The sequence below is a fragment of the Aeromonas sp. 603079 genome (assembly GCF_049172135.1).
GTDB lineage: Bacteria > Pseudomonadota > Gammaproteobacteria > Enterobacterales > Aeromonadaceae > Aeromonas > Aeromonas veronii.
Map to the genome: position 1 here is coordinate 57,672 of NZ_JAAKPX010000002.1, position 207,585 is coordinate 265,256.

Annotated in this window: 182 protein-coding genes, 2 tRNA genes, 1 other RNA gene, 1 pseudogene and 2 riboswitches (1 of these 188 cut by a window edge); of the genes and pseudogenes, 57 read left to right on the plus strand and 129 right to left on the minus strand. The window is 56.1% G+C overall.

The window, feature by feature from the left end:
• Together G5287_RS01445 and G5287_RS01450 are read left to right on the plus strand one after the other, a co-directional pair.
• Positions 1–991, plus strand: the 3' portion of a protein-coding gene (locus G5287_RS01445) for a beta-N-acetylglucosaminidase domain-containing protein (protein ID WP_421230668.1). It extends 113 nt beyond the left edge of the window; 991 of the gene's 1,104 nt are visible here — the last part of the coding sequence; the start codon falls outside the window, past its left edge; the stop codon is at positions 989–991.
• A gap of 153 nt (positions 992–1,144) precedes the next feature.
• Entirely contained in the window at positions 1,145–2,353 is a 1,209-nt protein-coding gene (locus tag G5287_RS01450) for a cation:proton antiporter (RefSeq protein ID WP_421230669.1), read from the plus strand.
• 73 nt (positions 2,354–2,426) lie between these two features.
• Here the strand turns inward: G5287_RS01450 and G5287_RS01455 are convergent, their stop codons facing one another.
• Complete coding sequence (locus G5287_RS01455) at positions 2,427–3,059, minus strand: LysE family translocator (protein ID WP_043818574.1); 633 nt, start codon at positions 3,057–3,059, stop codon at positions 2,427–2,429.
• 232 nt (positions 3,060–3,291) lie between these two features.
• On the opposite strand from G5287_RS01455, the gene G5287_RS01460 reads away from it, so the two are divergent.
• From G5287_RS01460 to G5287_RS01470, 3 genes are all read left to right on the plus strand, one after another.
• Positions 3,292–4,914 carry a methyl-accepting chemotaxis protein gene (locus G5287_RS01460; protein ID WP_421230670.1) on the plus strand — a complete coding sequence of 541 codons (1,623 nt, stop codon included), beginning with the start codon at positions 3,292–3,294 and terminating at the stop codon, positions 4,912–4,914.
• A 175-nt stretch (positions 4,915–5,089) separates the two neighbouring features.
• On the plus strand, positions 5,090–5,620 hold the full coding sequence (locus G5287_RS01465) for a DUF1523 family protein (RefSeq protein WP_005350438.1): 531 nt from the start codon (positions 5,090–5,092) through the stop codon (positions 5,618–5,620).
• Complete coding sequence (locus G5287_RS01470; protein WP_005344341.1) at positions 5,617–5,913, plus strand: winged helix-turn-helix domain-containing protein; 297 nt, start codon at positions 5,617–5,619, stop codon at positions 5,911–5,913. The genes G5287_RS01465 and G5287_RS01470 overlap by 4 nt, the downstream gene beginning before the upstream one ends.
• A 185-nt stretch (positions 5,914–6,098) precedes the next feature.
• On the opposite strand, the gene G5287_RS01475 is transcribed toward G5287_RS01470, so the two are convergent.
• Positions 6,099–6,566 (minus strand): hypothetical protein, encoded by a 468-nt coding sequence (locus tag G5287_RS01475; RefSeq protein ID WP_179903520.1) that lies wholly within the window; start codon positions 6,564–6,566, stop codon positions 6,099–6,101.
• 33 nt (positions 6,567–6,599) lie between these two features.
• Positions 6,600–7,535, minus strand: coding sequence for a pyrimidine-specific ribonucleoside hydrolase RihA (gene rihA, locus G5287_RS01480; protein WP_421230671.1), 936 nt, complete (start codon positions 7,533–7,535; stop codon positions 6,600–6,602).
• Between the two features lie 222 nt (positions 7,536–7,757).
• Between rihA and G5287_RS01485 the strand changes: the two genes are divergently transcribed.
• Positions 7,758–8,486 carry an RluA family pseudouridine synthase gene (locus G5287_RS01485; RefSeq protein WP_421230672.1) on the plus strand — a complete coding sequence of 243 codons (729 nt, stop codon included), beginning with the start codon at positions 7,758–7,760 and terminating at the stop codon, positions 8,484–8,486.
• A gap of 140 nt (positions 8,487–8,626) precedes the next feature.
• On the opposite strand, the gene udp is transcribed toward G5287_RS01485, so the two are convergent.
• Positions 8,627–9,382 (minus strand): uridine phosphorylase, encoded by a 756-nt coding sequence (gene udp / locus G5287_RS01490; RefSeq protein WP_005337975.1) that lies wholly within the window; start codon positions 9,380–9,382, stop codon positions 8,627–8,629.
• A 381-nt stretch (positions 9,383–9,763) separates the two neighbouring features.
• Here udp and yiaY point away from each other — a divergent pair, with 381 nt between their 5' ends.
• From yiaY to G5287_RS01505, 3 genes are all read left to right on the plus strand, one after another.
• Positions 9,764–10,915 carry an L-threonine dehydrogenase gene (gene yiaY / locus G5287_RS01495; RefSeq protein WP_216954231.1) on the plus strand — a complete coding sequence of 384 codons (1,152 nt, stop codon included), beginning with the start codon at positions 9,764–9,766 and terminating at the stop codon, positions 10,913–10,915.
• A gap of 137 nt (positions 10,916–11,052) precedes the next feature.
• On the plus strand, positions 11,053–11,391 hold the full coding sequence (gene bamE, locus G5287_RS01500; RefSeq protein WP_216954232.1) for an outer membrane protein assembly factor BamE: 339 nt from the start codon (positions 11,053–11,055) through the stop codon (positions 11,389–11,391).
• 171 nt (positions 11,392–11,562) lie between these two features.
• On the plus strand, positions 11,563–12,192 hold the full coding sequence (locus tag G5287_RS01505) for an NAD(P)H-binding protein (RefSeq protein ID WP_421230673.1): 630 nt from the start codon (positions 11,563–11,565) through the stop codon (positions 12,190–12,192).
• 159 nt (positions 12,193–12,351) lie between these two features.
• Here G5287_RS01505 and G5287_RS01510 read toward each other — a convergent pair whose 3' ends face one another.
• Positions 12,352–14,046: a pyridoxal phosphate-dependent decarboxylase family protein gene (locus tag G5287_RS01510; protein ID WP_421230674.1), complete on the minus strand. Its 1,695-nt coding sequence runs from the start codon at positions 14,044–14,046 to the stop codon at positions 12,352–12,354.
• Between the two features lie 223 nt (positions 14,047–14,269).
• Positions 14,270–15,286: a lipoate--protein ligase A gene (locus tag G5287_RS01515; protein WP_158113190.1), complete on the minus strand. Its 1,017-nt coding sequence runs from the start codon at positions 15,284–15,286 to the stop codon at positions 14,270–14,272.
• 430 nt (positions 15,287–15,716) lie between these two features.
• Between G5287_RS01515 and G5287_RS01520 the strand changes: the two genes are divergently transcribed.
• A complete protein-coding gene (locus G5287_RS01520; protein ID WP_421230675.1) occupies positions 15,717–18,179 on the plus strand; it encodes a diguanylate cyclase domain-containing protein in 2,463 nt (820 codons plus the stop codon).
• A 51-nt stretch (positions 18,180–18,230) separates the two neighbouring features.
• Here the strand turns inward: G5287_RS01520 and G5287_RS01525 are convergent, their stop codons facing one another.
• From G5287_RS01525 to G5287_RS01565, 9 genes are read right to left on the minus strand one after another with little or no spacing between them, the layout of a single operon-like run.
• Entirely contained in the window at positions 18,231–19,430 is a 1,200-nt protein-coding gene (locus G5287_RS01525; RefSeq protein WP_421230676.1) for an ABC transporter permease, read from the minus strand.
• Entirely contained in the window at positions 19,430–20,644 is a 1,215-nt protein-coding gene (locus G5287_RS01530) for an ABC transporter permease (protein WP_069527918.1), read from the minus strand. The genes G5287_RS01525 and G5287_RS01530 overlap by 1 nt, the downstream gene beginning before the upstream one ends.
• Complete coding sequence (locus G5287_RS01535) at positions 20,645–21,334, minus strand: ABC transporter ATP-binding protein (protein WP_244775072.1); 690 nt, start codon at positions 21,332–21,334, stop codon at positions 20,645–20,647.
• Positions 21,327–22,466: an efflux RND transporter periplasmic adaptor subunit gene (locus G5287_RS01540; RefSeq protein WP_421230677.1), complete on the minus strand. Its 1,140-nt coding sequence runs from the start codon at positions 22,464–22,466 to the stop codon at positions 21,327–21,329. The genes G5287_RS01535 and G5287_RS01540 overlap by 8 nt, the downstream gene beginning before the upstream one ends.
• 27 nt (positions 22,467–22,493) lie before the next feature.
• Complete coding sequence (locus G5287_RS01545) at positions 22,494–25,658, minus strand: efflux RND transporter permease subunit (RefSeq protein WP_421230678.1); 3,165 nt, start codon at positions 25,656–25,658, stop codon at positions 22,494–22,496.
• Positions 25,651–26,685 (minus strand): efflux RND transporter periplasmic adaptor subunit, encoded by a 1,035-nt coding sequence (locus tag G5287_RS01550; RefSeq protein ID WP_421230740.1) that lies wholly within the window; start codon positions 26,683–26,685, stop codon positions 25,651–25,653. Before G5287_RS01550 ends, G5287_RS01545 begins: the two co-directional genes overlap by 8 nt.
• A gap of 41 nt (positions 26,686–26,726) precedes the next feature.
• On the minus strand, positions 26,727–27,197 hold the full coding sequence (locus tag G5287_RS01555) for a YeeE/YedE family protein (protein WP_227340907.1): 471 nt from the start codon (positions 27,195–27,197) through the stop codon (positions 26,727–26,729).
• A gap of 13 nt (positions 27,198–27,210) precedes the next feature.
• Positions 27,211–27,624: a YeeE/YedE family protein gene (locus G5287_RS01560; protein WP_227340908.1), complete on the minus strand. Its 414-nt coding sequence runs from the start codon at positions 27,622–27,624 to the stop codon at positions 27,211–27,213.
• Entirely contained in the window at positions 27,624–27,938 is a 315-nt protein-coding gene (locus G5287_RS01565; RefSeq protein ID WP_005338008.1) for an ArsR/SmtB family transcription factor, read from the minus strand. Before G5287_RS01565 ends, G5287_RS01560 begins: the two co-directional genes overlap by 1 nt.
• Before the next feature lie 88 nt (positions 27,939–28,026).
• Between G5287_RS01565 and G5287_RS01570 the strand changes: the two genes are divergently transcribed.
• The 3 genes from G5287_RS01570 (at position 28,027) to G5287_RS01580 (ending at position 29,996) form a co-directional block, all read left to right on the plus strand.
• On the plus strand, positions 28,027–28,212 hold the full coding sequence (locus G5287_RS01570; RefSeq protein ID WP_201990468.1) for a YgaP family membrane protein: 186 nt from the start codon (positions 28,027–28,029) through the stop codon (positions 28,210–28,212).
• A 422-nt stretch (positions 28,213–28,634) separates the two neighbouring features.
• Positions 28,635–29,039, plus strand: coding sequence for a hypothetical protein (locus G5287_RS01575; RefSeq protein ID WP_227340909.1), 405 nt, complete (start codon positions 28,635–28,637; stop codon positions 29,037–29,039).
• 228 nt (positions 29,040–29,267) lie between these two features.
• The gene (locus G5287_RS01580; protein WP_201990472.1) at positions 29,268–29,996 is read left to right on the plus strand and encodes an MgtC/SapB family protein; all 729 of its coding nucleotides are present in this window, start codon (positions 29,268–29,270) and stop codon (positions 29,994–29,996) included.
• Between the two features lie 90 nt (positions 29,997–30,086).
• Here G5287_RS01580 and G5287_RS01585 read toward each other — a convergent pair whose 3' ends face one another.
• The 5 genes from G5287_RS01585 to G5287_RS01605 form a co-directional block, all read right to left on the minus strand.
• A complete protein-coding gene (locus G5287_RS01585; protein WP_005359254.1) occupies positions 30,087–31,097 on the minus strand; it encodes a substrate-binding domain-containing protein in 1,011 nt (336 codons plus the stop codon).
• A gap of 27 nt (positions 31,098–31,124) precedes the next feature.
• Positions 31,125–32,540 carry a glycoside hydrolase family 32 protein gene (locus G5287_RS01590; RefSeq protein WP_100646368.1) on the minus strand — a complete coding sequence of 472 codons (1,416 nt, stop codon included), beginning with the start codon at positions 32,538–32,540 and terminating at the stop codon, positions 31,125–31,127.
• A complete protein-coding gene (locus tag G5287_RS01595) occupies positions 32,540–33,904 on the minus strand; it encodes a sucrose-specific PTS transporter subunit IIBC (protein ID WP_216954251.1) in 1,365 nt (454 codons plus the stop codon). The genes G5287_RS01590 and G5287_RS01595 overlap by 1 nt, the downstream gene beginning before the upstream one ends.
• An 83-nt stretch (positions 33,905–33,987) precedes the next feature.
• Positions 33,988–34,944, minus strand: a complete 957-nt coding sequence (locus tag G5287_RS01600; RefSeq protein WP_270904459.1) for an aminoimidazole riboside kinase — start codon at positions 34,942–34,944, stop codon at positions 33,988–33,990.
• Positions 34,945–35,059: 115 nt separating this feature from the next.
• Positions 35,060–36,565 (minus strand): carbohydrate porin, encoded by a 1,506-nt coding sequence (locus G5287_RS01605; RefSeq protein WP_270904458.1) that lies wholly within the window; start codon positions 36,563–36,565, stop codon positions 35,060–35,062.
• Positions 36,566–37,757: 1,192 nt separating this feature from the next.
• Between G5287_RS01605 and mgtE the strand changes: the two genes are divergently transcribed.
• Entirely contained in the window at positions 37,758–39,137 is a 1,380-nt protein-coding gene (mgtE, locus tag G5287_RS01610) for a magnesium transporter (RefSeq protein ID WP_216954257.1), read from the plus strand.
• 113 nt (positions 39,138–39,250) lie between these two features.
• Here mgtE and dnaJ read toward each other — a convergent pair whose 3' ends face one another.
• The 3 genes from dnaJ to grpE form a co-directional block, all read right to left on the minus strand.
• Positions 39,251–40,393, minus strand: coding sequence for a molecular chaperone DnaJ (dnaJ, locus tag G5287_RS01615; RefSeq protein WP_421230679.1), 1,143 nt, complete (start codon positions 40,391–40,393; stop codon positions 39,251–39,253).
• 101 nt (positions 40,394–40,494) lie between these two features.
• Positions 40,495–42,423 (minus strand): molecular chaperone DnaK, encoded by a 1,929-nt coding sequence (gene dnaK / locus G5287_RS01620; protein WP_042053028.1) that lies wholly within the window; start codon positions 42,421–42,423, stop codon positions 40,495–40,497.
• Positions 42,424–42,720: 297 nt separating this feature from the next.
• Positions 42,721–43,296, minus strand: coding sequence for a nucleotide exchange factor GrpE (gene grpE, locus G5287_RS01625; protein ID WP_005338036.1), 576 nt, complete (start codon positions 43,294–43,296; stop codon positions 42,721–42,723).
• Positions 43,297–43,587: 291 nt separating this feature from the next.
• On the opposite strand from grpE, the gene nadK reads away from it, so the two are divergent.
• The 6 genes from nadK to G5287_RS01655 all read left to right on the plus strand — a co-directional run bounded on the left by nadK (position 43,588) and on the right by G5287_RS01655 (position 52,352).
• Entirely contained in the window at positions 43,588–44,472 is an 885-nt protein-coding gene (nadK, locus tag G5287_RS01630; protein ID WP_005338038.1) for an NAD(+) kinase, read from the plus strand.
• Positions 44,473–44,703: 231 nt separating this feature from the next.
• Complete coding sequence (gene recN / locus G5287_RS01635) at positions 44,704–46,368, plus strand: DNA repair protein RecN (protein ID WP_421230680.1); 1,665 nt, start codon at positions 44,704–44,706, stop codon at positions 46,366–46,368.
• A gap of 342 nt (positions 46,369–46,710) precedes the next feature.
• Complete coding sequence (locus G5287_RS01640) at positions 46,711–47,601, plus strand: manganese-dependent inorganic pyrophosphatase (protein WP_227340914.1); 891 nt, start codon at positions 46,711–46,713, stop codon at positions 47,599–47,601.
• Between the two features lie 250 nt (positions 47,602–47,851).
• The gene (macA, locus tag G5287_RS01645; RefSeq protein ID WP_227340915.1) at positions 47,852–49,015 is read left to right on the plus strand and encodes a macrolide transporter subunit MacA; all 1,164 of its coding nucleotides are present in this window, start codon (positions 47,852–47,854) and stop codon (positions 49,013–49,015) included.
• A complete protein-coding gene (locus tag G5287_RS01650; RefSeq protein ID WP_227340916.1) occupies positions 49,012–50,985 on the plus strand; it encodes a MacB family efflux pump subunit in 1,974 nt (657 codons plus the stop codon). Before macA ends, G5287_RS01650 begins: the two co-directional genes overlap by 4 nt.
• Positions 50,986–50,987: 2 nt before the next feature.
• A complete protein-coding gene (locus G5287_RS01655) occupies positions 50,988–52,352 on the plus strand; it encodes an efflux transporter outer membrane subunit (RefSeq protein ID WP_227340917.1) in 1,365 nt (454 codons plus the stop codon).
• A 583-nt stretch (positions 52,353–52,935) separates the two neighbouring features.
• Here G5287_RS01655 and G5287_RS01660 read toward each other — a convergent pair.
• The 27 genes from G5287_RS01660 to G5287_RS01790 all read right to left on the minus strand — a co-directional run bounded on the left by G5287_RS01660 (position 52,936) and on the right by G5287_RS01790 (position 86,447).
• Complete coding sequence (locus G5287_RS01660) at positions 52,936–53,346, minus strand: H-NS family nucleoid-associated regulatory protein (protein ID WP_216954269.1); 411 nt, start codon at positions 53,344–53,346, stop codon at positions 52,936–52,938.
• A 462-nt stretch (positions 53,347–53,808) separates the two neighbouring features.
• Positions 53,809–55,536, minus strand: coding sequence for a PglL family O-oligosaccharyltransferase (locus G5287_RS01665; protein ID WP_227340918.1), 1,728 nt, complete (start codon positions 55,534–55,536; stop codon positions 53,809–53,811).
• Between the two features lie 17 nt (positions 55,537–55,553).
• Positions 55,554–56,834 (minus strand): sugar transferase, encoded by a 1,281-nt coding sequence (locus G5287_RS01670; protein ID WP_421230681.1) that lies wholly within the window; start codon positions 56,832–56,834, stop codon positions 55,554–55,556.
• An 18-nt stretch (positions 56,835–56,852) separates the two neighbouring features.
• Positions 56,853–57,986 carry a glycosyltransferase family 4 protein gene (locus tag G5287_RS01675; protein ID WP_421230682.1) on the minus strand — a complete coding sequence of 378 codons (1,134 nt, stop codon included), beginning with the start codon at positions 57,984–57,986 and terminating at the stop codon, positions 56,853–56,855.
• Positions 57,983–59,077, minus strand: a complete 1,095-nt coding sequence (locus G5287_RS01680) for a glycosyltransferase (RefSeq protein WP_227340921.1) — start codon at positions 59,075–59,077, stop codon at positions 57,983–57,985. The genes G5287_RS01675 and G5287_RS01680 overlap by 4 nt, the downstream gene beginning before the upstream one ends.
• A 1-nt stretch (position 59,078) precedes the next feature.
• Positions 59,079–59,846 (minus strand): glycosyltransferase family A protein, encoded by a 768-nt coding sequence (locus G5287_RS01685; RefSeq protein WP_421230683.1) that lies wholly within the window; start codon positions 59,844–59,846, stop codon positions 59,079–59,081.
• Positions 59,847–59,854: 8 nt separating this feature from the next.
• A complete protein-coding gene (locus tag G5287_RS01690) occupies positions 59,855–61,111 on the minus strand; it encodes a lipopolysaccharide biosynthesis protein (protein ID WP_227340923.1) in 1,257 nt (418 codons plus the stop codon).
• Between the two features lie 30 nt (positions 61,112–61,141).
• Positions 61,142–63,127 (minus strand): nucleoside-diphosphate sugar epimerase/dehydratase, encoded by a 1,986-nt coding sequence (locus G5287_RS01695; RefSeq protein WP_227340924.1) that lies wholly within the window; start codon positions 63,125–63,127, stop codon positions 61,142–61,144.
• Entirely contained in the window at positions 63,124–64,149 is a 1,026-nt protein-coding gene (locus G5287_RS01700; protein ID WP_421230684.1) for an MraY family glycosyltransferase, read from the minus strand. The genes G5287_RS01695 and G5287_RS01700 overlap by 4 nt, the downstream gene beginning before the upstream one ends.
• Positions 64,149–65,099, minus strand: a complete 951-nt coding sequence (locus G5287_RS01705) for an SDR family oxidoreductase (RefSeq protein ID WP_323912972.1) — start codon at positions 65,097–65,099, stop codon at positions 64,149–64,151. The genes G5287_RS01700 and G5287_RS01705 overlap by 1 nt, the downstream gene beginning before the upstream one ends.
• A 19-nt stretch (positions 65,100–65,118) precedes the next feature.
• Complete coding sequence (locus G5287_RS01710) at positions 65,119–66,243, minus strand: glycosyltransferase family 4 protein (protein WP_421208013.1); 1,125 nt, start codon at positions 66,241–66,243, stop codon at positions 65,119–65,121.
• Entirely contained in the window at positions 66,221–66,709 is a 489-nt protein-coding gene (locus tag G5287_RS01715; RefSeq protein ID WP_227340928.1) for a GDP-mannose mannosyl hydrolase, read from the minus strand. The genes G5287_RS01710 and G5287_RS01715 overlap by 23 nt, the downstream gene beginning before the upstream one ends.
• Before the next feature lie 16 nt (positions 66,710–66,725).
• On the minus strand, positions 66,726–67,376 hold the full coding sequence (locus tag G5287_RS01720) for an acetyltransferase (protein ID WP_421230685.1): 651 nt from the start codon (positions 67,374–67,376) through the stop codon (positions 66,726–66,728).
• Positions 67,348–68,988, minus strand: a complete 1,641-nt coding sequence (locus G5287_RS01725) for a glycosyltransferase (protein WP_421230686.1) — start codon at positions 68,986–68,988, stop codon at positions 67,348–67,350. Before G5287_RS01725 ends, G5287_RS01720 begins: the two co-directional genes overlap by 29 nt.
• Positions 68,979–71,264 (minus strand): glycosyltransferase, encoded by a 2,286-nt coding sequence (locus G5287_RS01730; protein WP_216954292.1) that lies wholly within the window; start codon positions 71,262–71,264, stop codon positions 68,979–68,981. Before G5287_RS01730 ends, G5287_RS01725 begins: the two co-directional genes overlap by 10 nt.
• On the minus strand, positions 71,261–72,019 hold the full coding sequence (locus tag G5287_RS01735) for an ABC transporter ATP-binding protein (RefSeq protein ID WP_108539993.1): 759 nt from the start codon (positions 72,017–72,019) through the stop codon (positions 71,261–71,263). Before G5287_RS01735 ends, G5287_RS01730 begins: the two co-directional genes overlap by 4 nt.
• Positions 72,016–72,801 (minus strand): ABC transporter permease, encoded by a 786-nt coding sequence (locus tag G5287_RS01740; protein ID WP_108539995.1) that lies wholly within the window; start codon positions 72,799–72,801, stop codon positions 72,016–72,018. The genes G5287_RS01735 and G5287_RS01740 overlap by 4 nt, the downstream gene beginning before the upstream one ends.
• 63 nt (positions 72,802–72,864) lie before the next feature.
• Complete coding sequence (locus G5287_RS01745) at positions 72,865–73,953, minus strand: DegT/DnrJ/EryC1/StrS aminotransferase family protein (protein WP_321537277.1); 1,089 nt, start codon at positions 73,951–73,953, stop codon at positions 72,865–72,867.
• Between the two features lie 2 nt (positions 73,954–73,955).
• Positions 73,956–75,077: a GDP-mannose 4,6-dehydratase gene (gene gmd / locus G5287_RS01750; protein WP_227340932.1), complete on the minus strand. Its 1,122-nt coding sequence runs from the start codon at positions 75,075–75,077 to the stop codon at positions 73,956–73,958.
• A gap of 14 nt (positions 75,078–75,091) precedes the next feature.
• Complete coding sequence (locus G5287_RS01755) at positions 75,092–76,501, minus strand: phosphomannomutase CpsG (protein WP_302055988.1); 1,410 nt, start codon at positions 76,499–76,501, stop codon at positions 75,092–75,094.
• Positions 76,482–77,879, minus strand: coding sequence for a mannose-1-phosphate guanylyltransferase/mannose-6-phosphate isomerase (locus G5287_RS01760; RefSeq protein WP_227340933.1), 1,398 nt, complete (start codon positions 77,877–77,879; stop codon positions 76,482–76,484). Before G5287_RS01760 ends, G5287_RS01755 begins: the two co-directional genes overlap by 20 nt.
• Before the next feature lie 38 nt (positions 77,880–77,917).
• Entirely contained in the window at positions 77,918–78,463 is a 546-nt protein-coding gene (rfbC, locus tag G5287_RS01765) for a dTDP-4-dehydrorhamnose 3,5-epimerase (RefSeq protein WP_216954296.1), read from the minus strand.
• 62 nt (positions 78,464–78,525) lie between these two features.
• Positions 78,526–79,404, minus strand: a complete 879-nt coding sequence (rfbA, locus tag G5287_RS01770; RefSeq protein ID WP_216954298.1) for a glucose-1-phosphate thymidylyltransferase RfbA — start codon at positions 79,402–79,404, stop codon at positions 78,526–78,528.
• Between the two features lie 99 nt (positions 79,405–79,503).
• On the minus strand, positions 79,504–80,391 hold the full coding sequence (gene rfbD / locus G5287_RS01775) for a dTDP-4-dehydrorhamnose reductase (RefSeq protein ID WP_421230687.1): 888 nt from the start codon (positions 80,389–80,391) through the stop codon (positions 79,504–79,506).
• Complete coding sequence (rfbB, locus tag G5287_RS01780; RefSeq protein ID WP_227340935.1) at positions 80,391–81,497, minus strand: dTDP-glucose 4,6-dehydratase; 1,107 nt, start codon at positions 81,495–81,497, stop codon at positions 80,391–80,393. The genes rfbD and rfbB overlap by 1 nt, the downstream gene beginning before the upstream one ends.
• Before the next feature lie 589 nt (positions 81,498–82,086).
• On the minus strand, positions 82,087–85,236 hold the full coding sequence (locus G5287_RS01785) for an efflux RND transporter permease subunit (protein WP_421230688.1): 3,150 nt from the start codon (positions 85,234–85,236) through the stop codon (positions 82,087–82,089).
• 17 nt (positions 85,237–85,253) lie between these two features.
• The gene (locus G5287_RS01790; RefSeq protein WP_421230689.1) at positions 85,254–86,447 is read right to left on the minus strand and encodes an efflux RND transporter periplasmic adaptor subunit; all 1,194 of its coding nucleotides are present in this window, start codon (positions 86,445–86,447) and stop codon (positions 85,254–85,256) included.
• A gap of 140 nt (positions 86,448–86,587) precedes the next feature.
• Between G5287_RS01790 and G5287_RS01795 the strand changes: the two genes are divergently transcribed.
• The 6 genes from G5287_RS01795 (at position 86,588) to G5287_RS01820 (ending at position 90,407) form a co-directional block, all read left to right on the plus strand.
• Positions 86,588–87,226 (plus strand): TetR family transcriptional regulator, encoded by a 639-nt coding sequence (locus tag G5287_RS01795; protein ID WP_005359187.1) that lies wholly within the window; start codon positions 86,588–86,590, stop codon positions 87,224–87,226.
• 177 nt (positions 87,227–87,403) lie between these two features.
• The gene (locus G5287_RS01800; protein WP_421230690.1) at positions 87,404–87,883 is read left to right on the plus strand and encodes a hypothetical protein; all 480 of its coding nucleotides are present in this window, start codon (positions 87,404–87,406) and stop codon (positions 87,881–87,883) included.
• Positions 87,884–88,075: 192 nt separating this feature from the next.
• A complete protein-coding gene (locus G5287_RS01805) occupies positions 88,076–89,257 on the plus strand; it encodes a dicarboxylate/amino acid:cation symporter (RefSeq protein ID WP_043818681.1) in 1,182 nt (393 codons plus the stop codon).
• 223 nt (positions 89,258–89,480) lie between these two features.
• Positions 89,481–89,795: a DUF134 domain-containing protein gene (locus tag G5287_RS01810; protein ID WP_005338107.1), complete on the plus strand. Its 315-nt coding sequence runs from the start codon at positions 89,481–89,483 to the stop codon at positions 89,793–89,795.
• Between the two features lie 45 nt (positions 89,796–89,840).
• Entirely contained in the window at positions 89,841–90,179 is a 339-nt protein-coding gene (locus tag G5287_RS01815; RefSeq protein ID WP_421230691.1) for a hypothetical protein, read from the plus strand.
• 42 nt (positions 90,180–90,221) lie between these two features.
• On the plus strand, positions 90,222–90,407 hold the full coding sequence (locus G5287_RS01820) for a hypothetical protein (protein ID WP_204483896.1): 186 nt from the start codon (positions 90,222–90,224) through the stop codon (positions 90,405–90,407).
• Positions 90,408–90,570: 163 nt separating this feature from the next.
• Here G5287_RS01820 and G5287_RS01825 read toward each other — a convergent pair whose 3' ends face one another.
• A complete protein-coding gene (locus G5287_RS01825; RefSeq protein ID WP_216951702.1) occupies positions 90,571–91,695 on the minus strand; it encodes an HD domain-containing phosphohydrolase in 1,125 nt (374 codons plus the stop codon).
• Positions 91,696–91,988: 293 nt separating this feature from the next.
• On the opposite strand from G5287_RS01825, the gene rimO reads away from it, so the two are divergent.
• Together rimO and G5287_RS01835 are read left to right on the plus strand one after the other, a co-directional pair.
• Positions 91,989–93,317 carry a 30S ribosomal protein S12 methylthiotransferase RimO gene (gene rimO, locus G5287_RS01830; protein WP_421230692.1) on the plus strand — a complete coding sequence of 443 codons (1,329 nt, stop codon included), beginning with the start codon at positions 91,989–91,991 and terminating at the stop codon, positions 93,315–93,317.
• 163 nt (positions 93,318–93,480) lie between these two features.
• Positions 93,481–94,158 (plus strand): Crp/Fnr family transcriptional regulator, encoded by a 678-nt coding sequence (locus G5287_RS01835; RefSeq protein ID WP_216951704.1) that lies wholly within the window; start codon positions 93,481–93,483, stop codon positions 94,156–94,158.
• A gap of 97 nt (positions 94,159–94,255) precedes the next feature.
• On the opposite strand, the gene tsgA is transcribed toward G5287_RS01835, so the two are convergent.
• The 4 genes from tsgA to G5287_RS01855 form a co-directional block, all read right to left on the minus strand.
• Entirely contained in the window at positions 94,256–95,419 is a 1,164-nt protein-coding gene (gene tsgA, locus G5287_RS01840) for an MFS transporter TsgA (protein ID WP_421230693.1), read from the minus strand.
• Between the two features lie 53 nt (positions 95,420–95,472).
• Positions 95,473–96,174 (minus strand): purine-nucleoside phosphorylase, encoded by a 702-nt coding sequence (gene deoD / locus G5287_RS01845; RefSeq protein ID WP_005303072.1) that lies wholly within the window; start codon positions 96,172–96,174, stop codon positions 95,473–95,475.
• Positions 96,175–96,492: 318 nt separating this feature from the next.
• Positions 96,493–97,074 carry a DUF1349 domain-containing protein gene (locus tag G5287_RS01850; protein ID WP_421230694.1) on the minus strand — a complete coding sequence of 194 codons (582 nt, stop codon included), beginning with the start codon at positions 97,072–97,074 and terminating at the stop codon, positions 96,493–96,495.
• A gap of 365 nt (positions 97,075–97,439) precedes the next feature.
• A tRNA-Ser gene (locus tag G5287_RS01855) sits at positions 97,440–97,529 on the minus strand.
• Between the two features lie 439 nt (positions 97,530–97,968).
• Between G5287_RS01855 and G5287_RS01860 the strand changes: the two genes are divergently transcribed.
• Together G5287_RS01860 and G5287_RS01865 are read left to right on the plus strand one after the other, a co-directional pair.
• A complete protein-coding gene (locus G5287_RS01860; protein WP_252655671.1) occupies positions 97,969–98,877 on the plus strand; it encodes a L,D-transpeptidase family protein in 909 nt (302 codons plus the stop codon).
• A gap of 39 nt (positions 98,878–98,916) precedes the next feature.
• The gene (locus tag G5287_RS01865; RefSeq protein WP_252655530.1) at positions 98,917–99,906 is read left to right on the plus strand and encodes a DUF481 domain-containing protein; all 990 of its coding nucleotides are present in this window, start codon (positions 98,917–98,919) and stop codon (positions 99,904–99,906) included.
• A 67-nt stretch (positions 99,907–99,973) separates the two neighbouring features.
• On the opposite strand, the gene G5287_RS01870 is transcribed toward G5287_RS01865, so the two are convergent.
• The 4 genes from G5287_RS01870 to G5287_RS01885 form a co-directional block, all read right to left on the minus strand.
• Positions 99,974–101,389 (minus strand): SLC13 family permease, encoded by a 1,416-nt coding sequence (locus G5287_RS01870; RefSeq protein WP_252655528.1) that lies wholly within the window; start codon positions 101,387–101,389, stop codon positions 99,974–99,976.
• Positions 101,390–101,634: 245 nt separating this feature from the next.
• Positions 101,635–102,360, minus strand: a complete 726-nt coding sequence (locus tag G5287_RS01875) for a MaoC family dehydratase (RefSeq protein ID WP_421230695.1) — start codon at positions 102,358–102,360, stop codon at positions 101,635–101,637.
• Between the two features lie 243 nt (positions 102,361–102,603).
• On the minus strand, positions 102,604–103,575 hold the full coding sequence (gene rlmF, locus G5287_RS01880; protein ID WP_421230696.1) for a 23S rRNA (adenine(1618)-N(6))-methyltransferase RlmF: 972 nt from the start codon (positions 103,573–103,575) through the stop codon (positions 102,604–102,606).
• Positions 103,576–103,723: 148 nt separating this feature from the next.
• Positions 103,724–104,212, minus strand: coding sequence for a C40 family peptidase (locus G5287_RS01885; RefSeq protein WP_421172010.1), 489 nt, complete (start codon positions 104,210–104,212; stop codon positions 103,724–103,726).
• A 275-nt stretch (positions 104,213–104,487) separates the two neighbouring features.
• On the opposite strand from G5287_RS01885, the gene G5287_RS01890 reads away from it, so the two are divergent.
• Positions 104,488–105,210 carry a 4'-phosphopantetheinyl transferase family protein gene (locus G5287_RS01890; RefSeq protein WP_421172011.1) on the plus strand — a complete coding sequence of 241 codons (723 nt, stop codon included), beginning with the start codon at positions 104,488–104,490 and terminating at the stop codon, positions 105,208–105,210.
• On the plus strand, positions 105,207–106,055 hold the full coding sequence (locus G5287_RS01895) for a tetratricopeptide repeat protein (protein WP_421172012.1): 849 nt from the start codon (positions 105,207–105,209) through the stop codon (positions 106,053–106,055). Before G5287_RS01890 ends, G5287_RS01895 begins: the two co-directional genes overlap by 4 nt.
• Before the next feature lie 172 nt (positions 106,056–106,227).
• Here the strand turns inward: G5287_RS01895 and G5287_RS01900 are convergent, their stop codons facing one another.
• Together G5287_RS01900 and ribB are read right to left on the minus strand one after the other, a co-directional pair.
• Positions 106,228–106,470, minus strand: coding sequence for an Lpp/OprI family alanine-zipper lipoprotein (locus tag G5287_RS01900; protein ID WP_005334342.1), 243 nt, complete (start codon positions 106,468–106,470; stop codon positions 106,228–106,230).
• A gap of 225 nt (positions 106,471–106,695) precedes the next feature.
• Positions 106,696–107,349 (minus strand): 3,4-dihydroxy-2-butanone-4-phosphate synthase, encoded by a 654-nt coding sequence (ribB, locus tag G5287_RS01905; protein WP_421230697.1) that lies wholly within the window; start codon positions 107,347–107,349, stop codon positions 106,696–106,698.
• Positions 107,350–107,453: 104 nt separating this feature from the next.
• Positions 107,454–107,610, minus strand: a riboswitch (FMN riboswitch).
• A gap of 260 nt (positions 107,611–107,870) precedes the next feature.
• Here ribB and purU point away from each other — a divergent pair.
• Entirely contained in the window at positions 107,871–108,707 is an 837-nt protein-coding gene (gene purU / locus G5287_RS01910; protein WP_421230698.1) for a formyltetrahydrofolate deformylase, read from the plus strand.
• A gap of 79 nt (positions 108,708–108,786) precedes the next feature.
• On the opposite strand, the gene G5287_RS01915 is transcribed toward purU, so the two are convergent.
• Positions 108,787–110,049, minus strand: coding sequence for a DUF945 family protein (locus tag G5287_RS01915; RefSeq protein WP_421230699.1), 1,263 nt, complete (start codon positions 110,047–110,049; stop codon positions 108,787–108,789).
• A gap of 107 nt (positions 110,050–110,156) precedes the next feature.
• Positions 110,157–111,638, minus strand: coding sequence for a cardiolipin synthase (gene cls / locus G5287_RS01920; RefSeq protein ID WP_266134494.1), 1,482 nt, complete (start codon positions 111,636–111,638; stop codon positions 110,157–110,159).
• A gap of 95 nt (positions 111,639–111,733) precedes the next feature.
• Between cls and G5287_RS01925 the strand changes: the two genes are divergently transcribed.
• Positions 111,734–112,276 (plus strand): DUF1439 domain-containing protein, encoded by a 543-nt coding sequence (locus G5287_RS01925; protein WP_005344183.1) that lies wholly within the window; start codon positions 111,734–111,736, stop codon positions 112,274–112,276.
• A gap of 5 nt (positions 112,277–112,281) precedes the next feature.
• On the opposite strand, the gene G5287_RS01930 is transcribed toward G5287_RS01925, so the two are convergent.
• Positions 112,282–112,722 carry a GNAT family N-acetyltransferase gene (locus tag G5287_RS01930; protein ID WP_421230741.1) on the minus strand — a complete coding sequence of 147 codons (441 nt, stop codon included), beginning with the start codon at positions 112,720–112,722 and terminating at the stop codon, positions 112,282–112,284.
• A gap of 325 nt (positions 112,723–113,047) precedes the next feature.
• Between G5287_RS01930 and G5287_RS01935 the strand changes: the two genes are divergently transcribed.
• Positions 113,048–113,797 carry a lytic transglycosylase domain-containing protein gene (locus G5287_RS01935; protein WP_421172015.1) on the plus strand — a complete coding sequence of 250 codons (750 nt, stop codon included), beginning with the start codon at positions 113,048–113,050 and terminating at the stop codon, positions 113,795–113,797.
• A gap of 92 nt (positions 113,798–113,889) precedes the next feature.
• Here G5287_RS01935 and aqpZ read toward each other — a convergent pair whose 3' ends face one another.
• Positions 113,890–114,579, minus strand: coding sequence for an aquaporin Z (gene aqpZ, locus G5287_RS01940; protein WP_421230700.1), 690 nt, complete (start codon positions 114,577–114,579; stop codon positions 113,890–113,892).
• Between the two features lie 274 nt (positions 114,580–114,853).
• Positions 114,854–115,063, minus strand: coding sequence for a DUF1653 domain-containing protein (locus G5287_RS01945; protein ID WP_043851261.1), 210 nt, complete (start codon positions 115,061–115,063; stop codon positions 114,854–114,856).
• Between the two features lie 387 nt (positions 115,064–115,450).
• Between G5287_RS01945 and G5287_RS01950 the strand changes: the two genes are divergently transcribed.
• Complete coding sequence (locus G5287_RS01950; RefSeq protein WP_005334367.1) at positions 115,451–116,665, plus strand: pyridoxal phosphate-dependent aminotransferase; 1,215 nt, start codon at positions 115,451–115,453, stop codon at positions 116,663–116,665.
• Positions 116,666–116,728: 63 nt separating this feature from the next.
• On the opposite strand, the gene G5287_RS01955 is transcribed toward G5287_RS01950, so the two are convergent.
• The 6 genes from G5287_RS01955 to G5287_RS01980 all read right to left on the minus strand — a co-directional run bounded on the left by G5287_RS01955 (position 116,729) and on the right by G5287_RS01980 (position 122,868).
• Positions 116,729–118,204, minus strand: a complete 1,476-nt coding sequence (locus tag G5287_RS01955; RefSeq protein ID WP_421230701.1) for a YfcC family protein — start codon at positions 118,202–118,204, stop codon at positions 116,729–116,731.
• A gap of 162 nt (positions 118,205–118,366) precedes the next feature.
• A complete protein-coding gene (gene fabV, locus G5287_RS01960; RefSeq protein ID WP_005361765.1) occupies positions 118,367–119,560 on the minus strand; it encodes an enoyl-ACP reductase FabV in 1,194 nt (397 codons plus the stop codon).
• Positions 119,561–119,710: 150 nt separating this feature from the next.
• Positions 119,711–120,298: a histidine phosphatase family protein gene (locus G5287_RS01965; protein WP_421230702.1), complete on the minus strand. Its 588-nt coding sequence runs from the start codon at positions 120,296–120,298 to the stop codon at positions 119,711–119,713.
• 156 nt (positions 120,299–120,454) lie between these two features.
• On the minus strand, positions 120,455–121,108 hold the full coding sequence (locus G5287_RS01970) for a helix-turn-helix transcriptional regulator (protein WP_005334376.1): 654 nt from the start codon (positions 121,106–121,108) through the stop codon (positions 120,455–120,457).
• Between the two features lie 64 nt (positions 121,109–121,172).
• Entirely contained in the window at positions 121,173–122,462 is a 1,290-nt protein-coding gene (locus G5287_RS01975) for a serine dehydratase subunit alpha family protein (RefSeq protein ID WP_421230703.1), read from the minus strand.
• Positions 122,463–122,484: 22 nt separating this feature from the next.
• Positions 122,485–122,868: a Rid family detoxifying hydrolase gene (locus G5287_RS01980; RefSeq protein ID WP_005344164.1), complete on the minus strand. Its 384-nt coding sequence runs from the start codon at positions 122,866–122,868 to the stop codon at positions 122,485–122,487.
• Positions 122,869–123,119: 251 nt separating this feature from the next.
• Between G5287_RS01980 and G5287_RS01985 the strand changes: the two genes are divergently transcribed.
• From G5287_RS01985 to G5287_RS01995, 3 genes are all read left to right on the plus strand, one after another.
• Positions 123,120–124,415, plus strand: a complete 1,296-nt coding sequence (locus G5287_RS01985; RefSeq protein WP_021229327.1) for an amino acid permease — start codon at positions 123,120–123,122, stop codon at positions 124,413–124,415.
• 192 nt (positions 124,416–124,607) lie between these two features.
• Complete coding sequence (locus G5287_RS01990; protein ID WP_421230704.1) at positions 124,608–126,614, plus strand: methyl-accepting chemotaxis protein; 2,007 nt, start codon at positions 124,608–124,610, stop codon at positions 126,612–126,614.
• Between the two features lie 268 nt (positions 126,615–126,882).
• Positions 126,883–127,170 (plus strand): hypothetical protein, encoded by a 288-nt coding sequence (locus G5287_RS01995; RefSeq protein ID WP_421230705.1) that lies wholly within the window; start codon positions 126,883–126,885, stop codon positions 127,168–127,170.
• An 80-nt stretch (positions 127,171–127,250) separates the two neighbouring features.
• Here G5287_RS01995 and G5287_RS02000 read toward each other — a convergent pair whose 3' ends face one another.
• Positions 127,251–127,439, minus strand: a complete 189-nt coding sequence (locus G5287_RS02000; protein ID WP_005334402.1) for a hypothetical protein — start codon at positions 127,437–127,439, stop codon at positions 127,251–127,253.
• Between the two features lie 271 nt (positions 127,440–127,710).
• A complete protein-coding gene (speA, locus tag G5287_RS02005) occupies positions 127,711–129,612 on the minus strand; it encodes a biosynthetic arginine decarboxylase (protein WP_005344160.1) in 1,902 nt (633 codons plus the stop codon).
• Positions 129,613–130,626: 1,014 nt separating this feature from the next.
• Here speA and pepT point away from each other — a divergent pair.
• The gene (pepT, locus tag G5287_RS02010; protein ID WP_421230706.1) at positions 130,627–131,850 is read left to right on the plus strand and encodes a peptidase T; all 1,224 of its coding nucleotides are present in this window, start codon (positions 130,627–130,629) and stop codon (positions 131,848–131,850) included.
• Between the two features lie 202 nt (positions 131,851–132,052).
• Complete coding sequence (locus G5287_RS02015; RefSeq protein ID WP_421230707.1) at positions 132,053–133,762, plus strand: lysophospholipid acyltransferase family protein; 1,710 nt, start codon at positions 132,053–132,055, stop codon at positions 133,760–133,762.
• Positions 133,763–133,876: 114 nt separating this feature from the next.
• On the opposite strand, the gene G5287_RS02020 is transcribed toward G5287_RS02015, so the two are convergent.
• From G5287_RS02020 to G5287_RS02035, 4 genes are all read right to left on the minus strand, one after another.
• Positions 133,877–134,185, minus strand: a complete 309-nt coding sequence (locus G5287_RS02020) for a SelT/SelW/SelH family protein (RefSeq protein WP_330124785.1) — start codon at positions 134,183–134,185, stop codon at positions 133,877–133,879.
• A gap of 76 nt (positions 134,186–134,261) precedes the next feature.
• The gene (locus G5287_RS02025; RefSeq protein WP_005361782.1) at positions 134,262–135,386 is read right to left on the minus strand and encodes an adenosylhomocysteinase; all 1,125 of its coding nucleotides are present in this window, start codon (positions 135,384–135,386) and stop codon (positions 134,262–134,264) included.
• A 182-nt stretch (positions 135,387–135,568) separates the two neighbouring features.
• Positions 135,569–136,306, minus strand: coding sequence for a hypothetical protein (locus tag G5287_RS02030; RefSeq protein ID WP_421230708.1), 738 nt, complete (start codon positions 136,304–136,306; stop codon positions 135,569–135,571).
• Positions 136,306–136,866, minus strand: a complete 561-nt coding sequence (locus G5287_RS02035) for a YceI family protein (RefSeq protein WP_005334411.1) — start codon at positions 136,864–136,866, stop codon at positions 136,306–136,308. The genes G5287_RS02030 and G5287_RS02035 overlap by 1 nt, the downstream gene beginning before the upstream one ends.
• 109 nt (positions 136,867–136,975) lie before the next feature.
• Between G5287_RS02035 and G5287_RS02040 the strand changes: the two genes are divergently transcribed.
• The gene (locus G5287_RS02040; protein ID WP_421230709.1) at positions 136,976–137,878 is read left to right on the plus strand and encodes a LysR family transcriptional regulator; all 903 of its coding nucleotides are present in this window, start codon (positions 136,976–136,978) and stop codon (positions 137,876–137,878) included.
• A 55-nt stretch (positions 137,879–137,933) separates the two neighbouring features.
• Here G5287_RS02040 and G5287_RS02045 read toward each other — a convergent pair whose 3' ends face one another.
• Entirely contained in the window at positions 137,934–138,362 is a 429-nt protein-coding gene (locus tag G5287_RS02045; RefSeq protein ID WP_421230710.1) for a hypothetical protein, read from the minus strand.
• Between the two features lie 67 nt (positions 138,363–138,429).
• Between G5287_RS02045 and G5287_RS02050 the strand changes: the two genes are divergently transcribed.
• Positions 138,430–140,160 carry a formate--tetrahydrofolate ligase gene (locus tag G5287_RS02050; protein ID WP_421230711.1) on the plus strand — a complete coding sequence of 577 codons (1,731 nt, stop codon included), beginning with the start codon at positions 138,430–138,432 and terminating at the stop codon, positions 140,158–140,160.
• Between the two features lie 123 nt (positions 140,161–140,283).
• Here G5287_RS02050 and G5287_RS02055 read toward each other — a convergent pair whose 3' ends face one another.
• Positions 140,284–141,939 (minus strand): methyl-accepting chemotaxis protein, encoded by a 1,656-nt coding sequence (locus G5287_RS02055; RefSeq protein WP_064339754.1) that lies wholly within the window; start codon positions 141,937–141,939, stop codon positions 140,284–140,286.
• A gap of 411 nt (positions 141,940–142,350) precedes the next feature.
• Positions 142,351–143,007 (minus strand): GTP cyclohydrolase I FolE, encoded by a 657-nt coding sequence (folE, locus tag G5287_RS02060; protein WP_005344140.1) that lies wholly within the window; start codon positions 143,005–143,007, stop codon positions 142,351–142,353.
• Between the two features lie 309 nt (positions 143,008–143,316).
• Between folE and moeA the strand changes: the two genes are divergently transcribed.
• Entirely contained in the window at positions 143,317–144,543 is a 1,227-nt protein-coding gene (gene moeA, locus G5287_RS02065) for a molybdopterin molybdotransferase MoeA (protein WP_421172025.1), read from the plus strand.
• On the plus strand, positions 144,540–145,295 hold the full coding sequence (moeB, locus tag G5287_RS02070) for a molybdopterin-synthase adenylyltransferase MoeB (RefSeq protein WP_421230712.1): 756 nt from the start codon (positions 144,540–144,542) through the stop codon (positions 145,293–145,295). The genes moeA and moeB overlap by 4 nt, the downstream gene beginning before the upstream one ends.
• A 70-nt stretch (positions 145,296–145,365) precedes the next feature.
• Here the strand turns inward: moeB and G5287_RS02075 are convergent, their stop codons facing one another.
• The 16 genes from G5287_RS02075 to moaA all read right to left on the minus strand — a co-directional run bounded on the left by G5287_RS02075 (position 145,366) and on the right by moaA (position 158,358).
• Complete coding sequence (locus G5287_RS02075; RefSeq protein WP_421230713.1) at positions 145,366–146,142, minus strand: alpha/beta fold hydrolase; 777 nt, start codon at positions 146,140–146,142, stop codon at positions 145,366–145,368.
• Positions 146,143–146,218: 76 nt separating this feature from the next.
• The gene (gene modC, locus G5287_RS02080) at positions 146,219–147,319 is read right to left on the minus strand and encodes a molybdenum ABC transporter ATP-binding protein (RefSeq protein WP_421230714.1); all 1,101 of its coding nucleotides are present in this window, start codon (positions 147,317–147,319) and stop codon (positions 146,219–146,221) included.
• Positions 147,316–147,996 carry a molybdate ABC transporter permease subunit gene (modB, locus tag G5287_RS02085; RefSeq protein WP_309507037.1) on the minus strand — a complete coding sequence of 227 codons (681 nt, stop codon included), beginning with the start codon at positions 147,994–147,996 and terminating at the stop codon, positions 147,316–147,318. The genes modC and modB overlap by 4 nt, the downstream gene beginning before the upstream one ends.
• 111 nt (positions 147,997–148,107) lie before the next feature.
• On the minus strand, positions 148,108–148,836 hold the full coding sequence (gene modA / locus G5287_RS02090) for a molybdate ABC transporter substrate-binding protein (protein WP_421230715.1): 729 nt from the start codon (positions 148,834–148,836) through the stop codon (positions 148,108–148,110).
• Between the two features lie 87 nt (positions 148,837–148,923).
• Entirely contained in the window at positions 148,924–149,397 is a 474-nt protein-coding gene (gene moaE, locus G5287_RS02095; RefSeq protein ID WP_421230716.1) for a molybdopterin synthase catalytic subunit MoaE, read from the minus strand.
• A gap of 101 nt (positions 149,398–149,498) precedes the next feature.
• A complete protein-coding gene (moaD, locus tag G5287_RS02100) occupies positions 149,499–149,744 on the minus strand; it encodes a molybdopterin synthase sulfur carrier subunit (RefSeq protein ID WP_421230717.1) in 246 nt (81 codons plus the stop codon).
• On the minus strand, positions 149,741–150,265 hold the full coding sequence (gene moaC / locus G5287_RS02105; RefSeq protein ID WP_110302479.1) for a cyclic pyranopterin monophosphate synthase MoaC: 525 nt from the start codon (positions 150,263–150,265) through the stop codon (positions 149,741–149,743). Before moaC ends, moaD begins: the two co-directional genes overlap by 4 nt.
• A 9-nt stretch (positions 150,266–150,274) precedes the next feature.
• Positions 150,275–150,781, minus strand: coding sequence for a molybdenum cofactor biosynthesis protein B (gene moaB / locus G5287_RS02110; protein WP_005344126.1), 507 nt, complete (start codon positions 150,779–150,781; stop codon positions 150,275–150,277).
• Between the two features lie 242 nt (positions 150,782–151,023).
• Positions 151,024–151,614, minus strand: a complete 591-nt coding sequence (locus tag G5287_RS02115) for a cytochrome c3 family protein (RefSeq protein WP_005353459.1) — start codon at positions 151,612–151,614, stop codon at positions 151,024–151,026.
• 11 nt (positions 151,615–151,625) lie between these two features.
• Positions 151,626–152,081, minus strand: a complete 456-nt coding sequence (locus tag G5287_RS02120) for a nitrate reductase cytochrome c-type subunit (protein WP_005334452.1) — start codon at positions 152,079–152,081, stop codon at positions 151,626–151,628.
• Positions 152,081–152,956: a quinol dehydrogenase ferredoxin subunit NapH gene (napH, locus tag G5287_RS02125; RefSeq protein ID WP_421230718.1), complete on the minus strand. Its 876-nt coding sequence runs from the start codon at positions 152,954–152,956 to the stop codon at positions 152,081–152,083. Before napH ends, G5287_RS02120 begins: the two co-directional genes overlap by 1 nt.
• On the minus strand, positions 152,953–153,690 hold the full coding sequence (gene napG, locus G5287_RS02130; RefSeq protein WP_421230719.1) for a ferredoxin-type protein NapG: 738 nt from the start codon (positions 153,688–153,690) through the stop codon (positions 152,953–152,955). Before napG ends, napH begins: the two co-directional genes overlap by 4 nt.
• A gap of 16 nt (positions 153,691–153,706) precedes the next feature.
• Positions 153,707–156,196 carry a nitrate reductase catalytic subunit NapA gene (napA, locus tag G5287_RS02135; protein WP_159157283.1) on the minus strand — a complete coding sequence of 830 codons (2,490 nt, stop codon included), beginning with the start codon at positions 156,194–156,196 and terminating at the stop codon, positions 153,707–153,709.
• 101 nt (positions 156,197–156,297) lie between these two features.
• Positions 156,298–156,552 carry a chaperone NapD gene (locus G5287_RS02140; RefSeq protein ID WP_043821129.1) on the minus strand — a complete coding sequence of 85 codons (255 nt, stop codon included), beginning with the start codon at positions 156,550–156,552 and terminating at the stop codon, positions 156,298–156,300.
• A gap of 29 nt (positions 156,553–156,581) precedes the next feature.
• The gene (gene napF, locus G5287_RS02145; RefSeq protein ID WP_139430237.1) at positions 156,582–157,124 is read right to left on the minus strand and encodes a ferredoxin-type protein NapF; all 543 of its coding nucleotides are present in this window, start codon (positions 157,122–157,124) and stop codon (positions 156,582–156,584) included.
• A 238-nt stretch (positions 157,125–157,362) separates the two neighbouring features.
• The gene (moaA, locus tag G5287_RS02150; RefSeq protein ID WP_421230720.1) at positions 157,363–158,358 is read right to left on the minus strand and encodes a GTP 3',8-cyclase MoaA; all 996 of its coding nucleotides are present in this window, start codon (positions 158,356–158,358) and stop codon (positions 157,363–157,365) included.
• A riboswitch (molybdenum cofactor riboswitch) is annotated at positions 158,346–158,486 on the minus strand. Its footprint overlaps the gene before it by 13 nt.
• Positions 158,487–158,564: 78 nt before the next feature.
• Here moaA and narQ point away from each other — a divergent pair.
• The 3 genes from narQ to G5287_RS02165 all read left to right on the plus strand — a co-directional run bounded on the left by narQ (position 158,565) and on the right by G5287_RS02165 (position 161,594).
• Positions 158,565–160,277, plus strand: a complete 1,713-nt coding sequence (gene narQ / locus G5287_RS02155; protein WP_201937096.1) for a nitrate/nitrite two-component system sensor histidine kinase NarQ — start codon at positions 158,565–158,567, stop codon at positions 160,275–160,277.
• A complete protein-coding gene (gene narL, locus G5287_RS02160) occupies positions 160,277–160,915 on the plus strand; it encodes a two-component system response regulator NarL (protein ID WP_005334471.1) in 639 nt (212 codons plus the stop codon). Before narQ ends, narL begins: the two co-directional genes overlap by 1 nt.
• Before the next feature lie 103 nt (positions 160,916–161,018).
• The gene (locus tag G5287_RS02165) at positions 161,019–161,594 is read left to right on the plus strand and encodes an LON peptidase substrate-binding domain-containing protein (protein WP_201937094.1); all 576 of its coding nucleotides are present in this window, start codon (positions 161,019–161,021) and stop codon (positions 161,592–161,594) included.
• Positions 161,595–161,843: 249 nt separating this feature from the next.
• Here G5287_RS02165 and G5287_RS02170 read toward each other — a convergent pair whose 3' ends face one another.
• Both G5287_RS02170 and G5287_RS02175 read right to left on the minus strand, forming a co-directional pair.
• Complete coding sequence (locus G5287_RS02170) at positions 161,844–163,940, minus strand: ATP-binding protein (protein ID WP_421207948.1); 2,097 nt, start codon at positions 163,938–163,940, stop codon at positions 161,844–161,846.
• Between the two features lie 17 nt (positions 163,941–163,957).
• Positions 163,958–165,142, minus strand: a complete 1,185-nt coding sequence (locus G5287_RS02175; protein ID WP_421230721.1) for an FIST signal transduction protein — start codon at positions 165,140–165,142, stop codon at positions 163,958–163,960.
• Between the two features lie 113 nt (positions 165,143–165,255).
• Between G5287_RS02175 and G5287_RS02180 the strand changes: the two genes are divergently transcribed.
• Positions 165,256–166,170: a gluconeogenesis factor YvcK family protein gene (locus G5287_RS02180; RefSeq protein WP_201937091.1), complete on the plus strand. Its 915-nt coding sequence runs from the start codon at positions 165,256–165,258 to the stop codon at positions 166,168–166,170.
• A gap of 39 nt (positions 166,171–166,209) precedes the next feature.
• Here the strand turns inward: G5287_RS02180 and G5287_RS02185 are convergent, their stop codons facing one another.
• From G5287_RS02185 to lpcA, 3 genes are all read right to left on the minus strand, one after another.
• Positions 166,210–166,545 (minus strand): Hpt domain-containing protein, encoded by a 336-nt coding sequence (locus G5287_RS02185; RefSeq protein WP_005353511.1) that lies wholly within the window; start codon positions 166,543–166,545, stop codon positions 166,210–166,212.
• A gap of 291 nt (positions 166,546–166,836) precedes the next feature.
• Entirely contained in the window at positions 166,837–167,646 is an 810-nt protein-coding gene (locus G5287_RS02190; protein ID WP_421172031.1) for a class II glutamine amidotransferase, read from the minus strand.
• 164 nt (positions 167,647–167,810) lie between these two features.
• On the minus strand, positions 167,811–168,389 hold the full coding sequence (gene lpcA / locus G5287_RS02195) for a D-sedoheptulose 7-phosphate isomerase (RefSeq protein ID WP_005334485.1): 579 nt from the start codon (positions 168,387–168,389) through the stop codon (positions 167,811–167,813).
• 256 nt (positions 168,390–168,645) lie between these two features.
• Between lpcA and fadE the strand changes: the two genes are divergently transcribed.
• Both fadE and G5287_RS02205 read left to right on the plus strand, forming a co-directional pair.
• A complete protein-coding gene (gene fadE, locus G5287_RS02200; protein WP_421230722.1) occupies positions 168,646–171,102 on the plus strand; it encodes an acyl-CoA dehydrogenase FadE in 2,457 nt (818 codons plus the stop codon).
• 179 nt (positions 171,103–171,281) lie between these two features.
• A complete protein-coding gene (locus G5287_RS02205) occupies positions 171,282–172,556 on the plus strand; it encodes an amidohydrolase (RefSeq protein WP_421230723.1) in 1,275 nt (424 codons plus the stop codon).
• A gap of 81 nt (positions 172,557–172,637) precedes the next feature.
• Here G5287_RS02205 and G5287_RS02210 read toward each other — a convergent pair whose 3' ends face one another.
• Together G5287_RS02210 and G5287_RS02215 are read right to left on the minus strand one after the other, a co-directional pair.
• Positions 172,638–172,985: an RnfH family protein gene (locus G5287_RS02210; protein ID WP_005334494.1), complete on the minus strand. Its 348-nt coding sequence runs from the start codon at positions 172,983–172,985 to the stop codon at positions 172,638–172,640.
• The gene (locus G5287_RS02215) at positions 172,978–173,412 is read right to left on the minus strand and encodes an SRPBCC family protein (RefSeq protein ID WP_005334496.1); all 435 of its coding nucleotides are present in this window, start codon (positions 173,410–173,412) and stop codon (positions 172,978–172,980) included. The genes G5287_RS02210 and G5287_RS02215 overlap by 8 nt, the downstream gene beginning before the upstream one ends.
• A 169-nt stretch (positions 173,413–173,581) precedes the next feature.
• Between G5287_RS02215 and smpB the strand changes: the two genes are divergently transcribed.
• Complete coding sequence (gene smpB, locus G5287_RS02220; protein WP_005334498.1) at positions 173,582–174,070, plus strand: SsrA-binding protein SmpB; 489 nt, start codon at positions 173,582–173,584, stop codon at positions 174,068–174,070.
• Between the two features lie 166 nt (positions 174,071–174,236).
• Positions 174,237–174,596: a transfer-messenger RNA gene (ssrA, locus tag G5287_RS02225) on the plus strand.
• Between the two features lie 75 nt (positions 174,597–174,671).
• On the opposite strand, the gene G5287_RS02230 is transcribed toward ssrA, so the two are convergent.
• The 3 genes from G5287_RS02230 to G5287_RS02240 form a co-directional block, all read right to left on the minus strand.
• Entirely contained in the window at positions 174,672–175,178 is a 507-nt protein-coding gene (locus tag G5287_RS02230; protein ID WP_421230724.1) for an HNH endonuclease, read from the minus strand.
• Between the two features lie 111 nt (positions 175,179–175,289).
• The gene (locus G5287_RS02235) at positions 175,290–175,733 is read right to left on the minus strand and encodes a hypothetical protein (protein ID WP_421230725.1); all 444 of its coding nucleotides are present in this window, start codon (positions 175,731–175,733) and stop codon (positions 175,290–175,292) included.
• Positions 175,717–176,307 (minus strand): class I SAM-dependent methyltransferase, encoded by a 591-nt coding sequence (locus G5287_RS02240; protein WP_421230726.1) that lies wholly within the window; start codon positions 176,305–176,307, stop codon positions 175,717–175,719. Before G5287_RS02240 ends, G5287_RS02235 begins: the two co-directional genes overlap by 17 nt.
• A 361-nt stretch (positions 176,308–176,668) precedes the next feature.
• On the opposite strand from G5287_RS02240, the gene G5287_RS02245 reads away from it, so the two are divergent.
• Positions 176,669–177,103, plus strand: coding sequence for a hypothetical protein (locus G5287_RS02245; RefSeq protein ID WP_216951753.1), 435 nt, complete (start codon positions 176,669–176,671; stop codon positions 177,101–177,103).
• Between the two features lie 481 nt (positions 177,104–177,584).
• Complete coding sequence (fdhF, locus tag G5287_RS02250) at positions 177,585–181,751, plus strand: formate dehydrogenase subunit alpha (RefSeq protein ID WP_421230727.1); 4,167 nt, start codon at positions 177,585–177,587, stop codon at positions 181,749–181,751.
• A 145-nt stretch (positions 181,752–181,896) separates the two neighbouring features.
• On the opposite strand, the gene G5287_RS02255 is transcribed toward fdhF, so the two are convergent.
• The 19 genes from G5287_RS02255 to kbaZ form a co-directional block, all read right to left on the minus strand.
• Complete coding sequence (locus G5287_RS02255; protein WP_421230728.1) at positions 181,897–184,353, minus strand: polysaccharide lyase 8 family protein; 2,457 nt, start codon at positions 184,351–184,353, stop codon at positions 181,897–181,899.
• Between the two features lie 70 nt (positions 184,354–184,423).
• Positions 184,424–185,143: an oligogalacturonate-specific porin KdgM family protein gene (locus G5287_RS02260; RefSeq protein ID WP_101150273.1), complete on the minus strand. Its 720-nt coding sequence runs from the start codon at positions 185,141–185,143 to the stop codon at positions 184,424–184,426.
• Between the two features lie 40 nt (positions 185,144–185,183).
• Complete coding sequence (locus tag G5287_RS02265) at positions 185,184–186,737, minus strand: sulfatase-like hydrolase/transferase (RefSeq protein ID WP_216954427.1); 1,554 nt, start codon at positions 186,735–186,737, stop codon at positions 185,184–185,186.
• A gap of 279 nt (positions 186,738–187,016) precedes the next feature.
• A complete protein-coding gene (locus tag G5287_RS02270) occupies positions 187,017–187,613 on the minus strand; it encodes a DJ-1/PfpI family protein (RefSeq protein ID WP_216951756.1) in 597 nt (198 codons plus the stop codon).
• Complete coding sequence (locus G5287_RS02275) at positions 187,610–188,251, minus strand: bifunctional 4-hydroxy-2-oxoglutarate aldolase/2-dehydro-3-deoxy-phosphogluconate aldolase (protein ID WP_254204212.1); 642 nt, start codon at positions 188,249–188,251, stop codon at positions 187,610–187,612. Before G5287_RS02275 ends, G5287_RS02270 begins: the two co-directional genes overlap by 4 nt.
• Complete coding sequence (locus G5287_RS02280) at positions 188,248–189,201, minus strand: sugar kinase (RefSeq protein ID WP_216951757.1); 954 nt, start codon at positions 189,199–189,201, stop codon at positions 188,248–188,250. The genes G5287_RS02275 and G5287_RS02280 overlap by 4 nt, the downstream gene beginning before the upstream one ends.
• Positions 189,202–189,455: 254 nt before the next feature.
• Positions 189,456–190,928, minus strand: a complete 1,473-nt coding sequence (locus G5287_RS02285; RefSeq protein ID WP_421230729.1) for a DUF2264 domain-containing protein — start codon at positions 190,926–190,928, stop codon at positions 189,456–189,458.
• Positions 190,929–191,025: 97 nt separating this feature from the next.
• The gene (locus tag G5287_RS02290) at positions 191,026–192,261 is read right to left on the minus strand and encodes an anaerobic sulfatase maturase (RefSeq protein WP_421230730.1); all 1,236 of its coding nucleotides are present in this window, start codon (positions 192,259–192,261) and stop codon (positions 191,026–191,028) included.
• Positions 192,262–192,441: 180 nt separating this feature from the next.
• Positions 192,442–193,488 carry a glycoside hydrolase family 88/105 protein gene (locus G5287_RS02295; RefSeq protein ID WP_421230731.1) on the minus strand — a complete coding sequence of 349 codons (1,047 nt, stop codon included), beginning with the start codon at positions 193,486–193,488 and terminating at the stop codon, positions 192,442–192,444.
• Between the two features lie 15 nt (positions 193,489–193,503).
• The gene (gene kduD, locus G5287_RS02300) at positions 193,504–194,259 is read right to left on the minus strand and encodes a 2-dehydro-3-deoxy-D-gluconate 5-dehydrogenase KduD (RefSeq protein WP_213393752.1); all 756 of its coding nucleotides are present in this window, start codon (positions 194,257–194,259) and stop codon (positions 193,504–193,506) included.
• A 65-nt stretch (positions 194,260–194,324) separates the two neighbouring features.
• A complete protein-coding gene (gene kduI, locus G5287_RS02305; RefSeq protein WP_421230732.1) occupies positions 194,325–195,155 on the minus strand; it encodes a 5-dehydro-4-deoxy-D-glucuronate isomerase in 831 nt (276 codons plus the stop codon).
• A gap of 169 nt (positions 195,156–195,324) precedes the next feature.
• A complete protein-coding gene (gene agaF, locus G5287_RS02310) occupies positions 195,325–195,765 on the minus strand; it encodes a PTS galactosamine/N-acetylgalactosamine transporter subunit IIA (RefSeq protein ID WP_167566946.1) in 441 nt (146 codons plus the stop codon).
• Between the two features lie 61 nt (positions 195,766–195,826).
• Entirely contained in the window at positions 195,827–196,729 is a 903-nt protein-coding gene (locus tag G5287_RS02315) for a PTS system mannose/fructose/sorbose family transporter subunit IID (protein WP_216951762.1), read from the minus strand.
• Complete coding sequence (gene agaW / locus G5287_RS02320; protein ID WP_421230733.1) at positions 196,719–197,483, minus strand: PTS N-acetylgalactosamine transporter subunit IIC; 765 nt, start codon at positions 197,481–197,483, stop codon at positions 196,719–196,721. Before agaW ends, G5287_RS02315 begins: the two co-directional genes overlap by 11 nt.
• 49 nt (positions 197,484–197,532) lie before the next feature.
• Positions 197,533–198,033, minus strand: coding sequence for a PTS N-acetylgalactosamine transporter subunit IIB (gene agaV, locus G5287_RS02325; protein WP_216951764.1), 501 nt, complete (start codon positions 198,031–198,033; stop codon positions 197,533–197,535).
• A 391-nt stretch (positions 198,034–198,424) separates the two neighbouring features.
• Positions 198,425–199,279 carry a tagatose bisphosphate family class II aldolase gene (locus tag G5287_RS02330; protein ID WP_421230734.1) on the minus strand — a complete coding sequence of 285 codons (855 nt, stop codon included), beginning with the start codon at positions 199,277–199,279 and terminating at the stop codon, positions 198,425–198,427.
• Entirely contained in the window at positions 199,270–200,469 is a 1,200-nt protein-coding gene (gene nagA, locus G5287_RS02335; protein ID WP_421230735.1) for an N-acetylglucosamine-6-phosphate deacetylase, read from the minus strand. Before nagA ends, G5287_RS02330 begins: the two co-directional genes overlap by 10 nt.
• Before the next feature lie 136 nt (positions 200,470–200,605).
• Complete coding sequence (locus G5287_RS02340) at positions 200,606–201,799, minus strand: SIS domain-containing protein (RefSeq protein WP_421230736.1); 1,194 nt, start codon at positions 201,797–201,799, stop codon at positions 200,606–200,608.
• Positions 201,800–201,811: 12 nt separating this feature from the next.
• The gene (gene kbaZ / locus G5287_RS02345; protein WP_421230737.1) at positions 201,812–203,107 is read right to left on the minus strand and encodes a tagatose-bisphosphate aldolase subunit KbaZ; all 1,296 of its coding nucleotides are present in this window, start codon (positions 203,105–203,107) and stop codon (positions 201,812–201,814) included.
• 284 nt (positions 203,108–203,391) lie between these two features.
• Between kbaZ and G5287_RS02350 the strand changes: the two genes are divergently transcribed.
• The gene (locus tag G5287_RS02350; protein WP_421230738.1) at positions 203,392–204,198 is read left to right on the plus strand and encodes a DeoR family transcriptional regulator; all 807 of its coding nucleotides are present in this window, start codon (positions 203,392–203,394) and stop codon (positions 204,196–204,198) included.
• Positions 204,199–204,389: 191 nt separating this feature from the next.
• Here G5287_RS02350 and G5287_RS02355 read toward each other — a convergent pair.
• From G5287_RS02355 to G5287_RS02365, 3 genes and pseudogenes are all read right to left on the minus strand, one after another.
• A pseudogene (locus tag G5287_RS02355) lies at positions 204,390–205,541 on the minus strand (IS3 family transposase).
• 526 nt (positions 205,542–206,067) lie between these two features.
• Positions 206,068–206,143 (minus strand) — tRNA-Thr (locus tag G5287_RS02360).
• 89 nt (positions 206,144–206,232) lie between these two features.
• A complete protein-coding gene (locus tag G5287_RS02365; RefSeq protein WP_338455320.1) occupies positions 206,233–206,973 on the minus strand; it encodes a phosphatase in 741 nt (246 codons plus the stop codon).
• Between the two features lie 296 nt (positions 206,974–207,269).
• Between G5287_RS02365 and G5287_RS02370 the strand changes: the two genes are divergently transcribed.
• Positions 207,270–207,585, plus strand: a 316-nt coding sequence (locus G5287_RS02370) for a transposase (protein WP_421230739.1), incomplete at its 3' end; no start/stop codon positions are given.

Sequence of the window (207,585 nt, forward strand, 5' to 3'; positions counted from 1 at the left end):
GTGGCTGCCACGCCACGGCTACGGTTTCTATATCTATGCACCAAAAGAGGATGGCTATCTGCGCAAGCACTGGGCTCTCCCCTGGCCCGAGCAGCAGTTGGCCGATCTCGCCGAACTGGCGCGCCAGTGCCGCGCCAACGGACTCGCCTTCGGAGTGGGCTTGAGCCCCATGGGGGCGCATCACGACTATAAGCGGCAGCGCCCGGCACTGCTTGAAAAAGTGCGCCTCATCGACGAGATGCTCCAGCCCGATATTCTGGCGGTGCTGTTTGACGATATGAAGGGGGATACCCCGGACCTGGCCCGTCACCAGCTCACCATCGCCCACGATATCGCGGCCCACAGCAAGGCAAGCCGCCTTATCTTCTGCCCCAGCTACTACTCGACCGATCCGGTGCTGGAGAAGGTGTTTGGCGCCATGCCTCCCCGCTATCTTGAGGAGCTTGGCGAGCAGCTCGATCGCCGTTTCGAGATCTTCTGGACCGGCCCCAAGGTCTGCTCCAGCGAATATCCGGCCAGCCACCTCAAACAGGTGACCGAACTGCTCGGCCGCAAGCCCTTCCTGTGGGACAACTACCCGGTCAACGATGGCAGCAAGGCGAGCAGCTACCTGCACCTGCGCGCCTTCGAGAATCGCCCTGCCGAGCTGGCGGAGCTGGTCTCTGGCCACGCGGTCAACCCGATGAAGCAGGCAGCGCTCTCCGCCCTGCCCCTCGCCACCCTGCCGATGAGCTACAAGCTCGGCAAGCAGTATGATCCCGACAAGGCGCTGCACGCCTCCCTCAACGCCACCTGCGGCCCGCAGATCTCGGCGATGATCGAGGCCGACCTGCAGCTGTTTCAGGATCTGGGGCTGGCCCAGCTCACCCCAGAGCAGATTGCCGCCCTCAAGGCGCGCTACCTGCCGTTTCGCGACCAATCCTGCGTAGACGAAATCGTGCGCTGGCTGGATGGGGAGTATGTGTTCGACCCCGACTGCCTGACCGATTGATCTGCCTCGGCAGGCGTGATGGGCACAGCCACTCTGGACAAGGTGTGCGCACAGTTACGGCAACAAAGAGTTAATCACTGAGAATATCGGGCATAACCCGGGGCCAGGATGGCAGTTAAACAGCCCTGACAAGATGGTTTCAAGGGAGCTTGTATGGATACACATCTGCTTTACCAGAATCTGGCGGTGATCGCTGCCTTCTTGCTGATCTACAGCCTGATCGCGGGGCGCTTCGAGTCAAAACTGGTCAACGGCCCCCTGCTCTTTCTGCTGACCGGTTGGCTGCTGGGGCCGGGAGGGCTGGAGCTGCTCTCCCTCTCTATCGACAGCGCCGGCATCAAGCTGCTGGCAGAGCTGACTCTGGTGATCGTGCTGTTCAACGATGCCGCCAACACCAACTGGCAGGTATTGCTGGCCAACCGCCAACTCCCCATCCGGCTTTTGCTGATTGGCCTGCCCCTCACCCTGCTTTGTGGCACCCTGTTTGGCCACTGGATCTTCCCCGACCTGCCACTGCTGGAGATGGCCATTCTCTCCACCATTCTTGCCCCCACCGATGCAGCGCTCGGCAAGGCGGTGGTAAGCAACCCCGCAGTGCCGGCACCGGTGCGTGAAGGGCTCAATCAGGAGAGCGGCCTCAACGACGGCATCTGCGTACCTGTGCTGCTTCTGCTGCTGGCCCTTATCGCCCCCACCGAGGAGCACACCGGCACCGCAGCACTGGCCATCACCCTGATGCTGGAGGAGATCGGTATCGGTCTTCTGGTCGCCTTCGTGCTGACCGCCCTCACCGTCCGGCTGCTGAAAGTCTCCTATCTCAACGGCTGGCAACTGCCGCTCTGGCGCCAGCTCACCATGCCGGGGCTGGCCCTGCTCTGCTTTGCGCTGGCCCAGACTCTCGGTGGCAGCGGTTTTATTGCAGCCTTCGTCGGTGGTTTGCTGATGGGACGCCGCCTTGGCGAACACAAGCACGCCTATATGGACAGCTGCGAAGGCTACGGCGACCTGCTCTCCGTGGTGATCTGGATGGTGTTTGGTGCCACCCTGATGCCCATTCTGCCGGAGCTGCTGCACTGGCAATACTGGCTCTATGCCGCCGCCAGCCTCACCCTGCTGCGGATGGTGCCGGTCTGGCTGAGCCTCATCGGTACCGGCCTCAAGCCCGAGCTCAAGCTCTTTATCGGCTGGTTCGGGCCGCGGGGCCTTGCCAGCATCGTCTTTGCGGTGATGGTGCTGCAAAACGAGCCGGCCCTGATTGGCCAGCGCCCCATCATCGCCACCGTGCTCTGCACCATCATATTGAGCGTCATCCTGCACGGCCTCACTGCCAACCCCTGGGTCGAGCGTTTCAAGCCTCGCTGAGCTACCCTGCGCCCATTAAAAATGCCACCGACCGGTGGCATTTTTCTTTTGTGGCGAGAGTCATTGACAGCTCTTAACCGAGCGCTAGCCAGACCCCCACCCCCAGCATCAGAGTACCGGCAATGCGGTTCATCAGGGTGACATTGCCGCTCTTGGCGAGGAAGTGGCGCAGAGTGCGGCCACCGCTGGCGTAGAGCAGCAGGCAGGAGAACTCGATGACCAGGATCAGCGCCACCAGCGCGCTGATCTGCGGCACCATCGGCTTGTCGGCAGAGATAAAGGGGGGCAGCAAGGAGATCATGAAAGCCCACCCCTTGGGGTTGGCGATGGCGGTGACAAAGCCCTGCAGCGCCAGCCCCATGGCACTGGTCTGTTGACCGGCCGAGAGATCCGCCGGAATGGCCATCTTCCCCTTGGCCTGCCACATCTGGATGCCAAGCCACACCAGATAGGCGCCCCCCACATATTTGAAGGCGGCGAAGATCCCCGGGTAGTTGAGCATGATGGCAGCCACCCCGATCACCGACAGCACCGAGACCAGCCCGACCCCGATCAGCTCCCCCCACATCATGTGCAGGGTACGGCGCACCCCCAGGCTCATCCCCAGCGTCATCGACAGGGTCATGCACATGCCCGGGGTCACCGAGACGAAGAAAAAGGTCGGGATAAACAGAGCCAGAATGGCCGGATCGATCCAGCTGGACACAACACACCTCCATATGACGAGAGCGGGAAATCACGAAAACGGGACAGGATTGACACAACCCAGCCAGTTGTACCACATATTAAGGGGATAAAGCGCTCAATCATGCCTAAACGGCTCCTTTCTCACAAGAAAAAACCTTTTCTTCAGCACATTTCAGCAATAAAAGCCTGTGACAGCTCCTGACGTGCATGTGTAAGATGTCGGCTCCTCCAATTCCGGATTAGAGCCATTTATGTCATTGAATAATCTATCAATACGTGTCCAGGTCTTGATACCTTTGCTGCTGGCCAGCCTGCTGATGATGGTGATGATCGCCATCAGCAAACAGGGTTTGGATGAAGCCATCAATGACATAGATGAGACGACCCAGAGCGTGGTCCAGCACAAGGACGATATTGCCAAACTGATCCACGCCACCTACCGACTGCGTACCAGCGCCATCTATGGCCTCTACGATGCCAAGCTGTTTGCCGCTCTGCCCGCAAACCTCAACAGCGCCGAGCAGGAGATCAACGCCATCCTCGGCCGTCTGGTGCTCCCCGGTGCCGAGCAGGATAACCGTCAGGTCGCTGCCGCCCTGCAGGCCTACCTCAGCCATACCCGCAGCAACATGCTGCCGCTGCTGGCGCAAAAACATCAGGGTGGCGGCGATCCGGTCGCCTACGAGGCGGCTCGCCTCCATTTCCGCGAGCTGGGTGAACAGCTGATCAAGCAGATAGACAGCATGTCCGCCCACATCAACCAGCTGATCCAGCAAGAGCTGGCAGAAGAGCAGGCCCACTACGACGCCACCCTGCTGCGTACCCTGCTGCTCACCGCCGGTACCCTGCTAACGGCGCTGATCTGTGGCTGGGTCCTCTCCGGGCGCATCGTCAGCCCCATCGGTCAGTTGCAAGAGGTGATGCACGCCGTGGCGCAAGGGCGCTTCAACGTGCGCGCCAAAGCGGATGGCAACAACGAGCTGACCCGTCTGGCCAAAGATATCAACCTCACTCTGGGGCAACTTGGTAGCACCATCGAGAACCTGACCGGGATCAGCAACAGCGTCGCCTCCGCCGCCACCGAGCTGGCCGCCGTGATGACCCAGTCCGAGGCCAATGCAAAGCAGCAGCACAGCGAGATCGAACAGGTCGCCTCCGCCGTGACCGAACTCTCCAGCACAGCAGACAACGTCAACCACAACGCCGCCATCGCCGACGAGCTGGCGCGGGATGCCAATGGCCGGGTCGAACAGGGGCTCGCCCTCTTTACCGAAAGCATCGCCGCCAACAGCCGGATGGCAGGCAGTCTGGAAGATGCCGCCGCCATCGTGGCTCAGCTCAAATCCCAGTCCGAGCAGATCGGCAAGGTAATTGAAGTGATTCAGGGGATCTCCGAGCAGACCAACCTGCTGGCGCTCAATGCCGCCATCGAAGCGGCCCGTGCCGGTGAAACGGGTCGTGGTTTTGCGGTGGTGGCCGACGAGGTGAGAATGCTGGCTGCCCGTACCCAGGACTCCACCAAGGAGATCCAGGCCATCATCGAGCGGCTGCAGAGCCAGTCCCAATCCGCCAACAACGGCGTACAGGAGACTCTGGAGATCCTCAGCCATAACCAGCGCTTGTCCGCTCAGGTGCAGGATCTGCTAAGCGGCATTACCGGTGCCGTGCGCCAGATCAACGACGCCAACGCCCAGGTCGCAACCGCCGCCGAGGAGCAGTCCTGCGTCACTGCCGACATCAACCGCAACATCACCAATATTCACGAGATCGTGAGCCAGAGCTCCGCCGGCATCAGCCAGAGCGCCAGTGCCAGCAACGAACTCTCCCAGCTCGCCGAGCAGCAACGCAAGCAGCTGGCCCAATTCCAGCTGTAAGCGCACAAAGTGAACCAGACAAAAAGGCCCGCAAGGGCCTTTCTTGTTGATGGAGCAATGGCTTTGTCTCTGTTTTAAACGCCATTTTTTGGCTTGTGGCGCCATAAGGGGCTGGGCTGCCCTGTCAAATATCGGTATGGTAGAGGCACGTTACTCCCCCTCACGTGAGCACACCATGAGCCTGAGATTCAAGAAACCCGCTTTTATCGCACTGGGGCTCATCGCCCTCATTTCCGCCGCCTGGCTCGACTACTACCTGCCGGAGCACACCATCGCCACCATCACCGGGGTCGAGGTGAAGCGCACCGACAAGGATGGCCCCATCAGCCAAAAGAACCCGGCAGACGGCCCCACCACCGACGTCTATTACATCTACACCGAGCGCCCCGGCGAGAAGATCCGGGTGTTTCGCAATGAAGATACCGAGTGGGGCTGGCCCTTCTACTTCAAGTTCAACGCCGCCGACGTCCAGGCCAAGGCCAAGTCCATGGAGTTCGAGAAACGCCTGGCCATCATTACCTCCTACGGATGGCGCGTGAACATGTTCTCCATGTTCCCCAACGTCACCAAGATTGAGAGTACCGAGCCTGACGCCTCCACCTGGAGCTTCTTCCGCTGGTTCTGGTTCGGCCTCTGGGCGCTGGTGATGGGCAAAGCCGCCATCGCGACCTGGCGCTACTTCGATCGCCTTGAGGACGAGCTATGAGTGAGCCGAGCAAGACCCGCACCAGCTTCTACCGGCGGCTCTACGTGGCCTGGCTGATCAGCCAGGGCACAGATACGGTGCCTGCCATTATGGAGGCGACCGGCATGCCGCGCCGCACAGCGCAGGATACCCTGAGCGCGCTGGCCGAGCTCGACATCAGCTGCGCCTTCGAGCAGACCGAGGGGGCTCGCCACCTGCAGGGACACTACCGCATCAGCGACTGGGGCCCCATCAACCCAGCGTGGATCAAGGCTCAACTGCCGCTTATCAAAGAGACTTTGAGCTATCCCTGAAATGATGTCGAGTCAGGCCTGCGACTGGGGAACCTATTGCAATCCGGCATGGATCAAGGCCCAGCTGCCTCTTATCAAGGAGACGCTGAGCTATCCCTGATCAGGGCGCTAAGCAACAATAAAAAAGAGGGGCCAGCCGGCAAGGCTGGCCCCTCTATTTCAGGCCGATAGCATGACAGGTAGTCCTACTCAGGCATGGCCGAATCCTCAAGTTCCCCATCAGACTCGCCGCGGGTGCAATCGATGATGGAGCGCTTGGGGTTGTTGGGATCGCGCAAAAGCAGAGGGGCTGAGCCCTCGTCATGCTTCTGCTCGTCGCCAAACTCGCTGCCGTAGGCGTTGTGGGTCAAGCGGCGGGCGTTGGCGATGGGGGTATCGACAAAGAGGGCATGCACTTCGAAGCTTGAGGCTGGCACGATAAAGCCGACCACCGGCAAGCCGTGCAGCTCCTCGTGCACCTTGTACCAGGCAAAGCCGTCACTCACCTTGTAGGGGGTGTAGTTGGCCAGTTGTAGATTGGCGGCCCTGCCCGTCTCATCCACATAGAGATCGGTAAATTCACAGGTCGCCAGCCCCTGCCACATCCGCTCGAACGGCGTCGCACAGCCTGTCAGTTGCAACCCGGCCAGCAGCACCAAGCCTCTCTTCCACATTCCCCGCCCCTTCTTGCAAAAATGAACCGGCGCTCAGTCAAACGCCCGCAGCCGCGTCACCAGCAGATCGATAAAGCCCGGACGATCCAGCCCCAACAATACCAGCGCATTGGCTGGCTTGCCGGTCAGGCCATAACGATCCACCACCGTCATCCCCACGGTATGCTCCCCGCTGGTCTCGATATCGACCCGGCACTCGGCCCCGTGGAACAGCTCGGGAGCCAGCAACCAGGCAATGGTACAGGGGTCGTGGAGCGGCGCACCAGCAAATCCCCACTTGGGATCCCGATGGTAGATCATGAAAAAGTCGAGCAGACCGGCCACACACTGGGCCACCGGATTGGTGATGGCGCGTACCCGTTCGATATCCTCGTCCATCACCTGCGCCTCATGGGTCACATCGAGGCCGCACATGGTGATGGGGATACCCGACTTAAAGACCATATCGGCCGCTTCCGGGTCCACATAAATATTGAATTCCGCCGCCGGCGTCCAGTTGCCAGCCCCAGCGGCGCCCCCCATCAATACGATGCGGGCAATCTTGGGTTTGAGCTCGGGATGAGCCGCCAGCAGCAGGGCGATATTGGTCATCGGCCCAGTCGGCACCAGAGTCACGGGCTCCGGGCTCTCGCGCAGGCACTTAGCCATCAATTCAAGCCCAGTCATGGCCTGCGGCGCAAAGGCAGGATCAGGCAGTTTGGGGCCATCGAGCCCAGATTCGCCATGGACGTTGTCGGCGATAATCAGCTCGCGGGCCAGTGGTTTCGGCGCCCCGGCCGCCACCGGAATATCGTCCCGTCCCAGCAGGGTGAGAATGCGCAGGGCATTGTTGAGGGTCTTGTCCGGCGTCTGGTTGCCCGCGCTGGTGGTAACCGCCAGCACCTTCAGTTCAGGGCTGGCCAGCGCCAGAATCAGGGCGATGGCATCGTCGTGGCCGGGATCACAATCGAGAATAACGGGCAGTGCCATGGGATGAGTCCTTACAACATAACAGGGAGCCATACCTTAACAAGCAAGCCTCGGATTAACTCGGGAGGGGGTCACAAAACGGGGCCTTGTTGCTGACCTGGGCGGTTTGCACGGCACGCCACCTAGCTCAACACAGCTCACTATCAAAAGTTTGTATGGCGTCATGCCGTTCATTTTCCGAGGCAGCGCACCGCCCATTCGCCCGGCCGCGCCGGTTCGGGTATGATCGCACCCCATTTCCAGCCTGTGCCACCTATGTCCGTTATCGTCGACACCTTTATTGCCCCGCCCTGCAATGCCGCCATCGAGATCCTGTTCGAGGATGAACACCTGCTGTTCATCAACAAGCCGAGCGGCCTGCTGAGTCTGTCAGGCAAAAAACCGCAGAACCTCGACTCGGTGCACTATCGCTTGGTGCAGGATTACCCCGGCTGCACCCTGGTGCATCGCCTCGATTTTGGCACCTCAGGCATCATGGTGGTCGCCAGAAACAAGGCCATCAATGCCCTGCTCTGCCAGCAGTTCAGTCAACGGGCGGTGAGCAAGGCCTACAGCGCCCTGCTCTGCGGTCATCTGATTGACGACGAAGGAGTTATCGACGCCCCCATCGCCAAGGATCCGGCCCTCTTTCCGCTGATGAAGATTTGCGCCGCCAGCGGCAAACCCGCCCGCTCCCGCTATCGGGTGACTGAGCGGCTGACACAGCAGATGCAGGGGCAAACCGTTCCCCTGACCCGGGTGAGGTTGGTGCCAGAGACCGGCCGCACCCATCAGCTACGGATCCACAGCCAGCTGCTGGGCTACCCCATCCTCGGCTGCGATCTCTATGGTGGCCTGCTTCCCCCCGGCTGCGAACAGGCGCCGCGGCTGATGCTGCACGCCAGCGAGCTGGATTTTACTCATCCGGTGAGCGGCGAGCCGATGCAAGTACGCTGTGCTGCGCCTTTTTAAGTGCAACAAGTAGGAACAATAAGCGCGAGTGCGACGGGATCAGTGAAAGGGGTGACGGGAGAGGAAAAGCGGCAAACGGCGGATAAAGATAGGGGCCGCGCTTTCGCAACGGCCCCCACCCCCCACTCTTTGTGGTGCTATCAGATCAGCTTGCGGGCAGCGCCCAGTACGATCTTGATGGCATCAGATTCGGTTTTCGCCATGGTCTCGGCGTTCGGGATCTCTTGCTGGGTACGGTTGACGATAACGCCAGCCACCATACCGGCACGCAGGCCCTGGCTGGAGCACATGGTCAGCAGGGTTGCGGACTCCATCTCATAGTTCAACACGCCCATGGCTTGCCACTCTTTCATGGAACCCTGGAAACGGCTCACTACGCGGCCGGATACGGTGTCGTAACGCTCCTGACCCGGGTAGAAGGTGTCAGAGGAGGCAGTCACACCGATGTGCAGCTTGGAGCCCATCTCTTTGGCGGTGTTGACCAGCGCTGTGGTGCAGTCGAAGTCGGCAACAGCCGGGAACTCCATCGGTGCGAAGTGCAGGCTGGCACCGTCGAGGCGCACGGAGCCGGTGGTCACGATCACGTCACCCACGTTCAGGTGCGGCTGGATGGCGCCGGTGGTGCCGATACGCAGGAAGGTGCGGATGCCCAGCTGGGCCAGCTCTTCCACTGCAATGGAGGTGGACGGGCCACCGATACCGGTAGAGCAGATGATCACGGCCTTGCCGTCCATCTCGCCGCGCCAGGTAGTAAATTCACGATGGCTGGCCAGGTGCACCGGGTTATCCAACAGCTCTGCGATACGCTTCACGCGCTCGGGGTCACCGGGGACGATCGCCAGGGTGGCGCCTTGCAGATCCGCTTTCTTCAAACCCAAGTGAAATACATCAGACATATTGGACTCCTGGTTGCCCCCTGCCAGCATGGTCAGGGCACAAGTTAAGATGATTCTTTATGATACTTTCAAGCCTTTACCCCCTCTTCGGGGAGGCGCCAACTATGGTCGAAAGCGCTTTCCAATTCCTTGAAGCGCCTCACACTTCCACGCATTGACAGTGACAAACATTGCGCAAAACGTTTGCTAACTCAATGAAATAATTGACAAACGTTTTTCTGCAAATCGAGTCAGATGCGGGAAAGTCAAGCCTGGTTCAGCGCTTAATTAACGACTCGTGATCGACCCCGTAAAGTTGTAAACAAGATGCTTTTGTATCCCTTTCTAGATGGTAGCCTAGCTCTCAACTACCACTTAATGGCTAACTATAGGAAGTCCATCATGGCTACATTCAAATTCTATATTCCCGCAATCAACCTGATGGGTGCCGGCTGTCTGCAAGAGGCTGCCGCCGATATCAAGGGTTACGGCTATCGCAAGGCGCTGATCGTCACCGACAAAATCCTCAACCAGATCGGTGTGGTTGCCAAGCTCACCACCCTGCTGGCTGAACATGGCATTGAAAGCGCTGTTTTCGATGAGACCAAACCCAACCCCACCACCAGCAACGTCGAAGCGGGTCTGGCCATGATCAAGGCCAACGGCTGTGATTGCGTCATCTCGCTGGGTGGCGGCTCGCCTCACGACTGTGCCAAGGGCATCGCGCTGGTCGCCGCCAACGGTGGCAACATCAAGGATTACGAAGGGGTGGATCGCTCCGCCAAGCCGCAACTGCCGCTTGTCGCCATCAACACCACTGCCGGTACCGCCTCCGAGATGACCCGCTTCTGCATCATCACCGACGAAGCGCGCCACGTGAAAATGGCCATCATCGACAAGCACGTTACCCCGCTGATGTCAGTCAACGATCCCGAGCTAATGTTGGCCAAGCCGGCTGGTCTCACCGCCGCCACCGGCATGGATGCCCTGACCCACGCCATCGAAGCCTATGTCTCCACCATCGCCACCCCGGTGACCGATGCCAGCGCCGTGATGGCCATCGAGCTGATCGCCAAGCACCTGCGCACCGCCGTTCACCACGGCGATGACCTGCATGCCCGCGAGCAGATGGCCTACGCCCAGTTCCTGGCCGGCATGGCCTTCAACAACGCAAGCCTCGGCTATGTGCACGCCATGGCCCACCAGCTGGGCGGTTTCTATGACCTGCCCCATGGTGTCTGCAACGCCGTGCTGCTACCCCATGTTCAGGCGTTCAACGCCCAGGTGAGCGCGGCTCGTCTGAAGGATGTGGCCCGCTACATGGGGGTAGACGTGAGCGCCATGAGCGACGAACAGGGCGCCGCCGCTGCCATTGCCGCCATCAAGCAGCTGGCGCTGGATGTGAAGATCCCGGCCGGTCTGGAGCAACTCGGCGTCAAGGCCGATGACTTCGATACCCTGGCCAGCAACGCCCTGAAAGATGCCTGCGGCTTCACCAACCCGAAACAGGCGAGCCACGACGAGATCGTCGCCATCTTCCGCGCGGCGATGTAAAGGCCACCGGATTGCCAGAAAGGGTCGCAGTGCGGCCCTTTTTATTGGCTGATGGATCAATGGCTTTTTACTTCCGTGGAGGGAGTCGGTATGATTTGCCGAGCCAAAAAAGACTGTATGGATGATCTGAACTCGATATGCGGATGAAACACCTGATTGCCGCGGCTTTGACCGCCCTCACCCTCTCCGGTTGCAGCCTGGTCTATCGTATCGATATTCCCCAGGGCAACTATGTGGAACAAAAACAGGTCGACAAACTGCGCCAGGGGATGACCCGCGAGCAGGTCAGCTATGTGCTGGGGACCCCCATGCTGCGTGACAGCTTTGACCCCAACACCTGGTACTACCTCTATGAATTCCAGCCGGGCCACGGCGACAAGGAGCGCAAAGAGCTCACCGTCACCTTTGCCAATGACAGGCTTACCACAGTGACGGGTGACTTCCCGCTGCCAGCAGCTTTCAATACCCCGCTCTGATATCCCGCAAAACCGGCCTCGCGCCGGTTTTGTTTTATCCTGCCCCGCGTAATTCATCCTGCCCGACAACACTGAGTCATTTCTCCCCATTGCAGCTGCCCGCAAATTGCCTGATGCTGATGAGCAGCCACCATGGCATCAACACCATCGAATGACACAGGGAGAATCCCCATGAGCCGGATCCTGATTGCCGGAGCCAGCGGCCTGATCGGTCGCGAACTGGTGCAGCAACTGCCTGCCGAACATGAACTTACCCTGCTCTGTCGCAAGCCGGGCAAGGAGGCGCACCACTGGCTGCCGGTCAATTTTGATGATCTGGCCAGCGTCACCCTCTCCCGCCCGGTCGATATCGCCTTCTGTGCCCTTGGTACCACCCGCAAGGAGGCGGGCTCTGCCGAGGCGTTTCGCCGGGTCGATCTCGACTATGTGGTCGCCTTTGCCGAGCTGGCCCGCCGCCACGGTTGTCAACGGCTCATCGTGGTCTCGAGCATGGGGGCCAGCGCATCGTCCCCGGCTCTCTATCCGCGTACCAAGGGAGAGATGGAGCAGGCCCTGCTGGCCCAATCCTGGCCACGGCTCACCATCGTGCGGCCCGCCATGCTGCTGGGGGATCGCCAGCCACCGCGCCTCTCCGAGCAGATTTTTCAGACCATCTACCCGCTGTTTCGGCCGCTGCTGGTGGGCAAGCTCGCCCGCTGGCGCGCCATCGAGGCTCGTCAGGTGGCTCGCGCCATGATCGCCCTCTCGAAACTGCCCGCCGGGTGCGAGATTGTCGAGAACGAGCAACTGCTGGCCCTCTGAACCCGCCCTTCCCCACTGATTACGCACAGTGCTGCAAAAACAGAGCCGCAAAAACAAAGGGCAAGCCAGCCGGCTTGCCCTTTGTTTATCTGTTGGCGTGATACACCCCAACCACCTCTTGCCACCATTGACCGCGCTCGACTGTCAGGGCAACCGCCCTCAACCGCGAATATGGTCGATAAAGGCGTCGATCTGCTCGCGAGTGCAGGCAGGGTTCATAAATACCGCCTTCTCCCCGGCGATGTAGGAGTACTTGCCGCGGGCGTCATAGTCGGAGTGGGCCACCGCCTCCACCCAGTTGGTGTAGAGCCCCACCTTGCCGCGCCCCTTGAACAGGCTGCGGTGATAGTCGGTATTGCGCTGCAGCCGCGCCTTGTAGGCGGGATCGCTGGAGCGCGCCAGTTCGAAAGCGAACTCGGCCTCCGGATCGCTCACCCACTCGGGGTTGTAGATCTTGAAGCCGACACTCGGCCCCTGATTCTCCTGCGCCACCAGCTTGACGTTGCCAAGCTGGCTCAGGCGATAGCGGAAGTAGTTGGCATTTTGCAGGCAGTGGGCCAGCACGGTGCGATACCCCTCGACCCCCATATAGTTGAGCGCCGCATAGGCGCCAAACAGGCCACTCGCGCCACGGGAGCACTCGATGGTGGATTGCAGGTGGGTCTGCCCCTGAATGTCCCGCTCGAAGTAGGAGAAGTTCTCCGGGTCATTCTCCATCGCCTTGAGGTCATCCTGCTCCTTGATCATCACCAGACTGGAGGTGTAGGGTACATAGCCCCACTTCTGGAAGTCGACAGTGAAGGAGTCGGCATATTTGAGCTCGGCAAAGCGCGCTACGTTGCGCTCGATCCCGGCCAGGGTTGCGGCATTGATGCCAAGCGGGTTGGCGGCAAAGTCGTAACCCAGGAAGAAGATCATCGACCAGCCGATGGCGGCATCGACGTGAATGTGCGGTTTGACCGCCACCTCGAACTGCTCGCAGAGGCGATTGCGCAGCTCGAACACGGGTTTCACCTGATCCACCCCGAAGGTGTCGGTGGTGCCCATGGTGAGCATGATGGCGGGCACCACGTGTTTCAGGGCAAAACAGGCGGTCAGGGTGCGCTCGAGGTGGTCGAGATCGATGTCATTGTTCTCGCCGACCTGAATGCGGATGGTCTTGTTCTCGATATCGACCCCGAGCAGGGAGAGGTTGGTGATGTTGGAGTAATGCCCCCCCTGGGAGTTGATGATGCGGTAATCCTGATAGTGACCGAGCCCCTTGTGCTTGGCCTCCGGCAAAGTTTTGCGAATGCCGAGCAGGTAGCCGTAGAGGTTACAGAAGGTCCCCCCCTGGGTGAAGATGCCGGTGGCCCGCTCGGGGTCATAGCCTGCCAGCAGCGCAATCTGGCGCACTACCTTCTTCTCCAGCTCCTCGGCGACCCCGGCGTATTCGGAGTAGACCAGATTGGGGTTGGCCAGAATGCCCAGCTGGGCGCCATAGATAGCGGGATCCGCCGACATGGTGATGACGTTCTCGACGCTGGAGGGGTTCTCCCAATCCTTCGACAGGGCGGCGGCAAACAGCAGCTCGGCCATCGGCTCGCCCGGGGTGCGCATGGTGGCGGGCACCGGCATGGTCTCGCAGAGATCGGCCAGGCGGGCACGGCCATCAGGCCAGGCGTTCAGGCGGGCATCCGGCGCCAGGCCACGGGCCCGAAATTCGTTGAGGGTGGCAAATCCGGGTTCGCGAAAAACGGGCCAGAGATCGGGATTGCGCGAGAAAAAGTTGGCTTTGACTGTGGCGAAACGGGCGGAAAAATCGGGGTGGACGGCATTGACGCTTTCGTCTTGAAGATAAACTAAGTCACTCATTTTTATACCATTAGTACAGCAAATGTGCGGCCGTTATACCCCTGTACCAGCGGGGCCGACAGTGACAATATCTAATGGCCTACCCTACTTTTTGTCATGTATCAGCCATCACAAGGGCTGGCAAAAAGGCGCCTTTGAGGCGCCTCTTTATATTTCGTGATCTTGCTCCCATCCTGGCTGACAGCGCCCTCACTAACGGACCGCCATCAGTGCAGTGCCCCCCTTAACGCAGGGAGGTCAACAGCCACTCGGCAAACTCCGCCAGCTCGCTCTGCTGCTGCGGGAAGGCCGCCAGCCAGGGCTGCAGGCGCGCGGAAACCGCGTCCAGTCGATAGCCGCAACCCGCCAGTTCGGCCGCCAGCAGATCAAACGGGGCCGGCTCCAGAGTATCGCTAAAGAGCTGCGCCCGGGTGATGACCCCTTTCTCCACATCAAAGTGCAGCTCCACCCCGCCCCAGCTGAACCGCTCCTCCAGCAGATGGCTGAAAGCCGGTGCATGGCCGTAGTTCCACTCCCAACTGCGCTGGCGGGCGAAGGTCTCGGCAAAGCCCGGCAGATCCGGCATCTGCTCCGGGGAGATATGCTCGGGCTCAACTCGCGCGCCGTAATGGTGGAAGAAGGCCTCCTGCAGCGCCTCACTCACCTGTTGATGGTCGAGCCCCGGCAGCAGTTCGCACAGATTGGCCACCCGGCTGCGCACCGAGGTGATCCCCTTGGCCGCCAGCTTCTTGGGGTCGGGGTTGAGGTAGTTGGCAAGGCGGCCGAGATCGGCGTCCAGCAGCAGGGTGCCGTGGTGGAATCCGCGATCCAGAGTCTCCCGATAGGCCGACCCCGATACCTTGCGCTCCCCGTCCGGGGTGGCCACCAGCAGATCGTTGCGACCGGAGGCAAAGGCTTCTATCCCCAATCGCTTGAGCCCGTCCAGCACTATGGCGGTGGAGACGCTCTTGTCATACTCCGGCTTGCCCGCCATGAAGGTGAAGCAGCTGTTGCCAAGGTCGTGGAACACGGCGCCGCCACCGCTGCTGCGACGCGCCAGGGTCACCCCGTCCTCTTCCATGCGGCGGGTATTGCACTCCTTCCACGGGTTCTGGGCACGGCCAATCACCACGGTATTGGCATTGCGCCAGAGGAACAGCACCCGCTGGCCGGGGTCCATCTGGCGGAAGATGCACTCCTCAACGGCCAGATTGAACAGGGGATCGTGAGAGTCGGAGACAAGCAGACGCAAGCGGGACATAAAAAGACCTTATCCTGAACTGGGGGCAGCATGATAACACTGACGGGGTACCATCACTGAGCCATCGCACATTAACCGGTGCGCAGCAGCCGCGATACATTTGCGTCACACCTGACTGCCCCATAAAAGTATCTATTGATATAACGACACAGCTTGACGTGCAACCACGGAAAAAATGCAGTCAAGCCACAATGCCAACGATAAAAATGGGAAAAAGTGGCTAGAATGCGACCACTTCGATAGGCCATATGACTCTCTTATTGGTCACATAACTTGCAAAAAAACGGCATGTATCCATCCCGTGTGATGAACGACACAAAAATGACTTTCCAACCCCCCTATACCCCATTGCAAACGCCTTTTCTCCCCTTGCAGGTGACACAAAATTGCTTGAATCTAGCCTAGACACCGCTCCCGAGAGAAACGTTGTATGACGGAGAACGCAGCGCCCCGCCAGCCCCTCAGCTGGTTTATGCCAATGCTGGTCAGTATGGTCATCACGACCCTGACCTCTTCCCCCGTGCGAGCCGGCGAGCAGGTCATCGTCCAGTTGCCGTGGCAGCACCAGTTCCAGTTTGCCGGTTACTACGCAGCCATCGCCAAAGGGTTTTATCGGGAGGCCGGTCTGCATGTGACCTTGCGTGAAGCGGACTCCCGCACCGATGTGGTCAGCGAGGTGATCTCGGGAAAGGCCCAGTTTGGCATCAGCGGCAGTGATCTGCTGCTGGATCGGGCTGCCGGTCGTCCGGTGGTGGTGCTCGCCGCCCTGCTGCAGCACTCGCCGCTGGTTCTGCTCACGCTGGATCGGCCAGATATTCGCAACCCGGCCGATCTGGCCAACAAGCGACTGATGCTGGAGCCGGGCTCCAACGAGCTGCTGACCTACCTTTCCCACCAGACCCGCAGCCGCGACTGGGTCACCCTTCCCTACAAACAGGGGATTCAGGCACTGCTGGCGGGCAAGGTGGATGCCATCAGCGCTTACAGCACTACCGAGCCCTTCTATCTGCAACAAAAAGGGATCCCCTATCGGGTCTTCAGTCCGCGCACCATCGACTTCGACTTCTACGGCGACAACCTGTTTACCTCCGAGCGGGAGCTGATCACCCGACAGGATCGGGTCTACGCCTTCCAGCAGGCCAGCCTCAAGGGGTGGCGCTATGCGATGGACCACCCCGAAGAGATGATCAACCTCATCATGGAGCAGTACCCGACCGGGGCTGGCCGTGAACAGCTGGAGTTCGAGGCTCGTGAAACCAGAGAGCTGATGCAGCCGGATCTGATCGAACCTGGCTACATGCAGCAGGAGCGCTGGCTGCAGATCGCCAAAACCTATCTGGAGGCGGGCATGCTCACGGTATTGCCCAACCTCGACCGCTTTATCTACGACCCGGCGCAGGAGCGGCTGCGCCAGCAACGGCAGCTGCTCGACAAGAGCGTGGCGGTGGCCATGCTAATCACCTTTACCCTGATGACCCTGCTCGGCATCTTCTTGCACCTCTATCTGCGCCTGCGCCAGGAGGCGCGGGATCGCCAGCGGCTGACCCGTGAACTGGCCCAGAGCGAGCAACACTATCGCTTCGTGGCGGAGAACAGCGCCGATGTGATCTGGACCATGGATGCCGCCAGCTTGCGCTTTCGCTACGTCAGCCCGGCCATCACTCCTCTGAGCGGCTACGAGGCCCCCGAGCTGTTTGCCCTGCCCCTCAAACAGCTGCTGCCGGATGCCTCAAGGCAACTGCTGCGCGAGGAGATCTCTGCCACTCTGGAGGCCTGGCAGCGGGGAGAACATGACCAGACCCGCCGGGTCATTCGCACCCAGCTGCGCCACAAGGATGGCCATCTGGTGGCGACCGAGACCATCACCACCCTCCATGGCAACCACAATGCCCAGCCGGAGGCGATCCTCGGGGTCACCCGGGATATCACCGAGCGGGCAGCACGGGAGGAGATGATGCGCCGCCTCGCCTTCTACGACCCCCTCACCGGGCTGCCCAATCGCCGCTTGCTGCAGCAACGGCTCAAGGAGCTGATGGAGCAGGAGACGCCCCGTCCGCTGGCATTGATGTTTATCGATCTCGATCACTTCAAGCCGATCAACGACACCTTCGGCCATGAGACCGGGGATATTCTGCTCAATATGGTGGCCAAGCGGATGAGCCACTGCGTGCGCAAACAGGATCTGGTGGCACGGCTGGGGGGCGACGAGTTCGTTATCTTGCTGCCGGAGAGTGGCGACGAAGTGCTGGCGGTGGCCGACAAGCTGCACCAGCAGCTGCGCCATCCGTTCCAGCTGGAGGGGCAGGAGCTGCTTATCTCCAGCAGTATCGGGCTGGCGCTCTATCCCGAGCACGGGGAGGATGCCAAAACCCTGATGCACCACGCCGATCAGGCCATGTATCAGGCGAAGAATCGCGGCCGCGGCCGGGTATGCCTCTTTACCGAGGGCCTTGATCCCGCGCAGGGCGCCCTGCTGTGGCAACCCGGCCACGAGTGCGGTCACCCGCGTATCGATGCCGAGCATCGCCAGCTCTTCGTATTGACCAACCGACTGCTGGAGCGGATGAAAGATCAGCACGAGGATCCGGCCCCGTTTTTGGAGAGTCTGGAGAGCCTATTCGACATGGCCCGCCACCACTTCGCCTTTGAAGAGCAGATGCTGGCGGAGATCGACTATCGGGAGCTCGTCAGCCACCGTCAGGATCACCAGCGCCTGCTCAACAAAGCAGGCCAGCTGCTGCACGCCGCCAAAGCGGGGACTCTGGGCAACGACGAGTTACTCAACTTCATCATTCAGGAGCTGGTGGTCGGCCACATGAGTCAGGCGGATCGCCGCTACTTCCCCCTGTTCAGATCTGAGCGCAGCCTGTCTGTTGCGGAGGTGGTCGCCTAGTTCCCCCCTGTTCAGACCCGAGCGTAACGCGCCTCTTGCGAAAGGGGCGGCCTAGTCACCGCGCAGGGCTACCACGGGATCGAGACGCACTGCTCGTAGCGCAGGAGCAACCCCAGCCAATAGACCAACCAGAGCGCTGCAACCGAGCGCCAACAGCAGATAGAGAGGATGGAGGGTGAGCGGCAAGCCGGCCGCCAGCAGGGTGAGCAGCAGTTTGAGCCCCCCGAGCAAGGTCAGTCCCATGGCTCCGCCCAGCAGCGCCAGCACCACGGCTTCGAGCAGGAACAGCAATAGAATGCGCCGCCGTGGGCAGCCCAGCGCCATCAGCAGACCCACCTCGGGGATCCGCTCCTGCTGGGCGATGCTCATGATGCTGAAGATGCCGACCGCCCCGATCAGCAGCGAGATAATGCCGAGCCCGCCAACCGCCAGCTTGATGATGGAGAGGATTTTGTCGAGGCTGGTCAGCATGTCCTGCTGGGAGGTGAGGGTAAAATCCTCGGCGCCGTGGCGGGCGATCAGCACCCGCCGGATCTGGGCGGTGATGTCGGCCTCCGTCTGCCCGGCGCGATAGATGACGTCGATCTCCTGCAGCCCCTCCTTGTTGAACAGCGCCTGGGCGTGGGCGGCGGGCAGATAGATCATGTCATCCAGATCAAAGCCGAGAAATTGCCCCTTGGGCGCCAGCACGCCGGCCACCCGAAAACGGCGATCACCGGCCCGCAGCAGACTGCCCGGCACATCTCCGCCGGGAAACAATTCAGCCGCCACCTTGGCCCCCAGCACCGCATAGGCGCGGGGCATGGCACTGTCGTCCGCGGGCAGAAAACGTCCCTGCACCAGGGTGAGTCGCCAGCCGGAGAGCGCCGCCGAACCGGTGCCCAGAATGGCAGTGCTGCGGGTCAATCCGCGGCTGCGCACCTCCCCTTGCCCCTGCACCACAGGGAGCGCCGCCTCTACCCCTGCCAATCTGGCTAGGGCATCGGCATCCTCCAGCAGCAGGGGACGGCTGCTGGAGAGGATGCCGGGCGGGCCGCCGGCGGTCTCTGTCTTGCCCGGGGTCACGGCGATCAGCCGGGTGCCAAATTGGGAGAAGCTGTCGAGCAGATAGAGCCTGAGCCCCTCGCCGATGCCGGTGAGCAGGGTCACCGAGGCGATCCCGATGGCGATGCCGAGCGCCGACAGCAGACTGCGGCTGCGCCCCGCCAACAAGGCGCGCCAGAGCCAGAACAGCAGATCAGCGGCGCGCATCAGCCACCGCTCCACTGCCCGCTGCGCAGGCTGCTGACCGGATCTTGCCGTGCCGCCCGGGAGGCGGGCAGCCAGCTAAAAAACAGCCCGGTCAGCAGGGCCGCCGGTATGGTGCAGAAAGTAGCAAGCAAGGGGACCGCCGCAGGAAATCCGGGCCAAATCACTCCGGCGAGGCCAACCAAGGCATAGCCCAAGACAGTGCCAAACAGCGCGCCACTGCCGCTCAGCAGCAGCGCCTCCCACAAAAACAGCTGGCGGATCTGGCGACTGTCGGCCCCCAGCGCCTTGAGCAAGCCGATCTCGCCGGTGCGCTGGCGGGTGCTGATCAGCGCCAGATTCATCATCATGATGCCGGAGACCAGCAGGCTGATGGCGCCGATACCGGCAACTGCCAGGGTGAGGGTCGAGAGAATGGTGGAGAAGGTGGCCAGCATGGCGTCACGGCGCACCACGGTCACATCGAGCACCCCGTGGCGCGCCTGCATCAGCTGCTCCAGCCGCTTGACCAGCGGCGGCACCGCTTGCCCCGCCAGCGGCTGGATCAACAGCCGAAACAGCCCCTCGGTGTTGAACAGCCGCATGGCGCTACCCACCGGGATCAGCGCCGCCTCGGCCATATCCATCCCCAGATTGCTGCTCTGGCTGGTGAAGACCCCCACCACCCGAAAGCGGCGATTGTCAAAACGCAGCCACTGACCGACCGGATCGGCCTGACCGAACAGCTCACGGGCCACCTTGGCCCCGAGCAGGACGGCCGGTCGATCCTCTGCGGCATCCCCTGGCAGCCAGCGGCCGGAGAGCAGTTCCAGCCCGTGGGTATCGCGTAGCCCGTTGCTGCTGCCAAGCAGCATAGTCTGGCGCAGCCGCGCCCCCTGCTTGGCCTCGGCAAAGCCCATCACCAGCGGCACCAGCCGCACGTTTGGCTGATGCTGGCCAAGGTAGTGCATGTCATCGAGTGTGATCTGCCGCAGACTGTTGCCGGTGACCGGCGGCAGCCCGCCGGTGGTCTCCTTGCGACCCGGGAACATCACCAGCAGATCCTTGCCAAGGGAGCTGAACTGGTCGGCCACATAGCGTCTCGCCCCCTCCCCCAGCGCGGTGAGCAGCAGCACGGAGGTGACGCTCAGACTCACCGCCAGGATCAAAACCAGCGCCCGTGAACGCTGACGCAATAACGCCACGGCGGCAAAGCGGATCACATCGGGCCGCCGCATTCAGCCACCGCCGCTATCAATGTTGATGTGGCCATCGTTCATCAGGATCCGCCTGCCCGCCCGCTCACCGAGGCGCGGGTCGTGGGTCACCACCACCAGCGTGATCCCCTGCTCCCGGTTGAGCCCCTCCAGCAGGGTAATCACCTCCTCCCCGGAGCGGGAGTCGAGATTGCCGGTGGGCTCGTCGGCCAGGATCAGCCGCGGCGCCATTGCCATGGCCCGGGCGATGGCTACCCGCTGACGCTGACCGCCGGAGAGTTCGGCAGGGCGGTGTCCGGCCCGGTTCTCCAACCCCAGCTCCCCCAGCAACTGCTGGCTTCGGCGATGGCGCTCGGCGGGGGCGATCCCGCACAACATCAGCGGCAGCTCGACGTTTTCACGGGCGGTGAGGCGGGAGATGAGGTGAAACGACTGGAACACAAAGCCGATGCGATGGCCGCGCAGCTGGGCCAGCGCCGGTTCTGACAGGGTGGCGGTATCTTCCCCTCCCAGCCAGTAACGCCCCTCGTCTGGCCGATCCAGCAGCCCCAACACATTGAGCAGGGTCGATTTGCCGGAGCCCGAGGGCCCCATCACCGCCAGATACTCCCCCTCGGCAACCCGCAGAGAGACGCGATCGAGGGCAGCCACCTCGCTCCCCCCCAGAGTGAAACGACGGCTGACGGCATCAAGGCGAATGAGATCACTCATCCATCTGCTCCGTGGCGGCGCTAAAAGGACCCTCCCCGACAATCTGTCCGGGCTGGGCCGCCAGCCGATCACCGGCGGCGAGCCCCTCGGCGACTTCAATCCAGTTCCAGTTCTCCACACCCCAGCGGGGTACCACCCGCACCAGCTTATCCCCTTCCAGCCGCAGCACGCTGCCATCGTCGGCCCGGCTACTGGCCGCTACCCGCAGCACATCGGTGACGCGGGTCACCTCGACCTCAAGGTCGGCGCTGTAGCCAATAAGCAGGGGCACATCGGTGGGCAGGGCCGTGAGCGCCGCCTCCACCTCGACGGTGCGGGCCTGTTTCTCCAGCTCCTTCACATAGGGGGCGATGCGGGTGATAGTGGCGGCAAAATCGCGCCCAGGCATGGCGTCGAGCAGTACCCGGGCAGACTGGCCCACCTTGAGGCGGGCGGCATCCACCTCATCGATGGGGGCTGAAACATAGAGACAGCGATCGTCGATAAGATCGATCACCGGAGGCATGGCGACCCCGGGCGGTGAAGGGGTCATGTATTCGCCCAGCTTGCTGTTGACCTCCGCCACCACACCGGCAAACGGCGCATGCAGGCGGCGCTCGCTCAAGCGGGCCTCCACCTGGGCGACCTGCGCCTCGTCAACCCGCTCCTGCTGACGGGATGCCTGACAGACATAGCGGCGGGTATCGGCAAGGTTCTGGGCCTGCTCGGCGAGGGTGCGGGAGGTGAGGTTTTTGGCCAGCAAGGTGGCCAGCCGGTTGGCCTCCCGCTCGTAGTAAGCCGCCTCGCTGCAGCGCTCCTCGCGCTGGGTCTTGCCAAGGGCCTGCTGGGCACGGGCACGGGCAAGATCGGCGTGAATATCGTCACTCCAGAGGGTCAGCAGCAGATCTCCCCGGGCTACCCGCTCCCCGGCCTTGACGGCGATCTGCTCCACCACGCCGCCACCGGGCAGACTGAGCCCGGCCCGCTGACACGACTTGATGGTGCCAGCCCGAGTGTTGACCACAGTGACCAGCACATCCCCCCGCCCGACCTCAGCCAGCCTGATCGGCGTCGGCTGCGGTCGCCACCACCATGCCACAGCCGCCACCGCTACCACAGCGCCACTTCCCCACCACAACCAACCTCTCTTCATCGCGCATCCTTTCGCTAGTGACTCCCGTCATGAGCGTCGGGAGAGCAGGGCATAATAGAGCAAGGGTATCACCACCAGGGTGAGCAAAGTGGAGACCAGGATCCCGAAAATCAGGCTGATGGCCAGTCCGTTGAAGATGGGATCATCGAGGATAAACAGGGCCCCGATCATCGCTGCCAGCGCCGTCAGCATGATGGGTTTTGCCCGCACCTGCGCCGCTTCGATCACCGCCTGCTCGAACACCACTCCGGCGCTGCGCTGCTGCTCGATAAAGTCCACCAGCAGGATGCTGTTGCGTACGATGATCCCGGCCAGGGCGATCATCCCGATCATCGAGGTGGCGGTAAACTGGGCTCCCAGCAGGGCGTGGCCCGGCATCACCCCTATGATGGTGAGCGGAATGGGAGCCATGATGATGAGTGGCACCAGATAGGAGCGAAACTGCGCCACCACCAGCAGGTAGATGAGGATCATCCCCACCCCGTAGGCAATCCCCATGTCGCGGAAGGTCTCGTAGGTGATCTTCAACTCACCGTCCCACAACAGCGCCACCTCTCCCAGTTTATCCGGCTGCTGTACGTAATATTGGGGCAGGTCGATATCGGCACCGGCGGCAAACATGCCGTAGAGCGGGCTGTCGGTGTGGCCACCCATGTCGGCCACCACCATCACCATGGGCTGCATGTTCTTGTGCATGATATAGCTGGGGGCCACCTCATCACGGCGACTCACCAGCTCGGAGACCCGCACCAGCTGACCGCTCTGGCTGCGCACCTTGAGGGCCAGCACACCCGCCAGATCCCGTTTGTCACCGGGAGCCAACTCGATACGGATCGGCACCGGATACTTGGCGCCGTGACCCTGCAGCCAGCTGGCATCCTGATAACCCACCCCGCCATTGAGGGTGTTCACCAGATCCCCGAGATCGACCCCGAGCAGGGCCGCCTTGCTGCGATCCACCACCAGCCGCCACTTGGGCTGCGGGTCGGTCAGATAGATATCCACGTCCACCAGATCCCCTGTGGCCACAAAACGGGCCTGTACGGCGCGTGCCGCCGCTTCTCGGGCAGCCTGAGTCGGGCCATAAATTTCGGCAACGATGGGTGACCAGACCGGCGGGCCGGGCGGCACCTCAACGACTTTCAGGTTGCCCCCTGCCGCACTGGCGATGGCCTGCAGCGGCTCCCGAACCGACTGGGCAATCTGGTGGCTACTGCGATCCCGCTCATGCTTGTCCACCAGATTGACCTGAATATCCCCCACGTTGGCGCCGCTGCGGATAAAGTAGTGGCGCACCAGCCCGTTGAAATTGATGGGGGCCGCGGTACCGGCGTAGATCTGGTAATCCTTCACCTCCTCCACCTTGGCAAGCTCCCGCCCAACCGCCAGCAGGGTGCGCTCGGTCTGCTCCAGGGTCGCCCCCTCCGGCATATCGAGCACCAGCTGAAATTCAGATTTGTTGTCAAAGGGAAGCATCTTGAGCACCACCCACTGCACCACCGGCATGGCGGTAGCCGCCCCGACCAGCAGCAACACCGCCAGCCAGAGCTTGCGTCTGGCACGCTTGGCGCCATCACCTATCAGGAAAGGGGTCATCAGCCGGTGAAAGAGACCCGCCTTGGCCTCGCCGTGGGTACCGTGCACCTCACCCTTGAGTAAATGGCTCGCCAGCCAGGGAGAGAAGATAAAGGCCACCAGCAGGGAGATAAGCATCCCCATACTGGCATTGATGGGGATGGGGCTCATGTAAGGGCCCATCAGCCCGCTGACAAAGGCCATCGGCAGCAGGGCCGCGATGACGGTCAGGGTCGCCAGTATGGTCGGCCCCCCCACCTCGTCCACCGCCCCCGGTATCAGATCCTTGAGCTCCCCCTTGCCCAAACCGCGATGGCGGTGAATGTTCTCCACCACAACTATGGCGTCATCCACCAAGATGCCGATGGAGAAGATCAGCGCGAACAGCGACACCCGGTTGAGGGTAAAGCCCCACGCCCAGCTGGCAAACAGGGTCAGCGCCAGGGTGATGACGATGGCAACCCCCACCACCAGCGCCTCGCGCCAGCCCATGCTCACCAGCACCAGCAGCACCACCGCCGTGGTGGCAAAGATCAGCTTGCCGATGAGGGTGTTGGATTTGGTCTCGGCGGTGACGCCGTAGTCACGGGTCACCGTCACTTCGACGCCAGCCGGGATGAGTCGATTCTTGAGGCTCTCGACCCGTTCTTCCACCCGCTTGGCCACCTCGACCGCGTTCTGGCCGGGCTGCTTGCCGATAGCCAGGGTCACCGCCGGATAACTGCGATCCCCCTGCCCCATCCAGCTGCGCTGCACCGGGGTCTCCTGACCCAGCGAGACCCTGGCCACCTCCCCCAGATAGACCGGCTTGCCGTCGTGCAGCCCCACCACCAGCTCTCTAGCCTCCTGCTCGCTTTGCAGGAACTGCCCCACCTGCACCTTGATCTCCCGGTTATCTTGCTCGATAGCCTGTGTGGTGCCTACCTGATTGGCGGCCGCCAGTCGCTGGCTCAGTTCGCCCCAGCTGATGCCGTGGGCGCTGAGGGCCGCCGGATCCGGCATCACCCGCAACACGGCGCTCTGGCTGCCCAGCGTGTAGATATCGCGGGTACCGGAAATGCGCTTGAGTTCGGTCTCCAGCTCATGGGCGACCCGGGTCAGCTCGGGTGCCCCAAGTTGCTTGTTCCCCTCTTTGCTCCATAAGGTCAAACTGACGATGGGGACATCATCGATCCCCCGGGGTTTTACCAGCGGCTGACCGACTCCGATCCCCTGTGGCAGCCAATCGCGGTTGGAGTCGAGCTGGTTGTTGAGATCGACGATGGCCTGCTCACGGCTCACCCCTACCTTGAACACCACCACCAGCAGGGCGCCATCGGGTTGGGAAAAAGAGTAGAGGGTATCAATGCCCTTTATCTGGGAGACCACCTGCTCGGCAGGGGTGGTGACGAGAGAGGCCACTTCAGTCGGGCTGGCTCCCGGGAAGGGAATGTAGACATCGGCGAAGGTGACATCGATCTGCGGCTCCTCCTCCTTGGGGGTCACCAGCACTGCAAACAGACCGAGCAACAGCCCCACCAGCGCCAGCAGCGGCGTGATTGCCGAGCCCTGAAACAGCGCAGCCAGCCGACCGGCAGGCCCCAGCCTCTCCTTGTTGCCGTTCAGCTCGCTACTCATGGGCCACCTCCTGCTGCTGCGCCCAGGCATCGGGGGCCAACTTGTCACCGGCTTGCAGGCCGGCCAGGATCTCGCACTGTCCCTCGACGCAATGGCCGACCCGCACCGGCGTCAGGGCCCAGCCAGCGGGCTGCTGCAGATAGACGCCATTGAACTCCCCTTGCCGCAGCAGGGCACGATCCGGCACCTGCAACACCTGACGCTCACCCTGCTTGAGCTGCACCTTGAGCCACATGCCGGGCAATACCCCGGCGGTTTGCGGCGGCAAGTCGAGGCGCAACCTGAAGGCGTGGCTCTGGCTGTCGGCATAATTGAAGCGGGTCAGTTTGACCGGGGTAACAGACTTGCCATCGGGCAGCAGCACCTGCACATCCGCAGGCTCACGAGCCAGCGTCAGGGCGGATTGGGGCAACTCCACCTCCACCCGCAAGGTGTCGAGAGAGAAGCCGGAGAGCAGCGGGGTACCGGGAGCGACAGTCTCCCCCAACTCCACCAGCCGTTTGGTCACCACTCCGGCGTAGGGAGCCAGAATGCGGGTATAACCGTAGGCCTCGCGGGCCTGAGTGAGAGCCGCATCGGCCGCATTGACCTCGGCGCGGGCGGCGCGATCAGTCGCCTGGGCATTGTCGAGCTGGGCGCGGGTGATCACTCCCTTGGCGATAAGTGCCTGAAAACGAGCAAGCTGGCGCTCTGCCTCCACCTGCTGGGCCTTGGCTCTGGCCAGTCGCGCCTCGGCACCCGTGACGGCGGCAAACTGCTCCTTGCCGCTGATCTCCAGCAGCGGCTGTCCCGCCTGCACCTGATCGTTCACATCCACCAGCATGCGGGAGACCCGGCCGCTGGTCTGGGCCGCCACCGTCCCCTGGTTGATGGCACTGACGGTGCCATCCAGCGTCAGCCAGTCGGTCACCGGCAGTGGCGCCACTGTCAGCAAGGGCTCTGGCTCCCCTTCCGCGGCCAGGGCGGATGTCATGGCCTGCGATGTCATCACCAACAAGGTGATCCCCAGCAACCGGATCTTTTCCATCATTACTCTCCTTCCCTGGCATCATCAGTCACTTCACGGGATCAGGCGGTATGGGACTGGCGCACCTTATCCTTTCCCCGAGCTGGCGCCTTGGTCAGCACCCTGGCCAGCCCTCTGTCAAACAGCAAGATCCCGGCCACCATGGCCGCGATAAACAACATTATCATGGGCTGCCCGCTGGAAATGAGACTCAGAGCAGGCCCAGGACAGATGCCCACCAATCCCCAGCCGATACCAAACAGCGCAGCCCCGCCAATCAGGCGGCGATCCAGCACGGGAGCGGGAACCCGGGCCATTGGTTCCCCCAGCAGGCTCAGGGGACGGGGTTTCACCAGCAGAAAATAACCCGGCATAAAGACCAGCAGGGCGCCCCCCATCACGAAGGCAAGGCTGGGATCCCAAGTGCCTGCCAGATCGAGAAAACCGGTGACCCGGGCGGGATCCACCATGTCGGAGATGGCCATCCCCAGTCCAAACAGCAGGCCCGCAAACAAACTTGTCAGCAACTTCATGGCGATCAGCCCCTTACAGCAGATGATGAGTGACGAAGACGGTGATAAAGCCTGCCGCCATAAAGGTGAGGGTGGCGACGATGGAGCGCAGGGAGAGCCGCCCCATGCCACAGATGCCGTGGCCGCTGGTGCAGCCATTGCCAAGACGGGTACCGATGCCGACCAGCAGACCGGCCAGCAGCACAACGGGCCAGCCGGGCAGCGTGGTGAATGTGGGCATGCGGGCCCAGCCCAGGTTCAGCGCCAACCAGGCACCCGCCCCGAGCCCCAGCAGAAACAGCACCCGCCACGGCGCACGGTGTTGCAGCGCACCGGCCAGAATACCGCTGATCCCGGCCACCCGGCCGTTGAACAACATCAGGATCAGGGCCGACAGCCCCGCCAGCATGCCACCGCCCAAAGAGAGCAGCCATTGGCTTTCCATCATCAAGATTCCTTATTTTCTGAGTGACAAAAATGGGTTTGCAGCGCGCCCAACACATCGGCGGCCGCCTCGCTCACCAGCGAGTAGTAGATCTGCTGGGAGACCTTGCGCGAACGGATCAGGCCGTAGCGCTTCAATACCGACAGTTGCTGGGAGAAGGCCGACTGCCCGAGTTGGCTATGGGCCAGCAGCTCCCCGACCCCCTTCTCCCCCTCCACCAGCTGGCAGAGCACCATCAGGCGTTCGGGATGAGCCAACGCCTTGAGCAGGGAGGCGGCGGCTGTCGCATGTCTGTTCATCTCGTCGAATTGGCTCATAAGAGTAAATTAGCAATTGCTGATATTTGTTCTATTGTATAAAACAACACTAAATTAGCAACATCTAAAGTAGATAAGGAGAAAGACCATGACAGTAGATAACGGCGTCAGAATCGTCGCGGGTTGCATGTTGCTGCTCTCGCTGATCCTTACCACCTGGGTTCATCCGGGCTTTGTCTGGTTGAGTGCCTTTGTCGGGGTCAACCTGATCCAGAGCGCATTCACCGGTTTCTGCCCGGCCGCCATGCTCCTCAAGCGCCTGGGGCTGAAGTAACAGGTCGCGCAAGACAGGGGCGGTCCTGCTAGCGGGGCGTCATCGCGCGGCGATGGCTATCGTCGCTCCCTGATGCTTATGGAGGTAGCCAGTCGGCCCCATTATTGACAAACTTGTATCTAAATGTTGCTGGAAGGCCGATAAGGCTTTACCTCACCGCTCTGGATGAGTACCATTTTGCCGTTCTTAACACAGCGGAGACCATCAGTGGGCAACTCATCAAGTGACAGTTGTAGACCGACCCTCATCGTCGGTACCAAGGTCGCGAGCTAGCCGCAGGTCTTTCTCTGCCGCATGCTCGCAACCCTGCGAGAAGCGGAAATCCACTCCCCTCTTCTCCCTTTTTACACTTGACGTCAGGTGATCTGGCTTTGCCATGACACCTTGCCTGCATAGTTTCTGCTTCCCACAAGGAGGCTGCTATGCGTTTTATCTCAATCAAACCGGCTGCGGATCGCGCGGTCGCAACAGGTTCTGTTGCACCCCGGGCTCACCCCCTGCTGAGCAAGCTGGGGCGCGGCATGTTGCCACGCTGGCTGGGCGGCAAACCGCGCCAGCACCACTATAGGCTGCAGATCCGCTGCGAGGATCGCGCCGATATGGAGCAGGTGCTGGATATGGTGAGCCACACCCTGCAACCGGCCGGACTGCAACCGATGCAATCGATGAAACCGGGTCGCAGCGGCGGGCGAGAGCTGGTGCTCAATGTGCACTGCACTCCACCCCAGCGCCGCTATCTGGTGCAGTTTGTTCATCAGGTCGGAGTAGCGCATCCGGTGCGCTGGGAGCTGCGTCCGCGCATCGACACGACTCCCGAACTCAACTGACGCGCATCCTGCTGCACTAACGACCGTTCAAGGGGCCAGCCACGCTGGCCCCACTTGTTGCGTCCTCTCCGAGCGTCAGGGCATCTGATGATGCTCGCGCCCCGGAAGCTAAACCCGGGACGCTGCGTTTTTCTGCTGGCCATCCGCTCAATCCCCCTCTGATCCATCCGCCACCCGGCGTTTCATCATGGATTGTGCCAAGCCAGCTTTCATAAGAAGGAGTACGCCATGAAGATGTGGCAACAACTAGACATGCTCTCACTGCTCGACACTCTGGCCAGCCTGCTGCTCGCCTTTGTGCTCGGCAGTCTGGTCGGGCTGGAGCGCCAGTACCGCCAACGTACCGCGGGCCTGCGCACCAACGTGCTGGTCGCCGTGGGAGCCGCCCTGTTCGTCAGCCTGGCCCAGCGAATCTATGACCTGCACGGCGGCAACTACAACGTGGTCCATGTGGTGGCCTATATTGTCTCCGGCATCGGCTTTCTCGGCGCCGGCGTCATCATGCGCGAGTCGGGCAATATCCGTGGCATCAACACCGCCGCCACCCTGTGGGGTGTCGCTGCGGTCGGCGCCGCCTGTGGCGCCGGGCTCGCCATGGAGGCCATTCTGGGCGCCCTGTTCGTGCTGGCCGCCAACACCCTGCTGAGACCGCTGGTCAACCAGATCAACCGTCGCCCGGTAGACAATCTGGATACTGAAGTCACCTACAAGGTGACTGCCCTGACCCCCCGTGAGCATCAAAAGGAGGTGCTGCACTGGCTCGAGGAGATGCTGGAGCAGGCCAACTATCCCATGAGCGAGCTCGACATCGAGCCATTTGGCGAGAGGGATCTGGAGATCTCGGCGGTGCTGCTGGCCACCTCCATTGATGGCGACGAACTGGATGCCCTGATGGTGAAACTCGGCATTCATCCCCATATCAAGCAGATATTCTGGCGCGCCAGTACCACCGACTGAGCTGCCGGCCAGAGGAACGAGCCACCCGCCCACAGCAAAAAGCCCCGCCAGCAATGGCGGGGCTTTTTCATATGGATGAGCGAAGAGTGGCTAGCGGCGGCTGCGCCAGCGCACCCTGGGGGTGATCACCTGGGCGGTCTGTGCGGGAGGACTGCCCGCTATCAGTTGCTGCATCAGCTCGAAAGCGGCGAGGGCCAGCGCCGGACAATCCTGCGCCACCGAGTCGATTCGCATGGGAATGCAGTCGAGCAGGTCGTGATCGTCGAAGGTGCACAGCCGCATCCCTGTCTCCATCAACCCCGCCTCGTTGAGGTAGCGCAGTACCCCTTCCAGCAGGGTAAAGGAGGCGGTAAAGAGCCCCTTGGGGGGCGCTCCCAGCTCGGCCACCAGCTCAGCCATCAGCTGATAACCGGAGCTCGGCTGGTAGTCGCGATGGCGCACCCGGGCGGCATCGGCTTCAAAACCGGCGCGATGGAGCCCCAGCTCATAGCCCGCCAGCCGGTGACGGCTGGGGGAGAGATCCAGCAAACCGCCGAAGTAGTAGATCTCCTCTCCGCACTCGCTGGCCATGTCCCGCACCAGCTCGGCTGTCGCCTTGCAGGCATCGGAGATCACCATGGGCAGGCGCGACTCGCCAATATGGCGGTCGAGCTGTACTACCGGCAGGCGGTCGTGGATGCGGGCATAGATGTCATCGCTGTGGCCGCTGGAGGCGACAATAAGCCCATCCACCTGACGGCTGATGAGGTTGTCCACCACCCGCTGCTCGAGGGCGGGATCATCCTCGGAGCAGGCGATCAGCAGCTGGATGCCCGCCTCCCGGCAGTAGGCCTCGAGGGCACGGGCAATGCGGGCAAAACCGAAGTTGGTGAGATCGGGGATCACCAACCCCCAGGTGTAGCTGCGGGTCTCGCGCAGGGAGCGGGCGTGAAAGCTCGGCAGGTAGTGACACTCCTCCGCCACCGCCTGAATGCGCTTGCGGGTATCGTCGGCAATCCGGTACTCCGCACTCTTCCCGTTGAGCACCAGACTGGCGGTCGCCTTGGACACCCCCGCCAGTTCGGCGATCTGGGCAATCGTGATCCGTTTCTTCTTCTCCACCTGGCCTCCCGGCTGACTAGAACCGGGCTATTGTACTAGGCACGCCGACAGCGACCAGTGATTGAGGCAAATTTTGCAGCCATCATCGCCGTTACCTGATGAAAGTTGCGGCTTTTCCCCGGGGAAGTAGCGCGCCGACAGGCTGTGCCGCCCCTCATCGATGAAACACTCGAGACTGGAGCGATCGCACAGGACGGTGATCCGCCCGCCAGCCCATGGGCTGCTGCGGGTCTCCCACGCTCCGCTCTGCCAGTTCTGGCGCCGTAAGGTGATGCGCCCCGGCTGCCACACCAGCTCGGCCACGGCACCGAACCAGAGGCTCCCCTCATCGCAGAGCTCCATATCGAGCCAGGCCGAGTCGATGGCCAGCCCCGGAAACTCGCCAAGCGTCCCCTCGAAACGGGTCAGTTCTCCCTTGAGCGCCGCAAGCTCCGCCACTGGCCGCTGGCAGAGCCACTCATCCTGCCAGAACAGCTCCCGCGGGCAGCTCATCTGGTGGATCCAGCCGTGAGCGATCGTAGGCTGGCTCATCTCGTTCTCCTCCGGCAGCCCCAGCCAGCCGAACAGGAGGCGGCGCCCCTGACTGTCTCGGGTGGTTTGCGGCGCATAGAACTCGAAGCCCCGATCCAGCTCGTGGAAAGCCCCGTGGGCGAAGCGCTCGCCATCAAAATCGCCCGCCAGCCAGCCGCACTGGTAGAGGTTGCGATAATCCTCGCCCGCCGGGGCAATCCCCTGCGGGCAGCTGATCAGCACATGGCGTTCCCCCAGCGGGAAGAGATCCGGGCACTCCCACATATAGCCAAACTCACCCAGCTCCCCTCGCCCGCTACCGGCGATGGGGCCCACCCGCTGCCAGCTTTGCAGGGTCTCGCCGCGATAGAGCAGCACTTCCCCCTTGTCATCCAGGGTGCGGGCTCCCAGCACCATCAGCCACTGTTTGCCGTCGTGCCACACCTTGGGGTCGCGCACGTGGCCGCTGTAGCCTGCGGGTAGATCCAGCACCGGCCCCAGCTTGGCAAAACCACCCTCACCGTCGGCGCGGGCCAGACACTGATAGGCGGTGCGGCTGCCATCCGGGTATTTGACATTGCCGGTGTAGATAAGGGTCAGACGCCCCTGCTCGTCGCTCACCGCAGAGCCCGAATAGCAGCCGTGGCTCTCATAGGCTTCGGTGGGCAACAGCGCCACCGGCTCGTGCTGCCAATGCAGCAGATCGGTGGAGGTGACATGGCCCCAGCCCTTGTTGCGGTGCTCGCAGCCCAGCGGATTCCACTGGTAGAAGAGGTGGTAGCGCCCGTCGTGCTCGATAAAGCCGTTGGGATCGTTGAGCAGCCCCACCGGGGCTGCCAGATGCCAGCGGGGCCGATGGGGATCGGCCGCCGCCTTGAGCTGTCCGGCCAGCAGCGACCGGACAATCTGGTTGAGAAGATCGCTTTCCTTCATCACTCCACCTTGTATTTGAGCAGGTAGGAAGCGGCGAAGGCGGCACCAAAGGCGATCACCAGCCCGATGATGTAGTGAATAAGGCTCATGGGCTGGACGATGGCCATGCCGGGAATACCGGTCAGCCCTACCGCCGTCATCCCCACCTTGGCCGCCACCACGTAGGCGCCGCCGCAGGCCCCGCCAAACAGACCGGCAAGGAAAGGTTTGATATAGCGCAGGTTCACCCCGAAGATGGCAGCCTCGGTGATGCCCAGCAGGCAGGACATGGCAGCCGGCACGGTAATGGCCTTGATCTTCACATCACGAGTCTTGAAGTAGACCGCGAGGCAAGCCCCACCCTGTGCCACGTTGGCCATGGCCCAGATGGGCAGCAGGAAGTTGACGCCAATTTGCGGATTGGCCAGCAATCCCGCCTCGATGGCATGGAAGCTGTGGTGGATGCCGGTGATGACGATAAGCGAGTAAGTGCCGCCAAACACCAGCCCCGCCAGCCAGCCCGCCTGCTCATAGAGGGCACTCAGACCGAACGAGATGCCATCCCCCAATACCCGACCCGCCGGGCCGATAAAGAGCAGCGCCACGAAACCGGTGATGATGACGGTCAGGAACGGCGTGAGGATCAGATCCAGCGCATCCGGGATGCGCTTGCGCAGCTGTTTCTCCAGATGGGACATAAACCAGACCGCCAAGAGCACCGGGAAGACGGTGCCCTGATAGCCGATCATGGCCACATCCAGCCCGAAGAAATCCATGGTCTTGAAGCCACCGGCCACGCCCCAGGCGTTGGTCAGCGCCGGGTGGGTGAGGATGCCGCCAAGGGTCGCCCCGAGGTACAGATTGCCGCCAAACTCCCGCGCCGCCGTAAAGCCGATGAGGATCGGCAGTATGATAAAGGCTGCCGAGCTGAACATGTCGAGCATCACAAACAGGGCGCTGTCGGCATTGACCCAACCGTAGGTGCGCACCATGCCCAGCAGCCCCATCAGCAAGCCCGAGGCGACGATGGCCGGAATGATCGGCACGAAGATGTTGGAAAGGGTTCGCGCCAACCGCTGGGCCACGTTGAGCTTGGCCGCCGCCATGTCGGTCAGCTCAGCCTTGCTGGCGGTGCCGGTACCGGTCAGCGCCACAAACTCCGCATAGACCTTGTTGACCAGACCGGTGCCGAAGATCACCTGAATTTGGCCCGCGTTGCTAAAGCACCCCTTGACCCCCTCCAGCTTGTCGATGGCGGCCTTGTTTACCTTGCTGTCATCGGCCAGCACCAACCGCAGCCGGGTGGCGCAGTGGGCAGCACTGACGATATTCTCCTTGCCCCCGAGCAGGGGCACCAGATCCTTGGCTATCGCACTGATATTCATATTCTTCCTCTTATGACCCGCCACGCTGGCGGGCCCTAGTCACATGAGAGTAGGGGCTGTCGAGCCGGGCTTCTAACCTCAGCTCAACAGCCGCTTGCGCCTGATCGCAAAAAGGCATCCAGTTCGGTGCGGGTCGGCAGCGCCGTCATCGCCCCCTTGGCGGTGGTGGCGAGCGCCCCGCAGCCGTGGGCCTGAGCCAGGATGGCGGGTAGCTCGGCCATGGTTGGCAGCGACGAGCGCCCGGCCAGCGCCGCCAGCAGCCCGGCGACGAAGGCATCCCCCGCCCCCGTGGTGTCGATGGGGGTCACTCTCTGCCCCACCCACTCCAGCAACTCGCCATCAAGGCGAGCCACCACCCCGGCCGCACCCTGGGTCACCAGCACCAGCGCCGGGCCAGAGAGCGTCGCAAGCCCGGCAGCCAGATCATCCTCGCCGCTCAGCAGTTGCAGCTCCTCGATGGAGAGCTTGACCACATCCGCCTGTGCAATTGCCTGACGCACCAGCGGCAGCATCTCGGCAGGGTTGCCCCATACCTCGGGGCGCAGGTTGGGGTCGAAGCAGACCCGCCCGCCTGCCGCCTTGATGTCCGCCATGGCCTGCAGGCAGCTGGTGCGTACCGGCTCGTTGGCGAGCGCGATGGAGCAGGTGAGCAGCCACTGACCGGCCTTGAAGCGGGGCAACTCATTTGGGGTGAGAAACTGGTCGGCGCTGGGGCGCACCATAAAGGTGAAGCTGCGCTCCCCCTCGTCATCCAGTTCTACCAGCACGGTAGAGGTGCGATGGTCAGGATCGAGCCGCAGCGCACCGATATCCACCCCCTCCCCGCTCAGGGTGTCGGCCATAAAGCGGCCGAACGGATCGGCACCAACCCGGCCGATAAAGGCCGCATCGCCCCCCAGCCGTGCCACACCAACCGCCACATTGGCGGGCGCGCCACCCGGACACTTGAGGTAGTGCAACGCCCCTTCCGGGATCAAGTCCACCACCGCATCCCCCATTACCCACACACGATTCGTCACCTTGCTACTCCACTGCTGCATCGGATCCACGGTCAAACCCGAACTCTGTTCTGTTGGCTGACATTATCAGCTAAACCGTTTTAGCCAACCAACAGATCTCGGCACCGGCTGCCATTTTTGTGATCGGGATAACGAACTAGAACCAGGTTTCCATCTGTACGCCAAAGTTCCACTCGCCACCGGCGGTGAAGTTGCTCTGACCCATGGCATCGTCGCTGGCGTAGTTGTCGAGCTCGGAGGACCAGTCCATCCAGGTGGCGAAGACCCTAAGCTCAGGCCGCTCGAAGAAACCGGCGGTCTGCGCCTTGAAGGTGGGGGCGAAGGTGAGCTTGGTGAAGTTGCCGTTCACCGCCTGGCGTCCCTTGTAGCCCTTGGGATCGAGATCCATGTACTGCCAGGCCACCTCGTAGACCAGCTCGACGTTCTGGCTCAGCACCTGCGCCACCCGGGTATTGAAGGTGAGCCAACGGTACTCGTCCCCTTTCACGTAGCGATCCTGACTCTGCTCGGCCAGCAGGGCCGGGGCAAAACGCCAGCGCGGATTAAGATCGGTAGCGCCAAACACGGCGACCCGCACCGCATCGGCGTCCGGCAACAGCTCGCTGTCAGAGCCCAGCCCCTTGACCTCGGCCCCCAGCCCATGACCGTACAGCACCGCCGCCTTGGCAAAACCGGGGTTGAGGCCAAAGAAGCTCTCGCCGTGGTAGGCCAGCAGGGTGTGGGCCCCCTTGTCCGCCGCCTCGCTGCCCGCCCCCTTGTCATTGATGCGGGCGTCATTGTCCTTGGCCGAGAGGCCGTTCACCATCCACTGCCAGTTGCCGACGCGGTTGTTCATGGTGAGGATGTAGCTCTCGATATCGGAAAGACCGCTGGCGCTGATGTCGCCGTAATCGCGGCCATAGAGAGAGAAGTTGGCCTTCCAGCTGTCGGCCAGTTGCACGTCGTAAACGCCGCCGCCGGTACCGGCCAGGAACACCACGTCGGAATCGAGCCAGTGGATGTCGAAGTTGTCGCGATCAAAGCGCTTCCCCGCCCACAGCACCGCATTCTTGAAGGGGCCGTCGAAGCTCGCCAGATTGCCGATCTCGGCAAACACCTGACGGGTATTGAGGCTCGAATCGCTGGCGGTCCAGTCGTTGCTGGTCTCCACCCCGTCTGCCAGCATCAGCTTGTAGCGGGCCCAGCTGCCATCCTCGAAGGTCTGGGTTTTCAGCAGGTTGGCCTCCATATAGGTGTCATCCTCATTGCCAAGGCGACCGACGGCCCCGCCCACCGAACCGGCTGGCGTGATGTAGGGGCCGCCGCGCCCGCCGTTGCCATTGCCGTTGACCAACAGGCCCGAGCGGGCGTAGCCGTGAAACTCGAAGCCCTGGGCACCTGCGGTCTTCTCATCCACCTGCTGGCTGCGGTTGTCGGCCACCTGAGCCTGCTCGCTCGCCGCGCTCGCCTTCACTTCCGCCTGACTGGCACGGCTCTCTGCCGCCTCGGCTCTCGCTTCGGCTGCCTGTACCCGCGCCTCCAGCGCCGCCAATCTGGCCTCGACACTCTCACCTGCAATACTCGCCTGCGCCGCCCACAGCGGGCTGCTCATCCCCAATCCCAGCGCTACCGCCAGCGCCAACTTGCTCTTGAACATCATCATCTTCCTCACCTGTCATCTGTGGCCCGGACGGGCGCTGTTGTTATCGACAGCCAGAGCATAGCTAAACCAATTTAGCTAACTCAATATGACAACTAAACCGTTTCAGCAACAGTGTGAGCGGGATAACATTTGTACAGCAGGAATTGGCGGGAGTTGTGAGGAGGATCCCTCATCAGGATCCACTCAATAAGGCGGATCCCGATTCTGCGAGCAGCGACCCTGACAATGTGAATAGGAAGGGGGGCACCTCACCACCAACCGGATCAGGGTGCTGGCGATGGGTCTGCTAGGTATCGGCATACCCTATGCGTCATTCTGTTGGTGGAGATTGTTACACGCATTACACCATCAGGTTCGGCTACAAAGCAGCGTAAATAATACCGATCACGCATGCGATATGGCTGAATACGCGACATTCCTGTCGTTCAATTACCAAAATATCAATAAAGATGTTTCTAAATGTTTCTGGCGGTGGATTAATTATTTACCAATAAGAACCATTCCAGTAGCATCGCAGCATTGATTAATAACGGAGACCATCAGTGGGCAATTCATCAGATGACAGTAGGTTGTTGAGCTCGTCAGCCAATACCTGAGTCGCGAGATCCCCGCAGATTGTTCTGCCGCTATCTCGCACTATGCGGAGAGCGGTTTATTTGCACCTGAGTGCAATTCCTTCCCTGTATTCACTCGATGTCTGTTACTGACGCCATCCAATGCTACAGACTGGATGCGTAAATAATGCCTGCATGGGTCTTCTCCTGATATCAGGGTCACCATGTCATTACCACTGTTACCTCATCACGCCATGTTTTTCCGCCTCTGGCGTGCGTCAACGATGGCGAGCCTCTATCGCTGCAGGTCAGTAGCCACAAGGCTTTTGACAAGGTGGCATGGGAGATGGCAACAGCCGCTAGCCGGGCGACGACCGTCCCGCGATCCGCTCCACCTTCATTTACTTGTGCCGAGTGCAACACCTGTTCATTCCCCATGCGTGGCTATTGACGGGTAAGCATATGACGATTCTTTACATCAATCAGGAGGTGTGTCATGGACCCTGACCCTGGAGCCGGTATCGGCGACTAGTCCGGATTAATTTTCGGGCGTTATTTCCTTATCTATTTTTGCTGATGTGATGTCAGTCGGAATTCTATTTTCTATTTTCCAGGCTGATGTATTAAAGGATATATAAATGCAATACCAAGATATTCACCAACAACTGTATGTACTGCTGCAAAACAAGGATCGTATGGGGATCCAGAGCCTCAGCCTGAATATTCATGAGGTCGATCTGGCACAAGCGATAAACCGCCTGACAGATAAACATATTCATACCTTTCTCAATCTGGTTCCTGCATTGCGTGCCGCACGCATCTTCCGCCATCTGCCCAGCGATATTCAGGCCAGCCTGGTACGTTCCATGGCCAAGCCCCAATTGGAGGAGTTGTGTACCCGCCTATCCCCCGATGACAGAGCCGATCTCTACAATCGTCTGCCCGCAGCCTTGCGCCAGACCCTGCTCGATGCGATGACAGATGAAGAACGTGAGGATACGCAACGGTTGGCCTCTTACCCGGAAAACCTCGTCGGCTCCATCATGAGCTCGGATTGTGCCAGCCTGACGGCTGACATCACTGTGGGAGAGGGGCTGCAACGGCTGCGCAGCACTGCTGCCGACAGGGAGAGCATCTATACCCTGTATGTCGTGGATGAAATGCGCCGCCTCATCGGGGTTGTCTCCCTGCGCGAACTGTTTCTCGCCGACAGCAAAACCCCCATCTCGGCCATTATGCAGCGCGAGCTGGTGAGTATTCAGGCCGATGCCCCCAAAGGCGAAGCCGCGGAGATGATCGCCCGTTACAACCTGCTGGCCCTCCCCGTATTGAATCAGGATCAGCAGTTGCTCGGCATGGTGACCGTGGATGATGCAATGGATGTTGCCGAAGAGGAAGATGCCAACCGGATTGCCCGCTTCGGTGGTACGGCTGCGCTGGGAGGTCCCGAACTTGATCTTCGCGCATCCAGCACCTTTAACATGTTCAGCGCCCGATTCTTCTGGCTGGCGGTCTTGACCGTATTCGGCATACTGACCAGCAATCTGGTCGCCGCTCAGGAAGAACTCATCAGCGAAGTACTGATCCTCGCAGCCTTTATTGCCCCTATTATCGACATGGGGGGCAACTCGGGCAGCCAGTCGGCCACCTTGGTGATCCGGGCAATGGGCATGGGTCAGATCAAGCTGAGCATGCGTGACTTCTTTTTCGTGCTGCGGCGCGATCTGCCCGTCGCAATGGCTCTGGGGCTGGGTGTCGCCCTGCTGGAAGGGGTGATGGCATTCTGGAGCAAGAGCATCGGCTGGGACATCGTCATGATTGTCAGCCTCTCTGCCATGACGGTGACTGTGGTTGGCAGCCTGCTTGGTCTGGTCCTGCCGTTTGCCGCACGGAAGATGGGGACTGATCCGGCAACCCTCAGCTCCCCCATGCTCACCTCGATCATGGATCTGTTGGGCGTGCTGATCTATTTTGGTTTCGCCTATGCCTTCCTCGGTGGGTCACTGGCTGCTGCCTGACAGCGCACAGCAGATGGGGGCAGCCAAACCACCGCCATCTCCGATAGTTCAAGATAAAAGAGAGGGAGGCATCACGCCTCCCTCTCTCTTTATATCGACACGGGTCTATGCCATCACTTGGTCAGATCGTCGAAGAAGCGTTTCACCCCTTCGAAGAAGCCTTCCGATTTCGGCTTGTGAGTCTTGGCAGCGGCACCGCTGAAGGATTCGTCCAGCTGGCGCAGCAGCTCTTTCTGCTGCTCAGTGAGGTTGACCGGAGTCTCGATCACCACCTTGCACATCAGATCCCCTACCTGACCGGAGCGTACTGACTTCACGCCCTTGCCACGCATGCGGAACATCTTGCCGGTCTGGGTCTCCGGAGTGACCTTGAGCTTGACGCGGCCATCCAGGGTCGGCACTTCAATCTCGCCACCCAGGGCAGCTGCGGTGAAGCTGATGGGCACTTCGCAGTAGAGGTTGTTGCCGTCACGCACGAAAATTTCGTGCTCTTTGACGTGCACCTGTACGTAGAGATCCCCTGCCGGAGCCCCTGCCTCCCCCGCTTCCCCTTCACCGGAGAGACGGATGCGATCGCCGGTATCGACGCCCGCCGGAATTTTCACCGACAGGGTCTTGGTGCGCTGGTAGCGACCTTCACCGTGGCACTTGCGGCACGGATCTTTGATGATCTTGCCGCGACCGTGACAGTGCGGACACGCCTGCTGCACCGCAAAGAAGCCCTGACGCATCTGCACCTGGCCGGAGCCGTGGCAGGTCGGGCAGGTCTGGGCACTGCTGCCGGTGTGGGCACCGGAGCCGTTACAGACTTCACAGTGAACCAGGGTCGGCACCTTGATCTCCTTGGAGACCCCGCGCACCGCCTCTTCAAGCGTCAGCTCCATGGTATAACGCAGGTCGGAGCCACGGGCCGGGCCACGACGGGCACCACCACGGCCACCGCCGAAGATGTCACCGAATACGTCACCAAACATGTCGGCGAAGTCGGCACCGCCGCCAAAGCCACCGTGGCCACCGCCACCCTGGCTCGGGTCGACACCGGCATGACCGTACTGATCGTAGCGGGCGCGCAGGTTGGCATCAGTCAGCACCTCGTAGGCCTCTTTGACCTCTTTGAACTTCTCTTCGGCACTGGCATCGCCCTGATTGCGGTCAGGGTGATACTTCATGGCCAGACGCTTGTACGCCTTCTTGATCTCGCGCTCGTCGGCACCTTTTGACACCCCGAGCACTTCGTAGAAATCGCGCTTCGACATACTCATCCTGTGGTTACGCAGACGGGCGTTGGTCACCCAACGCCCGTAAATTCATTGACTAAGCCGATGAGCGAAGCCTGCTTCGCCCATCTGGGTCGGGCTTACTTCTTGTCGTCTTTCACTTCTTCGAACTCGGCGTCGACTACGTCGTCGTCAGCCTTGGCAGAAGAGGAGGACTGACCGGCATCAGCACCGGCTGCACCCTGGGCCTGAGCCTGCTGCTGGGCAATTTCCATCAGCTTCTGGGACGCTTCCAGCAGAGCCTGCTGTTTGGCTTCGATAGCAGCCTTGTCGTCACCCTTGATGGCAACTTCCAGCTCGCTCAGCGCGGCTTCGATCTTGGTCTTGTCGTCGGCAGGCAGGGCCTCACCGGCTTCGGTGATCTGCTTGCGTACGGAGTGAACCAGACCATCAGCCTGGTTGCGAGCCTGTACCAGCTCTTCAAACTTCTTGTCCTCGGCCGCATTGGCTTCGGCTTCGCGTACCATGCGCTCGATCTCGTCATCAGACAGACCAGAGGAGGCCTGGATGGTGATCTTCTGCTCTTTGTTGGTCTCTTTGTCTTTCGCGGAGACGTGCAGGATACCGTTGGCATCGATGTCGAAGGTCACTTCGATCTGCGGCAGACCGCGCGGTGCCGGACGGATGCCTTCTAGGTTGAACTGGCCCAGAGACTTGTTGTCGCTGGCGCGCTTGCGCTCACCCTGCAGCACGTGAATGGTCACGGCAGACTGGTTGTCTTCGGCTGTGGAGAACACCTGGGACTTCTTGGTCGGGATGGTGGTGTTCTTCTCGATCAGCGCAGTCATCACGCTGCCCATGGTTTCGATACCCAGGGAGAGCGGAGTAACGTCCAGCAGCAGTACGTCGGTCTTGTCACCGGACAGTACGGCACCCTGGATGGCAGCACCCATGGCCACGGCTTCGTCCGGGTTGACGTCTTTACGCGGCTCTTTGCCAAAGAACTCGGCAACGGTCTTCTGAACCAGCGGCATACGGGTCTGACCACCAACCAGGATCACGTCGTCGATCTCGCCAACTGCCAGACCGGAGTCTTTCAGGGCGACACGAACCGGCTCCAGAGAGTCTTTCACCATGTCTTCTACCAGGGATTCCAGCTTGGCGCGGGTCACCTTGATGTTCATGTGCTTCGGACCGGTGGCATCTGCAGTGATGTACGGCAGGTTGACGTCGGTCTGCTGGGCAGAAGAGAGCTCGATCTTGGCTTTCTCGGCGGCATCTTTCAGACGCTGCAGAGCCAGCTGGTCGTTGCGCAGGTCGATGCCCTGCTCACGCTTGAACTCGTCTACCAGGTAGTTGATGACGCGGTTGTCGAAGTCTTCACCACCCAGGTGGGTGTTACCGTTGGTCGCCAGTACTTCGAAGGTGGTTTCGCCTTCCACTTCGTCGATCTCGATGATGGAGATATCGAAAGTACCGCCACCCAGGTCATATACGGCAACCTTGCGCTCGCCCTTGACCTTGTTCACGCCGTAGGCGAAAGCTGCTGCAGTCGGTTCGTTGATGATGCGTTTTACATCCAGACCGGCGATGCGACCGGCATCCTTGGTAGCCTGACGCTGGGCGTCATTGAAGTAGGCCGGAACAGTGATAACGGCTTCGGTTACCGGCTCGCCCAGATAGTCTTCAGCGGTCTTCTTCATCTTCTTCAGCACTTCGGCAGAGATCTGCGGCGGTGCCATTTTCTTGCCCTTCACTTCAACCCAGGCGTCGCCGTTGTCAGCTTTGGCGATGGCGTACGGCATGATTTTCAGGTCACGCTGCACTTCTTCATCTTCAAAACGACGACCGATCAGACGCTTGATGGCGAACAGGGTGTTTTTCGGGTTGGTGATGGCCTGACGCTTGGCCGGCTGACCAACCAGGATCTCGCCATCATCGGCATAGGCAATGATGGACGGAGTAGTACGATCGCCTTCTGCGTTCTCGATCACGCGAGCAGTGTCGCCATCCAGAATAGCGACGCAGGAGTTGGTAGTACCCAGGTCAATACCGATGATTTTACCCATTTGACGAATCTCCAAATACTTTGAATAAACTGGCGAGGAACTCGCCTTAATGCGTTAACGGCTAGGTGGGGGCTGCCAATCTGGCTTTCAAGCTCCCGGCATCAAATTTTTTGTGCCGCCGCGGCCTTGCTACCTATATGGGGTCGCCGGACGCAGCTTCAAGCCCCAACCCTAAAAAACCACACCCTTTGTCATGGTTGCGCGGTCACGTTGAGCCGTAAACCGGGCAAGATGAACAGGTGCTGCACTGCGAAACAAAAAGCCCGCCACAGGGCGGGCTCGGGCACCCACAGCCAATCAGTCGACCGCTTTGGCGATCATCACCATGGCCGGACGGATCACCCGACCGTTGAGGTCATAGCCCTTCTGCATCACTGCAATGACGGTGTTCGGCGCCACATCGGCACTCGGTACCATGCTCATCGCCTGATGGGCGTTGGGGTCAAACGGCTGGTTGATCGGGTCGAGCGCTACCAGACCAAACTTGGCCACGCCGCTCTGCATGGATTTCAGGGTCAGCTCGACACCTTCGATCATCGGCTTGAGGGCTTCGTTCTCCTTGTCGGCCAGTTCGATGGCTCGCTCAAGGTTGTCCAGCACCGGCAGCAGTTCATTGGCGAACTTCTCCAGAGCGAACTTGTGCGCCTTCTCCACATCCAGCTCGGTACGACGACGCAGGTTCTCCATCTCGGCGGCGGTACGCAGGGCGCGTTCACGCTCTTCCGCCGCTTTTTGGATGGCGGTTTCCAGCTGCGCTTCCAGTTCGGCAATGCGGGCCTGCTCGGCTGTCACTTCACTGTCTACATCGGTCGGCTCGACTGGCTGGGCTTCCACTTGCTCCATCGCTTCAACCTTTTGCTCTTCGTGGTTCATGACATCTCCAATTCCGGGGTTACTTATGAGGGCCCTGACGTCTGGTTGAGCGACCGGACGACAACAGACCGACTATGTTGGCGCTATTATGGGGATGCATCCCCGGCTTTCAAGGGGTAAAGGGCAATCTGGGTTGCTGAATAGCCGCAACCGTCGGTTTATCCGGGTTACCGCTCATCGTTTAACCAGTAGCCTCAAGGGGATAGCCAGCCCCGTCACACGGGAGAGCGTCACAAGCGGAGCAAAGCACTGTATACTGGCCCGCAATACCCATCCCAGATCTGACTGACTATGGATTCTCCGTTCAAAACCATCGCCCTGATTGGCAAACCCCACCATGAGGGGGCCAACCAGACGCTGACCGGCCTGCATCAATACCTGACCGCCCGCGGCTTTCGGGTACTGGTGGAGAGCCGGGTCGCCCAGACCCTGAGCATCCTCGATGAAAACGTGATGGATCTGGTACAACTGGGCCAGCAGGCCGATCTCGCCATCGTGGTCGGCGGTGACGGCAACATGCTGGGGGCGGCGCGAGTGCTGTCACGCTTCGATGTAGCAGTGATCGGGGTCAACCGGGGTAACCTCGGCTTTCTGACCGATCTCTCGCCGCAGGATTACCTGCTGCCATTGGAGCAGGTGCTCTCCGGCCACTACAAGAGCGAACACCGCTTCCTGCTTGAGGCCTCGGTCTATCGCCACGGCGAGCGCAAGTCGAGTAATCTTGCGGTCAACGAGGCGGTGCTGCACCCGGGCAAGATCGCCCATATGATCGAGTTCGAGGTCTATATCGATGGCAGCTTTATGTATAGCCAGCGTTCGGACGGCATCATCGTCGCCACACCGACCGGCTCGACCGCCTACTCCCTGTCAGCAGGTGGCGCCATCCTCACCCCCAAGCTCAACGCCATCACGCTGGTGCCAATGTTCCCGCATACCCTCAGCAGTCGCCCCATCGTGCTCGATGCCGACAGCGAAGTGCGGCTGCTGGTCTCGCCGGACAATCAGGACGATGCCATGCAGGTGAGCTGTGACGGCCAGGTGACGCTGGCGGTCCACCCGGGGGACGAGATCCTGATCAAGAAGAGCCACCACCAGCTTCATCTGGTGCATCCCCTCGACTACAGCTATTTCCATGTGCTGCGCAACAAGCTCGGCTGGGGCAGCAAGCTGTTCTAATCAGCTTTGACCGACAACGGCATTACCAGAGAAGGGCGCCTGAATTGGCGCCCTTCTCTTTTCTTTCATTGCAACTTCCCCTGCACCCTCATATCAGTACCGCATTTTCATAGCCATGGCGCACTGGCGCGGCTTTCCTGTGTTAAAAATGGCGGCGCCCTCTTTACTGTATATAAGACCAGTATATACTGGATGCATACACAGTAATGTTGACCTATACAGGATGAGACCATGCTGACCCAGCTGACCGTCAACAACTTCGCCATCGTCAAGTTTCTCGAACTCGATCTGCAACCGGGCATGACCTGCATCACAGGTGAGACCGGTGCCGGTAAATCCATCGCCATCGATGCTCTCGGTCTCTGCCTCGGAGAGCGGGCCGAAGCCGGCATGGTGCGACCCGATAGCGACAAAAGCGAGGTCAGCGCCCGCTTCCTGCTGGACAACAACCCGGCCGCCCGCGCCTGGCTCGCCACCAACGAACTGGAAAACGAAGGGGAGTGTATCGTGCGGCGAGTCATCTCCGCCGAGGGTCGCTCACGCAGCTATATCAACGGCGTGCCCGTCCCCCTCACCCAGCTCAAGAATCTGGGTCAGCTGCTGGTCAACGTACACGGTCAGCATGCCCACCAGATGCTGCTCAAACCCGACTACCAGCTCGCCCTGCTCGACGGCTACGCCGGCCACCATCTGCTGCTCGATGAGGTGCTCCAGCACTATCAGCAGTGGCGTCAACTACAAAACGAGCTGAACCGGCTCAAGGCCGAGCAGCAGCAGCGGGAAGCCCGCCGCCAGCTGATCGAGTATCAGGTGCAAGAGCTGGACGAATTTGCCCTGCAGCCGGGGGAGTTTGAAGAAATAGAAGAGGAGCACCAGCGTCTGGCCAACGGCACAGAGCTGATGCAAGAGTGCGGGGCTTGCCTCGACCTGCTCTATGACAACGAAGAGACCACTATCGCTGGGCTGCTGCAATCAGCCGTCGATCGGGCCGAGGGGCTGGTCAGCATGGACAGCCGCCTCACCCCGGTACTGGAGATGCTGAACGAAGCACTGATCGGGGTGCAGGAGAGCCACAGCGAGCTGCGCAGCTATCTCGATCGGCTGGAGCTGGATCCCGAGCGGTTCAACGAGCTGGAAGGTCGCCTCTCCAAGGCGATCAATCTGGCCCGCAAGCACCACGTCAAACCGGCAGATCTGGCTCAGTACCATCAGGAGCTGGCCTCTGATCTTGCTCGCCTCAACTCCGATGAAGAGCGGTTAGAGGGGATGGAAGATGAGCTGGCCGAGGCCCGTCAGGCTTTTGTCCAGGCCGCCGAAGCCCTGAGTCAGAGCCGTCAGCGTTACGCCCAGGAGCTGGGCGCCAAGGTAACCAGCAGCATGCACGAACTGGCGATGCCCGATGGCCGCTTTGCCATCGAGGTGCGCCCCGATGCCCAGAGCAGCCTCTCTCCGCTGGGTATAGATCGGGTGGAATTTATGGTCACCACCAACCCTGGCCAACCGATCCAGCCGCTTGGCAAGGTGGCCTCAGGCGGTGAACTGTCGCGCATCAGTCTCGCCATCGTGGTGATCAGCGCCCGCAAGGTCTCAACCCCGACTCTGATTTTCGACGAAGTGGATGTGGGGATCAGCGGCCCGACTGCCGCCGTGGTGGGTCGCCTGCTGCGCCAGCTCGGGGAGTCCACTCAGGTGATGGTGGTCACTCACTTGCCTCAGGTGGCAGGCAACGGCCACCAGCATATGGTGGTGAGCAAGCATACCGATGGCAAAACCACCGAAACTCGGATGGATTCGCTCGACCAGAATGCCCGCCTCAATGAGCTGGCACGTCTGCTCGGTGGCGACCAGATCACCGACAACACCCTGGCCAATGCTCGCGAGCTGCTGCGCCGTTGAATCAGGCCAAAACGCCGATTTGCAGCGATGGCGACTGACAGGGCTGACCGAACATGCTGACTGCGCAGGCACAGGAGAGAGCTATGGCCTGCGCAGTCAGTAATAGCCAATAGCCAATAGCCAATAGCCAATAGCCAATAGCCAATAGCCAATAGCCAATAGCCAATAGCCAATAGCCAACTGTGAGCACCGAACTCACGTCAGGATTACCGACCCAGATCAATAAAATGGCGAGTTAGGCGAAGCTGGCAGCAACATGAGCGTGGATCCGGTTGCCTTCATGTAGCGGATTTCGCATAGTGTTGCCCCCCTTTATGGGTATCCAATTGTGAGGCTTTGTCTATGATCCACGTTTTTGGTCACAAGAATCCTGATAGCGACAGTATCTGCAGTGCGCTGGTTATCACCGACTGGCTCAATGGCCAGGGCCGTCAGGCCACCCCATGGCGTCTGGGTGACCTGCGCACCGAAACCCGTTTTATTCTGGAGCAGGCTGGCGTCAGCGAACCCGAGTTGCTGACCAAAGATATGACCGGTGAAAATGTCTGGCTGGTGGATTTCAGTGATCTGGAACAGGGCCCTGCCACACTGGCACAAGCCAATGTACTGGGCCTGGTGGATCACCACCGTCTCGGCACTCTGGTCACCCAATCTCCGCTGGATGCGTGGATCCGGGCCGTCGGCTGCACCTGCACCATCGCCTTCGATCTGCTGAGCCAGCAAGGTACCGTGACCCGCAGCCAGGCTCGCCTGATGCTGGGTGCCATCATGAGCGACACCCTCTGTCTCACCTCGCCCACCACCACCGAGCAGGACAAGATCGCCTGCGAGCGTCTTGCACCGCTGGCCGAGGTGTCGCTGGCCGAGTTTGGTCAACAGCTGCTGATGGCGAAAACCGATCTGAGCGGCCTCACTCCTGCGCAGTTGCTGCAGCAGGATGAGAAAGCGTTCCAGGCGGAAGGTTGCAACTTCATCATGAGCCAGATCGAAGTGGGCAGCGAGCAGCAGCTGGCCGAGCACCTGCCAGCCCTACAGCAGGAGATGGCCCAGCGCGTGGCGAGTGAAGGGCTCGACTTCTTCGTGTTGATGGTGACTGACCTGACTGCGGCTGCCAGCCGTATCTACTTTACCGAGCACGCCAAAGTACCGGCAGAGTCCAGCTACCACCCGGGCTTTGTCAGCCGCAAGAAGCAGGGTCTGCCCTGGGTAATGGATCTGCTGGCCAAGGCCTGATCCTCACTCGCCATTACCTATTCCAAAGCCCTGCCTCTGCGCAGGGCTTTATCATCGCCACCGCCAGCCGCACTCCCCACCCTCTTGCTGACCATCTTGCTCACCACTGCGGTCTCTCGCTTACTCCTTTCACGGCTTATTGACAGTTAACGCCATAACTTTGCTTACATATTTGCGGCTGTTATTTATCAGGGCTTTGCTGCAGGATAATCGCCGCGCACAACCTTTTCCGTTTCCATTCAGGTGATCGATGAACATAACCCCCAAGCAGAGAACCCTGGCCATCACCATGCTGATCGCCATGGTGCTCCTCGGCTGGCTGCTCTGGCCCAGTCAACCACCCAAGGCGATGCTGACCGCTCAAGTGACCCGCGAGGATATCGCCCAGACCGTACTGGCCAGTGGCGTGCTGCAGGCCGTGGAGCAGGTGGATGTGGGGGCCCAGGTCTCCGGTCAGGTTACCAAGCTGGCCGTCGAGGCCGGAGATCAGGTCAAGCAGGGAGACCTGCTGGCCGAGATCGATCCCCTGATTGCCCAGAACAACCTCAAGACGGCCGAGGCGGAACTTGCCAGCAACCGCGCCCAGCTCAAGATCAAGCAGGCACAACTCAAACAGAACGAGCTCGCCTGGCGGCGCCAGCAGCAGATGTTCAAGCAGGAGGCGAGCTCAAGGGCCGATCTGGAGAGTGCCGAGGCACTGCTGGCGGTCACCCGCGCCGAACTACAAAATAGCCAGGCCAATATCGACAACGCCCTGATCAAGGTTGATCGGGCCAAGACCGAGCTGGGCTACACCAAGATCCTGGCGCCGATGGATGGCACCGTTATCAGCATTGTGACCCGTCAGGGCCAAACCCTGGCAGCCAGCCAGACGGTGCCGACCGTGCTCAAGCTGGCCAACCTCGAGACTATGACGGTCAAGGCGCAGATCTCCGAAGCTGATGTCACCAAGGTCAAAGCTGGCATGCCAGTCTACTTCACCCTCATTGGCGATCCGGATACCCGCTATCAAGGTACGCTTCGCGCCGTGGAGTTAGCGCCCACCAACATCAACGATCAGGCCACCACCGGCACCACCACCAGCAATGCGGCTGTCTACTACTACGCCCTGTTCGATGTACCCAATCCCGACCATACCCTGCGGGTCGCAATGACCACCCAGGTGACCATTGTGCTCGGCGAGCGCAAGCAGGTGCTCACTGTGCCGCAAACCGCCCTCGGCAAGTCGCTGGGTGACAACGAGTATGAAGTCACCGTGATCAAGGACGATGAGACAACCGAAACCCGTCATATCAAGACCGGTATGAAGGACGAGATCCGCATTGAGGTGATCAGCGGGCTGAGTGAGAAGGAGGAGGTGCAGCTCAATCACAGTGCCCCCGCCGACAATGATGAGATGGCGGTGATGCTATGAGTGAGCCCCTGAACCAGCTGCCGTTGATCCAGCTGAAAGGGGTCGAGCGACGCTACCAGAGCGGCGACAGCGAAGTCACCGTGCTCCACCCTCTTGACCTCACCATCACGGCAGGAGAGATGATCGCCATTGTCGGCGCGTCCGGCTCTGGCAAGTCGACCCTGATGAACCTGCTGGGTTGTCTCGATAGCCCGAGCGGCGGCCAGTATCTGTTTCGCGGTCAAGACACCGCCACCATGGATGCGTTGGCGCTGGCCCGGCTGCGCTGCCACCACTTCGGTTTTATCTTTCAGCGCTACCACCTGCTGCCCCATCTCGATGCCGCCGCCAACGTGGAGATCCCGGCCGTCTATGCCGGCACCAGCCGCCCGGATCGCCAGGCACGTGCGCGTCAGCTGCTGGGCAGACTGGGACTGGCCGATCGCAGTCACCATACCCCGGGCCAGCTCTCCGGCGGTCAGCAGCAGCGGGTCAGTATCGCCCGGGCGCTGGCCAATGGCGGCGAAGTGATCCTCGCCGATGAACCGACCGGCGCACTGGATAGCCAGAGCGGCAAGGAGGTGATGGCGATCCTCAAGGAGCTGCATGCTCAGGGCCACACCATCATTCTGGTCACCCACGATATGAACGTGGCCAGCCATGCCGACCGGATCATCACTCTCAAGGATGGTCGGATTGAACAAGATAGCGGCCCCTGCCAAACGGCCGTGTTGGCTCCAGCCACCGCTGTAGCCTCTCAAAAAGTAGCGCCCACTACAGGCGCCATGGGTCACGACTGGGATCGTTATCGGGAAGCGGGACGGATGGCGATGCATGCCATGCTCGCCCACCGGATGCGCACCTTCCTCACCATGCTCGGCATCATCATCGGCATCGCCGCCGTGGTGAGCGTGGTTGCTCTTGGTCAGGGCGCGCGCGCCAAGGTGATCGACCAGATCAATGCGATGGGCACCAACACCATCGAAATCTTCCCGGGTAAAGGATGGGGCGATGAGAAGATGGCCAGCATCCAGACCCTCAACAAGGGGGATCTCGATGCCCTGTTGGGGCAACCCTATCTTGCGGGCGCCAGCCCCGAGATAGGCAGCTCAGGCCAGTTGCGCTATCGCAACAAGACCAACAGCGGCAACGTGACCGGGGTCGGTAACGACTATTTCAAGGTGAAGGGGATGACGCTGGTCAGTGGTCGCTTACTGGAGTGGCAAGATATCCAGCAGCGTGCCGCCGTCGCCGTAGTGGACAAGAAGAGCATCACCAGCCTGCTTGGCAAGGAGGATCCGGTCGGCAAGGTGGTACTGGTCGGCACCTTGCCGGTGCGGATTGTCGGTGTGGTCTCGCAGGAGACCGGCTTTGGCCCCACCAGCCAGTCGGTCAATATCTGGCTACCCTACAGCGCGGTGATGAGTCGCCTCATCTCGCAGCACCACTTCAGCCAGATCACCATCCGGGTCAAAGACGGGGTACAACCAGCACTGGCCGAGCAGGCGGTGATCGAGCTGATCACCAAGCGCCACGGGGTGAAGGATTTCTTCACCTTCAGCAGCGACAGCATCATCAAATCGGTGGAAAAAACCACCGCCACCATGACCCTGATGGTCTCGGCCATCGCGGTGATCTCGCTGATCGTCGGCGGGGTGGGCGTGATGAACATCATGCTGGTGTCGGTGGTCGAGCGCACCCGCGAGATCGGCATTCGCATGGCCGTGGGCGCCCGCCAGTCGGATATCCTGCAGCAATTCCTGATTGAAGCTGTGATGGTGAGCCTGCTGGGGGGGATATTTGGCGTCGGCATCTCGCTCGGTATTGGCGCGCTCTTTTCACTGCTGGTGGACTCCATCAAGATGCAGTTCTCGCTCTTCTCCATCCTGATGGCCTTTGGCTGCTCGTCACTCATCGGGATCCTGTTTGGTTACTTGCCGGCACGCAATGCGGCGCGGCTCGACCCTGTTGTCGCACTGGCGAGGGAATAACAATGTACAAACTCTCCTGGCTGGCTCTCTGCATGGCCCTCAGCGGCTGTAGTCAGCACAGCAGCTATCAAAGACCCGAGCTGGCGATCGCCCCTGCATGGCAACAGGCCGAGGGCGCCCAACTGGCTGCGCAGGCTGGCCTCTGGTGGCGGGAATTTCATGATCCCCAACTCGACAAATTGGTCGAGGCGGTTCTAGCCGCCAACCCGGACATGCATGTGGCGGCCCTCAAGCTCAAAAGCGCCAGACTGGGCGCCGAGCAGGCCGATACCAACCTCACCCCCTCGGTCAATGGCACTATCGCAGCCAGTGGCAACAAGGATCTGAAAAGCGGCAAAGGCACCAACAGTCTGGGCCCCTCGCTGAGCCTCAGTTACGAAGTGGATTTGTGGGGCAAGCTTGCCTCGGTGCGAGATCAGGCAAGCTGGGAGGCGGCGGCAAGCGAGCAGGATCTCGCCAGCACCCGACTCCTGCTGATTGGCAATACTCTGGAGCAGTATTGGCAGCTCGGCTATCTCGGCTCTGCCATCACACTCGGAGAACAGCAGCTGGCCAACCTGACGCGAACCGAGCTGCTGACCCAAACCAAATACCAGGCAGGCGCCATCACCCGACTCGATCTGGCGCAGGCACGCCAGCAACTGGCAGGCAAGCAGGCTGAGCTGGCCTCCCTCAAGGCGCAGCAGGAACAGGCTCGCAATGCCCTGCTTCTGTTGCTGGGCCGCAGCAGCGGGCCGCTGGAGTATGCACCCGCTTCCCTTGCAAAGCAGGCCATTCCTGAACTTGCGGTGGGTATTCCGGCCGATGTGCTGGCCCGCCGCCCCGATGTCAAAGCGGCCGAATTGCGGCTGAGCAAGACGCTGGCTAAAGGGGATGAGATCCGCACCAGCTTCTACCCCAGCCTGACCCTGACCGGCAGCGCCAGCACCGCATCCGATAGATTGGCGCAAGTGCTGCAAAATCCGGTTGGTACGCTGGGAGCCAGCCTTGCCCTCCCCTTCCTTGAATACAACCGCACCCAGCTCGCCATTGAAAGCTCGGAGCTGGATTACCAGATCGCCGAAACCGAGTTTCGCAAGCAGCTCTACACTGCACTGGTGGAAGTGGAAGACAATCTGGCCGCCCGCCACTATGGCCAGCAGCGACTCGATTATCTGCAGGAACAGCTGAGTTATGCCCGGGAGGCCGAACGACTGGCCAAGGCTCGCTTCCAGGCGGGTGCGACCGGTGTACAGGCTTGGCTTGATGAGCAGAACCGACTGTGGGATGCCCAGCAGAGCCTGCTGGCACAGCAAAAAGAGCAGCTCACCACCACAGCCAAAATCTATCGCGCCCTGGGTGGCAGCGATAGCGTGACGCCCCGATAGCGCTTCACCTGGCTATCCCCCACTCTGCCTACAGAGTGGGGAATATCATCGCCATAGACCATACAGAATTTCCTCTCCCACACGGCAGCCGAACTCCATTGCCCATCATCAGGGGCAGGTATGGCAGCGCAGCCAATTACATGCATCGGCGACCCTGAATATACCGGCCATACCTTGCGGCTCTCTCTATACCTAACGCTCCCTGACCGGAGATAACGATTACCGGATATTCCATCAGCAGAGAGCTCTACTCTTGCCGAGCGACGCACCGTGAATCGTGAATCGTGAATCGTGAATCGTGAATCGTGAATCGTGAATCGTGAATCGTGAGAAACATATCCGAAGCTCGTATCAGCACAACGCATACAAATAGCGATATCGCGTTGGTGAGCCACAGGACAAAATTAATCGTAAACAACGAATGATATTGAGTAAAGGAACTGCGGGTAAGGCGAGAGAGAAAGGATACAAACGAGGAATGCAGATAACAATGAGGTGGAAATACTGGTTGGATAACCACGAGTAAAACGGCAAAAATAATGCCGCCCGAGGGCGGCATTATTCAATCTCTGAACCTGACGAATTAGATCAGGAAATCGTTCAGGTCTTTACCCAATGCTACTTGAGCAGCAATGGCTTTCGGCATACGGCCTTGACCGGTCCAGGTTTTTTCCTGGCCATCTTCTTCGTACTTGTATTTAGCCGGACGCGGAGCTCGCTTGCTCTTGGCAGCGCCAGTTGCAGCAGCCGGAGCAGCGGCAGTCGCCAGTAGCTCACGAGGATCAATACCAGCCTGCTGCAGCATTTCGGTGAATTCATTCAGCTTGCGCTGACGCTCTTCCTGTTCAGCACGCTCCTGTTCAACAGAATCGGCGCGCTCTTGGTAAACCAGGTCAAACTTCTCTTTAGCTTCCAGCAGTTGCTCAAACGGCAGCTCACGAACAGCCGCACGCAGACTGCGAATGTTCAGCAGAACTTTCAGAAACTCGTTCATTATTTCCTCACAAAAAGTCGGTCACAGGGATTACCGTGTCAGAATAGCATGGACAATTGATAACAACATACCGTTTTCTGTATTTACACTCCTTTTTTTTTATTTTTCACTCACCATACTCTCTTGACGCGAAGCGTGATAACAAATCAATGCTCAGTTGTGATTGCTATACAATCTGACAGATGATGATCTCAGATATTACAGGGCTCATTAATATCCCACTACATGCAGTCAGAAGATTCTCTTTATAGTGACACCCGATATGCCCTCCCCCCCGCCCAGTTACCCATCAAGCAAGGTGAAATAAAAAAGCCACAAAGCAATTCCTCAGCAACGACGACTTAAAAAGCCATGATTTTTATCCATAAAAATCAAGAGCTTACAACACCAATCCATATATCTAAAGACAAATAAACAATCTGTTTTTTAACATAACCGATCTTACCCGGTTGTTAAATTACGCTAATTTGCGCGAGCATTACTTTGTGCAGATTGATCAACACCACTGATCACCGGTATAGCTACAGAGCCACTCAGCAGAGGTTCCGCAGGATAGAGTCTGAGCGCTTCCAGACGCATCGCATCGGCTGCCTCTTTGCGACCCAGAGCGTTAAGTGCTGTCACCATATTGGCGTATATATTAGCTCGTGGTGTATGAAGTACGAAGTCCTGCCCCCACTCCAGATAAGCTTCCAGTTCAGCCTTGTTGTTTGTCTGCAAACCGACCATCAGACGAACCGAGTTCACATCAAATTCAACTCGTGTCAGCCATGCCATAGGATTGATAATCTCCAGCAAGAGCGTCGGCTCCTTATAACCTCCCCGCTCGTATTTGGTGACGACCCAGGCAGTATGAAGGGCTGTCATCATAAATGGGACAACCAATAGAGGGATAGCTATTGCCATAAATCGGAGCAACAACCAGGGGCGATACTCAATGTCCAACCACGATGGGCTACCGCAACTCACGAAACGGGTTTCTTCAATCTCGGTGTCAACGACATAGATCAGCGTCAGCAACAACCACCACAACACGATTGCATGGTAAAGGGGATATTCCGTCTGAGTATGGAGCAATATCGGTGTCACCAGGGCAAGCAGTGCCATGGCATTTACCCAACGCACCTTCGTCAGGCACCACAATAATGCGCCCCCCATGATCACCATACCAACCATGGGAGCCACCCCTCCCTCAACAGCCCAATAAAGGAATTCGTTGTGGGGATGGTCAAGATTGTACTCAATCTGCACCATAGATGGATTCAGCGCCTTATCAGCCATGTAGTGATGGAGAAAAACAGATTCAAAACTGCCGTATCCCCAACCACTCCATGGTGCTTCGGCAATCAGCTTGGCTGCATAAGGCCAATAAATAGATCGCATACCACCAGATTGATAAATCTCCAACCCGCGCTTTGCTCCTGCCATCCAGTACTGTGATAGCAGGCCAAGGGCCACCGCAAAAATAACCAGCGCCAACATACGCCATAGCAATCGATGGCGATGGAGTTGCGGTATCAATAAAAACAGAGCTAGCAGACCGCCAAGTTGACCCACTCGGGATTGCAAAACAACCAGCAACAGTGTTGCTGATAGAATGACGCCATAGCGCAGAGCCATCAGCAAACGACCACCCTCTCGGCGTAATTCCAGCCAGATAGCAAGGGCAAGACCAGTTGCCATAAAGGTTGCCATCACGTTTGGCTGTTGAAAGATCCCGTAAGGACGATTGGTTTTAGTGTCGTAGCCAATCCAGTTACCGGGTGTCAACAGATAGAACTGTATCAGACCGAGCAAAGCCTCCATCGCGATCGCTATCAGGACGATATATAGCAAGCGATCTCGCTGCAACCGATTGAAGCGCCATTGATAGAGCCCGAATAAAAACAGCAGACCAGCAAAAAGCCCCAATAATCTGGGAATGGCATAATCCCTGAGTGCAAAACCTGGATAGAACATCGGCAGCAGTAGCAAGAGTGCCCCTATCCATAAGCCCGCTTGTAATGGAGAAAAGAGCAGACGCTGGCGTAACGTCACTTGCCACAATCCTAATCCAATAGCCAGCGAGGCAAACACCCATCCCCATGCGTTAAAGGGCAGATATAGCCCTGCTCCTCCCGGGTTGTGCATAAAAAAATGCACTCCAAGTAACCAGTATAATGAAGATAAAATCCAATACAAGCTGCTCATATATTATTTCCGTATACTCAACGAGCCCCAAACCCTGTCAGCATTGTTTTAATAGTTTTGATTACTATTAATAGATCAAGCCAAAGCGAAAAGTTTCTAATATAATAAAAATCATATTCTAATTTTATACGAGTACTATCTGTATCAGCTGAGTAGCCATGCATCACCTGAGCCCATCCACTTATACCAGGACGAACCATATGACGATACATATAGAATGGTAATTCAGACTCAAACCTCTCCACAAAAAAACGCTGTTCAGGCCGTGGACCAATCAAGCTCATATCCCCTTTAAGAACATTAAAGAATTGCGGGAGCTCATCAATTCTATATTTACGAATAAAATGACCAACACGAGTAATCCGTTTGTCAACCTCCTGAGCAAAATATGCATTGTCTGATGATGAACTGTCATGCATACTACGAAATTTATATATTACAAAATCTTTATTACCCAGCCCAACTCTCTTTTGCTTAAAGAAAACAGGGCCAGGGCTTTCCAGCTTTATTAATATTGCTGTTATAAGTAACAGCGGCATAAAAAAGGGGAGTGCAATTATAACAACCAAAAGATCAGCTAGTCTTTTTAAAAAGAAATAAAACAACGAGGGAATAGCGGAACCCAAGTCATTTTCATATAATTGCTCAACGCTCACTCGGCCTGTTAATGATGCATATATAGTTTTGCTGTGATAGATTGGTATCCCTAACAAAACGAAATCAGTTAATAACCTTTGCCATTCACTCGTCAAATCAGATGAGTGAAAGTCAGCAACTACGGCATTACCACAAAACAGAGAAAAATCGGGTTTGTGAAGAATATTCCATTCAACAGCAGTCAAGGCACACAGTTTCTGATAATTACCAACCGGGATGATAGAATACTTAACCTTGCCAGATCGTGCCCCTAAGTAATAAATAAGCCAGCAAGATACTAAAACCAATATATACGAGCTTATAATTACTGGCCTACTATACTCAAGACGAAACAGCAGCAACACACCGAATAATATTCCATACACAGCGGTTACTGTTGGAATCATATAAGATAAAGCATTAACTCCAGGATAGCAAAGCACTCGACTCAGGAAAAAACCAGCAGTAATACATGTTATAAAGATTCCTAAAAGTGAATTTATTTTTACATCATCAAGGAAATTCCAAAAGTCCTCGCCCCAAAACAAAAATGCAGGTAATAATGTTGATACCAAGGATGTAAAAAAGAACATTATTGTATAATTAAACCGTACAAGGTCATACCAACGACCACCATATGGATAATAGCTATTATTTATCATGAAAAACTCATTCAGTTATCAACCACAGGGCTGAGCGCCATCGATATGCTGAGCCAATATGTCAAAATATATGCCAATGATTTTTTTCTCATCGAATCTGGCACTAACTAATTGCCTCCCAGCATTACCCATCAAGGTTCTTTGAGCTGTAGTCATTCGTATGAATGTCATCATCGCATCAGCCAATGATGAAACATTTCTAGCTTGACAGAGTAACCCGGTTTTCTCATGTAGCAGTACATCTCTACATCCAGGAACATCGGTAACAATAATTGGCTTTGCCATTGCAGCAGCTTCGATCATAGTTCTTGGCAATCCTTCGCGATAAGAAGGTAACACAATACAATCACTTTCCATTATGATAGGCCTAACATCATGTGTAGTACCGAGATATTCCAGCACACCGTCATTGATCCATTCATGCAACTGTGCATATCCGATCGCTCGTGGGTTATCAGCCTGAACATCGCCTAGCAATTTAAACTTTATGTTTGGATGACGAATATGAATCTGCTTTGCGGCTGCTACATATTCTCCAATCCCCTTATCCCATAACAACCGCGCAATGAGCAAAAAACTAACCGAGTCATCTTCAGCAAATTTTTCTGAAGGATAAAAAAAACTCAAATCAACGCCCTCGCCAGGCAGTAACAGAGTCTTTCTTTTATCTACCAACTGTCTTGATACAAATTCAAGGCGATCATCTTCATTTAAGAAAATGACTAGCTTAGGATATTTAAAAGCGAATTTATAAAGCAACCTTACTACTTTGGGCACCCAACCATCATTCATAAAGGCATATCCTAACCCAGTGGTTATAGCCAAGGCAGGTGTGCGACAAAGATGTGCAGCAAAAGAACCATATATATTTGGTTTTACCGTATAATGGATAATTAAATCCGCATTAATTTTTCTATATATTCTTACGAAATCAAATATTAATTTTAGTTCAACAATTGGATTGACTCCTTTAGGGGATAGTGCCAACGGTATAAATGAACACCCCAAATCACAGAGCGAAAAAACTGTATTATCAGGTGGAGAAACAATGGTTATGCGATATCCATGTTGTATAAGTGCAGATAATAATCCGCGGCGAAAATTCCACATTGACCACGCTGTATTGCTCACCATACAAAGATGTTTGCTCATGTGTAGTCCTGGTACAAATTTAACCAACGCAGACAGATAGTCTCTATTGAATAATGGCTAATAACCCGAATCCGAGCCTCCCTAGTCATCACCTCTCTCTCAAGCGGCGAAAGCATCATAGCCTGCTCAATCGCGGTAAATAGCTGCTGACTATTTTTAGAGGGGACAAGCAATCCAGCAGAGCCAACCACTTCCCTCACTCCACCACAATCGGTGGCAACCACTACCCGCTCAGTAGCCATAGCCTCAGCCACAACTAAACCAAACCCCTCCCAAGCTGATGACAACACAAATATATCTGCTGCACTCATCCAATCTTCAACATCATAGCGCAGCCCCAAGAAATGAACTCGCTCGCTAATCCCTTGTGCGCTAGCGATTGTGGTTAAGTATTCTTTTTCCTCACCCTCACCTATGATGACCAACTTAACATTATTGGATCTCGAAGATAACATCGCAAATGCAACAAGCAAATTTGTATAGTCCTTGGCAGCGGTCAGTCTGCCTACTGAAATTAACAATATGTTATTGTCATCAATCCCAAGCTGAGAGCGTAATTTATTTCTGACTGTGGCGTTAAAATAAAAACGCTCCGTATCAATACCATTATACATGACTTTCATTCGCCCGGCAGATACCGCACCTTGTTTAATAAAAGCCTCAACAGCTTCTTGGCTTACGTTTGTGTTAAGATCACATAACCTTTCGGTAAGCCGGTATGCCAATATCCGCCACCCTCTTCCCTCATTAACACTATGTGCAGAGCAGATAAGCTTCGGAAATGATACAAATAATCGTAATAACCGAGCAAAAATATTTGCATGCACCATATGGCTATGCACCACATCCGGTTTATATTGATTAAGTAACCTGATCGCCTGCCAGTATGCTTTGAAAACACTAAATGGAGTTTTCCTCATCTGCAGTGAAACGATGTTTGCTGCAGTCGAATGTGGGCGATTGCTAATTTCACCGGTCATCGAGATAATTAATATATGGTGGCCCAACCTAATAAATTGATCTGCCAAATCGCACACTTGTCGTTCAGCGCCCCCCATACCAAGGCCTGTGATTACCATCGCAATTTTCATGCTATCTCTTCAACCAACAGTAAAGAATGCACTGGAGACTTCTGACACATGCTTTGACCTTGCCGAACAATCGAGTATCTCGGATCACCTGGTCTCGATAAAACAAACCAAAACCACATGGATTACTTCTTAGATTTTTTTTAAAATTTGAGGTGTAGCCATCAGGAAGATATTCACACAAGTATATTACTTGGTCTACATAAAAAACTATCTTACCTATATCGGCAATTTTATTCCATATATATAACTCTGGTACAAACTTTTCGCCCGGGAACTGAGGAAAAGGAAACTCACGCATAACATTAGTGCGAAAAACATAAGCCAAGTCACCTTGTAATATATGCCCTGCCATGATGGGCTGCATTACCATTGACTTGCTCCATGCGGTGTCGGAGATACCAATTATATGACCAGATAATGTTGCTCTTCTAAAACACATCCCAACAAATTCCGAGCTAATATGATTCATAACATCATATAGCTTGGCAACAGCATCACCAGTTAATAAGTCATCACTATCCACAATGATAATCCAATCACCGGTCGCATGAACCACACCTTCATTTATAGCGCGATGCTTCCCTCCATTTTCTTTATAAAAATAATTGATTGGAAAGTCAGATTTAACTCTATAATCAAAAATAAGCTCGGCGGTACCATCAGTGCTACCGTCATCGATTACGAGCCATTCAAAGTCCCGCCTTGTCTGCTGACACAAACTGTCATACAACCTTGGTAAAACATATGCTCTGTTATAAGTTGACGTCATTATTGTTATCATTGCACGACCTTACACACGCAACCTTTATATTGATGAATGAAGTATATCGACATCGTCGCAGCCATCATCAAAAAAGCATTAGTTATGTAAACGATGTAAATGTCACCGGAACGAAATACTTTTAGCAACAGCCAATAGTTGAATATGCTTATAATTAATAGAAAGAACCACTTGCACATTATCAAAAAATATTTTTTGTCACGGTATAATCGTTGCATTAAAACGCTATCCACAGCGAAAAAAGAAAGCGCAGGCAACATCATAATGGCTAAATCTGCTGCTAACTCATAATCTTTTCCAAAGATAAAATAGACAATTTCATGTAGCCATAACCAACCCATTAATTGCAAGATACATGCAACTAATAACAGCCCTAAACAAACCGTATGTATTTTTTTTACTCTGCGCCCATATAACATCATTGGGGCTATAGACTGCACAACTATACCAAGTACAAGTACGCCCTGCTCTAGCATTTGACTAGCCACACCATACATGGCTAGTTGTTCATACCCTAAGTAATGCTCGATGAAAAAGCGATCAATCCTCATATAAATCAGCATCAGCATTAATGGAACCCAGAGCGCCCCACCTCGACTTAACATTACCACTGCCACTTTTTTATGCCAGTCCCAGATGCCACCTCTAAAATAAATAACACAACTCAGTGACATAGCTAAAAACATTGCTTCTATTGCCCTGCTTGAATAGATGATGAAATAAGATGAAAGTAAAAAAGCGAGGCTTACCAAAAGCACCCTTAATAATAAAATTGCAAGACGAATCGCTACAACAACACCTATATTTGTGGTGGCTTGATAGTAGTTGGCTATTACTGAAAATGGTTCATTAAAAATGAGCGCCAGCGCCAATAGCATTAGCATTAATCTTACATCTTGATCTGCGACAATAAAATTTGCGTAGATTAATGTGACAAGCAAAGCAACCAAAGCGAAAAGTAGACGAAAAACAAATACTGAAGATAGTATCTTCCAACGCAAATGAGGATGCCGAACTAATGCCGGAACAACAACTTCCGAGCCGGCAATCAATGTAACTGATGACAATAAAATGACGGCATTAAGCGAATATAGCCATTTCCCATATAATGACACACCGAGTAGATGACTAATTACCCCCTCGCAAAAAAAAACCAACCCAATGGTCACCATTTTTTCAAATAATAGAATACTAACATTAGTAATAATTGCGGCATATTCTCGATAAAATGCCACAACCAGGCCTAATCGCATCCAAGTTGCCTCATTATAGAAACAGGTAACTCAATTTCTAGCCAGCAAAAAATTAACATTGTGTACTGGTAGCTTCACGATGTTCTCCGTTATTGTATGCTGCTGCTTCGCTAGCCACACCAGATCACAGATACCATCCGTCGGTTCGAATGCAGCAGGAGCATGCATCAGGATCTCGCGCACTTGCTGTTGATCAAAACGGTGACAAGCATCATCCAGCGAGGCCAGCAAGGGGCGCAGTCGGGACCAGGGCAGCCAGCTCTCTTGTGCCACCATGATCCTGGGGTGTTCGGTTCCTCTGGCATCATCACCAATCAGTAACTCTTCGTAGAGCTTTTCGCCCGGCCGCAACCCCGTCACCTCTATGGCGATATCACCATCGGGACGCTGCTCATCACGCAGTGTCAGGCCGCTGAGGCGTATCATGCGCTTCGCCAGTTCCATGATCCGTACCGGTTGCCCCATATCGAGCACAAAGACGTCGCCCCCCTCCCCCATGGCGCCGGCCTGGATCACCAACTGGGCAGCCTCAGGTATCGTCATGAAGTAACGGATGATATCGGGGTGAGTCAGGGTGATAGGCCCCCCCTTATCTATCTGCTGTCTGAATAACGGCACCACTGAGCCGGAAGATCCAAGAACATTGCCAAAGCGCACCATACAAAAACGGGTGCTGTGCTTCTCGCGGGTCAAGGCTTGCAAGATCAATTCGGCCAGACGCTTGCTGGCACCCATGGTATTGGTTGGCCGCACGGCTTTATCGGTAGAGATCAGCACGAATGTTTCCACCCCTGCCTCAATGGCCGCCTGTGCCGCATAAAGAGTGCCGAATACGTTGTTACGTACTCCTTCAATGATATTGAACTCGACCAGCGGGACATGTTTGTAAGCCGCGGTATGGTAGACGGTCTGGATCCTGAAGCTCTGCATCACCGTTTTTAGACGATGCTGGCGCTGTACTGAACCCAGTAACGGCACCAGATCCGTTTCGATTTCTTCACGCTGACACTGCTCCCGCAGGTTCTTGTGCAGGACATAGAGGGCGTATTCGGATAGTTCGAACAGTACCAGAGTGGATGGACGGCACCGCAAGATTTGGCGACAGAGCTCAGAACCAATAGAGCCACCGGCACCTGTCACCATGACCGCTTTGCCCTTGATATTGGCTTCCATCAAGGTGGTCACAGGCTCTACCGGATCTCTGCCCAACAGATCGTCGATGGAGACCTCATTGAGCTGATCTATGCGGGCAGAGCCATTAACCAGATCAGCCATTCCCGGGATAGAGAGCACTTCGCAAGAGAGGGGCTCAAGTGCATTAATCACCTCCTGACGACGAGCCCTGGTGCTGCTCGGCATAGCCAGCAAGATCTTCTGCACCCCATGGTGGTCAATCAGAGTTGGCAGCTGAGCACTGTGATAAACGGTACAACCCTGGATCACGCATCCCTGTTTGGCGGGATCGTCATCAATAAAGGCGACGGGATAAAACTCATTACCTTGCAACAAGGCCATTTGCAGTTGTCGACCCGAAGAGCCCGCGCCATAGATCAACACCTGGGTACGAGCCAAACGGGTGGTATTAAGGAGCGCCCGGAAAAACAGCCGCACACCGCCAACCAGTAACACCAAAAAGGAGAGATAGATAACCGAGACCGTTCTCGGCAGAAAGATATCAAAGTAAAACGCAGAGAGAACAAAGAAACAGGTTGAAAGAAATGCCCCTAGCGAGATTGTCCATAGTACCCGAAAGCTGACATATCGCAGCACTGCGCGATAAAGCCCCAGCCTTACAAACAAACTGATGCTGACAATGATAATTGCGCCAAGCAGTGCCCAGTGATGCGGGCTATCGATTGGCCAGTTGTGTTCAAGCCGGATCCAGTACGCCCCCCAATAGGTCATGGTGATCAAGAGCATATCAACGGCGACAGAGATGACACGCTTGCTGGCTCGTGACAGGGAGCCCAGGCAAGTCAGTAGCCAGCTCCCACCGGGTAAAAGCTCATTTCTCATTCTGGTACTCCTGCATTCAGGTGATACGCAAGAAAAGCTAACGGCAAGTAGGCAATGACCAGACCGCTCACACCATCGAGCTGGCCCAATACAATCATGACAGCGATCGGCGCAAGCCAGAGGCTATTTATAAGAAGCACAGCCAAGGTCACGTTTCGATGGCTCTGCCAACGCCTCGCCAGATATTGATAGCCATGAGTACGATGCGCCTCGCTCAGACGACATTTCAGACGATAGCGATTCAGTAACGTCCAAGTCGCATCAACCACAAAGACTCCGAGCATGACGAGCCATGCCCACAGGAATTGAGGCGCAGAAGCGGCATCCAGCAGCATCAGGGAAGCCAGCATCAAGCCAAGAAATCCGCTGCCACCATCCCCCATAAAGATCATGGCGGGTGGAAAATTCCAGCACAAAAAGCCAGCCGCCGAAATCCCCAGTAGCAGGATCAAACTGGCAGACGACCACTCCCCCCCAACCAGATAGTGAAATAACGTCATGAACAGACAGACGACAACGGCTTCACCTGCCGCCAAGCCATCGATGCCATCCATAAAGTTGTAGAGATTGATAAACCAGATCACCCCCAGCCAGACCAGCAGGTAACCAAACCAGGCCAGGTCGAGCTGCCAACCAAAGAAGGTCAGCGCTGGCAAACCATTAACCGCAGAAACCACCAAAGCGGCCGCCATGCTCTGCACAATCAGGCGGGTTCGAGGCTTGAGAGAGATGTGGTCATCGATAAAACCAACCAATGCAATGCCCAGCGCCGCAGCCCATATCAATGCAAAGCTGCTCTGGGATATGCCGGCGGGCAGTGGGATTAGGGTAACAAACAACGGGGCTGCCAGCAGAAAGGTCGCCACGATAGCCATGCCACCGCCTCTCGGGGTAGGCACCTGATGCGAACTGCGATGATTGGGTTGGTCAAGCAAGCGGGTCTGGGCGTAGCGCCTGAGCAGGCCGGTCATGGTAATTGAAAGAAAAAGACAAAATATCGACAACAAAACAAATGCCAGCATCAAGACGACTCACTATGGATTGACGCCATCAGAGATAAGGTCTGAGAGAGCGAATAGGGTGCCGACCATTGTAATCGGCTCTGAGCCTTGCGGGTATTCATTTCCAGAGAGCCATAAATCCGTTGTAGCTTGGCATCAATCCCCAAACAGCGTCCAAGCCCTCTTATTACTCCTGGTGGGAGATAAAAGAGCCGACAGCTAACTCCTTCTGCTTCTGCAATCGCCGCCAACAACTGAGACGTCGACACTGCGACAGGATCTGCGACTAAAAAGACCTGGTTCACTGCGGCAGGGTGCTCCATCGCATGGGCAATGAAGTCACACAAATTAGGTAACGCCAACAGGCTACGCGCATTGGTCAAACGGGCAAAGGGTAGCGGGACCCCTTTGCGCACCCACGTCATCATGCTGGCAAAGTTAGCCTTCACCCCTTCCCCGTAAATAAGAGGAGGACGGATGATGGTTACAGCCATACCACACTCTTTCGCGAGTGCCATCAGCCCCTGTTCCGCCTCATACTTCGAGCGTCCATAGGGATCTTCTGGCGGACTTTGCACATTCTCATCAAATGGCTTGCCTGGCTCGGTCTGCTCGCCATTCACTTTGATCGAGCTGATAAAGATGAAGCGCTTCACCCCAGCCTCAGCCGCTTGTCGAGCAAGCGTTAGGGTGCCCTCTGTATTCACCGCTCGAAATGCTGCCAGGGGATCTGTCGCGGTATCCGACATCACGTGCACCCTGGCAGCACAGTGAACAACCACATCCACCTGTTGCAATTGGGCTGTCCAGTTGGCATCCGCAGTCAGAGAGGGAGCATGAAGATGGTAAGAAGCCAGCGGGTGACTTCGCACCGCTCCTTTAACATTCGCCCCCAGAGCCAGCAAGTGTTCACAGACCGCCTTGCCTACAAATCCGTTGGCACCTGTGACAAGAATTCTAGGTATGGACATACAGTTTGAGATAGGCATTTCAAGATGAATAATAATTTGAGATAACCTTTTCATATAACGTCATATATTTATCAATCATGACGTCGGCAGTAAAGTTATGTTCAAATCTAGCCTTTGCATTTTTCCCCATACGCTCAGCTTCATCTTGATCATCCCATAACTTTTTCATTGCAGATGAGAGAGCCTCACTATTTGCTGGCTCAACTGCCAAGCCGGTTTCACCATGCAGATTTATATATGTAGTGCCTGTACCAATTTCGCAAGTAATCATTGGCTTACCATACATTGATGCCTCTAACAAAGTCATACCAAACGCTTCAGAACGCAGATGAGATGGAAATACCACAGCGTAACATAACTCCAGTAAAATATTCTTTTCAGCGTCACTTACTGGACCAACAAACAACGTATTTTTTAATCCTAACTTATCCGCCTGAGACTTCAACTCCTTTTCACATGGGCCTTCACCAATTATTATCAAAGGATAATCAAGTCCACGCATAGCATCAAGGACAAATGACAACCCCTTATAATATCGTAAAAATCCGATAAAAAGAAAAAAACGCCCTTTTATTTTATCATTCCATTTATTCGATAACGATAGTTCTGCATAACTTGGAGATACCTTTTCCAGACCGAATGGTATCACCTCAACATCCTTTTTTAGGCTAGAGAGAACAGGGCTGGTCTTGACATAATTGGGTGAAGAAGCGACCACAGCATCAACTTTATTTAGAAAAGACATCATCAATGGCTTATAAAGTTGTAGCAGGTATTTTTGTTTGACAATGTCAGAATGGTAACTGACCACCGTCGGCTTTTTAGGATTAACCCAAAAATGAACAAGATCCATATAGGGCCACGGAAAATGATAATGAATAATATCAGCTTTCTCAGCCAGTCGCCTGAATTCGACAATCGCAGACCATGAAAAACCAGTCGAAGCTATATAAAAATCTTCTTTTGCAGCATGCACACTATGATTAGCGATGTTAAAATTTCGACCAGCATTCTCAGCACTTAAACATAATACATCAACCTCATGCCCTCTTTTTACTGCACCTTCCGCAAGCTGATATATGACTTGTTGCACACCACCGTAAGCATCTGGATAATATGTTTTAAAAAAATGAAGAATTTTCATTATCTTCCAAGCCCTTATCTAAAAAATAGTTCTTTGTGTATTGATGAACATCTGGTGATGCAAGAAGGTCTACTATATCAAACCATTTATACTTTGAATGCTGAGCAACAGAGAATGAATTTATATCATGGTCTAGTTCTATTGAATACGCTAAAACAACATAGTGAGTTGGAGTCATAACGTCATAAAAAGAATCTTTATAAAAATGCTCGTAGACTCCAATAAATTTAGCTTTCGAACTCTGTAACGTCACACCAAGCTCATTCTCAGCAACTCTTTTAAAGGCATCTAATATAGCTTCTCCCTTTTTTATCCTGCCCCCCAAAACAAACCAATGATCGGCTGCAGGTCTATTTCTTCTGAGACCGAGAAGATATCGCCCTGAACTATCTGAAATCACCAGATCAATCGAGATTAAGGGGGTGCTTTTTATTGTTTTTAAAAAATCATCATCCGTAAGATGCATATCTCGCCCCAAGATGTTATTTATATTTCTTTGCTGGCACACCCACATAAATTCCGGGCTGATCTATAGTGTTTACAACACACGCACCGGCACCAACAGTAATCTCGTCGCGAACAGTAATATTGTTGATTATAGTCGCGCCAGCACCTATAAAACATAACTTCCCAATATTAACTGAACCTGCCACTGTACTGTTGACCGATACATGCGTAAATTCATCAACACAGACGTCATGTTCAATTATTGCACCTGAATTGATAATGCATCCCTCACCAATTTTAACTGAAGGACCAATGTGCCCATGATGACCGACGAATGTTCCTTTACCTATGATAGAGTTAATACCAATCGTGGCTGTGGCAGAAATCAAGGTGGCAACTTGCCACCCCATTTTCCCCAATATCTCTAACTGTAACTTTCTTTTATGATTATCACCTACTGCAGAAAAAAAAATCCACTCATCGGGAGAGATTACATCCCATGAAGGAAAGACTGGATAACCCAAAATACTCTCGCCAGGTTTTGCATTATCATCAATAAAGCATAACGTTGAAAATCCTAACGATAATGCTATATCAGCCACACTTCTTGCATGTCCACCACATCCTAAAATGGCCAACTTCTTTGAATCTGCCACATTATTTCTCCAAGCAACTAATACGCTCAAGTATATCGATATGCTCATTTACAACATCAGACCATGTACGCATTGATAACTGATCGTATATCTGCAACTGTTTTCGTAGTAAGATGTCCTTATAGTGGAGTGCCCATTCTATTCTCTTAGCCATATCTCTCCAATCATATGGATCAAAAAATGTCATTTCCTGTAACTCAGGGTCAGTAAGAATTTCTTCAGTTACAGGAATACGAGCCATAACAACTGGTGTATTAACAGATAACGCCTCAGTAAATGTAAATGGACACCCACCTTCACTTAGACTTGGATTAACTGCCAAACTTGCCAATTTATAACAAGCTGCGAGCTCTTGCATTGTTAGTCCATGCAAAAATAAAATTTCGTGTTGCAGATTGTGACTAATAACAAATTCTTTTACTTCAGGCATAACACTAACACTGCCGGTAACGATCAGTTTGTGCTGAACGAATTTTTTTCGTAAAAGATACTCATACGCTTTGAATAAACTTATTATGTTTTTATTTGGCCTGATCTGGCTAGCATAAAAAACAAACTCTACATCTTTATTTTTAAATATTGAAACATAATTCTGCTCATTCGATTTGCGAATAGCGGACATGAGTAACGACTTGGCATAATGGGTAGTTGCCTCTTCATTATCTGGTAGACCAGTAATATTAATGAAGCTATCAACTTTATTAGCGGCGTGATGTACTACAGACACCTTGTCCATTAATACTTGATAGCCATCAATAAGTGTATTCCATTTTACCACTTCACTATAAGTTACAAAGTGATCCCCTGTTCTGATAGCCTCTTCTAACAATTTAAACGTCGATAGAGTTCTATCACCACCAATTTGAGAAAAGGCCACGGGAAACTCTCGTAAAACAACATCAGGTACACACATTAATCGAGGGGCATCGATCTTGTTAAACTCAGGCCAATAGGCTGTTGGACAATACCATGCAGATATATCATGCATACTATCGATTAATGCGCTTATACGCTTCCCTTCCACCAACTCCATGTTACGGTAGAGACGCAATACAAATCCATCATCTTTAGGCGAGTAAATCATTTTCATGAAACGGCCTATGTACTTGGAAAACCTGCCCAGCACAATTAATTTCAATCTACGAATAAAAAAGAACGCCAATAAAAAAGGAAACGAAAAAATAAAAAATAATGGGAAAATGATTAAAGCCAGCAGAAATAACAAACACCCTTCAATGCCTAAAAGGATCAGATCCAATTTTGTGTATGCATTTAACAAACGCTTTTCCACATAATGGAAAATATTTTCCTTCAGGCTAGCAACCAACTCCAGTAAAAACGATTTGAGTGTTTTTCTTTTTTGTCTTTTCGTTTTACGGTTAATGTACCAATGGTAAAGATCCAGTAAAAGTGGTCTTTTATCTGGCGAGCGAATCGAAAAACTGTCATGTGGTACATTCTCACTATCAAAAAGGTCATATAGATCTTTCGTAGACCAACTAGGACAAACCAAGGTAAACTTTACATCATCACGTGCTGCAGCACCTTTAAGAAAGGCAGCCAAGTAACGACCAAGTCCCTCCTTTCGTAAATCAACAGATGGGGCATAGCAAAGATAAATTCCAAATTTTCTCACAGACATTCGCGTATTACCCCCCAATAATGCTTAGCCAGATTTTGCACTCGTTGTTCTTTCAGTATATCTTTACTAGGCAAATTTTTTCGAAGATGCAAAGCTTGCTCTTCTATATATTTTAGCTGCCAAGCCATTTGCTCCGGCGAGTTTGCATCAGACCATGTTAAATTAAGTGAAAACTGTCTATCTATTTCACGCATTGCCGGATAATCAGAGGAGAGTGCAGGTATATTCAGATAGGCAGCCTCAATAACCGAAAAAGTACCATTATCAATGCGCGCAGGATGCCATATAAATGCTGCTTTTTTTAGTGCTTTTTTATATTCTAAATCGGATAACTCACCACATAATTTTATCTTACGTTTCAACGACTTACTATTATCAACAGTTCTCACAAACTCGCTCAAATATGAAAGTTTACTTTCCATTATACTCTGAGTATTAACTCCAGTAATAAAGCATGTAAGAGAACCGGCTAGCTGATTATAATAAATTTCTAATGCTTTGACAGCATTGAGATGATTCTTATGTGGACTGAGATTAGTTGTCCAAATGAAATAATCGCCAACATCTTTTTGCTGCTCATCTGAAAACGAAAAGTCAGGTGCCAACATAGGTAACCTAGCAATTCTGTCAGACTCAATACCAGCATATTGTTGCGCATCTCGGCAAGTAAACTCAGTAGTAACCAAGACTCGCTCAGCTTGTGTTGCTGCTTTCAAGTAGGGATGATCAGCACCTCCTTGCAAAATTGAAACATATCGCTGCAAATAATCGTATACCATCAATACTATCGGTCTTACTGGAAGCAGCGTTTTGTCCAGCCTGTCGGAAACGAAAACCCAAATATCACAATCATAGAAATTACTGATGCTGTCATTGGGCACCATATATGATTCATCTACGGCACACCAGCCATCATGACCAGCATACTGCATAGCACGTGTAGCATCATCTTTAGAAAGATGTTGCCAATAGAAGCTTCTCCTTTGAATTTTTGGATTTAAATCCCGCAATTCATTAGCATGCTCTAATTCATCAATTGTTGGATGCGCAAAAACGACCTCACATTCTTCATTAGCCTGTTGACTACCAAGTAATATGGCATCAGCTAAAAGCTTAGCGCCTCGCAGACTCCCCCCTCGATACTCAATCGGAACAATTACACCAATTCGCTTTTTTCTAGTGATATATGTAGGGCGAGCTTTCTGCTGAAGGCGATGCTCTTTTAATCCATCAACGACAAGGCTAAAGTTTCTTTTCCATATTGAAGCACAATACTCTGGCATCATTTGCTCAAGAAGCACATGCTGTGTTTTTCTAATATCATTGATTAACTGTTCATCGCCATTTAAAATTTTTCTAATCTTAGCCTTAGCCTCTGCAATTGTTTCACATCTGCCAGGTAAATCCCCGCCACCCATCAAATCCAGCATTCCCCCAGCCATATATATTAATGGCATACCAGCTTGTATAGCTTCAAAGGGATGATAATGTATATGATTTAGTTCAGTGGAATGATAAAACATAACGCTGCATTGTTGCATGTTATCAGAGTGCTCTTCTTTAGATACAAAGCCGAGTACTTTCTTATCATTAACAGCTATTGGCTGCGCACCACCAATGATATAATCAAACTCTTTAAAATCACGAACAAAGGATTCATAAATACTTTTAAAGTATGGAGATGTTCCTATTCTAGGACAGACAAATAGTATCGTCTTTCTTTTTCCAGTCCAATTATCAGGTTGATATTTACCTTTTAAACCAACAGGCAAATAGCATGAGCGCTTTGCTAAATATGGCATTTCTACATCGGAAATATGCTCATAGCCACAACCAAACCAGAATCTTTTCCCCATCGATTTAATCGTTGATACTACATTATCTCCACACTCACTTCTTAGTAAAGAAGAATAATTGTATCCTTTAGATAATCCAAATACACGAAGAATGACGGCACCATTAAAATTTTTAATGGTTGACTTAATTTGCTTTGGGAAGAAGCCAATTATCGCATAATCAAAATATTTATTGACAATATCCCAAGCGTTTTTACTGGGCGACTCATACCAATTTTGTTCATTTAAAATATCAAGTTCATGCCTAGGGATAGTCAATTTATCGTCAAAATCGAATGTAATACTTGCCGATAAATTTCCCTCATCATATGGAAACTTTTTTGGAAGATATATTTCTTCAATACCAAACTCTATTAGCTGAGGTATTTCAAAGTTTCTTAATGTTGAATGGTTAAGCAGCCACAACACTCGATTTTTCATGCTAAATCCAGATTATTGACTCGTTTATAGGCAATGATCGCATCATCAATGGGGCCATCAAAAATGTATTCACCATGATGAAATACAATCCCTCTTGAACAAATATTTTTCAATGCGCTGAAATCATGTGATGCTAAAACTAGTATTTCAGCATTCTCAATCAAACTCATTATTCTGCTTTTAGCCTTTGCCATAAACTGAGCATCACCAGCACCAATCACTTCATCTAGGAGCAAAATATCGCCACCAACTGCTGTGGATATAGCAAATGCTAGTCTTACCTGCATGCCTGCAGAGTAAGTTTTAATTGGATAATCAATAAACTCACCCAAACCAGCAAACTCAACGATCTCATTTTCTTTCTCTTTCATAAAAGTCGGAGAGAGGCCAAGCAGAAGACCACGATAGAGAATATTCTCTCGGCCTGTTGCATCAGGTTCAAAACCTAGACTCAAATCAAAAAGAGAACGAACTTGCCCTTCAACAATTAATTTACCACTAGATATAGGATAGAGACCTGCCACCGTTTTAAGAAATGTACTTTTTCCTGCACCATTATGCCCTAAGAGCCCGACCCTCTCTCCATTATTTATTTCTAGCGTAATATTTTTTAATGCATGAATATCAGAGACAGAACGCTCTGCTTTTCCTTTTTTAAAAGCAGCAGAGAAAAGAGACTTTAGTGACCGCTCTTTGTAAGCTACTGATGCATAATGAAGGTTAACATTCTCAAGTTTAATTTTATTCTTTTTCATAGGTAGAAGATCACTTTTTTCTCTGCATTTCGGCCAATCAGCCACGCAAGCAAAAATAGGAAAGCAGCAGTTATCAGACTAAATGTATAGTTCTCCAGACTCGGCCACTCACCTTTTAGTAGTGGTGCTCTTATAATTTGCAATACATGATACACAGGATTGTAATCGACTAGCCAATCCAATCCGCCAGAACGGAACATACGTTCTTCGAAATATACCGGAGAGATAAACCATATCGCTTGCATGACTAATCCCATCGCATGTGGTACATCTCTAAATCTAACCCCGATATAGGCTAGTAATGTTGATAATGGCCATGCAATAAGTGCCAATATTGGGAAAACAGTTAAGGTGGCTAGCCAGGTTATATTTATATTTTGTGGCAATACAACTATTGACCAAGCAAATAGAGCCAAACTGGCAAGTGCAAGTACTATAATGCTGCTCAAGACAGTTCGTAATGTATATATTGCTAATGGATGCTTGCATTGTTTAATGTAGGCATCTGCTTGCACAAACGCAAGTGAACCACCAATGGTATTGGCTACTACAAAATCCCAGACTATAATTCCTGACAAAATATAGGGTGCATACGTCACTATGTCCGTATTAAACATTTTACTAAAAACTATAGATATTAATAATGTCATACCTAAAGGTTGAATAAATGACCATAATACACCGAAAAAAGACCGCCGCCAACGAGAGCGTAGATCCGATAAAGCGAGATGCTGCCAAAAATATCTAGCATCCCAAATACCCCTAACATAATAAAGACTCATAAAACTCCCACCAACTTAAAATAACCCTTCACCAACGAAAGATGAAGGGTTATTTATTTAATATTACTTATTTAAATAAAAATCAGAAATTAAGTTGCAGATATAATCAACATCTTTTTCCAATAATTCAGGGTAGCTTGGTAGATTCATTCCTCTTGAGCTGATATTTTCAGCAACAGGAAATTTATGTTCCGTAAATACATGTGGCATCGTATTAGCTAAAGGAAACAATGGCCTTGTCTCAACATCATGACTCTTTAGAACAGTTCTGAGCAAGTCTCTATCTTGTGCATTCTCGACTAGGATCGAGCACATCCAAAATGAATGCCTGGTATTCTCAATCTCTTTGTGGAATGTTATCGGCAAATGGTTTAATCGACGCTGATACCAACTGGCAATCTCTCTTTTTTTTGCAATTATCTCGTCTGCTTGCTCTAATTGTGCCAGGCCAATCGCAGCACATATATTTGTCATGCGATAATTAAATGCCAACGCATCATGCCAATACTCTTTAACCTTCGAAACACCTTGGCTCTTCAAGTGGCATGCCAAGTCATGGACATTTTTATCCTTTGAAACAACCATGCCACCTTCGCCGGTAGTTATTGTCTTATTTCCAAAGAAACTGAATGTTGCCACATCACCAAATGTACCAACATGCTTATTCTTATAAAGAGTACCGAACGCCTCCGCACAGTCTTCTATCAAAAACAAGTCATGTTTCTTACAAACATCGACTAACGCATCCATATCACATGGTAAACCATAAAGATGCACAGCCATGACAGCCTTGGTCTTTGTTGTGATTTTTGCTATTACATCATTGACATCGATGTTCCATGTATCTGGTAGCGAGTCAACATAGACTGCTTTTGCACCGGTCTGAATGATTGTATTCACTGAGGCAATATATGTGAATGAAGGAACAATAACCTCATCACCAGGACCAATACCTAAAGCAGCCAACGCCAAATGAAGTGCTACAGTACCATTACTCACTGTTGTACAATTTTCTGCACCAATATACTTTGAAAATGCAGATTCAAATCTGTTAATAAACTCACCTTTTGAAGAGATCCATGTTGAATCAAGGCATTCATTAACATATTTTTTTTCATTACCAGATAATCTTGGTTGATATACTGGAATCATAGTCACTCCACACTGACATTAACATCAAAGCCATGAGATTTCAGCAAGGCATGCTGGCGAGCTTGCTGCAAATCATATGCAACCATCTCACTTACCATTTCTGCGAGTGTCGTTTCCGGCTCCCAACCCAGCTTATTTTTTGCATTAGATGGGTCACCAAGAAGAGTCTCTACCTCGGCCGGTCTGAAATAACGTGGATCAACACATACGATAATATCATCGACCTTCAATGCCGGCGCCTTATCTCCATAAATCGCCGAAACGACAGCTTTTTCCTCGACGCCGCTTCCAACAAAGTTCAATTCAATACCTAACTCAGCAGCGGCCATTTTTATAAATTCACGGACACTATATTGCACTCCAGTTGCAATGACAAAGTCCTCTGGCTGCTCTTGTTGCAACATCATCCATTGCATCTTGACATAGTCTCTTGCATGTCCCCAATCACGCAATGAGTCCATGTTTCCCATATACAGGCACTTTTCGAGGCCTTGAGCAATATTTGACAAACCTCGAGTAATTTTTCTAGTGACAAATGTTTCTCCACGACGGGGTGACTCATGATTAAACAAAATACCATTACAAGCATACATACCATATGCCTCACGATAATTCACCGTAATCCAGTACGCATACATTTTTGCAACAGCATAAGGGCTGCGCGGATAAAAAGGTGTTGTCTCTCGCTGCGGAATTTCTTGCACGAGGCCGTATAGTTCGGATGTCGATGCCTGATAAAAACGAGTTTTTTTTGTCAGTCCCAAGAAACGAATAGCTTCCAATAAGCGTAAAGTACCTATCGCATCAACATCCGCAGTATATTCTGGGGAATCAAAACTAACAGCGACATGAGATTGAGCACCAAGATTATAAACTTCATCTGGTTGAACTTCGGCTATAATTCTCGTTAGATTTGATGAATCCGTTAAGTCACCATAATGTAGTTTAAAATCAACGTTCTCTTCATGAGGGTCTTTATAAATGTGGTCTACACGTTGTGTATTAAACTGAGATGCACGGCGCTTAATACCATGGACTTCATACCCCTTCTCTAATAGAAACTCAGCCAGATATGAACCATCCTGACCAGTCACCCCAGTAATTAACGCTACTTTCTTGGACATTTTCAGTACTCTCCTTATAAGTTGTTGATCATTTTATGTAATGAATTCAAACCAGACGTTAACTTGCTTATATCGTTTTTGCTTTCAACATTAAGCCTTAGTAATGGTTCTGTGTTTGAAATGCGAACATTAAATCGCCAATCATTCATTTCAATACTAAGACCATCTACATATTCTACCTTGACAGCAAGTGGCGCATAGACCTCTTCCAGCTTCTTTATTATCTCAAGAGCATTATCAACTCTATAATTTATCTCACCACTGCATGGATAGGCTTTAACACGTTCAGCAACTAAACTAGACAATGTGGATTTTTTTAGTGATAGCAAGTTAATTACTAGTAACCAAGGAATCATACCGCTATCACAGTAGCCAAAGTCACGGAAATAGTGATGGGCACTCATTTCACCACCATATATTGCATTCTCACTGCGCATCCGTTCTTTAATAAATGCGTGACCAGTTTTGCTTTGTACTGGTGTACCACCAGACTTTTCAACGATATCAATAGTATTCCATGTCAAGCGCGGATCATGAATGATTTTCTCATGAGGATTATCTACTAAAAATGCCTCTGCTAATAATCCAACAATATAGTATCCTTCGATGAAATCACCATTTTCATCAAACAGAAAACAGCGATCAAAATCACCATCCCAAGCAATACCCATATCAGCATGATAGAACTTTACCGCTTCCGATGTAGCACTTCTATTTTCAGGAAGCAATGGGTTAGGAATACCATTGGGAAAGTTACCATCTTCCTCATGATGAATTTTTATAAACTCAACAGGAACATTGAGGGTATTGAAACGTCGCTCGATAACATCAAGCACATGCCCTGCCGCCCCGTTACCGGCATTCACAACTAGCTTGAGTGGACGTAATTGATGCGGCTTTATATACGTCAGCAAATGATCGACATAAGCATCTAGTATCGATTTTTTAATCAATGTTCCTTGCCGGGAGGATGCAATGAAGTCACCCTTTTCAGCCAATGCTCGAATATCATTCAAACCACTATCACCACTAATTGGACAAGCATCACGACCAACCAGTTTCATGCCATTGTAATCCATAGGATTATGACTGGCCGTCACTTCTATAGCACCATCAATGTCTAACGTAAATGCTGCAAAATAGGTTTCTTCAGTCCCCGTAGTCCCTAAGTCGATGACATCACAACCGGCATCAAGAATCCCTCTTGCAAGTGCTTGCTTTAGGCTTTCGCTCGTGAGCCTAACATCGCCTCCAACAGCAATTGTCGTTGCATTTAGATACTGTGCAGTTGCACGGCCAATACGGTATGCAATCTCAGTGTTCAGCTCATCACCCAGTTTGCCGCGAATATCGTAAGCTTTAAAACAGGTAAGATTCATGATGCCCCCTAAATTAAATTCCTTTTCAATAATCAATGATGTCATCTTCACCTAAATATTCACCCGTTTGCACCTCTAGCATAACTAAATCGATGAGACCTGGATTTTTTAATTGGTGACGATGCCCAGCAGGAATATATGTAGATTGGTTAGCAGTTAGCAAGGCAATTTGATCTTCATAGAAAACCTCTGCAACACCAGATAATACCACCCAGTGTTCATTTCTATGATGATGCATTTGCATCGTTAAGCTAGCCCCAGGTTTAACTTCAAGTCTTTTTATTTTAAAACGCTCTCCCACCTCAAGTAACGTATAACGTCCCCATGGACAATAGACTGTACGATGTATTTTATATGCATCATTATTTATCGTCTTAAGGTGATTATAAATTAATTTTACATCCTGACTACTTTCTTTGTGAGCGACCAATAGAGCATCAGCAGTATCAACAATTACTAGGTTTTCTACACCTACAGCACCAATAACCCGATCCTCGCTCGAAATATAACAATTTGAGGTAGCATGTAAAATTGCATGCCCCTGAACGGTGTTTCCATCGTCATCAGCTTGATGTAGTTCACTTATTGCAGCCCAAGACCCAATATCACTCCAGCCTATGTCACATGGAACTACTGAAACATTTCCTGATTTTTCCATCACGGCATAATCTATCGAGATGTCTGGAACATGGATAAATGTGTCAGGGTCCAGATCAATATGCTTGACCTTTTTACTTTGAACCGAATCGGACTTGTCAAGGCAAGCTTTTGTTGCTATCAATACTTCCGGACAATGCAAGTCCATCTCTGCAATCATTGTACTTGCTTTAAAGCAAAACATACCTGAATTCCAGAAGAAGCGACCGCTTTCAAAGTACTCAATTGCCTTATCCAATGTTGGCTTTTCAACAAAGCGCAAAACCTCTGTACCAAGAGCTTCAATGTAACCATAACCTGTTTCAGGTATTGTGGGTTTAATACCAAATGTGACTAACCGTCCTGCTTTTGCTAATTCAATAGCGCAGGAAACAGCATCATCGAATGCAACTTGCTCTGTGATCAAGTGATCAGCAGCTAAGACCAACAAGACCGCATCATCGCCATATGTATCGCGAGCATAAATTGCTGCAGATGCTACTGCTGCTGCAGTGTTACGGCCATAAGGTTCAAGAATAAATGAAGTCTGAATTTCATTACTATTAACTTCTTTAAATGAATCTAGTGTTTTGAAATAAAGGTCTCGATTAGTAATAGTTAATACTTCACTGACATCTGATAATTTTGCTCCACGTAAAAATGCTTTTTGTAAAAAACTTTGATTATCCGATAGTTTAATGAATGGCTTGGGATGTTGTTCACGTGAAACAGGCCATAATCTTGAACCGCTTCCACCACACATAATAGCAGGAATTAAGACAGTCATAGATACACCATAATGTATTTAATGTGTTGATATGATTTTCAGAAATGTTTAGCTGCCATAAATGGCTTTGCATTTTTATCTTTAAGAGATAATATAGGGAGCATATCACTCTCCCACTCTATTCCTAGTTGCTGGTCATTCCAACATATTGTATGTTCAAAATCAGGTCTATAATAATTGGTTGCTTTATATAAAACTTCTGCTGTTTCTGTTCTAGTTATAAAACCATGGGCGAACCCTTTCGGAATCCACAATTGCCGCTTATTCTCAGCTGATAGATGAACACCGACCCATTTGCCAAAGGTCGGCGAATTTTCACGAATATCCACTGCTACATCAAATACTTCTCCCACAACACATCGCACCAGCTTTCCCTGGGCGTGTGGTGATGATTGATAATGCAGTCCACGCAACACGTTTTTCGAGGATTTAGAATGATTATCTTGAACAAAAGTAACAGGGTATCCTACTGCTTCTTCGAACAGTTTATGGTTGAAACTCTCAAAGAAAAAGCCACGCTCATCACCAAATATTTTTGGCTCAAAAATAAGTACATCAGGTATCGTGGTCTCGATTACATTCATCTTCATATCCATATTTTATTTAGTTTATTTTGCAGGAACGGGTGCATACCCTTAACTCCAACTCATACTTTCGAAACCATCTTTAACAGGTATTGTCCATAAGCATTTTTCGCAAGTGGTGTCGCCAACGTTTTTACTTGCTCTGCATCAATGAATTTCTTGCGATAGGCGATCTCTTCAGGACAAGCGACTTTCAACCCCTGACGGGTCTCGATGGTCTGAATAAAGTTGCTCGCTTCAATCATGCTCTCGTGGGTACCGGTATCAAGCCAAGCATAACCACGGCCCATCATGGCCACCGACAGATTACCTTGTTCCAGGTAGATACGGTTTACATCGGTTATCTCCAGCTCGCCACGGGGCGACGGCGTCAGACTCTTGGCGATCTTGACCACGCTGTTGTCGTAGAAATAGAGGCCGGTTACCGCATAGTTGCTCTTGGGCTCCAGTGGCTTCTCCTCCAGAGAGATCGCGGTGCCCTCTTTATCAAATTCAACCACCCCATAACGCTCGGGATCATGCACATGGTAGGCAAAGACGGTAGCACCGCTCTCTTTGGCCACTGCCGCCTCCAACTGTTTCTGCAAGTCGTGGCCGTAGAAGATGTTGTCCCCCAACACCAGTGCACAGGGGTCTGAACCGATAAACTCTGCACCCAGAATAAAGGCTTGTGCCAACCCGTCCGGGCTTGGTTGAACCTTGTATTGCAAACTCAGGCCCCACTGACTGCCATCACCTAGCAATTGCTCAAAACGGGGGGTATCTTGCGGCGTGCTGATGATCAAAATATCGCGAATTCCCGCCAGCATCAGGGTGCTGAGAGGATAGTAGATCATCGGCTTGTCATAGATAGGCAACAGCTGCTTGCTCACTGCCATGGTTACCGGATAGAGACGGGTGCCTGAGCCGCCGGCCAGAATAATGCCTTTACGTTTGGTCATGATGCTTGTTTCTTATATAGAGGAAGCATGGCTTTAGGCCACCTTTCCGTTTTATCCCTGCCAGCCAGGGAGGCCGTCACTACATCCCTAGCCAGTAATTTACTTGCCAAGGATCTCGGTCAACATCCGCTCCACACCGACTGTCCACTCCGGCAGCACCAGATCGAAGGTGCGCTGGAATTTGCCGGTATCCAGGCGGGAGTTATGGGGGCGTTTGGCCGGGGTAGGGAAGGCGCTGGTCGGCACCGCATTGAGTTGTGTCACCGCCAGTTCAACGCCAGCCTCTCTGGCTTTGGCAAACACCAGCTGGGCGTAGTCAAACCAGGTGGTGGTACCGGAGGCAATCAGATGGTACAGCCCGGCGACCTCGGGTTTGCGCTGCGCCACGCGGAGAGCATGGGCGGTGCAATCGGCCAGCAACTCGGCGCCGGTCGGAGCGCCAAACTGGTCATTGATCACTGACATCTCGCTACGCTCTTTGCCAAAGCACAGCATGGTCTTGGCAAAATTGGCTCCGCGGGCGGCGTAAACCCAGCTGGTGCGGAAGATCAGGTGACGGGAACAAAGTGCGGCCCCTTGCTCACCCGCAAGCTTGGTTTCGCCATAGACGTTGAGCGGGGCGGTTGCATCGGTTTCCACCCAGGGGCGCTCACCGCTGCCATCAAATACATAGTCGGTGGAGTAATGCACCAACCAGGCACCCAATGCTTCCGCTTCTTTGGCTATCGCTGCCACGCTGGTCGCGTTGAGCAGCTCGGCAAATTCACGCTCGCTCTCCGCCTTGTCGACTGCGGTGTGGGCCGCAGCGTTGACAATCACATCCGGCTTGACCAGACGTACAGTGTCGGCCACCCCTGCCGGGTTGCTGAAATCGCCGCAATAGTCGGTGGAGTCAAAATCAACGGCAGTGATGCGCCCCAGCGGCGCCAGTGCGCGTTGCAGCTCCCAGCCTACCTGGCCGTTTTTGCCAAACAGCAGAATATGCATCAGGCACGCACCCCATCATTCTGTGCAATCGAGGAATAGTGTTGCTCAATCCAGGACTGGTAGGCACCGCTCTTGACGTTGCTGACCCACTGCTGGTTATCCAGATACCACTGCACAGTTTTGCGAATACCGGATTCAAAGGTCTCTTGCGGTTGCCAATCCAGCTCTGCGCTCATCTTGGTCGCATCGATGGCATAGCGGCGATCGTGGCCAGGGCGATCCGCCACATAGGTGATTTGCTCACGATAAGAGCCCACCTTCGGCACCATCTCGTCCAGCAGATCGCAGATGGTGTGTACCACCTCCAGATTCTGCTTCTCGTTATGACCGCCGATGTTGTAGGTCTCACCGACCACGCCTGTGGTCGCTACCTTGTAGAGCGCACGCGCGTGATCTTCCACGTAGAGCCAGTCACGGACCTGGTCGCCCTTGCCATAGACCGGTAACGGCTTGCCATCCAGCGCGTTAAGAATGACCAACGGGATTAGCTTCTCGGGGAAGTGGTACGGGCCGTAGTTGTTGGAGCAGTTGGTGACGATGGTGGGCAGGCCGTAGGTGCGGCGCCAGGCACGCACCAGATGGTCACTGGAAGCCTTGGAGGCAGAATAGGGGCTGCTGGGGGCGTAGGGGGTGGTTTCGGTAAAGAGCGGCAATGGCTCACCGGCAGCCACTTCATCCGGATGGGGCAGATCCCCATATACCTCGTCAGTGGAGATATGGTGGAAACGGAAGGCCGCCTTGCGCTGATCATGAAGACCATTCCAGTAAGCGCGAGCCGCTTCCAGCAACATATAGGTGCCGACGATATTGGTCTCGATAAAGTCAGCCGGGCCGGTAATGGAGCGATCGACATGGCTTTCAGCCGCCAGATGCATCACGGCATCCGGCTGGTGCAGGGCAAACACCCGATCCAGCTCGGCACGGTTGCAGATATCCACCTGCTCAAACGCATAACGATCGCTGGTCGATACATTGGCCAAGGATTCCAGATTACCGGCATAGGTGAGTTTATCGAGATTGATAACGGAATCTTGGGTATCACGGATAATATGGCGCACCACGGCAGAGCCGATAAAGCCGGCACCACCGGTCACGAGGATTTTCATAAATATGTATCTCTTGCGAGGCGTTGATATGACATCAGAGAGAGGCTGGCTATCCACTGATGCGTTATTGAAACACCCAATAGACTGCAATTTAACCAGCGCCAACAGCAGCAAAACAATAAATGAACATTATTTGTGCAAATTGCTGAATAATCTCAAGGCTACCGCCCTTGGGTTACAGCCCCCAGTTTGCTGCTTTTAACCAAATTAGGTCTGCTGTTGGTCATCATGTCCTCCAGCATTTTGCTGTCTTGATGGTGTGTAGCACAGCTTTATGGCCCAAGACCAAGAAAGAGCGGACACTACCTATCCAACCCTATAAGACGCAGATTCTATCTTGTTTCCAGCCGAGCTGCACAGCAGAAACTGACTTGCCCCTCACCTCTGAAAAGGAGTCGATAGAAAACCACCTCACGGCGACATAATTTCTCGAAAAGAAGCAGTATTAACTTAATAATTACGCTTAAGTTACCGTTTTTACGGAAAAAAAATAGAGCGACTTTCCAAGTCGCTCTATTTATTACTCAGTCATACCTGATGTATTTGTCTTATTGTGATCTGCCACCCAGAACTTCAGGGGTTACTTTGCTCAGTCACCTTTTGACTCAACTGCTGCAACCATGCGCGCCTCTTTACTCTTGTGGCTAGTGAAGTAACGCATCACCAGCACGAAGAAGAGCGGGACGAAGAAGATGGCCAGCACGGTGGCGCTGATCATCCCCCCCATCACGCCGGTACCGATGGCGTTACGGCTGCTGGCGCCCGCGCCGGAGCTGATCACCAGCGGCAGCACCCCGAGGATAAAGGCAAGCGAGGTCATCAGGATCGGACGCAGACGCAGACGTGCAGCCTCCACCACCGCCTCACCCAAGCCCATCCCCTTGTCGTAGAGCTCTTTGGCAAATTCCACGATCAAAATCGCGTTTTTCGCCGACAAGCCTATGGTGGTGAGCAGACCGACCTGGAAGTAGACGTCGTTCTCCAGCCCGCGCAGGGTGGCAGCCACAATGGCCCCCAGTACCCCGAGCGGCACCACCAGCATCACCGAGAACGGAATGCTCCAGCTCTCGTAGAGGGCCGCCAGACAGAGGAACACCACCAACAAGGAGATGGCGTAGAGCGCAGGCGCCTGTGAACCGGCCTGCCGCTCCTGGAAGGAGAGCCCGGTCCACTCGATGCCCACCCCTTCCGGCAGCTGTTTCACCATCTGTTCGATGGCGGCCATCGCATCACCGGTACTCTTGCCGGGCGCCGCCTCACCGACGATCTCCATCGCCGGCACGCCGTTGTAACGCTCCAGACGCGGCGAGCCGAAGCTCCACTCGGTACTGGCAAAAGCGGAGAAGGGCACCATCTGACCGGCACTGTTGCGCACATACCAGAGTTTCAGATCTTCCGGGTTCATCCGGAAGGGGGCATCCGCCTGCATATAGACCTTCTTGATCCGGCCACGGTCAACGAAGTCATTGACGTAGGACGAGCCCCAAGCGGTGGCCAGGGTGTTGTTGATATCCGCGATGGAGAGCCCCTGCGCCAGCGCCTTCTCGTAATCGATCTTGATATCGAGCTGCGGCGTATCTTCCATCCCGTTCGGACGCACTCGCACCAGGGTGGGATCCTGCGCCGCCATGCCGAGCAGCTGGTTACGCGCCGCCATCAGCTTGTCGTGACCGATACCGCCGCGATCCTGCAGGAAGAAGTCAAAACCGGTCGCCGTACCCAGCTCCGGGATCGGAGGTAGGTTAAAGGCGAACACCTGCGCCTCCTTGATGCTGAACAGATAGCCCATGGCACGACCGATAATGGCATTGGCGCTGCGATCCGGGCTCTTGCGCTCGCTCCAGTCCTTGAGCTTGATAAAGGCCATACCCGCGTTCTGGCCACTACCGGCGAAACTGAAGCCGGATACGGTCAATACGGAGTCAACGTTATCCTTCTCGTTTTTCAGGAAGTAGTCGCGCATGTCCGCCAGCACAACCTCGGTGCGCTGCTTGGTCGCGCCCACCGGCAGTTGCACCATGGACATGATGACCCCCTGATCCTCTTCCGGCAGGAAGGAGGTAGGCATCCGCAGAAAGAGCACTGCTAGTACCGCCAGCATGGCGCCGTAGATCAGGCTGTAGCGCACGCCCTGCTTGATCACCTTGCGCACACCGCTCTGATAGCGGTTGGTACCGGCATCAAAGGCGCGGTTGAACCAGCCAAAGAAGCCGCGCTTGGCACCAAACTCGCCATGTTTCATCGGCTTGAGCAGGGTGGCACAGAGGGCCGGTGTCAGGATCAACGCCACCAGCACCGACAGCACCATGGCCGAGACGATGGTCAATGAGAACTGGCGATAGATGGCACCGGTCGAGCCGCCGAAGAAGGCCATCGGCACGAACACGGCGGAGAGCACCAGGGCGATCCCCACCAGCGCGCCGGTGATCTGGGTCATCGACTTGCGGGTCGCTTCCAGCGGGGAGAGATCCTCCTCGCTCATCAGCCGCTCCACGTTCTCTACCACCACGATGGCGTCATCCACCAGCAGGCCGATGGCCAGCACCATACCGAACATGGTGAGGGTGTTGATGGAGAAACCGAACGCCGCCATCACCCCGAAGGTACCGAGCAGCACCACAGGCACCGCGATGGTCGGGATCAGGGTGGCGCGGAAGTTCTGCAGGAACAGATACATGACGCAGAACACCAGGAAGATCGCCTCGATCAGGGTCTGCACCACCTCCTCGATGGAGATCTTCACAAACGGCGTAGTGTCGTAGGGGTAGACGATCTCCATGTTGGCCGGGAAGTAATCCGACAACTCATTGAGCTTGGCACGCACCTTCTCGGCGGTATCCAGCGCATTGGCGCCGGTCGCCAGCTTGATGGCAACCGCGGCGGTAGACTGGCCGTTGTAGAGCGCATCGGCATCATAGCTTTCGCCTGCCAGCTCGACCCGGGCCACATCTTTCAGCCGTACCTTGGAGCCATCCTGATTCACCCGCAGCAGGATGTCGTTGAACTGCTCCACGGTAGAGAGACGGGTCTGCCCCATGATGGTGGCGGTGAACTGCTGATCTTCCACCGACGGGGTACCACCCAGCTTGCCGAACGCTACCTGGGCGTTCTGCGCCTTGATGGCCGCCTGCACATCCCCCGGGGTCATCTGCACCCGGTTGAGTTTGTTGGGATCGAGCCACACCCGCATCGAGTACTGGCTGCCGAACAAGGTGATATCCCCTACCCCGTCCAGACGACTCAGGGGCTCCTTGATGTTGGAGACCACATAGTCCGCCAGATCGTCATTGTTCATCGAGCCATCGCTGGAGATGAAGGCCGCGACCATCAGGAAGCTGCTGGAGGTCTTCTGTACCCGGATCCCCTGCTGCTGAACTTCTTGCGGCAGCAGCGACATCGCTTGCTGCAGCTTGTTCTGCACCTGCACCTGGGCAATATCGGGATCGGTCCCCGGCTGGAAGGTGAGGGTCACCGACACCCGCCCCGCGGAGTCAGACTGAGAGGACATGTAGAGCAGGTGATCCAGCCCGGTCATATTCTGTTCGATGATCTGGGTCACCGAGTCTTCCACCGTTTTGGCGGATGCGCCCGGATAGCTGGCAGAAATACCGACAGCGGGCGGCGCAATGCTCGGATACTGGGCGACCGGCAGTTTGATGATGGCCAGGCTGCCCGCCAGCATGATCACCAGTGCGATCACCCAGGCAAAAATGGGTCTGTCTATAAAAAATCGAGCCATGAAGCGACTACTCCATCCTACTTGTTGGCCGGGGTGTTGGACGCAGCTTGAGCAGACGCTGCATCAGCACCCTGCTCGGCGGGATTGACCACGGCGCCCGGTCGTACTTTCTGCAAGCCAGCCACGATCACCCGCTCGCCGGAGGTCAGCCCTGACTCCACCACCCAGTTGCTGCCAACGACACGGCTCAGCTGCACGTTGCGCAGCTCCACCTTGTTGTCAGCCGTCACCACCATCACGGTGGCGCCGCCATTGGGGGTGCGAGTCACCGCAGTTTGCGGCACCAGCAGCCCTTGTGCCCGCTCACCCTCCTGCAGGGTGGCGCGCATAAACATGCCGGGCAGCAGCAGCTGATGAGGGTTGGGCACAATCACCCGCAGGGTCACCATGCCGGAGGTCTCATCCACTGTCACATCGGAGAACTGCAGCGAGCCCTCTTCGCCATAAGTGGAGCCATCTTCCAGCTGGAAGGTCACCCTGGCCCCTTTCTGCTCGTCCTGGGTCAACTTGCCCTCGGCGACCAGTCGCTTGAGGCGCAGCAGATCGGCGGTGGACTGACGCACATCCACATACATGGGATCGAGCTGCTGAATGGCAGTCAGGCTGTCAGCCTGCTGGGCAGTCACCAGCGCCCCCTCTGTCACCGCGGATTTACCGATGCGGCCACTGATGGGGGCGGTGATGCGGGTGTAACCGAGATTGATCTCGGCAGTGCGCAGGGCCGCCTTGCTCGCCATGATCTCCGCTTTGGCCTGCTTCCAGCTGGCATCGGCGTCGTCATAGTCCTGACGGCTGATGGATTTGACTTTGAGCAGCTCCTGATAGCGCTGCGCCTTGAGGCGGGCACTCTGCTCGTTAGCCTCGGCCTTGGCCAGATTGGCCTTGGCGCTGGCAACCGCCGCCTGATAGACAGCCGGGTCGATCTGATAGAGCAGATCGCCCGCCTTCACATCGCTTCCCTCGGTAAAGAGGCGCTTGAGGATGATGCCGCTCACCTGCGGACGCACTTCAGCCACCCGCAACGGGGCGCTGCGGCCAGTCAACTCGGTGGTCAACATCAGCGGACCGCTCTGCAGGGTCACCACGTTGACCGCCGCGGGGGGCATGCCGCCCTGTCCCTGGGGTGCGCCCCCCTTGTCACCACAACCTGCCAGCAAGCCTGTAGCCAAGAAGGCAAGACCAACAGAACGAGCAAGAATATGTTTATGCATGAAACACCTGAGCCTTTGCCAGTCAATGAACAATCAGGGCCGCATGGGCCCTGTTGGTAAATAGTCGAAAGATGAGGCAATATACATACATTCATAAATGTATGTAAGTGACTTTTTGCTTGCATGAGGCACAAATTTCGATGGCCAGACGAACCAAAGAAGAGGCGCAGCAAACCCGCTGCCACATCATGAGCACGGCGCTGGATCTGTTCTGCTCTCAGGGCCTGGCCAAGACCAGCCTGACCGACATCGCCAGGGCGGCAGACCTGACCCGCGGGGCCATCTATTGGCATTTCAAGAACAAGGATGAACTCTTCATTTCGCTCTGGCAGGAGCTCTGCAGCCCCCTTGCCCACCAGCTCGATGCCTGCCTCAATCCAGATGAGCCGGATCCGCTGGGGCAACTGCGCCTCTTCTTCGAAGGGGTGCTCCACAGCTTCATTCACAATCCGGCCCAGCGGCAGATGTTCACCATCCTGTTCAATCTCGAATCGCTGGAGGGGGAAGCCATCTCACTGCGCGAACATATCCGCAGCCAGTCCGCCAACTTCTTTCGGGACCTGGAGACCACCCTGGCCAACGCGGTACGGCGGGGCCAGCTGCCCGCCAACCTCAACCTGCAGCGCGCCGCCACCCTGCTCCACTGCACTCTGGATGGCTACATAATCAACTGGCTCCACTTTCCGGGGCGGATCGACCTGCAGGGCGAATCCGCCTTTATGATAGAGAGCATGTTCACCATGCTGGCCCAGCCCCACGGGCCTGCCTGCGGCCGCTAACCGGCTCCGGCAACTTCCTCACATCCAAATCGGGGCCTGACCGCGTGCTTTGGCAGTCAGGCCCCGATTTGTTACCCTGTGCGCCCCCTGCTTGAGGTAACCCCTGTGCCACACTCTGACTCCATCCCCGCTTCCCGGCCATTTAACGACCGGCACGCTCACGTTCGAGCTGCCTTTGTGGCACGTCTCAAACCCGGTGCTCACCTGCTCAATGGTCAATGCGGTACGGGGGAGGATCTGTGCTGGCTGCGTGCGGAAGGGTATGTGGTCACCGCCTGTGAAGCGGTGCTGGCCGACGCCAAAGTTGCCTCACAGCAATCCGGACAAGCAGTGCGGGTCTGCCCGCTGGCGAAGATGCACTCGGTGCTCCCTTACGATGGCATCTGGCTGAGCCGCCCGCTTGATAGCCACGTGGCCACCCTTGCCCCACAGTTACAACTGTTGGCGACCCTGCTCAAAGCGGGCGCTCCACTCTGCTTCCCCCTGCCGCCAAGCGGCAAGATAAGTCACGATGAGCTACAGCAACTGGTCACCACATCCGGGATAGCGCTGCAACTGGCGCCGATGGAAACCGTATCAGCCAGTACGTCAGATTCCTCAAATCAACACGCCAGCCAGTACGTCATGTTGCTGCGTGGCGATCATCAGGCCACCTAACGGGCTAATTCATCACGGATTTTCCCGTTCAACACCAAGCCGACAACTAGTCGGCGATCTTGGCTATCGACAATATTTAACTCGGCGTTAACGCAGAAAAGGCAGACATAACACGGCTTACGTGTTAAAAAGTGTGATTAATATCAAATTTTAATAACAAAACAGACAATACAACCAACTCCGGATTTCCTTATGAAACTTGTCCTGAAACTCATTGCTGGCATCCTTGCCGGTCTCTTGCTCGGTCTCTACGCCCCTGAGTGGGTGGCGCGCGTGCTGTTTACGGCCAAGACAGTGATAGGTCAGCTGATCACCTTCACCATTCCGCTCATCATTCTGTTCTTTATCATGAGCGGCATCGCAAGCCTGCCGAAAAACTCCGGCAAGCTGCTGGGCAAAACCGTGGCCCTCTCCTACTGCTCCACCATTCTGGCAGGGCTATTCGCCTTTACCGTGGCTAGCCACCTGATCCCGCAGTTCACCACCGCCGCCGAGCCCACCACGGCCACGGCCATCAAGCTCGCCTCCTACGTCAATCTGGAGATCCCGCCGCTGTTTGGCGTGATGTCGGCACTGGCTGCCGCCTTCGTGTTCGGCATTGGCATCAGCGCCACCCAGGCCACCGATCTGCGCCGGGTAGCCGATCAGGGTCGTGACATCATCGACCGCCTGCTGGCCAAGGTGATCATTCCGCTGCTGCCGTTCTATATCGCGGGCGTCTTTGTCGAGATGACGGTAGAAGGCACAGTATTCGCCACTCTGAAAACCTTCGGCGTGGTGCTGGTGATGGCGATCCTGATGCACTGGATCTGGCTCTCCGTGCTGTTCGTCGGTACCGGTCTGGCCCTTGGCCGCTCACCGGCACAGCTGATCAAGAATATGCTGCCCGCCTACTTCACCGCGCTGGGGACCATGTCGAGCGCCGCCACCATTCCGGTCGCGCTGCAGTCGAGCAAGAACAACGGGGTCAGCGACGGCATCGCCAACTTTACCGTACCGCTGTGTGCCACCATTCACCTCTGTGGCTCCACCATTACCCTGGTCACCTGTGCCACCGCGGTGATGTTCCTCTCCGAGCATCTGGCCATTCCGGGCATCGACACCATGCTCCCCTTCATCATGATGCTGGGGGTGATCATGATCGCAGCCCCGGGCGCCCCGGGTGGTGGCGTGATGTCGGCGCTGGGCCTGCTCACCTCCATGCTCGGTTTCGGTGAAGCCTCCATCGCCCTGATGATCGCCCTCTATCTGGCGCAGGACAGCTTCGGCACCGCCTGCAACGTCACCGGTGACGGCGTGATTGCCCTGTGGGCGGATCGCTTCGCCAACGGTAGCGAGAGCGCAGCCCCCGTGGCCGAGGCCGAACAGGCGTAAGCTCGCCGGGATAGCTCGACCATCCTCTGCAAAACCGCAGGCCCGAACCATGTTCGGGCCTGATTCGTTTCAGCCACCTTCCCTGCTTTTGTTAGTATTCCTCCTCCCCCTCTTTACCCCCCTCTGCCGTAAACAGCACTGGCGCTACCCTCTGCATCAGACAAAATTATTGGCATATGCCACATATGAGCGTATAAATGGCTTATGCCAATTAGGAGCCACCATGCCAAGACCCAAGATTGCCCGCCAGATCTGTGGCCGCCCCGCCAACAGCTGCTTCAAACCCAACGGCCGCCCCATGCATCAGCTGGAACAGGTCACGCTGGCCCCTGACGAGTTCGAGGCACTGCGCCTCGTCGACCTTCAAGGAATGCAGCAGCAGGAGGCCGCCCTGGTGATGGGGGTTTCCCGCCAGACCCTGGCCAATATCCTGAAAAAAGGGCGCTACAAGGTGGTGGAGTGTCTGAGTCTGGGCAAAGCATTGATGATGCAACCCGCCGAGCCCGACCACCCAACCAGTGGAGAAGAGCCGACATGAATGCTGTCACAACCATGACCACCCCCCCCCTGCAACAGTGCCCTGATGCTGAGTCGCCTGCTGGCGGCCAATATCCGGGTGCTGCAGTGCCGCTCTGCCCGCTTGCCGCTGCCCGCGCTGCTAGCCCCTGCAAATCTACAACCTCTCACCGAGGCAAGTCAGGGCCGTCCATCTCGCCGTCATCAGAGCAAGGCCGCGATCCGTGTCATCCAGCCCCTCGTCGCAGGCCACAGCCATGCCCATTGTCACGGTGGGTGCAACAGTGGTTCCGATCACTGCTGCGCCAGTGGTGGCAATCAGGCAGAGAGCTCACGACAAGGCCATACTTGTTGCCACGGCAGTGAGGGCGCCAACCAGCAGGGCGGTTGCTGCTATCATCACTGATGCCATCGCCGTGCATGTCATCACCATCAGGGAGAAGAGATCATGTCCATCTGGTTGTTGAGCCTGCTCGCCTCATTCGTGCTGATCCTGGCTATGGGCTCCATCATCTGGTGGCGCCAATACCAGCTTGCCCAGAAACGGGAAGATAAAGAGGTGCGCCCCTGTGGCTGCTCCAGCGCTTGCACGGATCACCTCGATCAAATCAGCGAACCGACTCCCAAAAAGTAACCTGAGCGCAAACGCCATAGCCGCAGATACAAGGTCGGCAAAATAAGGGCGCGTGAAATCGAGAAGAGCATAAAAGAGAGGGGGCACCTGCTGGTGCCCCCTCTCTATTTATTCCTCGTCATGCTTGAACCGCCTCTTTCCCCCTTACGCTCATCACACGCGCTCAACCCGGCTCTGCGCCACTGGCCGCCACACCTGATGAACTGGCGGGATCCTGGTACTGCTGATAGATGGCATAAAACTCGGCCTTGTTGTGCAGGGCCGCAGCGACACAGGTGGGATCAAACTGGCTGCCGGCATGCTCCTCCAGATAGGCAAACGCCGTCTCGAACGGCCAGGCCTGCTTGTAGGGGCGCTCGCTGGTCAGGGCATCAAACACATCAGCCACCGTCACGATACGCGCCGCCAGCGGGATCGCCTCCCCCGCCAGGCCCAGCGGATAACCGGTGCCATCAAAACGCTCATGATGGCCTGCGATGATGTTGGTCAGCATATCGGTGTGGTGAATGCCATCGAGGCCAAACTCATTGATCATCAGGCTGATCATCTCTCGCCCCTTGCTGGTGTGAACCTTCATGATCTCGAACTCTTCCGGGGTCAGCTTGCCCGGCTTGAGTAAAATGGCATCCGGCACCGCGATCTTGCCGATGTCGTGCAGCTCGGAGAAGAGGTAGACAAACTCCACCTCCTCGTCGCTCAGCCCGCAAGTCGGGGCCAGCGTCTTGGCGATCAGTCGGGAGTAGGCCGACATCCGATGCAGATGGTTGGCGGTCTCCTCATCCCGATAGCGACTGAACTCACGTGCCGTGGTCAGCGCGCCGCCGAGGGTCTGAATAGAGAAGAACTCCACCGCAATGATGGCGGACAACATCTGGGCATAGGCCGACAGCTCGCTTTGGATCGACTCATCGAAATATCCCGGCTCCATGGCATCGCAAAACAGAAAACCAAACAGCTTGCTGTTGAACAACAGCGGCTCGGTATAGCTGGAGGCATAGCCCGCCTCCAGCAGCTTGCGGCTGTGTTCCGACGCGGAACCACGCAGGGCATCGAGATTGCCAAGCACCCGGGGGTGCTTGTGCTCCGCCAGATAGCGCAAGGATGGAACATCGCTCAGCTTCACCTCATACTGCACCAGCGGCGAGGGCCCCTCGGTGCTGTGGGCGAAGGTCTTGAGCTGATCGGTATGGGGATCGTAAATCGCAATGGCCACCCGACTCAGCTTGTCAAAACGCTCGCGCAGCGTAGCGTGCAGATTCTGCATTCTTTCGCCAAATGAACTTTCCATTGCCTTCTCCACCGGATCACCATGATGGGAGTATAGGGGTACCCGTGACAGGGTTCCCAGCCACAGACCGCGAAATTGACTAATAAGTCAGCAACGCATATTACCAGTCACAAACCTGTGCAGCAGGGACTGCGCGCCAGTCAGGGCTCCACCATCAGCCGCTATTCGCACGGCCCAATCCTGCCCACTCGGAGATATTGTTAGGTTCTGCCATGCTGGCTGTATAGTTTTTGGTTAACCATTCCGGTAAAATCCGCGCCCTTAAAGAAGAGCCACCTAAGAGTGATTGAGCGATGTCCAACATAAAACAGGCCCCCAAAGTAGGATTCGTCTCCTTGGGTTGCCCCAAAAACCTGGTCGATTCAGAACGCATCCTGACCCAGCTGCGTACCGAAGGGTACGATGTGGTGCCCAGCTATGACGATGCCGAGCTGGTCGTCGTCAACACCTGCGGCTTTATCGACAGCGCGGTGCAAGAGTCGCTGGAAGCGATCGGCGAAGCGCTGGCCGAGAACGGCAAGGTGATCGTCACCGGCTGCCTTGGCGCCAAAGAGAACCAGATCCGCGAGATCCACCCCAAGGTGCTCGAGATCACCGGCCCCCACGCCTATGAAGAGGTGCTGGGTCACGTCCACAAATATGTGGAGAAGCCGCAGCACAACCCCTTCACCAGTCTGGTACCGGCCCACGGCGTCAAGCTGACCCCGCGCCACTACGCCTATCTGAAGATTTCCGAGGGGTGCAACCACCGCTGCACCTTCTGCATCATCCCCTCCATGCGCGGGGATCTGGTGAGCCGCTCCATCGGCGACGTGCTGGCAGAAGCCAAGCGCCTGAAAGAGGCGGGCGTGAAGGAGCTGCTGGTGATCTCCCAGGACACCTCCGCCTACGGCGTCGATGTGAAACACCGCACCGGTTTCTACGACGGTATGCCGGTCAAGACCAGCATGGTCGCCCTGTGCGAAGAGCTGGCCAAGCTCGATATCTGGGTACGTCTGCACTACGTCTACCCCTACCCACACGTAGATGACGTCATCCCGCTGATGCGCGATGGCAAGGTACTGCCCTACCTCGATATTCCGTTGCAGCACGCCAGCCCGCGCATCCTGAAACTGATGAAACGCCCGGGTACTGTCGAGCGCACTCTGGAGCGGATCCAGAAGTGGCGCGAAATCTGCCCGCAGATCACCCTGCGCTCCACCTTTATCGTTGGCTTCCCGGGCGAGACCGAGGAAGATTTCCAGATGCTGCTGGACTTTATCGACAAGGCGGAGCTGGATCGGGTCGGCTGCTTCAAATACAGCCCGGTCGAAGGAGCGCTGGCCAACGAGCTGCCGGATCCGGTGCCGGAAGACGTGCAGGAAGAGCGCTTCCAGCGCTTTATGGAGCTGCAACAGCAGGTTTCCATCCGCAAGCTCGCCCGCAAGGTCGGCAAGGAGATGCTGGTGCTGATCGACGAAGTGGACGAAGAGGGTGCCACTGGCCGCTCCGCCGCCGATGCCCCCGAGATCGACGGTCTGGTCTACCTGAACGGCGAAACCGGCCTCAAGCCGGGCGACATGGTCAAGGTGCGGATCGACGAATCCGACGAATATGACCTGTGGGCCAGCCTGATTAGCTAACCCTTGCTGACCACCGCTCAATGAAAAAGCGCCTTCGGGCGCTTTTTTATGCTTCCAGATTGCACTTCTACACCAGTAAGCCCCACTTTGCGGTACAAAACTGGCATATCCGTATGCAAGGGTGTGTAATAGTCGTTTCTGTTTGGCGACGACTCGAAATCCCATGCAACTCAAACCCCTTCTCAAGGGACGCTTTCAGCCCCACTGGCAGGCCAGTCATGATCTTATCGTGCAGGTAGTGCAATCCTGCATCACGGAGCAGCATCTGATCCCCGAGGGGGAGCCCCTGATGCGTCAGGGGGAGCTATTGCGGGATCTGGTGCTGGTACCGGGCGGCCGCATCGCCATGGGCCACACCGCCATGAATGGCCGCCGCTTTCAGCTCGGCACCCTGGAGTGCGACAACCAGCTGTTTGGCGAGATGGAGTTCTTCACCGGCTACCGCTGCCAGCTCGACATCATCGCCGAGGAGCCGCTGGAAGTGGCCCGCATCGACGGCGAGCAGCTGGAGCAGGCGCTGGTCGCCCACCCCAAGGTGGCGCTCTTCTTTGCCACCGCCATTGCCATCGACTATCAGGACACGGTGGATATCTTCACCTGCCGCATGCTCTACCCCATCAGCTACAACATCGCCCTCGACCTCTATCACAGCCACTGCCACCACAACCCGGTGAGCGGCTTTCGCAAGGGGTATCAGGAGGCGGAACGCTTCGGCACGACCGACCGGGTCTACCGGCGGGCGGTGAAAGAGCTGATGGAGAAGGGACTGGTGGAGCGCGGCGAAGAGGGATTGCAGATCCGCGATCTGGCGGGGCTCAAGGCCTTTCTGGAGCAGCCATAAGTCGCAGGCCTCAGTTGCCGACTGAGCAGCAACAAGCGGAACAGCAACAAAAAAGAGGGGCGGTTTATACCGCCCCTCTTGCTGTTTACTCCCCCGCTCAGGCGAGACAGGGCTGAGGCCGGGCCATGCGCAGCGAGGCTACCAGCATGGCGAGGATCACGGCGTAGATAAGCGGGATGGCGTACATCACCGCCTGCAAGCCGATCACCTGCTCGAACATGGCGCTGATGGCCGGGCTGAACATGGCCCCCGCGCTGCCGCTGATGAGGATGTAGGAGACGTTCTTGCTCGACGCCTGGCGCACAAACGACACCCCGTAGGCGATAAAGGCGTTGTAGAGCGCCGCGCAGACAAAGCCGTAACCATAGGTGAGGTATGGCAACTGGCTCAGGTTATCGGTGGTGACGATAAGCGCCGTCATCCCCATCGCTAGGGTGATGATCACCAGCAGGAAGGTTCGGATCGCAATGCGGGTCACGATGGCGGTGGAGACCAGTGCGCCGAGCAGGGCAGCCGTCCAGTATTGGGTGATGATGTTGCCCGCCTCCTCGAAGGGGATGCCGAACTTATTCTTCACGAACATGGGCGCCCAGGTGAGGAAGGTGTAGAGCGCCAGCATGCCTAGAAAGAGCCCCAACCCGCCGCTGATGATGCCGAGGTTCCACTCCGAGTGCTCGTTGCCTGCGCTCTCGCCACCCGCCTCGCAGCTGCGGAAGTTGGTCAGCACCGCCACCAGCATGGTCGCCAGCGCCACCACGCCCACCGCCAGATAGCTCCAGCTCCACGCCATGGCGTGAGTCAGGGTGTAGGTGGTGATAAGCGGGAAGACCACCCCGGCCACGTTGAAGGTGGCATCCTGCACCACCAGCATGGTGCTCTGCATCCGCGCCTGCCAGACGCTCACCACCAGCGTCCCTGCAATGCAGAGTCCCACCCCGCCACACAGGCCGATCACCGTCATGGCAGCCATCACCACATAGAGCGAGCCGGTCAGATGGAGCGAAGCCGCCGCCAGCGCGATCAGGCCGTAGCAGATCAGTGTCATCCGCTTGAGCCCCACCTTCTCGATAAGGAAGAAGGCAGCAATGGTGCCCGCCAGCGCCCCGCCGTTGAGCAGGGAGAAGATGGAGGCCACCTGATTGACGTCGGCGCCGAACTTGGCGGCGATGGGGTCGATCAGCATGCCGAACTGGGTCGCAAAACCGGCCATCACAAAATTGGCCAGGAAGCTGATGGCAGTGAGGGAGAGCTTATTGTTCATATTGGATCTCTCTTGGGGTCAGGGTGCGTGCAGGGGTGGGCGGACTGCGGCGCTTACAGCGCGGTGTGCAGCGCCAGCTCGATCATCTGGTTGAAGGAGAGTTGCCGCTCTTCTGCGGTAGTCTCTTCACCGGTCAGGCAGTGGTCGGAGACAGTCAGGATGGCGAGCGCCTCGATCCCCTGCTGATGGGCCAGCCCGTAGAGACCGGCCACCTCCATGTCGATGCCGAGCACGCCGAACTTCTCCAGAGCCGGAATGAGGTTTTCGTCCGGATCGTAATAGAGATCGCCGGTGAAGATATTGCCCACCTTGACCGGAATGGCCTTCTCCTGCGCCTTGGTAAACGCCTTGTGCAGCAGGGCGAAGTCGGCCGAGGTGGCCATCTGGTAACCGGCGCTGCGCTTGGCGTTGGTCGGGGAGTCGGTGCCCGCCGCCTGCGCCAGAATGACGTCACGCATCTGCACGTGGCGCTGGGTCGCCCCCAGACTGCCGATGCGGATGATGCGCTTGACGCCGAAGTCATTCACCAGCTCGTGGGCGTAGAGCACCATGGAGGGGATCCCCATGCCGTGGCCCATCACCGAGATGCGCTGGCCGTTGTAGTAGCCGGTGTAGCCCAGCATGTTGCGCACATTGGTCACCTCGCGCGCGTCGGTCAGAAAGGTCTCGGCGATATAGCGGGCCCGCAGCGGGTCTCCCGGCATGATGACGGTCTCGGCGAAATCGCCCGGGTTGGCATTGATATGAGCGGTCATTGTTGTTGTGCTCCAGTTTGACTCGTGTGGATGAGGGCATCCTAGCCCCCGCCCCCTCGCCCCTTGCAGGACAAAAGTCCTGTTGCCCCGATCGAGATCCCAGTTCCGGCAACTTGTTGTCGCTACATCGCATACCGCATGCTTTTCGACGTTGCTTGCTAAGGCTTGCCCATCACAGCCACCCGCCATTCCCGACCTACCAGCATAAAAAAGCGGGAGGGTAACGGCCCTCCCGCTCGATAGACCCTGCAACTGACGCTGCGGGCCGATGGCATTGTTCACTCTGCCGGTTGACACGCAATGCCAGCCATGGGCTGGCTAGCTCAAATCATGCAGTGCCTTGCCAAGGGGCGGCGTGAGGCGCAGATCCGAAAAACGCACCGCCAACCCCTGCCGCTCGGGGGTGCAGCACATCACCCCGATAAAGCAGCGCTCGCCTGGCGGGAACGGAGCGAGCCGCAGCAGTGGCCACACCTCACCATCGGTGGAGTATTGCAGACGCAGACAATCGGCCAGCCGGGTCAGGCGCAGCCAGAAACGGCGCGGATTGCCGCTGAAAATACCGGTGGCCCAGTCAGATCGCTGATTGGTGAGCACGCTGCCGATCATCGGTTGGGCATCGTTGTACTCTATCCCCGCTTTGAGCCAGTGCGCCTCGTCTTGCAGCAACATCAGCCCCGCCTGATCGTAGAGGGTCGTGAACTCCCCTTCGACACAGACCTGAAAGGTAAATTCCCCCTCGACCTCACAGCCATAGAGATGCCCACTGTGGCGCTCGAAACCATACCAGGTGCTGCGCCAAAAATCGGTCTGCTTGTCCGTTACCACCAGCAAGCCGTCGCTTGTTTTGTGCCATTCGGCCGGTTCATTGAGCCAGAACCATTCAAGCCCTTCCCTCATCCTCTTTTGCTCCTGTTCTCGCCATGTTTCCCGTTGTCACCGGCCCATAACACTCGGGCGCGCTCATACTATCGCTGGCCATTCGGCCACGAGCCCCAGCTGCGAGCGGCCAACCAAAGGGACTCCATTGTGTCGCCATCATGACTGGCGAGCAAGCCGTTGGGGCCAACCTTGCAACCGATAGGCGATCGGGCAAGTAAAAGGGGGCCCCTATTGCACGACGATAAGACATCTCGATATGGGCTCGAGTCGACTAACAGGTGGTCGATAGAGGGGACGCTTCAAGCCCGCCAACATCAGATGGCATATCAGGCATCACACGAAACGAAAAAGCCCAAGCAATTTAATTGCTTGGGCTTGGTATGTGGCGGAGAGACAGGGATTCGAACCCTGGGTGGCATTGCTGCCACAATTGATTTCGAGTCAATCCCGTTCGGCCACTCCGGCATCTCTCCGTGGGGAGAGAGTTTTACCCAAGCTGGGCCGAGGATGCAATAAAAATTTCTTAGATATCAAATGGCTGAATCAGATATCTGGGAGCAGGCTCACAATGCGGCGCATGCTGTTCGCGTTGCCAGGCCACCCTGCATCCACCCGACATTAACCCTCTCGCACACCCGGCCATTATCCATATCGTAATATTGCCCCATTGCCATCAGGCGTCTCTTTTTCCTGCTTGGCGCTCAAATTTATGGGTGATGCCGATTTTGGCCGGTTTCCTATGTATCCCCACATCATTGCGGGTGCGCAGCAAGCTGGTAATCATGGGCTGATTGAGGAACAATCGCGCCATCCTGGCGGCTGTATTGATGATGTTCCGCCCCGATTGAACTGATGGATCTTCTTATGCGATTGCCGAAACTCAAGCCCCTACCCTTAACACCCGCCCTTTCCATGCTGCTGGCAGCGATCCTGCTCTGCGCGGCGCCGGCAGAGGCCAAACGCTACCCGCTGCCACCTGCCGGGAGTCGACTCATCGGTGAGCTGGAGGATTACATCATCCAGCAGAATGAACATCTGGAGCTGGTTGGCAAAAATACGCAAATTGGATTTTTGGCGCTGCTTGAAGCAAATCCGGGTGTAGATCCCTATTTACCCAAGCCGGGTACCCGCTTGACGCTGCCCACCCAGATGCTGCTGCCTGATGTGCCTCGCGAGGGGATCGTCATCAATCTGCCCGAACTGCGCCTCTACTACTTCCCCAAAGGGAAGAATGAGGTCATCGTGCTGCCCATCGGGATTGGCGATATCGGCCGCGAAACACCCGAGATGACCACCACCGTCATCGAGAAGAATCCCAACCCGACCTGGGTACCCGGCCCCATGGTGCGCAAATCCTGGCTGGAGCAAAAAGGGATCACACTGCCCGCCGTGGTGCCCCCCGGCCCGGAGAATCCCCTTGGCAAGTTCGCCATGCGCCTTGGCTATGGCAAGCGCGACTACCTGATCCACGGCACCAACAAGGATTTTGGCGTTGGCCTGCGGGTAAGTGCAGGCTGCATCCGGCTGCGACCTGACGATATAGAGGCCCTGTTCAAGATTGTGCCGATCGGCACGCCGGTACGGGTCATCAATCAACCGGTCAAGGTAGCCATCGAACCGGATGGTCGGCGCTGGCTGGAGGTACACTCCCCGCTCTCCCGCACCGAAGATGAGCTTGAAAATGGCGCCCCGCTGGTGCTACCTCCGGCCATAGAGAGCTTTATCAGTGCACCTGACGTGATGCAGGATGAGGTGACGGCGGCACTGGAGAGCAAAAACGGCCTGCCCCGCCCCATCAGCAGCCAACTTGTCAGTGGCTAAGTCACCAGCGCCCGAGTCGCACCGGAGTCACCTTACCTCATGAAATTCCTGCCCCTCCTACTCCTGTTGGCCTGTCACACCTTGTGGGCCAAGGACATTCTCTGGATGAACAATGGCGATCGTCTGACCGGCAACATCGAGGAGGTGACCGAACAGTCGGTGCGCATCGCCCTGCCCTACAGCGGCGCAGTCACCGTCCAGCGGGAGGCCATCAAACGCTGGCGCATCGATAAAGAGGACAAACCCAAGGCAACGGCAAAGGGTGGGCTCAAGCTGTTCGAGGATGACCAGGATGAACGCAACGCCTGGCTCTGGACCGGCAGCGGCGATCTCAATGTCAAACTCAAACAGAATGACAAGCAGACCAACAACGTCAACCTCAAGTGGAAAAGCGAGCTGGCCAATCTGGACTGGCGTTACAGCTTCTCCGGTGAATATACCTATGAGACCGCTGACAACGTCACCGACAGCCATGATTATCAGCTCAACCCTACGCTGGACTACTTCTTCAACCAGCAGTGGTTCTTGCGCACCTCACTCGATGCCGAATATGACATGCTGGATAAAGATCGCTATCTCTACATGGACTATGGCTCGGGGCCTGGCTACCGCTTCTGGAACGACAAACGCCGCCGACTGGAGTTGATGGCCCAAGGGGGATTAAGCCGACTCTACTTCCGTGAAGATAGCGAGGTTCCCAAGATTTTTCTGGGTGAACGGGTCATTGACTACCCCTTCGCCGGTTTTAACTGGGATTATCGCCAACCTTTCTCCCTCTGGCAGGAGAAAATGGAGCTGTTCAGCCAGGGGCGCTATCTGAAATATCTGGCACAAGCCTCCCCCTATTTCACTCGTAATCAGGATCTGAAAGGCAGCATAGGATTGCGCTACTACTTCAACGACCATCTGCGCCTCTCCTGGTCGAGTGAGCTGGATTGGGAAGATGCTGACATCCTTGTCGACACAGGCAGCCCGGAACCCCGGGAGAGCGAATTCAGACACCTGCTCAGCCTTGGCGCCAGTTTCTAGTCCCCCCCACCCCAACACGCAAAGAGGAGCCAAATCGGCTCCTCTTTGCTTCAGGCAGAAAGGCTCGCTAGATCAGCCCCCAAGCGGCAATCTGGTAGATCCATACCATCGCCAGCAGGGTGCCGACCAGCCCCATGATGACGCCGATGCGCACCATCTGGTGACTCTCCACCAGACCGGTGGCGTGGGCCAGCGCATTGGGCGGGGTACTGATAGGCAGCGACATCCCAAGCGAAACCGAAATGGTAACCGCCAGGATCAAGGTGTGGCTGCCGCCCCACTCTGCCAGCTCCGGCATGCTGACCGCCAGTGCCGCCACCAGTGGCAGCAACAGGTTGGCGGTTGCGGTATTGGACATAAAGTTGGCCATCACCACTGCCAGCAGACAGGCGCCGATCAGCACCGCCAGCGTGGAGTATTCGTGGAACGGAATATGGGTGATGAGCCGCTCGGCCAACCCGGAGTCCTCCAGCGCCAGCCCCAGCGCGATACCGCCCGAGACCAGCCAGAGCACGTCGAGGGAGATCTTGTGCAGATCGTCCTTGGTGATGATGCCGGTGGTCAGGAACACCGCCACCGGGATCATGGCGACCACGTAGGAGCTCATGCCATGCAGATCCCCCAGTAGCCAGAGCACTATGGTGGTGATAAAGGTGAGGTAGACCACCCAGGCGCGAGGGGTCTGCATAAAGCGCCCCTCAATCTTGAGATCCATCCGCTTGAGGGTGCTCGGGAAGAAGCGCCCCAGCAGAAACCAGCCAAGCAGCAACAGCAATACCACAAAGGGCACCGCAAATCCCATCCACTGGCCGAACGAGATGGCATGCTCGCCGGTCAGGTATTTGAGGGCCACCGCGTTGGGCGGAGTGCCGATGGGAGTGCCGATCCCCCCGAGGTTGGCCGCCAGCGGAATGGCCAGCACAAAGCCGATTTTGGCCGGGTCCTTGTCGGGAAATGCCGCCAGCACAGGGGTAAGGATGGCCAGCATCATGGCGGTGGTGGCGGTATTGCTCATAAACATGGAGAAGGTGGCGGTGATCAACATCAGCCCCAGCATGACGATCCGGGGATCCTGACCGAACGGGCGCAGCAACACCCGCGCCAGATTGACGTCCAGACGGTACTTGGTCGCCGCAATGGCGAGGAAAAAACCGCCGAGAAACAGCATGATAACCGGCGAGGCAAAGGTCGCCATCACCTCGGTGGACTTGAGCAGCTCACCAAAGCCTGGTTCAGCCTTGTCGGCAGTCATGAACCAGAGCCCCTTGTCGGAGAGCAGCAGCAGCTCCAGCACGATGATCAGCACCGAGGTGGCGAAGATAGGGATGGGCTCCAGGATCCAGCAGAGGGCGGCCAGCACGAAAATGGCCACGACCCGCTGCTCGATGACGGTGATCCCCTCCAGCGGGATCCAGTGGGTCGGGATCAGCAGGATGGTGAGGCTCAGCAGCAGTGGCAGAATAATCTTGTTATTGATGGGCACTATTGTCTCCAGGATCGGGAGTAAGAAGCCAATAGTGGCATAATATGCTATCGCCTCACGCGGCTATCTCGCCAAAATGAGAGCTGGCTAACTGCACGGCGCACCGTTTTGTGAGTCATATCAAGCTGGGGTCGGCGCGCTATGGCTGACGCCTCAACCCTTGCAACAAACAGGCAAAAAAACGGGCCCGCTGTTCGTTGCACACGACAGCGGGCCCGTTTCACCATTCATGCCGATGAGGGTGCTCAGAAGTAGATGCGGGTCACCGACTCGATGACGCAACCTGGGCGGCGGATCCCTTCGATCTCCACCTTGATCTCTTTGAGCAGCTCCAGCCCCCCCTTGATAGGGGTGACCCGGGCAAGCTTGGTGCGGGCGCGGATGTTGCTATCCACCTTGATGGGGTACGGGAAACGTACCTGATCCAGCCCGAAATTCACCACCATGCGGGCGGTCGGGAACTCGGGAGTGGCCTCATCGACCGAGCCGGTTAACTGCGGCAGCAGCGCCAGGGTCAGGAAGCCGTGGGCGATGGTGGTCTTGAAGGGGGACTCGGCGGCCGCGCGCTCAGGATTGGTGTGGATCCACTGGTGATCCCCGGTCACGGCAGCAAACTGATCGATCATCTGCTGGCTGACGTGGAGCCACTCGCCGACATGGGTCTCTTCACCGATGCGGGCCTGCAGGGCGGCATAGAGCTCGGCCGCCTCGGCTCCCAGCTCCACAGCGGGTTCCTGAGCCACGGCAGGCTGACCGTTGGCCACCCGTGCCACGGTTGCTGCATCCTGTTGCTGCTCGCTCTGGGTCTCGGTTTGCAAGTCCAGTACACGACCCAGCAAAGGGTGAAGATGTGCCTTTTGCTGAAACTCACGCCAGTAGTCGCGGATCGCCGGTGAGAGCCAATCCTTGAGCTCAAAGGGGTGCTGCGCCAAAATTTCGCGCTTGCGCTTCAGAAAATCGACAACTTTCATGTTCCGATCCCTATGTGATTCATTGCCTGTAAAGAGGTCTAACCAGTCCTATTTTATTAAAGTTTCAGCTGTAAGTGCAAAAAAATCTCGGCGTACACCTGTACCAAGGCGGAAGTAACTACTTACACCATGTAAACCAGCACGATCTGCCAATGAGGAAATCGATTGCCAAAGATGCCGCCAGCAGGGGAAATTCGCGGGGATCATCATGAAAAAGGCCCTCATCGGGCCTTGTGGTGGGGGTCAGCGCGCGCTCGACCAGCCGCTACGCAATCCCTCTTCATCCAGAAAGGACCAGGCGAGGATCCGGCTCACCTTGTTGCCCTGCGCCATGTCGATCACCCGTACCTGACGCGCCCCCACCCGGTTCAACGCCTTTTTCGCCCCCGGCAGATTCTCTTTTTTCGACACCAGCGAGCTGAACCAGAGGCACTGAGTGGCAAACTCCTTGCTCTGGGCGATCATGTTGGCCAGAAACGCCGCCTCGCCCCCTTCACACCAGAGCTCGGCCTTCTGGCCGCCGAAGTTGAGCACAGGGGCGCCTGTCACCTCCTTGCCCAGATTGCGCAGCTTGCGCTCCGTCCCCTTGCTCGCCTCTTCCAGCGACGCATGGAACGGCGGATTGCACAGCGTCAGGGCAAAGCGCTCCTTTGGCCCTATGATGCCGCGAAACACATGGTTGGGGTTTCCCTGCAGGCGACACTCAATCTGATTGCCGAGCCCGTTGCTCTTGGCCAGCAGGGTGGCCGCCTTGACCGAGACCGGATCGATATCCGATCCGACAAAACGCCAGCCATATTCGCGGCAGCCTAGCAGCGGATAGATGCAGTTTGCCCCCACCCCGATATCCAGCACTCTCACCCCCTTGCCGGTAGGGAGCTGGCCTGCGCTCTCGGCCAACAGATCGGCCGCCCAGTGCAGGTAGTCCACCCGTCCCGGGATAGGCGGGCAGAGGTAACCGGTAGGCAAGTCCCAGTGGGCAATCCCGTAGTGATGGGCCAGCAGGGCGCGATTGAGGGACTTCACTGCATCGGGATTGGCAAAATCGATGGTGCGGGTACCGTAGTCATTGATAAATATGTGGACGGCCAACTCGGGAGTTCGCAGGCAGAGCGCCTCAAAGTCGTAACCCGCCTCATGGCGATTACGGGAGTGAAGTCCGGATTTACGGTCGCCCGACTTGGGGCCACCAGCTGATGGGATGCGGGGTTTCATGCTGAGCCTGCCGAAGAAAACGGGCCCACACTATAGTGATTTGACTCGGGAAAGTCTAAACGAGGGCAATAAAAAACCGGGCTATCGAGCCCGGTTCAAGTGAGGTTGGAAAAACAGTCCGTACTGCGAGCCGTTTGTCCAGCCTGACTCAGATATCGATCCGGCGAGCTTGCCAGAACTTGCTGCGCCAGTATTGGCTGTCCAGCTTGGAGCGGGTCACACCGGCTCGAGTCGAGGCGTGAATGAATTCGCCATTCCCGACATAGATACCAACGTGGTTGAGACGACGATTGATTTTGAAGAAGACCAGATCACCTTCGACCAGATCCTGCTTGGAAACGCGCGTCCCTTCGTGAACTTGAGAGCGGGTATCGCGGGGAAGTTCAATACCGACCGCATTGCGAAACACTTCACGGGCGAAGGCGGAACAATCGATACCGCGTTCGGTTGTACCACCGTAGCGGTAAGGGGTACCGCGCCACTCTTTGTATACTGTCAGGATTTCATTCACATCGGGTGTCTGCGAAGCTTCCGGTTCAATAACGGGTTCCATCATGGAAACTTCGATCTTGCTCGCGACCTCGGGTTGGGGTGCCGAAGCACAACCCGCCATTCCGAGCGCGACCAGCAGTAGCATCAGGTAGCGCAATCCTTTATCCCCGCAAAATAGTAAATCTTGTTAAAATACGGCCCCAAAGGGCAATTTATAAGGCAACAGCACCCGACTATATCCAAGAATTCTATCGAGGCAAGTGAAAATCCCTATCAAGCTCACATTTTTGCAAGGAAATGCACGATTTTTCATAATTAATGTGATCATGCCCAAACAATATACAATCGCAAAAAGGACCTTTGGCCTCATAGATAACTGGCTTTTATCCCTGCTTCAGCACCTTTTTAAAGTGAAAAATCATGATCGAAACCGATCTTTTTTTGTTAAAACCGGCCAGGGTATGCCAGGCACTGCTTGCTCAATTGCCTGAATGGTTGTCAACCGATGAGCTGCATATCTGGCAAACCATGACCCATCCTGAACGGCGTCAGGAATATCTGGTGAGCCGCGCCCTGCTGCGCCAGCTGTTGTCCGAGAGGCTGCAACGCCCTGCCGCCAGCCTGCAATTTTGCAACGGCCCCCACGGCAAGCCCCAACTGCATGATGATGCTTGGCAGTTCAATCTGAGCCACAGTGGCAGCTGGCTGGTGTTGGCGCTCTGCCCGCAGGGGCAGCTTGGGGTGGATATCGAACTGGGCAAACGGCGGCATCACCCCCTCCCCCTGGCCCGCCGGTTTTATGCACAGAGTGAATATGAGTGGCTCTGCGCGCTGCCTGCTCCAGAGCAGGAGAGTGCCTTCTACCGGCTCTGGTCACGCAAGGAGGCGGTACTGAAAGCCCACGGTGGCGGCATAGCGGCGGGGCTGGAGAAGGTGCGGTTTCTCCCGGATGAAGAGTGGCGACTCGACAACCGGTTGGATGACACCCCTTATCAGGTACAGGATTGGCCCTTTGCCAGCGGCTGGCTCAGTCTCGCGGCGGCGGCAACCCCCGTGACCTTTTACCGGCTTGATGAGCGCTTGAATTACCAGTCACTCAACCCCATGTTACTCAACACCCTTTCTGAAGAGTCCAACTCATGATCGTCGACATTACTCCCCAGAATTTTCACGCTGAACTGATCGATGCCTCCATGAAGAAGCCGGTCGTAATCTATTTCCATGCTCCGCAGATGCCGGAGTGTCAGGGGATGACACCGCTGATCGAATCACTGGTTGGGCCCGCTAATGAGCAGGTCACCCTGACCAAGGTGGATATGAACGATCCCCAGTTGCAACCGCTCGCCAGCCAGCTCGGCCTGCGCGCCCTACCCGCATTGGTGCTGTTCCATCAGGGTCGCCCTGACGAACAGGGGATCATCGAAGGGCCGCAGGATGAAGCCACCCTGCGCCAGTATTTCGCCGCCTTCACCCCCAAAGAAGAGGAAGAGTTGCTGGCCAAGGGGCAACAGGCACTGGCTGACGAGCAGCCCAGCATCGCCTATGCCCATCTGACCAAGGCACACCAGCTGGCCCCTGAACGTCACGACATCAGCCTGTGGCTCATTCAGGCCGCGCTCGACCTCAACCTGCTGGATGAAGCGCAGGAGCGCCTCGGCACCATCCCGATGGTGGCACAGGAAAGTCACTTCCATACCCTGAGCTCACGGCTGGCGCTGGCCCTGCAAGCGGCAGACAGCCCGGAACTGCGCGCGCTGGAAGCCCGTCATGCAGAACAGCCTGATGATTTTGGTCTGGCACAAGAACTTGCTGTGCAATACAACCAGGCCGGCCGTCAGGAAGAGGCATTGGAACTGCTGCTGGCGATCCTCAAACGGGACTTGGCATTCGGCGAAGCCAGAAAGACCTATCTCGATATTCTCGCCACTATGGGTAACACACCACAGGCGCAGAGCTACCGTCGCAAACTCTATAGTCTGCTCTACTGATCGGAATCGAACTGGCTGGTAATGATGGGGGAGTGCCGGGAGACCGGCATGACCTCATGGGTCAAGTACGAAGAAGGTACTGTGGGAATAAGGTGCTGTGGGAATAGTGGAGATACTGTGAATTTCAGGCAAAAAAAAATGGCGCAAAACTGCGCCATTTTTTTCGCATGGATTACTTCTTGTAGGAAGTAGCCATGTTGTCGATGCGCTGGTTAGCACGCATAGCTTCTTGCTTGGCTTCGGCAACATCAGCAGCGATTTTGGACTGATCAGCACGAACTGCGCTAACATCTTGAGCCAGTTGGTCAACTTTGTTAGACAGATTCTGAACGGAAGTTTCCAGTTCGCTGGTGTTTGCACAACCGCCCAGCAGAGCGGACAGACCAACAACACCTACCAACAACAATTTTTTCATTTTTAAAGCTCCCTTGAACTCGCCAGACGTTTAGCAAGCGGCGTGATTATGGCACAAAAAAATCCTACTTTGCATAGTCCCCACCACAGATAAATGCATTAAAACCCTCATTTTTTTTTGAATGAACAGTTTTTGTCCAGATTCGTCTAAAAAATGAGTGCCGTGTGGTGGGGGCACGGACAAAGGTTAACCAAATTTTTGCCTTATTACAATTTCGTATGAGGCTCAGGCTGTACGTTCTGACAACAATTGACGATATTGCACCAGATCCTCGATGGTCAGCACCGGCATCTGGTGCTTGCGACCGAACGCAACCAGGTCTGGCAGACGCGCCATCGAGCCATCTTCTTTGGTCAATTCACACAACACTCCAAATGGTTTGAGGCCAGCCAGCTGCATCAGATCGACCGTGGCTTCGGTATGACCACGACGGGTAAGCACCCCACCGGTTCGCGCCCGCAGCGGGAAAACATGACCCGGGCGATGTAGATCGCCCGGTTGGGCGCCGTCAGCGATAGCTGCACGGATGGTGGTGATGCGATCAGCCGCCGAGACACCGGTCGTGACCCCCTGCGCTGCTTCGATGGTCACGGTAAAGGCGGTCTGGTAGTGGCTGGAGTTGGCCTCCACCATCATCGGCAGTTCGAGCTGGCGAACCCGCTCGTCGGGCAGGCAGAGGCAGACGATGCCGGAGCACTCGCGGATCATCAGCGCCATCTGTTCATTGGTCATGGATTCGGCGGCGAAAATGAGGTCGCCCTCGTTCTCCCGATCTTCATCGTCGGCCACCAGCACGCCGCCTCCGGCACGCAAGGCAGACAGGGCCGCTTCGACACGGGCAACGGGATCACCGAATTCACTGAGTAGAGACTGATTCATGGTAAAACTCCTAAACAAGACAAGGACCAGAATCAGGGCATGGAAAGGCAGACAGAGACGGGCATGCAGCGGCCAGCCCACAAGGGCCAACGCTGCAAGGTCTGTCTTATCCTCTTTCATCCGGACTATGACCGTCGGCTCCGGCATCTCACCGGATCTGCTGACCCCGATCTGGCAATCAGCCAAGTCGGGCGCTCGCGGGCTCCCCGAGTCAATCGGGATACCGCCGGTGGGGAATCGCACCCCGCCCTGAGAATAAGCGCAGACAGCCTAAAGAAAAACGGTTGCAGATACCAGTCAAAATCCCCCCGCAGGCTGAAAAGCGTTTCAACATTGCGCCCGGGATCGCGCTCTGCGGCCTGCTCGCCAGCGTGCGAGGCCGTGACTGGCGAATTTCTTTATGGCTCGGATCGGTTTATGGCATAGTTCCCGAAACAAAAACACAGGGCCCGAAAAGAGATCCTGAACAACGCTGCCGGCGCAGACAGCAGCGCCAACACCACAAACGGAAAATGACAGAGATGGAAAAGAAAATATTGCTCACGGATTGCCCGGATGCCAAAGGGCTCATCGCCAAGATCACCAACATCTGCTACAAGCACCAGCTCAACATCATCAAGAACGATGAGTTTGTGGATCACGAGAATGGCCGCTTCTTTATGCGTACCGAGCTGGAGGGGCGCTTCAACGACGAGACCCTGCTTGCCGACCTCGATGATGCCCTGCCCACCGGCGCCCAGCGTCGTCTGGTCAAGGCGGGCAAGAAGCGTATCGTCATCCTGGTGACCAAAGAGACCCACTGCCTCGGCGATATTCTGATGAAGAACTACGCGGGCGCGCTGGATATGGATATCGTCGCGGTGATCGGCAACTACGATACCCTGGCCGAGCTCACCGGCAAGTTCAATATTCCGTTCCACACCGTCAGCCATGGCGAGCTGAGCCGTACCGAGCATGAAGAGCAGGTGCGCGCCATTATCGACAGCTATGAGCCTGACTATGTGATCCTGGCCAAGTACATGCGGGTGCTGACCCCGAGCTTCGTCGAGGCCTATCCGCGCAAGATCCTCAACATCCACCACTCCTTCCTGCCCGCCTTCATCGGTGCCCGCCCCTACCGGCAGGCGTTTGATCGCGGCGTCAAGCTGATCGGCGCCACCGCCCACTTCGTGACCGACGATCTGGATGAAGGCCCCATCGTCGAGCAGGACGTGATCCACGTGGATCACACTTTCAGTGCCGATGCGATGGCAAAAGCGGGCCGTGACGTAGAGAAATCGGTGCTGAGCCGTGCGCTGGAGCTGGTACTGAACGAGCGGGTGTTCGTCTACGGCAACAAGACGGTGGTCTTCAAGTAATCCGCCCACATGACTCGTATGCAAACGCCAGAAACAACAACGGCTCCCGTGGGAGCCGTTGTTGTTTCTGCGCCGAGTGTCAGAGCGGCAGATCGTTTACCGTCACCGCGCCCTTCTCCAGCTTCAGCTCGGAGGTCAGCGCTTGCTGGTCGGCCTTCAGATAACCCATCAGGGTCAGCTGATCGAGCATGGGGGCCAGTTGCGGCACCGCCTTGCCCAACTTGTCGCTGAGGCTGGCATGCAGCACGCCGGAGAGGGCCTGCATCCCCGCGTCGCTGTTGAACAGCTGCTCCAGCGAGGTGGAGGCCAGCTTCACGTCCCCCTTCATGGTCACCGCCTCACCGTTGAGCTTGGCGCTGAGATCGGCCAGCTCCAGGGTCGCACCACGTTTGAGCATCTTGTCCAGCGCCTGCTGGATGGCGGCATCTTCAACTCCCTTGCCACCGGCTGCCTGCAGCCCCTGATACCCTTCCAGATCCAGACCGTTGAGGTTGAGCGCCAACTTGCTGTCCGTCACCGCCAGGGTGTCGGTCTCGTTCTCCAGATCCAGCTTGGCAATCTTCATCTGATAGCTGCTGGAGAGGGTCTGGGCATCATCACCAGTCAGCTGAGTCTCGGTAGTCATCCCCTGCAGGGCAACCTTGACGCTGTCAGGCAGTTGCACCGTGAGGGCCGAAAGGGTCATCTCGCTCTGGGGCGAGAGGAGCACACCGCTGATCTCGGCAATGTCGGCACTCCCTTTCAGATCGGCCAGCACCAAGTCCATCTTGCTCTGCTCTTCATGGACCGTCATCCCCTGCCAGGTCATGGTGAGGTGACCACTGCCCTCCAGATTGCCGTGAAATTCGCCGTTCAGGGGCAGGAAACTGAACTCGTCCAGCCCCTGTTTTACCTTGAATTCATTGGCCCAGAAGCGGCTGCTGTTCCCCTGGGTCCAGAGGCTGGTTGCCGACTCCAGACCAAGTTGCCACTGCTCCATACCCAGTGCGGTGAAAACCGGCGCCAAGGTGCCATTATGGGTATCGAGCAGGAAGTGGCTCTTGATGTAGAGCGGCAGTATCCTGCTCTTGACCACCAGTTGTAACTCGATGGGCTGACTGCCCTCCAGCTCGCTATCGATGGAGGCCAGCTCCTCGGGCGTCACCACGACCTTCAGGACCCCGTCACGGGTGAAGAGGCTGCTGCTACTCGGCTGCCACTGCATATCGATACCGGTCTCTTGCTCTACCTTGGCGATCTGCTCCGCCATGATGCTGTCGAAGCTGTTGCCCGTGTACCAGCACGCAGCCAGACCACCACCTACCAGTGCCGCACCCACGGCGAGGGCCACTATCTTTTTCATATATCCATGTGTCTCCAGGGAGTTGTCACTGCACTCTACGGGGCGGACTCGGGACTAGGCAAGTCCAATCAGAGGGCGAGCCAACATTCTTGTGGCTCGCCATCACCTCACAGCAAGGGGCTGAAGAGATAGAAGATGTTCTCCATCGCCTTCTTGTACCAGGGGCGGGCCTGCCATTGGGCCAGGGTCATCGGGGTGGCTTCCGCCATATAGCCCTGTACCAGCCGGGTCATCTGGGCCACGAACGAGGGGTTATCCACCAGCAGGGTCACCTCGAAGTTGAGCCAGAGGCTGCGCCGATCCAGATTGACCGTCCCCACCAGCGCGAAGTCATCATCCACCAGCACGCTCTTGGTATGGAGCAGACCGGCATCGTAGCGGTAGATCTCCACCCCGGCCGCCAGCAGCTCCTCCATAAAGGCGTTGCAGGCGTAATTGGCCATGATGGAGTCGTTGCGTGCCGGCAACACCAGCTGCACCTGCACCCCGCGCGCCGCCGCCGAACTGAGTGCGGCCGCCAGCGGATCGTCGGGCACAAAGTAAGGGGTCGTCAGCACCAGATGGCTGCGCGCCTGATAGATGGCCAGCAGCAGGCTCTGCTGGATGCAGTCGCCGCCGACGAAGGGGCCGGACGGGATCAGCTGGGCGCGGTAGTTGGTCTGGGGCCAGGCTTCCGGCTCATGCTGCAGACTGTCGAGCAGCCGCTCGCCGGTCTCCATCTCCCAGTCCCAGACAAAGATCGACCACATCAGCGGCACCATGGGCCCCTGCACCCGGATCATGATGTCGACCCACTGGCCGACCCCGGCATCCTGCTTGAAAAAACGGGGATCCACCATGTTCATGGAGCCGGTATAGCCGACCTTGTCATCGATCACCACCAACTTGCGGTGCATTCGCAAATCCTGCCGCTGGAACGGAATGCGCCAGGCGCCGACCGGCAGCACCTCCACCAGCTTGACCCCCGCCTTGCGCAGCTTTTTCGGCCACCCGGAGCGGAAGAAGTGCTTGCTGCCCACCGAATCGAGCAACAAACGACAATCCACGCCGCGCAGCGCGACTTCCATCAGTGCTTCACACACCTCGTCGGCATCACCGCCGGGGTGCCAGATATAGAACTCCAGATAGCATGAGAGCGTCGAGCGGCGAATATCCTGAGCAATCTCATGCAGGATCTGGTCGGGTTGGCTGAGCAGAGTCATCCGGTTACCGGAGAGCATGGGCATGGCCAACCGCCCCTGGATCAGATCGTGCAATGGTTGGGCCTTTTCCCCCACCTCGCAGCAATGCTGGGGGAAAAGGCGGGCCAACTGACGAATCCAGATAGCGTAAGGGCGATACATGGCCTGTGCCCGCTCGGCGCGGCGGCGCCCCAACTTGATTTCACCAAACAGCAAGTAAAAGCCGACGCCGGCAAACGGAATGGCGTAGATCAGCGCCAGCCAGGCCAGCGACACCCCGATGGGGCGGCGTTTCATCACTACCCGAAACGACACACCCGCGACGATAACGGTATGAAAAAGCAGTAGCAGCCAGCCCAGAAAGCGGGAGAACAGCAGGTGGAGATCATGTTCCAGACCGTTTAGCAACGGTAACTCCTTTTCATCAACAAACAGTGGTCGGCAGATCCTGCCAGTCAGGAATGGTATGCTGTAAGGCAAATCCATTCTATCAGGTTGCCCCCATGATTCTGCAATCCATGCTGCTCAGCCTGGCCATGCTAGGTCAAGGCTCATATGACATCAATGAGCAGCAGATCAATCAGTACCTGCAATCCCAGGTGCAAGTCGACAAACAGCTGGAGCTGCCCGGCATCATAAAGGCCCATGTGAAGCTGGAGCAGAGCGATGTCCAGATTGGCCGTCAACAGCCAGACACCGCCCGAGTCTATGGCAAGGGCAAGCTCAAGATCGCCCTGCCCGACAATACCGAATATGACGCCCGCCTGCAGATGACCTATGAGGCAAGACCCCGCTATGACAAGAGCCAGAGCGCGCTGTTTCTCGACAACATGAAACTGGTGGAGTACAAGCTGGAACCGGAGGCGGCAGAGAGAAAGTTCGGCATGATGCTCGGTATGCTGCTGCAGAGCATGGAGAAGCGTCTTGAGAGCAAACCGGTTTACCGACTGGATGACAAGGATCCGCAACAAGCCTGGCTGAAAGAAAACCTGCTGGGGCTGGAGCTGTCACCAGGCAAAATCCACCTGCTGACCAGACCCCGCTAGCCCGCTCAATTCAGGAGGGGCTGGCTGGTATCCCGTACCAGCAGCTCCACCTGATAACCCTGCTGCTGCTGTTGCTCATAAAGGAAGAAGAGTGAACCGCTCAATTGGTTGAGGGAGATATCGGCAAAACCGGCCTTGAGATAGAAGGGTTTCTCGAAAGGCAGTACCTGACAGACTACCGGTTTGTCCTCCAGACCGTGACAGGCGTGCTGCAACAGCCGTGAACCCAATCCCAGCGACTGGTAGTGAGGCAACAGACGAAAGCCGCACAGATGATAAAACTCCTCCTCGTCCCGCAACCGAACCGCCCCCACCAGCCAGTGAGCATCACGTACGACAAAGACCCGCTCTGCCAGATCCGGCACATAGTGGGAAAAAGTCGTCTCGTAATAATCCTTGATGAGAGAGAGATCGGCGTCACAGTACTCCTCGAAGATGAGTTCCATCGCCAGCATTCCTGACACAAAAAATTCCTTTATAATCAGTAGATAAGATAGATTGAAACTAACTAGCCAGACCAGCTTACACCAGCAAGATAGCATGCCTTTTATTAACAAAAAAGCGAGCATGCTGGAGCACTTCCCTAAGACGCTTATGACCATTAGCTACCGGAAAATTCCACCTTTTGGCGCCTCTCCTGGACATACTCCGGCATCCCCCCGTCCCTCGGTCAAATCCCCCCTCCACTTCACAACTCCCTGTTTGTACCCTTGTTCTGCACTCGCCATGGTGCTTTACTCAACATGATGATCCAGGGAAGGAGTGTGACGGTTGAAAGCATGGATGCTGGCAGGCCAGATGGTGTTGATCCCCTTGAGTGGATGGAGCCAGACGCCCCCTCCCGCGGAGGTGGTCTTCCTGACCGCAGCCCCCTCTCCCTTGCGCCCGGTCAATCATGCTGCGCCCGCCCCACAACCCGACACCGCTCAAACGGCGGCAACCGCCGCTGGCGGCAAGAAGCAGATCCAGGTCTATAAATCGGTGCAGCAAAACGGGGTAGTACGTTACTCCGATATGGCGCCCGAACAGGGCCATTACGAACTGCTGCTGTTCAACGACTGCTTCGCCTGCGACCCCAAATCCAGCGTCAACTGGCAGACCACAGGACTGTTTCTCTATGACTATGCCAGCACCATCAAGGCAGCAGCAAAGACCTATCAGGTTGAGCCTGCGCTGATCCGAGCGCTCATTCACGCCGAATCGGCTTTCAATCCACTGGCGGTCTCCCGCAAGGGGGCGATGGGGCTGACCCAGCTAATGCCTGCCACGGCGCGGGAGCTGGGGGTCGGCAATGCCCTGCTGGCGGAACAGAATATTTTCGGCGGGGTGAAATACCTAGCGGGACTGCTCAAGCAGTATGACGGCAACATTGCGCTGGCGACCGCGGCCTACAACGCCGGGGCGGGCGCCGTACAAAAACATGGCGGCATCCCACCCTATGCGGAAACGCGCGCTTATGTGGAGCGCGTCCAGTTGCTCCATCAGCGCTACAAAGAGATGCTGCAGGCCAAGGGACTCTGACGTTTGGCTTGGTTAGTTCTCTTATCTCACTCCTCCAGAAACAAAAAACACGCCCTCAGGCGTGTCGATACCACACTTTGTTTCGCAAATGATTACTTCTGCTCCGTCGCCACCAGGCGATAAGCCAGCGCACCCAGAATGGCACCGACAATCGGGGCAACCCAGAACAACCACAGCTGGCTGACCGCCCAGTCACCGACAAACAGCGCAACGCCGGTACTGCGGGCCGGGTTGACCGAGGTATTGGTCACCGGAATGCTCACCAGATGGATCAGGGTCAGGCACAGGCCGATGGCAACCGGAGCAAGCACAGCTGGCGCACGGCTGTCGGTAGCGCCCATGATGACGAACAGGAAGAAGCCGGTCATCACAGCTTCGCACACCAGTGCCGCCATCATGCTGTAGCCGCCCGGAGAGTGCTCACCGTAGCCGTTGGAGGCAAAGCCGGCGGAGAGATCAAAACCGGCCTGGCCACTGGCAATCACATAGAGTACAGCAGCACCGCCAATTGCCCCCAGCACCTGAGCCACGATGTAAGAGAGCACGCCGGAAGCAGGAAAACGACCGCCAGCCCACAGACCGATGGTGACGGCCGGGTTGAGATGGCAACCGGAGATATGGCCGATGGCATAGGCCATGGTCAGCACGGTCAGGCCGAATGCCAGCGATACGCCCAAGAGGCCGATCCCCACATGGGGGAAGGCTGCAGCCAGCACGGCACTGCCACAACCTCCCAATACCAGCCAGAAGGTTCCCAAAAACTCTGCTGCAACAGGTTTCACTGTATGTCTCCCGATAAGATGAGATAAAAAGGCCCGCAAAGGGGCCATGCGTTAACACGCGCAGCATTATGGGAGCAGCAATAGCCGATGCGAACCCGGTTACCAGTCGCCAGAAAACGTGACTCAAGTCACAATTGGTTGATTAATAGAGATATTTATCAGTAGCAAGCCACACAGAGGCTGTTGCCAACAAGGAGCCTCATGCGACAACTTATGACTCCAAAGGCCTGTTCTGTCTATTTGTTGATCAACAATTCAGGGCCACACCAGCGGATCACTTGATCGGCGAAAATCGGCTGACCACCTGACCCTGATGCTCAATCCACTCCATGAACATGGCGACTGGACGGGCATAGACGGCGCCATCCTGTTCCGACTGATAGATCACCAGCTGCTCGCCTGTCTCGGTATGGCTGGCCAGGGTCAGCACCTGATAGTAGCCCCCCTTGAAGTGACGATAGCGACCGGGTGTGGGTGCATGCATGGGATACCTCTGCAGATAGAACAGGACGGGAAAGGGGAAATATGCGCTGGCCAGTGCCAGTTGTATCAGCTTTTTCTCGTCGGAAATGACGATGAAGAGGCTTTTTTACACAAGCCAATCGTGCCAGAGAGCGTGAAGATTTCAACACAGTAGAGTAGCTTTGTTAATCACTCCCCCATCTTTCACTGGTGAACCTTGCCAAGCACAAACGATCGTGCTGAATTTAACCTTTTAATAACTCTGTTTTGGGGCTAAAAATCAGGAATATCTACTAAAAAGAAGATTGTTCTAGCATTCAATTCTGTGAAGAATAGGGGAAAAGATATTTGATACTAAAAACCGCCTTTTTCGCCAACGCGTCCCTGTGGGGAAGGAATCACTGTCACCATGTTCACAATCGACAAGTCGCACAAGCTCGACGATGTCTGCTATGACATCCGCGGCCCGGTGCATAAAGAAGCTCGCCGTCTCGAAGACGAAGGCCACCGCATTCTCAAGCTCAACATCGGTAACCCGGCCCCGTTCGGCTTTGATGCGCCGGAAGAGATCATCAAGGATGTGATCCTCAACATGCCGCTGAGCCAGGGCTACTGCGACTCCAAGGGGCTCTTCTCTGCCCGCAAGGCGGTGATGCAGTACTACCAGCAAAAAGGGATGCGCAAGGTCGATATCGATGACATCTATATCGGCAACGGCGCCAGCGAGCTGATCGTGATGGCGATGCAGGCGCTGCTCAACAACGGCGACGAGATGCTGGTGCCCTCCCCCGACTACCCGCTCTGGACTGCTGCCGTCACTCTCTCCGGTGGCCATGCGGTGCACTATCGCTGCGACGAAGGGGCTGACTGGTACCCGGATCTCGACGATATCCGCGCCCGCATCACCCCGCGCACCCGCGGCCTGGTGCTGATCAACCCCAACAACCCGACCGGTGCTGTCTACGGCAGCGAGTTCCTGCTGGAGGTGATCGAGATCGCCCGCCAGCACAACCTCATCATCTTCGCCGACGAGATCTACGACAAGATCCTCTACGACGATATCTCCCACACCAGCGTCTGCACCCTGTGCGACGATGTGATGGTGGTGACCTTCAACGGCCTCTCCAAGGCCTACCGTGCCTGCGGCTTCCGTCAGGGCTGGATGGTCATCACCGGTCCCAAGGGCCGTGCCCGCGGTTATATCGAAGGGCTGGAGATGCTGGCCTCCATGCGGCTGTGTGCCAACGTGCCGATGCAGCACGCCATCCAGACTGCACTCGGCGGCTATCAGAGCATCAACGAGCTGATCCTGCCGGGCGGCCGCCTGCGCAAGCAGCGGGACAAGGCGTGGGAGCTCTTGAACGAGATCCCCGGGGTCTCCTGCGTCAAACCCAAGGGGGCGCTCTACATGTTCCCGCGCCTTGATCCCAAGGTGTATGACATACGCGACGATCAGAAGATGGTGTTCGACCTGCTGCAACAGGAAAAGCTGCTGCTGGTACAGGGCACCGGCTTCAACTGGCCGGCGCCGGATCACTTCCGGCTGGTGTTCCTGCCCCGCGAAGAGGAGCTGGAGGATGCCATCGGCCGCCTCGCCCGCTTCCTCAAGGGCTACAAGCAGTAAGCAAGGCTCATGAAAAAGGCTCCCGCGGGAGCCTTTTTGTTATCTGTGGTTTAATTCGTGCCATCAGCCGTGCAGCAGGGCGCCGGCCACCAGCACCGCCATGGTGATGAGGGCTACGCCGATGATAAAGGGCAGCACCCAACGCACGAAGCGATCGTAGGGGATCTTGGCGAGCGCCAGACCGGCCACCAGATGAGCGGCGGTGGGGGCAAACAGGTTGATCCAGCCGGAGGCGGACTGATAGGCAGTGATCACCAGATCCCGGGAGATGCCGGAGAAGTCCGCCAGCGGCCCCATCAGCGGCATGGAGACGGTCGCCAGCCCCGAGGTGGAGGGGATGAAGAAGCTCAGGATGATGTGCACCAGATAGGCCATCAGGATGAAGACCGACGAGGAGAGTCCGCTCACCAGCCCTTCAGCCCAATGCAAAATAGTGTCGATGATGACGCCCTGCTCCATCACCACATAGATGCCGCGCGCCACCGCAACCACCAGTGCCACCCCGATGAGATCCCGAGCGCCGCTCAGGAAAGTCGCCACATAGTTGGACTCCGGCATCCGGTTGATCAGCGCAATCAGGATGGAGGCACTGAAGAACAGGGTCGAGAGCTCGTCAAACCACCAGCCAAAGGTGGGCAGCACGTCGATCCCCAAATCCGACCAGGGCACCACCGCATAGATCATCAGCAGGAAGGTGCCGAAGAAGACCAGCATGGTGAGTTTCTGCTTGCCGGTGAAGGCGAGGTTGCCGCTCTTCATCTGGGAGAACTCGTCGTCATAGACGATGTCGGCCAGCACGGAGCGGGATTTGTCCTGTTGCACCTGCTTGGCGTAGCGCATCACGAACCAGGAGGCGAAGATCACCAGCAGCAGCCACTGGATGACCCGCAGGCCAATCCCCTCACCGATGGGGATACCGGCAAAACCGGAGGCGATGCCGGTAGCAAACGGGTTGACGGTGGAGGCGAGCACCCCGACCCCGGAGCCAAGCAGGATAATCCCCGCCGCCACCATGCGATCAAAGCCCGCCGCCATCATCACCGGCACGATCAGCGCCCAGAAGGCCACCGTCTCCTCCGCCATGCCGAAAGTGGAGCCACCGAGGGCAAACAGGGCGATCAACACCGGGATCAGCAGCCGCTCACGGCCGGCAAAGCCGCGCACAATGGCCACCACCCCTGCATCCAGCGCACCGCTTTGCATGGTCACCGCGAGAAAACCACCGATGATGAGCACGAACAGCGCCACGTCGGCCGCCTTGTGAAAGCCCTGAATGGGGGCCTTGAGCACCTCGAACACCCCCTGCGGGTGGGCGGGTAACTCGGTGTAGCTGCCGGGCACCGGCAACAGCCGCTCGTCGCCGCTGTAATCGGCCACGGCCGCAGCCGCAACCGGCTGCTGGGTCTTGGCGGTGACATAGTCATATTTGCCCGCTGGCAGCACCCAGGTCAGGGCGGCCATCAGCGCGATGATGATAAAAAGCAGGGTATAAACTGTGGGGAGTTGGCGCTTCTTGGGCGCCTCGTTTGGAGTGGTCATAGCTTCCGTACCTCGGCAATGCCGTCTGTGATCCGATCAGCGCAAGACTAGCGGGTTTGATATGGGAAAAAGGTGATCGCTGATAATAAAATTCCGCAAATTAGCGGAATGTTTGCCAAAAAAACAGGGCCCCGCGGGGCCCCGTTTTCACTTGAGTCAGACTCAGAGCTCGACCACGTCGAATTTCACATCCGGATTTACATCCGCATCGTAATCGACCTCATCCAGACCGAAACCGAACAGGCGCAGGAACTCCTGCTTGTAGCCGGTGTAGTCAGTCAGCTCGGAAAGATTCTCGCTGGTGATAGATGGCCACAGGTCGCGGCAGGTCTGCTGCACATCTTCACGCAGTTCCCAGTCATCCATGCGGATGCGAGCCTGATCGTCCAGCGCCATGTCGGACGCGTAGAGACGGGTGCGCATCATGCGATCTACCTGCTCCATGCAACCCTCGTGAATGCCCTTCTCCTTCATGATTTTGAAGGCCATGGAGATATAGAGCGGCATCACCGGAATGGCGGAAGAGGCCTGAGTCACCACGGATTTGAGCACGGCCACGTGAGCGGTGCCGCCCTTGGCAGCCAGATCGCCACGGATGGCGGCGGCGGCGCGGTCCAGATCTTCCTTGGCGCGGCCCAGGGTGCCATGCCAGTAGATTGGCCAGGTCAGATCGGTACCGATGTAGGAGTAGGCCACGGACTTGGCGCCGTCAGCCAGCACGCCGGCATCACGCAGGGCAGCCATCCACAGCTCCCAATCCTGACCGCCCATCACTGTGATGGTGTTCTGGATCTCTTCCTCGTTCGCCGGCTCGACGGTAGCGGTGATGATCTGATCCTTGTTGGTATCAATGGCGGTGGTGGTGTAGACCTCGCCGATCGGTTTGAGGGCAGAGCGCACCACTTCGCCGGTTTCCGGCATCTTGCGCACCGGAGAGGCCAGGGAGTAGACAACCAGATCGATTTGACCCAGATCCTGCTTGATAAGCTCAATCACCTTGGCGCGGCACTCGTTGGAGAAGGCATCGCCGTTGACGCTCTTGGCGTAGAGGCCCGCCTCTTTGGCTGCCTTGTCGAAGGCGGCAGAGTTGTACCAGCCGGCGGTACCGGTCTTGGACTCGGTGCCCGCTTTTTCAAAGAAGACGCCGAGGGTGGCGGCGCCGCTACCGAAGGCAGCCGCAATCCGGGAGGCCAGGCCATAACCGGTGGAAGCGCCGATCACCAGCACCTTCTTGGGACCATTCTCGATGGTGCCCTTGGCCTTGGTATAAGCGATCTGGCGACGAACATTGGCTTCACAACCGACCGGATGAGTGGTGGTGCAGATAAAGCCGCGAACCTTGGGTTTGATGATCATATGGGGTCTCGGATCCGTTTAATGGATGAAATCGGGGCATAAGATACCTCATCTTGCCGCGATAAGGTGCTCTGATGTGTTGAACTGCGGCAAAAATGGGCATCCGAAGGTGGCAATCATGGTCCATGCCATGGTGCCACCTCACGGCAATTAGCAGGCAATGCGGGTGATGTGGCCATCCTGCAGCTTATAGAAGGCATCTTGCGGCAACTCCTGTGACCAGGTCGCCTCATAGTCGAGATCGGCATAGACACCACGCAGCATGGCACCGAGCAGGCCGTGGGAGATAACGATGGCCCGCTCGGCGATGGCGGGATCCTGCAACCACTGGTGTGCCCGGCGCTGAATGCTCTCGAAGCTCTCGGCCCCCGGTGCCTGCAGATACCAGTCCCCCTTGCCGGTATCGAGCTCGGGATGAGCGAGCCGCAACGCCGGGATCTGGCAGCTCTCCCACTCCCCCATCCCCAGCTCCATCAAGCGATCGTCCCAGACAATGCGATCCGCCGTCAGCCCCAACTGCTCGCACACCAGCAGTGCAGTCTGACGGGCGCGACCGAGCGGGCTGGCATAGACGGTCCAGCGGGCGGGATCCGCCAGTTCGGCGGCAAGGCGCCGCCCCATGGCGATGGCTTGCACCTCGCCCTTGTCGGTCAGATCGGAGTTGCAGCGCCCCTGCAGACGCTGCTCGGCATTGAAGCGGGTCTGGCCGTGGCGCAGCAGATAGATGAGTCGAGACATGATTTCTCCAGCACGTTCAGAGAGATAGAAAAATACAAGGGGGGATGATGATAGCAGATGAGCCCGAAGGATGGTCCAAATAGAGAGGCTAAAGCGGGCGTAAAAAACGGGTCAAGGCTGACCCGTTTGCTGCCAATTTGGCCAGAGTGTATCGGCTCAGCCCTTCTTGATCTCCCGCAGATAGCGGTAGATGGAGTGGACCGAGATCCCGAGCTGGCGCGCCGCAATCTGGGCACTGTCTTTTAACTCGAAGATCCCCATGTCGTGCAGCTGGTTGACGATAACCCGAGTCTTCTGGGACGGAGGCACCGCCTCGTTGCCACGCACCTCGGCACTGACGGTGTCGATAGTGCTGTTGAGCGCTTCGTCGATGTTGCGGGCGAACACCTCCGGGGTGGCATGGCTCTCATGGGGGTGCATGCACTCCGGCATCATGGTGCGCAACACGGATTGCAACGGGGCATCCATGTCGCTGTTGATGCAGAGCAACCCGATGGCCCTGTGCTCCCCGTTGCGGATCACGGTGGTGATGGAGCGCAGGGTCTTGCCGGTGGCGCACTTGGTCATGTAGGGGCTGGAGATATCCTGCCCGCTCTTGAGCTTCATCATCGCCAGGTTGGTGATGGGGGCGCCGACACTGCGGCCGGTGATATGGCCGTTGGCAATCTTGACGATCGAGGGATTGCGCGCATCCAGACTGTGGAGCAGCACTTCGGTGTGCTGGCCATACATGGCGGCGATGCCGTCCACTATGTTCTCCATCGACTTGAGGATCTCAAAATCGCTCGGACTCAACTCTTGCAGCTTCACAATGGGACCTTCTTGCAAGGGTTGCTGCCGGACAATGGACGCCGGGCAGCAACCGACAGGGACATCAGGCGGACATGATATCAATAATGGTGCTGTCTGTGGCAGACATACCCTCCTTCACCATCTGGCCGACGTTGCGGATGGTCTGATCCACGTCACCGGCGACGATCCCCTGCCCCGACACCGAGTGGCTGTTGAGGGCCATCAGGAAGCCGCGCACCGCCGCACCGGAGGAGGTACTCACCTTCATGGCGCAGGAGGCTTTCGCGCCGTCGCACACCATGCCGGCACTGTCACTCAGCACGTTCTGGATGGCAAAGCAGGATTGCTCGAAGCTGCCGCCCGCCAGATAGACCATGGCCATGGAGGCGGCCGCGCTGGTCACGGTATTGCCACAGAAGGCCGACAGCGGCGGATAGTGGGACTTGATATAGATGGCGCCCAGATGGCTCATGATGAGGGCGCGAGCCAGCTGCTCTTCGCTGGCCGCAAAGCGCTCGGCAATTACCATCACCGGAATGGTGGCGGCAATGCCCTGGTTGCCGCTGCCGAAGTTGCTCATGGCTGGCAGGGTCGCGCCCCCCATGCGGGCATCGGAGGCGGCCGCCGTCATCATCACGATGCGGTTCATCACATCCTCGCCGATAAGACCGGCATTGATGTTCTGCTGCATGGTGCGGCCAATCTCCAGGCCATAGGGGTTGTTCATCCCCTCGGCGGAGAGCTTACCGTTAAGCTCCGAGGCTTTGAGGATGAACCTGATCTGCTCGAACTCCACCTGAGTGGCGAACTCGTAGATGGCGGCGATGCTGATATCGACGCCATCGCAAATGGAACCGGTTGCACCACCCTGGCTCTGATCGGCGGTGAAGGTCACCTCGCCATCGCGGCGCTGCTCGACGATGCGGGTATGACCACCGCAGAGGGTCACTTCGGCGCTGTGCTCTTCACCATGTTCATCCGTGCCATAAACGGTCACGCGGCAGAAGATAAACTCGGGGGCGGCGGTGCGGCTCACCTGCACCTTGCCAGCATCGATCAGCTGCTGGGCACGCTCCACCTGTTCTGGCTGGATCGCGGCCAGCACCTCCAGCCCGGCATCGGCGTTGCCACCGATGGCTCCGGCCGCAGCCGCAATGGCCAGACCGATCTTGCCGGTGCCCGGCACATAGACACCCATCGAGTTTTTATAGAGATTGTCCGACACTGCAACCTCGAGGCGACCTGGCTCACAGCCCAGTTGCCGGGTGGCGACCGCTGCGGCATAGGCGGCGGCGATTGGCTCGGTACAACCCAGCGCTGGTTTGACAACCTGTTGAATAATCTGCAGATACTGCTGCCACGCTTGTTTCATCACTTGAACCTTTTTATCAGCATTAACGAGCGATATGGGCGATCGCTTCCACTTCAACCTTGACGCCCATCGGCAGATCCTTCACTGCGAAGCAGCTGCGCGCCGGACAATCTTTCTGGAAATAGGCTTTATAGACCTCGTTGAACGCGGCAAAATCGCTGATCTCGGCGAGGTAGCAGGTAGTTTTGAGCACGGTATCCAGCGAGCCGCCAGCGGCTTCCAGCACGGATTTCAGGTTTTCCAGTGACTGGCGGGTCTGGGCGGCAATCCCCCCTTCCACCACACCACCCTGTTGCTTGCAGACCGGCAACTGACCGGAGGTAAAGATGAGGTCGCCATAGGCAGTGCCGTGGCTGTAGGGACCGATAGCGTCAGGTGCCGCTGCTGCTGTGATGATGCGTTTCATATAGCCACTCCTGTTTGTGCAATTTTTTTTGCAATCACGAATCTCATTCCGTTCAACATTATTTGCTTTTTATTTTATCCATTCAACAAAAAGATACAAAAATGGCGTTTAAAGGCACCTTTCGGCCTCAATATAAACCGTGATCACCATCCTGATTTGAACAAAAGTACTCTTATGGGCATTGTTTATGACAGTTTCATTCAACTATATTTGCGCCGCTTTCCCACATCCCTACAAAAAAGAAGGTTTTAATGGACGCGCATAGCACTACACTCGCCAGCCCCGTGATGGGCACGCTGGAATGGAAAGAAGCGGTTCGCTTCGACAGCACCGACTGGGGCTGGATCATCATGAGCATCGGCATGGCCATCGGCGCAGGGATCGTCTTCCTGCCGGTACAGGTGGGTCTGATGGGCTTGTGGGTCTTTCTGCTCTCGGCGGTGATCGGCTACCCCGCCATGTACATGTTCCAGCGCCTCTTTATCAACACCCTGGCCACCTCGCCAGAGTGCAAGGATTACCCCAGCGTCATCACCGGCTACCTTGGCAAGAACTGGGGTGTGCTGCTCGGCGCACTCTACTTCGTGATGCTGGTGATCTGGGTCTTCGTCTACTCCACAGCCATCACCAATGACAGCGCCTCCTTCCTGCAGAGCTTCGGCGTCACCGACGGCCTGCTCTCCGAAAACCCGCTCTACGGTCTGGTGCTGATCTGTGGCCTGGTGGCACTGGCCTCGCGCGGCGAAAACCTGCTGTTCAAGATCTCCACCTTTATGGTGCTGACCAAGATCAGCGTGGTGGCCGTGCTCGGCCTGATGATGGTGGACAAGTGGGATGCGGCAAACATCACCGCCATGCCCGCCGCCGGTGACTGGATGAAGGATGCCATCATCATGCTCCCCTTTACCCTCACCTCCATCCTCTTTATCCAGAGCCTGAGCCCCATGGTGATCTCCTACCGCTCGCGGGAAAAGTCGCTGGAAGTGGCCCGCTTCAAGGCGATGCGCGCCATGAATATCGCCTTCGGCATCCTGTTTGTGGTGGTGTTCTTCTACGCGGTTTCCTTTACCCTGGCCATGGGCCACGATCAGGCGGTCAAAGCCTCCGAGGAGAATATCTCCGCACTGGCGATGGTGGCGCAGGGGATGCCCGGCCAGACCCTCAAGCTCCTGAGCCTCACCCTCAACATCTTCGCGGTGATGACCGCCTACTTCGGCGTTTACCTCGGTTTCCGTGAAGCCTGTCAGGGTCTGGCGATGAACCTGCTGCGCCGGGTTCTGCCGGAAAACCGCATCAACAAAGGATTGGTAGGCAAAGGGATCATGGTGTTCACCGTCATGCTCTCCTGGGGTGCCATCGTGCTCAACGCCCCGGTGCTGAGCTTCACCTCCATCTGCAGCCCCATCTTCGGCATGGTGGGTTGCCTCATACCGGCCTATCTGGTCTATCAGGTACCGGCGCTGCACAAGTACAAGGGCACCTCCCTCTACATCATCATCGTCACCGGCCTACTGCTCTGTGTCTCGCCCTTCCTGGCGTTCAACTGATCGGTTTCCCCTTATCGACCGCGGGTCACCTTCGGGTGGCCCGTTTTCTATTGGCTCGGCTGACGGCACCCCGCCCGGAAGTAAAAAGCCAAGGGGATCACAACTTGCAACCGGCCATCACCCAAGGGAGGCCGCTCGGAGTACTATTCAGGCAACACGAATCACGCCCGCACTCAGGTATCGAGGCTTAACATGAAATGGATTTTCAACCCCGCCATCCGGCTGGGCAATCAGCTCTCCTTCAAATACAAATTCCTGCTCTGGTCCTGTCTGATGCTGCTGCCACTGGCGTACAGCATGACCAATCTGCTGGGGCGGCTGCAGGATGACAACGTCCAGGCCAACCGCGAGCTGGCGGGAGTGGTCAATCTCGCCCCCGTGCCCGCTATCGAGCAAGCCCTGCTCACCCATCGCAATCTGGTAACCCGTCATGCCTATGAAGTGGATCCGGTCGGTGATGATCAGGTCAAGGCAGCCGCACAAGCCGTTGATCAGAGCCTGCAAGCCTTTGCCGACACCCGCCAGAACAACCCCTCCTTTGAGGTGATCCAGCAGGGCTGGGCCGCCCTGCAGAGTGAAGCGGGCAAGCTGGAAGTGGAGCAGAGCAACCTGCGCCACGACAAGCTGTTGACCGAGGTGCGCCACCTCTACAAGCACATTACCGCTGCCAGCAGCCTTATTCAGGATCCGGCGCTCGGTACCTACTACATGGTGATCCTCGCCAGCGAGCGGTTGCCGCAGCTGCGCGACCTGCTGGCTCAGGTGCGGGATCGTGCCGCCACCATCGCCGATTTCGGCCTGTTTCAGGCCGAGGGCTACAGCGGCCTGCGTTTTCGTCTTGACCTGATCAGCGCCACTCTGCAAGAGCTGGAGGCCGATCTGACCCTGCTATACCAGATGGAACCGGCCTACCGCGCCGAGCTGGGTCAGCAGACCGATGCTCTGATACAGCTGGTGCGTCAGGGGGTCGAGACCATGGAAAACAAGATGATGAAGGATCAGCTGGTGCAGCTCTCCACCAAGGAGGTGCAAGCGCTGGGGGATAAAATGGACGAGGCCATCACCGCGCTGGCAGGCCAGGTACGCCAGCGGCTGGAGGCCGACTTACATCAGCGGCTGACCGCCAACCAGCGCCACTTCTGGTGGGTCACCGCGCCGCTGACCATCAGCTTGCTGCTCTACCTCTACCTGATGATCGGCGCCTATCTCTCCCTGCGCGACACCGTAGGGCGGGTGCGTGATATTGCCGCTCGGGTCAACGCCCAGGATCTCAGCCAGCATATCGAGATCGTCGGTCAGGACGAGCTGGCCGCCATCAGCCGGGATTACAACGTGACCCTGGAGACCCTGCGCACCCTGATGCTGCGAGTGCGTGAAAATGGCGTCACCGTGGTGGAGAGCGCCACCGAGATCGAAGCGCGTACCTGCCGCTCACAGGAGGTGATCGCCGATCAGCAAGGGGAGACCCATCAGGTCGCCACCGCCATCAAGGAGCTGGCCGCCACCTCACAAGACATGGCGGGCAACGCCCTGCAAGCCGCCCGCATGACCCAGGAGGCGCAGAACGTGGTCGGTCAGGGCGAGGATGTGGTGGAACGAACCATCAAGGCAATCGACCATATCAACCGCGAGGTGCTGCGTACCGCCGACACCATAGGCCAGCTGGAACAGCAGTGCAGCCAGATTGGCGGCGTCATCAGCGTGATCCGCAGCATCGCCGAACAGACCAACCTGCTGGCCCTCAACGCTGCCATCGAAGCGGCCCGGGCTGGTGAGCAGGGTCGCGGCTTTGCGGTGGTGGCCGACGAGGTGCGGTCTCTTGCCAACCGCACCCAGGGGGCTACCGTCGAGATCCAGCAGATGATTGAACAGCTGCAATCCGGCGCCCGCGCCTCGGTCACCGCCATGTCGGCGGCCAGCCATGAAGCGCAGGAGGGGGTCGGGCTGGCGCAGGAGGCAAAACAGGCTTTCGGCGCCATCACCGAGAAGGTGGATCGGATGGTCGATACCAACGCCATCATCGCCAGCGCCATCGAGCAGCAGGGCGCAGTGGTCAACGAGATCGAACGCAACGTGGTGCGCATCTCCGATGGCAGTGACGAGGCGCTGCAAGTGGCCAGCGCCGCCCGCGATGCCGCCCGCCAGATCCACCAGCTCACCGAACAGCTGCGCGCCATGGTACAGAGCTTCGTGCTGTAACAGAGCGCTGACAAGCCGGGCTCAACGTGAGCCCGGCATTATCCCGGTCTCGCCCCTGCCCACAATATCTCGGTTGTTCGGATCATCCAGAAAATCTCTGCGACCCACTTGCCGGGCAAACGCCAACAAAGTAGTCTCGAACGAAAACAAAATGCGGCATTCCCGACACGCACTGTCTGCGACGTCGAGGGAAACGAAGCCGCCTGCGAGCCACAGATTAAAACCAGCGTCACGTCATTTATCACCCGCTTCAAGCGAGGATTCACCCATGGCCAGATACCAGTTTTTTACCATTCCGGCGTCCAATCGGCAGCAATACACCTTTATCGACATGGCATCTCCGACCTTTCTGAGTGAAAAGGCGGCACTGCTGACCCAAGGATTCGAGGTGGAGGAGGACTTTATTGACGCGACCACTCCACGGGAGGCCGTCGAGAAGTACCAATCCAATTTTCTCTATGTGGCGGATGAGATAGGCAAGTCCGATAGCAGCTACGCCGCGGCCATCGCCATGCTGGAGCTAGGCAAGGGGCTATTTGGCAAAAAAACTCGCTGAGATAAGCTGCAGCGATGAAGAGTGGTGGCCATCGTGGCAACGTGCCCGATGGCCATATGGCAAGACATCAATTCGGTAAGTCAGAAGCGCCCCAGCTGCTGGAGCATCTCGATCAGCTCCTCTTCGCTGCTCGGCTCATAGGCCAGCTGAAGGCTCGGGGCAGCGCCCCCCATCAGCATGTAGACGTTGGTGCTGCAGTGGTCGTAGTGATACCACTTACCGTCGATACAGACGTCGGTATAGCATCTCGGGTCCCTTTTCAGTTCCATATGCACATCCTTTTGTTACATTCCATCAACATCAATCTTGACCGTAAAATAACCACCGAGGTTCAAGCTTGATGCAGATCAATGGAAGCGGCTGAAAGGGATAGATATCTGCCAGATCTGTGGCTTGCGGATGCCCCGAGCCATCATAGGTTATCCAAATGAAGATGGACCGAGCGCACCGTCATATCGCCGGATGGCCCCCGGTAACAAAAACGGCGCCCGCAGGCGCCGTTTTTGATTTTCCCTCAAAAGCGAGGGGCAAACAGAAGGCTTATTCGTCTTCCAGATAGGCGTAGCCTTGCAGGCCCAGCTCCAGCTCGTCGAGCAGGGCTTTGCGAGTGGCATCGTCCAGAGCCGGGTGGGCAGCGATCCGCTGGTAGTTTTCGCGGATCACGGACGGGTCGATGTTGACGTAACGCAGCAGCTGGTCGACGGTGTCGCCACGCACCACGTTGCGAATGTCCATCTTGCCCTCTTCGTCCAGCCACACTTCCGCGCAGTGGGTGTCACCGAACAGGTTGTGCAGATCGCCGAGGATCTCCTGATAGGCACCGACCAGGAAGAAGCCGACGTGGCACTCTTCGTTCTCGCCGTAGACCGGCATCGGCAGGGTGCTCTCGACCCCCAGACCGTCGACATAGTGCTCGACCTGACCGTCGGAGTCACAGGTGATATCCATCAGGATACCGCGACGGCTAAGCGGACGATCGAGACCGGCCAGCGGCATCACCGGGAATACCTGACCGATACCCCAGGCATCCGGCAGGGACTGGAACAGGGAGAAGTTGGCAAAGCACTTGTCCGCCAGCTTTTCACTCAGCTCGTCAGCCAGCGCACGGTGGTTGCGGTTGACCGGGTTGAGCATCTCTTTGAGTGCCAGACAGGTGTTTTGGTGCAGCATCTCGGCCCAGGCACGCTGTTCAAGGTTCAAGAGGCCCATGGTGTACTGGGTATTCACGTCACCCAGATCTGCCACCGAGTCATGGAAGATCTCCAGCAGGGAGGGATCTTCGCTGCGCAGATCCAGCCAGCCTTTCCACATGTTCTGCAGAATGGTGGGTGCATCTTCGTCCGGCGCGCTGATGTCGTTCATCTCCACCCCTTCGGCACCAATGATATTGGTGACCAGCACGGCGTGGTGGGCGGTCAGGGCACGGCCAGACTCGCTGATGATGGTCGGGTGCGGCAGATCGAACTCGCGGCAGACATCGCCGATGCCCCATACCACGTTATTGGCGTACTCGGAGAGGCTGTAGTTGGCGGAGCAGTGGCTCTGGGAACGGGTTCCCTCGTAATCCACGCCCAGGCCGCCACCGACGTCCACGACTTCGATGTTGGCACCGAGGCGACGCAGTTCAGCGTAGAAACGGCCGCACTCGCGGATGCCGCCCTGAATGTCGCGGATATTGGCGATCTGGGAACCCAGATGGAAGTGCAGCAGTTGCAGGCAATCCAGCTTGCCCAGCCCGCGCAGACGTTCGATCAGCGCCAGGATCTGGGAGGCTGACAGACCGAATTTGGACATGGAGCCGCCACTCGATTCCCACATGCCGGAGCCGGTGGAAGCGAGCTTGGCACGCACCCCGATGTTGGGCTTGATGTTGAGACGAGCTGACTCGTCCAGCACCATCTCCAGTTCGGAGGGCTTCTCCACCACGATGTAGACCTTGTGGCCCATCAGGTTGCCCAAGAGGGCGTGGCGGATATATTCGCGGTCTTTGTAACCGTTGCAGACGATCACCGAGCCTTGCTCATGGTGATGGGACAGCACGGCCAGCAGTTCCGGTTTGGAACCAGCTTCCAGGCCAAGCCGGGGCTTGTCGCTGTAGGACTGGCTGATGGTCTCGATGACACGACGCTGCTGGTTTACCTTGATCGGGTAAACGCAGAGGTAGTCCCCTTCATAGCCTGACTTCTCGATGGCCTGACCAAAGGCGTTGAACAGCGCATCGACCCGACTCTTGAGAATATCGGGGAAGCGCAGCAACACGGGGGTGGTCAGCCCGGACTGACGCAACTGTTCGATGGCGTCAGAAAGCACGATATGTGCGTCAGGGCGTGATTTGTCGGGGGCGACGGTCACATGACCGGCGTCATTGATATTGAAAAAACCCGCACCCCAGTAGGGAACGTTGTAGACCTTCAAGGAGTCCTTGCTGGACCAGTTAGTCATGGGCTATGCCTCGCAAATGAGCGACCCAAAGTCGCCTTCGTTACCCTCAATCACATCCAGACCATCTAGTGCAAAGTACGGCGGGCGCTGCCATCACGAGACGCAGCCACCCAAACCAACGCTTTGCACATCGCGGCAAGCCAGAGGCTGCCTGGTGGATCTTGGGGAAGTAACGAGTCTTGATGTGGGGCTGGTGGCTTTACATCAAGCTCAACGGTATGCGGTGCCACTATGCCGTAGCGCCGCGGTACTTTGATGACAGACGACATCAGCCACGCCGTCAGTTCATCATTCGGCAGCGATCCCGACAGAAGGAGAGGGTTCCAAGGAAGAGAAGCGAAGGCGCCAGCACGCATGCGTGTTGATAGACGACAACAACCACAGCCCACCTCACCGTCAGTGACCGCCCATGACAAGGGAAGATGATGAGCCGCTGGCCCACTCGGTCAAATGAAGGATGAGAGTCTGTTGTTCTCCCTGATACCGGAGCCTAACCGGTATTAAAGAAACCATTCCCCAGCAGTGTCTGTCGTTTCTGCGTGCCTCGCCCTATAGGCGTATGATCGGTCGGGTTTCTGGCGGCTCTGCCTGCTTCAGGGTTGCCCTTGGATCGGCGCGGAGTGTACACACTTACCGCGGGCAGTGACAATAAAAAATAGTGTTCAAAATCCCCTTTTAATAAGTCGATCAAATCTTGCTGGCGGGCAGGCGGGCTCTGGGATGGCGCAGGTTATGCGACAGCCCGGTTTCCCCTTGAAAAGTGTGTGAAAACGCCATGATTGGGCTGACGCCTTGCTGTGCGGTCGCTGAGGGGAATTTGGCCGCCACCGCCAGCGCCTAAATATCGCAATAAATGCCACATTTATGCGATCTCCCTCCCGGACGTTGCCCCGCGCGCCGCACATTCGCCGCTCTTCCCTTGCGTCAAAAAATGGGAAAAACCTGCGCTGACGCAATGAGTGCCCCGCACGGATTGGCCACAATGACCGCTCACAATCGGTTAGAGGCTGACTAATGGATACCCTGCTTGAGCGTTTTCTGCGTTACGTAACTTTTCATACCCGCTCCGATGAGACCAATCCAGCCTGCCCCAGCAGCGAAGGCCAGCTGATCTTTGCCCGTGCCCTGCAAGAAGAGATGAAGGCGCTGGGGCTGACCCGGGTCACTCTGGATGAGCACGGCTACCTCACCGGTTGCCTGCCAGGCAACCAGCCGGACGCCCCCGCCATCGGCCTGATTGCCCACATGGACACCGCCGACTACGAGGCGGAGCACGTAGTACCGCAAATCATCGAAAACTATCAGGGCGGCGACATCTGCCTTGGCAAGGGTGACGAGGTGCTCGCCATCCGTGACTACCGCTTCCTGAAAAACTATCTGGGTCAGGATCTCATCACCACCGACGGCACCACCCTGCTGGGCGCCGACGACAAGGCAGGCATTGCCGAAATCCTTACCGCCATCGACCACCTGCAGGCCCACCCCGAGATCCCACGTGGCGATATCTGGGTCGGCTTTACTCCGGATGAGGAGATCGGCCGCGGCGCCAACCTGTTCCCGCTGGAGAGATTCCCGGCCAAGTGGGCCTATACCGTGGATGGCGGCGAACTGGGCGAGCTGGAGTATGAAAACTTCAACGCTGCCAGCGCCACGGTGCGTTTTATCGGCAACAACGTCCACCCCGGCACCGCAAAGGGAAACATGATCAATAGCCAGACCCTGGCCGCCCGCTTCCACGCAGCCATGCCTGCCGAGCAGACCCCGGAGTGCACCGACGGGTATGAGGGATTCTTCCATCTGGCCCAGATGAGCGGTACCGTGGAAGAGAGCACCCTGCACTACATCATCCGTGACTTCGACGACGAGCATTTCGCCGCGCGCAAGGCCGAGATGCAGAGCCGGGTGGCCGCCCTGCAGGCCGAATATCCCAAGGCCCGCATCGAGCTGACCCTGACCGACAGCTATCGCAACATGCGCAGCCAGATTGAGCCGCACATGCATATCGTCAAGCTGGCCAAGGCCGCCATGGAGGCCGCCGACGTGGTGCCGAAGATCAAGCCCATTCGCGGCGGTACCGATGGCGCCCGCCTCTCCTTTATGGGTCTGCCCTGCCCCAACCTCTTCACCGGTGGCCACAACTTCCACGGCAAGCACGAGTTCATCCCGCTGCAATCCATGGAGAAATCGGTCGCCACCCTGGTGGAGCTGGTGCGCCTCACCGCAGCCTGGCGCGGTTAATCGATTACCATGACAACCAAGGGGGGAGCCGGTTAACCGGCTCCCCCCTTGCTATCTGGCCATCACCCATCAAGAAAGGGAAACCGGGGAGGGTCGCTCAGGAGCAACTGGCTGCCGCTGCCATCAAACTGTCATCCCGCTGACATGTCGCGGGAACAGTGTCACATCATGCTGGGAGCAACGGATCGCCGGAGCCCCCCAGATGTTCACTATCGATACCCTGCTGACCCAGCACTTCCCCCGCCTGCTTGGCTACCCCCTGCTCACCCCGCTGTTAAAGCGGCTGTTGGGCTGGCTGCTCAACGAACGTGCCTTTGCCGACTTTGCCACCCGCTACCCGCACCTGCGCGGCCTCGACTTTGTCGAGCAGGCGCTGACCCAGCTCGATTTCGACTATCGGGTCAGCGAGGCGCAGCTGGAGCATATTCCCGCCAGCGGCCGGGTCATTCTTGTCGCCAACCACCCCATCGGCTCGCTGGACGGACTGGCGCTGCTGCAACTGCTCGGTCGCATCCGCCCCGATGTGAAGATCGTCGCCAACCAGCTGCTGGCCCAGCTCGCGCCGCTGCGCCCTTTGCTATTGCCGGTAGACAATATGGAGGGCAAGACCGATCGACAGGCCATCCTCGCCATGAACGAACACCTCGCCCATGAAGGGGCGCTGGTGATCTTCCCCGCTGGTGAAGTCTCGCGGCTTGGCCTCAAGGGGGTGAAAGACGGCCCCTGGCAGGCAGGCTTTATCAAGCTGGCCCAGCGCACCCGCACCCCGCTGGTGCCCATCCATCTGGGGGGACGCAATAGCCTCTGGTTCTATCTCGCCTCCTGGCTCAACAAGCCCGCCTCCGCCCTGTTGCTGGTACGCCAGCTGTTTCGCCAGCAGGGGCAGACCCTGCCGGTGACCATAGGAGCGCGCATTCCACTCGGCAGTTTTCATGAGCTGCCCGCCAAGACGGCGGCGCGGCTGGTGCGCAACCACCTCTACCGGATTGGCCGTGGCAAGGCGGGACGGCTGCAGACCGAGGCCCCCATCGCCCTGCCGGAGGATCGCCGCCAGCTCAAACAGGCCATCGAAAGCTGCGAACAGCTCGGCACCACCCCGGATGGTCAGGGGATCTACCTCTACCGCCGCCATGAACTGAGTCACTCGGTGATCCTGCGCGAGCTGGGGCGACTGCGGGAGATCGCCTTTCGCGCTGTGGGGGAAGGGTCTGGCAAGCGGCGGGATCTCGATGGCTTTGACAACGACTATCACCACCTGATCCTCTGGGATCCGGCCCGACTCGACATTATCGGCGCCTACCGCTTTGCCCCGGTGGCCGAGCTGCTGGCCAGCAAGGGGAAGGATGGTCTCTACAGCCATACCCTGTTCGGATTTGAGGATAAGCTGCTGCCCCGGTTGGAGCAGGCCATTGAGCTTGGCCGCAGCTTTATCCAGCCCGCCTACTGGGGCAAGCGGGGGCTCGATTATCTCTGGTTCGGCATCGGTGCCTATCTGGCCCGCTATCCCCGCTACCGCTACCTATTTGGCCCGGTGTCGCTCTCCGGCAGCCTGCCGCCGGTGGCCAAGGATCTGCTGGTGAGCTTCTACCGCCAGCACTTTGCCCCCGAGCTGGCGCTGGCCCCCTCCCGCCGTCCCTACCCCGAGACGCAACCTCTGTTCGAGGGGTTGGATTACGGCGCCGACCTCAAAGCACTCAAGGCCCGCCTCGACAATTTGGGCTGTGCCATCCCTACCCTCTACAAGCAGTATTCCGAGCTGTGCGAGCCGGGCGGCGTCCAGTTTATGGATTTTGGCATCGACCCCGACTTCAACCACTGCATCGATGGGCTGGTGTGGGTCGATGTGAGCCGCATCAAGTCCCACAAGCGGGCCCGCTATATCTGCAGTCATCTGGCCGAGCCGCGCTTATAACCCTGCTGGAGCCAGGCAAACAGCCAAAGGCAAAAAAGGAGAGAGAGGCCATCGCCTCCCTCTCCTTTCGCTCTCATGCTCAGCACCTTTTCGAGGCGCTCGGCCCATCTGGCGTTACTCGGCCGCCTTGCGATCCGAGTGGCCGAGATCCCGCTCAGGGGCGATGACGTCACGCACCCGCTGCTTGATCTCCTTGGCCTCGGGGAAGCCGTCATCGACCACCCGATCCCACACCTGCAACCCGCCCACCAGAATGCGGAACTCCCCCTTGCTGGCCGGCACCAGCGCCACCTCCCCCAGATCGCTGTCGAAGGTGGAGAGCAGCTCCTGCGCCAGCCAGGCGGCGCGCAGCATCCAGCGACAGAGGGTGCAGTAGCGGATCTCGATGCGGGGTTTGCTGATCAGGGTTTCAGACTCGGTCATGAGTGACTCCATAAAAAAACGACAATGGCGGGAAGTGGGGTACCGCTGCCCAATGGCCGATCCCGGTTTGGTCAAATCAGTGCTGATCAACCCCATGAAAATCGGCCAGCCAATGGCGGGCAATGGTACGCATCGCCGATTCTGGCAGCTCGAACAGGCCGGGTGCAAGAGGGCCTGCCGCCAGCATCCGGATCCCTTCCATGATCTCCGCCAGCACCAGATAGACATATTCGCCAATCACGGCGCCATGGACGAAGTTGACCGCCTCGCCCCGGTTGAGCAGGTAGATCTGGGTACCATCCGGCCGGTTGAGGGCCAGCACATGGGGGCACACCTCTTCGCTCGGCCACGGCAACTGGGCCAGCGAGAAGGCAAACTCGTCGTCGGCCGAGGTGACCGAGGCCACCATGGTGCCGGGGCGCAGCGCCTGCAGATCCGCCAAATCCAGCGAGCCGTTGCCGGTAGAGCAGATCACCAGCTCGGCGCGGCTCAAGGCTTCAGCCTTGGTGATCAAGCGAAAACCGTGAGAGAGCGCTTCGACCTGTCGCAGCACATCTGTTTCCACCAGCCCGAGATGGAGGTTGCGACAACGCAGGTCACGGGCGATGCTGCGCCCCACCTTGCCATAGCCAAACAGCACGGCTTCGCAGACGTTGAAGGTACGGTTGAGGTTGCGGGCCAACGACTCCGCGGAGTAGACCACGCTCAAACCAATCTGGATATCCTCGGCCTGCTTGAGGGGACTGCGCGCCACCGACACCACAGGGGTCGCCAGCACCTCCTGCTCATAGCGCTGGTGGCCGTTCTCGGTCATCTCCACCACCCCTAGGAAACGGGGGCCGAAGTATTCACTCAAGATCACCTGGGTTTTGGCGAAGTAACCGCCTATATCGAGGATCAGCAACCGCTCGTGGGGGGCCACCAGCGGCGCAATCTGCTGGATGATGCTGTCGGGTTCATTGGTCCAGCGTCGGTTGAGGGGCAGCACCGGATAGTGCTGGGATACCCACTCCAGGGTCGGACCGTGTACCGATTTCGGTTTGGGCAAAATGGCGCCAATCCGTCCAATCTGACCGAGAGCGTCGATAAAACGGGGGCGATCGGGAAGCAGGTGAGTGACCAGCAGAATGCAGAGACCATCGATACGTCCCTGTCCGGTGAAATGGCGAAAAAACAGATGCTCAGATCCTTGACTGCGCAACTGTGGCCTCCTTATGTGCCGCAAAGCAGGCAAACAGAACCCGGCGCGGCCGGGTTCTGTGTGTGTCCAAATAAAATGAAAATCCTTTTTATCTGAAACACATATGAGGCTCAATCATTATCTGCCAAGAGTATGAGCGAGTATGCAAAAATGACTGTAATTGCCTGTTTTTCATGCAAAAATCAGTACAAAGAAGCAGCAGGCCACACCCACCATAGGCTGAGCCCGGTTCCCGCCGCGGCGAGCAAGATCAACCCACCCCAACGCACTGGCCAGGGTTTGTCACGTAACGCCCACTCCAGCAGCGGCAGCAACCAGACCGGCAGCAACACCACCAGCGGCACCTCCACATATTGCCAGGCCAGCATCTGGACGAAGGCGAGGGCCAGCGCCAGACCGGCTGGGGCTACCTTGATGCCAACAAAGGTGGCAAGCAGGGCGCGAAAACCGGCGAAAGCGGCCAGCGCACCGGCCAGCTGGGCAATCAGCAGACTGCCATCGATGCCAATCACCAGCGCCAGCCAGATAAAACCGAGGGCAAACCCGAGCCCTTCTCGGCTGTCACCGCGCAGACCGCTCCAACCAAACCAGAGGATGGCGGGCAGTAGCGCCAGCCAGATCCTGGGTTCGCTCGCCAGTACCGAGGCCAATCCCTGCCACCACACCAGCGCACTGAACACGGCAAAGAGCAGCAGCGAGCCACGCAGATCGTTCACCTGAGCCGCAATGGCGGGCACCAGCAGGGTCAGCGGCAGCCACTGCCACGCCTTGGCCGGAATACCATAGAGACCGCCGAGCAATGAGCCCACCAGCCAGAGCGCCAGCGCGCCCCACAGATAACCCAGTCGCGGCCAGCGCCACGATAGCAAAGCGGCTCCCAGAGGAGCCGCCAGGGTTTGCAGCAGAAGTTCCGCGCCCATTACTTGCGCACGCCTTCAACAAACAGGTTGATGTTCATCTCGTCCGGAATGCCGGGCAGCATGTAGCTCACGCCAAAGTCACTGCGCTTGATGGTGGTGGAGGCGTTGAAGCCGCTGCGGTAGCCGCCCCAGGGATCCTTGCCCTCACCGATCTTGACCAGATCGAAGGCCACTTCCTTGGAGACGCCATGCAGAGTCAGGGTCCCTTTCAGCACGCCTTTATCCTTGGTGCCCTCGTAAGCGGAGCTGACGAAGGTCATCTTGGGATACTGCTTCACGTCGAGGAAGTCCGGACTGCGCAGGTGCTTGTCGCGGGCCTCGTGATTGGAGTCGACGCTGGCGGCATCCACTTCAAAGCTCGCCTTGGCGGCCGCCGGGTTGGCGTCATCCATGCTGAAGGTGCCGCTGAAGGTGTTGAAGCGACCCACCAGCTCGGAGAAGCCCAGGTGACCCACCTTGAACTGCACCGTGGTGTGCGCCGCATCCACATCGTAATCCGCCGCCATCAGAGGGGTAGCCATAAACAGGCAGGAGGCCAGCAGAGCCTTGGTCATTTTCATCCGTTCGTTCCTTCATCTTGGGGTTCACATCAGTGGTTAAAATGCTAACCTCGTTCTGAAGATGAATAATCAGTGATTTATTAAATTCATTATTTACTGAGGATGGAAAATGGACCAGATCGCCGCCATGCGTACCTTTATCAAGGTGGTGGAGTGCCAGAGCTTTACCAAGGCCGCCAACCAGCTCGGCATCTCGGTCGCCATGGCCTCCAAGCTAATGCAGCAGCTGGAGGAGTCCCTCGCCACCCGGCTGCTGTCGCGCACCACCCGTCAGGTCAATCCCACCGAAGCGGGCCAGTTCTACTACCAGCGCTCCCTCGCCCTGCTGGCGGAGTTGGAAGAGACCCACAGCCAGCTGACCCACCACAACCAGCAGCCGAACGGTACCCTCAAGCTCTCGGTGCCGATGGATTTTGGCTATCTGCACCTCTCCCCCGCCCTGCCGCTGTTTCGCCAGCGCTTTCCCGATCTCAAACTCGATATCGAGTACAGCGACCGGCGGGTCGCGCTAGTGGAAGAGGGGTTCGATCTGGCGCTGCGGATCGGCCACCTCAGCGACTCCTCGCTGGTGGCGCGCCAGCTTGCCACCATTCGGGTCGAGCTTTGCGCCAGCCCCGCCTATCTGGCACGCAAGGGCAGACCGGAAAAACCCGAGGATCTCAAACAGCACGACTGTCTGATCTACACCCTGACCCAGCCGGAGTGGCACTTCAAACGGGGAAGCGAGCAGCAGAGCATCCGGCCACAGGGGCCGCTGCGGGCCAACAACGGGGTGGCGCTGACCCGCGCCGCTTGTGATGATCAGGGCATCATATTGCAGCCCACCTTTATCGTGGGGGAGGCCCTGCGATCAGGACAGCTGGTCAGCCTGCTGCCGGAGTGGGAGAAGGGAGAGGTGGGACTTTATGCGGTCTATCCGCACCGCCGCTTCGTCTCGGCCAAGGTGCGCTGCTTTATCGAGTTCGTGCAGGAGCGCTATCTCGCCCCGCAGCAGTGGGATAAACCGGCATGATTGCCAGAGCAGAGGATACGGCCTGACTGTCCGGCCTGCTGGTCCGGCTTGAAACCTAACGCTGGTCGGTTGCGGTGGTGGATGCGGCAACAGGGGTGAGCTTGGCTAGCAGACGCTCCTGCTCGAGGCTTAACTGCCAGCGCGGCAAACGGGTGCGGACAACTGACAACTGCGGCTCACCGAGGGCATAGGGGAGCACCACTTCAATCTCGGGGCAGTCAAACATGGCGGCCAGCTGCAGGATCAAAATGAGGTTTGCCTCGTCGGTCTTGTGCTTGTTGACCCGTTTGCGGATCTCGTGGCGCAGCTGGGTTTCGGGGTCCTGGGTCATCGCCTGCCAGCCGAAACCGAACAACGGCACCAGCGCGCTGACAATCCCCAGCGCCGTCATCGGCTGCTTGGGAGGATGATAGAGTGCGTTGAGATCCAGCCGAACAGGATTCTGACTAACCTCACCCTCACCAAATAAAATCGTTTTCGTCATTGGATTACCCGTTATATTCCACTAGACTGCGCCGCATATTTTACCCCGATATGCCAACGAGGTGCTGATGCTAAGCGATATCGAGATCTCCCGCCAGTCCCCCCGTCTCTCAATCCACGCGCTGGCCGAACGCCTCGCCATCCCCCAGCACCTGCTCAGCCCTCATGGGCACTACAAAGGCAAGCTCAGCCTCGACCTGCTCACGTCTCAGCCCAAACAGCGCGGCAAGCTGGTACTGGTGAGCGCCATCACCCCTACCCCGCTCGGTGAAGGGAAGACGGTGACCACCCTTGGCCTCTCCATGGGGCTCAACCATGTCGGCCAGCCCAGCATCGCCACTATCCGCCAGCCGAGCCTCGGCCCGGTATTCGGGGTCAAGGGGGGCGCTGCCGGTGGCGGCCACGCTCAGGTTGTGCCGATGGAGGAGATGAACCTCCACCTTACCGGCGATTTTCACGCCCTGACGGCGGCCCACAATCTGGCGGCGGCAGCCCTCGATGCCCGCCTGTTCCATGAGCGCAAACTCGGCGACCAGTTCACCGCCAAAACCGGCCTGCCACGGCTCGATATCGATGCCGATAACATCCTCTGGCCGCGCACCCTCGACATGAATGACCGCGCCCTGCGCCACCTCACCATAGGTCAGGGCGGCGCAGCCGATGGTGTAGAGCGCAGCGATCGCTTCGTCATCACCGCCGCCTCCGAGCTGATGGCCATTCTGGCGCTGGCAAGCGATCTGAAAGACCTGCGCCAGCGCATCGGCCGCATCCAGCTGGCCCGCGATATTCACGGCAAGCCCATCACCGCCGAACAGTTGGAAGTAGCGGGCGCCATGACGGTGCTGCTCAAGGATGCGCTGCAGCCGACCCTGATGCAGACCACCGAGCAGACGCCGGTGCTGGTGCACGCCGGCCCCTTTGCCAACATCGCCCACGGCAACTCCTCGGTGATCGCCGATCGTATCGCCCTTGGCCTGACCGACTATGTGGTGACCGAGGCAGGTTTTGGCTCCGACATGGGGCTGGAGAAATTCTTCAACATCAAGAGCCGCCAATCCGGTATTACCCCCGCCTGCGTGGTTCTGGTGGCCACGGTGCGCGGCCTCAAGGCCAACAGCGGCCTGCTCGATATCCGCCCGGGCCAGCCGCTGCCAGCCAGCCTGCAAGGGGAAGATCTGCCGACCCTCAAGCAGGGCTGCGCCAACCTCGCCTGGCATATCCGGAACGCCCGCCGCTACGGGGTGCCGGTGGTGGTCGCCATCAACCGCTTCCCCACCGACAGCGAGGCCGAACTGGCGCTGCTGGCCCATGAAGCGCAGCAAGCCGGTGCCTGTGGCGCGGCCATCTCCAACGCCTTCACCCAGGGTGGTGCCGGTGCCAGCGAGCTGGCCCGCGCCGTGGTGTCCGCCTGCGAGCAACCAGGTAAGGTGAAACTGCTCTACCCCGACGAGGCGAGCCTCGATGCCAAACTGACGACCCTGGTGGAGTGCGGCTACGGCGGCCGCGGAGTGCAGCTCTCCGACAAAGCCCGTCAGCAGCTGGCCCAGCTCTCCGCCGAAGGGTGGGATCACTTGCCCATCTGCGTGGCCAAGACGCCGCTCTCCATCAGCCACGACCCAGCCCTCAAAGGGGTGCCGACCGATTTCGAGGTGCCCATCGACGAGGTGAAGCTCTGCGCCGGTGCCGGGTTCGTCTATGCGCTGGCGGGCCCCATCATGACCATGCCGGGGCTGGGCAGTCTGCCTGCCTATCGCCATATCGATATTGATGAAGATGGCGAGATCATTGGACTTAGCTAAAGGTCAGTGAGGGGCTGGCGTCGGCCGATTACGCTTCGCTAATCGACCCTACGCTCAACAAACCAGCCAGAAACAACAAGGCCCCGCCAATTGCGGGGCCTTCTGTTATCCATGCATCAACCCTTAGAGGGTGAAGCGCTGGGTCATATGGTGCAGGGTGTTGGCCAGCTTGCTCAGCTCGACGCAAGCCTGGGCGATCTGATGAGCGCCCTGGGCATTCTCGTCAGCGGCATTGTGAATGTTGACGATGCTGCGGTTGAGCTCTTCGGTCACCGCGTTCTGCTCTTCGGTGGCGGTGGCGATCAGGGTGTTCATGTCGGTGATGCGCACCACGGCACCGTTGATGGTCTCGATACTGGTACCGGCATCCCGCGCCAGACCGACACTCTCCTGCATCTGGTGACGACTCAGTTGCATGGCGTTGCCCGCCTCGGCGGCGCGGCTCTGCAACAGCTCGATCATCTTGCTGATCTCGGCGGTGGAGTCCTGGGTACGCTGGGCCAATGAACGCACTTCATCCGCAACGACCGCAAAACCACGACCCTGCTCACCGGCACGGGCCGCTTCGATGGCAGCGTTAAGGGCCAGCAGGTTGGTCTGACCGGCGATATCGCGGATCACATCCAGCACCACGCTGATGTTGGCGCTGTCGGCCTCCAGCTGCTGCACTACTGTGCCAGCCTGCTCAATCTTGACCGACACCTCTTCGATGCTGGCGATGGAGCTGCGTACCACTTCGCTGCCGGCAGCAGAGGTGCGGGAGGCATCCTTGGCGGCGCTCATGGCATCCGTGGTGTTGCGGGCCACTTCATTGACGGTGGACTGCATCTCGTTCATGGCTGTCGCCACCTGGGAGACTTCGTTCTGCTGGATGGCCATGCCGCTGGCAGACTGGCTGGAGATGGCGCTCACCTCCTCCACTGCGCTGCTGAGTTGGCTCACGGAGCCGGCGATCTCGCTCACCAGATCGGAGAGGGAGCCCTGCATCCGGTTGATGGCGGAGCCCAGCTGACCCAGTTCATCGCGGTTGAAGCGGCTGTCACGGATCCACTGCTGCAGTTCGCCCTGACCCAGATCGCCATTGGCAATACGCTGGGCCTGACGGGCCAGCATGATCAGCGGGTCGCGAATTTGGCGGGTCAGTACCACGGAGAGCACCACCACAAGGATCAGGCCGATCACCAGCGCGATGGTGACACTCAGATTGGCAGATTGATAAGAGTCGACAATGTCGCTGCGGGATTCAGACGCATAACCATGGTTAATCTGGATAAGGGAGGCCACTGACTTGCTCAGCGCGGTGTAAAGGGGAACCCCCTCCTCAAGGAAGATGCGTTGGGCTTCGGCAAGCTGATCGCTGTCTTGCAGCTGTTTGACTCGCTGGTGCAGGGCGACGTAACGATCCCAGTCAGATTTCACCGTATCGAAGGTACGGCGCTCCGCCACATCCTCAGGCCAGATCGTCTTGTCATGGGCAATCAGCTGCTGCGCGATCGAGTTAAGCTGTTGACTGGCAATATTCCGATATTCAGCCCTTTTCAGCGGCTCGGCGGCCACCACGAAATAACCCAGCTCATAACGACGCAGCTCACCGAGAGAATCCCCGATCGCGCTGGTGCGATTGACCGCTGGCAAGATGCTGTCGGTAAACCGGATGGCAACATCATTCATGTTGCCAAACTGGACAAGGGCAAAACCGCCGATAAAGGCGACCATCAAACCGAGCACGGCAAAGCCGGCGGTGAGTTTTTTACCTATGGTCATGGTACTGGTATTCATGGGATATCCTGGTGGTCGTTAAATTCGTAGCACTCGTCCGGTTCACGCCCTCCTGGCATGAACTATCTGGCCACCTGTTCAGTGGCGCACCATCCAACCTTGATGAATATCTCTGAATTCCATGAGGGGCAGCGAGAGCCGTGAGGGGGCGCTAGAGTAACCGGATCGTGGCGGTTCGGAAAGAGTCTGTCCGGTTACTTTTTGTAAGGTGAAAGCGAGGTTTTTTTCGTGTTCGATTAAATATATCGCTCAGATGAATAAATCGAAAAAATGCATAACGTTTGCATAGGGCAAGCCACGCGGGCCAAGCAGTGGCAGACCGCCACTCTCATCCTGAACCAATGAAAAACGCCAGCAATGGCAGCTGGCGTCTCGTTTATTCAGCAAGGCGGTTACAAAACAACCGCCATCTTATCCGCGCAGGCCGCCCAGAAATTCGGCCCGGGTATCGGGCTGGGTCTTGAACACCCCGCCGAGGGAGGTGGTGGTGGTGTAAGAAGTCGAATCCATCACTCCGCGCGCCTTGACGCAGTAGTGGGTCGCCTTGATGCTGATGGCCACATCCTTGGTGCCGAGCAGGGTCTGCAGCGCCAGCAGGATCTGCTGGGTCAGCCGCTCCTGCACCTGGGGACGGCGGGCGAAGAACTGCACGATGCGGTTGATCTTCGACAGGCCAATCACCTTGCCGCGAGGGATATAGGCCACATGTGCCATCCCGTCGATGGTGACGAAGTGGTGTTCGCAGGTGCTGGTGAGGCTGATGTCCCGCACCATGATCATCTCGTCCACCTGCATCTTGTTCTCGATCACCGTCACCTTGGGGAAGGTGGAATAATCGAGGCCGGAGAAGATCTCGTTGACGTACATCTTGGCGATGCGGTGCGGTGTCTCGGCCAGACTGTCATCGGCCAAATCCAGCCCCAGTGTCTCCATGATGGAGCGCATATGGCCTTCGATCTTCTCCCGCTTCTGCTGACTGTTCAGCTCGTTGGCAACCAGGGGGGTTTCCAGTCCCTGGGCTTCGAGGGCAGCCCTGACCAGCAAGGCTTCCGGACTTAAGGTTGTCATTGTCTTTTCTCCCACGCTCAGGGACTGTGAGGGCAGCTCAAGGAGCAACCCATTATGTAATGGCGGCGCACAAGGCCGACGATATCGCTGTAATGGTAGCCACACAGGATGTGACGGCCATCTGTTATGGCGGCATAGTAAACGGCCATTGCCGCCAAGATTCAAGTCAACTTGTGCGTCACCTCATACTTTATGGCCATCTACCCCCGTTTTTGCGCCGATTACCCCGAGATTCCCTCGAGATAACCTGCCCATCCCCGGGGAATTTTGTGATAATCCCGCCTTCAATCATAGAAAGAGGTCATGACGATGGGATTTGATACCAGCGGACTACTCCCCTTAAGCGATGCCCTGCAAGGGATGCTGGAACAACTTGCCTGCTGCTGCGACAGCGAGCAGTTGCCCCTGCCAGATGCCCTTGGCCGGGTACTAGCCTGTGATATCGCCTCCCCACTCGCCGTGCCCCCCTTCGACAACTCTGCCATGGACGGTTATGCCGTACGCCTTGCGGATCTCGCCAGCGGCACCCCGCTCATCATGGCGGGCAAAGCGTTTGCCGGTCAGCCCTATCAGGGTGAATGGCCCGCTGGCCACTGCGTGCGTATCATGACAGGTGCTCCGGTACCGGCTGGTACGGATGCAGTGGTGATGCAGGAAGAAACGCAGGCCGACGGCGATCGGATCACTTTTCTGGCACAACCCGAACCGGGCCAGAATATCCGCCGCGCCGGCAGCGATATCGGCAAGGACGCCTGCGTGCTGCCAGCCGGTACTCGCCTCACCCCGCGCGAAATGCCACTGCTGGCCTCCCTCGGCGTGGCTACCGTCACGGTGCGTCGCCCGCTGAAAGTGGCCATCTTCAGCACCGGTGATGAGCTCAAACCGGTTGGTACCCCGCTCGCCCACGGCGATATCTATGACTCCAACCGCTATGGCGTACGGGCCATGCTGGCGCGCATGGGCTGCGACTGCCTCGACCTTGGCATCATCCCGGACGATCCCGCCCAGCTGCGCGCCGCCTTTATCCGCGCCGACGAAGAGGCCGATGTACTCATCACCACCGGCGGCGTCTCGGTGGGGGAAGCGGACTTCACCAAACAACTGCTGGACGAGCTCGGCGAGATTGGCTTCTGGAAGCTGGCCATCAAGCCGGGCAAGCCGTTTGCTTTTGGCCGTCTGCCCCGCGCCTGGTTCTTCGGCCTGCCGGGCAACCCCGTCTCCGCCATGGTCACCTTCGATCAGCTGGTGCAACCGGCGCTGGCCAAGCTGGCGGGCCAGCACTTCGAGCGCCCGCTCCAGCTGCAAGCCATTGCGGCCGAGCCACTCAAAAAGAGCCCGGGCCGACTCGACTTCCAGCGCGGCATCCTGAGTCAGGGACCGAACGGCATCGAGGTGCGCAGCACCGGCTCGCAGGACTCCGCCGTGTTCAGCTCCCTGTCGCAAGCCAACTGCTACATAGTTCTTGAACGGGAACGGGGCCGCGTCGCCGTGGGCGAGACGGTCACCGTGGAGCCATTCGGGGGATTGCTGCTGTGAGCGAGATCCTGAGCGACGCCGAACTGCTGCGCTACAACCGCCAGATCATCCTCAAGTCCTTCGATTTCGAGGGGCAGGAGGCGCTCAAGCAGGCCAGGGTGCTGGTGATCGGCGCCGGTGGCCTTGGTTGCGCCGCCAGCCAGTATCTGGCGGTGGCCGGGGTTGGCCAACTCACCTTGGTCGATTTCGACAAGGTGGAGCTCTCCAACCTGCAGCGTCAGGTGCTGCACAACGATGAGCGCATCGGTCACTACAAAGTAGACTCTGCCGCCCAGTCGCTGCGCGCGCTCAATCCCTGGCTCAAGGTGGAGACCCACGCTGCCGTGGCCGACGAGGCGCTGCTCGATACCCAGCTGCCCCGACATCAGCTGGTGCTCGACTGCACCGACAACCTGGCCATTCGCAACCTGCTCAACCAAAAGGCACGCCAGCATGGCGTGCCACTTGTCAGCGGCGCCGCCATCCGGCTGGAGGGGCAGCTCTGCAGCTTCACCTGGCAGGAAGATGAGCCCTGCTACGCCTGCCTCAGCGCCCTGTTTGGCGAGCAGGCCCTCACCTGCGTCGAAGCCGGTGTACTCGCCCCCGTGGTGGGATTGGTGGGCAGCCTGCAAGCGCTTGAAGCTATCAAGCTCTTGGCAGGCATGGGCAAAAGCTACAGCGGCCGCCTGCTGATGATCGACGGCCTGAGCGGCACTTTCCGCGAGATGAAGCTGCCCAAGCGCCCCGACTGCCCGGTCTGCTCCCACCCTTGACGCAAACGGGATCAAAAAAGCCGAACCCTGTGGTTCGGCTTTTTGGTACCTGCACCTAACAACCCCTTCCTCAATGGGTCGTGAGGATCCTTTGCAACAGGTGATTAAAGCCCGAGGGATCTTCCGCAGGCCAGGCGTGGTGGCCGTTGGGGGTGTGGATGGTGGCGTTGGGCAAGGCGGCAAACTGCTCTACTCGTTTGGCCAGCGGCAGGTAGTCGTGACTGGAGGAAATGATGGCCACCGGCTGCCAGATGGAGCCGAGCCGGGCCCGTACCGACCAGCCGGGTAACGCCTCCAGCAGCGCCTTGTAGGTTTTCTTTTTATTGCGCACGAAACGCAGCCGGAAGGTGTGGCGCACCTGTGCCAGATCCGGGCCCGGGAAGAGCTCGCGTCCCAGCCACCAGGCGAGCGGGCGCATGCCAAACCAGCGCAGCCACTTGAGGCGCTGGGCGTAACGCTCCTGCTCTTTGGGGGTCTCCAGCAGAAACTCGCTAAAACCGTTGACCAGCACCAGCCCCTGCACCTTGTGGGGCAGTTGCAGCGCCAGCTCCAGCGCGACCATGGCCCCGAGCGACAATCCGACAACCCAAGCGGGCTCCGGCTGCTCGTCGAGCCAGTTCACCACATCGGCTGCCAGGGTCGCCACATCGAACGGCCCCTCCTGCATGCTCTGGCCGTGGCCGCGCAAGTCCAGAGCCACCACCCGGTAGTGCTCGGAAAAATGCTCTATCTGTGCCTGCCAGTCGAGGCTGGAGGAACCCAGCCCGTGCAGCAGCAACAACAAAGGGCCCTCCCCCGCACTGCGCAGGGCAAGACCGTTGGATTTCATCACCTGATTGCGGCGCATCTGTTCACTGCCTCTCGACTCATCCGCTGAACCATCCTGTTGTTCGTTTTTTATGCTTCAACCAGATATATCCCGCTCAGCCCTCGCTGACCAGACTCACCGCCTTGATATAAGCGTAGATCTGCTGCTCCGGCACCAGCGCCAGCCGCCTGGCGGAGCGGCTGGTGATCCGGGCCAGCAGTATCTGCTGACCCAGCTCCAACTGCAACAGGGTCTGGCCGGGGCGCACCTCGCGCACCGCCAGCAGACGGGTGACGAGACAGTTGGAGAGACTGGAGTGCTCGATGGGGGCGGTAGCGATCACCACATCGCGCCCCGCCACCTTGATCTGCAAGGGGCCGCTCTCGTCCGGAACATGGGTCATGGTGACCCGCAGCTGCTGCTCACCGAGTTGCAAGGTCGCCATCTGCTCGCCGTCATCATAGTGGGCCAAGGTGGCATTCAGCATCACCCCGGCATCGTCACGGCTTGCGAGCGAGAGATCGGTGCGGGCGAAAATCTCGCTCGGCCTACCTTGCGCCTCCACCCTGCCACCTTCCAGCAACACCAGCTGATCGCAGAGCAGGCTCACCTCCTCCATGGCGTGGCTGACGAAGATCATCGGGATACCGCTCTCCTGCTGCAAGCCCTTGAGCACATGGGCCTGATGGATGCGGCTGCGCCGATCGAGCGCAGAAAAAGGCTCATCGAGCAGCAGCAGATCAGGCTCGGCCAGCAGCGCCCGCCCCAGCGCTACCCGCTGGCGTTGACCGCCAGAGAGGGCATGGGCAGGCTGCCCCAGCAGATCGACAAAACCGAGCCGAGCCGCCAGCGCTTCGGGCTGCCAGCGCCCTCGCCCCTTGCGGGCCGCCAGTTGCAGATTGCCGAGCACCGTCAGATGGGGGAAGAGCCGCGAGTCCTGAAATACCAGTCCGATCCGGCGCGCTTCGGGCAGCAGTTGAGCATACTCCCGATCGCGCCACCGCAAGCGATCCCCGCTTTGGCGATCGAGCCCGGCGATGATGCGCAGCAGGGTGCTCTTGCCGCAGCCGGAGGGGCCGAACAGGCCGAGGATCCCCCCCAGTTCGAGGGTCAGTGCGCAGTCGAGGGTAAAAGGGCCAAACTCGCGTCGGGCATGGAGGTTCAGGGCATGGCGGTGCGGCACGTTCACAGGCGGCATAGTGGCGGGCTGGTTCATCCAAACACTCTCCGCTGTCTGCGCTGCAACACACCATAGACCAGCACCAGCATCACCAGCGAGAAGGCCATCAGGCCGCCCGCCAGATAATGGGCTTGTCGGTAATCCATCGCCTCCACATGATCAAACAGGGCGATGGAGAGCACCTGGGTTTCGCCGGGGATATTGCCGCCAATCATCAGCACCACGCCAAACTCCCCCAATGTATGGGCAAAGCCGAGGGCCGCCGCCATTACGAAGCTGGGCAGGGTCATCGGCAAGATGATGTGGAAGAAGCGCTCCAGCGGGCCGAGCCCCAAAGTAGCGGCGGCCTCCAATTCCTTGTTGCCCATGTTGACGAAGGCGGAGGTGAGCGGCTGCACTACGAACGGCAGCGAATAGAGGATGGAGGCAAACAGCAGGCCGAGAAAGCTGAAGGCAAGAGGGGTACCAAAGGTGTCGCGCCACCAGGCGCCGAAGCCATATTCAGGGGAGAAGGCGAGTAGCAGATAAAAACCCAGCACTGTGGGGGGCAGCACCAGCGGCAGCGCCACCAGCGCCTCCACCAGCGGCCGCAGCCGATTCTGACTGCGCGACAGCCACCAGGCCAGCGGCGGAGCCAGCAACAGCAAAATCGCTGTGGTACTGGCCGCAAGCTTTAGGGTGAGCCAGACCGCCAGCAGATCCCCTTCACTCATTGTCGACCTCCCGGTTGATAAATGCCTCCAACGGCATGGTCTCCATCCTCATTGCAAAGAGTGGCCGACCCGAAGGCCGACCACTCAGGGTATCGCATCAGGCCCATCCCCTTATTGGGGCAAGGCATAACCAGCTGCCTTGATCTGCGCCTGACCCGGCCCCTTGAGCCAGGCCACCAGTGCCTCGACCGCGGCACCTTTCTTCAATACCAGCCCCTGCTGCTCGATGGGGGGATAGAAGCTCGCAGGCACTGCCCAGGCTTCACCGGTCTTGCCCGCTTCCACCAGATTGGCCCAGGCGACAAAGCCCAGCTCGGCATTGCCGGTGTCGACAAATTTCCAGGTCTGGCCGATGTTGGCGCCGGTCAGCAACCGGTACTGCTTGGGATCGATCTTGAGATGGGTGAGGGTCGCCATGGCGGCAGCACCATAGGGAGCTGTACGGGCATTGGCGATGGCGAGGTTGCCTTTCCAGCTACGCAGGGTCGCCTCGTCAGGGGCCGGCCCCCCCTTCTTCCACAGCCCCAGCTGGCCGATGGCGTAGGTGAAGCGATCGCTCCCCTTGCCCTCTTTTTCCAGCTTCTCGGGGGTCGCCGCATCGGCGGAGAGGAAGAGATCGAACGGCGCGCCGTGACTGATCTGGGTGTAGAGCACTCCGGTGGCGGCAGACGAGATGGCCAGGGTGTGGCCGGTCTTGGCGGTAAACTCCTTGCCAATACGCTCGATGGTTCCCTTGAAGTTGGCAGCCACAGCCACCTTCACTTCATCAGCCTGCACGGCACCGGTATGCAAGGTGGCGGCGCAGACGCCGGCGATGACAACAGATAACAGCGGTTTCATTCCCTTTCTCCTGATGGGGCCCGCACATCCGCGCCCCTTGGCGGGGCCGTGGTTCCCGTTGAACCTGTGCCCCTCGTGATGAACAGGTCAGGCTTGCCAGCGGGCAGCGGCGGCGTTGTCGCTCTCCTTGGCCTCGACCCAGCGTTGCACACCCTCGGCGGTCAGCTCTTTTTTCCAGAACGGCGCCCGGGTTTTCAAGAAATCCATGATGAAGTGGCAGGCATCAAAGGCTGCGTCGCGGTGGGCACTGCTCACCGCCACCAGCACGATTTGATCGCCAAGCCACAGCTCGCCGATACGATGAATGAGGGTACACTCCTGCAGCGGCCAGCGGCGGCAGGCCTCCTGCACGATATCGGCCAGCGCCTTCTCGGTCATACCAGGGTAGTGCTCGAGGGCCAGCCCCTTCACCTCCTCCCCCTGATTGAAGTCGCGCACCTTGCCAACAAAAGTGACGATGGCGCCACTGTCGGCGCGGGTGGCGAGGCGGGCATATTCGTCCGCCAGCGAGAAATCCTCACGCTGCACCAGAATGCGGTCTGTAATCGCTACGTCGTTCATGGCTCAGCCTCCGGTCGTTACTGGAGAGAAAGTGAAGAAGGCCACTTCGTCACCACCGCACAGCTCAGTGGTGCGATCCACGGTCATTATCTCGCTCATCCTTAACCTCCGGTCACCGGCGGGAAGAAGGCCACCTCATCGCCATCGTTGATGGAGGTATCGAGGGGCACCAAGGTCTGGTTGACCGCGACCAAGAGCTTGCCTACTTCCAGCGCCAGCGCCCACTTGTCGCCGCGCTCACAGAGCGCTGCGCGCAGTTGTTCGGCGGTGGCATAGTCGCAGGGCAGGCTCAGCTCATCGCAGGCCACCAGCTCTCTTACTTGCGCAAAAAATAGTACCTTGATCATGCTTGCTCCCCGCTATTTGACCCCAGCTGAAAATGGCCGGACTTGCCGCCCTTTTTCTCTACCAGCCGCACCTGTTCGATCACCATGTCTTTTTGCACCGCCTTGCACATGTCGTAGATGGTCAGCGCCGCAACAGATGCCGCCGTCAGCGCCTCCATCTCCACCCCGGTCTTGCCGGAGAGCTTGCAGAGGGTGCGGATATGCACCCGATTCTGCTCGGCCAGCGGCACTATCTCCACCTCGACTTTGGTCAAGGCCAGCGGATGGCAGAGTGGGATAAGATCGGAGGTCTTCTTGGCGGCCATGATGCCGGCGATACGGGCGGTGGCGAACACGTCACCCTTGTGGTGCTGGCCGCTCAGGATCAGCGCCAGCGTCTCGGGGGCCATGGCAACAAACGCTTCGGCACGGGCTTCGCGCTCGGTCACCTGCTTGTCGGTCACATCCACCATATGGGCTTCGCCGCTCTGGTTCAGATGCGTCAGGTTGGGCTGGGTCTGCTTGGGATCGGTCTGGTTCATCGTTTGCTCTCAGAGGTGGGAGACAAAGTTGCACGGCTTGGTGCGGGCATCGAGCTGATCGCGGATCAGTTGCTCCCAACCCAGCTGGCAAGCGCCGGTGGAGCCGGGCAGACAGCAGATCAGAGTGCGATTGGCGAGTCCCGCCAGCGCACGGCTCTGCATGGCGGAGCCTTTAATCTCGGCAAAAGAGAGTTGACGGAACATCTCGCCAAAACCCTGTACGGTGCGTTCGAACAGCACACCGACCGCTTCCGGTACCCGGTTCTGTTCATTGAAGCCGGTACCGCCGTTAATCAGTACCACCTGCACCCCCTCATCGGCGATCCACTCGCTCACCCGCGCGCGGATGCGAAACAGGTTGTCGGGGCAGAGCGCCCGATCGGCCAGCTGATGGCCCGCGTCGGTAAGGGCCGAGACCAGATAGTCGCCCGAGCTGTCATCGGCGGCGGTGCGGCTGTCGGAGACCGTCAGCACGGCGATCTTGAGGGGAATAAATGCGTTGTGTTTCTGTCCCATCGGGCAGCTCCTTGTGGCTATGGGCCGTCAACGAGGCAGGAAGAGAAGGGGTATGAGAGGCCAGCTGTCAGGGCGCAAAAACTGATGCAGACAGAGGTGACCAACTTGCTCAAGCGTGTGACGGCGGGCTGATTCTATCAAAGGTTTCACGAGATATGGGATTTAAAAGACACACAAATCTGATGCTTGTCCCATATATGAACAAAACGCAGGCCGGGCAAACCCGGCCTGTCGTCGCAGGATCAGAATCCTTTCACCCCGGTCATGTCGGGCAGCTGGTGAGCAATCCCCTTGTGACAGTCGATGCAGGTACTTTCACCACTGGCCAGATTGGTAGAGTGCATCTTGGCGGCACGCTGCCCCTGCAGGGAGAAGTCCATATACTCGAAGTTGTGGCAGTTGCGGCACTCGCGCGAATCGGTCTCTTTCATCCGCTGCCACTCTCGCTCCGCCATCTCGCGCCGGTGCGACTCGAACTTCTCACGGGTATCCACCTTGCCGGTGATCATGCCCCACAGCTCCTTGGAGGCCTGCACCTTGCGGATGATCTTGTAGGTCCACTCGTGCGGTACGTGGCAATCCGGGCAGCTGGCCCGCACGCCGGAGCGGTTAGCGTAGTGGATGGTGTCGCGGTACTCCTCGAACACGTTGTCCTTCATCTCGTGACAGCTGGTGCAGAAGGCCTCGGTGTTGGATGCTTCCATGGCGGTGTTGAAACCACCCCAGAAAATCACGCCACCGAAGAAGCCCATCAGCAGGATGACCCAGAGAGCCGCCTTCGATGGTGACTTGAAGGTGGTCCACAGACGCTGGATAAAGCCGGGTAATTTCATCTATGGATTCCTCAGTTCAGCGCTTCAACCGGTTTAAAGGTATTTTCCACCAGCGGCTTGGCATCCGCTTGCGGTACATGGCACTGCAGGCAAAAGTAGCGACGCGGCGACACTTCACCCAGGGTCAGGCCGTCGCGGGTCTCGAAGTGAGTCGGACTGATCTTGGGGGCCTTCATGGCACTGGCATTCTTGAAGCTGTGGCAAGCCAGGCACTTGTTGACCTTGGTGTCCACCTCATAGTTGCGAATGTCGTGGGGGATCAGCGGCGGCTGATGCATGTACTGGCGATCGTAGGGCGCGCCATCCTTGCGGAAGTTTTTCAGGGGCGCGGCAGTGGCATCGGTCACCAGATCGGTGGCGCCACGCTCGGACTTGAGGCCACCGGTACTGTTGGTGATCTCGGGGGCCGCTGCCATCAAGGATCCCGCCATCAGGCAGGCCAGCATTGCTCCAATCAGCTTTTTCATTATTTGTTCTCCGACGTTTTTTCTGCCTTGACGGCAAAACCTACAGTGATTTCAAAAACTTGTTCCGCGCAGACATCGATGCAGCGGCCACAGTTGGTACACTCCTGAGCCGCAATCAAGGGCCCGTGACCGCGCTTGGCACCATGAACAGGCCCGCGCAGGATGTGACGCTCCGGGCAGACCGCATAACAATCCATGCAGTTGTTGCACCGCTCGCGCCCCTTGGCAGAAATCTTGATAAACCCGACCCGGTTGACCAGGGCATAGAAGGCCCCCACCGGACAGAGATGACCACACCAGCCCCGCTCAACCACTAAAAGATCGAACAGGAACAGCGCCGCAAGCAGGGCCCAGCCCGCCCCCATGCCAAACAGCAGGCCGCGCATGGCCAGCGACACCGGATTGACCAACTCCCACGCCATCACCCCGACCACCGCTGGCACCACCAGCACCATGGCCAGCAGCCAGTAGCGGGTCGCACGGCTGAACTGGCCATTGCCCTTGAGGCCAAGTCGCCCCCTGAGCCAAGCTGCGGCATCCGTGATGAGGTTGACCGGACAGACCCAGGAGCAGAACACCCTCCCCCCGACCAGCCAGTAACCGGCCAGCACAATGGCAGCCCCCAGCCAGAGAGTGGTGATGGGCCAGTGACCCGCCGCCAGCGACTGCAACAGCGTGAGGGGATCGGTCAGCGGCACCGTCTCCAGCAACAGGGAGCTGGAGAGGTTGCCCTTGAGGATCCAGATGCCCGCCAGCGGCCCCAGCAAAAACAGCCCGAGCACGCTGAACTGGCTCAGCCGACGCAGCAACAGGAAGCGGTGGGAACGCCACCACCCCAGCTTGATGCGAGCCTCTTCCCCCGGATAACGACTCATAACCCCTCCGGTTTGCGGGTGGGCAGGGTGAGCCTGTCGCCGATGAGCGACTTGTTCCCCGCCTTGGCCTTCTCTTCCCAGCCGAGCCGGTAGTGATGACCCAGCTCACCTTTGGCAAGCTGGCGTGGCACCACCTTGATGGCCGCTTCTTCCAGCACGCAGGCATGCTCGCACTTGCCACAGCCGGTACAGACATCGCTGTGTACCGTGGGCAGGAACATGGCGTGCTTGCCGGTGCGCTGGTTATGCTGCAGCTCAAGAGTGATCGCCTTGTCAATCAGCGGGCAGACCCGATAACAGACATCGCAACGCAAACCCAGATAGTTGAGGCAGGTCTCGTGATCGATGAGCACTGCCACCCCCATCCGGGCCTGATCGATGTCGGTCATCTGCTGATCCAGCGCCCCGCTCGGACAGGCCGCCACACAAGGGATGTCATCACACATCTCGCAGGGCACGGCACGCGCCTTGAAATAGGGGGTGCCGGTGGTCACAGGGTCAAACAGCCGGGCGAGCTTGAGGGTGTCGTAGGGGCACGCCTCAACGCAGAGCCCACAGCGCACGCAGGCGCTGAGGAACTCTGCTTCATCGAGAGAGGCGGGCGGACGCAGCGCCTGGGCAGGCACAGCTTGCGCCTGCTGGCGGGCCACGCCACCGAGCCCCGCGCCAAGCAGGCCCACACCGCAGGCCCCCTTGGCCATGTCGGCCAGAAACTGGCGACGACTACGACTCATCTCGTACTCCCCCGCCTTAAGCCTTCATCACCTTGACGGCGCACTTCTTGTAATCGGTCTCTTTCGAGAGCGGATCGGTGGCGTCCAGGGTCAGCTTGTTGACCAGCTGGCTGGCATCAAAGAAGGGCATGAAGACCAGTCCTTTCGGCGGACGGTTGCGACCACGGGTCTCGACACGGGTCTTCACCTCGCCACGGCGGGAAGAGACGATCACCTCTTCACCACGGCGCACGCCGCGAGCCTTGGCATCGTCCGGGTGCATGAAGAGCACCGCATCCGGGAAGGCGCGATAAAGCTCGGGCACCCGACGGGTCATGGTGCCGGTGTGCCAGTGCTCCAGCACGCGGCCGGTGGAGAGCCACAGATCGTACTCTTTATCGGGCGACTCGGCGGCGGGCTCGAACGGCAGGGCGAAGATGACCGCCTTGCCATCGGGCTTGCCATAAAAACGTACCCCCTCGCCCGCTTTCACATAGGGGTCGAACCCTTCGCGATAGCGCCACAGGGTCTCTTTGCCATCTACCACAGGCCAGCGCAGACCACGGGCTTCGTGGTACTGATCGAACGGTGCCAGATCGTGACCGTGGCCACGACCGAAGGTGGCGTACTCCTCGAACAAGCCCTTCTGGACGTAGAAACCGAAGTGCTCGGCTTCGTCGTTCAGCATCCCCTTGCTCTGCTCTTTCGGGAACTGGTTGACCTGACCGTTGGCATAGAGCACGTCAAACAGGGTTTTGCCCTTTACTTCCGGCATCTTGGCAATCAGCTCAGCCGGCCACACTTCCTCGACTTTGAAGCGCTTGGAGAACTCCATCAACTGCCACAAGTCGGACTTGGCCCCTTCCGGCGCTTTTACCTGCTGGTGCCAGAACTGGGTGCGGCGCTCGGCGTTGCCATAGGCCCCCTCTTTCTCCACCCACATGGCGGTGGGCAGGATGAGGTCCGCTGCCTGGGCAGTGACGGTCGGGTACGGGTCGGAGACCACGATAAAGTTGCGCGGATCGCGATAGCCAGGCAGGCGATCGGTATTCATGTTGGGGCCGGCCTGCATGTTGTTGTTACACATCACCCAGTAGGCGTTGAGCTTGCCGTCCTTGAGCATGCGATCCTGCAGCACAGCGTGGAAACCCACCTTGTCGGGAATGGTCCCTTCCGGCAGTTTCCAGATCTGCTCGGCAATGGCGCGGTGTTTGGGCTCGGTCACCACCATGTCGGCAGGCAGACGGTGGGCAAAGGTACCCACTTCACGCGCGGTGCCACAGGCAGAGGGCTGGCCGGTCAGTGAGAAAGGACCATTACCCGGCTCGGAGATCTTGCCGGTCAGCAGGTGGATGTTGTAGCAGAGGTTGTTGGCCCAGACGCCACGGGTATGCTGGTTGAAGCCCATGGTCCAGTAAGAGACCACCTTCTTGCCCGGATCGGCATAGAGCTTGGCCAGCTTTTCCAGCTTCTCTTTGGAGACGCCGGAGAGCTTGGAGACCGACTCCACATCGTAATCCGCCACGAACTTGGCAAACTCCTCGAAGGTCATCGGCGTGGCATCGCCGCTGTCCGGGTTCTTCGCTTTCTGCTGCAGCGGATCGGTCGGGCGCAGGCCGTAACCGATATCGGTGACCCCCTTCTTGAACACGGTGTGCTTGTTGACGAAGTCCCAGTTCACCTTGTCGTTCTGGATGATGTAGTTGGCAACATAGTTGAGGATCGCCAGATCGGTCTGCGGGGTGAACACCATGCCGTTGTCCGCCAGCTCGAAGCTGCGGTGCTCGAAGGTCGAGAGCACGTGCACCTGCACATCCGGGTTGGAGAGACGGCGATCGGACATCCGCGACCAGAGGATGGGGTGCATCTCGGCCATGTTAGAGCCCCACAGCACGAACGCATCGGCCTGCTCGATATCGTCATAGCAGCCCATCGGCTCATCCATACCGAAAGTACGCATAAAGCCGACGACCGCAGAGGCCATGCAGTGGCGGGCATTAGGGTCGATGTTGTTGGAGCGGAAACCGGCCTTCATCAGCTTGGCGGCAGCATAGCCTTCCCAGACGGTCCACTGGCCGGAGCCGAACATGCCGACGGCGGTCGGCCCCTTCTCTTTCAGGGTCGCCTTGAACTTCTCGGCCATGATGTCGAACGCCTGATCCCAGCTGATGGGGGCGAAGTCGCCATCCTTGTCGAACTGGCCGTTCTTCATCCGCAGCATCGGCTGGGTCAGGCGATCCTGGCCGTACATGATCTTGGAGAGGAAGTAGCCCTTGATGCAGTTGAGGCCACGGTTGACCGGCGCATCGGGGTCGCCCTGAGTCGCCACGACCCGACCATCCTGAGAGCCCACCAGCACGGAGCAGCCGGTACCGCAGAAGCGGCAGGGAGCCTTATCCCAATGGATGGCAGTCTTGTCGGTACTGGTGATGAGATTGGCTGCCAGCGTGGGGGCACTGACACCGGCCACGGCAGCGGCAGCTGCCACCGCGTTGGCCTTCATAAAGTCGCGTCGACTCAGCTTCATGGCATATCCTCACATTGCTTATCGCGTAATAGTTGTCGAATCTGTCGAACGGGAGCCAGCCATCAGCGGCAGAGGGCACGCCCGGCATCCCATCACTCTTTTCAGTGACCGCCCAGTTCATCGAACTGGTGGTAAATCAGGGCGGCAGAGAGCACACCCGGCATCGCCTGTATCGCATCAATGGCCGCCATGATCGGCCGCTGGCTCGGACCTTCCAGGGTCACGACCAGCTTGCCCTCGTCACTGACGGCGTGGATCTCGGCCCCTTCAAGGGCGCCAATCTGCTCGGCGAGCTGATGGCGCAAAGGGGGCTGGGTCAGCACCACCAGACTCGATACATGGAACTCCTTATCCATTGTGGCTTCTGTGTCACACGGCTTCTGACTCATTCTGACTCCTGCTTGAGGGTGGGCTGGCTCGCACCACCGGATGGGGCGGCTCGCCCGTCGACCTTGATGCTGCCAACCGGACAATCCTGCACGCAGGCGCCGCAGCCATTACAGCGATCCGGCTCGACCGTCGGGGTGGGCACACGCCCCAGCACCGGAATAAAGCGAATGGCATTGGGCTCGCAGCTGTCCTGACAGCGCTGGCAAAACACCTGACCATTGGCCAGACAGTTGGCCTCGATATGGGCCTTGTAGTGCCAGGGGGACTCGCTGGTCGGGCGAAACAGCGGCACCTTGCAGACCGTGACGCACTCGGTGCAGAAGGTGCATTCGCCACGCTGGAAATCGACCACCGGAAAACCGCCCTCGCCATTCACCAGGATCTGCTCCGGACAGGCGGCCAGACAGTCCCCGCAGCGGGTACAGTCGGCGACAAATGCCGACCAGTTGACTGACCAGGGCAACTGCACCGGCGGTTCGGCGGTTCTCAGCCGCCCCCGGAACAGGCCGCGGCGGGCAAGATCGATCTCATCCGGCATGTTGACTCCTGTTCTGGTGAAAAAGGGGACAGTGCGAGTCCATGATTGGCATTCTTGATACCAATTATAAGAGTGGGTGTATATTGCGGCCCTGACAAGGTAAGGGATATACCACCAGGGAGATAAACAGGGGGGATTCTTGCGCCAGATCAAAGCCTTGCAGCGCAATAAAAAAGGAGGTATCGGTTAAAATACCTCCATGTGAGGATTGCTATTTAATCGTTGGCGATTTTTGCGGTTATCCGCCGATCGAGGCGAGATGAGGGGTGATACCGGCATTGCCCTCATGGAGACGATGGGTGGCACTCTTGCCCGCCAGTGCCGCGCGAATGCGCTGTTGCAGCTCATCAGATTGCCCATCTGCGCCGAGCAGATCCCGCAGGTCGATGCCGTTGTCGCCAAACAGGCACAGATGCAGCTTCCCCAGCGAGGAGACCCGCAGCCGGTTGCAACCGGCACAGAAATCCTTGCTGTAGGGCATGATGAGCCCCACTCCACCCTGCGATTCCGGATGCATGAATACCTGCGCCGGACCGTCATCCGTGCCCCGCAACTGCTGCACCCAGCCGCTCTCCAGCAAGCGCTGTTTGATCTGCTCCCCGCTGACATGGTGGTCACGAAACAGGGTATCCATCTCGCCGGTCTGCATCAGCTCGATAAAGCGCAGCTCGATGGGCTTGTGCCTGATCCAGCCCAGAAAGGCATCAAGCTGGCAGTCGTTGAGCCCCTTGAGCAGCACAGCATTGATCTTCACCGATTTGAAACCGGCGGCCAGTGCTGCTTCGATCCCCTCCATCACCTCGGCCAGCTTGTTCTCACCGGTGATCTGATGAAACTGGCGCGGGTCGAGACTGTCGACACTGACATTCAGCGCGTTGAGTCCGGCATCAAACCACTCCTGGGCCCGCTCCTTCAGGCGATAGCCGTTGGTAGTCATGGCGACCTTCTCGATACCCGGGGTGGTGGCAATCACCTTGACGATCTCGGTGAAATCGCGGCGCAGGGAGGGCTCGCCCCCCGTGATGCGCACCTTGCGAGTACCCATGGCGGCAAAACCGCTGACCACGCGGCGGATCTCGTCAATCGAGAGAAAGGGTTGACGCCCCGCTTTGTGACCTTCGGGGGGACGATAACCGTCAGGCAGGCAATAGGTGCAACGGAAATTGCACACATCGGTCACTGACAGACGCAAATAGTAAAAACGACGGGAAAAACCATCTTCAAGTGGCAACATAAACACCTTTCCAAATACGGGAGGCCAGGGCATTTCTTTCCTGACCCTTACAGCTCGAACGTCGGCTGACGGCTGGTTTTCCCCTATCGCTAGGACTTAGGCAAAACCGCTCGGAGTTCATCTAGTTTTTCGATGCTAACACAAGTTGGAGTACACTCCCACGCATCTTGCGGGGTCCTTATCACTATTCAGAGGTGCGCATCAGTATGGGAAAACGGTTCAGGGTCCATTCGGTCAGCAGTGCCATTGGCCGCGCCATGGTGTTGATCCTCTTCATGGCCAGCCTGATCGCGCTGGTCGCCATGGTCACCCTCTTCTACTCGGTACCCGATGCCAAGGCGATCAACCTCTCCGGTTCGCTGCGGATGCAGGCCTACCGGATGGCCTACGAAATCGAGCGGGGCGACAGCGTGCTGGGGCGCCTCTCCCAGTTTGAAGAGACCCTGCACGCCGAAGAGCTGCAGGAGACCCAGCGCTGGATCACTCCTGCCTCCCTGCGTCGCACCTATGGCGAGGTGCTCGGCCAGTGGCAGGTGATGCGCCAGCACATCGAGGATCGTACCCCCAGACGGTACACCGATAACACCGAGCAGTTTGTGGCGGCCATCGACAATTTCGTCAATCAGATGCAGTACCACGTGGAATTCAAGGTGCGGATGCTGGCACTGGCGGAGGGGCTCGGCCTGCTGGCCATCATCACCATCGCCTGGTTCACGGTGCGCTTCACCCGTCAGCAGGTGGTCGCCCCCCTCAACCAGCTGGTCTACTGTGCCCGCCAGATCCAGCGGCAGGATTTCGATCTTAAGCTGCCCGCCCACGGCGAAAACGAACTGGGGGAGCTATCGCGCGCCTTCGTCACCATGGCCGATGAGCTGGGCAAACTCTATCGGGAGCTGGAAAACAAGGTGGAAGAGAAAACCGCCAAGCTGCAACAGGCCAACGACACCCTCTCGTTTCTCTACTCGACCGCCCAGAAGCTGCACGCCGCCCCGCTCAGTACCCGTACCCTCATCAAACTGCTGGACCGCGCCGCCGCCCACCAGCATATCGACCATATCCGGCTGACCCGCTTCGAACACAACGCCATGCCGGTCTACATCTCGGGACGCACCGGCTGGCCCGGCGATCTCGATGCGGTCGCCAGCTTTTATCTGCAGATGGATGAGCAGGAGTTCGGCCGCCTCGACATCATCAGCCAGCACCCCATCGATGAGCGGTTGATTAAAAACTTCACCATGCTGCTGGCTCAGGTGCTGCACAAAGACCAGACCCTGCTGCAACAGCAGCGACTGCTGCTGATGGAGGAGCGGGCGGTGATCGCCCGCGAGCTGCACGACTCGCTGGCGCAAGCCCTCTCCTATCTCAAGATCCAGTCCACCCTGCTCAAGCGCTCTTACGCCAAGGGGCAGCATGACAAGGCGCAGGAGGCGATGCAGCAGATCGACGAGGGGCTTAGCAATGCCTATACCCAGTTGCGCGAACTGCTCGGTACCTTCCGTCTCACCATTGGCGATGCCAATCTGGGGGAAGCGATCCGCGTCATGCTTGATCAACTGCAGCCTCAGACCCAGGCCGAAATCCGGTTCCATTACGGACTGGCCGACAACGACTTGGAGGCGGGCCAGCATATCCACATTTTGCAGTTGATCCGTGAGGCAGTGCTCAATGCCATCAAACATGCCAACGCGCAAGTGATTGATGTTAGCTGTGAGACCCTCGCCAGTGGTAACATTGAGGTTCAGATTTCAGATGACGGTGTCGGGATCGGACTCGCCAGCTCGGCGATCAACCATTACGGGTTGAGCATCATGAACGAGCGCGCCAGCAAACTGCACGGTCTGCTGACCATCAACGAGCAGCAACCACAAGGCACCTGCGTGCATCTGACCTTTCCCACCAGTCTAACGAGAGACGCCTGATGGACGAGATGAAATACACAGTTCTGGTCGTAGATGACCATCCCCTCATGCGCAAAGGGATTGTGCAGCTGCTGGCTCTGGAAGAGAACATGGAGGTGACCGGTGAAGCCTCCAACGGCACAGATGCCGTGGCGCTGGCCAAAGAGTCCGAGCCGGATCTGATCCTGCTCGATCTCAACATGAAGGGGCTCTCCGGCCTCGATACCCTCAAGGCGCTGCGCGCCGAGGAGATCACCTCCCGGGTAGTGATCCTCACCGTCTCCGATGCCCGTCAGGATGTGGTGGCTTTGCTCAAGGCCGGTGCCGACGGCTACCTGCTCAAGGATACCGAGCCTGATCTGCTGCTGGCCCAGCTGGCCGACGTGATGACCGGCAAGCAGATCCTGAGCGAACCGCTGCGCCCCTATCTCGAAAACATCTACGAGCTGGATCACCTGCAGCAGAAGCTGGAAAGCTTAACGCGTCGCGAAATGCAAATCCTGCGCGAAATTGCAAAAGGCCTCTCCAACAAACAGGTCGCCTCGGTACTCCATATCTCCGAGGGAACGGTCAAGGTTCACGTGAAGAGCCTGCTGAAGAAACTCGAGGCGCAAAGCCGCGTGGAAGCGGCTGTCATGTATCTGGAGCAGCGCAACTAAGCGCCCTCAACCGCCCGAAAAGCCACCCTCCGGTGGCTTTTTTCATTCTCTGGCACAGTCGCTGCATTGTCATATTCAGCAACTACTCAATGGAGGATGGAACATGAAACTACAACCTTTGGCACTGTTCCCCTTGCCTTCCCACATACTGCCGGGCGGCAAGCTTCCTCTGCGTCTGTTCGAGCCACGCCACCTGCAGATGCTCAAGGAGTCATTCATCAACGATCAGGGCTTTGGCATCGTGATGGAAGAGTCGACCACCTCGGGACAATCCGGCCGCATTCTGCCGGTGGGCACCCGGGTCAAGGTGACTGACTTCTACAGCCTTAATGATGGCCTGCTGGGAGTGACGGTGCTGGGACTGGAGCGCTTCTGCATCCACGAGATGGAAACAGACGAGATGGGCCTGCGCCGGGCCAAGGTGGAGATGCTGCCCAACTGGCCGAGCACCCACTCAGATTTCAACGACAAGCTGCTGGTCAATCGCCTGCGGGAAGTGTTCGAGCAGTATCCGGAGCTTGATGAGCTCTATCCGGACAAGCGCTTTGAAGATGCCGCCTGGCTCTGCCAGCGCTGGCTCGAGATATTGCCGATGCCGATTTATGAAAAGCAGATGCTGATTGCCAAACAAAACAGCGAAGCGGCCCGTAAATTTCTGCATCGCCTGATTTCACAATGACAAAAACAGCGTTGCAAAATGCAATTATTCCAACAATGAAAATGTGAAATTCGCATTTTGCGAGTAAGTAGGAACGCAAAACGCCATAACAAGAGAGAGCCGCTGCGCTAAACGGCCAAAATTGAACACAAAAGAGTCCTAAAAAAGTTGGCACAGATTTTTCATATAGATTGATACAACCCGATTTATCCCGTGCTCTCTTCAGTATTTGCTGAAGAACTGGTCAACCCACAAAGTTGACCATTTTTTTTATCCGCGCGTCGGCAACCGCTGACCAAAGTGACGCTGCAAACACTCTCTCAACCGTGACAAGGTGATAGGCTTGGCGAGAAAGTCATCCATCCCCTGCGCCAGACAGCACGCCTTGTCCTCCGCCATCGCATTGGCCGTCAGGGCGACGATAGGCATGGTGCATCCCAACTCACGCAAGCGTCGGGTCGCTTCCAGTCCGTCCATCAGGGGCATCCGCATATCCATCAGGATCAGATCCGGGAGCTGCTCATCCACCTGCGCCAGCGCTTCCAGACCATTGGCAGCCAGCCGAACCTTGCCCACCAGTTTTTGCAGCATCAGCGACACCACCAGCTGATTCACCGGGCTGTCCTCCACCACCAGCACATCCAGTGGCAACAGTGCCGAAGCCCCCTCCTCCCGCTGCGGCTGGCTATGGCAGGGTAGCGCCATGCCGGGCAGTTCGAACCAGAAACAGCTTCCCTTGCCCGGCTCGCTCTTCAGGTGGATCTCTCCCCCCATAAGCGTCACCAGACGCTTGCTGATGGCAAGACCGAGGCCGGTACCGGAAAAACGCCGGGTGGCCGAGTTGTCGACCTGGGAGAAGGGTTCAAACAGCAGCGCCTGATCCGCATCAGCGATCCCGATCCCGGTGTCGGAGACCGAGATCAGCAGCTTCTCATCCTGCCAACCCAGATGGAGAGTGACCTCTCCCTGTTCGGTAAATTTGAGGGCGTTGTCCAGCAGATTGCCCATCACCTGGGTAAGACGCACCGGATCTCCCTGCAGCTCGGCAGGGACAGCTTCATCTACCCCATAGCTCAGTGTTATGCCCTTGCCGTCGGCACGGTTCTGCAACGGTTCGATCACGGATTGACACAACTGGATCGGTTGCAAGGTCTCGCAATGGAACACCAGGGTCTGGGACTCGATTTTAGAGAAATCGAGCACATCGTCGATGATGGTCTGCAGCAATCTGGCAGAGTGGGTGGCATGACGTAGCAACTGCTTCTGCTCGGGTGCCAGCTCGGCGTGTAGCACCAGGTCGAGCATCCCCAGCACCGCATTCATGGGGGAGCGGATCTCGTGGGTCATCATGGCAAGAAACTGGGATTTGGCACGGTTGGCCGCCTCCGCATCGTCCCGTGCCCGCGCCAGCTCCTCTTCACGATGGATCTGGTGGCTGATATCGCGTGCGGTACCGCGATATCCCGTAAAAGCCCCCCCATGATCAAAACAGGGTTCGGCACTCACCTCCATCCAGCGGGGGCCGTCGAGCATCGCAACCTGCATGCGTACAGCCCGAACCGGTTTACGCTGCTCCAATAGGTCGAGATATGCCTGTGACTCAGTACTCTGCTTGTTGCAGACATAGTCATAGAGGGTCGGCCGGGTTGCCAGCGGGGTCATCTCGTCAAGGTAACCGGGCTCGGAAGCATAGCTGAGCCGGTGTTCGGCATCGGTCTCCCAGAACCAGTCGGAGGCCATGGCGGCAAAACTGCGAAAACGGCGTTCACTGGCCTGCAGGGCCTGAGTTTTTAAATCGACCTGCTCCTGCAAGCGGGCCCGATAGGCAATGTTGACCAGCGCTTGTGAAATCAACGGACGGCAGCGCTGCATGGCCGCCTTGCTGGTCAGATCGAAGGAGCCGGCCAGCGAGTGCCGACAGAGGATAACGGCGGTAAAGCCGGGGGCCTGCAGCCCGGTCAGCATCAGGCTGGCCCAGCCCGGCTCGCTCGCCAGCGGTGCCAGCTCAGGCAACTGGAACGGGTCATAGATCACCAACGTCTCTCCGGCAATGGCACGAGCAAAGGCCGGGGTCATCAACCAGCTGCGACCGCACTGTTCCGGCTCGGTACTGAGGTGGGTGATGCCCTGTTCCCCACTCCAGGCCACCACATCCGCATGTTCAAATCCAATAAAGGGCTTGAGCACTTGAATGAGGCTCTCCAGCACCTGCTCCAGCGTTTTGGCATCAGCCAGTGTAGCCACCCCTTTCAGCAGGGTATGGGATTCATGACGATACTTGGCCTCGCGCTCACGACAGCGCATAAGATCGACCAGGGTCGCCTGCAGTTTGTCGCCAAGGGCTTCCAATTCACTGTTGCCAATCATCTTGTATCCTGCTCTGCTCAAGCGGTCAGAAAGATCACACTCGATACCATCAGGTTGCCGTGGGCCAGCTCGCCATTGGGCAGCCGCCCCTGCTCGCCGAAGGTAAAGGGGGTGATAAAAGGGATCTTGCCGAGGCGAGCCTGGCTCTGCTCGACAAATTGGCACAACATATCACCTAGCGCCAAACGACAACCAGCACAAAAGATGATGAGAGCGCCGATAGGCTGCAATTCCACGTCGAACCCATACCCTGGCTCGATACGCATGGCATTGAGGCTGCGCTGCAACAACCCTTCCTGACTGCTGTACATCAACAGCAGACGCTCCCCTTGCACCACATCGGTAAAGAGCCGCAGCCCGCCCTGTTCGGTCACCGCTTCGGGGTGGGAGAGTTTGTAGTAAGGAATGCCATCCAGCGCTCCCACCTGACGGGCCAGCGGGGTGAGCGTGGTCTCCCGCAAAATCGCCCCCACCGGCCAGGGCTGCTCGCGACCGCACCAGCGGGCATAGACCTCGGCAGCAGGCTGGTGATCGATGGTGAGTACCTCCCGCCCGTTGCAGGCGGTGATCTCACCACTGAATTCGGCAGGCACATAACCGGAGTGAAACTGAAAAGCCAGCTGGCAATCGGGATAGAGCACCGCCAGACCGATGCCATCCTGAGCCACCGCCTCATCCCAGCAGAGCTGCCAGTCACCGCTGACGCTGCTATCAGCCGCGGATCCACCGACCACCGGCACCGAGGCACCGAGTTCTGCCTCGATTCCGGCCAGCAGCCCCTCCTCCTTGCCGGGACTGGCATGAAACAGGATCAGCTGGGGCAGCTCGCCCGGTCGACCACAGTCGCTCATGGCTCGGCGCAGCAACTGCCGCACATCCACCCCGTCACCGCTGGCACCGGCTACCCCGAATGCCCCTTTCTCATCGTACAGAGCAGCAACCGCCAGCCCATATCCGTCTCGGGCGTGGTGTCCCATCTCGGTCATGACACCACCGCAAGAGCTGCACCCAAGCAGGCGGGTCGTCGGGAACTGGCATTTGAGCGCGTCGCGCAGTATCGCCCCCTCATGGGCTTGGGTAAAATAGAGCAACAGCAGGGAGGGGGCCTGATCGGCATGGTGGCGCAGCTGCGCGCAGATATCTTGGGCCGCCAGCGATGAATTCTGGGCGAGGGAGTGAACGGTCAGAAATTTCAACACCATCTCCTTGTTTTATCGAATGGCAGCCTCAAGCAAAAATCATACCTTTATCAAACAATTATCTCGCTTCGCTTGCTAACATAGCGGTCAACTGAGACCAATGACAGGACGCCCATATGTGGCAAAAAAACATCAATGACTTCGATCGGGTCGTTGCCATCGGTGGTGGCCATGGTATGGGACGAGTGCTTTCGTCCCTCTCGTTTCTCGGTCAACGGCTCACCGGCATCGTCACCACCACAGATGATGGCGGCTCGACCGGACGCCTGCGCAAGAGTCAGGAGTGCATCGCCTGGGGCGATCTGCGCAACTGCCTGAACCAGCTGGTCACCGATCCCAGCATCGGCAGCCTGTTGTTCGAATACCGCTTTGCCGGCAAAGGCGAGCTGGCGGGCCACAACCTTGGCAACCTGATGCTGCTGGCGCTCGATAATCTCTGTGTCCGTCCTCTTGATGCTATCAAGCTGATCAGTGACATGCTCAAAATAGAGTCACAATTGCTACCCATGTCTGAATTTCCCACCGATCTCTGCGCCCATATGGAGTGTGGCACCCAGATCCTGGGAGAGGTATCCATCGATCAACTGGCAACACCACCCCTCTCCCTCGGCCTGATGCCGGAGGTGCAAGCGACCCGCGAAGCGGTGCTGGCATTGCAGCAGGCGGACATGATCATTCTGGGGCCGGGCAGTTTCCTCACCTCCATCATGCCGCCATTGCTGCTGGCCGAGATCGCCCAGGCCATCAACGAGAGCAGCGCCATGCTGGTTTTCGTCTGTAATCTGGTGGCGGAAAACGGCCCTGCCAGCCAGCTGGATCTGATGAGTCAGTGTCGCTGGCTGGAATCCCGGGTCGGTCAGGGTCGGCTGGATGCCATCCTGGCCCCACAGGGCGCAGGTGATGCGGGGGGCTGGCAAGGGCGTGTGATCGAAGCCGAGCTGGGCGAGCTTGAGCTGCCCCATCGGCACGATCGATTGAAGCTTAAACTGGCGCTGGACCGGATCATCCAGCAACTGCTCAACCAGCGTTAGGCAACGGTCACTGCGCCCCGGCACCCCTGCATGGCGCCGTTACTGATAATCGGCAAGAAACGCGAGCACTTGGGGCAAGGAGGCCTCCAGCAGTTGCAACTGGCGCTCTGCCTCTGCCACATCGGCCTGCTTGCTGGCCATCTCAAGTGCCATCACCTGCTGATAACTCGGCATGGCGCCATAGCTGCCACAGGATGATTTCATGCTGTGCGCCACCCGAGCCAGCGCCTCCCACTCTCCCTGTTCATAGAGGGGTCTGAGCTGACTCAGCTGCTCGCCCACCTCTTCAATAAAGACTGCGATGACCACGGGCAGCATATCCGGACCGATATCCTCTGCCAGCTGCTGCAACACCTTGCGATCCACCCACTCCATGCGAGGCTCCTCCAGAACGGTATTCAAACAGACCATACTATAGATAGTTTTCGATGTCGTGGCTCACGACCAGGCAGTGATGAAGCACCCGATTGGATGGCTCAGGGAATAAAGTGGCAAAAAATGTGATCAGTATCGAAATAGCGATGCTCAAGCGCCCGTCAAGACAACAACTTGATTGCCACAAATTAACAATTGATCAACACTCAATGCCGTCAGAGTGATGATGCTCAGCAACACCTCTCATCCCTTTTGCCTTTTATGGCTGCTGCGAAGAACCAGGGTAGGTATCTACCCTGGTATTTTTTTATCTTGCCCAAGCGCAACCCGATTGGTCGCCACCCGCTCCCCAAGCCGGAACAGATTGAATTCGCCGGGGGCCATCTTGATCCAGTTCTCATTGCCGGTCAGCGGCCGCGTCGTGACCAGCGTCACCACATCGTTGGGTGTGGTCTCGCTCTGGAAATCGATCACCACCTCCTCATCCAGCAAACTCGCCTCGCCAAATGGCGCGCAGCGAGTCAGCCAGTGCAGGTTGTTGCTGCAGTAGCTCATCACATACTCCCCGTCCGAGAGCAGCATGTTGAACACCCCGAATGCTCTGAGCTCATCACACAAGGTGGCCATATAGCGAAACATGGCGGGAAAGTTTGCAGGACGCTTGGGGTACTTCTGCTCCAACCGGTCGAGCAGCCAGCAGAAGGCGTGTTCGCTGTCGGTATCCCCTACCGGACGGTGGCGACCGGTTGGCAGCTTCTTGTAACCGGTCAGCTGACCGTTGTGGGCGAAGGTCCAGTAACGGCCCCACAGCTCACGGGTAAAGGGGTGGGTATTTTCCAGTGACACGCAGCCACGATTGGCCTGCCGAATGTGGCTGACCACAGCGCAGCTCTTGATGGGCAGCGCCTGTACCAGTCTGGCGATGGGAGATTGGGCGCTGGGCTCGGGATCCTTGAAGGTGCGAAAGCCCTTCCCTTCGTAAAAGGTGATCCCCCAGCCATCCTTGTGGGGCCCGGTCTTGCCGCCGCGCAGCATCAACCCGGTAAAGCTGAAGCAGATATCGGTCGGCACATTGGCACTCATGCCGAGCAGTTCGCACATATCCGGCAGACTCCTTTCATGATTTGGCTTGTGTCATGTTCGACCAGCACGCTGGTTCGACAGACAGCAGGGGAAGGCGCAATCTCTTCCCCTGTGACTGGCAACAACCGGCCGATGGCGAACCATGCTACCGGCGTTGCCCTTGTCTGGTAGTGACAGCCTGATTACTTGGCCATCTCTTTTTCGACCAGCTGGATCAGGATGTGGATCACCTTGATGTGCACTTCCTGAATACGGTCGGCATAGCCAAAGTGCGGCACGCGGATCTCGACATCCGCCAGACCTGCCATCTTGCCGCCATCCTTGCCGGTCAAGGCGATCACTTTCATCCCTTTGGCGCGGGCCGCCTCGATGGCTTTCAGGATATTGCCGGAGTTGCCGCTGGTAGAGATGCCAAGCAACACGTCGCCACGGCGGCCGACCGCTTCTACGTAGCGGGAGAAGACATAGTCATAGCCAAAGTCGTTGGAGACGCAGGAGAGGTGGCTCGGATCGGAGATGGCGATACCGGCATAACCCGGGCGGTTCTCGCGGTAACGACCGGTCAGCTCTTCGGCGAAGTGCATGGCGTCACAGTGGGAGCCACCGTTGCCACAAGAGAGCACCTTGCCCTCTTCTTTGAAAGAGTCAGCCAGCAGTTTGGCGGCCGCTTCGATGTTTTTCAGGTTCTGCTCATCAGCCAGGAAGGCCTGCAGCACGCTGGCAGCTTCGGTCAGTTCATTGCGGATCAATTCTTGGTACATGATGTCTCTTCCACTGTTTTTAGTGTGCGTGTAGATCGCGGCTATTCTCGCACAAGCGAATCGCACAGTCGCCCCCCTGCGAGCCACAGCGCTGGCGGCGCGTGAGCGTTATGGGGATCACAGAGAGAAGGTAATGAAGATGTAAACAGCTTGATAACTTTGTGCGTATGAATTACAACAGGGGCCATATCCAACAGGTCAGACCTCTGGATGAGTTACACCAAGTTGGCACATTTATACACGCAAGGAGCAAGCAATGACGACGACCCTCACTCTGCTCGGGGTGATCCTGGTTATCGGAGCCCTGGCCTATCGCCGGGCATCCCTGTTCATCTCCACCCTGGTCACCGGCGCCGCCCTGGCGCTTGGCGCCATCTATGGTCATGTGCCCTTGCTGGTATGGGCGCTGTTCGCGGTGATCGCCATCCCGCTCAATCTGGTGGAATTTCGCCGCAATCAAATAACCAAGCCGCTGTTCAAGATCTACAAATCGATCATGCCGGAGATGTCCCGCACCGAGAAAGAAGCGATCGAAGCGGGCACAACCTGGTGGGAAGCCGATCTGTTCGCGGGCAACCCGGACTGGAAAAAACTGCACGCCATTCCGGTCAGCACCCTATCTGCCGAAGAACAGGCCTTTATGGATGGTCCGGTCGAGGAAGTGTGCCGCATGGTGAGCGACTGGGAAGTGACCCACGAGCGCGCGGATCTCTCCCCCGAGGTGTGGCAATACCTGAAGGACAACAAGTTCTTCGCCATGATCATCAAGAAGAAATATGGCGGTCTGGAGTTCTCGGCCTACGCCCAGTCCTGCGTCCTGCAAAAACTGTGCGGAGCCAGCGCCGTGCTCGCCTCCACCGTCGGCGTGCCCAACTCGCTGGGCCCGGGCGAACTGCTGCAGCACTATGGCACCGACGAGCAGAAAGATTACTACCTGCCCCGCCTGGCGGTAGGTAAAGAGATCCCCTGCTTCGCCCTGACCAGCCCGGAAGCGGGCTCTGACGCCGGCTCCATCCCCGACTTCGGTATCGTCTGCAAGGGTGAGTGGGAAGGAAAAGAGGTGCTCGGTATGCGCCTCACCTGGAACAAGCGCTACATCACGCTCGCCCCCATTGCTACTGTGCTGGGTCTGGCCTTCAAACTGCGTGACCCGGAACACCTGCTGGGCGAAGAGGAAGAGCTCGGTATCACCTGCGCCCTCATTCCCACTCACATCAAGGGTGTCGGCATCGGCCGTCGCCACTTCCCGCTCAACGTGCCGTTCCAGAACGGCCCGACCCAGGGCAAGGATGTATTCGTCCCGCTCGATTTCATCATCGGTGGCCCGGCCATGGCTGGTCAGGGCTGGCGCATGCTGGTCGAGTGTCTGTCGGTTGGCCGCGGTATCACATTGCCCTCCAACAGCACAGGTGGCGTCAAGATGCTGGCCCTGGCAAGCGGCGCCTACAGCCGCATCCGTCGCCAGTTCAAGCTGCCCATCGGCAAGATGGAAGGGATTGAAGAGCCGCTGGCCCGCATCGGTGGCAACGCCTACATCATGGGCGCCGCAGCCAACCTGACCGTGACCGGTATCGACCTTGGCGAGAAACCCTCGGTCATCTCCGCCATCGTCAAATACCACCTCACCGACCGTGCCCAGAAGTGCATCATCGATGCCATGGACATCCACGGCGGCAAGGCCATCTGCATGGGCCCCAACAACTATCTGGCCCGTGGCTATCAGGGTGCGCCCATCGCCGTTACGGTAGAAGGGGCCAACATTCTGACCCGTAGCATGATCATCTACGGTCAGGGCGCTATCCGCTGCCACCCGTATGTACTGCCGGAGATGCTGGCTGCCAGCCATCCCGACAAGGAGCAGGCGCTGAAGGATTTCGACAAGGCGGTATTCAGCCACGTCGGCTTTGCCATCAGCAACCTGGTGCGCAGCTTCTGGCTCGGTATCACCGGCGCCCGCTTTGCCGCGGCCCCGTACAAGGATCAGACCAAGGGCTACTACCAGCAGCTCTCCCGGCTCTCGGCCAACCTGGCGTTCCTGTCAGACATGGCGATGGGCACCCTGGGTGGCGAGCTCAAGCGCAAAGAGCGGGTCTCCGCCCGCCTTGGCGACGTGCTGAGCCAGCTCTATCTGGCCTCCAGCGCCCTAAAGCGCTATCAGGACGAGGGACGCCAGCAGGCCGACCTGCCGCTGCTGCACTGGGCACTGCAAGATGCCATGTTCAAGGCCCAAGAGGCGATCGACGAGCTGCTGCGCAACTTCCCGAACCGCTGGATTGGGCTTGCCCTGCGCGCCGTGGTGCTGCCGCTGGGTCGTGACCTGAACCGTCCATGCGACAAGCTGGACCAACAAGTGGCCCGTCTGCTGCAAACCCCGAGCGAAACTCGCAGCCGCCTGGCCAAGGGCCAATACCTGACTCGCGAAGAGGGCAACCCCTTCGGTCTGCTGGAGCAGGCGCTCGATGACGTGCTGGCCGCCGAGCCGCTGTTCGAGAAAGTCTGCAAGAGCGATGGTATCAAGCGTCCCTTCATGGCGCTGGACAAGGTGGCCGACATCGGCCTGGCCGCTGGCGTACTGACCCAGAGCGAAGCCGAGCTGCTGCGCCGCGCCGAGGTAAGTCGCCTGCGCACCATCAACGTCGATGATTTTGACCCCATCGATCTGGTGGCCAACAAGAAGCTGTTTGAAGCCTCCGCTTACCATCACGCGGCCTGATAACCAGCTATCGACAACGCCTCCCTTGTGGAGGCGTTTTTTATGGGCGCTCGCCACTATTCACGGCCCTCACAGCCACCACTCGCACGCACAGCTCCCCCGACCAGCTGCAGCCCCCGTGTGGTCAGCCGGGAAAAAAGGCACAATAGCCGACAAATCGAATCACCAAGGAAGCCAAGATGACCCTTGAGCACCTGATCCTGTGGCGCCGCGACCTGCACCGCCTGCCAGAAGCCGCCTGGAAAGAGTTTCGCACCACCAGCCTGATTGCCCACCATTTGAGCGAGCTCGGTTATCGCATTGTGCTCGGCGACAAACTGCTGGCCAGCAATCTGATGATGGGCCGTGATGTGGATGTGGCGGCCGAGAAGGCTCGCGCCCGTCGTCAGGGAGCCCATCCCGACTGGCTGGAGCGGATCGGCGATGTCACCGGGCTGATGGGGGAGCTGGATACCGGCCGTCCCGGCCCGACCCTGGCCTTTCGCTTCGATATCGACGCGGTGGAGGTGGAAGAGTCCGATGCCGAACAGCACCAGCCGCAGCAGGAGGGTTTTGCCTCCCACAACAAGGGGTGGATGCACGCCTGCGCCCACGATGGCCACACCGCCATCGGCATGGGGCTGGCCAGCAGCCTGATGGCGATGAAGGAGCAGCTGTGCGGCCGCATCAAGCTCTTCTTCCAGCCCGCCGAAGAGGGGTGCCGCGGTGGCAAGGCGCTGGCCGCCGGGGGGGCACTCGATGACGTGGATGCCCTGCTCTCGCTCCATATCGGTATTCACGCTGGCAGCGGCGAGCTGGTGATCAACCCCACCGAGTTCCTCTGCTCCACCAAGTTCGACGTCCACTTTATGGGCTCCGCCGCCCACGCAGGGCTCGAACCCAACGCTGGCAGCAATGCGCTGGCAGCCGCCTGCATGGCCACTACCGCCATGCTCGGCATTCCCCGCCACCGCGACGGCATGACCCGTATCAACGTCGGCCAGCTCCACGCTGGCAGCGGCCGCAACGTCATCCCCGATCACGCCGAGCTGCGCGGTGAGACCCGCGGCGCCGACAGCACGCTCAACGACTATATGTTCAGTCAGGTACAGCGCATCGTCGAAGGGACTGCCCTCGCCCACGGTGTCACCTATCGCATCATCAAGCAGGGTGAGGCCATTGCCCTCGACAACAGCCCGGCACTGCAGGCCGAGCTGGCGGCGCTGGCCCGCAAGCAAGGGCTTGCCACCATCCAGACTCGCCGCTTTGGCGCCAGCGAAGATGCCGGTTTTCTGATGGAGCGGGTGCAAAAGCAGGGGGGCGAAGCGGCTTACCTGATCCTGGGGGCCGATCTGGCGGCGCCGCACCATCACAACGAATTCGATTTCGATGAGCGGGTGATGCAAAGCGGGGTCGAGCTGCTGGCCGCCTGGGCACGCGCCCGGCTGGGCGTGACAGAAGCAGCCCTCTCTTGATATCCCCTCGGCCAGCTCACCAGCTAACGGGATCAAAAAAAGGCGCCTCGGCGCCTTTTTTCTGCAAGAAAAACCTGAGCGCTACTCGCGGTGCTTGCGATGCACATCGGGGCGACCACCGGTCACGCTATCGGCTCTCCCCTCCTCTTTGGCCTTCTCGGCCCGCTTTTTGCGCATCTCGCGGGGATCGGCGATGAGCGGGCGGTAGATCTCGATACGATCGCCGTCGTGCAGCGGCTCGCTCCCTTTCACCGGGCGGCTGTAGATGCCGAACTTGTTGACCGACAAGTCAATCTCGGGGTGCTTTTGCACGATGCCGGACTGCTCGATGGCCGCCAGCACGCAGGTCTCGGGCGCCACCCGCAGGGCAATCACCGTCTGCTGCTGCGGCAAGGCATAGACAACCTCGATATTGAGCTGGTCAGACACCGTAGACCTCCTTCGCCCGGTTGGAGAAGGCGGAGACCATGGAGCTCACCAGATCGCGGAATACCTGACCAAAGGCCACCTCGATGAGCTTGGAGGTAAACTCGAAATCGAGATCAAACTCCACCTTGCAGGCGTCGACATCAAGCGGGGTAAAGGTCCACCAGCCCGCCAGCTTGCGGAACGGGCCATCCACCAGCTCCATCCTGATCTGGCGGTTCACATCCAGCTGATTGCGGGTAGTAAAGGTCTTGGCAATCCCCGCCTTGGCCACATCGACCGACGCCATCATGTAGTCATCGCCAGCCTCGTGGACACGGCTGCCGACACAGCCGGGCAAAAACTGCGGGTAGGCATCCACATCGTTAACCAACTTGAACATCTGTTCTGCACTGAACATCACCAGGGCACTGCGCGTAATTCGGGGCATGGCTTTTCCTCATCCAATCGGCGCGATTTTATCACCATGTTTGGGGTTGTGGAGGTAAAACCTCAGCCAAACCGCTCAGAAAGCCACCACTTGACCTGCTGCGCGTTTTACAGCCGTCCCTGCCTACGTATAATACGAGCCTCCTAGTCATTGCCGGAAATCGCCCGTCATGAGCAAAAAAAACAGTAAAAACAAAGCCGGGTCCAGCACCATTGCACTCAACAGAACCGCGCGCCACGAATACTTCATCGAAGAGAAGATCGAAGCGGGTCTGTCCCTGCAAGGGTGGGAAGTCAAATCCCTGCGGGCGGGCAAGGCCAACATCAGTGAAGCCTATGTCATCTTCCGCGATGGCGAGGCCTATCTGTTCGGCTCCAGCTTCCTGCCACTGCAAGCGGCCTCCAGCCATGTGGTATGTGACCCGACCCGCACCCGCAAACTGCTGCTGAGCCGTCGTGAACTCGACAAGCTCGAAAGCCTGATCGCCCGTCAGGGCTACACTATAGTTCCCCTCGCCCTCTACTGGAAACAGTGCTGGGTCAAGGTCGAGATCGGCCTGGTGAAGGGCAAGAAAGAGCACGACAAGCGCGAAGATACCAAGGCCCGCGAATGGGATCGAGAGAAAGCCCGCATCATGAAGAACAAGCATCGCGGCTAACCTGCGACTGGCAGGATCAGAACGCCAGTTCACCTTCCCCCGGCGCAGCTGGCTCTTCAGGCTCAGCTGCGTACAATAAATCGGCAAACAGACTGGCTGCCAGAGGGAATGGGTATCAACGCCTTGCTATGACAGCATTTTTGCGTACAATCGCAATTAACAACTTGGGGCTGATTCTGGATTCGACAAGATTCACGAAACCCAAGGTGCATGCCGAGGTGCGGTAGGCCTCGTTAATAAACCGCAAAAAAATAGTCGCAAACGACGAAAACTACGCACTAGCAGCTTAATAACCTGCATAGAGCCCTTCTACCCTAGCTTGCCTGTGTCCTAGGGAATCGGAAGGTCATCCTTCACAGGATCGTGTGGAAGTCCTGCTCGGGGCGGAAGCATTAAAACCAATCGAGCTAGTCAATTCGTGGCGTGTCTCTCCGCAGCGGGTTGGCGAATGTAAAGAGTGACTAAGCATGTAGTGCCAAGGATGTAGTAATTTTGGACGGGGGTTCAAATCCCCCCAGCTCCACCAAACGTTTGGAAAGGGCCACCTCGCAAGAGGTGGCCCTTTTTTATCGAGTTTATCTAGCGTGAAAGCCTCAACGTCTCACAGAAAGCGCAGGGGAATATTCACACTGGGGGCTGTGACGTCAACAAACTGGTCAATACCACGCCACAACCTAGCATGCTCACGGAGTGCTTGCTGATAGGCCCAAGTGGCGATGGCGGTAGAACGCACGGCGTCGACGCTCACCAGAGGGGCCAGCTCGTCAGTGAGGTACGCCCCGTGAGTCAGGATATTCTGCTCGTACCAGGCATCCCTGTGCTCGGGAGCGGCGAGAAAATCCCGTTTGCTCCGGTTACAGTTGGCGTGTGCCAGTACGAAGTTGTGGCCCAAATCGATTGGATAACGACGCCAGGGGATGAAATGGTCTACCTCGCCATTCCCGTGTATCGCCTTGTTACAGTAAAAACAGGTTCCCGCCTGCAAGTCCCTCAAAACCTCCCCCACTCGCCCCAGCGCCTGACGGCTTGAACCAAAGAGAAAATTCTCCAGCCCTACACTGGGGCCAATCAGTGGCTGATTCCCCTTGATGTCGCAGATAAGCTGCAACCAATGCTGTCGGGAGAGGGAGACCACCAGATCGTAAAAGCGGTGGAGACAGTAGAGAATGCCGGGGTTCAGGCAGATATGATCCGCGCCCCTTTGATGAGGATAGAGGTGTCACTCCTCTCGCCCACCCAATATCTGCAGACGCCACAAGGGCCCCTCAACAAGGATGCGCCGAACTCGGGCAAGAAGAGGCCGCCAGGCGTCGTGACGACGCAGTGCAGTTACCGAGCGGACCCCCTCTGCACGCAGCCGGGACAACTCCGTCAGCATGATGGCCTGACGACCGCTGCTCTGTTTGAGCAAGGTAGCCGTTTCTCCCGTCGCCGAGTAGGGCAGACTGTGCTGCCAATAAAGCTCCACAAACTTGGTGGCCAGTTCGTCCAGCGTAATAGTGCGCGCCGCGGTCAGATCATGGGTCTCGGTACTGCGTTCAATCGCGATATCTGCAATCCCGTGAAGCAAGGCGCACTTGTAAGTGGCCACAAAATCGCCTTCGGTAAAGATGCGTTGCAGATAGGCAATAAAAGCGAGTTGTTGCTCAGGGGAGGCGTGCATGTTCACCCCCAAGGATCAGACTCTGCCAACTCAAGCCGCTACGCGCCAAGGCATCCTCCTGTGGTTCTGACACATGGAGCAGTGTCATCCCCTCCTCCAATGCAAGCCGCTCCACCTCATCGACAGCTACCGGATACATGGCTCGCTCCCGCATATCCTGCTCCGAGATAACCAAACGAAGACTCAATACCAGATAACCATCTGGTGAGAGCAGCTCATGAAGACGTGCCAGCGCCAAGGGACGAGACTCCGGGGGGAGATGCATCCAGACAGCACTGAGCAAAATCAGATCAAAAGTACCGGTCACGCGAGAGAGAGCCGGCATAGCGTCATTGACCCACGCAACTGCAGCCTCACAGGTATGACATTGACCTTGTAGAGCGAGTGACTGACAGGGCTCGGCAGCGACCACAGTGTTGCCCTGATGGAGCCCCGCTAAAAACGCGGCATCCCGACCACTGCCAGCCCCCACATCAAACACCCTGCGCGGTGCAGCCAAAAGCCAAGGCTCCAGCAGAGTGAGCCAGTCGCAATGAACAGTGCGCGCAGATACCTGCTGGTAACGGGTCGCCAATTCGGTGGCGTGGCGCTGCTAGTAATCGAGGGACACTATGCGTTCCGATCGGAGAAGTAAGAGAAATAGTCCAACAAGATCAGTGGGTTGACCATGACAAGGACGACACTTTCCACACATGAACGATTGAGGGGGCAGAGGCATTTACAAAAACGGGATGCCAGCCAAAAGAAGCGCGGCCAGAGGGCTCTGAATGATGCCACCGCTCAACATTTCGGGTAATATTTGTCCAACTCACTGATCTCTTGGCACTTATTATCGCCATGAGAGGTCAACGCCAGATGGAGATGGCTATTAATGAACTCGACTGATGTCGTGGCCCTGTTTGGGGATGACTCGTGCTATCGAAAGGCTGGTTCTCATGGCTCGCCACGATCAACGTAACCCCCATATTCCACTGATCGCCTCCCACTGCTACGTGCAGAGACCTAACGCAACCCGACCGGACAGACTACGCCGCTTCGCCATGATGGGTATGTCGCAACTGGTGTTGGGCTATGCCGGACGCAGTAGCGAGACTCATCCTATCCACCGCCTGCTCAGTCAGATAAAGGTTGGCGATGCCGTGCGTATCGCTCCCGATAAAAACAACAAGCTTCATGTGTATCACCAGAATCACGAAATAGCTCGCCTCTCCCTGCTCGGCGAAGAGACCTGGAAATTCGACATGAATAGCATCCGTGAAGCCCGAGTGATTGCTCTGGTGGAACGACGTAAAGAACAGGAGAAAGAAGAGTATCAACCCCAGATATGCATCGAGCGCTGGGAGATCCCAATCATTGAGTTGGAGTTGTAACATCAGGTCTCAGTACAGCAAAACGGTGACCAGCGGCAATTTTCATCAGATGGCCCATCCAGAGCCATATCTGTATTCATTTTGCCGATCGCAAGGTGCAGCCAGTTCGGCTATTTCCAATGTCGCTTGCCCTGCGCCACAAACCGAAACAAAAGTTGCATATTTTAGGATATCCCTCATCGTGCCATCATGAGTAATCTCCATATCACATACAGCTTACGGTTGCTTTAATGGCCATAAAAGTGCAGGAAATGCGATGTTTTAACTCAACATAGGCAGTCAAAGTCCAGAGCGTCCTCCACGGATATCACCACCATTGAAATCGTTTTCTTTTTAGGCAAAGAACCTGAGTTAAATCAAATAAAGTTGAATGCCGTCTTTGGTATGGTGAGAAGATACCAAGCGATCCTCCCTGTCGCTTCCCCTGCTGGCTCTGCCAGATGCAGCATTTTCTGCGCCTTGAAAGCGAGTTTATGACGCCATGATCACCATCACCCTCGATGGGGCTCAGTTGACGGTTGACCCGACCAGAACCCTGCTCCAGATAGCCAAACAGCACCAGATCGATATCCCCTCCCTGTGCAGTGACAACACCAGCGCTCCCAAAACGCCGTGCGATCTCTGCGTGGTCGAGATTGCCGGGCTCGGCATCCGGTGCGCCTGCGAGACGCGCCCCAAGGCAGGGATGATGGTCACGACCCAAAGCGATGCCCTGCGCGCGCACCGTCAGCAGGCGCTCGGCCGCATCCTCGCAGATCACTACGCCGATTGCGAAGCCCCCTGCCAACGCGCCTGTCCGGCCGGGGTGGACATTCAATCCTATCTGCACCACCTCGCCATGGGGGAGCACGAGGCGGCGATGGCCGTCATCAAGCAGACCCTGCCGATGCCCCTCTCCATTGGCCGGATCTGCCCCGCTTTTTGTGAAGCGGAGTGCCGCCGTGCGCTGGTGGATGAGCCGCTGGCCATTCGTCAGCTCAAGCGCCATGCCGCCGATCTCGATCTGGCCGAGGTTGCCCCCTATCAACCGGCAAAGAAGCCCGCCAAGGGCAAGCGGGTGGCCATTATCGGCAGCGGCCCGGGCGGTCTCACCTGCGGCTATTATCTGGGTTACGAAGGGTTCGAGGTCGATCTGTTCGAGGCGATGCCCGAAGCGGGTGGCTGGCTGCGCTACGGCATCCCTGAATACCGGCTGCCCAAGGCGATCCTCGATCAGGAGATCGACCTGATGTGCCAAAGTGGCATGCGGATCCACACCAGGCAGCGACTGGGCCACCAAATCACCCTCTCGGAGCTGTGCCGCGACTATGATGCGGTCTGTCTGGCGGTTGGCGCTTCCAAGGCGGTGCCGATGGATTACCCGGGCAGCACCCTGGCCGGTTGCTATCTCGGGGTCGATTACCTCAAGGATCGGATGCTGGCCAAGCGGCTCACCACCGGCAAGAGGGTGGCGGTGATCGGTGGTGGCAACACCGCCATCGACTGCGCCCGTACCGCCATTCGGCTGGGAGCGGAAACCACCCTTATCTATCGTCGCACCCGCGCCGAGATGCCCGCCGAAGCGTACGAGATCGACGAGGCGGAGCACGAAGGGGTGCGCTTCATGATGCTGACCAATCCGGTGGAGAATCTGCCGGACAGCCGTGGTCGCGTCTGTCAGGTGCGTCTCGAGAAGATGGCCCTCGGCGAACCGGATGCCTCCGGTCGCCGCCGCCCGGAGCCCACCGGCGAGTACCTTGTCGAAGAGTTCGATACCGTGATTGCGGCGGTCTCCCAACAACCGGATCTCAGCTTTATGGAGGGGGAGCCCCTCACCCTCCCCTTCACCCGCTGGCAGACGCTGGAGTCCCATCCCGAGACCATGCACAGCGGTCACGGCAACCTGTTTGCCATCGGCGATCTGCGCCGTGGACCGGCGACCGCCATCGAGGCGGTCGCCGATGGCCGCAAGGCCGCACTGGCCATCGACCAGTTCCTCCATGGGGATATGGTCGATCCGGTGCACCCCTTCAACGCCTGCAAGGCACCCAAACTCAAGCAGGTGGATCCCGCCCAGTTTGCTCACCTGAAAAAAGTCGCCCGCAGCATCATGCCTCATTTGGCAGATAAGGATCGCGAGGGCAGCTTTGCCGAGGTAGAGCGCGGCATCAGTGACCAGGATGCCCGCAGCGAAGCCAGCCGCTGCCTGGAGTGCGGCTGTCAGGCCAACACCGATTGTGCCCTGCGCGACTACGCCACTGAATACAAGGTCGACCAGCGCGCCCTCGATACCAGCCAGTGCCAGAAGTTTGCAGTGGATAACAGCAGCGAATTTATCGTGTTCGATGCCAACCGCTGCATCGGCTGCGGCCAGTGCGTGCAGACCTGTGGCGAACAGGCGGTACAAGGGGTGCTGCACTTTGCCAAAAACAGCGATGGCACCCTCTCAAACCGCCCGCAGTTTGATGCCGGGCTGGCAATGGGCGACTCCCACTGCGTGCAGTGCGGCGCCTGTGTACAGGTCTGCCCCACCGGCGCCCTGGTGGATGCCCGCGACAAGTCACAGGGGCGCACCGAGCTGCTCACGCCGGTCAATACCATCTGCACCTACTGCGGGGTCGGCTGCGGTGTCACCCTCTATGTCGATGAGGCGCGCAACCGTATCCGCTATGTGGAGGGGAACCGCAACTCACCGGTCAATCAGGGGCTGCTCTGCGTCAAGGGGCGCTTCGGCTTTGACTTTATCCAGAGCGAGGAGCGCCTCACTACCCCGCTTGTCCGTAAAAATGGCGAGCTGGTGCCTGCCAGCTGGCAGGAGGCCATCGCTCTGGTCGCCGAGCGCTTCACCGCCCTGCGCCAGCGCTATGGCAGCGATGCGCTGGCAGGTTTCTCGTCGGCCAAAACCACCAACGAAGAGAACTACCTGTTCCAGAAGTTCATGCGCCGGGAGCTTGGTACCAACAACGTGGATCACTGCGCGCGGCTCTGCCACGCCTCCACCGTTACCGGGCTGGAGGCGTCGCTAGGCAGTGGCGCCATGACCAACGACATCCCGAGCATCGACCACTCGGATCTCATCTTCATCATCGGCTCCGACACCTCGGCCGCCCACCCCATCATCGGCTCCCATATCAAGCGAGCCGTCACCACGGGCAAGGCGCGGCTGGTAGTGGCCGATCCGAAGCGGATCGAGATGGCCGACCACGCCAGCCTCTATCTGGCCCACCGCCCCGGCACCGACGTGATGCTGCTCAACGGCCTGATGCAGCAGATCATCCAGAACAACTGGCACGACAAGACCTATATCGCCGCACGGGTAGAAGGGTTCGAGGAGTTGCAAGCAGAGGTACTCTCCCCGGCCTATGCGCCAGACAAGGTAGCCCTTGTCACCGGCGTGCCGGCCGAGCAGGTGATCGAGCTCGCCCGCCTCATCGGCACCGCCGAACGCACTGCCATCTACTACTCCATGGGGATCACCCAGCACACTACCGGCCATGACAACGTGCGCGCCATCGCCAACCTGCAACTGCTGTGTGGCAACATCGGCATCGAAGGGGGCGGCATCAATCCGCTGCGGGGCCAGTCCAACGTGCAGGGAGCCTGTGACATGGGGGCACTGCCCAACTGCCTGCCCGGCTATCAGAAGGTGGCCAACCCCGAGGTTCATGCCCGCTTCGCAGCCGCCTGGCAGCAGCCTGACTTGCCGCGCACGCCCGGCCTAACCCTCACCGAAACCATAGATGCCGCCTGTGCGGGCAGCATCAAGGGGCTCTATGTGATGGGTGAAAACCCGGTGTTGAGCGATCCGGATCAACATCACGTCATCGAAGGGCTCAAGCAGCTGGAGTTTCTGGTGGTGCAGGATATCTTCCTCTCCGAAACTGCCCAGCTCGCCGATGTGGTGCTCCCCTCCTGCTCCTTTGCCGAGAAGAGCGGCCACTTCACCAACACCGAGCGGCGGGTGCAGCGCATCTCCCCCGCCCTCAAGGCGCCGGGTGACGCGCGGGAGGATTGGTGGATCATCCAGCAGATCGCCAACGCCATGGGTTGCAACTGGCGCTATCAAAACCCGCAGGAGATCACCGCCGAGATCTGCCTGGTTACCCCGCAATACGCCGGCATCCAGTGGGACAAGGTGGGAGCGCAAGGGCTGCAGTGGCCTTGCAACGATGTGGCGCCCGAAGGCACTCGCCTGCTCCACGGCAAGCAGTTCACCCGCGGTAAGGGGGAGATGGTCGCGACCCCGTTCCGCTATGCCGCCGAACTGCCCGACGAGACCTATCCCATCGTGCTCACTACCGGCCGCCTGCTGGAGCAGTTCCACACCGGCACCATGACCCGCAAGACCAGGGGGCTCGACAAGCTGGCTGGCCCGCGGGTGATGATGAGCGTGGCGGACGCCCAGCGGTTGGGGATCAGCAACAGTGAGCGGGTGAAAGTCACCAGCCGCCGCGGCCATATCGAACTCCCCGCCTTCGTCACCAAACGGATGCAGCCGGGCGTGGTCTTTATCCCGTTCCACTTCGCCGAAGCCCCGGCCAACCGGCTTACCATCAATGCCACCGACCCCCACGCCAAGATCCCCGAATTCAAGGTGGCGGCGGTGCGCATCGACAAGGTAAAGTGCCACCTGTCCTCAGCAGACAAACATGAGATGGAGACCATCTGACCGGAATAAACTACGCAATCAGCTGGATAAATCACAATAAAAAGAGCCACCCAAAGGGTGGCTCTCTACAAAAATCAAGATCCATTTACACTCACATAACTAATTGTTCCTAGTGCATACTCCATAATCCAAATATGCCAAGGAACTACTTGGTGAGAGCATCGACGGTTGCACCACCACTCTTATCATCACTTCGATAGCTGTCAATATAGGTACTATTATCACGCTCAAGTGCAAAATGGTAAGTGCTTCCGCTTAACGACTCAAGATTAACAGTCACAGTATCACCTTTAACACTAATTCGTCCTTCCGGATCAACTTTAACATTAAAGTTAGCATCTGTGATTAATTCAACTTGTGTTAATGTTCTTGTTGGATCACTAAGGCTTAGTGTCAATGTATCAAAGTCTTTATTTAATATAATAGATACTGGAGATGATATTTTAATACCTCCAACAGAAACCTCATCATTACCCCACAAATTGGCTAATATGTTTTCCCCATTGGTATCCTCTGCAATATGTGCTTTATTATCTGAGCGAGTCACTCTAATATCTGGATTATTGGCATACTCATTTAACTCATGGCTATTGACTCCATTTAAAATAACATACTGGTAGCCAGACACATGCTCGTCCTGTGGAATAAATGACGCTAACGTATACCCATTGACCGCTTTTTTTGTTGTACCTATATCCGACCAATTAGCAGAGACGCGTTTTTTCTCCATTACAATGTCTGTCCCTTTCGGGAACCAATAACCTACATTAGCCCCATGAACATTCCCTTCAACAAGAAATGAAGTTACATTGTTATACTCTTCCTTTACATCAGGCGAAATAGAAACACCATTTACCTCTACTTTATTAGTTCCATTTGCATTTAATTTCCTACTGTCAATTATCGTTCCCATCTCGACATTCTCATTGCTGCGAATATCTGAGCCAACAGCTATAATTTTGTTATTAAGAACAAACCAAGACTTCAATGCACTGATACTATCATTATGATTATGGAAGTCAGCACCAATAGCAGCTAATGTTTTGTATGCAGCACCACCAACTCTCTGCATATTAACCTGCTTGTTTTTACCAACTCTCGATGCGACTTTATTATTATTTGTGCAATCACCCAACGATTCGGTTAAATCAATGGTAGTACCAGAAACCCGGTATGGGTTAATCAAAGGCCAATAGTCAGTATATTGCAGAAGATCTGCATTATATAGATAGGTCGCACCATCACCAGTAAACCAACCTTTTCTATTCTCATTATTCATACACTCAAAATTTCCGACTCTGGCAGAATGCAATGCCAGGGCAAAAGTATAACCGTTTCCTTGATAAACAAATCGGTCCATGTCTGGAAAATAAGATGCCTGAGGAGATTGAACTACAGGATGTATGCTTGTATCTTCAATTAATTTTTTTGCTTTATTATAAATAACGAAATCTTGCTGCCCTTGCAAAAAACCCTTTGTATTATCTGAAATGATTTGCCCTTTTATAAATTCTGATATTTTATTTCTATCATTTATGGTTGCTGCATCAATGAATCTAAACATAGATGCCAAAACTGCATGACCTTCTACATGATTTTGCCGCTCACCTCTGGCAATAGCTCGACCATTTTGCATATCCAGCATTTGTCCAGAATACATAAAAGGGAAAAAACTTTTATACAGAATATTATACACTCTTAATAGCTTTGGATCGTCTGCAGGCCATTTTGAATTAGCCATTAGATTCATCACCTTACCAACACCTTCAAGTAAAACATTACCATAAGTACCAGTGTATGGAATATCACCATGCTGGATAAAGGATCCATCATGATAAAATCCATCATCCGTTGTTACAGGATCCAGAACTTGAGGTAATACATTTAGTGCGTTTTTAATCTCGTCTTCTCTCTCCGAAATTATTCCACGCACAAGTACAATTTGTACCATATCAGTACGGTTGCCACCTGTAGCTTCACGATTAACAGGATTGCTGGAAGCGCTAGCCCCTTCACTAACACCATTCCGGTCTGGCAATGGCGAAAAATATCTACTGGCTTCTGTATAATTTTTAATTTGTTCAGATGTAAGATCAGGATAAATCAAGGTCAATATATCATTTGTCGTTTTTGGTATACCAATCTCCCAATCCCACCAGTTGCCATATTCCAACGCTCCAACTTTATAGTGTTCCTTAACCAAATAATCCAAGGAACTGATAATGCTTGATAGCAAAATACTATTTCCTTGTAATTCACCTGGGAAGTGATATGCCTTTGCCATAGTGAGCAATCTGAGCATTGATGCTCTAATATTCGGGCCAACAACCTTGCCACCATTAGCATAATCGAATGGAAGATCGCTCCAAAGCGAATTCCTAGTATCAGTTACAATCAAGGAACTGAGGTACTTTACCGCATCCTGATTAACTTTATTGATCATGCCAAGTTGATAGCTATCATACTCTTGACCTGACACACCAATAATGGCCTCAGTCCATTTATCAGCCAAAACCTTATAATCCGGTGCCAACTCATGAGCTGCGGTTAGATTACTCATAAAAAATGTAAGCAGTGCAATTTTTTTTATAGAACCCATCATCTTACTCCTTTCAATTAAAAATAAAGCTGAAGAAATTAACCACCAGCTTTATTTATGCATATTAATCACCTTACCATGTATATTTTATACCAATACGATAGCGAGTTTGCCGGTTATCTGAATAACGATCTTCTCTAAGATTGCCAACCTCAAAAAATGGTTTCCAATTTTTATCTATTGCATAACTAACTTTAATATTATGCTGAGTATCATACTCCTTCCCATTAAATTCTGGCATTGCACCACTCGCCATTTGCTTAAACAAATCGAGCTGATATTCAAAGTCAAAATCATTATATTTATAACCAACCCATGCATCAAATTCTTGTATTTTAGAACGATACCCATAATTTGTGACTGGATTTATCGTTTCATAATCCCAAAACTTCCATTTATAACGACCTTGAACTCTAAAACCATTATCGAAGCTATAATTCAACCTTACAAATGGAATATGAACAGCACCATTTGATGATACATCGAATGAAGAGCCAACCAAGCCCGTCAAATTTTTATTTAAGGCTTTATAATAAAATGCACATAACTCAGAGCCGTCAAGATATGTAGAATCAAAAACTTGGGATGGATTACTGTTACCATATCGAGCATCAAGCTCAAATCCTATATTTTTCCCCGTATCAACATAAACCTTAAACCTATCGTCATGTTTTTTCGAGCCATCAGCATAACCATGACGATATTCCACCGTTGTCTTATAATCATTTGCCCATGCCTGACTAATCGAAAGAGAAAGCAAAGCAATAGGTAAAAATTTGACATAGCCTTTCATTTAAATAACTCCTGTTTCCAATTATTATTTTTACAATATGTTATGAATATGTTTTCAATACGCCAACAGGCACCTCTGTTGGACGCCATGGATCACCAGTATGCTCTAACCATGGGATTAGTTCGTTTTCTGTTAATTGATTAATCAAATCCATGTTATTACTAGCAATATTATGCAATTGATAAGGATCGTTATGATTATCATGCAAAATATATGTCAACGACTTACCTATCTTCCGATCGATAACCATCGTATAGCGTTCAGTTCTAATTCCACGTCGGCCATATGATTGCGCACCATATGGCATGAAAGTATAAAACTGTGATGTCGGCACAACATCACCAGCTTCCCCCCTCAGGGTTTTAACATAATTATTCCCTTCTACCGTATCGGGTATTAATGCTTCAAAATCGAGTAACCCGAATATTGTTGGATATATGTCAGGAGCAGAAAAAAGTAAGTCATCTTGTTTTGGTTTTAGTTTCCCTGGCAACCTAAAAATCATTGGAATCCTCATCGATTCCTCATAATGAACATTTTTTGTCGGTTCACCATTTGAACCCATACAACTACCGTGATCTGAAAAAAATACAACTAATGTATCATTTTTCAACCCTAGGCTATCCAACTCATCCAATATTCTTCCGAATTGTTCATCAACACCATGAACCATAGCCATGTATTCTTTGAAATACTGGGGACCATATCCTTCTAGATACTCTTTATTCCATTGAACATTTGGCCTACTATTCAATTCTTTCGATGTCTTCCCATCAAACTTATCTAGATATTTTTTGGGTATCTCATCGTATGGGGAGTGGGGGGGATTCATTGATACTACAAGTGCAAATGGCTTATCTTTATCGCGATAAGACCCATTTTCATTACGGAGATATTTTATCGCAATATCGGCCTCATGTTCAGGACTCCACTGATTTACTTTTATCGGATTATCACGAGGAGTATTATTGGCCCAATACATAGGTGACATATGCTTATCATACGTACCATATGAATACCAAAAATCAAAACCATGTCGACGATCCGGTGCCGTCCAATCATTCCAATAACGTCCCTCCATTGGGTTATTATAACTTGGAATAAAAGGCGCACTGGGGGCATCGAGGTGCCATTTACCAATATACCCCATTGAGTAGCCTTGCTGGCTCAGAATATCTGACCAAGTCACCGAGCCTTTTTTCAACTCAATACCAAAGTCTTTTCCGCCAAACTGGCCAGGCATACCAGTATGGCTGTTACCTTGTATACCATTACGATATGGATATTGCCCCGTCATCAACATACCACGAAATGGGGTACAAAGCGGAAAATTGGATACAGCTTGCCGAAGAACAACACTCTCTTTCGCAAATCTATTTATATTAGGGGTATATGATGGGTCTTGCCCCATAAATCCAAGAGCATGAGCTCTCATCTCATCTGGAAATACAACTAATAGATTTGTTTTTCCATTGATACGCCCAGTGGATGCGCCTCCACTTAGTGATGTTTGACACCCTGAAATTGATGAAGTCATAGCGACCGCGCCGGTTGCCGCTAGTCCCTTCAGCAAATCACGCCGAGAGATGGACATGTTTCACTCCAGAAATGATAGAGAATTTCGATACCTTTGTTTTCAACTCTTGCCAACAGTTGAATGATAACCAAAAGAAAGAAAAGGCATAGTGCCCAAGATCACACAAACAAAATGAAAGCGCTGGCGTGTGCTTTTTATTTCAAAAAAAGACAGTGGCAGATCAGGTGAAGTGAAGTGAAGTGAAGTGAAGTGAAGTGAAGTGAGAATAGATGTAAAAAATCATCCCCGAAGAGATGACTTTTACATTCCCAATAAACCATCAGCACCTTGCCAAAACTAACCATTATCCAATTCAGACAGCGGCCAATGTTCAAAATAGATATGTTGTGCTTGCCAATCTACCTTAGCTTGATTGTCACTTAATAAGTGATGGGCAACAGTAAATGCAAATTCAAAACTGACACCGAGGCCCTTGCCTGTGATGAACTGCCCATCCACAACAACTTTTTTATCAACATATGCACCATCAGAAAACTTCTTCTCCAATCCGCTGCCACAGGTATATTGATGATGTTGTAACAAGTTATGTGCAGCAAGAACCTTTGCACCTGAAGAACAAAGCGCACAAATTAATTTATTGTTAGCAATATGATTTGTAATGAACTTGTGAACATATAAAGAACCAAAAAGATTGTCGGTTCCTTTGGGGCCACCAGGCATCATAATGGCGTCATACAGAAAATCTACCCTTTCATCCAGAAGAGCATCAGCCTCAATTCTGGTACCGAAATATGTTGATATTTTTGTTATTGCCATGCATGAGAGTACATCTACTTTAATATCCAGCCTTCGCATTATATCGATAAATACGACCGCTTCAGCCTCTTCGAATCCATCAGCCAATAGCACCGCCACATGTTTAAAACCATTCATACGGAACCCTTAGAAATCAAACTGATAGTATTTTTCACATTAAGACCAATAGAGTCCCAATCATGACCATTAATAGCTGACGGAGTGGCAATCCAAGTACCACCGCAGGCTAATACTTGCGGCAATGCCAGATAGCTCAGCAAATTACTCAAGTTAATTCCTCCAGTAGGCATAAATCTAACTTGGGGATATGGTCCTGCCAGCGACTTCAGCATAGCTACACCACCAGAGGCTTCTGCGGGAAAGAATTTCAATAGTTGAAGTCCCAGCTCCAACCCCTGTTCTATTTGGCTAGGATTATTTACACCTGGAATAATCCCGATCTCTGCATCCTGACAGTATTTAACAATATTTGGATTCAATCCGGGACTGATCACAAAGTCAGCACCGGCACTAATAGCTTGATCCGCTTGCTCCCGTGTCAATACTGTTCCAGCGCAAAGAATAATATCAGGGATTGTTGCCTTTATTTGACGAATAGCTTCTGCTGCTGCTGGAGTGCGAAAGGTGATCTCGGCAGCAGGCAAACCATTTTCAACCAAAGTTGAACCCAACATGGCTGCATCCATGGCATTGTCGATCTGAATCACCGGGGCTACTTTTAATTTCCCCAACCGCTCTTGCCACCTGCTCATCATGATTTCAACTCCTTCGTTAACGTCTCAATATAGTGGCGGCCAATGATGGCGCCTCGATGCTGTATAACTTCTGCAGCGACCTTGTTACCCCATCGGCAACACTCCGCTACCGATAGCTTATGATGTCGAGCAGCCAAAAACCCCGCGTTAAACGAATCACCAGCAGCTGTCGTATCGATCACATTCTGGACCTGTTCACCTCGACTCAATCCACAGCCAACATTCAGTACGGACCACATAGCACCTTCTTTACCCAATTTGATAATAACTTGGCTAACACCAAGATGGTGCAAACGCTCAATAATCATCTCTGAACTCTGAGGTTCATCCAGCAGCAAACTTTCATCATCTGCAGTTACCAACGCAATATCACACAGTTGATATAACCGATTAATCCACATTGCCGCATGAGCATGATTATTCCAGAGACGAGGACGATAATTTGAGTCAAATACAATCGTGACACCAGCGGCTTTAAGTGACTGTAAAGCCAAAATCAATATCTCCTTATCCTCTTCAGGTAAAATAGCGATACTGATCCCAGAGAGGTAAAGCAACTCTAAACTATGTAGTTTATCCATACATGATGTAAATTTCTCATGCTGACAGAGAAAACGTGCTGCGGATTCATTACGCCAATAATGGAAACAACGCTCCCCCTGCTTATCTATCTCGATGGCATACAGGCCAGGAAGCCGCTTCTGATCTCGCAATATCATAGAGCAATCTATCTGCTCTTCTTTCCAACGTTCCAACATACCATTGCTGTAATGATCATGGCCCAGTACAGTAACATAACGAGGAAATAGATCTGGTAATAATCTAGAGAGATAAATAGCGGTATTCAGGGTATCGCCCCCAAACGCTTGCTGCTGAATGCCGAATGCAGGTCCGCTCAATTCAACCATGCACTCACCGAGAAGCGCGATACCATCAGGTTGTTTATCCATTTGAGTTATTCACCTTAATCGTAAGGTACATATGAGTCACCATTTACTATCAGTGAAAGAGTTGACGCATTCCCGCATACCCAGTTCATAAGTTTGCAACGAGCAAACACGTTCCATGTTGCAAGTATCTTACTGGCACTGGAACACATCATGCCCCAATAGTTTCGATTTAAACTACAATGGAAGAATAACGAAACGAAATGACAATCGCAAAGATCTTGATCACATAAAATAAAAAAGAATCGTAAGTTACACTAGAAAAAATGAAACATTTTTGAGGTGTAACAGGTAACTCCCTTTCGAAGCAGATTGTTTTTCGGTCTTTCTGCCCTTCCTATGACCCATTCTTTACAACGATTCCACCAGCGTTGCTGCTCCAAACGTCGCGTCAAAGGACTCTGCTGCGCGGTATAATCAAAACGAAACAGCGCAACCACTTCATTTGTTTCCCTTACACCCTGCAGCTGGAGTCCAATAGCAGGTATCGCAAGAGTAAAATCACCTTGCTCGACCGGTAGTGGTAATGGTTTCGCCTCCCAGAGACCACTTCGATCCCCGCAATAGAGAGCCATATTCAAGGCCCGCAAAGACCAGAGGCTACTTGCTGGGCCACTGTAGTTATCTATTAACCTATCATCACACCCAAATACTCCTTGGGTTGGAAGGCCTGCTTCCAATGCCCCATTCGAAATAAAATAAGAAAGCGAAGAACTAAAAGCATGCTTCACTTCACCTGGTGGCAAGATGCCGTGATCTGCAGCTGCAATCAGAGGGGCTGCTGCAGCTAGTCGATAGCAAGCACTACGGCCAAAAAAGGGTAATCCCTGCGTAGTGAAAAAATAACGATAGGAAGCAACAAATTCAGCTAGAGTGCCACGAATAAACTCAGGGTCAAAATCAGGAAGGATTTGGTCTAGCCAATAAAATGAGTAATGAAAACCCCACGCATTATAATAGTCATAGTTACCTAATGCACCATCGCGAAACCACCCAGCGCCAACATGAAACTCTTTAATCCTTTCGTATTTATCATGGTCTACATGATCCACACCAGCTAACGATTTCAGGACAAACTGAACGGTCAGTGGAAATAAATGCCAATTATTATCAACAGTAATTAATGTATTTACCTGACTAAACCAAGCTACTATTCTAGCTTGTTCATCATGATTAAATCTTATCCAAACATGTTCCCTGCTCAACCATAGAGTCAATGCTAAATCCGCACTTTCACAGATACGTTGATCGCAGTCATGCATCACTCCCCAAAAGCCTGGGTGATTTGGGTCTGTTCCAGCAAGAAAAGCTGCATGAATGATATCTGCCGGCGATAACTGCCGACCATCTGCCAAGGCTAAATTGCTTTCATTTGGCCCCTTTGAATATAACCAGGCAGCCAAAGTAGGTAACAACCGGCTAGCCCCCTCCATGGCATCAGTTCGAGCACTCTGCTGGCTTGGTCGTCCGGGATAATAAGCATGGGTATAATCCCAAACAGCATAATGATCAAACGCCTCAGCCACATATTTTACTAACTCATTACACTGATATTTTAATCCAGCCTGAGGTATCGAGAAAACCTTTGCTATATGATTATCATTGTGTGTATATGAACGTTTTTTGTGAAAAAATCTTAGTAAGTTTTCTTGAAAAAGATGAAAATACATGGCCCAGTCCGGATTTTCATACGGGACAATTGGTCGTTTAGTTATTTTAATGTCACTCATTTAAACCCTCTCATATTCAAATAATTACATGGCTATCTAACAGATAAAATATTATGTATACTCATATTATCAATGCTGAGGTAAAGCAATGCTTTAATTATGTCTCTAGCATTACCCAATGCCTATGCATAACATTCGCTGCAATTCCACCACGTTGTATCTCCTCAGCCATCATCTGCATTTTGGGAGCAGTATGATAAAATATTTGGCGATATGATGTGCAGAGATAATTATGACGATACCGCTCTCCGGATATCGATAACACTCGATGTTTTGGACATCCACCATAACAAAGTGAATAGACCTCACATCGCTTGCATTGCTCGGTCAATTTCTGTGACTTTGCGGTACCAAATCTTTTTTGCATCTTGCCCGTAGCCATACTGACAAGTGAATGTAGATGGATATTGCCCAGTTTGTTGGCCGGATATACATAATGATCACAAGAATAAAGATCACCATTGGCCTCAATGACGATTGCCTGCCCACACTCTTTTGAGTGAATGCATAGAGAAGCGGGATATCCCATCCATACAGCTAATATACTGTCAAATATGCGAATAAAAACTTTACCAATATCAGCCCTACACCACTCATCAAATACATCATTCATAAAGCGACCATATCCATGTGCAGGCACAGAGAAATCCATTAATTTTGGATTTGGCATAGGTGTATAATGGCCATTATTATCAGCCTGACTAGCAGGTGACAACTCAACCAAAGGAATAAATTGCATGAAATTTGCCCCCAGTTTTTTCAGCGCAAGATAGGTGTCACGCCCCTTATCCCAATTTTTATCATTAATTACAGTCAGGGTATTAAACTCTACGCCAAACTCCGTCAGTAATTCTATCGCATGCTGTACCCGCTCAAATGTTGGGTTACCATTCACTGAAACACGATATGCGTCGTGCACACTTTGTAGTCCATCTACTGACACACCAACCAAGAAATTATGCTTGGCAAAAAAATCGGCCCATTGGCGATTAATCCCGATCGCATTGGTTTGAAAGCTGTTGGTAATATGCTTTCCATCCGCATATTGCTGTTGATACGCAACCACATTGCGATAAAAATCCAAGCCTGCGAGAGTCGGTTCTCCCCCCTGCCATGAGAAGTCTATCTGCTGGCTATGTTGAGAGCGGATATATTCCCGGATGTAACGCTTCAGGGTCGCATCTGACATAGTCTGTGATGCAGTGGGACTATCCTGATGAATGGTGTGTTCTTTCTCCAGATAAAAACAGTACTCACACTTGAGATTACAGCGATAGCCTGTTGGCTTCGCCATCATATGAAATGCTGTTTGACTCTTTTGAATAATGCTCATTGATACCGATACTTTAAAAATTGAAGCTGTAACCGTAGTATACGAAACCATATGAAAGTATTTGTTGTGTCGACTCACAATTAACACAACGGGCAAAAAGAAAATGAAAACACATAAAAGAAAAAACCCAGCCAACTGAACTGGGTTTTCATATCATTGCAACTTATGTACGCCACGACACTATATGAGTTGCATCACCTCTGTGGCAGCAAGCAAAAATACGCCAGCACCATAGTCAATATTATGGTCTCGCTGAACATCACGGGGATTAAATGCAGGCAACTGCACCCAACCCATCATGCCATTTTCATGAATGCAACCGAGTAATGCTTGCCAGGATGAAAGTACAGATGGGAGGTACTCATCACGAGCCAGAATCCCCTGATTGATCCCCCAGGCCAAACCATAACAAAACAATGACGTTGCACTGCTTTCTGGAGCGGGGAAATGCTCCGGATCAAGCAAACTGGTACGCCAAAATCCATCCGGCTGTTGATAACGACATATTGTCTTGGCCAAGCCGCAAAACAGTGTCAAGTAACGTTCCCGTGAGGGATGGTCATCAGGCATTCGTGCTAGCAAGCGAGGGATACTGGCCAGTACCCAACCCACCCCTCGACTCCAGAAAACCAGCTCTCCATTTGCTTCACGCAACTCCCCCCCTTTTCCATCAGGGATATAGCGATGATCACGAAAGAAAAGGCCGGTTTGTGGATCAAATAAATGATCCACCGCATCCCAAAATGCAGGCTCCATATAATCCAGATACTTGTGATCACCTGTCAGTTGGGAGAGCCCAGCAAACACGGGGGGGGCCATAAATAAAGAGTCACACCACCACCAATCCTGACGGCCAGGAGCAGGTGACTCCAGCATCAAATCGAGGGCCTTGATGGTCGGCTCCAGCGCTTCAATCTGGTTGACCAATGGATAGACATCCAGGTAGGCCTGGCAGCACACGTGATCATCAGCAAATCGTGGGTTGGGGCCGGCCCGAAAGCCGGTATGCAGGGTGTAGTTCATCACCCCGTCCAGGTACTCCGTGTCATCCGTTGCTTGCCATGCATTCGCAACACAAGACCAAAATACCCCCCGCTCCCAATCTGTATCTTTAATAAATCGAACCTTGCCACTACGACGAATCACACTACGGGTCTGATGGGCCGCTTGATAGCGATATACACGCTTCATCGCTGCCAGCACCTCAGCTCTAGCTACTGATGACATAGTCAGCTCTCCTTATCAACGAGCCAGCCAGCCGCCATCAACGGCCAATGTGTAGCCGTTCACATAGTCACTGGCAGCAGATGCCAAGAATACCGCAGGGCCAGCCAGATCAGATGGTGCACCCCAACGATTCGCTGGGATCCGTTCCAATATTGCGTTGTTACGAGCCTCGTCTGCACGTAAAGCAGCTGTGTTATCTGTTGCCATATAGCCTGGCGCAATGGCATTAACATTAATGCCGTGATGAGCAAGTTCAGTGGCCAGAGCTCTCGTCAGACCCATTACCGCAGACTTACTGGCTGTATAGGAAGGAACTCTCACACCGCCCTGGAACGAGAGCATTGAGGCAATATTGATGATCTTGCCACCCCGACCTTGTTTAACAAATTGCTTGGCTACCGCCTGTGACAAGAAAAATACCGTCTTTTGGTTGATATTAATCACGTCATCCCAATCCTTATTTGTAAACTCGAGAATATCCTGACGGCGAATAATACCAGCATTATTCACTAGAATATCTACACCACCCATTACTTCGACAGCTTCTGAGACAATTGCACCCAGCAAGTCCTGTTGCATCAAATTTGCTGTGATGTAGTGAAATTTCCGGCCCATTGCTTCAATGGCTGCCTGTGTCTCAGCAGCAGGTTCGTAACCGACACCAACGATATCAGCCCCAGCCTGCGCAAGACCCAATGCCATGCCCTGTCCAAGACCGGTATTACAGCCGGTCACCATAGCGACTTTACCCATGAGATCAAACATGTTCATATTTCTTCCTGCGACAAGGCGGATTGGCTTGCGTCAAGCAACCCGCATAAATTAATTGGTAGGGTTTACTTCAAATCACTCATGGCAACATGATCCATATCGTGGAAAGTCTGGTTTTCACCGACCATGCCCCAAATGAAGGTGTAAGCCGAAGTACCGACACCAGAGTGGATAGACCAACTCGGACTGATTACCGCCTGTTCATTACGTACCACCAGATGCCGAGTCTCCTGAGGTTCCCCCATGTAGTGGAAAACCAGGTTGTTCTCACTCATATCAAAATAGAGATAAACCTCCATGCGGCGTTCGTGGGTATGACAAGGCATGGTATTCCACAGATTGCCTGGAGCGAGTTCTGTCATTCCCATCAGCAACTGGCAAGTCGGCAGTACCGAAGGATGCAAGTATTTATAGATGGTGCGAACGTTACAATTTCCCTGACTTCCCAAAGATTCCGGAGCAGCCTCTTCACGAGAAATTTTGCGTGTCGGATAAGCATGATGAGCCGGAGCACAATTAAGATAAAAACGTGCAGGATGCTCCGGTTTTACGCTAGAAAATACAATTTCACGCGCCCCCATGCCAACATAGAGAGCCTCACGAGCACCAATCTCAAAAGTCTTACCATCAACAGTCACCAAACCTGGCTCACCGATGTTGATCACACCCAACTCACGACGTTGTAGAAAGAACTCAACCCCGATCTCCTTCCCACCTTCCAGGGAAAGAGGCTCACCAAGCGGTACAGCGGCACCAACGATGATACGGTCTATGTGACTATAGGTAAGATTGATTTTATTCTGCTGGAACATCTCTTCGATCAGAAAATGGCGACGCAGGCCACTTGTATCTAAGTGTTTCGCATGTTCACTGTGTATGGGTTGACGAATTTCCATTTTAAAACCTCAAGTTATAACCACAGCCACTGACATCGATGAAAATAACTAGCCATCAGTGCATTACTGACTGTTCATTCATGACAAAGAAGTCGTGAAAACTAATTCCTTATAATGCAGGGGCAAACACCTTATAAGACTCCCACGTAATAATGAATGAAGAGCATTATTAAAGACCCTCTTCCTCACTAATGCACTCCTCAACAATGGCAGCCTCCAGTGCCTTTCTCATATCCTGAATTGTACTTTTACCAATATCTTGAAGAATATCGACCAGCTCATGCAATGATGCACCGTCACGTTCAAATGCGGCATTTGCAATCATTGGTAAGTTAACCCCAGACAATACCTCTACCTGATCAGAATCCATTAAAATGACGGATGCTCGATTTGCTGGTGAACCGCCAGGAATATCTGTTAAAAACAGTACGCCATCGTCAGAGTTAACTTCCTGAGCTGCATTTCTCAGAGCAGTCTCCAAATCATCCGTCGACATGGACTCGACAAAGTCGACGAAGCGCATCTGCTCCGGCTCCCCCACAATCGCTTTCATTGCAGACTGCATTCCGGATGCAAAGTTGATATGTCCAGACACTACAATACCGATCATGTAATTTATCCCTCTTAAATAGGTGGGGGATATCCCACCCCATTAGTATTTATCAGCGTATTTAAATAATCCCAAGGTAATGCCCGACTACCCCAGCGGCCAATGTTGAGAAAATAAGCACTGGTGGCTTCGCCCAGAACCCGGTCCCCTTAACCATCTTGAACATAAAAAATACCAATGCTAACGGCAATAGATTAGGCATGATTTTGTCAAACAACGAAGCTTGAAGCTCTACCGTTTTACCACCGAGCTCTAAGGATGCTGTCGTCTGTAACTTGATAAATGTTGCCGATAGTGCGCCGATTACGAAAATACCCATGATATTGGCAGCTTTTGCCAACTTTTCTGTTGCATCACTCATGTTTACCATCGCTGCAGTACCAGCACGGTATCCCATGAACATCAAACCAAAATAAACAAAAAAGTGCACAATCTGATACAGCAGGAAGAAAACAAACGGACCAGCAATCGATCCTTCAATGGCAATCGACGCCCCCAGTGCTAATGTCAATGGCATCAACGTCATGTGGTCGATCGCATCGCCAATACCACCGGTAGGGCCCATACCAGCCACTTTCATTACGTTGACAGTAGACGGTTTTTCTTTATTCTCTTCCATTGCGATAGCTGTACCTAGCAGGAAGGTAAATAATTTCGGACTTGCATTGAAGAACTGCAGATGATTTTTCAATGCTTTGGCTAGATCATTTCTATTATTACCATGAATCTTTTTTAAAGCAGGAATAATGGAGTACGCAAAACCACCACCCTGCATTCGTTCAAAGTTGAAGTTGCCCTCCATAAACAAGCCACGTAAAGAACAGATCCACAAATCTTTCTTGGTGATGACTTTACGTACAGCGGTATCTTCATAAGCATCGATATTATCTACCAATGAATGATTTTTTACTTGAGATGCCTCGACATTGTTCCTCAGTGGAGACATTGTAATATCAGATGCCATCTTCAAATTCCTCTGCTTGCTTGTTTGAGTTGGTATTTCCACTAAAGAAGTAATAAAGTGCTGCGGCAGATGCGCCCAAGATTGCAACAGCCATGATTGGCAACTTCAAGTAGGTTGTCATTACAAAACCGATAAAAAACACCCCTGCAACTTCTTTGGACCACATGATTTTTAGCAGCATGGCGAAACCAATCGCTGGTACCATCTTGGCACCAATCCCTAGCCCTTCTAACAATACCGTTGGTGCATTTTCATCAATCCAGGTTGCACCATGTTCACCAAAATAGACTGTAGCAAATGCGACAACAGCGTATAGCATTGAGCGAAGTGAAATAGTCGCTATCAGTAATCGATCGATACCAGATGCATCACCTTGTTCAGCGTAACGATCCGCCTTACCCATAGTGAAAGAAGTCAATGCAAAGAAACCAATCACTAACATCTGCATCAGGACCGCGATGGGCATCCCGACACCCATAGCCACTTCTGCGGATTGACCAGTCATCACAGCAAATGCGACTGCTGCGATGGTGCCCATTGTGACATCAGGTGGCTGAGCACCTGCGTTAGGTACCAATCCTAACCAAGCTAACTCCAGAGTAGCCCCCGCAACCAAGCCAATTTGCATATCCCCCATAATCAATCCAACTACCGGACCGGTTATAATCGGGCGGTGGATATTTAGTGCGACATCATATTTATCGATACCACAAAAAAATGCCCATATTGCGACAAGCATAGCTTCGAAAAACATGCTTAATTCCTTTTTGAAAGTAAATGTAAATATATCTTATTTTTTAATGTCAGGCGGCGCCGTTAACCAGTTCAAAGATATCCAATGCGTTTTGATCAGGTGTATTTTGAACCGTGCAACATACCCCCTTTTGGGTCATGCTCTCAAATGCTTTAATATCATTATCATCAACAGACACTGTTTTTGCGATTTGCTTCTTGCCTTCATGATAATGCATATTCCCGATATTGCAGTGGGTGATCGGAACCCCTCCCTCTACCAAACGAGCAACATCTGTCGGGTTATTACAAAGAATAAATATTCGCTGTTTATCTGATGCATTATGAATCACATCAATTGTCTTTTTAATAGTAAAAAATCTAACTGCATATTCTCCACCTGCGGAAGCTTTCATACCAGCTTGCATAAAGGCAGCATTGGGGCCTTCTGCTGCATCATCATTAGCAACAAGAATCAGATTCGCCTCTGTGTGTTTACCCCATGTGATACGAATTTGTCCGTGTAACAAACGTTCATCAATCCTAGTCCATACAATATTTGGAGTTGTCATATATTTCATTCCTATGTTATAGGCATACCGGCATATATGCAGGCAACACACTAAGCCATCTGATTAAATTAACTAGCAACATCATTATGCTTGCAGGCACATACCTGATGTCGTTATTCGTCCCCGCCGCACTAACTGTGTTTTACTTAGCTTAACGCCAGTCCAGACATTAATAAATTGAAAGAAAACGAAAATGAGATCGCTTTCACGAAGTTAATAAAAAGACATCGAAAGAAGGAAGCCTCCCCAATGCTTTTTCTAACTGGTTAATTTCTTCTATAAGAATGCATCTCACTTGCGGCTAGTAAACAGATGAATCCAGCTCATTGCAGCACGTTAATAGACGTCAACAAACGGATATACATCGCAGGCAATAGATAACCTATCCAAATCAAATACGGTTCTCACTCATACACATACGGATTTTCGCCTCGACAACTTCCTCCATGGCGGCCATGGCGGGCACCAGATACTGGCGCGGGTCGCTGGCATCCGGATGAGAGCCAAGGAAGGCTTTCATCGCATCGGCGAAGGCGATCTTCAGTTCGGTCGCAACGTTGACCTTGCAGATCCCGAGTTCGATGCAGCGGCGCACATCGGCCTCCGGTACGCCGGAGGCGCCGTGCAGCACCAGCGGAATATCCACCTGCTCGCGAATGGCGGCGAGGCGGGCGAAGTCGAGGCGGGGCTCCTCCTTGTAGAGGCCGTGGGCGGTACCGATGGCCACGGCCAGCGAGTCGATATCGGTGCGGCGGACAAACTCTGCCGCCTTGAGCGGGTCGGTAAATTTGGCGTGAGCGGCATCGACGATGAGGTCATCCTCCTGACCGCCCAGCTGACCAAGCTCCGCTTCGACGCTGGCGCCCATGCGGTGGCAGAAGGTCACCACGCTGCGCACCTTCTCGATGTTCTCTTCAAACGGAAAGTGCGAGGCATCGATCATGGCGGAGCGAATACCCGCTTCGACCTTGTTGTGGATGTCCTGCTCGTCTTCGTGGTGATCCAGATGCAGCACCAGCGGGATACGGTACTCATGGGCCGCGGCCTGACAGATGGAGACCAGATACTCGACCCCGGCATGGCGATAGGTGCCCGGGGTGCCAGCCAAAATCACCGGAGAGCGCATGCGAGCGGCGGTGCGAGCCACCACCTGCACAGTTTCCAGGTTGTGGATGTTGAAAGCAGGTACGGCGTAGCCGCGGCGCTGGGCATCTTTGAGCATTTCATGGGAAGAGATCAGATACATAGTGACTCCTGAGCGTCCTGATTGACGCGAGATCCTGAGAAAAGGGAGGAGAGCTCGGTCGGATTTATCTCCCGGCCAGCCACCCAGATGTGTTGTTGATTGAGTTCAGTGGTGAGAGCGAGCAGGTTGGCCTGTTTGCCAACTGCCAGTGAACCGAGGCGATCGGCAATGCCGAGCATCTTTGCTGGTGCCAGCGAGGCCATTGCGATGGCTTCATCGAGCGGTACGTTCGCCAGCTGCACCATGTTGCGTACTGCGCCAAGCAGGGTGAGGGTGCTGCCCGCCAGACCGCCGGTTTCGGTGCGTACCACGCCGTTTTTCATCTCGACCCGATAGTTGCCGAGCAGGTAGTGACCGTCGGGCATACCTGCGGCACGCATCGCATCCGTGATCAGGAGCAGGCGCTGGCCAGCGCAGCAGTGACAGAGCTTGAGCACGCTCGGGTGGAGATGATGGCCATCGGCGATCAGCTCCAGCCAGGCAGCGGGATGGACAAGACCTGCACCGACCATGCCGGGTTCGCGGTGGTGCAGGCCGCGCATGCCGTTGAAGCAGTGCACCAGCCCGGAGGCACCCGCTGCCAGCGCCGCCATGGTGGTGTCGTGATCCGCCGCCGAGTGGCCCAGCATCACCCGCACGCCGTTTGCGGCAAGATGGTGAATGGCCGCGATGGCGTTGGGCTTTTCCGGTGCCAGCGCGACCACCTTCAGGCTGCCGCGCGCCAGCTGTTGCAGGTGGGTCAGTTCGGCAATATCCAGCTCCCGAAACAGCGCCTGATCGTGGGCGCCCTTGTTGTCCGGCGTGAAGTAGGGGCCTTCCAGATAGCAGCCGAGCAGCTCGGCGCCCGGCATGCCGCGGGCAACGCCATCGGCAATCCGATCAAGGGCTTGCTCTATCTCGGGGAGTGGTGCGGTGACCGTGGTGGCAAGAAAAGCGCCAACCCCTTCTGCCGCCTTGGCCATCGACAAGGTAGCCAAGGCATTGCTATCGCTATCCATGACATCGACACCGGCACCGCCGTGGACATGACCATCGATCAGCGCGGGCACCAGCAGCTCGACATCAAACCCCATATTTTCTTGAGAGAGAGAGCCTATCGCCGTTATCCAGCCATTCTCATGCTCTAGCCAGCAGGCCTCTCGCCAACCTGTTTCGGTTAACAGATGGCGCGCCCTGATCCGCTCGACCATTAAAGATCCTCCCCTGTCGGGTAATTAATGCCATCATTCCTGACACCGCCTGAATAAAGCTTTCCCAGCTCTGAACGCATAGAGTGGGTCCATGCTCCTGTGAATTGGAACCAGTTCACAGATGGATAACTTTGCTTCAGTAAACTGTTGCACATGACGGTTTACTCAAGTTCTGCTCGGGATACGGATAGATTGTGACCCCCTGCACGACTCGATTAACACGACCGCTCGGACATGGATTATCCGGATTGATACCAAGCATCATGGATGTATGGAATGCGTAGAACTGGGCATAAAGCAGGTAACAAAATGCCAGCTCTGCATCATCGCCGCGCTGAGTCTGTGGAAGGTAAATATATTCACCAGCCTCAATCCGATTGTCAGGAATATCGGCCAGGGCAACAACTCGTGCAGCAACACCATCACGACGCAGCTCATTTAACAAATCAAGGTCATATTGTCGTGTATAGGGATCATTGGAGATCATCTGCACGATTAAAGTATTGCTATCGACCACTGATTTTGGTCCGTGACGAAATCCGGTAGGAGAATCGAACATGGCAATCAACTGCCCACTGGTCAGCTCCAGCAACTTAAGCGCTGCTTCTTGTGCAACACCCTGCAGACTGCCACTACCAAGATAGATAACTCGTTGTGGGAGTGGTTCATTCCATGCAGGCACCGTTTGAACGACCTGTTTCAGGATGGCCTCACTGACGCCTGCCAGTGAAGTGCAAGCATGCTGGTTGAACCGTTTCGGCAAAAATACAGTCAAGCAGGTCAACATCATGCTGGTGAGACTACTTGTCATGGCAAAACTACGATCATTGGTCTGAGGCGGCATCAACAGTGCCAGTGATCGACCCTCCTTCTGACAACGCTGATATAGTTTCCCTTCAGCATTGCAAGTGAGAACCAAGTGGTAACATTTGCTTACCAAACTGCTAGCCAAATCAACAGCTGCCACACTTTCAGGACTGTTTCCCGAACGGGCAAACGAAACAAGTAACGTCGGGGTATCTTGGTCCAGATACTCTTTTGGATCAGTAACAATATCTGTGCTGGGGATCGACTCCACTCTACCGTTAAGACGTGCCGATAAATAAGGGGCCAACGCACGCCCCGCAAAAGCAGATGTCCCTGCGCCGGTCAGAATAATTCGCAGATTACCTTGCATTAGTAAGGGAGTAATAAACTGATCTATGGCGTTTCTTTCCTTATCGACCATGCCTAATGTTTCTAACCATGTCGCAGGCTGTTGTTGAATTTCACTCGCAGTAGCAATTCCTTTGGCTGCGATTAATGTTTCTTTTTCATAACCAAGAATCATGACTGTAATACCTCACATAGCCATTTCAGGCTGGGGACAGCAAGCCCGAGAATAGTGCCGCAGCACTTCCTGAACCTGATCAAGAATCAGACTGTGGGGATCTGCAGAAAGCAGCCCCTCACGCACTTTTTGATATTGGATTGGTAGATACTGGCTCAGCAGTGGCAACGGAATTTGCTCTTGTTCCAGATTGGCCAACAGACATGCATACGCTTCATCTACCCGCTGCTCAGGCCAGTAGTAACGGATCCGATCCGAATAGCTGTAACCTCGAGCCAAACGTCTGTCATTAGGACTCCCCTGGTAGTGGCTTTGCCAATATCCAGGCCGCTCCAACATGGTCTGTTCGAGCACATTGCGCAGTCCGGAACAGGCACTGGCAGTCACCAACTCGGATTCAATAGCAGCCAATGAGAACAATGCTTCACGCAGGGCAAACGTGAGCGCAGGGCCGACTTTAAGAATCGCAAAGTGATCACGTACTAACTGCTGGTAAGCCTGCGGTGTTTGATAATCCGTCGAGTGGGCTTCAAACACCATGTGGGGGTATTCCTTGATCATCAGACTCAAGCCAATAGCCTTGCCACTTTGGTAATCAACCACTCTCGTATGATCAAATTCAACGCCCGGCTGTACTACCAACGCAATGACCCGTGACCATACATCCCCCAAACCTTGACGAGTAAAGGCCGCTCTATGTGCTTCCAATGTATAACGCGCAGCCTGAGGTGTTGTTACCGCAAGTTCAAAGAGATCTTCATGCGCCCCACCAGGAATGGGAACTTCGGTGCCAATCACATAAACCAGGTCGCAGTGCCCAAACTTCTCGTAACAAGTACGCTCAGCAACTACCGCAAGCCTGGCTGCACGCTCGGCAACTACTTCATCACTGAGTGATAAAGGGTCATCGGAGCAAGCCATACTGCAGTCCAAATGGATTTTTTTGAACCCTGCTGCCACATACGTGGCAATAAGTGTTTCTGCATGTACCATTGCTTCGGAAGCAGAAAGCTCTTGCCATCGGTTTGGGCCCAAGTGATCTCCACCCAGGACCACCATCTCACGAGCAACACCACAGCGATCTGCCAGCAGATATAAACGCTCGCAAAAATCAGCTGGCGTCATGCCGGTATAGCCACCAAATTGATCCACTTGATTAGAGGTTGCCTCCACAAGCAGGACACTTCCTTCTTTCTTGGCCAGCATTAGTGCCGCTTCTAACACTAACGGGTGAGCAGAACACACAGAGGTGATGCCAGCTGTTTCCCCATTCTTGTTTCTTTCTATTATCTGAGCGATACCTTTCACTTACCCTCCAATACCACCAAATAAAACCGCAGCTAAATTTCATTTCTTTTCAGAAAGGTAAACCCATTGAATGCAAAACGAAACGAAAGACCATGTGTTTTATGAGATAGATCACGAAAAACAAAAGGAAAGGAAAGGAAAGGCATTTGGCTAAAGTGACTTTTCTGTCACAAAGCATAAGGTGAAGGCTTGATTTGCATTCTCCTCTAAGCGTTAATACACAAAATGCAATAAAGTGAAAGTCCATGTGCAAACCGGACAAACAATGCGGACAGAGCGGAATAATGCAAATTACCGAGAAAAGTACTATCGGCACCAGTGAACGCCGTGAGCGTATCATCCAACAACTGCGTAGCCATGGCAGCGTACAAGTCAATGACTTATCAGCACAGTTTCAGGTGTCTACTGTCACCATTCGCAACGATCTGGCATTCTTGGAAAAACAAGGGATAGCTGTACGCGCCTATGGGGGCGCTCTGTTGTGTGAACCCAATCAGGCCGCACCCGAGCGAACCATTGCCGACAAAAGTGTGCTCAATACGCCAGTCAAACAGCGGATCGGCGCGCTGGCAGCCACACTGGTGCAACCCGGGAGTCGCCTTATACTCGACTCAGGCACTACGACACTGGAGGTAGCTCGTCATCTGCGCGAACATCAGGAGATCCTGGTGATGACCAACGGCATGAACGTGGCCAATGAACTGCTAGAGGCGGATGGGATCGAGCTGCTGATGACCGGCGGCCACCTGCGCCGCAAATCACTCTCGTTCTATGGGGCACAGGCCGAGCAATCCCTGCAAAACTATCATTTTGACCTGCTGTTTCTCGGGGTGGATGGCATCGACCTAGAACGCGGTGTTAGTACCCATCACGAGGATGAGGCGCGCCTTAACCGTTGCATGTGCCAGGTTGCAAAAAAAATCATTGTAGTCACCGACTCCAGCAAATTTTTCCGCTCCAGCCTACACAGGATCATTAATATTCAGCGAATTCATACTCTAATCACCGATGATGCCCTGCCACCAGAACTACTAACAGGTTTGCATGATGCCGGGATCGAGGTTCTGCTGGTACCGGCGGATCCCCACTGATCAAAGCAGCATTACTTTAGCCTCCAAACACCACGGTCAGGGTCATACCGATACTCATACGGTCACCTCTGGCGAGTAACCGTAAACCGGGATAGCCGGCTAGGTGATGGCCATTTGCGACTTGGCTCTGGGGCTTCAGACAGACGAAGCAACTCCCCTCATCGGGCTGGTAAAGCATCAGGATGTAGTGGTCAACTAAATCCGGACACTTGGTTAGGCCGTTCTTCGGCTTTTGCTGGCGGTATCCCATTATTGTGGTGATGTGGACGCCGCCAGTTGTAGTAATCCATCAGGTAATAACTGATATCCCGCTTTGCCTCCCGCACGCTCATGTATCCCATAGCCGGGAGCCACTCTGACTTCAGGCTTCTGAACAATCGCTCCATCGGGGCGTTATCCCAGCAGTTTCCACGCCGACTCATGCTCTGGGTCATGCGATAGCGCCACAGTCGTTGCCGAAATGACCGACTGCCATATTGGCTGCCCTGGTCGGAGTGAAACAGCACGCCAGATGGGCAACCTCGTTGCTGATATGCCATTTCCAGTGCTTTTATTGCCAATTCTGCATCAGGTTTATCAGACATCGCCCATCCCACGACTCGCCGGGTATGCAGATCAAGAACCGCTGCCAGGTAATACCAACGGCCACCTGCCAAGACGTAGGTGACACACCTGATTGGGTTGATGGACCTCAAATTCGCGGGCCAGCAGATTGGGAATGTCCGGTCGTTCAGACCGAGCGACCTGATAGCGATGAGTGCCCGGTTGCTTGGATACCAGACCGGCTTCCTTCATCAGGTTACGTACTTTGAATCGACCAATCTGATACCCCAACTCCCGCATCATCGACATCAAGGCACGGCTGCCTGCCGAGTTCCGGCTCACTTTGAACAAACGGCGCAACTCACAGCGATGCTGCATGCGCTCACGGTTAATCGTCCGCCTGCGAGCCAGATAGTCGTAAAAACAGGATGTTGGAACATCGAAAGCGCAGCAGACCAGGGTGATGGGGGCTTGCTCCCTTAATCGGTCTATCAGCGCGTACGTGTGAAGTCGTCCGACATCAAGAGAGCAGTAGCCTTTTTTAGAATGACCTTTTCACGTTCGAGTCGGTTGATACGGGCTTCCAGCTCCTGGATTTTCTGCTGCTCAGGAGTTAGCGCTTTGCTGATTGGGGTTGTGCCACTGCGTTCGGATTGAAGCTGCTGAACCCAGCGACGGAGCACGGTTTCACCGACGTCCAGTGAACGGCTGGCTTCGGGGACTGAATATCCCTGGTCGAGCACCAGGGATGCGGCTTCGAGTTTGAATGCGGCAGTAAATGAGCGACGTAATCTTGTCATTGAACACCTCAGGTCATGGTGGCGACTGTACCACCTAAAATGGTGTCCGGGATGATTAGACCACTACACCCTTATGCGCTCGATACTCCCACTATTCCTACTATGAAGCCGTGAAAGATGAAGTAATCCGGTGATAGAGAAGAGGTACTTTACCCCTCACGCCTCTCAAGACATGCAGCCCCCATCTGATTACTATCCCCTATAGCCAGTATGCTCATGGGGTTGTATTGACTCTTGCAGAGGGGGCCATTTGTCATATTTTCTGTGAGATTTTTTCAAGCCTCATTGCATATATAAGAAGACCTCCCTTACCCCCTGCTCCCCTCCATGCAATTTTCCCCCATAATCGAACAGACCTATCCTATCCCCCCTCGATTCTTTTATTTTCCTCTGGTGTTCTCTCTTGCGTACAAGACAAGTTAGCCGCCCGTCATGGGCAGCCTATACACTGTGAAGTGTTGGGCATGGTGTTGGGCAAATGCGCTAAAGAGCTAGCTTTACCAAGAAGCCAACCCTTTGTTTTATATGGTGCCGATAAGGGGAATCGAACTCCTGACCTTCGCATTACGAATGCGCTGCTCTACCAACTGAGCTATACCGGCTTGTTGCTCTCCACATTCATAAAAAATGACCGGCAAGTCAATTGAGCCAACTCGATTTTATGAGTTGGCTCATGGTGTTAGAGCCCGATTTACAGATCGGCAAACTCGGGGATATGGGCACGGCCGCGGCTTTCGAGAAATTCGAGCAGGGCGCGGGGGGAGCGCACCAGGATCCGCTCTTGCGGGAAGCCCGCTTCGGTCACCAGACGGTGGCAATGGTCAAAATCGCCGAGGCTGAAAGCGACATGGGAATCGGAGCCGAAGGTGAGGTAGGCCCCCAGATCTCGCGCGGCTTCAACGATTGCGCGGCAGTTGCCTTCGCTCCCCGGGCGCGAGTGAATGAAGGAGGAGTTGTTGATCTCCAGCGCCACCCGATAGTCCGCAGCCGCCTTGACCACCGCCTGAATGTCGATGGGAAATGCGGGGTTGCCCGGGTGGCTGATCATATCGACTCGGCCGCTCTTGATGGCGTTGATCATCGCCTGGGTGTGGGTTGCCTGATCGCAGGGAGGGAATACCTGCTCATGAAAACCCGCCATGATCATGTCGAGACGCGACTCATAGCGCTCTGGGAAATCGATCTCCCCGTCGAGGTTTTTGATGTTGGCCTCGATACCCCGCAAGATCCCTACCCCTTCCACCACTCTTGGCAAGATCGGCAAGTTGGCAAAATGCCAGACATGAGGGGCATCGGCCATCTCGGGGCCATGATCCGTGGTGGCGAACAGCTTGATCCCTTTGGCTCTGGCGATGGGCAGATAGTCGTGGATGGTGCTGTAGGCATGGGTGCTGGCAATGGTGTGAGTGTGGGTATCGACCGGGTACTTCATCTTCTCTCCCCTCATATTTTGAAAGGGCAGCATAGCAAAGAGCCGCAGCTTGGGCCACGCCAGTGCTTGCCACACTTTGTCACAAAATACCGCGAAGCTGACATAGTCTGAGGGGCTCTGGCTGGCATACTGCCCCCGTCGATACATGCCTGAACTCGCATCGACAGTTTGCCGTCAGGATGACGCGAACTCACTTTCCCCACCGTCGCGCCCTGCGGCGGTTTTTTTTGGCTCTGTCCCAATTACGTGTTGAAAGGCTAATCTTGAAGTAGGCCATCACCTTGAGGTCTACCATCATGGATACCCCAGCCTTTCAACACCTGTTGTCCCTTTTTCCCCAGTTAACCCTGCGCCAGCGCCGTGTTGCTCAGCAGGAGCTCACTGCACCCCACACCATTACCTCGCTCAATACTCAGTTACCGGCATGCAGTGGCTGCCCCCATTGTCAGGCCGATGTTACCCAGCTGGCGCCTTGGGGATGGAGTCGGGGACTGCGCCGCTACCGTTGCAAACTGTGTCTGCGCACCAGCACCGGTCTGACCAAGACGCCCTTGGCCAGATTGCGTAAAGCACAGTGCTGGGAAGACTACGCGCAAGCCCTCATCGAAGGAC

Coding starts and splice junctions, on each gene's coding strand:
- G5287_RS01930 (WP_421230741.1), bottom strand. CDS start 112,722: ATGGAACTCATCTTCGAGGAGTACTGTGACGCCGATCTCTCTCTCATC.
- G5287_RS01600 (WP_270904459.1), bottom strand. CDS start 34,944: ATGCAGCAGTGGAGTAGCAAGGTGACGAATCGTGTGTGGGTAATGGGG.
- rfbB (WP_227340935.1), bottom strand. CDS start 81,497: ATGAAAATCCTCGTGACCGGTGGTGCCGGCTTTATCGGCTCTGCCGTG.
- G5287_RS02030 (WP_421230708.1), bottom strand. CDS start 136,306: ATGGGCGCGGAACTTCTGCTGCAAACCCTGGCGGCTCCTCTGGGAGCC.
- G5287_RS02270 (WP_216951756.1), bottom strand. CDS start 187,613: ATGAATGGTTTTAAACATGTGGCGGTGCTATTGGCTGATGGATTCGAA.
- G5287_RS01465 (WP_005350438.1), top strand. CDS start 5,090: ATGAGCCTGAGATTCAAGAAACCCGCTTTTATCGCACTGGGGCTCATC.
- agaW (WP_421230733.1), bottom strand. CDS start 197,483: ATGTTTTTCGAAGCTATGCTTGTCGCAATATGGGCATTTTTTTGTGGT.
- agaF (WP_167566946.1), bottom strand. CDS start 195,765: ATGATCGGTATTGTAGTGTCTGGACATATCAACTTTGCATCCGGAATG.
- ribB (WP_421230697.1), bottom strand. CDS start 107,349: ATGAATCAGTCTCTACTCAGTGAATTCGGTGATCCCGTTGCCCGTGTC.
- G5287_RS02015 (WP_421230707.1), top strand. CDS start 132,053: ATGTTCACTATCGATACCCTGCTGACCCAGCACTTCCCCCGCCTGCTT.
- G5287_RS01705 (WP_323912972.1), bottom strand. CDS start 65,099: ATGTCCATACCTAGAATTCTTGTCACAGGTGCCAACGGATTTGTAGGC.
- moaE (WP_421230716.1), bottom strand. CDS start 149,397: ATGAACGACGTAGCGATTACAGACCGCATTCTGGTGCAGCGTGAGGAT.
- rlmF (WP_421230696.1), bottom strand. CDS start 103,575: ATGAAACCCCGCATCCCATCAGCTGGTGGCCCCAAGTCGGGCGACCGT.
- dnaK (WP_042053028.1), bottom strand. CDS start 42,423: ATGGGTAAAATCATCGGTATTGACCTGGGTACTACCAACTCCTGCGTC.
- G5287_RS01990 (WP_421230704.1), top strand. CDS start 124,608: ATGAAATGGATTTTCAACCCCGCCATCCGGCTGGGCAATCAGCTCTCC.
- moaA (WP_421230720.1), bottom strand. CDS start 158,358: ATGTTGCCACTTGAAGATGGTTTTTCCCGTCGTTTTTACTATTTGCGT.
- G5287_RS02180 (WP_201937091.1), top strand. CDS start 165,256: ATGTGGCAAAAAAACATCAATGACTTCGATCGGGTCGTTGCCATCGGT.
- G5287_RS02175 (WP_421230721.1), bottom strand. CDS start 165,142: ATGGTGTTGAAATTTCTGACCGTTCACTCCCTCGCCCAGAATTCATCG.
- G5287_RS01540 (WP_421230677.1), bottom strand. CDS start 22,466: ATGAAGAGAGGTTGGTTGTGGTGGGGAAGTGGCGCTGTGGTAGCGGTG.
- G5287_RS01565 (WP_005338008.1), bottom strand. CDS start 27,938: ATGAGCCAATTCGACGAGATGAACAGACATGCGACAGCCGCCGCCTCC.
- G5287_RS01900 (WP_005334342.1), bottom strand. CDS start 106,470: ATGAAAAAATTGTTGTTGGTAGGTGTTGTTGGTCTGTCCGCTCTGCTG.
- G5287_RS01460 (WP_421230670.1), top strand. CDS start 3,292: ATGTCATTGAATAATCTATCAATACGTGTCCAGGTCTTGATACCTTTG.
- G5287_RS01670 (WP_421230681.1), bottom strand. CDS start 56,834: ATGATAAATAATAGCTATTATCCATATGGTGGTCGTTGGTATGACCTT.
- G5287_RS01805 (WP_043818681.1), top strand. CDS start 88,076: ATGAAACTTGTCCTGAAACTCATTGCTGGCATCCTTGCCGGTCTCTTG.
- G5287_RS01795 (WP_005359187.1), top strand. CDS start 86,588: ATGGCCAGACGAACCAAAGAAGAGGCGCAGCAAACCCGCTGCCACATC.
- dnaJ (WP_421230679.1), bottom strand. CDS start 40,393: ATGTCGAAGCGCGATTTCTACGAAGTGCTCGGGGTGTCAAAAGGTGCC.
- G5287_RS02190 (WP_421172031.1), bottom strand. CDS start 167,646: ATGTGCGAACTGCTCGGCATGAGTGCCAATGTGCCGACCGATATCTGC.
- G5287_RS01915 (WP_421230699.1), bottom strand. CDS start 110,049: ATGAAAAAGATAGTGGCCCTCGCCGTGGGTGCGGCACTGGTAGGTGGT.
- G5287_RS01835 (WP_216951704.1), top strand. CDS start 93,481: ATGCAACTCAAACCCCTTCTCAAGGGACGCTTTCAGCCCCACTGGCAG.
- G5287_RS01820 (WP_204483896.1), top strand. CDS start 90,222: ATGTCCATCTGGTTGTTGAGCCTGCTCGCCTCATTCGTGCTGATCCTG.
- G5287_RS02040 (WP_421230709.1), top strand. CDS start 136,976: ATGGACCAGATCGCCGCCATGCGTACCTTTATCAAGGTGGTGGAGTGC.
- nadK (WP_005338038.1), top strand. CDS start 43,588: ATGGATTCTCCGTTCAAAACCATCGCCCTGATTGGCAAACCCCACCAT.
- agaV (WP_216951764.1), bottom strand. CDS start 198,033: ATGACAACTCCAAATATTGTATGGACTAGGATTGATGAACGTTTGTTA.
- G5287_RS01995 (WP_421230705.1), top strand. CDS start 126,883: ATGGCCAGATACCAGTTTTTTACCATTCCGGCGTCCAATCGGCAGCAA.
- moaB (WP_005344126.1), bottom strand. CDS start 150,781: ATGGGACAGAAACACAACGCATTTATTCCCCTCAAGATCGCCGTGCTG.
- G5287_RS01965 (WP_421230702.1), bottom strand. CDS start 120,298: ATGTCTCGACTCATCTATCTGCTGCGCCACGGCCAGACCCGCTTCAAT.
- G5287_RS01710 (WP_421208013.1), bottom strand. CDS start 66,243: ATGAAAATTCTTCATTTTTTTAAAACATATTATCCAGATGCTTACGGT.
- G5287_RS01650 (WP_227340916.1), top strand. CDS start 49,012: ATGAGTGAGCCCCTGAACCAGCTGCCGTTGATCCAGCTGAAAGGGGTC.
- G5287_RS01865 (WP_252655530.1), top strand. CDS start 98,917: ATGAAATTCCTGCCCCTCCTACTCCTGTTGGCCTGTCACACCTTGTGG.
- G5287_RS02295 (WP_421230731.1), bottom strand. CDS start 193,488: ATGTCATCAGTAGCTAGAGCTGAGGTGCTGGCAGCGATGAAGCGTGTA.
- G5287_RS02115 (WP_005353459.1), bottom strand. CDS start 151,614: ATGAAATTACCCGGCTTTATCCAGCGTCTGTGGACCACCTTCAAGTCA.
- rfbA (WP_216954298.1), bottom strand. CDS start 79,404: ATGACCAAACGTAAAGGCATTATTCTGGCCGGCGGCTCAGGCACCCGT.
- G5287_RS01515 (WP_158113190.1), bottom strand. CDS start 15,286: ATGTCCCGCTTGCGTCTGCTTGTCTCCGACTCTCACGATCCCCTGTTC.
- G5287_RS01590 (WP_100646368.1), bottom strand. CDS start 32,540: ATGAAGGAAAGCGATCTTCTCAACCAGATTGTCCGGTCGCTGCTGGCC.
- narL (WP_005334471.1), top strand. CDS start 160,277: ATGGACGAGATGAAATACACAGTTCTGGTCGTAGATGACCATCCCCTC.
- G5287_RS01555 (WP_227340907.1), bottom strand. CDS start 27,197: ATGAAGTTGCTGACAAGTTTGTTTGCGGGCCTGCTGTTTGGACTGGGG.
- G5287_RS01530 (WP_069527918.1), bottom strand. CDS start 20,644: ATGCGGCGGCCCGATGTGATCCGCTTTGCCGCCGTGGCGTTATTGCGT.
- kduI (WP_421230732.1), bottom strand. CDS start 195,155: ATGGAAATTCGTCAACCCATACACAGTGAACATGCGAAACACTTAGAT.
- G5287_RS01605 (WP_270904458.1), bottom strand. CDS start 36,565: ATGATGATGTTCAAGAGCAAGTTGGCGCTGGCGGTAGCGCTGGGATTG.
- G5287_RS02290 (WP_421230730.1), bottom strand. CDS start 192,261: ATGAGCATTATTCAAAAGAGTCAAACAGCATTTCATATGATGGCGAAG.
- G5287_RS01955 (WP_421230701.1), bottom strand. CDS start 118,204: ATGACCACTCCAAACGAGGCGCCCAAGAAGCGCCAACTCCCCACAGTT.
- G5287_RS01945 (WP_043851261.1), bottom strand. CDS start 115,063: ATGCATGCACCCACACCCGGTCGCTATCGTCACTTCAAGGGGGGCTAC.
- G5287_RS02205 (WP_421230723.1), top strand. CDS start 171,282: ATGACCCTTGAGCACCTGATCCTGTGGCGCCGCGACCTGCACCGCCTG.
- fdhF (WP_421230727.1), top strand. CDS start 177,585: ATGATCACCATCACCCTCGATGGGGCTCAGTTGACGGTTGACCCGACC.
- G5287_RS01570 (WP_201990468.1), top strand. CDS start 28,027: ATGACAGTAGATAACGGCGTCAGAATCGTCGCGGGTTGCATGTTGCTG.
- moeA (WP_421172025.1), top strand. CDS start 143,317: ATGGGATTTGATACCAGCGGACTACTCCCCTTAAGCGATGCCCTGCAA.
- G5287_RS02035 (WP_005334411.1), bottom strand. CDS start 136,866: ATGAAAATGACCAAGGCTCTGCTGGCCTCCTGCCTGTTTATGGCTACC.
- G5287_RS01815 (WP_421230691.1), top strand. CDS start 89,841: ATGCTGAGTCGCCTGCTGGCGGCCAATATCCGGGTGCTGCAGTGCCGC.
- G5287_RS01735 (WP_108539993.1), bottom strand. CDS start 72,019: ATGAAAAAGAATAAAATTAAACTTGAGAATGTTAACCTTCATTATGCA.
- G5287_RS01925 (WP_005344183.1), top strand. CDS start 111,734: ATGATTCTGCAATCCATGCTGCTCAGCCTGGCCATGCTAGGTCAAGGC.
- G5287_RS01730 (WP_216954292.1), bottom strand. CDS start 71,264: ATGAAAAATCGAGTGTTGTGGCTGCTTAACCATTCAACATTAAGAAAC.
- G5287_RS02255 (WP_421230728.1), bottom strand. CDS start 184,353: ATGATGGGTTCTATAAAAAAAATTGCACTGCTTACATTTTTTATGAGT.
- G5287_RS01715 (WP_227340928.1), bottom strand. CDS start 66,709: ATGCATCTTACGGATGATGATTTTTTAAAAACAATAAAAAGCACCCCC.
- napG (WP_421230719.1), bottom strand. CDS start 153,690: ATGAGTCGTAGTCGTCGCCAGTTTCTGGCCGACATGGCCAAGGGGGCC.
- G5287_RS01850 (WP_421230694.1), bottom strand. CDS start 97,074: ATGAGGGAAGGGCTTGAATGGTTCTGGCTCAATGAACCGGCCGAATGG.
- G5287_RS02165 (WP_201937094.1), top strand. CDS start 161,019: ATGAAACTACAACCTTTGGCACTGTTCCCCTTGCCTTCCCACATACTG.
- moaD (WP_421230717.1), bottom strand. CDS start 149,744: ATGATCAAGGTACTATTTTTTGCGCAAGTAAGAGAGCTGGTGGCCTGC.
- G5287_RS01525 (WP_421230676.1), bottom strand. CDS start 19,430: ATGCGCGCCGCTGATCTGCTGTTCTGGCTCTGGCGCGCCTTGTTGGCG.
- G5287_RS01760 (WP_227340933.1), bottom strand. CDS start 77,879: ATGACTGTCTTAATTCCTGCTATTATGTGTGGTGGAAGCGGTTCAAGA.
- G5287_RS02330 (WP_421230734.1), bottom strand. CDS start 199,279: ATGTATCTGATCTCTTCCCATGAAATGCTCAAAGATGCCCAGCGCCGC.
- G5287_RS01675 (WP_421230682.1), bottom strand. CDS start 57,986: ATGAGCAAACATCTTTGTATGGTGAGCAATACAGCGTGGTCAATGTGG.
- yiaY (WP_216954231.1), top strand. CDS start 9,764: ATGGCTACATTCAAATTCTATATTCCCGCAATCAACCTGATGGGTGCC.
- G5287_RS02000 (WP_005334402.1), bottom strand. CDS start 127,439: ATGGAACTGAAAAGGGACCCGAGATGCTATACCGACGTCTGTATCGAC.
- G5287_RS01660 (WP_216954269.1), bottom strand. CDS start 53,346: ATGAACGAGTTTCTGAAAGTTCTGCTGAACATTCGCAGTCTGCGTGCG.
- G5287_RS01690 (WP_227340923.1), bottom strand. CDS start 61,111: ATGCGATTAGGCCTGGTTGTGGCATTTTATCGAGAATATGCCGCAATT.
- bamE (WP_216954232.1), top strand. CDS start 11,053: ATGCGGATGAAACACCTGATTGCCGCGGCTTTGACCGCCCTCACCCTC.
- G5287_RS02265 (WP_216954427.1), bottom strand. CDS start 186,737: ATGTCCATCTCTCGGCGTGATTTGCTGAAGGGACTAGCGGCAACCGGC.
- G5287_RS01740 (WP_108539995.1), bottom strand. CDS start 72,801: ATGAGTCTTTATTATGTTAGGGGTATTTGGGATGCTAGATATTTTTGG.
- G5287_RS01825 (WP_216951702.1), bottom strand. CDS start 91,695: ATGGAAAGTTCATTTGGCGAAAGAATGCAGAATCTGCACGCTACGCTG.
- G5287_RS01470 (WP_005344341.1), top strand. CDS start 5,617: ATGAGTGAGCCGAGCAAGACCCGCACCAGCTTCTACCGGCGGCTCTAC.
- G5287_RS01595 (WP_216954251.1), bottom strand. CDS start 33,904: ATGAATATCAGTGCGATAGCCAAGGATCTGGTGCCCCTGCTCGGGGGC.
- G5287_RS01520 (WP_421230675.1), top strand. CDS start 15,717: ATGACGGAGAACGCAGCGCCCCGCCAGCCCCTCAGCTGGTTTATGCCA.
- G5287_RS01665 (WP_227340918.1), bottom strand. CDS start 55,536: ATGAGCAGCTTGTATTGGATTTTATCTTCATTATACTGGTTACTTGGA.
- G5287_RS02045 (WP_421230710.1), bottom strand. CDS start 138,362: ATGACGAAAACGATTTTATTTGGTGAGGGTGAGGTTAGTCAGAATCCT.
- modA (WP_421230715.1), bottom strand. CDS start 148,836: ATGAAACCGCTGTTATCTGTTGTCATCGCCGGCGTCTGCGCCGCCACC.
- rfbC (WP_216954296.1), bottom strand. CDS start 78,463: ATGAATGTAATCGAGACCACGATACCTGATGTACTTATTTTTGAGCCA.
- G5287_RS01545 (WP_421230678.1), bottom strand. CDS start 25,658: ATGAGTAGCGAGCTGAACGGCAACAAGGAGAGGCTGGGGCCTGCCGGT.
- macA (WP_227340915.1), top strand. CDS start 47,852: ATGAACATAACCCCCAAGCAGAGAACCCTGGCCATCACCATGCTGATC.
- fabV (WP_005361765.1), bottom strand. CDS start 119,560: ATGATCATCAAACCCAAGGTTCGCGGCTTTATCTGCACCACCACTCAT.
- recN (WP_421230680.1), top strand. CDS start 44,704: ATGCTGACCCAGCTGACCGTCAACAACTTCGCCATCGTCAAGTTTCTC.
- G5287_RS02245 (WP_216951753.1), top strand. CDS start 176,669: ATGGCTCGCCACGATCAACGTAACCCCCATATTCCACTGATCGCCTCC.
- G5287_RS02055 (WP_064339754.1), bottom strand. CDS start 141,939: ATGAATACCAGTACCATGACCATAGGTAAAAAACTCACCGCCGGCTTT.
- G5287_RS01685 (WP_421230683.1), bottom strand. CDS start 59,846: ATGACGTCAACTTATAACAGAGCATATGTTTTACCAAGGTTGTATGAC.
- G5287_RS02280 (WP_216951757.1), bottom strand. CDS start 189,201: ATGGATAAACAACCTGATGGTATCGCGCTTCTCGGTGAGTGCATGGTT.
- G5287_RS02120 (WP_005334452.1), bottom strand. CDS start 152,081: ATGAAAAAGCTGATTGGAGCAATGCTGGCCTGCCTGATGGCGGGATCC.
- G5287_RS02235 (WP_421230725.1), bottom strand. CDS start 175,733: ATGCACGCCTCCCCTGAGCAACAACTCGCTTTTATTGCCTATCTGCAA.
- G5287_RS01485 (WP_421230672.1), top strand. CDS start 7,758: ATGATCGCACCCCATTTCCAGCCTGTGCCACCTATGTCCGTTATCGTC.
- G5287_RS01755 (WP_302055988.1), bottom strand. CDS start 76,501: ATGACATCATTGATTATTGAAAAGGAATTTAATTTAGGGGGCATCATG.
- napF (WP_139430237.1), bottom strand. CDS start 157,124: ATGCCGGATGAGATCGATCTTGCCCGCCGCGGCCTGTTCCGGGGGCGG.
- nagA (WP_421230735.1), bottom strand. CDS start 200,469: ATGGTCGAGCGGATCAGGGCGCGCCATCTGTTAACCGAAACAGGTTGG.
- G5287_RS01450 (WP_421230669.1), top strand. CDS start 1,145: ATGGATACACATCTGCTTTACCAGAATCTGGCGGTGATCGCTGCCTTC.
- mgtE (WP_216954257.1), top strand. CDS start 37,758: ATGCAATACCAAGATATTCACCAACAACTGTATGTACTGCTGCAAAAC.
- modB (WP_309507037.1), bottom strand. CDS start 147,996: ATGAGTGAAGGGGATCTGCTGGCGGTCTGGCTCACCCTAAAGCTTGCG.
- deoD (WP_005303072.1), bottom strand. CDS start 96,174: ATGACCGCTCATATCAATGCCAACCCGGGCGATTTCGCCGAGACCGTC.
- G5287_RS01655 (WP_227340917.1), top strand. CDS start 50,988: ATGTACAAACTCTCCTGGCTGGCTCTCTGCATGGCCCTCAGCGGCTGT.
- G5287_RS01575 (WP_227340909.1), top strand. CDS start 28,635: ATGCGTTTTATCTCAATCAAACCGGCTGCGGATCGCGCGGTCGCAACA.
- G5287_RS02285 (WP_421230729.1), bottom strand. CDS start 190,928: ATGAGTGACATTAAAATAACTAAACGACCAATTGTCCCGTATGAAAAT.
- G5287_RS01875 (WP_421230695.1), bottom strand. CDS start 102,360: ATGAAAGTTGTCGATTTTCTGAAGCGCAAGCGCGAAATTTTGGCGCAG.
- napA (WP_159157283.1), bottom strand. CDS start 156,196: ATGAAGCTGAGTCGACGCGACTTTATGAAGGCCAACGCGGTGGCAGCT.
- G5287_RS02020 (WP_330124785.1), bottom strand. CDS start 134,185: ATGACCGAGTCTGAAACCCTGATCAGCAAACCCCGCATCGAGATCCGC.
- G5287_RS01785 (WP_421230688.1), bottom strand. CDS start 85,236: ATGGCTCGATTTTTTATAGACAGACCCATTTTTGCCTGGGTGATCGCA.
- G5287_RS01895 (WP_421172012.1), top strand. CDS start 105,207: ATGATCGTCGACATTACTCCCCAGAATTTTCACGCTGAACTGATCGAT.
- narQ (WP_201937096.1), top strand. CDS start 158,565: ATGGGAAAACGGTTCAGGGTCCATTCGGTCAGCAGTGCCATTGGCCGC.
- rfbD (WP_421230687.1), bottom strand. CDS start 80,391: ATGCATATTCTGCTGTTTGGCAAAAACGGCCAGGTAGGCTGGGAGCTG.
- kduD (WP_213393752.1), bottom strand. CDS start 194,259: ATGAACATGTTTGATCTCATGGGTAAAGTCGCTATGGTGACCGGCTGT.
- G5287_RS01725 (WP_421230686.1), bottom strand. CDS start 68,988: ATGTCTGTGAGAAAATTTGGAATTTATCTTTGCTATGCCCCATCTGTT.
- G5287_RS01680 (WP_227340921.1), bottom strand. CDS start 59,077: ATGAAAATTGCGATGGTAATCACAGGCCTTGGTATGGGGGGCGCTGAA.
- gmd (WP_227340932.1), bottom strand. CDS start 75,077: ATGTCCAAGAAAGTAGCGTTAATTACTGGGGTGACTGGTCAGGATGGT.
- folE (WP_005344140.1), bottom strand. CDS start 143,007: ATGACAACCTTAAGTCCGGAAGCCTTGCTGGTCAGGGCTGCCCTCGAA.
- G5287_RS01505 (WP_421230673.1), top strand. CDS start 11,563: ATGAGCCGGATCCTGATTGCCGGAGCCAGCGGCCTGATCGGTCGCGAA.
- speA (WP_005344160.1), bottom strand. CDS start 129,612: ATGACTAACTGGTCCAGCAAGGACTCCTTGAAGGTCTACAACGTTCCC.
- G5287_RS01980 (WP_005344164.1), bottom strand. CDS start 122,868: ATGAAACGCATCATCACAGCAGCAGCGGCACCTGACGCTATCGGTCCC.
- G5287_RS02075 (WP_421230713.1), bottom strand. CDS start 146,142: ATGCGCCGCAATCAGGTGATGAAATCCAACGGTCTTGCCCTGCGCAGT.
- rimO (WP_421230692.1), top strand. CDS start 91,989: ATGTCCAACATAAAACAGGCCCCCAAAGTAGGATTCGTCTCCTTGGGT.
- grpE (WP_005338036.1), bottom strand. CDS start 43,296: ATGAACCACGAAGAGCAAAAGGTTGAAGCGATGGAGCAAGTGGAAGCC.
- fadE (WP_421230722.1), top strand. CDS start 168,646: ATGACGACGACCCTCACTCTGCTCGGGGTGATCCTGGTTATCGGAGCC.
- G5287_RS01700 (WP_421230684.1), bottom strand. CDS start 64,149: ATGCTGGCATTTGTTTTGTTGTCGATATTTTGTCTTTTTCTTTCAATT.
- moaC (WP_110302479.1), bottom strand. CDS start 150,265: ATGAACCAGACCGATCCCAAGCAGACCCAGCCCAACCTGACGCATCTG.
- G5287_RS01950 (WP_005334367.1), top strand. CDS start 115,451: ATGTTCACAATCGACAAGTCGCACAAGCTCGACGATGTCTGCTATGAC.
- smpB (WP_005334498.1), top strand. CDS start 173,582: ATGAGCAAAAAAAACAGTAAAAACAAAGCCGGGTCCAGCACCATTGCA.
- G5287_RS02315 (WP_216951762.1), bottom strand. CDS start 196,729: ATGGCATCTGATATTACAATGTCTCCACTGAGGAACAATGTCGAGGCA.
- G5287_RS01810 (WP_005338107.1), top strand. CDS start 89,481: ATGCCAAGACCCAAGATTGCCCGCCAGATCTGTGGCCGCCCCGCCAAC.
- G5287_RS02260 (WP_101150273.1), bottom strand. CDS start 185,143: ATGAAAGGCTATGTCAAATTTTTACCTATTGCTTTGCTTTCTCTTTCG.
- G5287_RS02275 (WP_254204212.1), bottom strand. CDS start 188,251: ATGATGAGCAGGTGGCAAGAGCGGTTGGGGAAATTAAAAGTAGCCCCG.
- G5287_RS02350 (WP_421230738.1), top strand. CDS start 203,392: ATGCAAATTACCGAGAAAAGTACTATCGGCACCAGTGAACGCCGTGAG.
- G5287_RS01860 (WP_252655671.1), top strand. CDS start 97,969: ATGCTGCTGGCAGCGATCCTGCTCTGCGCGGCGCCGGCAGAGGCCAAA.
- G5287_RS01560 (WP_227340908.1), bottom strand. CDS start 27,624: ATGATGGAAAGCCAATGGCTGCTCTCTTTGGGCGGTGGCATGCTGGCG.
- G5287_RS01510 (WP_421230674.1), bottom strand. CDS start 14,046: ATGAGTGACTTAGTTTATCTTCAAGACGAAAGCGTCAATGCCGTCCAC.
- napH (WP_421230718.1), bottom strand. CDS start 152,956: ATGAGTCGTTATCCGGGGGAAGAGGCTCGCATCAAGCTGGGGTGGTGG.
- G5287_RS01535 (WP_244775072.1), bottom strand. CDS start 21,334: ATGAGTGATCTCATTCGCCTTGATGCCGTCAGCCGTCGTTTCACTCTG.
- G5287_RS02140 (WP_043821129.1), bottom strand. CDS start 156,552: ATGGATAAGGAGTTCCATGTATCGAGTCTGGTGGTGCTGACCCAGCCC.
- G5287_RS02170 (WP_421207948.1), bottom strand. CDS start 163,940: ATGATTGGCAACAGTGAATTGGAAGCCCTTGGCGACAAACTGCAGGCG.
- G5287_RS02340 (WP_421230736.1), bottom strand. CDS start 201,799: ATGATTCTTGGTTATGAAAAAGAAACATTAATCGCAGCCAAAGGAATT.
- G5287_RS02185 (WP_005353511.1), bottom strand. CDS start 166,545: ATGGAGTGGGTGGATCGCAAGGTGTTGCAGCAGCTGGCAGAGGATATC.
- G5287_RS01975 (WP_421230703.1), bottom strand. CDS start 122,462: ATGAAACAAGCGTGGCAGCAGTATCTGCAGATTATTCAACAGGTTGTC.
- G5287_RS01890 (WP_421172011.1), top strand. CDS start 104,488: ATGATCGAAACCGATCTTTTTTTGTTAAAACCGGCCAGGGTATGCCAG.
- G5287_RS01640 (WP_227340914.1), top strand. CDS start 46,711: ATGATCCACGTTTTTGGTCACAAGAATCCTGATAGCGACAGTATCTGC.
- modC (WP_421230714.1), bottom strand. CDS start 147,319: ATGAACCAGCCCGCCACTATGCCGCCTGTGAACGTGCCGCACCGCCAT.
- purU (WP_421230698.1), top strand. CDS start 107,871: ATGGAAAAGAAAATATTGCTCACGGATTGCCCGGATGCCAAAGGGCTC.
- G5287_RS01475 (WP_179903520.1), bottom strand. CDS start 6,566: ATGTGGAAGAGAGGCTTGGTGCTGCTGGCCGGGTTGCAACTGACAGGC.
- udp (WP_005337975.1), bottom strand. CDS start 9,382: ATGTCTGATGTATTTCACTTGGGTTTGAAGAAAGCGGATCTGCAAGGC.
- pepT (WP_421230706.1), top strand. CDS start 130,627: ATGGATACCCTGCTTGAGCGTTTTCTGCGTTACGTAACTTTTCATACC.
- G5287_RS01695 (WP_227340924.1), bottom strand. CDS start 63,127: ATGAGAAATGAGCTTTTACCCGGTGGGAGCTGGCTACTGACTTGCCTG.
- lpcA (WP_005334485.1), bottom strand. CDS start 168,389: ATGTACCAAGAATTGATCCGCAATGAACTGACCGAAGCTGCCAGCGTG.
- G5287_RS02365 (WP_338455320.1), bottom strand. CDS start 206,973: ATGAAGTACCCGGTCGATACCCACACTCACACCATTGCCAGCACCCAT.
- G5287_RS01985 (WP_021229327.1), top strand. CDS start 123,120: ATGGACGCGCATAGCACTACACTCGCCAGCCCCGTGATGGGCACGCTG.
- rihA (WP_421230671.1), bottom strand. CDS start 7,535: ATGGCACTGCCCGTTATTCTCGATTGTGATCCCGGCCACGACGATGCC.
- G5287_RS02050 (WP_421230711.1), top strand. CDS start 138,430: ATGCTAAGCGATATCGAGATCTCCCGCCAGTCCCCCCGTCTCTCAATC.
- tsgA (WP_421230693.1), bottom strand. CDS start 95,419: ATGAACAATAAGCTCTCCCTCACTGCCATCAGCTTCCTGGCCAATTTT.
- G5287_RS01580 (WP_201990472.1), top strand. CDS start 29,268: ATGAAGATGTGGCAACAACTAGACATGCTCTCACTGCTCGACACTCTG.
- G5287_RS01885 (WP_421172010.1), bottom strand. CDS start 104,212: ATGCTACTGCTGGTCGCGCTCGGAATGGCGGGTTGTGCTTCGGCACCC.
- G5287_RS01745 (WP_321537277.1), bottom strand. CDS start 73,953: ATGATTCCAGTATATCAACCAAGATTATCTGGTAATGAAAAAAAATAT.
- G5287_RS01550 (WP_421230740.1), bottom strand. CDS start 26,685: ATGGAAAAGATCCGGTTGCTGGGGATCACCTTGTTGGTGATGACATCG.
- G5287_RS01790 (WP_421230689.1), bottom strand. CDS start 86,447: ATGCATAAACATATTCTTGCTCGTTCTGTTGGTCTTGCCTTCTTGGCT.
- G5287_RS02215 (WP_005334496.1), bottom strand. CDS start 173,412: ATGCCCCGAATTACGCGCAGTGCCCTGGTGATGTTCAGTGCAGAACAG.